Raw genomic sequence first — 229,225 nt, forward strand, 5'->3', positions numbered from 1 at the left:
ACGGCGCGCAGACGGCGGCGGAGGCGTCACGCCACCTGCTCGCGATTTTCGAGTCGGAGACGGACGGCGAGGTGCCCCCGTTCTGGAAGGCGGCGGCCCTCATCCGCCCGCTGGCCCTGGTCGCGGGCCCCGGTACGACCTCGGGGCTGACCCTCGACATCCCGGCCCGCCTGCTGGACCAGGAGTTCGGCCAGGGCACGGTGGCCCGCTTCGAGGAGGTCGACTTCCCCGCCACACTCACCCACGAGCCGACCCGCCGCTTCCTGCGCGAGACGGGCCTGCCCGAGGACGCACTCCTCTTCCAGCTGGACACGGACGTCCCGCTCCCGACCCTGGCCGAGTTCTACGAGGACGAGCCCGCCGACGAACTGCCCGCCCGCTCCGACGAGTTGATCCGCCTCGGCTATCTCGTCGAGAACAACAGCCTGGTGGTGGACGGTGCCACGGGCGAGATCCTGACCTGGAGCGAGCCGGAAGCGACGCTCGCTCCCCTCAACACGGACGTCTCGACCCTCGCCTTCACGCTCTGGCTGCTCCACCGCGAGCGGAAGATAGACGCGAACCTCTCGGGCGAGCTGACGGCAGAGGCGTACGACCAGTTGGCCACGACGATGCTCCAGACCTTGTCGACGGTGGACCCGACGGGCCGGCAGGCCGGAGTGGCCGGCCGACGCCACCCGCACTACTGGACGGAGGCGTTCCAGGACGAGGCGGGAGGCGTGCTCTGAAGCGGACGCGGACGCGGCCCGCCGCGGAATTCGTTCGCGCCGATGCGAGGTGACCCGCTACCTTGCGCCTGACCGCGACGCGGCGAGGGGGAACGGGACATGGACACCGAGCACACACGGACCGACCGACTGTGCGTGCTGCTGGAGCAGTTCGACAAGGCCCGGGAGATGGCCGAGGTCCGGCTGACGGGACTCGACGACGAGGAGTACCTCTGGGAGCCGGCGCCCGACTGTTGGTCCCTCCGCCGCCGGAGCGAGGCCGTGACGCCGAGGGCGTTCGGACCGGGCGAGTGGGTCCTCGACCTGGGCGCACCGGACATCCCGGCGAGCGAGTACGCCGAGGTTGCCCGCCAGGCCGCCGACGGCATGACCGTCGACAAGATCGCCGAGGACTGGAGCGTGACCGTCGAACGGGTCGAGCAGGTCCTCGCCCACACAGGCGAGCCGGAACCGGACTCGACCCCGATCACGACGATCGCGTGGCGCCTGGGCCACCTGCACTTCCAGTTCGCGGGGGCGTGGGAGTGGACGTTCGGCGATCGACGGCACGATCCCAAGCGGATGGTCGACTTCAGCCCCTCCGCGGCCCCGACCCTGGAACAGTTCTGGCCGGTGATCGACCGCTGGCGGACAGCCGTAGCCACCGTGACGGAAGAGGAACTCGACACTGTCGGCTTCTCGCAATACCCGTACGGCTCCGACCCCGACGACCCGTACATCGCCGTCGTGGCGGGAGCCAACCTGGAATTCATCCACCACATGGCGGAGATCGCACTGCTGCGGGATCTGTGGCGGGCGAGGTCGTGATGTGAGTCAGGTACCGGGCTGAGCGCTCCACGCGTTCTGAAGAGCCGCCTGCACACCCTCCCCGAGAACCGCACGCGTCGTCATCTCGCCCGGCAGAGTGGGCAGTTCAGCCCAATGTGTCACGGTCTCGGCACTGTCGAGCCCGTAGGGCAGCCGGACGACCCCGTCGGAGTCGACGAAACAGTCCCTGTGCTCAGTACCGTCCGCGCCGAAGTGCAGAGAGGTGAAGTACATCGGCCGCACCAGCCAGAATTCCTCACCCAGCGCGGCATCGGCTTCGGCGCCACCGTCCGCCGGATACCGACCGGTGATCGCGGCTGCCACGGGGGTACCGCTTGAGGGCAGTGCACTGCGCGCGTCGACCCACGTCACCACGGTGTCCAGATTCACCATCTCCACGCCCGGCAAGACGCCCGGGCGCCCGTGCAGGTTGCGTCAGCTTGCTTCGCGCTGGGTGGCGTAAGCCGCCGTCGCGGACGCGCAGTTGACGACCCACGATCCCCCTGCACAGACCCGGTGCCCCACATCGCGGGCATAAGCTCCGGGACTGGGCTGTGACTGAGCTTGGTCAGGGCCAAGCAAGTCAGTGTGGACCAGGCGACTTACCTAGCCCCGTTCGGACTGGGCGTCACAGCCCTGGGGGAGTCTGTCTGACCAAGGAACGCGTACTGGTCAGAACCTGTCTTGGAGGCCGTGGCGGGAATCGAACCCGCGTAACTCGCTTTGCAGGCGAGTCCCTGAACCACTCGGGCACACGGCCGTGTTTGGTGAGTTGACCGTATGTGGGGCGGGTGGGCTCGGACAAGGGGGCCGGTGGTGCCGCAACGGGACTGCCATACCGCGTTCATGAATGGCGGAGTGGGGGACAGTGGTCGTACGACCAAGGTCTCAGCGGTGGACCGTCTTTCGACAGGGGTCAAGCCGGAGGATGAGCCTTACGCTGGCCCGCATGACCGTCCTCGAACCGCGTGACGCCGATGTCACGGATGCTGCTCCTGACCTGGTAGATGGGTGTCGTGGCGGGGTGCTCGGGCGGTCGTATCGGGCCCTCAGCGTCGGGATCGTGTCTGTCGTGCTGTTGATCGCCTTCGAGGCGACCGCCGTGGGGACGGCCATGCCCGTCGCGGCTCGGGAGCTGGACGGGGTGGCGTTGTACGCGTTCGCGTTCTCCGGGTACTTCACGACGAGTCTGTTCGGGATGGTGTTCGCCGGGCAGTGGTCGGACCGGCGGGGGCCGCTCGGGGCGTTGACCACCGGGATCGGGGCGTTTGCGGCCGGATTGCTGGTCGCGGGGACCGCCCAGGTCATGTGGGTGTTCATCCTGGGGCGGGCCGTGCAGGGGCTGGGCGGTGGGCTGGTCATTGTCGCTCTGTACGTGGTGATCGGGCGGGCCTATCCGGAGCGGTTGCGGCCGGGCATCGTGGCCGCGTTCGCCGCGAGTTGGGTGGTGCCGTCCGTCGTCGGGCCGCTCGCCGCCGGCGCGGTGACCGAACAGCTCGGCTGGCGTTGGGTGTTCGTCGGGATTCCGGTGCTGGTCGTCTTTCCGCTCGCGCTTGCCCTTCCTCAGATACGGCGGCGGGCGGCCGGGCCCGTGTCCGAGAGCGGTCAGCAGCCGCCCGGCTCCTTCGACCGGCGTCGTATCCGGCTCGCCCTCGGGATCTCGCTCGGTGCCGGGCTCTTTCAGTACGCCGCCCAGGATCTGCGGTGGTTCTCGCTCGTCCCGGCTGCCGCGGGCGTCGCGCTGCTCGTGCCGGCCGTGCTCGGGCTGTTGCCACGCGGTACGTACCGGGCGGCGCGGGGGCTGCCCTCGGTCGTGCTGTTGCGTGGGCTGGGGGCCGGGGCGTTCATCTCGGCGGAGTCCTTCGTGCCGTTGATGCTGGTGACCCAGCGGGGGCTGTCGCCGACGTTGGCCGGGTTCTCGCTCGCGGCGGGCGGCGGGACGTGGGCGCTCGGGTCGTGGGTGCAGGCTCGGGCGCGGGTCGAGCCGTACCGGGAACGGCTGATGACGTTCGGGATGGTGCTGGTGGCCGGTGCCATCGCCGCGGCTCCGAGCGTCCTCATCCATACGGTTCCCGTGTGGATCGTGGCCGTCGCCTGGGGGTTCGGGTGTTTCGGGATGGGGCTGGTGATGTCCTCCACCAGCGTGCTGCTCCTCCAGCTCTCCGCGCCGGAGGAGGCGGGCACCAACTCGGCCGCGCTGCAGATCTCCGACGGGCTGTCCAACGTAGTGCTGCTGTCCGTCGGCGGGGCCGCGTTCGGTGCGCTCGGCGGGGGCACGGTCGGGCATGTGGTCGGTTCGGCCAGTGGCGGCTCCCATCCGGCCGCGTTCGCCGCCGTGTTTCTGCCGATGGCGGGGGTGGCGTTGGTGGGGGCTTGGGTGACGACGAGGGTGCGGGCTGCTTGACATTGGTACCACGTTGACCCCATGGATGGTACCGTTGTGGTATGGCTATGAACCTTCGTCTGCGCGACGACCAGCAGGAGGCGCTCAAGCTGCGTGCCGAGGAGGAGGGGCGCAGCATGCACGCCGTAGTGCTTCAGGCGATCGATCGGTATCTGGAGCAGGAGGCGGACCGGGCCACGGTTCGTCGGCTCGGGGCCAAGTACGCGGCGGGCCACGCCGACCTGCTCCGGAGGCTGGGGGAATAGGTGAAGTACCTCACGGTCCAGGAGGTCCTGGACCTGGCGGAGCTGGCTTGTGGGGAGCAAACCCAGGTTGCCGTACGTGATCTGGGACTGCTCAGCTCGGCCGTCCACCGTCCCCAGTCGCAGATGTTCGGCGTCGCGGCATACACGGACCTTTTCGAGAAGACTGCGGCGCTGCTCCATTCGCTTGCCGTGCACCATCCTCTGGTGGACGGCAACAAACGCATGGCATGGATGGCCACGGTCGTCTTCCTCGACTTCAACGGCACGGAGATGCTCGACGTCGATCAGGACGAGGCGTACAAACTCGTCATCGAAGTGGCGGCGGGCAGCCTGGAAGATGTAGGGCCGATTGCCCTGCGTCTGCGGGCCCTCCACGAGGCGATGTGACCTCAGTCCCATCCCAGGGCACCCCGGCATCGTCCGCACGTTGACACCGCCACCCCGCCGGTAGGGTGGCCCGGTTGTCATACGTAGCCGAGCCGCCCTACCAACCAAACGGAGACCGTGACTACCACCGCCGCCTCCTCCGCCAACACCCACCACCTCTCCCCGGCCTTCCCCGGCCGCGCTCCCTGGGGCACCGCGAGCAAGCTGCGCGCCTGGCAGCAGGGGGCGATGGAGAGGTATCTCCAGGAGCAGCCGCGGGACTTTCTCGCGGTCGCGACCCCGGGCGCCGGCAAGACGACTTTCGCGCTCACCCTCGCCTCCTGGCTGCTGCACCACCATGTCGTGCAGCAGGTGACCGTGGTCGCGCCGACCGAGCACCTGAAGAAGCAGTGGGCGGAGGCCGCCGCGCGGATTGGGATCAAGCTCGACCCGGAGTACAGCGCCGGGCCGCTCGGCAAGGACTACGACGGGGTCGCCGTCACGTACGCGGGCGTCGGCGTGCGGCCCATGCTGCACCGCAACCGTGTCGAGCAGCGCAAGACGCTGGTGATCCTCGACGAGATCCATCACGCGGGGGACAGCAAGTCGTGGGGTGAGGCGTGCCTCGAAGCCTTCGAGCCCGCCACCCGCCGCCTCGCGCTCACCGGTACGCCGTTCCGGTCCGACACCAATCCCATTCCCTTCGTGACGTACGAGGAAGGGAACGACGGGATTCGGCGGTCCTCCGCCGACTACACCTACGGCTACGGCAACGCGCTCGCCGACCACGTCGTCCGGCCGGTCATCTTCCTCTCCTACAGCGGCAACATGCGCTGGCGGACCAAGGCCGGCGACGAGATCGCCGCCCGGCTCGGCGAACCCATGACCAAGGACGCGATCAGCCAGGCCTGGCGTACGGCGCTGGATCCGCGCGGCGAGTGGATGCCGAGCGTGCTGCGCGCCGCCGACCAGCGGCTGACCGAGGTCAGGAAGGGCATCCCGGACGCGGGCGCCCTCGTCATCGCCTCCGACCAGGACTCCGCGCGCGCCTACGCCAAGCTGATCCGCGAGATCACCGGCTCCAAGGCGACCGTCGTACTGTCGGACGACACCGGTGCCTCCAAGCGCATCGACGACTTCGCCGCGAGCAACGACCGGTGGATGGTCGCCGTGCGGATGGTGTCGGAGGGCGTCGACGTGCCGCGGCTCGCCGTCGGGGTGTACGCCACCACCATCTCCACGCCCCTCTTCTTCGCCCAGGCTGTCGGGCGTTTCGTGCGGTCCCGGCGCCGGGGCGAGACCGCCTCCGTCTTCCTCCCGACCGTCCCCGACCTCCTCACCTTCGCCAACGAGATGGAGGTCGAGCGCGACCACGCCCTCGACAAGCCCAAGAAGGAGGGCGAGGAGGACCCGTACGCCGAGTCCGAGAAGGAGATGGACGAGGCGAACAAGGAGCAGGACGAGGACACCGGCGAGCAGGAGCAGTTCGCCTTCGAGGCGCTGGAGTCCGAGGCCGTCTTCGACCGGGTGCTCTACGACGGTGCCGAGTTCGGTATGCAGGCGCACCCGGGGAGCGAGGAGGAGCAGGACTACCTCGGTATCCCCGGGCTCCTCGAACCCGACCAGGTGCAGCTGCTGCTGCAGAAGCGGCAGGCCCGGCAGATCGCGCACAGCCGCAAGAAGCCGGACGAGGAGGCCGACCTGCTCGAACTGCCCGCCGAGCGGCGGCCGGTCGTCTCCCACAAGGAGATGATGGAGCTGAGGAAGTCGCTCAACACCATGGTCTCCGCGTACGTCCACCAGACCGGCAAACCGCACGGCGTCATCCACACCGAGCTGCGCCGCACCTGCGGCGGCCCGCCGAGCGCCGAGGCCACGGCGGGGCAGCTGCGCCAGCGCATCGCCAAGGTCCAGGAGTGGGCCACGCGTATGCGCTGACCCACCCCCTGCCGACCCCGCACATCTGTACGGAAGTTGTGCACGGGCGATCCGCAGGTCAGGACATATCGGCGTGAAGCGAACCGGTCCGTACCAGTCGGTGCCCGGATTCTGGACGGAGACTTCCGCTCAGCGAACCGCCTTCGCTAGTGTCCCGCTACGCACACGCCCCGTGGCAGCGCCGCCGCGGAGCGCAGCCGTGAAGCGACTGGGCCCGGACACGCCGGGCCGCCTCGCCGATCGGCGGCCTCTGAAGCGCGTCACTGACGGGACTCGGTGACGCATCCGCCGCGAGGGGGCCGCCGACCTCACCACTTAAGGAGTGGGCGTCGTGACCGCGGAGACCTCCCAGACGCTCGACCGGGGACTGCGCGTCCTCAAACTGCTGGCCGATACGGACCACGGGCTGACCGTCACCGAACTGTCCAACAAACTGGGCGTCAACCGGACCGTCGTGTACCGGTTGCTGGCCACCCTGGAACAGCACGCTCTCGTACGACGTGATCTGGGCGGCCGGGCCCGGGTCGGGCTCGGGGTGCTGCGGCTCGGCCGCCAGGTGCACCCTCTCGTACGGGAGGCGGCGCTGCCCGCGCTGCGGTCGCTGGCCGAGGACATAGGGGCGACCGCTCATCTCACCCTGGTCGACGGGGCCGACGCCCTCGCCGTCGCCGTGGTCGAGCCGACCTGGACCGACTACCACGTGGCCTACCGGGCCGGTTTCCGTCACCCCCTGGACCGGGGCGCCGCGGGCCGGGCGATTCTCGCCGCCCGGCACCAGAACGCCAACGAGCCCGGATACACCTTGACGCACGGGGAGTTGGAGGCAGGCGCGAGCGGTGCCGCGGCTCCGCTGCTCGGGGTCACGGGGGTCGAGGGCAGCGTCGGCGTGGTGATGCTGGCCGACGCCGTACCCGAGCGGGTGGGGCCGAGGGTCGTGGACGCGGCGCGGGAGGTCGCGGAGGCGTTGCGCTGAGGCCTTTCGCGGGCCTTGGGTGACCGGCGCACGGCCGAAAGTGACCGTCGCGTTAGATTGATCCCGTGCTCCTCTCTCGCCTCACGCGCCCCTGGGCCGTAGCCGTCTGTGCCCTGCCCGTCGTGGCGCTGCTCGCCACGGCGGCCTTCGCGCCGCTGCCGTTCTCTCTGACGCAGCCCGGTCTGACCGCGAACGTGCTCGGCGAGAACAAGGGCACCCCGGTGATCACGATCTCCGGGGCGCCGGTGCGTACGACGAGCGGCCAGTTGCGCATGACGACGATCGAGGCGACCGGACCCGATCAGCGTGTCTCGCTGAGCGATGTGATCGACAGCTGGTTCCGCACGGATCGGGCGGTCATGCCGCGTGACTCGGTCTATCCGAGCGGCAACAGCGTCAAGGAGATCGAGCAGCACAACACGGAGCAGATGCAGGAGTCGCAGGACGACGCGACCACGGCCGCGCTCGACTACCTGAACCTCAGCGACAAGAAGGTGAAGGTCACGCTGAAGCTGGCGGACGTCGGCGGTCCCAGCGCGGGCCTGCTGTTCACTCTGGGGATCATCGACAAGCTGAACGGCGACGGCGGTGGCGGTGACCTGACAGGCGGTCGCACCATCGCCGGTACGGGGACGATCGGCACCGACGGCACGGTGGGCGCGGTCGGGGGAGTGGCCCTCAAGACCCAGGCCGCGCGCCGCGACGGGGCGACGGTGTTCCTGGTGCCGAAGGCCGAGTGCTCGGACGCCAAGTCCGAACTGCCCAAGGGGCTAAGGCTGGTCGCGGTCACCTCGCTGAAGGGCGCGGTGAGTGCGCTGGAGGCGCTGGAGTCGGGTAAGGGTTCCGTACCGGGCTGTTAGGCCACGGCCGGCTTCGGGCCGTTCGGCGCGGCGGCCAGCCGCAGGCCCAGTTCTACGAGGGTCCAGCCGAGGCGGGTGCGGAGTTCGTGCGAGGGCTTGGCCTCGGCGGCGAGCCGGTGGGCCGCGGCCCGGGCCTGGAGTTCGGCGGCTCGGGTGTGGTGCAGCGCGAGGTGGGTTTCCGGGTGCATCGGGGTTGCCTCGTCTCACTCTGATTCGGTTGGGAAGGCGTGCAGGTGGAAGCGCACCTGTTCTGCTTCGGGTGAGTCCTCGGCCTCGTAGTTTTCGAGCAACTCGTGGATCTTTCCGACGAGTTCACGGGTGCGCTCGGGTGTCAGTCGTACGGTCCAGTCGCTCATGTCGTGGGAGTGGGACCACTTGGGCAGCCAGTCCTGCCGGGTGCCGACCCAGGTCGACAGTTCACGGGCGTGCATGGTCGCGACCTCGTGCAGGTAGGTCTCGGCCGCGCCACGCACCGCCGGATCGGCGTCGACGATCAGGTTCTCGTCGAAGTCGATGCCCTGATCGACCGCCTGCCACCAGCGCTCCCGCCCCTTGCCGCGCTCCGGGGCGTCCTCGACGAACCCGTGCGTGGCCAGTTGGCGCAGGTGATAGCTGGTGGCCCCGCTGGACTCGCCCAGCCGCTCGGCGAGCATCGAGGCGGTGGCCGGTCCGCGCCGTCGCAGCGCGTTCAGTAGCTGCATCCGCAGCGGATGAGCGATGCCGCGCAGTGAACGGGCGTCGAGATTGCGGTACTTGGACGGTTCTGGCTCCGGCATGCGTCCAAAGATAGCGTTGCAAAGAAACCTTTGCAACGCTTCTTTTGCATCAACTTCTTTGTAACTGGCCCTCCGTCAGCCCTACTTCACCAACCCCTCCGCCTTCATCCAGTCCAGCGCCACCTGATGCGGGTCCTCCCCGTCGACGTCCACCTTGGCGTTCAGGGTCCGCGCCACCGTGTTGTTCAGCTTCTCCGTGACCGGGGCGAGGACCTCCGCGATCGCCGGCCACTTCTTCAGGGCCTTGGTGTTGATCTCGGGCGCCGCGTTGTAGTTGGGGAAGAACTTCTTGTCGTCGGCCATCACCGCGAGGTTCATCGACTTGATGCGGCCGTCGGTGGTGAAGACCTCGCCGTACGTACAACTCCCCTTCTTCACCTGGGTGTAGATGATCCCGGTGTCCATCTGCGTGATGTTCCTCGCCGGGAGACTCATGCCGTACGCCTTCTTCATGCCCGGCAGTCCGTCCGCGCGGTTGGCGAACTCGCTCTCCACGCACAGCGTCACCGCGCCCGGGTTCTTCTTCGCCAGCGCGGCCACGTCCGAGAGCGTCTTCGTGCCGTACTTCTTGAAGTTGGCCTGGTTCATGGCGAGCGCGTAGGTGTTGTTGAGGGCGGAGGGAGGCAGCCAGGTCAGGCCGTTCTTCAAGTCCGCGTCCCGTACCGCCTGCCATTGTTTCAGCGGGTCGGTGATCGGCTTGCTGTTGCCGAGGTAGGTGATCCACGCGGTGCCGGTGTACTCGTACATCCCGTCCGCGTCACCGGACTTGACGGCCTCCCGCGCTCCGATCGAACCCTGGATGCCGGTCCGGTCGAGGACGTCCGCGCCGGCCGCCTCGAAGGCGATGCCCATCATCGCGCCGAGGATCAGCTGCTCGGTGAACTCCTTTGAGGTGACGGTGAGATGGGCGCCCTTGAGGGGCTCGCCCTTGCCGACGGTAACGGGGCCGACATCGTCGACCATGGGGGAGCCGCTGGTCAGCCCGCAGCCGGAGACGACGATGAGCGCGCCGACCGTCATCAGACAGGTGCGTCTCATGTGCCCACCTCCAATCCCCTTGGCCGCAGCAGCAGTTCGGCCAGGGAGGCCAGCCAGTCCACGAGCAGTGCGAGGCTGACCGTGAGGATCGCGCCGAGGACCAGGACGGGCATCCGCTGGGTGGTGATGCCGGTGGTGATCAGTACGCCGAGGCCGCCGCCCCCGCCGAAGGTCGCCAGGGTCGCCGTACCGACGTTGAGGACGAGGGCCGTTCGGACGCCGGCCAGGATCAGGGGGACCGCGAGGGGCAGCTCCACCCGTCTCAGGACGCCGAGTTGGGACATACCGATGCCCCGGGCCGCCTCCAGGAGCGTGGGGTCGTTGGCCTTCAGGCCGGCGATGGTGTTGGACAGCACCGGCAGGACGGCGTAGATGACCATGCCGATCAGGGCCGCCTTCTCGCCGGTGCCCAGCCAGATCACCAGCAGGGCCAACAGGCCGATCGCCGGGGTCGCTTGGCCCATGTTGGCGAAGGTCATCGCCACCGGGGTGGCCTTCCGAAACGCCCTGCGGGTCAGCAGGATGCCCAGCGGGATCGCGATGATCAGCACGAAGAACGTGGAGATCACGGTGAGTTGGACCTGCTGCCAAAGGGCCTTGCTCACCTGCCCGTTGGAGAGCGCGTTCTCCGAAATAGCGTCCAGGTGCGCCTGGTCGAACCACAGCCAGGTCGCCAGCAGGACCGCCACCAGGAACGCGGGCAGCATCGTCAGCTTCTGCCAGGTGATCCGGCGCTTGGGGGGAGTCGGGGGCGCCGGGGCCGCCGTCTCCTCTTCTTCCAGCTCGGGAGTGGTGGTCACGCCTTCTCCTCCCCTCCGGCGCCCTCCTGCTCGGCCTGCGTCTGGAGGGCCCGCGCCTCCACCAGCTCGTGCTGGGCCTCCATCGCCTCCAGCCGGTCGGCCTCCAGGAGTTCGTGCACGGAGTTCATCAGCGTCTCCATGTCGACGACGCCGATGTACTCGCCGCGCCGCCCGGTCACCGCGACCCGCCCCGCGTTGTCCGTGAGCACGGCCTCCAGCGCGTCCCGGAGCGTCGCGTCCCGGGTCACCGTGTCGCTGACCAGCGTGCCCGCGCGGGCCAGTGAGCCCTTGGCGCGCATCATGTCGCCGCGCCGCAGCCACTTGTAGGGCCGGCCGCGCTTGTTGAGCAGCAGGATCTCGTTGGTGCCGCTGTCGCGGAGCTTGTTGAAGATGTTCTGCAGCGGGTCGTCGACGGTCACCGTCGGATAGTCGGTGATCTCCACGTCCCGTACGCGGGTGAGGTTCAGCCGTTTGAGGGCGGCCCCGGCGCCCACGAACCCGGACACGAAGTCGTCCGCCGGGTTGGTCAGGATCGCCTCCGGGGTGTCGAACTGCGCGATGTGCGAGCGTTCGCGCAGCACGGCGATCCGGTCGCCCAGTTTGATCGCCTCGTCGAAGTCGTGGGTGACGAAGACGATCGTCTTGTGCAGTTCGTGCTGGAGCCTGATCAACTCGTCCTGGAGATGATCGCGAGTGATCGGGTCGACCGCGCCGAACGGCTCGTCCATCAGCAGCACCGGCGGATCGGCCGCCAACGCCCGTGCCACGCCCACGCGTTGCTGCTGCCCACCGGAGAGCTGGCGCGGATAGCGGCCCTGGAACTCGCCGGCGTCGAGCCCGACCAGGTCGAGCATCTCCTCCACCCGGTCCCTGACCCGGGACTTCGACCAACCGATCATCCGCGGCACCAGCGCGATGTTCTGGGCGACCGTCATGTGCGGGAAGAGCCCGCTCGACTGGATCGCGTACCCGACCTTGCGGCGCAGTCTCACCGGGTCGATGTCGGTGACGTCCTCGCCGTTGATCCGGATCCGGCCGCCGGTCGGTTCGATCAGCCGGTTGATCATCTTGAGCGTGGTCGACTTGCCGCAGCCGGAGGGCCCGACGAAGACGACCAGCTCGCCCGCCTTGATCTCCATGTTGACGCTGTCGACCGCCGGCTGCGGACTGCCGGGGTACCGCTTGGTCAGGTTCTCCAGCTCGATGGAGGCACCGGACGTAGTCGTAGCTGACTCAGGCACGGATCCCCCCGGGAATGGTCAGCCGTCCGAGAAGGACGTACGCGGCGTCGAACAGCAGCGCCAGGACGATGATCCCGAGCGTGCCCGCCAGCACCTGGTTGAGGGCGTTCTTGCTGCCGAGCGACCCGAGGCCGCGGAAGATCTCGTTGCCGAGGCCGGGCCCGGAGGCGTACGCCGCGATGGCCGCGATGCCCATCAGCATCTGGGTGGAGACGCGGATACCGGTCAGGATCGGCGGCCAGGCCAGCGGCAGTTCGACCCGCGCGAGCCGTATCAGCCGGGACATCCCGATGCCCTTCGCCGCGTCCACCAGGGACGGGTCGACCCCGCGCAGCCCCACGATCGCGTTGCGGACGATCGGCAGCAGGCCGTACAGGGTCAGCGCGATCACCGTGGGCGGGACGCCGAGTCCCACGATCGGAATGAGCAGACCGATCATGGCGAGCGACGGAATGGTCAGAATGGTCGAGGTGGCCGTGGTGGCGAGGTTGCCCGCCCACTCGCTCCGATAGGTGACGACCCCGATCACCACCCCGATCAGCGTGGCCACGACCATGCACTGGAAGACCGCGCTGGCGTGCTGGTAGGCGTCGGTGAGCAGCTGCTGGTGCTGGTTGCCCAAGTACTCCCAGAAGCTCACATGCACACACCCCTACGTCGGTCGGGTCGTCCCTTCCGGCTCCGCCGCCGCCTGTTTCACCAGCGGGATGACCCGCAGTGGAACGGGGTTCTCCATCACGATCGCGGTGGCGGCCCGGACAATGCCATCAAAACCGACAACCCGGTCGATGACCCGCTGGAGATCGGCGTTCGAGCGGGCCACCAGCCGGCACAGCATGTCCCCGCTGCCGGTGGTGGTGTGCAGTTCGAGAACCTCCGGGACGGTCGCCAAGTGCGCCCGTACGTCCGGCCCTTGTCCCTGCCGGATCTCCAGCGTCGCGAACGCCGTGACCGGATAGCCGAGCGCCGCCGGATCGACCTGCGGACCGAAGCCGCGGATGACTCCATTCGACTGAAGCCGGTCCAGCCGCGCCTGCGCCGTCCCCCGGGCGACCCCGAGCCGCCGGGACATCTCCAGCACACCGATGCGCGGCTCCTCGGCCAGCAGCACGATGATCCGGCCGTCGAGCTGATCGATCCCCATGGTGTCCGCCTCCGAGGATGGTCATCCTGTACAGAAAGGCCGCCTAAACGGTCGTATCACTGAACAAGCTGCCCAGCGGAAACGCAAACTATTGCGCACCTTGCCGGGGAGGGGGAGCCTGCGCTCATGGCTGTCATCTCTGCGAACACTCACCCCACTCCCGACACCGCCCGGCAGGCCGACCCCTTCCCGGTCAAGGGAATGGACGCGGTCGTCTTCGCCGTGGGCAACGCCAAGCAGGCGGCGCACTACTACTCCACGGCCTTCGGTATGACGCTGGTCGCCTACTCCGGACCGGAGAACGGCAGCCGCGAGACCGCCTCGTACGTCCTCACCAACGGCTCCGCCCGCTTCGTGTTCACCTCCGTGATCAAGCCCGCCACACCCTGGGGCGAGTTCCTCACCCGGCATGTGGCCGAGCACGGAGACGGCGTCGTCGACCTCGCCATCGAGGTCCCGGACGCGCGCGCCGCCCACGCCTACGCCGTCGGGCACGGCGCCCGCTCGCTCGCCGAGCCGTACGACCTGAAGGACGAGCACGGCACGGTCGTCCTCGCGGCCATCGCGACCTACGGCGAGACCCGTCACACCCTGGTCGAGCGCGTCGACTACGACGGCCCGTACCTCCCCGGCTTCGCCCCCGCCGACCCGCTCGTCGAGGCGCCCGCCCACCGCACGTTCCAGGCCATCGACCACTGCGTCGGCAACGTCGAGCTCGGCCACATGAACGAGTGGGTCGGCTTCTACAACAAGGTCATGGGCTTCACGAACATGAAGGAGTTCGTGGGCGACGACATCGCGACCGAGTACAGCGCGCTGATGTCGAAGGTCGTGGCCGACGGCACCCTGAAGGTCAAGTTCCCGATCAACGAGCCGGCCGTCGCCAAGAAGAAGTCCCAGATCGACGAGTACCTGGAGTTCTACGGCGGCGCGGGCGTCCAGCACATCGCGCTCAACACCAACGACATCGTGCGGACGGTACGGACCATGCGCGCGGCCGGGGTCAAGTTCCTCGACACCCCGGACTCGTACTACGACACCCTCGGCGAGTGGGTCGGCGACACCCGCGTCCCCGTCGAGACCCTGCGCGAGCTGAAGATCCTCGCCGACCGCGACGAGGACGGGTACCTTCTCCAGATCTTCACCAAGCCGGTCCAGGACCGTCCTACGGTGTTCTTCGAACTCATCGAACGGCACGGCTCGATGGGCTTCGGGAAGGGCAACTTCAAGGCCCTGTTCGAGGCGATCGAGCGGGAACAGGAAAAGCGGGGCAACCTGTAACTCACGGGTCCCGCAAGGGACTTGGGAGGACCGTGGCCGACGCGCCCATCGACCTGACCGCACCGGCCCTACGCTGGCTGTGGGAGAAGGGCACCCTGCACGAACCCACGGTCCTCCAGTCGTTCGCCCTCGACGAAGTCCACCAGCGCCTGTACGTCCTCCAGTTGAGACAGGGCGGCGCCGACGCGGGCAACCTCTGCCTCAACCAGCTCGACTACACAGGCAAGTCGCTCGGCCACATGCACCTCCAGGGCTTCGGGCACGGGGTCGGCATGGGCGTGCAGAACACGCCCGACGGCGACGTCTGGATCTGGACCGAGGCCGCCGCGAAGGCCGGTTCCGGGGGCGCCTACGGCCAGGCCGTCACCCGCTTCCACTTCGCGAACGGCGCGGTCCGCACCGCCGCCGACGTCGCGATCCGCAAGCCGATCGCGAACTCCACCAACAACCAGCCCACGGTCTGCATGACCTCGAACCGCATCGCCATCCGCTACCGCGTCGCGAACAAACCCCGGTACCGGGTCTGGGACTTGGACGCCTTCGTAGCCCGCGACTACTCCGCGCCACTCGCCGACATACCCCAGACCGGCGCCCACCCGGACCCGGCGATCCCGTTCCAGGGCTACGCCCTTGACGGCGACTACCTCTACCAAGTGGCCGGAACCGCCTACGACTCCACCACCAACCCGCCCGCGAAACACGGCAACACCTACGTCTCCTGCCTCGACATCCGTACCGGCGAACTGCTCCAGCAGTCCCGCACGGAAGCCGGCTACTCCCTCACCTACCGCGAACCGGAGGGCCTCGCCGTCCGCACGAAGCCCGACACCCGCCTGTGCCTCGGCTTCGCGTCCGGAGAGCCCGGGGCACGCCGCTTCTCCCTCTGCCACAAGCCGTAGGCACGGTCCCCAGACCTCAACCCGCCTTCTCCTGCGGCTCCTTGTCCTGAGCTTCTTTGTCCGTGGGCAAGGGCTCGGCCGGCGGCTCGCCCAGTGCCGCCAGCGCCTGCTGCGCCGCCGGTACTCGTAGTGGGGAGAAGTACGGGTTGATCTGCAGCGCCTCCTGGAGATGGCGGCGCGCGGAGGCGGTCTTGTCCAAGTCCCGCTCGATCATGCCCCGGTGGAACGCGTAGAGCGCGTCCCGCACCCCGCCCCCGTGCACCTTGTCCGTCGCCGCCGACGCGAACTTCAGGGCCTCCGCGTCCTGGCCGGCCCGGTGCAGTGCCCACCCCAGTGCGTCCGCCACCGGGATCCCCGGCTGCCGGGCCCACTCACCGCGCAGCCGCCGTACGGCATCCCGCGCGTCCCCGTGGTCCGCCTCGAACATGCCGAGCACCAGCTCGTCGTCGACGCCGCCCGCCGCGTCGCGGGTCACCAGGGTCCGCAGGGTGTCATACTGCACCCGGGCCGCCTGGGTGAGGCCCAGCGACTCGTACAACTCGCCCAGTTCCAGGGCGTATTGGGGGGACGGCTGCTTGGCTAGGGCGACCTGGTAGGCGTTCAGCGCCTCCGAGGTGCGGCCCAGTGCCGCCAGTGCCCGGCCCTCCCCGGCGAGTGCCTCCCGCTGGTCGGGATCGATCCGTACGGCCGCCTCGAAGTGCCGCAGCGCCACCTCCCGGTCCCCGCGCTCCCAGGCCAGCTGACCGGACCGCTGCCACCAGGCCGCCTGTTCGGCGGGCGCGGTCGCCCTTGCCGCCGCGTCGGCGAGCTGGGCGGCGGCGTCCTCGCGCCAGCCCCGGTCGCGGTAGACCTCTGCGGCCCGCGCCATCACGGCGGGCCCGGAGTGCAGCTCCTGGAGCTTTTCGAGAGTCCGCCGGGTCGCCTTGTAGTCGCCGAGGCCGGTGTACGCGTCGATCAGCAGCGGATACGTCGTCCAGCGCTTCGGCGCCGCCTTCACCGCGGCCTCGCCCCAGGTCCGGGCCGCCCGGAAGTCGCGCCGTTCGTTCGCGAGCGCCGCCAGACCGTCGAGGGCCACGGCGCTCGCGTCGTTCCCCTTCGCGCGGACCTTCAGCGAGGTGTGGAGGGCGTCGTCGGCCTTCGGGTAGTACAGGGCGTCCCCGGTCCGCCGCCCCTGCTCCACATAGGCCACCCCGAGCACCGCCCAGGACCGCGCGTCCTGTGGATGGACCCGCACCCGGGCCTCGCGGTCGCCGATCAGCGCGGCCAGGTCGGGCAGCGCCGCCGGCACCCCCGCGGTGACGGCGGTCAGCGCCTGCGCCTTGGGTCCCGGCGCGGGCGGCGGCGCCGGACGCGGTTCCTCGGGCAGCAGCCACAGCAGCCCGCCGACCATGGCACACCCGGCGACCGAGGCGATCAGCACCCGCCGCAGAACGGGGGAGCGGCGCCTGCGAGGCTCCGCCACCAGGGACGTACCCGGGCTCCGCTGTTCGTTCTCCATGGCGCTCACTGTGCGTCAGTACGACGACCACACCCCGGCAGCCGAAGCCGCGCGCGGACGGGGTTCACACCGATGGCCGCGAGTGCGACGCTGTGATCATGAGCCGTATCGAAGCGCCTCGCGACCACGACACCGGACCCCTTCTCGACCGCCTGCTGACCGGTCTGCCCGCCGAGGCCGTCCTCACCGACCCGGACGTCACGGTCTCGTACGCCAACGACATGGCGAGCTTCTGCCCGTCCGGCACCCCCGCCGTCGTCGTGCTGCCGCGCACGGTCGAGCAGGTCCAGCACGTGATGCGCGTCGCCACCGAACTGCGCGTCCCGGTCGTCCCGCAGGGCGCCCGCACCGGCCTGTCGGGCGCGGCGAACGCCTCCGAGGGCTGCATCGTGCTCTCCCTCACCAAGATGGACCGCATCCTGGAGATCAGCCCGGTCGACCGCATCGCTGTCGTCGAGCCGGGCGTCATCAACGCGACCCTCTCCCGCGCGGTCAACGAACACGGCCTCTGCTACCCGCCCGACCCCTCCAGCTGGGAGATGTGCACCATCGGCGGCAACATCGGCACCGCCTCGGGCGGGCTGTGCTGCGTGAAGTACGGGGTGACGGCCGAGTACGTCCTCGGTCTGGAAGTCGTCCTCGCCGACGGCCGGCTGATGAGCACCGGGCGCCGTACGGCCAAGGGGGTCGCCGGATACGACCTGACCCGCCTGTTCGTCGGCTCCGAGGGCTCGCTCGGCATCGTCGTGAAGGCGGTCCTGGCGCTGAAGCCGCAGCCGCCCGGGCAGCTGGTGCTGGCGGCCGAGTTCGGGTCCGCGGCGGCCGCGTGCGACGCCGTGTGCCGGATCATGGAGGGCGGGCACGTGCCGTCCCTCCTCGAACTGATGGACCGTACGACCGTCAAGGCCGTCAACGACCTCGCTCACATGGGACTGCCGGAGAGCACCGAGGCGCTGCTGCTGGCCGCCTTCGACACCTTGGACCCCGCCGCCGACCTGGCCGCCGTAGGAGCCCTCTGCGAGGCGGCCGGGGCCACCCAGGTGGTGCCCGCCGAGGACGCGGCCGAGTCCGAACTGCTGCTCCAGGCACGGCGGTTGTCGCTCACCGCGCTCGAAGCGGTCAAGGGCACGACGATGATCGACGACGTGTGCGTGCCCCGGTCGCGGCTCGGCGAGATGCTCGAAGGGGTGGAACGGATCGCGGAGAAGTACCAGTTGACGATCGGCGTCTGCGCGCACGCCGGCGACGGCAACACCCATCCCACCGTCTGCTTCGACGCACAGGACCCCGACGAGTCCCGGCGGGCCCGCGAGTCCTTCGACGAGATCATGGCCCTCGGCCTGGAACTCGGCGGCACCATCACCGGCGAACACGGCGTCGGCGTCCTGAAGAAGGAGTGGCTGGCCCGCGAGATCGGGCCGGTGGGCGTGGAGATGCAGCGGGCGGTCAAGGCGACCTTCGACCCGCTGGGCATCCTCAACCCGGGCAAGCTCTTCTGATCCTTCCTGCGCCTCACTCCCCGTCCCGCGACTCGTCCGAGGGCCACGGGTCGCGCAGCCACAGGTCGTCGGCCGGGGTCGGTGCGAGCAGCTCGGCCAGGCCGTCGTCGATGCCGAACTGCTCGGCCTCAGAGCCCGGGGGCACCACCCGCAGGGTCCGCTCCAGCCACGCCGACACCTGGGCCGCCGGGGCCTCCAGGAGAGCGTCTCCATCGGGTGAACTCAGCGCCATCAGGACGACACTGCGCTTCTCCACCTTCGTCGGCCACACCCGCACATCCCCGTGCCCGCACGGCCGGAACACCCCCTCGACAAGCAGTTCACGGGCGAACGTCCAGTGCACGGGGTGCTCGGAGTTGATGTGGAAGCAGATGTGGACGGCGTACGGGTCGTCCGTGCGGTAGCTGAGCCGGGCCGGAACGGGAATGCTCCGTTCCGGCGACAGGATCAGCTTCAGCTCCAACTCCCGCTCTACGACTGTGTGCATGACATGTGTCCTCTCTCGCGCACGGGGCCCCGCGGTGGGCCCGTACGAGTGAGAGGGCGTGCGGCCCGAAGCATTACGCGGGTTCGGGAAACTTTTTTTCCGTGCGGCTTCGCGAAGGCTTCGCGGGGCTTCGGGGCGTGTGGACTCCGTGCACGAGCTTGCCCGGAAAGGAGTGGGTCCGGCGGGACGGGCAGTGGCGGTCGCACGGGTCTGATAGATGTGGACACCCCCATTTGACCTCCGAGCAGATACGGGACGACGGACATGAGCGCCCCAACGCCGGCACCCGGTGACGACAGGCCCCGCGAGGGGTACTACCCGGACCCGTCCATTCCTGGATACGTCCGGTACTGGAACGGCACGGCCTGGGTGCCCGGCACCAGCCGCCCGGCGCCGTCGGACGGGCTGTCGCCCGCCGCGCCCGGCGCGGGCCCGTCCGTCGAGGAGACCGGACCGCACTTCTTCGACGAGGACCCCGCGCCGGCCCACCCCGAGCCGGCCTCGGCCTGGGGCGCGGACCGCGCCCACCAGAGCGGTTTCGGCGGCGCCCAGGACCGCCACGTCTCCTGGGGCGCCCCGGACCCGAGGGTCCCCTCCCAACCGGAGGAACCGCCCAACCCGGGCACCTTCGTCTTCCGCCGCCAGACCCCGGGCCCGGACACCCCCGACGAGGGCACGACGACTTTCCGCCGCCCCACCCCGCGCACCCCCCGACAGGGCGGGGAGCCGGGCGGGGGCACGGGGAACGCGGGCGGCGCGTCGGCGGGGGCCGCAGGCGACTTCGGCGCACAGGGCTCCGCCGCGGCCGGGGACGACGGCGCCCGGGGCTCTGCCGGGACCGGCTCCGCCGCCGGGGGGTACGGCCCGCAGGGTTCACCGGGGGCCGGCCCGGGGGCCGGCGGCTTCGGCCCGCAGGGCCCGGGCGGCTCCGGTTCGGCCGCCGGTGGCTACGGGCCCGTCGGCACCGGCTCCGCCGCCGGTGGCCAGGCGCCCGGCGGGAACTCCCCGTCCGCCGACCCCTCCGGTCCCGGCTTCGGTGCCGGAAAGGCCGCCGCCGCGCGTGCCGCCGCAGCCCAGGCGGGCCAGGCAGGCACCGGCACGGGGACGCCCGCCGGCACCGGGGCGCCCGGCCCCGCACCCGCCGCTTCCACGGACCTCTCCGGCCCCCCGCAGCCCGCCCCCGGCGTCCCCCAGCAGTCCGGTCCGGTGCAGCAGCCGCAGGCGGCCGTAGGCATGCCCATGGCCACCGGCTCCGGTGGCGGGCAGCCCTCCTGGGCGCAGCAGGTGCACCGGCTGGCCGGGGACGAGGACGGGCCCGTGGCGCCCTGGAAGCCGCCCGTGGAGGACGTGTTCCAGGCGGCGGCCCGGCGGCAGTCGGCGGCCCGGCCCGCGGGGCTCGGCAAGCGGCTGCTGGCGCGGCTCGTCGACACCGTCGTGCTCGGCGCGGTCACCGCCGTGGCCGCCGTGCCGCTCGGTGCCAGGGCGGCCGACCACGTCAACGAGAAGATCGACGCGGCCAAGCTCTCCGGCCGCGCCGAAACGGTCTGGCTGCTGGACGGCACCACGGCCGTCTACCTCGGCATCGTCCTCGCCGTACTCCTCCTCTTCGGCGTCCTCTACGAGGCGCTGCCGACCGCCAAGTGGGGCCGCACCCTGGGCAAGAAGCTCTGCGGTCTGGAGGTGCGCGGCATCGAGAGCCACGAGCCGCCGGGCTTCGGCGGGGCGCTGCGCCGCTGGCTGGTCTACAGCGTCCCGGGCCTGCTCGGCATCGGGATCGTCGGTGTCGCCTGGTGCCTCTTCGACCGGCCCTGGCACCAGTGCTGGCACGACAAGGCAGCACATACGTTCGTAGCGGGATAGCGGGGTACGGCATCCGGGGTACCTGATTCCGTACCCCGGACGGCCGCTCGCCGGATGCGGAGCCGTGGTGTTCGCGGTCCACTCGGGCCCATGAGTACCGAACCGCCTCCGGGCTCCGGCCGGCAGCCGCCGGAAGACGACCCGTTCAGGAAGCAGCCCCCTCCTGGCCAGGGATCGGGCTCACCGTACGACCCGCCGCCGTACGGCAGTCAGCCGCCGCCCTTCGGCAGTGAACCGCCTCCCTACGGCGGCGGCTCCTACCCCACCGACCCCCTCGCCGGCATGCCCCCGCTCGCCGACAGCGGCCGGCGCACCCTCGCCCGGATCATCGACATGATCCTCGTCGGCATCCTCGTCTGGCTGCTCACCTGGGCCTTCGGCGTGCACGAGTACGACCTGAACTCCGACCACGTGTCGTACGCCAAGTCGCTCGGGCAGTCGCTCACCGCGGCCGTGCTGTACATGGGCTACGACACCGTGATGCTTTCCAAGTCGGGCCAGACGCTGGGCAAGAAGTGGCTGGGCCTGCGGGTGGCCAACCTCGACAACGGGGCGACGCCCTCCGTGCAGACCAATCTGATCCGCGCGGCGGTGCTGTGGATCCCCTTCGCGTTCTGCTGCGCCTGCATCTGGACGGTGATCTGCGGCGGTTGGAGCTACTTCGACAAGCCGTACAAGCAGGGCCTGCACGACAAGGCCGCCAAGACCGTGGTGGTCAGCACGCGTTGAGGTGACCGGGGGCAACACCCGGGCGTACACAGCGAATCGGCGGGTCCGTCGTCAACGGACCCGCCGATTCGCGTGGTTGAGCCTGTGCTTGGGCTTGTGCTTGGTCTAGGGAGTGCTCCGCTCCCGTACCGGCTCCGCCGACGAGACGGCGGCGGCGGACACGGTCTCCCGCCGCACCGGCACCCGCCTGCGCTGCGGAACGACCGCCGGGGCGGGCGCGGGCGCGGCCTCGGCCGCCGCACGGGCTGCGGCTGCGGTGCGGGTCTTGGGCTGTGGCACCGTCAGGGAGACGAGCAGCCCGAGGGCGAGCGCCGCGAAGGCGACGACCGCGATCCCCAGACCCGAACTCGTCTGTGACAGCAGCAGCATGGCGAGCGTCGAGAAGATCACGGTGAACGAACCGTAGGCGAGCTGTGCGGCGGTCGGACGAGGCATGGCAATCGAGTCCTCGTTAGGCGATGGAGGGGAGCTGTGAAAGGGGGGTGCGACAAGGATGTCGGCCTGGCTTTCCGCCGGTTCCGGGCGATCCGCCAATCGACTCTATTCGCCTGCATGCCCGAGTGGAACGAGCAGTAAGCATGACCTAACACACAGCTCCGGAGCATGGGGGGCGCACGGAGTCATACCGTCCACGAAGTGGACGGATGTACGCGCCTGTTGAGCGATCCACGAGTGGGCCGCGGGTGTCCGTAAAGCGGACCCCGGCTTCGCATAGTGCACTTGTCCTGCTCAAGTCAAGATCTGTCTTTTCTCGTAAACCTCTAGTCAAATAACGTCACTTGACTATCACGCGTACACCGCGCGCGGACCTTCCATGACTTCCAGGACCCCCCTTCCGCGCGGTCGGGTACGCAGGGGAGGACATCAAGTGACCAGCAGACCCTGGACGTTCAGAGCGGCCGCGACAGGTGTCGCCCTCGCGGCGGCCACCGCCACGTTCTCGACGTTCGCCGTGGCGGAGGCCAACACCTCGGCCAAGTCCGCCGCCGTCGACCGGCACGACCCCGCGCCGGTCGCGCAGAAGGAGCACGACCTCGACGGCCCGCTGAGCAAGACGCAGGACGCGCAGCGCCAGGAGGCCCTCAACGAGGTCATAGCCGGCAAGGCGTCCGTCAAGGACCGCAACGGCTCGAAGGTCGTCCAGCTCAAGAGCAAGGGCGGCAAGAGCAAGTACGTCGAACTGAGCCGGGAGAAGACCGACAAGATCTTCACGATCCTGGTCGAGTTCGGCGACCAGGTCGACAGCCGCTACGGCGGCACCACCGGCCCGCTGCACAACCAGATAGCCGCGCCGGACCGCACCAAGGACAACTCCACGGCCTGGCAGGCGGATTACAACCAGGCGCACTTCCAGGACCTGTACTTCGGCACCGGCAAGAACACCGAGTCGCTCAAGAAGTACTACGAGAAGCAGTCCTCGGGCCGCTACTCGGTCGACGGCGAGGTCACCGACTGGGTCAAGGTCCCCTACAACGAGGCCCGTTACGGCTCCAACAAGGCCTCCACCGGCGCCTGGTACGCGGTCCAGGACGGCGTCAACGCCTGGGTCGCCCAGCGCGAGGCCGCCGGTGACACGGCCGCCGAGATCAAGACGGAGCTGGCCCAGTTCGACCAGTGGGACCGCTACGACTACGACGGCGACGGCAACTTCAACGAGCCCGACGGCTACATCGACCACTTCCAGATCGTGCACGCCGGCGAGGACGAGTCCGCCGGCGGCGGCGCGCAGGGCGAGGACGCGATCTGGGCCCACCGCTGGTACGCCTTCGGTACCGACGCCGGCTCCACCGGGCCGGACACCAACAAGCTCGGCGGCACCCAGGTCGGCGACACCGGCGTCTGGGTCGGCGACTACACGATCCAGCCGGAGAACGGCGGACTCGGCGTCTACGCCCACGAGTACGGCCACGACCTCGGCCTGCCCGACGAGTACGACACCGCGGGCGGCGAGAACTCCACCGGCTTCTGGACGCTGATGTCGTCCGGCTCCTGGCTCGGCACGGGCAAGGAGGCCATCGGCGACCTGCCCGGCGACATGAACGCCTGGGACAAGCTCCAACTGGGCTGGCTGGACTACGACGTGGCCAAGGCCGGCACCAAGTCCAACCACACGCTGGGCGTCGCGGAGTACAACACCAAGAACCCGCAGGCGCTGGTGGTGCAGTTGCCGGAGAAGGCGGTCACCACCGAGGTGGTCACCCCGGCGCAGGGTGCCACGCAGTGGTGGAGCGGCAGCGGCAACGACCTGAGCAACACCCTTTCCCGGACAGTGGACTTGACCGGCAAGTCGTCGGCCGCGCTCACGCTGGACGGCTGGTACGACGCCGAGCAGGGCTACGACTACCTCTACACCGAGGTGTCGAAGGACGGCGGCGCCACCTGGACCCCGATCGACGGCAAGCTGGCCGACGGCTCCGCCATCCCGCGTGACGGCAGCGGCAACCCCGCCCTCACCGGCACGGCGGCCGCGTACCAGAAGCTGACGTACCCGCTGGACGCCTACGCGGGCCAGAAGATCGACGTCCGCTTCCGCTACCAGACGGACAGCGGCGTGGCCCAGAAGGGCTTCGCGGCCGACGAGATCACGGTGACCGCCGACGGCGGCGCCCTCTTCTCCGACAACGCCGAGTCCGCGGACGCGGCCTGGACGGCGAAGGGCTTCTCGCGCATCGGCGCGTCCTTCACGGACGACTACGCGCAGTACTACATCGCCGAGAACCGCCAGTACGTGTCGTACGACAAGGTGTTGAAGGTCGGCCCGTACAACTTCGGCTTCTCGACGACCCGTCCGGACTGGGTGGAGCACTACGCCTACCAGAACGGCCTGTTGATCTGGAAGTGGGACACCTCGCAGGCGGACGACAACACCAGCGCGCACGCCGGTGAGGGGCTGATCCTGCCGGTCGACTCCCACCCGGCGCAGCTGAAGTGGTCCAACGGCACCCTGATGCGCAACCGCGTCCAGGCCTACGACTCGCCGTTCAGCCTGTACCGGACGGACTCGATGACGCTGCACAACGCGGACGTCGCGACCAAGGTCAAGTCGCAGCCCGGCGTCCCCGTCTTCGACGACGGCAAGTCGACCTACTACGACACGTCGAACCCGACGGCCGGTGTCAAGATCACTGACACCAACACCCGGATCAAGATCGTCAAGGAGCCGCTGAACGGCTCGACGATCAGCGTCCAGATCGGCCCCTCGGTGAAGTAGTCGGTAAAATCGCAGGTCAGAGACGTGTCGGCGGCGACCCCCTGGCGGGTCGCCGCCGATCCGTGTTTAGGTGCGTCCTGTGCTTGGCTTATTGACACCGACATCGAATTCGACCCGCCAGGGGGTGTGACCGCATTGTCCGCAGGAGGTTTCTGCAAGCTGCCCACAGGCAGCGTGGTGGTGGCGTTGAACCTGCCAAGACCCACCACCCAGGGCGACGGCTGCGTCCGCGTGCTCGTCCACGCCCGCAACCGCGCCCGGGCCCTGACCCGGCTCCGCAACCTCGGAATGCGGGCCGTCTACCTGCGCGGCAACGCGGCCCCACCGACCCCGGACGAGATCACCGCGGTCCTGCACCACCCCGACGGGCTGATATGGCGTACGGCTCCTGACAACGCTGTCGTGGTCCCGGGCGCGGAGCTGCCGCAGGAGCTGTGGCATCCGATCCGGGCGCTGCTGCGGAGGCCTCCGGCGGCGGCCTGAGGGGTTGTGCGTTGTCTGCGGGCCGGTGGGGGCTGGCCGCGCAGTTCCCCGCGCCCCTAACGGGGCACGAGGCCCCTGACAATGCTCAGGGCACTGTTGCGAAGGCCCGCGCGCCTGCGTAAGGGGCGGCGGCTGCAGCGCCCCTTCAGGGGCGCGGGACTGTATCGATATGCGGCTCCGCCGCGTGGGCGCGACCAGCCCCCACCGGGCCCGCGGACAAAGAACTGCTAGACGACCGGCTTCCCCGTCAACTCCACCCCGGCCGAGCGCAGCTCCTCCAACGCCCGGTCGGTGGACTCCTTCGCCACCCCAGCCGTCAGGTCAAGCAACACCTGCGTACGAAACCCCTCCCGCACCGAGTCCAACGCGGTCGCCTTCACGCAGTGGTCCGTCGCGATCCCGACGACATCCACCTCGTCGATCTCCCGCGCCCGCAACCAGTCGCCCAGCGACACCCCGTTCTCGTCCCGCCCCTCGAACCCGCTGTACGCCGCCGCATACGCCCCCTTGTCGAAAACCGCGTCGATCGCGCCGGAGGCGACCGCGGGCGCGAAGTTCGGATGGAAGCCGACGCCCTCCGTGCCCGCGACACAGTGCGCGGGCCAGGAGTGGGCGTAGTCGGGGTTGTCGGCGAAGTGGCCGCCGGGCGCGATGTGGTGGTCGCGGGTGGCCACGACATGCCGGTAGCCGGCGGGTGCCTGCCCGATCAGCTCGGTCACGGCGGCGGCCACGTCGGCACCACCGGCCACCGCGAGACTTCCTCCTTCGCAGAAGTCGTTCTGCACGTCAACGACGATCAAGGCGCGGCGCATGGTGGTGTCCTTCGCGGAGAGTGAGATTCGAGCCTAGAGACTTCGGCGCCACCGCGGGAGGGCGCACTCCTGATTTTCGTACTGGTCTTAACTTGCGGGTCGTAAGTGGCGGGTCTTAACTACCCGAGCGCAGTTGGACGTACTCCGTAGGAATGACGGCCTCCCCGCGTGACAACTGGGTCGCCGACAACGGCAGGTTGCCCCGGGCGACGGCATGCCGGTCCCGTACGACGTCCAGCGGTTCGCGGGCCACGACCTCGCCGCCCTTGACCAGCTCGACGAGCAGCTGGCGGTCGGCCAGTTCGGCGGGGACGGGCCCGGTGCCTATCACCTCGGCCTCCGCGATCCCGTCGGCGTCCAGCCGCCGCGCGGCCCACTTGCGCCCGCCGATGGACGTCTTGCCGCCGCTGGACTTCTTCGCGACCGGCACCAGCGGCGCCTTCGGGTCGGCGGACTCGGCGCGGGCGACCAGTTTGTAGACCATGGAGCAGGTCGGGTGCCCGGAGCCGGTCACCAGCTGGGTGCCGACGCCGTACGCGTCCACGGGCGCCGCCGCCAGTGAGGCGATGGCGTACTCGTCGAGGTCGGAGGTCACGATGATCTTCGTGTTGACGGCGCCGAGTTCGTCCAGCTGCTGCCGCACCCGGTGCGCGACGAGCAGCAGGTCGCCGGAGTCGATGCGGACGGCGCCCAGTTCGGGCCCGGCGACCTCGACCGCCGTACGGACGGCCTCGGTGACGTCGTAGGTGTCGACGAGCAGGGTGGTGTTGCGGCCGAGCGAGTCCACCTGGGCCTGGAACGCGTCGCGTTCGTTGTCGTGGAGCAGGGTGAAGGCGTGCGCGGCGGTGCCGACCGTGGGGATGCCGTAGCGGAAGCCGGCCGCGAGGTCGGAGGTGGTGGCGAAACCGCCGACGTAGGCGGCGCGCGAGGCGGCGACGGCGGCCAGTTCGTGGGTGCGGCGGGCGCCCATCTCGATCAGCGGGCGGTCCCCGGCGGCGGAAGCCATGCGGGAGGCTGCGGCGGCGATCGCGGAGTCGTGGTTGAGGATGGAGAGGATCACGGTCTCCAGCAGCACGCACTCGGCGAAGGAGCCCTCGACGCGCATGATCGGCGAGCCCGGGAAGTACACCTCGCCCTCCGGGTAGCCCCAGACGTCACCGCTGAAGCGGTAGGCGGCGAGCCACGCCAGGGTCTCCTCGTTGACGACGTTCCGCTCGCGCAGGAAGCCGAGGACGTCCGCGTCGAAGCGGAAGTTCTCCACCGCGTCCAGGACGCGTCCGGTGCCCGCCACGACGCCGTAGCGGCGGCCCTCGGGCAGCCTCCGGGTGAAGCACTCGAAGACCGAACGCCGGTCGGCCGTACCCGCTTTGAGGGCGGCCTGCAGCATCGTCAGCTCGTAGTGGTCGGTGAAGAGCGCCGTCGAGGGAACGTCCACCGGCAGCCCAAGGTCCGCTACGTCCACTGAACTCTCCTGGTCGTGATTTTCCGGGTCCCCCGAGGTCCGCCGGGGGTCCGGGGGTTGTCCCCCGGTGTGTGCCGCATGACGATGGATGGTACTCCCATCTCGTCACTCTGACGATTTGTGGGGTCCATTTGTGCGGAGGCCCCCTTGTGGTGGCAGCATGGGCCGTGTGACGTCACCCGCACCCCTGGAGATCGAACGCACCGAGTCGGCGGAGGAGGTCTTCGCCGTACCCGAGCCGGATGTCCCCTGGGTCACGATCGTGCACAACGACCCGGTCAACCTCATGAGCTACGTCGCGTACGTCTTCCAGACGTACTTCGGCTACTCCAAGGACAAGGCCCACAAGCTCATGATGGACGTCCACCACAAGGGCCGCGCGGTCGTCTCCAGCGGAAGCCGCGAGGAGATGGAACGCGACGTGCAGGCCATGCACGGCTACGGTCTGTGGGCCACCCTCCAGCAGGACCGGAAGTAGCGACCCATCCCGATGCCAGGACACTTCGAACCACTCCGCGGCGGCGGTGCCGCCGTCGCGCTCGACGACGTCGAGATCTCCATCATCCGGTCACTGGCCGTCCAGCTCCTGGAGCTGATCGGCCCGGGCCCGGGCGAGGGCGCCCCCGACGACCCCCTCGCGGAACTCTTCGCCGAGGGCCCGAGCGAACCGCCCACGGACCCGGTGCTCAGGCGCCTGTTCCCGGACGCCTACACCGACCCGGAGCAGGCCCCCGACTCCCCGCAGGACGCCGAGGAGAAGCTCGCGCACTCCGCCGAGTTCCGCCGCTTCACCGAGAACGACCTCAGGGCCGGCAAGCGCGAGAACGCCCTCGCGGTGATCCGTGCCCTCGACTCGCTCACCCCCGGCGGCGACGGCGGCGCGGTCCTCAAGCTGACCGTCGAGGAGTCCCGCCAGTGGCTCGGCTCCCTCAACGACCTGCGCCTGGCGATCGGTTCACGCCTCGACATCACCGACGAGGACGACACCGACGACCTCTACCGCCTCCCCGACGAGGACCCGCGCAAGCCGATGGTGATGGCGTACCTCTGGCTGGGCGGTCTCCAGGAGACCCTGGTCACGACCTTGATGCGCTGACCACCGCAAACCCCGTTCCGTTCGCTCAGCGGACGCTCAAATCCGGATAACGATCGCGTCACCGCGACGGCCAGGAATGCTGGCCGTCGCTCATTTTTGTCCGCTTCTTCCTGTGGTGTGCGTCATAAACGTCACCGTCGATCACAATTGCGACCGTGATAGATCTTCACGACCACCCGGCGGACGCCACCCATGTCCCGCCGGGTTCGCCATGCGGCCGACGGACCTCGGCCGGGCAGCTCCAGTCCATGGGGGGATTCGGAGAAAGGCGCACCACACATGACCTCCGCTCAGGTCGAGACGGACAAGGCCCCCGAGGAGGGGTACGAGCGCGGGCTCGGCAGTCGTCAGGTCCAGATGATCGCGATCGGCGGCGCCGTCGGCGTCGGACTGTTCCTGGGAGCCGGGGCGAACATCGCCAAGGCGGGACCCAGCCTCATCTTCATGTACGCCCTGGCCGGCGTGATCATCTTCTTCATCATGCGGGCACTGGGCGAACTGCTCCTGTACCGCCCGGTGTCGGGCTCCTTCGCGGAGTACTCCCGCGAGTTCCTCGGCCCGTTCTTCGGCTACTTCACCGCCTGGACGTACTGGCTGATGTGGGTGGTCACCGGCATGGCCGAACTCACGGCCGCCGCCATCTACGTCAACTACTGGTTCCCGGCCGTCTCCCAGTGGGTGACGGCGCTCGCCTTCCTGGTGATCCTCTTCGTGGCCAACCTGATCTCGGTGAAGCTCTTCGGCGAGATCGAGTTCTGGTTCTCGATGGTCAAGGTCACCGCCCTCATCGGCATGATCGTGATCGGCCTGGGCGTCCTCACCTTCGGCTTCAGCAGCGCCGGTGACACCGCCTCCGTCGCCAACCTCTGGCAGTTCGACGGCTTCTTCCCCAAGGGCATCGGCTCCTCCCTGATGACCCTCCAGGGCGTGATGTTCGCCTACCTCGCCGTCGAACTGGTCGGCGTCACCGCGGGCGAGTCCGAGAACCCGGAGAAGATCCTCCCCAAGGCGATCAACACCCTCCCCTGGCGCATCGCCCTCTTCTACGTCGGCGCCCTCACGGTCATTCTCTGCGTCGTGAAGTGGACCGAATTCGCGCCCGGCGTCAGCCCGTTCGTCGAGGCCTTCGCGAAGATCGGCATCCCGGCGGGCGCGGGCATCGTCAACTTCGTCGTCCTCACGGCCGCCCTGTCCTCCTGCAACTCGGGCATGTACTCCACGGGCCGCATGCTCCGCACCCTCGCGGACAACGGCGAGGCCCCCAAGGCCTTCAGCAAGCTGTCCGCGTCCAAGACCCCGGCCCTCGGCATCACGGTCTCCGTCGCCTTCATGGGCATCGGCGTGGTCCTCAACTACGTCGTCCCGGAGAAGGCGTTCGGCTACGTCACCTCGGTGGCCACCGCCGCAGGCATCTGGACCTGGCTGATGATCCTGATCAGCCACGTCCTCTACCGCCGCGCGGTCGACGCGGGCCGCCTTCCGGCCTCGTCCTTCCCGGCCCCGGGCGGCGCGAAGTTCTCCTACGTGGCCATCGCCTTCCTCCTCTTCGTCACGGGCCTCATTGCCTACGACCCCGACTCCCGCGTCTGCCTCTACGTCATGGCGGGCTGGACCTTCGCCCTGATCGGCGGCTGGATCGCCCTGAAGGTCCGCAACCCACAGGTCACCGAGCGCCGCGAGCCGGAGTTGGAGAAGGCCGGCTGACCCGTCCGGTCCCGGCATCTGGGCCGCCCCGTACCACCACTCGGTACGCGGCGGCCCTTCTGCTTATCCTGACGACCATGTCGACCCTGACCATCACCCAGGCCCTCTTCGACCAGATCGTGGCCCACGCGCGCGAGGACCACCCCGACGAGGCGTGCGGAGTCGTCGCGGGCCCGGCGGGCACGGACCGCCCCGAGCGCTTCATCCCGATGCTGAACGCGGCCCGCTCGCCCACGTTCTACGAGTTCGACTCGCAGGACCTGCTGAAGCTCTACCGCGAGATGGACGACCGCGACGAGGAGCCGGTGATCATCTACCACTCCCACACCGCGACCGAGGCCTACCCCTCCCGCACCGACCTCTCCTACGCCAACGAGCCCGGCGCCCACTACGTCCTCGTCTCCACCGCCGACACCGACGACGCCGGCCCCTTCCAGTTCCGCTCCTACCGGATCGTGGAGGGCGAGATCACGGAGGAGGACGTCAAGGTCGTAGAGGCATACTGACCGCGTACGCAACAGCCCAACTCGCCGTGACGGAGATGGTGTTGACGCAGCGGTCGAACGCACGGCGCCCCACGCTGGAGGATGTCGCCCGCTGGTCGGGGGTCTCGAAGTCCACGGTGTCGCGGGTGGTCAACGGTGAGCCCAAGGTGAGTCCGGAGGTCGCGGTCCGGGTCCGGGAGGCGATCTCCGCGCTGGGCTACGTCCCCAACCAGGCGGCCCGGCAACTGGTCACCCGCCGCACCGGCGCCGTCGCGGTGGTGGCGGCCCAGCCCGAGGACCGGCTGTTCCTGGACCCGTTCTTCGATTGTCTGCTGCGCGGCATCCGGGGCGAACTCGCCCGGCACGGCGCCCAGGCCGTCCTGCTGTTCGTGGACGAACCCGACGACTACGCGCGCGTGGCCGACTACCTCGGCGGCGGCCATGTCGACGGCGCGATCCTCTTCTCGCTGCGCCCCGGTGACCGGATGCCCGAGATGGTCGACAGGCTCGCCCTGCCCGCAGTCTTCGGCGGCCGTCCCCTCCTGTGCGACGGTGACCCCGTGCGCGGCCAGGCCTACGTCGACGGCGACAACCGGGGCGGCGCCCGCCAGGCCGTCCGGCACCTCCTCGCGCTCGGCCGCGAGCGCATCGCCACCGTCACCGGCCCCTACGACCAGGAGCACTCGGCCGCCGACCGGCTCGCCGGCTACCGGGACGCCCTCCCGGACACCGCGCCCCACCTGGTCGAACGCGCCGACTACACCCGGCAGGGCGGCGCCGACGCGATGGCCGCGCTGCTCGACCGCCATCCGGACCTCGACGCCGTCTTCGTCGCCTCCGACCTCATGGCCTCCGGCGCCCTCCAGACCCTGCGCGAACGCGGACGCCGGGTCCCGCGGGACGTGGCCGTGGTCGGCTTCGACGACCTCGTCTCCATCTCCGAGTCGACCGACCCGCCCCTGACCACTGTTCACCAGGACGTCGCCGAGATGGGCCGCCTGCTGGCCCGGCTGCTGTTCGACCGCACCGAACAGCACTCCGGGCAGGACCTGCCGTCGGCGATCGTGCCCACCCGGCTTGTCGTACGGCAGTCCGCCTGAGCTGCGCCGTCTCAGCCCCCGAATGAATTTCGTCCGAATTGTGAGATCGCCTACCGGGGCCCGGACCGGGAATCGATACGATGAGCCCATGGTTCTTCTCGACGTGAGCGAAAAGGCGCCGGGCACGCTGCTCGTGGCGCGGCTGCACGTCGACCTGTGCAGGCTGAACAGCGCCATCTGTTGACAGCGCGCTGTCGCCGTACAGGCCGTGCGCCGCGGCAAGCAGACGTGTGCCCACCGACACCAGACGACCCCTCCCGCTTCCGACAGGAGCCCCTTGCCATGGCCATCGAGGTCCGCATCCCCACCATCCTCCGCACCTACACCGGCGGCGAGAAGGCCGTCGAGGGTGCCGGTGAGAACCTCGCCGCGCTCTTCGCCGACCTCGAGACCCGGCACGCGGGCATCCAGGCCCGCATCGTCGACGGCGGCGAACTGCGCCGCTTCGTCAACGTCTACCTGAACGACGAGGACGTCCGCTTCCTCGACGGCATCAACACCAAGCTGACCGACGGCGACAGCGTCACGATCCTGCCGGCCGTGGCCGGCGGTATGGCCTGATCCTCGATGCGCTACGACTCCCCGCTGGCCGCGGTGGGCAACACCCCTCTGGTGCGCCTGCCGCGGCTCTCGCCGTCCAACGACGTCCGTATCTGGGCCAAGCTGGAGGACCGCAACCCGACCGGCTCCGTCAAGGACCGCCCGGCCCTGCACATGATCGAACAGGCGGAGAAGGACGGCCGCCTCACCCCCGGTTGCACGATCCTGGAGCCGACCTCGGGCAACACCGGAATCTCGCTCGCGATGGCCGCGAAGCTCAAGGGCTACCGCATGGTCTGCGTGATGCCCGAGAACACCTCGCAGGAACGCCGTGAACTGCTCGGCATGTGGGGCGCCGAGATCATCCCCAGCCCCGCGGCCGGCGGCTCCAACACGGCCGTACGCGTGGCCAAGGAGCTCTCCGCCGAACACCCCGACTGGGTCATGCTCTACCAGTACGGCAACCCGGACAACGCGGGCGCCCACTACGCCACCACGGGCCCGGAGATCCTCACCGACCTCCCCTCCATCACCCACTTCGTGGCAGGCCTGGGCACGACCGGCACCCTGATGGGAGTCGGCCGCTACCTCCGCGAACACAAGCCGGACGTCAAGATCGTCGCCGCCGAGCCGCGCTACGACGACCTCGTCTACGGCCTCCGCAACCTCGACGAGGGCTTCGTCCCCGAGCTCTACGACGCCTCCGTCCTCACCACCCGCTTCTCGGTCGGCTCGGCCGACGCGGTCACCCGCACCCGCGAACTCCTCCAGCAGGAGGGCATCTTCGCCGGCGTCTCCACCGGCGCGGCCCTGCACGCGGCGATCGGCGTGGGCAGGAAGGCCGTAGCGGCGGGGGAGAGCGCGGACATCGCGTTCGTGGTGGCGGACGGCGGCTGGAAGTACCTGTCGACGGGCGTGTACACGGCGGCGACGACCGAGGAAGCGATCGCGACCCTTCAGGGGCAACTCTGGGCCTGACGCCCGCGCCCCGGGCAGTCACTCCCCGGGGCCGTCGGCGAACTCCGGTGCCGGCGGGGACCAGTCGGCCATGATCCGGTCGTCGACGCGGTCGAGCACCGCGGTGCCGAAGAGCGCGACCGCCGCGGCATGGCCGGGCCGTCGGGGAACGCCGACTTCAGCGCCACCGCCCCGATGCCGAACGCCGGCACGGTCCGGATCCAGGCATGGTCGAGGACCAGCAGGGTCACCGCCGGCACCGCAGCGGCGGCGGCGATCGTCGACCACCAGCCCCGGAGCCGCGGCTGGCCGGGAACGGTCTCGAACGGACGCCGGGCGCAGCCCTCACCGAGCAGCCGCGCCTCCGCCGCCTCCAGATGCCGCCAGGCGTTCGGCGCCCGCAGCGCCCACAGGTACTCGCCCTCGCTCTGGCCGGGGGAGTAGGCCGGGTTGCGCACATGCGGCGGCAGCGCCTCGGTCCACAGTTCGCGTTCGAAGTCGTCGGCGTCCTCGGGCAACCTGCCGCCGGACATCCAGCGCTTCTGGCCGGATCTGTCGGGTGACGTCCGGCGCAGCGCCCCCTCGGCCACCAGCCTGGCCACCACCCCCTGTTTCACCGCCCACTGGTCCTGGCCGTTCAGCACGCCGAGGGCCGGCGGACCGAGCCGCTCCACGACATGCGGTTCTACGACTGCGCCGTTCCGGTCCTCGGCCACGAACGCCTCCAGACGGCGATCGGCGGCGGCACCGCGCACCTTGTCGTCGAGAAGCCACGCCGTGACCGCGATCACGAAGCAACCCGCGAGTATGAGCCAGTCCGTCATACAGGTCAGTTTCCCCGCACACCGGCGCTCGACGCCTGCGTACACCAACCCCAATTGCCATGGATTCAGCGGCTGTTGCGCATCACACGCCTACCGGGCGAGATGCCGGACCTGATCCCACAGAACCGGGTCCGCGACCCCCACCCGCCGCCGGAAATCGGCCACCGGCACGGACCGCAGCTCGTCGGTCTCCAGGTAGCTCGCCCGCTCCTGCGCGTCCCCGACCGACCCCGGTGGCAGCGCGATCACCCCGCCCCGCTCGTCGCGGTACTTGCTGGTGATCTTCGCGACCGTCGCCGTCCGCCTGCGCACCGCGAGCACCAGACACGGCCGGTCTTTCGCCGCCCCCGGCTGATCCTCGTAGGGGACGTTCGCCCACCAGATCTCGGCGGGCTGCGGCCGATCCCCCCGCACCTTCCGTGCGGGCCGGCGCCCCCGCCCCCACCCGTCGACGAGCGTGGCGACCAGCGCCAGCAACATCACCGCCGCGAGCGCGAGCCACCAGAATCTGTCCATGGGGACGACGCTACCGGCGCGCAATCCCGGCCGCGCGCCCTCTCGTACACCCCACACGCCCCGGTTCCAGCCGAACCGGTGACACCACAGGTGAGTTCCCCCACAACGGCCCTTGGCGGAGGAGCGACCGGTCCTTTTGCGCCTTACGCTCGACGGACCGCACGACCCCCGTCCCCCAACTCCAGAAGTTATCCGCCAGCGGAGGTTTCTGCTTTATGAAGCTCACCGTCGTCGGCTGCTCGGGGTCGTTCCCGTCCGTGGAATCGGCCTGTTCGAGCTACCTCGTAGAGGCCGACGGCTTCCGGCTGCTCCTCGACATGGGCAACGGCGCCCTTGGCGAGCTGCAGCGCCACTGCGGTCTCTACGACCTCGACGCGATCTTCCTCAGCCATCTGCACGCCGACCACTGCATCGACATGTGCGCGTACTTCGTCGCACGCTACTACCGCCACGACGGCGGCCGTTGCGACCCCATCCCGGTCTACGGCCCCGAGGGCACCGAGCACCGCCTCACCACGGCCTACGGCGACACCCCCACCGCCTCCTCGATGAGCGAGGTCTTCGACTTCCACACGGTGAAGCCGTCCACGTTCGACGTCGGCCCCTTCACCGTGCACACCGAGCGGGTCCGCCACCCCGTCGAGTCCTACGCCATCCGCGTCGAGCACGGCGGCCGGTCCCTCACCTACTCCGGTGACACGGGCGTGAGTCAATCCCTGGAGGAACTCGCCCGGGACACCGACCTGTTCCTGTGCGAGGCCGCGTTCACCCACGGCAAGGAGAACATCCCCGACCTCCACCTCAACGGCCGCGAGGCGGGCGAGGCGGCGACCAGGGCGGGAGCCCGGCGCCTGGTCCTGACCCACATCCCCCCGTGGACCGACCCCCAGGCCAACCTGGCCGACGCACGCGGGTTCTTCGCCGGCCCGGTGGAACTGGCGGCGCCGAGGGCGTCGTACGAGATCTGAAGTCGGCGGCGCGGCAGATTCGACCCGCCTCACGCACCTGTACCGCAAGGCCCCCGTAGCCCGTTCTCCCGGCGGCGGGGGCCTTCGGCATTCCGCTCCGCTCAGCGCAGCAGGCTGCCGCCGTCCACCGTCAGGACCTGGCCGGTCAGCGCCTCGGCGGAGTCGCCCGTCAGGAAACCCACGGTCGCGGCTACGTCGTCGGGGACGAGGGGGCGGGGGAGTGCCTGGGTGGCCAGGGCCGCGTCGAAGGCCTCGTCCGGCTGGTAGGCGGTCGCCGGGGTGCGGGTGAGCCCCGGGGCGACGGACGTCACGGCGATTCCGTCCTTGCCCAGCGCGGCGGCCAGGGTGCGCGCGAAGGCGGTGAGCGCCCCCTTGCTGGTGATGTAGCCGAGCAGGTCGGGGCTCGGTGGCCGCCACACGGTGTCGGAGGTGATGAGCACGATCCGGCCGAACCCGCGCTCCCGCATCCCGGGCACGAAGGCCTGCGCCAGCAGCAGGACCGACTCGACGTTGACGGCCTGGATCCGCCGCCAGTCGGCGAGGCCGGTGGTCTCCCACTCCAGCGGGTCGGCCGCGGCGGCCGAGTGCACGAGCACGTCGACCCGGCCGTACCGCCCCAGGATTTCCGCGGCGGCCCGCCGTACGTCCTCCTCCGAGGCGAGATCGCATACGACGTCTCCGGTCCGGTCCAGGACGACGACCTGGTGTCCGAGCCGGGCGAGTTCACGGGCGATCGCACCGCCGATCGCGCCGGCTCCGCCGGTCACCACCGCGACCCGTGCCGTCGGGACATCAGCCATGGTTCTCATCTCCTGCGTCGCAGCATTGAGGGCATTGAGGGCATTGAAGGAGCGCTCATTGCTCAGGCAAGCAAATTGTGCGCCGGTCGACGGGCGCACGGCAAGTCGTCGCTGCGGCATAGTGGTACGTGTAACCGTCACTCTTACACGCTCCGGGAGCGCGATGCCCACCAGCAGTCGCTTCGTCGTCGCCGTCCACGCCCTGGTCGCCCTCGCGGTCAGCGGCGACAAACCGCTGCGCTCCGAGGACCTCGCCCACTCGGCCAACACCAGCCCCGTGGTGATCCGCGGCCTGCTGTCCCGGCTGAGCGCCGCCGGCCTCACCAGGTCCCAACTCGGCGCGGGCGGCGGCGCGTTGCTGGCCAGGCCGGCCGAGGAGATCCGGCTCCTGGAGGTGTACCGGGCGGTGGAGGACACCCGGCTGTTCACCCTGCACCGCACCCCGCCGCCGCCGGACTGCGCGGTCGGCAGCAACATCGTTGGCGGTCTCCAGCCCGCGCTGACCCGCGCCCGCGAGGCCTTCGAGGCGGAGTTGGACCACACCACGATCGCGGAGATCGCCGACGAGGTCGCCCGCCTCGGGAACTTCACGATGCCGCTCGAATGGTGACCGCCCGACGGGGTGACCCGCGGCATCTTCCGAAGATAAGTGTCGCTGTGTCGCTTACACAGTGCTAATGTCGAAGCGTCCGTCACCCAGGGCGGACGTCACTCACGACAGGAGCACACGATGAGCAGCACCCCCTCGGCCGTCGACCTGCTACGGCATACCTTCGACACCTTCCTCGCCAAGGACATGAAGGCCTGGACGGACCTGTGCGCCGACGACGTCGTAGCCGAATTCCCGTTCGCCCCGGAGGGAACGCCGGCCCGGATCGAGGGGCGCGAGGCGCTCTACGAGTACCTGCGCGGCTACCCCGACCTCATCGACATCAGCGAGATCCCCTCGGTTCGCCTCTATCCGACCGCCGACGAGAACGTGGCGATCGCGGAGTGGAGCGTGATCGGCAGCGTGGTGTCCAACGGCAATCCCTACAACATGAGTTACGCGACCTTCGCGACCTTCCGCGACGGACTCCTCCTCAACTACCGGGAGTACTGGAACCCGAAGGTCTTCCTGGAGGCGCTCGGCGGCGACAGCTTCTGATCGCACGCCCCCTTATGTCGAACTGCTTGCCTGGGCAACTAAACAAGCCTATTGTTGCTCGGGCAAGCAATTACAAGCCCCCTGTATCTTGCGTTCTGCGTCGTGCAGAGAAGAGGTCCAGAACATGGCCGCCCACACCTCCCGCCGCTCCCTCCTGGCCCGCGCCGCCGCCCTGACCGCGGTCCCCGCGATCGGCTCCGTCGTCGCCGACACGGCACTCGCCGCCCCGGCCCGCGCCGCCGACACCACCGGCCTGCCCGACTACGCCCCGGTGCCCCAGTCCTCGCTCGGCCCGGCGCTCAACAGCCAGGGCTACTACGTCGGACGTATCAAACGGAACCTCTACTGGGTCACCGACGGCACCTATGTCTCCGCGTTCCTGACCACCCGCGACGGCGTGGTGCTGCTCGACGCGCCGCCCTCGATCGGCCACAACATCCAGCGCGCCATCGACGACGTGACCAAACCCAACGGCCTCAGCAGCAAGGTCACGCACCTCATCTACTCGCACCACCACTCCGACCACGCCGGCGGCTCCGGCATCTTCGGCCGGAACGTCACCCGGATCGGGCACTCCGAGACCCGCAGACTCCTCGTCCGGGACAACGACCCCAACAAGCCCGCCCCCGAGGAGACCTTCGAGGACCACCGGGTGCTGCACATCGGCGGCGAGCGCATAGAACTCGCCTGGCAGGGTGCCAACCACACCCCCGACAACATCTACATCCACCTCCCCGCCCACGACACGCTGATGCTGGTGGACGTGGCCCTGCCCGGCTGGGTGCCGTTCGCCAACCTCAACATCAACGAGGACATCCCGGGCTCGCTGCAGGCGCCGGCCAAGGCCCTCAAGTACCCGTGGACCACCTTCATCGGCGGCCACCTCGGCCGGCTGGGCACGCGCCGCGACCTCAGGATCCACATCGACTGCATGGACGACCTGGAGACGGAGATCCGCACCGCCCTCACCACGGTCGACGCCACCCCCTACTTCGTGAAGTACGGCAACAACACCTGGGCCGCGGTCAAGACCTACCTCGACGAGGTGATCGCGGTCGCCGCCCGCCCGGTCGTCCGGAAATACACCGGCGTCCTCGCCGCGGCCGACGTCTTCACCGAGAGCAACGCCTTCATGCTCATGGAGTCGATGCGCCTCGACAGCGGCTTCGGAATGACCGTCCACGACTGACCCGCCCCCACCCGAACCACACCAGGAAAGAGACTGTGATGAAAGCGATTCAGCAGTACGACTTCGGTGGACCCGAGGTGCTCACCGTGACCGAGATCCCCGAACCCGAGCCGCGCGCCGGACGGGTCCGGGTCCGGGTGACGGGGACCTCCGTGAACCCGGCCGACCTCGCGGCCCGCGCCGGCTGGCTGCGCCAGGTGCTGCCCGATCTGGCACCGCCGTTCATCCTCGGCGCGGACCTCGCGGGCACGGTCATCGACGGCGACGGACCGTTCGCCCCCGGCACCCGGGTCGCCGGGCTCGCGCCCTGGTTCGTCAACCAGGAGGGCACGTACGCGGAGGTCGTCTCCATCGACCCCGCCCATCTCGCCCAGATCCCGGACGGCGTCGACGACATCACGGCCGCGGCCGTCCCGATCACCTCCGAGACCGCCTGGCAGTCCCTCGACCTGGGCGGACTCGAAGCCGGGCAGACCGTCCTGGTCACGGGCGCGAGCGGCGCCATCGGCGGCTGGGCGGTCCAGCACGCGGCAGGCCGCGGCGCCAAGGTCGTCGCGGTGGCGTCGAACGGTGACGAGAAGTACGTCGAGGGCCTCGGCGCCGACATCGTCCTCGGCCGGGCGGGCGACGCAGGCGAACTCGCCGCCGCGGTACGGAAAGCGGTGCCCGGCGGGGTCGACCTCGTCGTGGACCCCGCCGGTATCGGCGGCGACCTGATCCACGCCGTGCGCGACGGCGGCGTCTTCGTCGTCATCGCGGTCGTGCCGGAGCCCCCGGCGGAGCGCGGTGTCGAGGTACGCAGGGTCAGCGCACAGTCCGACGGCCCGCTGCTGGCGCAGATCCTCGCCGACCTCGCCGACGGGAAGAAGAAGGCCCGCGTCGGCCTGACCCTCCCGCTGACCGAGGCGGCCGAGGCGCACCGGAGGAGTGAGGAGAGGTCGGTGCGGGGGAAGATCGTGCTCACGGTCTGAACGGGCCGACACACGGCCCGAGTTGGCCGATACGACGATGCCCGGCCCGGAGCGGACTCCGGGGCCGGGCATCGTCGCGTCGTACGGGCGGCTCACGCCTTGGTGAGGTCCTCGATCTCCTCCTCGGGCTCGCGGCCCGGGGTGGGGAGGTTCCACTTGGTGATCGCGAAGCGGAAGACGAAGTAGTAGACCGCGCCGAAGACCAGACCGATCGGGATGATCAGCCAGGGCTTGGTGGCGAGGTTCCAGTTGAGGGCGTAGTCGATGAAGCCGGCGGAGAAGGTGAAGCCCGCGTGGACGCCGAGCGCCCAGGTGATCGCCATGGACAGGGCGGTCAGCACCGCGTGGATCGCGTAGAGCACCGGGGCGATGAACATGAACGAGAACTCGATGGGCTCGGTCACACCGGTCACGAAGGACGTCAGCGCGAGCGAGATCATCATGCCGGTGATGGCCTTGCGGCGCTCGGGGCGGGCGGAGTGCGCGATGGCGAGCGCGGCGGCCGGCAGGCCGAACATCATGATGGGGAAGAAGCCCGACATGAACTGTCCGGCGGACGGGTCACCGGCGAAGAAGCGGGTCAGGTCACCGTGGACGACGGCACCGGTGGAGTCCTTGTAGTCGCCGATCTGGAACCAGGCCACGGAGTTGACGAACTGGTGCATGCCGACCGGGATCAGACCGCGGTTGATCAGGCCGAACAGAGCGGCACCGAAGGAACCGAGACCGGTGATCCACTCGCCGAAGTTCGAGATGCCCTCACCGATCGGCTTCCAGACCAGGCCGAAGAAGACACCCATGAGCGTGCCGACGAACGCCATGATGATCGGCACCAGGCGACGGCCGTTGAAGAAGCCGAGCCAGTCGACCAGCTTGGTCCGGTGGAACTTCTGCCACAGCACCGCGGACAGCAGACCCATGATGATGCCGCCGAGGACACCGGGGTTGTTGTAGGTCGCGGCCACGTCCGCGCCCTTGAGGATCTTCGCGTCGGTGACCGGAAAGGCCTTGAGCACATTGCTGTAGACGAGGAAGCCGACAAGCGCGGCCAGCGCGGTGGAGCCGTCGGACTTCTTGGCGAAGCCGATCGCTACACCTATACAGAACAGCAGCGGCAGGTTGTCGAAGATCGCGCCACCGGCGGTGGCGAAGACCGCCGTCACCTTGTCCGGCAGATGCAGCTTGTCGTGGATGTCGGCCTGACCGAACCGGAGCAGAATGCCCGCCGCCGGAAGCACGGCGATCGGGAGCTGAAGGCTGCGGCCGATCTTCTGCAGGCCCTGGAACAGGCCGGATCCCCACTTCTTCGCGGGGGCCGCCGTTGGCGCGGTGGCGGTGGACATAGACTTCCTCCATCGGGTGGTGGTCTACACCACTCAGTGGTGTAGACCTGTTGTAGCAGATGAAGTCCGCATAAAGGAACCCGCAAAACCTGCGACCGAATCGCTACGCGACGTACACGACGGCACAGAGGGCGAAGGGCCCCCGGACCGATGGTCCGGGGGCCCAACTCGCCTACGCCGTCAGGCTTTTGTGACGTCCTCCCGCTCCTCCTCCGGCTCCCGCCCCGGAGTCTTCAGATCGAACTTCGTGATCGCGAAACGGAAGACGACGTAATACACCGTCGCGAAGCACAGCCCGATCGGAATGATCGCCCACGGTTTCGTCGCCAGGTTCCAGTTGATCGCGTAGTCGATCAGCCCCGCCGAGAAGCTGAAACCGTCGTGCACCCCGAGCCCCCAGGTCACCGCCATCGACACACCCGTCAACACCGCGTGGACGGCGTAGAGGAGGGGCGCGATGAACAGGAACGAGTACTCGATGGGCTCGGTGATACCGGTCATGAAGGAGGTGAGCGCGACCGACACCATGAGCCCACCCACCTCCTTACGGCGACTCGGCTTCGCGCAGTGTGCGATCGCGAGCGCCGCCGCCGGCAGCGCGAACATCATGATCGGGAAGAACCCCGACGTGAACTGCCCCGCGTTCGGGTCGCCCGCCAGGAACATGTTGATGTCACCGTGCACCACCGTCCCGTCCGGCTTGGTGTAACTCCCGAACTGGAACCAGATGGGCACGTTCAGGAACTGATGCAGCCCTACGACCAGCAGTGCCCGGTTGGCCAGACCGAACACCCCGGCACCCACCGCACCCCGGGCGCTCAGCCAGTCGCTGAAGTGCTCCAGACTCGTGCCGATCGGCGGCCAGATCCACAGCGCCACCGCCGCGACCGCGATCGCCACGAACGACATGATGATCGGCACCAGCCGCCGCCCGTTGAAGAAGCCCAGCCAGTCCACCAGCTTCGTACGGTGGTACCGCGCCCAGAAGAACGCGGTCAGCAGCCCCAGCACGATCCCGCCGAACACCCCGGGATTCTGGTACGTGAACGCCGACACCGATTGATCGGCGGCCTGGCAGCCGATCCCGGGCAGCACGTCCGTACCGCCCGTGCAGTCCTTGGGGAACTGGCGCAGCACGTTGTAGTAGACGAGGAAACCGACCAGCCCGGCCAGCGCCGTCGACCCGTCCGACTTCTTCGCCATCCCGATCGCGACACCCACACAGAACAACAGCGGCAAACCGAGCTGACCGTCCAGCAGCGCGCCGCCGGCACCCGCCATCACCTTCGAGACATTGGTCCACCCCAGCCCGTCGTCCCCGAACACGTCCGGCTGCCCGAGCCGGTTGAGGATGCCGGCGGCCGGCAGTACGGCGATGGGGAGTTGGAGACTGCGGCCCATCTTCTGCAGCCCCTGGAACACCTTGTTCCAGGAGACGCGCCCGGGACCGGCGGCGGCGCTGTCGGCGCTCATGGACGCCCCTCGGTAATGTGGTGTAGACCAGTTGCGACGTGATCGTCACCATCATTCGGCACGCACGACATGACCGCTCGCGAAGCTGGGCCAACTGTGGGTTACTGCGACAAAGCGGTTCGGATCAGGGAGAGAACACCATGGCCACCAAGGCTGAGAAGATCGTTGCCGGGCTGGGCGGCATTGACAACATCGAAGAGGTCGAGGGCTGCATCACCCGCCTGCGCACCGAGGTGAAGGACCCGAGCCTGGTCGACGAAGCCGCTCTGAAGGCCGCCGGCGCCCACGGCGTCGTCAAGATGGGCACCGCCATCCAGGTCGTCATCGGCACCGACGCGGACCCGATCGCGGCGGACATCGAAGACCTGATGTGAAGCGCGGGGATCATCCCCGGCCTCGCGCACCGAGGGGGCTCTTCCCGATCCGGGAGGAGCCCCTTCCGCGTCTACCACTAGGCTCTTCGCCATGTCTCGAATCGACGGCCGAACCCCCGAACAGCTCCGCCCCGTCACCATCGAACGCGGCTGGAGCAAGCACGCCGAGGGCTCCGTCCTCGTCTCCTTCGGCGACACCAAGGTCTTCTGCACCGCCTCCGTCACCGAAGGCGTCCCCCGCTGGCGCAAGGGCAGCGGCGAAGGCTGGGTCACCGCGGAGTACTCCATGCTGCCCCGCGCCACCAACACCCGCGGCGACCGCGAATCCGTCCGCGGCAAGATCGGCGGCCGCACCCACGAGATCAGCCGCCTCATCGGCCGCTCGCTGCGCGCCGTCATCGACTACAAGGCCCTCGGCGAGAACACCATCGTCCTCGACTGCGACGTCCTCCAGGCCGACGGCGGCACCCGCACGGCCGCCATCACCGGCGCGTACGTCGCGCTCGCGGACGCCGTCACCTGGGCCCAGGGCAAGAAGCTGATCAAGGCCGGCCGCCAGCCGCTCACGGGCACGGTCTCGGCCGTCTCGGTAGGCATCGTCGGCGGAGTCCCTCTGTTGGACCTCTGCTACGAGGAGGACGTCCGGGCCGAGACCGACATGAACGTCGTCTGCACCGGCGACGGCCGCTTCGTCGAGGTCCAGGGCACCGCCGAGGCCGAACCCTTCGCCCGCGACGAACTCAACGCCCTCCTCGACCTCGCGGTCGCCGGCTGCGGCGAGCTGACCGCCGTACAGCGAAAGGCACTTGAGGCCGCGCTGGAGAAGTAAGAGGCTGGACGGGTCAGTAAAGGACGTACAAAGAGAAGCGGGCTGCGGGGTCAACCCGGCAGCCCGCATCCGCGTCCCTACGCATACGGAACGGAAACGGGGAGTGGACGCAGAAGCCCACCCCCACGGGAGGAAACCGAACCATGGCCGCCGCAAGCCGTCGTAGCCGTATCGCCGTCGCCACCACCGTGGCGGTGATCGGCCTCACGGCCGGACTCGCCACCGGCTGCGACGCCGTCGACAAGGCCATCGACTGCGTCCAGACCGCCGACACCATCGCCGACAGCGTCACCGGCCTCCAACAGGCGGTGGAGAACGCGGCCAACGACCCCACCCAGACCGACCAGTCCCTCAACTCCATCGAGAAGGACCTCGACAAGATCGGCGACAAGACCGACAACGCGGACGTCAACAAGGCTGTCGACGACCTCCGCAAGGCCGTCGACAACGTCCGCACGGCGGTCAAGAACGGCGACAACACCCCCGACATCGGCCCCGTCACGGACGCGGCGGGCGAACTGACGAAGGTGTGCACGTCGTAGACGTGGACCGGACGTTGGGATACTGGACGCCATGACACGCCTGATCCTCGCCACCCGCAACGCCGGGAAAATCACCGAACTCAGGACGATCCTCGCCGACGCGGGACTGCCCCACGAACTGATCGGCGCCGAGTCCTACCCCGACATCCCCGACGTCAAGGAAACAGGCATCACCTTCGCCGAGAACGCGCTGCTGAAGGCCCACGCCCTGGCGCAGGCAACAGGCCTCCCCGCGGTCGCCGACGACTCCGGCCTCTGCGTCGACGTCCTGAACGGCGCGCCGGGCATCTTCTCGGCCCGCTGGTCCGGCACCCACGGCGACGACAAGGCCAACCTGAACCTCCTCCTGGCCCAGCTCTCGGACATCGCCGACGAACACAGGGGCGCGCACTTCGCGTGCGCGGCGGCGCTTGCGTTGCCGGACGGCACGGAACGGGTGGTCGAGGGGCAGTTGCGGGGCGTGCTGAGGCACGCGCCGACCGGCACGAACGGCTTCGGCTACGACCCGATCCTCCAGCCGGAGGGGGACACGCGGACCTGCGCGGAGCTTACGGCGGAGGAGAAGAACGCGATCAGCCATCGGGGGAAGGCGTTTCGGGCGTTGGTGCCGGTGGTGCGGGAGTTGTTGGGCTGAACGGAAACGGCCTGCGCATCGATCCTTTGATACGCAGGCCGTCTGTGTGCGGCGGAAGGGATTCGAACCCTCAAGCCCGATCAAGGGCCACAGATCCTAAGTCTGCTGTGTCACCATTGCACCACCGCCGCTAGCTGTCTGTCATCGTACCGGGAGTCGCCTGCAGCCTTGAACGAAGGCTATGCTGAACCTCTCTGAAGCCTCCCAAGGTGCGGACTCTTGTCCTCCCGGGAGGCTTTTTTCATGACCAAGACCTCTTCCACGACAGTGGACATACGCCCAGCCACCCCCGCCGACCGCCCCACCGTCGAGCGGCTCTGGCTGATGTTCCGGCACGACCTGTCCGAGTTCGACACCGCGGCGGAGCCCCAACTGCCCAACCCCGACGGCACGTTCCGCAGCGAGCGGGTGGACGCGGCGTTCGGTGGGGGTGGGGACGACTGGGCGCCGTATCTCTTCCTCAGGGGGGAGCGGCCCGTCGGGTTCGCGTTCGTGCGGGGGCTCAGTGGGCCCACTCGCGTGCTCAACAGCTTCTTCGTGGTGCGGGGAGTCCGGCGCGGCGGGGTGGGGCTGCGGGCTGTCCAGGATGTCGTACGGCGGCACCCGGGCCGTTGGGAGATCGCGTTTCAGGACGCCAATCCGGGGGCCGTGGCGTTCTGGCGGCGGGTCGGTGAGGACCTTGCCCCGGGGGAGTGGAACGAGGAGCGCAGGCCGGTGCCTCAGCGGGCCGACCTGCCTCCCGATGTGTGGATCTCGTTCAGGTGTGGAGAGGCGACAAGGGGCTAGATACCCAGGTCCTTGATGATCTTCGCCACGTGGCCCGTCGCGCGGACGTTGTACAGCGCGTGCTCGACCTTGCCGGACTCGTCCACGATGATCGTGGAGCGGATCACGCCCATGTAGGTCTTGCCGTAGTTCTTCTTCTCGCCGAAGGCCGCGTAGGCGTCGAGGACCTGCTTGTCGGGGTCCGCGAGGAGGGTGACCTTGAGGTTCTCCTTCTCGCGGAACTTGGCGAGCTTCTCCGGCTTGTCGGGGGAGATGCCGATGACGTCGTACCCGGCGCCGGCCAGCACCTCCAGGTTGTCCGTGAAGTCGCAGGCCTGCTTGGTGCAGCCGGGCGTCAGGGCCGCCGGGTAGAAGTAGACGATGACCTTGCGGCCCTTGTGGTCGGCGAGGGACACCTCGTTGCCGTCGGCGTCGGGGAGCGTGAAGGCGGGGGCAACGTCCCCGGGCTGGAGTCGTTCACTCATCGCGCTAGCGTAACCGGGGGTGCTGACAGTGCACTGCGCGCGAGAGCTGACAGACTGTCCGGCACAAGCACCAGCAGACTTCGGAGGCCGTACGGTGGCGGACACGTCGAACACGCCGGACACCAGAACCCCGGCGCAGATCGAGGCGGACATCAAGCGTCGCCGCGATGTCCTGGCCGACACGCTCGACGAGATCGGGGTGCGGGTGCACCCGAAGACCATCGTGGGCGACGCGAAGGCCAAGGTCGCGTCCAGCATCGATCACACCCTCGGGAAGGCGTACGTCGGCGTCAACCGGGTCGTGAGTGACGTCAAGGGGCAGTTCGTGGACGACGAGGGCGCGCCGAGGGTGGAGCGGATCGTTCCCGTCGCTCTGGTCGCCGTCGGGGTCGTGGGGCTGTTCGTCCTCGGGTCCCGGCGCGGCAAGGGTCGTAAGGGCTGATTTCGTGGGGTACCCGGCGGCGTACCGACGGGTCCGAGGCAGGTAGGTTCGTGGGCGTGAGCGCCAAGAGAGACGAGCAGAGCACCCAGCACGACAAGCTGCCCATCCGGATGCTGCACGACCGTGTGCTCGTGCGGCAGGACAAGAGCGAGGGCGAGCGGCGTTCGGGCGGCGGGATCCTGATTCCGGCGACGGCCGCGGTCGGGCGGCGGCTGGCCTGGGCCGATGTCGTCGCGGTGGGCCAGAACGTACGGACCGTCGAGCCCGGCGACCGGGTCCTCTACGACCCCGAGGACCGCGCCGAGGTCGAGGTGCGCGGGATCGCCTACGTCCTCATGCGCGAGCGCGACCTGCACGCGGTCGCCGCGGACCGCTTCGAGGGCTCCGAGGACTCGACCGGGCTGTACCTGTAATCCAAGGCTCTGAGGGGCTGGTGACCACGGTCACCAGCCCCTCAAGGCTTTGAAAGAGCCGGTCACTCCTTCTTGCGCGCCGTGCTCTGCGGCCCCGCCGTGGTCCCTCCGGTCGTCGTGCCGCCGGTGGTGCCGTCCGTTGTTGTGCCCGTGGTGCCGCCGGTTGTCGTCGTGCCGGCCGTGGTCGTGCCCGTGGTGCCGCCGGTGGTGGTCGTGCCGCCGTCCGTCGTGGTGCCTGTGGTGCCGCCGGTCGTCGTGGTGCCGCCGTCGGTGGTGGTCGTGCCTCCGGTGGTGGTGCCGCCGTCGGTCGTTCCGCCGTCGGTGGTGCCGCCCTGGGTCTGGCCCTGGCCGCCCTGGCCGCCGGTGGTGGTCGTGCCGCCGTTGTCCTGGCCGTCGGTCGTGGACGGCTGGGAGGGCTGGATGCTCGGGGGTGCGACCGTCTCGGCGCCGTCCTGGAGCTGGAGGTCGAAGTCGTTCGCCGGGGTGCCCTTGAGGGCGGACTTGGTGAACTGGGCCCAGATCTCGGCGGGCGCCCCGCCGCCGTTGACGCGGGGGAGGCCCATCGCGCCGTAGAGGGGTTCGTGGGCGGCGGTGGTCGGGTTCTGGCCCATGACGGAGACGACGGTGGCGAGGTCGGGGGTGTAGCCCGCGAACCAGGCCGCCGTGTCCTTCTCCGCTGTGCCGGTCTTGCCGGCCGCCGGGCGGTCGGCGCCCTGCGCGGCGGTCGCGGTGCCGTTGTCGACGACGCTCTCCAGGACGTTGGTCGTGGTGTCGGCGGACTCGCGGCTCACCGCGCGGGTGGTCTTCTGCGCGGGCAGCTTGACCTGGTCGGTGCCGTCCTTGGTGATCTTCGAGATCATCGTGTACGTGTGCCGCTGGCCGTGGTTGGCGAGGGTGGCGTAGGCCTCCGCCATGTCGAGGACGCTCGCGGTGGAGGGGCCGAGCGCGATGGACGGGGTGGCGGTGAGGTCGGGGGTGTCGGCGGGGATGCCGAGGTCGGTCGCGGTCTGCTTGATCTTGGCGGGGCCGACGTCCACGGCCATCTGCGCGTACACCGAGTTGACGGACTTGTCGGTGGCGGTGCGGACGGTGATGTCGCCGTAGGAGGCGCCGTCCTCGTTCTCGGGGGCGTAGGAGCCGCCGCTCCAGCCTTCCACGGGGCGTTTGTCGGTGCCGTCGTAGTAGGTATTGGGGGTGATGGTCTGGCCGTCCTGGGTCTGCGAGTCGTTCTGGATCGCGGAGGCGAGGACGAACGGCTTGAAGGTGGAGCCGACTTGGAAGTCGCCGCGGGTGGCGCCGTTCGTGTACTGCTTGACGTAGTCGATGCCGCCGTACATCGCGACGATCTGTCCGGTCTTGGGGTCGACCGAAGCGCCGCCCGCGCGCACGTAGTTGTCGACCTTGCGGCTCTTCTTGCCGAGCTTGGACATGAGTTGGTCGTCGACGGCCTTCACGAAGGCGTCCTGCTTGCTCTTCTGCAGGGTGGTGGTGATGCGGTAGCCGCCGGCTTCGAGGGTGTCCGCGTCGATGATCTTGTTGGTGGCGAGGTAGTCCTTGATCGCGGTGACGATGTAGCCGCGCTGGCCGGACATGCTGGTCGAGGCGCTGGCCTCCTTCGGCATGGGGAACTTCATGCCGGTGCGTGCGGACTGGGTGAGCCAGCCCTTCTTGACCATGCCGTCGAGGACGTAGTTCCAACGGGCCACCGCCGCGGCCTTGTTCTCCGGATGCGCTACGACGTCGTACTCGCTCGGCGCGTTCAGCAGCGCGGCGAGATAGGCGCCGCGGCCGGCGTCGAGGTCGACGGCGTCCTTGCCGTAGTAGGCCTGGGCGGCGGCCTGGATGCCGTAGGCGTTGCGGCCGAAGTAGCTGGTGTTGAGGTAGCCCTCCAGGATCTGGGACTTGGACTCCTCGCGGTCCAGCTTGACCGAGATGAAGAACTCCTTCACCTTTCGGGTGACGGTCTGTTCCTGGCCCAGGTAGTGGTTCTTGACGTACTGCTGGGTGATCGTGGAGCCGGACTGGGTGCCCTTGCCGGTGGCGGTGTTCCAGGCGGCGCGGACCATCGCCTTCGGGTCGACGGCGGACTCGGAGAAGAAGTCCCGGTCCTCGGCGGCCAGTACGGCGTGCTGGGCGTTGGCGGAGACCTGGTCGAGTCCGACGTTCTCGCGGTTGACCTCGCCGTCGCGGGCGAGTTGGGTGCCGTCCGCGTAGAGGTACACGTTGGACTGCTTGGTGGCGAGCGCGTTGGCGGGCGGGATCTTGACCAGCGAGTAGCCGAGGTAGAACGCGCCGATCAGCAGCGCCACGAGCACGACGACCCCGGCGAGCGTCATCCGCCAGGTCGGGATGATCCTGCGCCACCCGGTGCGCTTGGGCCGCTTGGGCTTCTCGCCCCCGGATGCCCCGGGCGCCTTGGGTGCGGCAGCCGCTTCCGGCTCTCTCGGTGCCCAGCCCTGCTCGGGCTGCTGCGGCTGCGGCTGGTCGCTCATGTCGTGCACGGACTCCTGTTTCGCGTCGTACTGTCCCGTACGGCCCCGCATGTTCCCATACGGTCGCGTATGTTCCTGTACGGCCTTGTGCGCTTCTGCGCCCCCAGACGAAGACTCTCGCACCATGCGTTCCGTTCCCGCCGATCGGCACGCACTTGCCCGGAAAATGCGTGGCGTGCGTCACCACCTGCGCACTAGGCTCCTGCGCTTCGGTGTCAAGACGTGGTGGAGGGTGGGTTTCTGGTGGGTGCTGGGCGGTTGTACGCGGCCGTCGCGGCGGGGGGTTTCAGGCGGTACGCGACGTATCGGGCGGCGACGCTCGCCGGGGTGTTCACCAACACCGTGTTCGGCGTGGTCCTCGTCTACACCTATCTGGCGCTGTGGGACGAGCGCCCGCATCTCGGGGGCTACGACCAGGCGCAGGCGGTGACCTATGTGTGGCTGGGGCAGTGTCTGTACGCGACGCTGGCGATCCAGGGCGGCGGGTTCGAGAAGGATCTGATGGAGCGCATCCGTACGGGTGACATCGCCGTCGACCTGTACCGGCCGGCCGATCTCCAACTGTGGTGGCTGGCAAGCGACTTCGGGCGGGCGCTGTTCCAGATGCTGGGGCGGGGCGTGATCCCGTTCACCGTCGGCGCGCTGTTCTTCAAGATGGCGCTGCCCACGGACGTCGGCTCCTGGGCGGCTCTGCTGGTGGCGCTGCTCCTGGCCATGGCCGTCAGTTTCGGCATCCGCTATCTGGCCGCGCTGAGCACGTTCTGGCTGCTGGACGGCACCGGCGTCAACCAGGCCACGATGATCCTGGGGATCTTCTGCTCGGGCATGGTGCTCCCGCTGAACGCCTTCCCGGGCCTGCTCGGCGAGGTCGTACGGGCCCTGCCGTGGGCGGCACAGCTCCAGATGCCGGCGGACGTGCTGATGGGGAAGACGGCCCCGCTCCACGCGTACGCCTTCCAGGCGGCCTGGGCGGTGGCGCTGCTCGCGGCGGGGCGGCTGCTGCAGTCGGTGGCTACGCGAAGGGTGGTGGTGCAGGGTGGCTGAGACAGTGGCTGAGAGTGTCCAACTGCACGACAGCACACGGGAGTTGCCCCGCTGGCGTGAGGGGCTGCGCGCCTACGGGCTGATCGCCGGGATGTGGGTCCGGTCGAGCATGACCTACCGCGCCTCCTTCGTCATCACGGTCGTCGGCAACCTGCTGGTGACCGGTCTGGACTTCGCCACGATCCTGCTGATGTTCTCGCGGGTCGACTCGCTGGGCGGCTGGTCGCTGCCCGAAGTCGCCTTCCTGTACGGCCTGTCGGCGACCGCGTTCGGGATCTCCGACCTGGTCCTCGGCTCGATGGACGTGCTCGGCACCCGCATCCGCGACGGCTCCTTCGACACGTTGCTGGTGCGCCCGGCGCCGGTGCTGGCGCAGATCGGCGCGGACCATTTCGCGCTGCGCCGGCTGGGCCGGATCACCCAGGGCGGCCTGGTGCTGGGGTACGCGCTGCTGAGCGTCGACGTCAACTGGACCGCCGGGAAGCTGCTGTTGGTGCCGGTGATGCTGATCTGCGGGGCGGCGATCTTCGGTGCCCTGTTCGTGGCGGGCGCGGCCTTCCAGATCCTGGCGCAGGACGCGGCCGAGGTGCAGAACGCGTTCACGTACGGCGGCAACACCCTGCTGTCGTATCCGCCGGTGGTGTTCGGCAAGGACTTTGTGCGGGGCGTGACCTTCATGCTGCCGCTCGCCTTCGTCAACTGGGTGCCCGCGTCCTATGTGCTGGGGCGGCCGTACCCGCTGGATCTGCCGCCGGGCGCGGAGTTCGCCTCGCCGCTGGTGGCGCTCGTCTGCTGTGCGCTGGCCGGGCTGGCCTGGCGGGCGGGGCTCAAGTCGTACCGAAGCACCGGGAGTTGAAGGTGACAGAGCAGGCGTTCATCGAGCTGGACCGCGTCGAGAAGGTCTTCGACGTGCGCAAGAAGACCGGGTTCATGAAACGGGAGCGGCGCCAGGTGCGGGCCGTCGACTCGATCTCCTTCGCCGTGGCGCGCGGTGAGATGGTCGGCTACATCGGGCCGAACGGCGCCGGGAAGTCGACCACCATCAAGATGCTGACCGGCATCCTCACCCCGTCCGGGGGCCGGCTGCGGGTGGCCGGCATCGACCCGTCCCGCGAGCGCACCCGTCTCGCGCACCGCATCGGCGTGGTGTTCGGGCAGCGCACGACCCTGTGGTGGGACCTCCCGCTGATCGACTCGTACAAGCTGATGCACCGCATGTACCGCATCCCGGACGCCCGTTACGCCGCGAACCTCGGCCGCTGTGTCGAACTCCTCGAACTGGGGGCCCTGTTGGACGTCCCCGTACGTCAACTCTCCCTGGGGCAGCGGATGCGGGGCGACATCGCGGCGGCGCTGCTGCACGACCCCGAGGTGCTCTACCTCGACGAGCCGACCATCGGCCTGGACGTCATCTCCAAGGCCAAAGTGCGGGAGTTCCTGCGGGAGTTGAACGCCGAGCGCGGCACCACGGTCCTGCTCACCACCCATGACCTCCAGGACATCGAGCAGTTGTGCTCGCGGGTGATGGTCATCGACCACGGCCGCCTGATGTACGACGGTCCGCTCACCGGCCTGCACGAGGCGGGGGAGAGCGAGCGGACGCTCGTGGTGGACCTGGAGCGGGAGTTGCCCCCGATCGAGGTGCCGGACGCGCGGACGGTGAAGGTGGAGGGACCGCGGCAGTGGCTGACGTTCCCGGCCTCGGCGTCGGCGGCCCCGCTGGTGGCACGGATCGCGGCGGAGTACCCGATGGTGGACCTGTCGGTGCGGGAACCGGACATCGAGGCGGTGATCGCCAAGATGCTGTACTCAATGGGGGACACCCCCAAACCCCCGTCCGAGCAGGCGGAGAAGGCGGTGTCGTAGTCCCCCGCAGCCCTCCGTCGAGCGGTCTTGCAGCCGCTCATGGCTCTTCTCCGAGCGACCTCGTAGGCTGCCCTGTATGACCGACGACGCAGTCCCGGAGCTCCGCGCATCCGACGCCGACCGTGAGCGAGTCGCCGAGGTCCTGCGCGACGCCGTCGCCGAAGGCCGGCTCGACATGGAGGAGTTCGAGGAGCGTCTTGAGGCGACGTACAAGGCGCGGACGTACGGCGAACTGACCCCCATCACGGCCGACCTGCCGGCCCCCGGGGTGACCCCGCCGCCGGTGAACATGGTCAAGGAGCCGGTGGAGAGCGGGAGTTGGGCAGGGCGGATCGTCGGCGGCGAAGGGTCCTCGACCGCCGCCGTGGCCATCATGTCCGGATTCCAGCGCAAGGGACGCTGGACGGTTCCCAAGCGGTTCACCGCCGTCGCCTTCTGGGGCGGCGGCGAGATCGACCTGCGCGAGGCGAACTTCGCGGACCGCGAGGTCGAGATCAACTGCATCGCGATCATGGGCGGTGCGCAGATCATCGTGCCGCCGGGCGTCGAGGTCGTCGTGCGCGGCATCGGCATCATGGGCGGCTTCGACCACAGCCAGGAGGGCGTGCCGGGCGACCCCGGCGCCCCGCGCGTGATCGTCACGGGCTTCGCCTTCTGGGGCGGGGTCGGCGTGGAACGCAAGCTCCCCCGGGCCGAACGCCAGCGGCTCAAGGAGGAGCGGCGCCGGCAGAAACTGGAGGGCGGTTCCTCGACGAAGGAGCTCTACGGCTCCCACCGCGACGCCCTGTCCGGCGGCCTGCACGACGCCCACCGCGAGGCCATGGAGGAGCACCGCGAGGCGATGCGCCGCCGGCACGAGGAGCGGCGGGAACGGCACGAGGAGCGTCGCGAGCGGCACCGGGAGCGGCGGGAGCGCAGGCATCGCGACTGGGACTGACGGGGACTGATCGGGACTGGTCCGCCGGCTCACAACCGGGCGGGGACCGCGCCCTTGAGGTCCGTCAGGTCGATGGTGTCGGCCATTTTGCGGTAGCCCCGGTCGCCGGGGTGGAGATGGTCGCCCGAGTCGTACTCGGGGGCGTACCTGCGGGGGGCGTACGGGTCGCGCAGCGCCTTGTCGAAGTCGACGACGGCGTCGTACACCGTGCCGCTCCTGATCTCCGCGTTGACCCGCTGGCGTACGGCGTCCCGGGCCGCCGTGTACCGGGGGTAGCCGCCGAAGGGTGTCAGGGTCGCGCCGACGACCTTGATGCCGTGGGCGTGGGCCTGGCGGACCAGGGTGCGCAGGCCGGCCAGGATCCGGTCGGCGTCGGCGCCGTGCAGGGTGTCGTTGACGCCGAGGTCGAGGACGACGACTTTGACGTTCGGCCGGCCGAGCACATCACGCGCGAAGCGGGTCGGTCCGCTCTGGTTCTCGGCGGGCCGCCCGGCATGGCTCACGAGTATCTGGTTGCCGCTGATGCCCGCGTTGACGACGCTGTAGCGCGGCACGCCCTGCTGTCCGGCCGCCACGGCCGCGCGCAGCCGCTGCGAAAAGGCGTCCGGCCAGCGGCGGTTGGCGCTCACGCTCGAGGTGGAACCGTCGGTTATCGAGTCACCGAACGCGACGACCGTGCCGTTCGCGTCGTGGCTCAGCACGTCCAGCGCGGTCAAGTAGCGCCACACCGAGGTCCGTTGGGTGTACGGCGTGGCGCTCGGGTTCTCGACACGGTCGCCGTCGGCCAGGTAGGAGTTCTGCCGGGCGTACGGGTGGTAGGTGACCGGGCCGGACTCGGCGGGGGCGTAGGTGGTGACCAACACGTCGGCGCCCTGCGGGACTTGGAGGCGGACGGCGTCGCTCAGCATCTGCTGCCCGGCCGGGACGGTGACGGAGGTGGCGCCGCCGAAGGCCAGCCGGCGCATGGTGCCCGGGGCGGCGGCGGAGCTGTTGTGGCCGGCCGCGAGGGCGATCGAGGCGTGGGTGACGGTCAGTGGGGACTGGCCGTAGAGGTTGGAGAGGGTGATCCGGGCGCTCGTCCCGGCGGCGCTCGTGTGGACGACGTTGCGCACCGAGCGGCCCGCCATGCCCACCGGCTCGGTGCCGGGCTCACCGCCCACCGGGGCGGCGGACCAGGCGCCGACCCAGGTACCGGCCGAGGCGGGGGCGGCGGAGTGGGCACGGGCGGAGTTCGTCCCGTCGTCGCGGGTTCCGTCACCGGCGGAGACACCGACGTATATGCAGACGGAAACGGCCACGATCAGGGTGATGATCGCGGACAGCAGGGCATAACCACGACGCTCGGTCACGCGGTGCGGATCTCCTCGGGTGAGTGGCAGGCCCCTGCCATTTTGCCCTTTCGGGTGACGGTGGGAACTCCTGTTCCGTTCCGGGAGTCGGTCAGGAAGGGACAATATGCACGGTACCGGCGAACGGGTGGAGCGGGTGGATCGAGTGGAACGTACCGAATTGGGCACCGAGAGTGACGGTTCCCGCCGCACGATGACCACGTTCAGCGCGGCCGACGAGGAGAAGCAGCGCGGCGTACGCCGGATGAAGTTGACCGCGCTGGCCCTGCTGCTCTTCGTGGCCGTCGTGTACGTGCTCGCCAAGTGGGCGTCGAACTCGGGCGCGGGCCCCTGGGCGGGCTATGTCGCCGCGGCGGCCGAGGCCGGCATGGTCGGCGCGATGGCCGATTGGTTCGCGGTCACCGCGCTCTTCCGCCACCCGCTCGGCCTGCCCATCCCGCACACCGCGATCATCCCCAACAAGAAGGACCAACTGGGCGTCTCCCTGGGCGAGTTCGTCGGCGAGAACTTCCTCTCCGAGGAGGTCGTACGGCAGCGGCTGCGCGCGGTCGGCATCGGCAGCCGGCTCGGCGCCTGGCTGGCCGTACCGGACCACGCCGACCGGGTGACGGCGGAACTGTCGGCCGCCCTCCGCGGCGCCCTCACCGTGCTGCGCGACTCCGACGTCCAGGCCGTGGTCGGCGAGGCGATCACCCGCCGCGCCGACGCCCAGGAGATCGCCCCCGGCATCGGCAAGATGCTGGAGAAGATCGTCGCCGACGGCGGTCACAAGCGGGTCGTCGACCTCATCGTCACGCGCGCGCACGACTGGCTGGTCCTGCACGACGAGCAGGTCATGGACGCCGTCGAGGGCGGCGCGCCCGGCTGGACCCCGAGGTTCGTCGACAAGCGGATCGGCGAGCGCGTCTACAAGGAGTTGCTCCGCTTCGTCACCGAGATGCGCGATATGCCCTCCCACCCGGCCCGCGGCGCCCTGGACCGCTTCCTCGGCGACTTCGCCGCCGACCTCCAGTCGGACACGGAGACCCGTGCGCGGGTGGAACGCCTCAAGGGCGAGGTCCTCGGCCGCGGCGAGGTCCAGGACCTGATCGCCAGCGCCTGGACGTCCGTACGCTCGATGATCGTGTCGGCCGCCGAGGACGAACGCAGTGAGCTACGGCTGCGGGTGCGGGCGTCCCTGCTGTCGCTCGGCGCGCGGATGGCGGTCGAACCGAAGCTCCAGGAGAAGGTCGACGGCTGGGTCGAGGGCGCCGCGGTGTACGTCGTCACCACCTACCGCAAGGAGATCACCTCCCTGATCACGGACACGGTGGCGAGCTGGGACGCGGAACACACGACCCGCAAGATCGAGGCGAACATCGGCCGCGACCTGCAGTTCATCCGGATCAACGGCACGGTGGTGGGGTCGTTGGCGGGGTTGCTGATCTACACGGTGTCGCGGGTGGTGGGGGTATAGGCGGGGGTGTGGGGGCCGATTGCCTGGGGCACCCGGAGGGCGTTCGCTCGACGAGGAGGACCCCATGGCGAGTGCGAGTGCGAGTGCCGACACCCGGGCCGGGACCGGTCGGACGATCACCTCGTCCATCCCCGCCCGCCTGGACCGCCTCCCGTGGTCCCGCTGGCACTGGACGATCGTCATCGGCCTCGGCACCGTATGGATCCTCGACGGCCTGGAGGTCACGGTCGTCGGCAACATATCGAGCCGCCTCTCCGAGCCCGGCAGCGGCCTGACGATCAGCTCCGGCCAGGTCACCGGCATCGCGGCGGCCCTGTATGTGGCGGGCGCCTGCTCGGGCGCCCTCTTCTGGGGCCACCTCACCGACCGCTACGGCCGTAAAAAACTCTTCATGATCACGCTGATCGTCTACCTCGCGGCGACGGCCCTCACCGCGGCCTCCTTCTCCACCTGGTGGTTCTTCACGTTCCGCTTCCTCACCGGCTTCGGCATCGGCGGCGAGTACGCGGCGATCAACTCCGCGATCGACGAACTGATCCCGGCCTACTGCCGGGGCCGCGTCGGCCTCGTCATCAACGGCAGCTTCTGGGTGGGCGCGGTGGGCGGCTCGCTGCTCTCGATCGTCGCGCTGAACACGAGCCTCTTCGCGGCGGACGTGGGCTGGCGGCTGACCTTCGCGCTGGGCGCCGTACTCGCCCTGGTGATCCTCCTCGTACGACGTCATGTGCCGGAAAGCCCGCGCTGGCTGCTGATCCACGGCCGGGACCGGGAGGCGGACGAGGTGGTGACCTCGATCGAGCGCCGGATCGAGACCGAACAGGGCCACGAACTCCCGCCCGCCGAGGGCGAGATCACCATCCACCAACGCAGGAGCGTCTCGTTCGCCGAGATCGCCCGCACGATCTTCCACGACTACCCCAAGCGCGCGACGCTCGGCTTCTCCCTCTTCATCGGCCAGGCGTTCCTGTACAACGCGATCACGTTCGGCTTCGGCGCGATCCTGACGAAGTTCTTCAACGTGCCGACGGGCAACACGGGTTACTACTTCGCGGTCATCGCCGTGGGCAACTTCATGGGCCCGCTCCTGCTCGGCAAGCTCTTCGACATGGTCGGCCGCCGGGTGATGATCTCGTCGACGTACCTGCTCTCGGGGCTGCTTCTCTTCGGCACGGCCTGGCTGTTCGACCGGGGTTCGCTGAGCGCGTCCACACTGACGGCGTGCTGGTGCGCGGTCCTGTTCTTCGCCTCCGCGGGCGCGTCCAGCGCGTATCTGACGGTCTCGGAGATCTTCCCGATGGAGACCCGGGCGATGTCCATCGCCTTCTTCTACGCCCTCGGCACGGCCGCGGGCGGCATCAGCGGCCCGCTGCTCTTCGCGGACCTCACGGGCACGGGCAAGGTCGCCGACACGGTGCTCGCGTTCCAGATCGGGGCCGGGCTGATGTGCGCGGCGGGGCTGGTGGCGGCGGTGCTGGCGGTACGGGCGGAGCGGCGGTCGTTGGAGGATGTGGCCACGCCGTTGACGGCGGTGGGGTCGGGGCGTGCTGCGGGGGCCGCCGCGCGCCCGGCGTGAGAGGGCGGGCGGATCTGAGTACGCGTACTCTGTCGCGCCCCCTGCCGATGCGGGAACCATCGTACGTATGACCGAGAAGCTGCTGAGCCCCCTGCGGACCCGCCCCTGGCCGGAACGCTGGCTGACCCGCACCCTCGGCGCCGCCCTCGCGTCGGCGGCGTACTTCGTGTGCGTCGCCTGGACGGGGGCGTCCGTCCCGGGCGTGCTGGTCCTCGCGGTGCTCCTGCTGTTCCTGGCGGGCTACCTCGGCCGCCGCGACGAGCCGGCCTGGCCCGTGCTGCTGGTGGCGGTGCCCCCGGCCGGCCTGATGTACGTCACCCACCCGCGGGGCTATGCCAACTGGCCTGACGAGACCGAATGGCCCCAGCAGTGGGCGTTCGCGACGCTCGTGATCGGTGCGGGGGTGCTGGTGGCATCAGCGGTGGGCCGACGTTTCCGCCCGTGCGAGGAGGACTCGGCGGAGGGTGTGCTGTCGGCCCACGGCTGCTGAACTGCCGTAGCGGACGCGCTTCTTGGTGACAGCGCGGGTCTTCGAACTTGAGCGGCGCGACCCTTTCCGGCGGTCGCCGGAGGGGGACCCTCTCCGCGAAAGCGTGACGCCTCGGCGCCGGGTGTCACGCTTTTGCCGGGTCCGTCGGTGTCGCCGACCGACTCAGGCGTGCCGGTCCGCCACCGCCCAGGACGCGACCGCGACTGCGCCCGCGACACCGAGGACCGCGGGCCAGGCGCCGACCTTCTTGGCCAGGGGATGTGACCCGGCGAACGCGGCGACATAGGCGACGGTGAGAGCACCCGCCGCCTTTCCGCCGACCCGCTGCCGCCACTGCTGCGCGGCTGCGGCCCCGGCAACGGCCAGTACGGCCCCGCCCAGTTGACGCTTCTTCGTCCAGCGGGCCACGCCGTACCCGCCCACGAGCCCGCTCGCGGCGACCACCGCGCTGGGGACGTTCGGGACCTTGGCCATGATGTGCCTCTCCGATAGCAGGAAACCCTATTCGCGCGACAAGCATAACCTGTCAAATGCTTAAGTGAATTCTCTGAATTCAGGCCGCATTACTGTGGAACCTGAAACTTATTTTATCCACGTGACGATCCATTGAGATTTCGGTAAGAACGTCGATAATGTTGTCAACAATCGCGCGAACGGCCGGTCGGCGCTCCGCTGACGAGCGGAATCTCTGGAATTACCGAAATCGAAGGAGTCGTTCGTGAGCAGAGACAGAACCCGTTTGGTACGCACCAGAAGGACCTGGCGCGGCATAGCCGGAGCCGTCACCGCAATTGTGCTGGTCGGCGGCGGTTTCGCCGTGGCGAATGCCTCGACGGACACACAGACCGGTAAATCGGCGGCGGGCGTCAAGCGCCCGGTCGACAAGAAGGCCACCGGCGTGGGCGCCGTGGTCAGCGCGGCCAATGAGTTCCTGAACACGCTGGACGCCGACCAGCAGGCGGAGGTCCTGCTGGACTTCTCGCAGGCGAACGCGACCGCGTGGTCGAACCTCCCCTGCGGCTCGACCTGCCGCCCCGGCATCCAGCTCGGTTCACTGACGGACACTCAACTGGCCGCCGCCATGAAGGTGGTGAAGCTGGCCACGGGCACCGGCAAGGGCACCGGGTACGACCAGATCACGCAGATCCTCAAGGCCGACGACGTGCTCAACGCCGCACAGGCCACCAGCTCCGCGGGTCCGGCGCAGTCGGACACCGCGTCGAGCACGGCCTCGGCGGACCCGTCCGCCACGGCCGACCCGTCCGCGAGTTCGACGGCCACCGACGCCCCGACCGACGTCCCGACGGGTACCCCGCCGTCCGGCGGCACCGGAGGCGGCGGAATGGGCGGCTACGGCAGCGGCGTCTACTTCCTCGCGTTCCTCGGCACCCCTTCGACGACCGGCACCTGGCAGCTGCACTTCGGCGGCCACCACCTCGCCGTGAACCAGACCTACAAGAAGGGGAAGGTGGCAGGCGCCAGCCCGTTCTTCGTCGGGGTCGAGCCCAGCAGCTGGACGGCCGACGACGGCACCACGTACTCGCCCCTGGAGGCGCAGCGCAACGGCATGCTCGCGCTGACCGGCAGCCTGAGCACGGAGCAACTGGCCACGGCCAAGCTGTCCGAGTCGTTCAGCGACGTACTCCTCGGCCCGGGTGAGGACGGCCAGTTCCCGGCGACCAAGGAAGGCATCAAGGTCAGCTCGCTGTCGCCCAAGCAGCAGCAGCTGGTCCTGAAGGCCATCCACCCCTGGATCGCCAACGTGGACGACGCCACCGCGAAGAAGCTCATGAAGACGTACGCGCATGAGCTGAACGAGACCTACGTCGGCTACTCCGGCGGCACCGCCCTCGACACCCAGGGCGACTACGTGCGCATCGACGGCCCCGGCGTGTGGATCGAGTTCGTCTGCCAGAACGGCCTCGTCTTCCAGGGCAAGGTCCATTACCACACTGTGTACCGCGACCACACTCGCGACTACGGCAGCGAGTTCACCTTCTCATGACCCGACCGCGAACTTGGCTGACCACAGCGCTTCGCCTGGTGGCCGGGATCGCGATCGCGGTACCGGCGGCGCTCCTCCTCGGAGCGTCGCCGGCCGCCGCGCACCCGATGCCGCACTCGGTGGTCCAGCTCGACGTGTACAAGGACTCGGTCACCGCCCAACTGGCCCTGCCGGTGGGCGACTTCGCGACGGCAAGCGGCATCGACCTCACCACCGTCAAGTCGACGGCCCTCCCCGCCAAGTCGAAGGCGATCCGCACGTACCTCGCCGCACACATCCACCCGACCACCCTCAAGGGCGAGGCATGGCAGGTCGCGATCGGCGCCCTGAGCCTCAGCCGCACCGAGCAGACCTCCACCGGCCCCTACCGCGAGCTGGTGGCCAAGGCCGTACTCACTCCACCACCCGGCGCCGACGTACGGCACTTCACCTTCGACTACGACGTGATCGTGCACCAAGTAGTCACCCACATCACACTGGTGACGGTACGTCAGGACTGGGCGGTCGGCCGGGTCACCGGCGACGGCGCCACCCAGGTGGGCACCATCCGCCTCGACGTCCGCCATATGAAGGTCCCGCCGCTGACGGTCGACCTGGGCAAGGGCAGCGCGTGGCGAGGCTTCGTGGCCATGCTCCAACTCGGCGCCAACCACATCCTCACCGGCACCGACCACCTCCTGTTCCTGCTCATCCTGCTGCTGCCGGCACCGCTGTTGGCAGCCGGGGGCCGCTGGAACGGCGGCCTGGCAGGCCCCCGCGCCGCGCTCACACGCATCGGCCGCATCACTCTCGCGTTCACCGTCGGCCACTCGGCCGCGCTGGCCGCCTCCGCCCTGACCCGCCTCCAGATCCCCGGCCGACCGGTCGAGGCGTTCATCGCGGCGAGCATCCTCGTGGGCGCGGTCCACGCGATCCGCCCGCTCTTCCCTGGCAAGGAAGCCCTCGTGGCCGGCGTCTTCGGCCTCGGTCACGGCATGGCGTTCTCCTTCGTCCTCGCCGAAATGCACCTGTCCACAGGCCAGTTGGCAAGCAGCCTCCTAGCCTTCAACCTGGGCATCGAACTGGTCCAACTCCTGCTGGTCTGCCTGGCGTTGCCCTCCCTGCTGGTACTGGCCCGCCTCCGGGTACAGCCCGCCCTGCGGGTGACCGGCGCGCTGATCACGGCCACGGCGGCCGTCGGCTGGCTGGCGGACCGCCTGGGGCTGCCCAACCCGGTGGCGAGGGCGGCGGACAGTGCGGGATCGCATACGACGGGGATGTTGACGGTGCTTGGGGTGGGGGCGGTGGTGGCGGTCGGCTGGACGCTGGTCACGCGCCAACGCCAACGTCAACGGGGTGGCAGGCTGGCGGAGTTGGGGACAGCGACGTAGCGATGTAGTGACGTAGAAGTTGATGCGGGCCGGGGTGTGTGCTTCCCCGGCCCGTACCCGTACCCAGCGGCTTATGAGGAGAGCCACTCGGTTGCGTTGAGGGCGAGGGCGGCGTTGGTGGCGCCGGTGTCGTTCCAGCCGTCGTAGAGCGTGTTGCCGGACTGCCCGGTGCCGTCGTCGACCGGCGAACTGTCGCCCCAGAACGCGACCTTGCCGCTCCCGAAGGTGCTGGTCGCGAAGAAGGCGCCGGTGTTGCCGGAGTAACCGCTGCGGTACAGCAGCCCCTTGGCGGCGGAGTTGTCGGCGGGCTTGATCGTGGCGGTGGTGCCGTTGGCGATCAGGCTCTTGGTGACGGTGCCGAAGGAGCCGTGCAGTACCGGGTTGCTGCTGTCGCTGATGGCGGCCGGGTAGCCGGAACTGATGTTGAGCGAGTCGATGGAGAACCCGAACGGGTCAGTGGAATCAACGCTGTTGTTGGTCATCAGGTCGTTGAGGATCTGGACCGCGTCGTACCCGTCGTTGTTCCGGTCGGACCCGGTGTGGTCGGAGATCATGAACAGCCCGCCACCGGCCTTCACGAAGTTCATGATGGCGGTCTTCTCGGCCGTCGTGAACTTGATGTTCGGCTCGGGCAGCACGAGTGTGTCGAAGTTCGACAGGTCGTTCGCCGACGAACCCCCGTAAGTCAGCGCGCTGGTGGCGGTCTTGAGGCTGTAGTCACCGGTCTTCTGCAGCGCGATGCCCCACGAGGAGAGGGCTCCGGTCCAGTCCTTGTCGGAGGAGGGGGAGGAGTCCTGGGCGAGCGGGTCCGGCTTGCTCGTGGAGATGATCCAGTCGGCGTTGCCGGCCTCCTCGGCGTGCCCGTCGTCGAACAGCACGCGGTGCGTGGTGGCCGCGGCGGCGGGGGTGACGGTGGCGGCCTGGGCGACGGCGCCGGTGGCGAGCAGGCCGAGGACGGTGAGAGCGGTGGTGAGCCTACGACGTGACGTGAACTTGCCAAGACTGAGCATCCGGTGAACCTCCGTGAAGTGGGGGGATTCCATGAGTGGGGGGTGGAGTCAACAGGGGGTGCGGGTGCTGCGGATGTCGCCGACTGCGGTGAACTGCGGTGAATCTCCGCGCGTAGAACGGTAGTTGAGTGATCACCGATCAACACAAGGGAGGACGGTACACACGGGACCGGGACCGGCGGGAGAGGCTCCCGGCGGTTCACGTAGATCTCTTACTTGGCGGAGCGGGCGTGGGGAAAATGGCGCGGTGCCGGGCGCGGTGCCGGGCGCGGTGATGCATGGCGACCCGGCACCGGAGCGCTGACGCGCGGTGTTGCTGGATTGCTTACCGCACGTCGACGAAGTCGCCGGGCGCTGTCGCCGCGGCGGTGGTGGAGGTACCGGCGAAGACGTAGCGGTAGTACCCGTCGACCGTGGCCTTGGTGGTGGTCTTCAGGACGCCGGTGCTGTTGGTCTTGACCGTCTTGAGGGTGGTGTAGGTGCTGCTGCCCTTCTTGCGGAACTGCAGCTTCGCGGGCTGGGACACGTAGCCCGCGTACTTGCCCGTCGACCAGTTCGCGCGGGCGAGCTTGCCGGTGACCGTGATGGTCTTGCCCTTCTTGACCGGCTCGGGCGTGGCGTTGGCGGTCAGCGTGGAGGCCTTCTTGATCGAGGCGGTGGCGACGTCGTCGTTGTAACTGGCGTTCGCGTACAGATCCCAGGCCCCCAGGAACAGCTTCCAGGTCCCGGCCACACCGTTGTCCTTCATGTCGGTGGCGGGGTGGATGTTGAAAACGGCCTTGCAGGTGTACGTCCCCTGGGTGGCCGTCTCCGTGCAGGCGGGGTCGTCGTCCGTCCCCAGCCCACCGGTGATCCCGGCAGTGGTCGAACTGTCGGTCCCCTGCCACAGGAAGGCCTCGGTGAGGGCGACACCGCTAGCGTCCGTAGCGGTGTACGTGACGGTGACGGACTTCGTGCCGGTGGTGCCGAGCACGATGTCCTTGCCCCCGTTGATGACGGCGTGCGAGAACTTGGTGTTGCCCAGGGAGTCTCTGGGCTGAACGGCCTTCGAGGCGAAGGAACTTACCTCCGCCGCGGCCCCCCTACGCTCCGCCGCCTGAGCGGCAACCGGAAGAGCGAGCGCGGACAGAACGACAGCACCGGAGACGACACCGGCCGCAACGCGTATACGCATGAAACCCCCACAGGAACCCGAGAGGCCCGCCCAAGTCTCCGCTTGGCCGGGCCTGTTGATCTCCGCATCATATGGACCCAGGTCGGAAATGGTGAAGATCTCTTGTGCAATAAGTGCGTAACGGGGCAGTGGGGATTGGGGAGTTGGCAGCAGCCCCTCTCGCCGACGCCGCTGACGATCAGGCGCTGCTCCAGAAGGCAAGGGCCTTGTTGATCAGGCTCCTTGCCGAGTCTCCGTGGCACGCCGCACCGCTGAGGGCGTCGAATGCCTTGTGGTGGAGGCCAAGTTCATCGGCGGCGGTGATGTCCACGCCGCAGGAGACGAGTTCGTAGTGGGCGCGGTCCTCACCCATGTTGAACCCGGGCATGGGCACGATGCCGAACTCGGCGGTGGCGGGGAGAATCCCAAGGTCGAGCGAGGGTAGATCGATCTCCCGGAGGAGACGCTCCAACTGCTCGCACATGACCGGACCGCCCCCTACGTTCGTGTACAGGGCCTGTTCGCCGAGGACCACGTCATAGCGGTGCTCACCGTCGTACAGGACCTGTTGCCGCTCCATGCGCTTGGCCACGCCGGCCGGTACGTCGTCCGGAACTCCGAGGAAGTCGACGACGCGGCGCAGGATCACGGTCGCGTACTCCTCGGTCTGGAGCGTGCCCCAGATCATGTTGGGAACGTACGCCTTGCCGTGCCGAGTCTGCTGATACCAGCCGATTACCTCGTCCTGGATGTCTTCCGTGCCGGTGGACAGTCGTTGTTGCCATGGGGTCGAACTGGTCACTGGATCTCTCCTCCCGATTGCCCCGGACACCGAAGATCGGCCGCCAAGGACGTCACGTACTCCTCAAAGGGAACCGACTCCGCGAGGGCGATCCGCTGATACTCCTGGAACGGTTCAGGGGCGCCCTCGTACACCTCCCGGCCGATCTGAGTTCCGGCGCGCTCATAGTGCATGAGCACGATCCGAGAACGGTCGAACATCCAGAAGTCCCGTACTCCCGCAAGGGGGTTGGGACGCTCGGTCACATCAAAGATGCGAACGGCTTCCCCGGCCTCGATGGTGTGGCGGTAGTACTCGAACTCGAAGCGGAGATAGTCCGTGAGGGGCTGGGTCACGATGTGTACCCGCCCGACCCGGCGACCGCCGGCCGCATACGCCTTGACCCGGTCAGACCAGGGCCGAGTCGCATCGCGCGATACTGGCTCCCCGGCCAGGAACCGCCGGATCGCCTCTTCCTCCTGCGGCACGCGGTAGACGGGCAGAGTCTCCAGGCGCCACGCCTCCTGTTGCATGGAGTCGAACGTCTTCCGCCAGCCCTCACCGGCCAAGAGCACGAACAACCTCCTCCTTCGGGTACTTATCGGGGCACGCACCGCTGTGGCTGTATGTCACATACGGCGCTCCGGTGGCCCTGTCGTGGACGTGGCTGTCGTACGGCTCGGTGGGACGGATGCCGAGTTGGCAGCGGCAACAGATCAGGACCATCGAACCTCTACCCAGGCCTGCCGCAGATGTCGTCCCCGAGGGCATGGATCGATGGCATGTGTGCATTCCTCGCGGCATGGCTCGCCACCGTGTGCGCAGCCGGGGCACGAGTTGTAGTGGGCCATGAGTGCCTGGTACGCCTCGTCGGACGTCTGCTTGGCGACGGCGACGGCGGCAGCCGCGTGCGTCAGAGCGGCGCGCAGCTTTTCGGGATCTGTCAGCAGACGGCTGAGGGTGGGCTGGATATGCCAACGAGGTCCGGCTGTGGATTGCGGTCCGGGTACGACGAGGTGAGCGGTGTCGCCGAGCACAGTGATCCTCGACGCCTCGGGCATCCCCCAGGAGGAGGCTCCCTCGGTGGGCACGAGCCAGTAGTACACGCTGGTCCATGAATCCTCGATGACGGCTCCGGTGTCTCCACGCAGCCGTCCGAGCGCTTCCAACGCGATGGTGCGCGGGACCTTGACAGCGTCCCACCACTTGCCGACGGGGAGCAGTGACATCGAGCAGCCGGCAGGCATCCAGTCCAGAGTGGGGGTGTTCATGAAGTCACCATCGGGTGACGGACGGTGGTGAATCGATACCCGCCCGGTAATCTCACCGTGGGATGGATTCCTATCTCGCCTGTGGATAAGGGGGGTTGAGCAGCAATGGCCACGCCGCTCGTGCCGATCGAACTGCCGGACTGGGCATGGGAGCGTGCCGATGTCAGACAAGCTCTGCGCGCGCGGAGCATGGGCGCAGTGTTTCGGCACGTGCAGCAGTACGCGGGTGCCAGTCAGTCCCGTATCGCAGCGGCAACAGGGATGACGCAAGCCCGTGTCAACGAGATCATCAACGGTCGCCGCGAAGTGTCCCGGCTGGATGTCTACGAGCGCATCGCGGACGGCCTACGGATGCCTGATGACGCACGCCACCTCCTCGGCTTGGCCGCGAGCAGGGAGAAGCGTTCTGGCGGTGCCGCGTTCGACCTGGCGGCTTTTCCTGAAGTCGTGCGCGTGTACGCCGCGCAGAATTCGGCGGCAGAGGAGATTCAACAACAGGCACGCGAGGCACAGGAGTTGGATGTACTGGCCGTGCGCGGCCTCGGCCTGATCGGGCTGAACGACAGTCTGCTGCGAGCCCTCTTGCCGGGCGAGCAGGGCGGTAAGGGTTTACAGGTGCGGGTCGCGCTCCTTGATCCGGACAGTGACGCCCTGGCTCAGCGGGCGGCGGAGATCGGGGAATCCGCAGAATCCCTCGCCGGAGGTGTGCGATTGGCCGAAGCGCGGTTGCGGGAGCTGTCCGACTCGTGCGACATCAGCGTGTGGCGGTACCGCATGCTGCCTACCTGGCGGCTGATTCGCACAGACTCGACGCTGTTCGTCGGTGCCTTCGACGCGGGGTGGGAAGGCCATGAATCGGCGACGTACAAGGTCATGGAGACACCGCACGGTCCCCTGTTCCGCGGCTTCCGCAGGATGTTCGAGGCGGTCATCGATGGTGCTGAGCGCACGGTGTGACCAGGAAAGAGAGGAACGGTTCGTGATCGAAGCGGAGTTGAAGGCACGGGTTCTCTCACCCGACACGGTCACACGGCAGCTCGATGAGCGCGCCACGGCTCGCGTTGAGGTGTACCAGGACACGTACTACGACCGTCCTGATGGCTCGTTGGAGAAGGCGGACCAGGAGTTGCGTGTCCGAACGGTGCGGGGCACGGAGAGTACGCGGACGGTACTCACCTTCAAGGGGGCCGCGGTCGATGAGGACTCAGGGTCCAAGCCCGAGTACGAGACTTCCGTCGAAGACGCAGACGCAGCCCACGCCATCCTGTGCGGCCTCGGCCATATCAAGGTCATCGAGTTCGAGAAACGCTGCCGGAACTACGAGTTCGAGGCGTTCGGCCGGCGGATGCTGGCCACGGTCGTGCGCGTGCCCGAGCTCGACGGGACGTTCCTTGAGGTGGAGACGCTCGTCGATGAGGGTGACGTGGCGGCGGCTCTGGACGACATTCGCGCCGTCTTCACCGATTTGGGCATTGAGCCCGAGGAGATGACGCGTGAGACCTACACAGGAGCAGTGGCGGCACGACGTCGCTGACCTAGGAACGCGGCCAGGGTGGCTGCGGTCGGGATCTTCTGCCGTTTTGGAGTAGGGGGACCTTCGAGGGCTGGCAGCGGAGCTTCACCGCAAGGTTGAGCGCCGTTGACGTACGGTCGCGGTCGGTTTACGTTCGAGCGTCTTGGGATGCTGATACGCAGTTCACTTTGCTGGCTCGGAGACTGTGTTGGCCGAGGCCTCTGATATCACATAGGCGTCTGCAAGTTTGACCAAGGAACCATGGACGAAACGAAATGGTGTAGCGCGCGGGTGGGCGAACGGTCGGCCAGCTACGCCGTGGAGTCGATCTGGACCGAGGCACGCGACACCACCAAGTTCCAGACAGACACCCGCAGTAGATATATGATCAATCCCCAGATCTGCAATGAGTAGCGAGGATTTTAATGGACCAGTCTAGCCCTGAGCACTATCCTGTCGCAGATTTCATCAAGTGGAACAACGAGAAGGAACTCGTCCTGAATCCGAGCTTCCAGCGGGGGCCAGTCTGGACAACGACTGCGCGTACTTACCTAATTGACACCATCTTGCACGGCTATCCGATTCCTAAAGTTCTGATGCGTACGCACATTGACCGTACTTCACACCGAATTTTCCGCGAAGTAGTAGACGGGCAACAACGCCTACGGACAATTATAGATTTCGCTGCCGGAAAATTTAAGCTCGGGATCCGATCGAAGAGCTATCGTGGGTCAGATTATGCCAGCCTCCCGGGTGAGGTTCAAGATAAGTTCTTGGCGTACAAGATCACCGCCGAACAATTGATCAACGCCTCCGATAGTGATGTTCTTGAAGTGTTCGCTCGGATTAACAGCTATGCTGTCCCGGTAAATGCTGCTGAGCTCCGGAATGCCAAGTTCGATACAGAGTTCAGTTGGTCAGTGCAGGAAAAGTCTCGCAAATGGACTGATCTTTGGGATCTGGGAATCTTGGGCAAGCGAGATCAGGTCCGGATGATCGGGTATTCACTTATGGCGGAGATGTATGGAATTCTCCTCCAAGGTGTTACCGATGGCGGCGAAGACAAGATCAATCGCCTTTATGAGCGAAAGAAGAGTAACTTCCCCGAACAGGAATTGGTCGAAGATCACGTCGATCAGATCCTTTCAATCATGTTCGAGCGAGTGGTGCCAAGCTTCGCTAATGAGCCGATCGTCAAGAGGCCTCAGGCTTTGATGATTTTCGCGGCGTTGGCGCATGTGAAGTATGGTCTGCCGGCGGGTGATATTGGTGAAGTCATGCCTAACCGGGGCGATGGCTTGAATGGGGCTGTCGATCGGTTCACGGCCAATCTGACTTTTCTGAATGAAGTACTCAAGGCTGAGGAGCCGCCCAGGAACTATGAGCGGTTTTATGCGGCATCAAAGTCTTCGACTCAAAGGATCGCCAGCCGTCGCGAGCGCTTTAAGGTATTTTGCGAGGCCATAGTCGCAGACAGCATGGAGCGTTAGTGCTGAGTCTTTCGGTCCCGTACATCGCCTTCAGGGTCGAATGTGAAGAGATTCTCGCATCTTTCTCTGTGCCTGCTCGTGGCGATCGAAATGAATTCGGAATTGGAGCGCATCGAGTTGCGCGCGAAGGGGCTGTAATTGCGCTACACGACGCCTGGAACCGATTCTGCAAGAATCTGGTATTGCGAAGTTCCTACCATCGGTTCGAAACCCGTTCAGGTCAAGTGCTTCGTCCAGCGATAGGGAGAAATCAGAGTGAAGCGCTACAGTTCTTGAGTGCAAACCTTTCGGCGATCTCCTCGAAATCGTTCGGAGAGCCGACCTGGTTTATACCCGCAGCAACGATTGATGCGGCGTCCGTGTTAGATGTCCCTAATAGGGCAACTATTGCAGCCGCTATCGGTGTTTCGACTATCCATAGCACGGTGTCACCCAGTGTTGGAGTGCAAGCCAATGCCTCACCTCCGAAAGAAGTGCAATCGGTACGCAATTATATTGCACATCGGGGAAAGAGTGCTGGAGCAAGAATGTCGCCTTTGATGTCGACATATGGAGCGTCTAATGTCCTTCAACTGCTGGATTCGCCAGTTGCGGGCGGTATTAAGCTTTTTGAGTCTTGGGTATTTGATTTGCTTGATATGGCCGAATTTGCCACTCGGTGAATAGGCGGGCCTGAAGAGGCGTGCAGGGGCTTGGTCGTGCTTTCAGTTGATGTCTGCAGCCTCTTATGACTCGCATAACGCCTCGCTCCAACGCTCTGATGAAGGTGCCCCACGCCCGAGTTGCTACCGCCACGGCAGATCCGCAAGCTTGCTTGGAGTCGCGTATGAAGGCTCCGGTCTCGGTGCGCGCTCACTCGACGCACTCTGTCCCGCTACCCCTGCTGTACGGGGAGTGTGACGCTTGGTGCTCAAGCGTCACACTTTTGCGGGGCGGTCCCCTCCGGGGCCGTCAAGGGTCGTGCCGCTCAGGTTTGAAGACCACTTCACCCAGCGGCGATCGCTGAGTACGTCCAAACATCCGCCGGTAGCGCGTGCTTGAGCTTCCACTTGATCGCCATCGGCTTGCTTCCTGTAGCGCCGTCGAACTCGGCAGGACCGAGCAGCATCCACGGTTGGGCGCTCCCGATGTCCGTGCTTTTGTAGCGGCGCACGAAGAGCAGGACATGGCTGCCCTCGCTTACGTGATTCCGGTAGCGCAGACCTGTGGGAGAAGTGGCCGACGTCTGATTCTGGGACTCCCAGTGGAAAAGAGTCTCGCTCAACGCGTAGTCGTGGTAGCGGGTTTGTGGAGAGAAGTCCTTCTCGTCCTTCTCCAGAGTGATGAGGAGTGCGTCGGTCTTGATCGACTCGCACCACTTCACGCCCTCACGGAAGTCGCCCGGCATGAAGCCGCCGATGTAGGACTGGCCAAGGGCAGGGAGGATCTCTTCGCGGCTGTACGAGGCATGCACGGTCAGCGGAACGCCGTTCTGCCCGCCAATGCCCAGAAGAGGGATCGGGACGTGCTCCGTGTGCGCAAGGTTGTACTCCAGAACCTGGCGCAGCTCACTGCGAACTGCCCGCTGCTCGCGCAGAGTTGTGAATCCGGCATCGTAGTCTGCGAAGCCCTTGCGAGTGACGCCACCTAGCGGCCACAGCTGGAAGAAGAGCATGCGGGCATACGCCTGCCCTTGCTCGTCGAGGTCGCCGTAGGAGGGAGCGTCGTCCGCCAGCATCCGCGTGTACGCGGTTACCCGCAGCGGGTCGTCCACCTGGAGAAAGGCGGATGCGCGCTTGAGGAGGTTGGCTTCACCTTCCGGCGGCTCACCTTGAAGTAGGCCGGAGCGGCGCAGCAACCCGGTCCAAGAGTTGCCGTTGCCTCGGTAGAGCTCCTTCAACTCGCGACCGCTCTCGTGCAGATACCGACTGAGCTTCGGCTCGGCGTAGTCGGCGACCTCGCGCGCCAGCACCGTGACGTTGACACCGATCTGGTCCTTGATGTTGGCGATGATGATGTTCTTCGCCTTCTCCTCAAGGATGATCTGGCAGCCGGACGGCAGCTGGGGGAAGTCGTGCTCGATGTTGTCCAGGAGCCGCTTTCGGGTGAGGTTGGTGAGCGCCCGGAACTGGTTCTCGAAGCGGAACTCCTTGCGGTGCTGCCCAATGAAGTCCAGCACCGTGAGCACGGCCTTGTCCTCGGTGCGGCGCAGGCCTCGGCCGAGTTGCTGAAGGAAGACGGTCGCGCTGGAGGTGGGGCGCAGGAGGAGCAACGTATCCACGTCGGGGATGTCGAGCCCCTCGTTGAAGAGGTCCACCGAGAAGATCACTTGCAGCGCCCCTGACCTGAGGTCTGCCAGTGCCTGTCCACGTTCTTCGGTAGACGATCCCCCAGACAGTGCTACGGCATTGAGGCCGGCCGTCCGGAAGGTCTCGGCCATGGAGTGTGCGTGCGCAACCGAGACACAGAAACCCAGCGCCCGCATCGCCCCAGGGTCGGTGACCTTGTCCCTGACGGCCTTCACGACCAGCCGTGCTCGTGCGGTGTTCCCGGTGAGTACGTTGCTCAAAGCGCTTGCGTCATACGCTCCGCGCTTCCACTCCACCGTGCTCAGATCGGTGGTGTCACTGATACCGAAGTAGTGGAAAGGGCTGAGGAGTTCGTTCTCCAGTGCTTCCCACAGTCGCATCTCGGCGGCGATACGACCGTCGAAGAACTCGTCCTGGATGTTCTTGCCGTCCATGCGCTCGGGCGTCGCGGTGAGCCCGAGCAACTCAAGCGGCTGGAAGTGGTCAAGGATTTTCCGGTATGTCGGTGAAGTCCCGTGGTGGAACTCGTCGATCACGATCACGTCGAAGTGATCACGGGGCAAGCGGTCGAGTGCTCGTGCGTTGAGCGACTGGACGCTGGCGAACACATGAGTCCAGCGTTCCGGGATCTCACCGCTGTGCAGCGACTCTCCGAAGTTCGCGTCCATCAACACGTCTTGGTACGTCCGCAGAGATTGCTGCAAGATCTCCTTGCGGTGCGCGACGAACAGCAGGCGCAAGTCGCGGCCGTGCTTCTTCCGGAGCTGCTTATAGTCGAGTGCCGCCATCACCGTCTTGCCGGTGCCTGTCGCCGCTACAAGCAGATTCCGGTGCCTGTCGTGCACCTCGCGCTCGACCTCGAGTCGCTCCAGCATGTCGCGCTGGTGCGGATACGGTCGTACCTCGAGACCGGACAGGGTGATCCCGCGGTCTTTGGCGGCAGTCGAAGAGGTGCCTCCTGCGACGGCGAGTGCCTCCTGGAGGCGTGGCCCGTCAGCGTCGGGATCGTACGTCTCGAAGGACGGATCGTTCCAGTACGCCTCGAAAGTCGCCGCGAACTTCCGCATGACGTCGGGCGTGGCGACAGAGGACAGTCGAACATTCCATTCCAAGCCGTCGAGGAGCGCCGCCTTGGAGAGGTTGGAGCTGCCTACCTATCCCGTGTCGTAGCCGCTGTTGCGACGGAACAGCCAGGCTTTGGCGTGCAGACGTGTCGATCGCGTCTCGTAGTTGACCTTGACCTGTGCATTGAAGTCCTGCACCAAGCGGTCCAACGCACGCCGCTCGGTCGCGCCGATGTAGGTGGTGGTGATGACTCGTATCGGCACGCCTCGGTCGCGTGCAGCCTTCAGAGACTGCTCGATGATGCGCAGGCCGTGCCACTTCACGAAGGCGCAGAGCAGCTCCACATGGTCGGCGGTGGCGAGTTCGGCGCGCAGCTCGAAGCCGAGACTGGGGTCCTCCGGCGAGTTGGTGATGAGGGCGGTGTCGGAGAGGGGAATGCCCGGGCGGACGGCAAAGACGCCTGGCGCCTCTTGCCTTGTCAGCGCGAGGAGTTGGCGAGGGCCATCAGCCACGAGGTCGACCCACTCCTGGGCACCTTCAAGGGTGCTGATGGACTCCAGGATGTGATTGGCGGCGTGTACCCGCTCGTCGGCCGGTAGGTGTTGCAGCACGCGTCGGACTGTTTGGGCAACGTGCCGTGTCAGGACGTGAGGCACGGATTCGGTTCCCACTGGGTCGGTCACCGGGTGCCAGCCGAGGGCTGCGAGCTCCTTCAACTGTTGTGCGAACCGGAGAGTGATGAGCTCCTCGTAGAGGCCGGTAGACGGTTGCGCAACACCCCGTGGCTCGGACACGCCGGCTCCCCCGATCGGCAGACAGTTGCGCTCATGTCTAACAGAGGGCTCTGGCGTCGGACGGTCAGGGTCTGGTCGAGAGTGCCCTTGCGGCAAAAGTGATCAACTTCGAAATCATGTTTGACACGAGTGATCGAGCTCGATCCAATATGGAGTCGTGGAAATCGAACGAGTTGTCGGTCGTGTCGAAGGTGTCGATGTGGGAGCGGTCTTCCACCGGCGGTTGGATGTGATGCGCGCCAAGCTGCACCGAACCAACCAGAAGGGCATCTCGTGGCTCAGGGATGAGGACGGCAGTGAGGTCGGCGATGCCATCGTCCTGAACGGTGGGTACGAGGACGACGAGGATCACTGGACATGGGTGCGGTACACGGGTGCCTCTCCTGACAAAGACAAGGATGAGAAGACCAAGAGTCTTTTGCGTAGTCAGTCATGGACGTACCGGGACAACGCGGCTCTGAAGCGCAGTTATGAACGCGGTCATCCGGTTCGTGTCATTCGTGGCTATCGCGGCGATTCGCGCTATTCGCTACCCGATGACTACAGGTATGACGGCTTGTATCAGATCACCGCTGTTCGCACGGCCGTGTCCAAGTCGCCTGCACCTGATGGCTCCAAGATTGAGATTTGCCAGTTCGATCTGGAGCGACTGCCTGACGAACTTCAGGAATAGTGACCTGCGAGGTTCGTTTTCAGCTTGAGTGCCGAGGGGCCCGGATTTCGTCGCTGTGCGGCGCATTGGTACGTGACTTCGCCACACCGGTGGCGATTCGTTGAACGATGTCCTGGGCCGACTCGTGTTCCCAGAATCGATGGACTGACCACCCCGCGGCGCGCAGATGCTCGGTCGTCTCGCGGTCGCGGACCATGTTCTTGTCCAGCTTGTTGCGCCACCACTCCGCGTTCGACTTGGGCTGCGTCGCGTGCAGCGGGCAGCCGTGCCAGAAGCAACCGTCCATGAAGATCGCGATCTTGGCTTTCGGGAAGACGATGTCGATCGTGCGACGTGGCATGCCAGGCACCGGCACGTTCACCCGGTACCGCAGGCCCTCGGCATGTAGGAGGCGTCGGACCGCCACCTCGGGGGCCGTGTCGCGGGAGGTCTGTCGGCTCATGCGGGCGGACACGGCAGGGGAGGACGGGACGGCATCTGGCACGGAAGTATTGTGCCGGCGTACTTGAGGCGTTGGGTCGAGAGCCGCAGATCACGTCCGTTCGTCGCGCCGGTAGGTCCACATCTCCGCTAGCAAGCCACCCCGAACACGGATCAGCCAGATCAGCTCGCTCACCGTCGCCGCTGAACCTGCTCCCCGGCTCACCTCCCCAACCGCAGCCAGCAGTTCCCCTTCGCTCAGCACCGCACTGATGTCGAAGCGCAAGTCCGGCTGGGCGGCCCGGACGTGATCCATCGCCCGCCGAACGTCATCGGGCCCCGTGATCTCCGGATGCGCGTGGTCCCGCCACTCCGGATGAAGGACCTCACCGGCGACAGTCGAATCGCCGGTGTTCCACATCTCGAAGTAGCGGAGCACCAACTGGCGTTCAGCGGACGTGTGTTGTTCAGTCGTCACGCTCGCCCCTCAGCCCCCGTGACACTCCCCATAAGCCCGCCCCGACCCACACCAACAAGAAGCCCCCCGCTGAGGCGGCCAAACCACAGCCCGCCCCCTCGCCGCCAGTGTCGTCGCATACTGCGGCAACAGATCAACATCTCCCGGCGAAGCCCCCTCCGACGCCGCGAACGCCTCATAAGAAGGCACCGTCCCCGTCACGATCCCGAGGTTCGGGGTGCCTGAAGCGGCCAGCTCCCGCAGTGACCCCTCTATCGTCGCGAGGTGCTCCTCGTGCGAGGGATACTCCACGGCCAGCGAGGCATACGCCCCCACCAGTTCCGCCAACTCCCCCTCCGGCCAGTGCAGTACAGCCACCGGGAACGGACGTGACAGCGCCTCCCGGAACGCCCCCAACTCCGCCCGTAGCCGCGAGATCTCGGCCTCGAGCTCCGCCGGGTTGTCCGACCCCAGTGACCACACCCTCTTCGGGTCGTGCAGCTCGTCCAAGGAGACGGACGACGAATGCAACGTGTCCGCCAGCGTGTCCCACTCGTCGTGCGACACGCCCAGCATCCGCCGCACCCGGTGTCGACCGAACAGCAACGGATGCGTCGAGTACGGCGGTTCAGGGACGTCCGTCAGTAGCAGAACCGCCCCCTCCGTGAACGTCTCCTGCGCCGCCTCCAGCTCGTCGTGGGACTCCAGGGACTCCGCGACGATCACCCAGGGGGCGGGATCGCGCGGGGACGCTGCCCGGACACCGTCGATGATCGCCCTGGCCTCGGCCTCGTGGCCGTACTCCCAGAGGTTCGAGGCCTTGAGGGCTCGTACCAGGTGAGGGGTTTCCAGGTTGTCCGGCGACGACAGCAGGCGGTCGTAGAGCGCGGTGGCGGCGGGGCGGTCGCCGGCCAGTTCCAGGTGGGCCGCGGCCTGGAGGAGCAGGGCTTCGGCGTCCTCGGGGTAGCGGGCGGCCGTCCGCTCCAGGCGGGCCGCTTCGGCGGGGTGGTCGACGTTCTCGGCGGGCGTGTCGGGGCGCATGAACGACACGGTACTGCCGATGCCGACGCAGATGGAGGCAAGGGGAGAGATATCCGCAGGTCGGCCAGTGAGAGAGGCGTGGGACCGGTGTGAGACGGACGTGCGGCAGACGTGGAGAGGTCGGGCCACTGGGAACGCCGGGTAGCTCCCGGGCTTCCAGCAGGTTTACGACCGCTGCGCCACCCCGTCCTCTGCCGTCGCCGTGGCCCCTGCCGACCTCACCGCCCCCGCCGCCCATCCCATGACCCCCACCCCCACCCCCACAATCCCCGCCCCCACGAACAACGGAGCCGAATACCCCCACCCCGCGCTGATCACCAAGCCCCCGAGCCATGCCCCCACCGCGTTCCCCACATTCGACGCGGAGACGTTCGCACTGGCCGCCAGCGGTACGCCGCCCGCCGCGTCCGTGACTCGCGTGATCATCCCGGGGACCGTCGCGAAGCCGAACGCGCCCAGCAGGAAGACCAGGATCACCGACGCCGGGCGGCTGCTCGCCAGCAGGCCGAACGCCGTCAGCGTCGCCGCGAGCCCGATCAGCGAGACGATCAGTGTCACGTCCCTGTTGTGGTCCGCGCCCCGCCCGCCCGCGATGTTGCCTACGACCAGGCCCGTGCCGTAGACCACCAGGAGCCAGGCCACGTCCGTCGTGGAGAAGCCCGTGACCTCGGTGAAGGTGTACGCGAGGTAGCTGAACGCGCCGAACATGCCGCCGTAGCCGAGGGCCGTGGCCGTCAGGGTCAGCCATACCTGGGTCGAGCGGAAGGCGTGGAGCTGGGTCCGCAGACCTGCACCCTCACTCACCCGTCCCGCCCAGCCCGGGACCAGTACCGCGATTGCCGCCAGCGCCACCGCCCCCGTCCCCGTGATCGCCCAGAACGTCGCCCGCCAGCCCCACCGTTCGCCGACGAGGGCGCCGAACGGGACACCGAGCACGTTCGCCACCGTCAGGCCGGCGAACATCATCGCGACCGCTCGGGAGGCCCGTTCCGGTGGGACCAGGCGGCGGGCTACCAGTGAACCGATGCCGAAGAACGTGCCGTGGCAGAGGGCCGCCACCACGCGGCCCAGGAGCATGGTCGGGTAGTTCGGGGCGATCGCGCAGAGCAGGTTGCCCGCGACGAACAGGGCTACCAGGCCGACCAGGACCGGCTTTCGCGGTAGTCCTGCCGTCGCCGCCGTGACTCCTATCGCGCCCACCGCGACCGTCAGCGCGTAGCCGGAGATCAGCCAACCCGCGGCAGCCGTCGACACGTTCAGGCTGCGGCTGACCTGGGGCAGCAGCCCGGCGATCACGAACTCGGTCAGGCCGATTCCGAAACCGCCGAGCGCCAGCGCCAGCAGGCCCAACTGTCCACCGCCATAACGGAGGTCGGGTTCCGCGGGCAGATCACCACTCCTCAGATCACCACCCCGTCGATCTGCAACGTCTGCACCGCCCCGGCCGCGAAGGTCGCGCTCACCGTCTTCCCGCTCAGATACGTGTCCGAGTGGGAGGTGTACAAGTCGCCCCCGCCGCCCGTCACCGTGTTCCAGCGCGGGACCAGACCGCTCGTACCGCCCGCCACCGTCGTGAACTTGGAGAGGTCGAAGGTCAGGGTCGTCGAGGAGGAGCCCGTGTTCGCCGCGACAATCACCAGGCGCTTCGCGCTCGCGTCGTAGCCCGCCGCCGCGTAGCTCACGCCCGTGTCGAGGATCGTCATGCCGGGGCGGATGTGGCGGCTGAACTGGGCCATCACGTAGTACTTCGTCTGTACCGCGCCGGCCGTGAGTGTGCTCTGGTCGTACGCGATCATCGCCCAGCCGGACGACGGGTCCATGACCTGCCAGTACGTCCACGCCGTGGGGTGCAGCCAGCGGAAGTCGTAGAGCAGGTTGCTCGCCATGGTCAGGCCGGTGGCGTCGCTGTCGCCCGTCTCGGAGTTCCAGAGGGCCTTGCCCGACGTGGTCACCACGTCCGTGTAGAGCAGGTCTCTACGGCCGCCCGAGCCCTGGTAGCCGTGGACGTTGACGCGGTTCACGTACCCCTTCGTCGTCGAGCTGAAGGCGCTCCACGTCGTCCGCGCCAGGTCGTAGCTCGTCTCGTCGGACGCCGAGATCTTCGTGCTTGTCAGGCCGCGGCTGTCCAACTCGCTTCTGACATACGGCAGTACGGCCGCCTGGACCGTCGAGTCCATGTGGCAGCCCTCCTGTGTGCCGGTCGCCGTCCACCAGCTCGACGAGGGCTCGTTGAAGGCTTCGACCGTCGCGAAGTTCACGCCCCAGTTGTTCTTCGCGTACAGGGCCACGGCCGCCAGGTGGGAGGCGTGCTGGCGGTAGTTCCAGGACTGGAGGTTGTTGCCGCCGCCCGAGGCGCCCGACGGGTTGTGGTTCAGACACATCCACCACATGGGGGAGTTGGCGAAGAGCTCGGTGGTCGCGCCGCGTGCCGTCGCCTTCACCAGCATCGCGCGCTGGGTCGCGTCCGCCGTCCACTTCCACGCCGAGGACGTGGGGTCCTCGTTGTTCCAGTCCTGCCAGTAGCCCTCGATCTGCTTGAACGCGGGGATGTTGGCGGAGGCGACCATCGACTCGCCGCTCACCGTGTTCCAGCTGCACGCGCCGAGGTTGTAGCGGGCGATGTTCAGGCCCAGGCCGGGGAGCGAAGTGCCGTTGTAGGTCGTCGACTTGGTGGTGAAGAAGATGTCGGCGAAGTCGTCCCGGGCGCCGAAGACGTTGGCCCACCAGGCCAGCGAGGTGCCCCAGCCCTCCCAAGTGCCGTACTTCGTCGCCGGGTTGACCGCGATCGTCGCGTCGGCGCGTGCGGTACCGGTCGCCAGGGCGGTGCCGAGGAGGCCACCACCCGCCGCGGCCAGCAGGGTTCTGCGTCGGATCATTTCTTCTCCCGATTCGCTCAACCGCCGGTCGTCCCACCGGCGTCGGCCATCCCCCCGGCTCGTGCCACCAGGAAGCATCGGGTGTGGTGCGTGGGGTTGTCGAGGGTTGTGACACCCCTTTCTAAAACCCGTGTACGAAGGATCGAACGGCGATGTTCACACGCCAACGGGAGCCATGGCTCTGGCGAGTTCAGGAGCCCGCCTTTATCGTGCCGCCCATGCGGGTCCCCGTCGTGCAGCAGCACAGTCGTCGACGCCGTGCGCTGCGCCGACGCGCCCTGTGGACCGGCGGCGAGTTGCTCGTCACCGCCGGGGTCGTCCTGCTCCTGCTCGTCGTCCAGCAGCTGTGGTGGACCAACCGGGAGGCCCGCCAGGGCGCGGAGCGTCAAGTGCAGGCGCTGGAACGGCAATGGGGGACACAGACGCCGACATCGCCATCATCGACATCGCCATCGACACCGGCCAACACGGAGGCCGCCGACGGCAGTTCACCGCACCGGACCACCACCACCGCCAGCGGATCCGGAGGGTCCACCACCCCCCATCCCTCCCAGGCCTACGCCATCCTCACCATCCCCCGCCTCCACCTCCGCGTCCCGATCGCGGAGGGCGTCAGCAAGCGGAACGTGCTCAACAAGGGGTACGTCGGCCACTACCCCGGCACCCAACAGCCGGGTCAGGCAGGGAACTTCGCGCTCGCCGGGCACCGCAACACCCACGGCGAACCCTTCCGGTATCTCCCTCGACTGCGGCTCAAGGACACCGTCCAGGTCGAGACGAGCACGGCCACCTACACCTACACGGTCGACAAGATCCTGCCGCGGACCTCCGCCGCCGACTCCGGCGTCATCCGGCAGATCCCGCGCTCGACCGCCAAGCCGTCCTACGGCTACAGCGCCCCGGGCCACTACATCACCCTCACCACCTGCACCCCGGAGTTCACCTCCCGGTACCGCATGGTGGTGTGGGGCACGCTCACGTTCACGCGACCGCGGTGAGGGGCCGATGAGGGCTCACGCCCGCTCCCGCAGCCCCACCACACTCCCCGCCGCCAGGACCGCGAGTGCCGCCGACACCACCATCGCGATGTCCGCGCCGCGGGCGAGACCGCTGCCCGCCGACGTGGCGATCGCGATCGTCAGCGCGACGCCCGCGCAGGAGCCGATGTAGCGGAAGGTCTGCTGTGCGCCGGAGCCCATCGCGGCCCGGGCGGCCGGTACGGACTCGACGGAGAGCAGGGGCAACGCGGCGTTCAGCAGGCCGCTGCCCACCCCGGCGATCACCAGGCCCGGCAGGAGCCGGGTCCAGGAACCCGAGTCGAGTGCGCCGAGCATGGTCAGGACGCCGGCCGCGTGGAGCAGGAAACCCAGGGCGAGTTGGTGGCGGGAGGAGACGCGGCCGGCGAGGCGGCGGGCCTGGAGGGCGACCGTGAAGGACAGGCCCGACCAGAGGAGGAACAGCCACGCCGTGTCCATCGCCGACAGGCCCAGCGTCTGCTGGAGCAGCGCCGGCAGGAAGCTGAACAGGCCGATCACCGCGAAGCCCGTGAACAGGCCGCCCGCCGAGGAGGCCAGGAAGGGGCGGTGGCGCAGCAGGCCCAGGTCGATCATCGGGGTCCTACCCCGGCGTTCGACGAGTGCGAAGACGCCGACGAGCAGTACGGCCGCCAGCAACAGCAGGCCCACCGGCGCGCGCAGCCAGCCGTCGCGGCCGAGGGTGAGTGCGGCCACGAGGGCGACCAGGGCCAGGCCGAAGGTGACCGCTCCGGCCAGGTCGGGGCGTCCGCCCCGTGGCGCGCGGGACTCGGACAGCGTACGGACGCCGAGCGCGGCCACGACGAGGGCGGCGGCGCCGAGGACGCCGTAGGCCACCCGCCAGTCGGGCATCGCGCCGGCCACCAGTGGGCCGACCGCTATGCCGCCGCTGACGAACGCGCCCCACACGCCGGTCGCGTGCAGTCGGCCGCGCGGGGTCGGGAAGGCGTGGACGATCAGGCCCAGGCTGCTGGCGAGGAGTGCCGCGCTGGACGCGCCCTGCGCGATACGGGTCAGGGTGAACAGCAGGGTCGAGGAGGTGAGCGCGGAGAGCGCGGTGGTGATGCCGAGCGCGAAGGTGCCGGCCAGGAAGATCCGGCGGCGGCCGTAGTCGTCGGCGAGGCTGCCGGCGACCAGGAGCAGCGCGGCGAGGCCCAGCGGGGTGCCGTTCAGCAGCCAGGCCTGGGCGGAGAGCGGGGTGTGCAGGGCGGCGGCGATGTCGGGGAGGGTGACCATCGGCGCGGTGTATGTCATCAGCGCCACGGCGGTGGCCGCGCTGGTCAGGGCGAGGGTGGCACGGGGGCGGGGCGCTTCGACCTCGGTGACCTCGGGCTTTTCGGAAACCGGGGAGAGGGTTCGTTCACTGAACCTAGTCATGCGGAGTACCGTAGCACTGTGGGTTCGTTCATTGAACCTTGAGTCGGAAAATGGCTAAGGTGGTCGGCATGGCACTGGGCAAGGACTACGCGACGCAGGAGTGCTCGATCGCCCGGGCACTGGAAGTGGTCGGCGAGCGCTGGACGCTGCTCGTCATCCGCGACGCCCTCTACGGCGTACGGCGCTACAACGACTTCCTCGTCCACCTCGGCATCCCGCGCGCGGTGCTCGCCGCCCGCCTCCAGGCGCTCACCGCCGAGGGCATCCTCGAAAAGCGCCGCTACCAGGAGTCGCCGCCGCGCGACGAGTACCTCCCCACGGACCGCGCGCTCGCCCTGTGGCCGACGCTCCGCTCGCTCGGCCGCTGGGGCCGCGAGCAGTTCGACGAACCCCAGCTGCGCTACTTCCGGCACGCGGACTGCGGCACCGAACTCGGCTGGTACGGCGAGTGCCCGAGCTGCGCGCTCGTCGTCCCCGTCGGCGACGTCCTCCTGGACCCGGGCCCCGGACTCGACCCGAACCCGGCGGACCCGGTCAGCCGCGCCCTCCTCAAGCCGCGGCGACTGCTCCAGCCGATCGAGTCCGATCAGGTATAACGGACGGTACGCGCACGGCAGTTGAGGGGAGGAGACGGTCGATGGTCCGCGATCGCGCCGCCGTACTGCTCCTCGTACTGCTGCTCCCGCTGATGCTGGCCGACACGGGCAGCCTCCCGGCCGTCGTCGCGCTCGCCGCGACCGGCGCCGCCCTCACCGTCTGCGCCCTCCTCGCCGCGCGCAGCGCGCCCGCCGTACCGCCCACCCGGGTGCGTACGGCCATCCGCGACCGGGCCCGCCGTACGGCGTTCCTGCCCCAGCGCGACCCCGACGCCTCGGGCCGCCCCCGGCCCCGGGCCCCAGGAAGCACCCTCCGGACGACCACCGCGTAACGCGTTCCCGCGCGGGTCGTCACATCGCCATGCCCCACTCCGGCACGACGAGACCCACGGAGGGCTCACCCATGTCCGTTCTCACCCATCTGGTCGGCCAACTCGCCGACTTGCTCCACCCGTTGTTCGGCCCGTCCGCGGTCGCCGCCGCGATCGTCCTGTTCACCGCGCTCGTACGACTCCTCGTCCATCCCCTCTCCCGGGCCGCGGCGCGCGGACAGCGGGCGCGGGCCCGACTCCGGCCGCAGGTCGCCGAGTTGCGGAAGAGGTACGCGAGGCAGCCGGAGAAACTGCGGGCGGCCGTACTGGAGTTGCACGCCGACGCGAAGGTGTCACCGCTGTCCGGGCTGCTGCCGAGCCTGTTGCAACTCCCCGCGTTCTTCCTCCTCTACCGGCTGTTCTCCGGCGGGGGCGACGGACTGCTCACCCACCGGCTGTTCGCCGCGCCGCTCGGCGGACGGTGGGCCGACGCGCTCGCCGGGGGCGGGGTGTTCGGGCCGGCGGGGCTCGTGTACGTCGGCCTGTTCCTCGGCGTCGCCGTGGTCGCTGGTTTCAGCTACGTCCGTGCCCGGCGGACGGTCGTCGACGCCGGTGCCGTCGGCCGGGTGCTGCCGTTCATGTCCTTCCTCACCCTTGTCACCGTGGCCGTGGTGCCGCTCGCCGTCGCCCTGTACGTGGTGACCAGCGCGGCCTGGAGCGCGGTCGAGCGGGCCCTGCTGTACAGCTGAGCGGCGCGGTTACGGTCCATTCCGTGAACCGGGTATTGCGGACTGGACCTTGAGCTTGGAGGATCGACCAGTCCTCCGATGGCTGCACCCATCGGTCGACGGCCCGCGCGATCGATGGAGATGGTGAAGATGAAGCTGCTGCGAGTCGGTACGGCAGGGGCGGAGCGGCCCGCGCTGCTCGACGCCGAGGGGATCCTGCGGGACCTGTCCGGCATCGTCCCGGACATCGACGGGCCGCTGCTCGCCGACAGCGCCGCGCTCGGCCGGATCCGTGCGGCGGCCGACGCGGGGTCGCTGCCCGCGCTGGACGCCGACGGGCTGCGGGTCGGGCCGCCGCTGGCGCGGATCGGCAAGGTCGTGTGCATCGGGCTGAACTACCACGACCACGCCCGCGAGACCGGCGCCGAGCCGCCCGCCGAGCCGGTCGTCTTCTTCAAGGCGGCGGACACGGTCGTCGGGCCCTACGACACCGTGCTCGTCCCGCGCAAGTCGGTGAAGACCGACTGGGAGGTCGAACTCGCCGTCGTCATCGGCCGTACGGCCCGCTATCTGGACTCCCACGAGGAGGCGCTCGCGCATGTCGCGGGGTACGCGGTCGCGCACGACGTGTCCGAGCGGGAGTTCCAGATCGAGCGGGGCGGGACGTGGGACAAGGGGAAGAACTGCGAGACGTTCAATCCGCTGGGGCCGTGGCTGGTGACGTCCGACGAGGTGCCGGATCCGCAGGCGCTCTCGCTGAAGTTGTGGGTCAACGGGGAGCTGAAGCAGGACGGCACCACCGCCGAGCAGATCTTCCCGGTCGCCGAAGTGGTGCGCTACGTGAGCCAGTTCATGACCCTGTACCCGGGTGATGTCATCAATACCGGTACGCCGGCGGGGGTTGCTCTCGGGCAGCCCGAGCCGAAGCCGTTTCTTAGGGCTGGGGATGTGGTTGAGCTGGAGATTGCCGGGTTGGGGCGTCAGCGGCAGGAGCTGAAGGACGCGTAGGCCGGTGTGGAGAAAGAGGGCACCATGACCGTTGCGCAGACCGAAGTGACGCTTGAGGAGTTCGAAGCGCTCGACGCCGCGGCGCCAGAGAGCCTCCACGTCGAGCTGATCAACGGGAGGGTCATGGTGACTCCGGCGCCGGACGGCGACCATGACGAGAATGTCATGTCCGTCGGAGACCAGGTGCGGGCGCACGATCCCGGGCTGCGCATGTACCAGGAGCGAGGGCTGGCCATTCCCGCCTGTCGCGCCGGGCGGGCTCGCGTCGATGGTGCGGTCGCCCCGCTCGGGAACTTCCGGGGGCAGCCGTCCTGGGCGGATGCCTCGGCCGTCTTGATGGTCGTCGAGGTGACGCCGGGCAGCGAGAAGGACGCGGACGCCGACCGCATCGAGAAGCGGGACGCCTACGCCCAGGCCGCACTGCCGGTGTATCTGCTCGTCGACCGGCACCGTGGCGAGGTGGTCGTGCACTGGGAGCCCGAGGGCGGTCGATACCAGCACTCGCAGACGGCGGTCTTCGGCGCGAAGCTCGGGCTGCCCGAGCCCTTCGGGTTCGACCTGGACACCTCCGACCTGGCCTGACGCTCCCTGTCACTCGTCCAGGAACTGCTCCAGCGCCGCCACCACGAACCGGTGGTCCTGCAGCTGGGGCAGGCCGCTCACCGTCACCGTGCCGATGACGCCCACGCCCTCGACCCTGATCGGGAACGAGCCGCCGTGGGCCGCGTACTCGTCGGGGTCGAGGCGGGAGGAGTCCTCGAAGGTGCTGCCCTTGGCGCGGAAGCGGGTGCCGACCAGGTAGGAGGCGGCGCCGAAGCGCTCGACCACCCTGCGCTTGCGGTCGATCCACGCGTCGTTGTCGGGGGTCGAGCCCGGCAGCGCCGCGTGGAAGAGCTGCTGGCCGGCGCGGCGGATGTCGATGGCGACCGGGGCCTGGCTCTCGCGGGCGAGTTCCACGAGGAGGGAACCCAGCGCCCACGCGTCGTCGTGGGTGAAGTGCTGGAACACCAACCGGCGTTCCTGTGCTTCGAGTTCCTCCACCGTCGGGGTGATCTCGGGGGCGATCCGCTGGGTCATCGCGGGCTTGTGCTGGGTCACAGGGTCACCGTCACTCCGTCGCGGGCGCTGCGGCGCGCGGCTTCCAGTACGTCGAGGGCGGCAGCCGCCTCCAGGGCGGTCACCGGGTTGGGGGCGCCGTCGTGGAGGGCGGCGGCGACGGCCGCGTAGTACGCGGGGTAGTCACCGGGGAGGGTGGGTTCGGGGCGGCCGCCTCCGGTGAGCGGGGACTCGCCCGAACCGACCCGGCCGTAGAGGGACTCGGGCTCCTCGCCCCAGCCGTCCGTCGCGACGGGGCGCTTTCCGTCCCGCAGGTCCGCCTCCTGGGGGTCGAGGCCGTACTTGACGTAGCCCGCCGTGGAGCCCAACACGCGGAAACGCGGGCCGAGTTGGGCGGTGGTCGCGGAGACGTAGAGGTGCGAGCGGACGCCGTTCGCATGGGTCAGCGCGATGAACGTGTCGTCGTCCGTCTCCGCACCCGGGCGGCGGATGTCCGACTCGGCGTACACGGAGGTCACGGGCCCGAAGAGGGTCAGCGCCTGGTCGACGACATGGCTGCCGAGGTCGTAGAGGAGACCTCCGATCTCTGCCGGATCGCCGGACTCGCGCCAGCCGCCCTTGGGCTGCGGGCGCCAGCGCTCGAAACGGGACTCGAAGCGCCATACGTCGCCCAGCTCGCCCTCGGCCAGGAGCTTGCGGAGGGTCAGGAAGTCGTTGTCCCAGCGGCGGTTCTGGAAGACGGAGAGGAGCAGGCCGTGCTGCTCGGCGAGGGCCGCCAGCTCACGGGCCTCGGCGGCGGTGCCTGCGATCGGCTTGTCCACGACGACCGGCAGACCGGCCTTCAGGGCCGCCGTCGCGAGCGCCACGTGCGTCTTGTTCGGGGACGCGACGACGATCAGGTCCAACTCGGCGGCGCGGTCCAGGAGTTCGTCCGGGGACGCGGCGATGCGGATGTCGGGGAACTCGGCGCGGGCCTGGTCCTGCCGCTCCGGGTTCGAGGTGACGACCGTGTCGAGGGCGAGGCCCTCGGCGGCGGCGATCAGCGGGGCGTGGAAGACGGAGCCCGCGAGGCCGTAGCCGACGAGGCCGACGCGGAGGGGTGTGCGAGTGGTGCGTCCAGTCATGCCCTCCACTTTCGCAACGCTGTTGCCAAAGTGCAAGTGGTGGGGAGAATGGGGGAGTGAACAGTGCGCGGAGCGGGAGTGGAGCCGGAACTACGGCGGGTGCGGGTGCGGTGGGTGCGAATCTGCTCGCCGTGCGCAGCCACAACACCGCGCTGGTGCTCGACCTGCTGCGGACCGCGGGACCGGACGGGATCAGCCGTCTCGAACTCGCCGACCGCACCGGGCTCACCCCCCAGGCAGTCAGCAAGATCACGGCCCGGCTGCGGGAGCCCGGACTTGTCACGGAGGCCGGCCGCCGCGCCTCCACCGGCGGCAAACCGCGCACGGTACTGCGCCTGGTCCCGGAGGCCGGCCACGCGGTCGGCGTGCATCTGGACCGGGACGAACTGCGGGTCGTCCTCGTCGATCTCACCGGGACGGTGGTCGGAGAGCGGAGCGCCCCGCTGGACCTGGGGGCGGGTGCCGCGGTGGTCGTGGAGGCGGTGGCCCGGGAGGTCGAGGGGCTGGTGGGGGAGGTGGTCGGAGGTTCCGCGCGCCTCGCGTCCGACGGTCATCTGCTCGGTGTGGGCGTGGCCCTGCCCGGGCCGCTCGACCACATCCACGGTGTGCTGCATCGCGTCACCGGATTTCCAGAGTGGGACGGGTTTCCGCTGCGGGACGCGCTCGGGCGGCGGCTCGGGGTGCCGGTCGTCGTCGACAAGGACACGAACGCCGCCGCGCTCGGGCTGGCCGTCGGCGGGGAGGGCGGGGCCTTCGCCTATCTGCATCTCGGTACGGGACTCGGCGCCGGGCTGGTGATCGGCGGGGGTGTGCACCGGGGGGCGCGGACCGGGGCCGGGGAGTTCGGGCACCAGGTCATCCAGCTGGACGGGCCGCCCTGCGACTGCGGGAACCGGGGCTGCATCGAGGCCCTGTGCCTGGCCGCCGTAGCGCGCGGGGATGTGGATGAGGCGGCGCGGGTGCTCGGTGCGGGCGCCGCGAACCTCGTGGGCCTGCTCGACATCGACCTCGTGCTGCTGGGCGGCCGTACCGTCGCCGCCGACCCGGAGCCCTTCGTGCGCGGAGTCGCCGCCGTCCTCGGTGAACGCGCCCGGCGCGAGGGCGCGGGCGAGGCCGCCGTACCGGTGCGGGTCGCCGCCGGCGGGGCGAGGGGTGTGGCGGAGGGGGCCGCGCAGCTGCTGCTCGGACCGTTGTTCGGGCGGGCGGACGGGTAGGCCGTCCGGCGGGGGAGGTGTTCTGAAAAGTGTGTCACTTTCTCCGAGGACTGTGACACTTCCGCCGAACAGGGGTCCCGCCGCGCCCGTTCGAGGCACACCGACGGCCGCGTCACCCTCCATCGGCCCCCATCTCCGGCACGCTCATGTGCTTATGCGATTGCCCCTGAGAACGCGCACCCCGCTGCGCACACCCCTGTCCCTCTGCCTCGCCGCAGCCGCCCCCCTCCTCGTCACCGCCGCCCCACCGGGCCACGCCGCCGACACCACCCCCAGCTGCGCCGCCCCCGACTCCCGCGCCTTCCCCCTCACCACCCGCATCCACGACGGCCCCAACACCTACGAGGCCGGCGGCGGCTACGGCACCTGGTATCTCGACCTCACCAACACCACCGCCCGCCGCTGCACCGCGATCCACCCCGTCGTCGTCCTCGTCGACCAGCAGCGCGCCCTGAAGCCCTCACAGCCCAGACTCGACTTCTACGACGGCGCCGGCCCGCGCCCGCACCCCGTCCGCTTCGCCACGACCGAGAAGGCCGAACTCGTCGGCGCCTTCGACGACGGCTTCCCGGGCTTCACCGTCGACCCCGGCAAGACCCTCACGGTCAAGGTGCGCCTCGCGCTTGCCCCCGGCACCGGACCGAACGAGATCACCGCCAACGCGGCCGTCGTACAACGCCATGCCGACGACGGGGACTGGGTCGGCCAGTCGAACGACTACCGCTTCGACGTCGAGTCGTCCCCGGAATCCAGCACGCCCACCCCCGCCACAACGGCTCCCTCCGCCACGACCCCGCCCGCCGAGGACCTCTCGTTCGCCGACGAACTCGCCCGCACCGGAATCGGCCCCGCCTACCTCGTCCTCGCCGCCACGTCCGTCCTCCTCGTCACCGCCGGCGCCCTGCTGCTGGCCCGCAGGCGCCGATAACGCGGGACGCCGTCTCTGCGAACATCTCCGCGAACATCTCCGCGTGGACTACCCGAACGACCAGGCCCCCGGCGCCCCCGTCCGCTCCGGCATCCCGGAGCACGGCCGCATCCCCAAGTACTACGCGGTGAAAGCCCAAATCGCCGCGCTCGTCGACGAGTTGAGGGAGGGCGCGGTGATCCCCACCGAGCGCGACCTCACCGAGCGGTACGAGGTCGCCCGCGAGACCGTCCGGCAGGCGCTGCGCGAACTCGTCCTGGAGGGCAGGCTGCGCCGGCAGCGGCCTACGCCGACCTCGTCGACGGCGGCCGGGTCACCGCCCTCCCCGGCGCCCGCGAGACCATCGAGACCCTCAAGTCCCAAGGCCGCACAGTGGTGTTGACGACCGGCTTCGCCCGCACCACCCAGGACGCGATCCTGGCCGCCCTCGGCTGGCAGGACCTCGCGCACCTCACGCTGTGCCCCGCCGACGCCGGCGGCCGGGGACGCCCGTACCCGGACATGGTCCTCACCGCGTTCCTGCGGACGGGCGCCGCGGACGCCGTAGGACAGACGGCCGTCGTCGGCGACACCTCGTACGACATGCTCAGCGGCGTCCGCGCCGGCGCAGGCATGGTCGCCGGTGTGCTCACCGGGGCACACCGGCGCGACGCGCTGAGCGGGGCGGGCGCGACGCACGTCCTCGGCTCGGTCGCCGAACTGCCCGCGCTGCTGGCGGAGTTGACGCCCGGGAATCAGACCAGGTCGACGATGTCCGCGATGGAGTCCACGACCTTCGTGGGGCGGTAGGGGTAGCGGTCGAGGTCGGCCCTGGTCGTCAGACCGGTCAGCACCAGGAAAGTCGTCATACCGGCTTCCAGCCCGGCCAGCACATCGGTGTCCATGCGGTCGCCGATCATGGCGCTGGTCTCCGAGTGCGCGCCGATGGTGTTCAGCGCGCTGCGCATCATCAGGGGGTTCGGCTTGCCGACGAAGTACGGCTCCTTGCCGGTGGCCTTGGTGATCAGCGCGGCGACCGAGCCGGTCGCGGGGAGGGCGCCCTCGGGGGAGGGGCCGGTGTTGTCGGGGTTGGTGGCGATGAACCGGGCCCCGTCGTTGATCAGCCGGATCGCCTTGGTCAGCGCTTCGAAGGAGTAGGTCCGCGTCTCGCCCAGGATCACGAAGTCGGGGTCCGAGTCGGTCAGCACGTAACCGGCGTCGTGCAGCGCCGTCGTCAGTCCGGCCTCGCCGATGACGTAGGCGGTGCCGCCGGGGTGCTGGTTGTCCAGGAACGCGGCGGTGGCCAGGGCCGAGGTCCAGATGTTCTCCACCGGCACCTCCAGACCGATCCGGTTCAGCCGGGCGTGCAGGTCGCGCGCGGTGTAGATCGAGTTGTTGGTGAGGACCAGGAACGGACGCCCGGTCTCCCGCAGCTTCTTGATGAACGCGTCCGCGCCGGGCACCGGGACGCCCTCGTGCATCAGCACCCCGTCCATGTCGGTGAGCCACGATTCGATGGGCTTGCGCTCTGTCATGGTGACCATGCTATTCACTTCCGCTTCCACCTCCCCCATACGGAGCAATCGGGCCCCGCCAGGGATGCGCGACCGGGTGACGAGGAGGAGTCTCCAGTTATCTGGAGGTTCACGATGGGCTCACTGAAAGTCACTCTCTGTGCGGGCGCGGCGGTCCTCGCGGCGCTCACCCCGACGGCGTACGCGGCGGACGGAGGCACTGTCTCCGTGACCCCCGCGTCCCCCGCCCCCGGCGCCGACGTAGCGCTCAGGATCAGCGGCTGCTCCGGTACGACGGGCTCGGCGGTGTCGGACGCGTTCGTCGCCGACGCGAAACTCGTCGGCACGGCCGGCACCCTCGCCGGCGAGACCCAGGTCCGCTCCTCGCTGGAACCGGGCAGCTACGACGTGAAGATCACCTGCGGCAGCGTGACGGTGAAGGGCGCGATCAAGGTCGTAGCGAATGAATCCGGATCCCCCTCCTCCCCGCCCCCCGCCTCCCCCGCCTCCCCCGCCGCCCCCGTCCACGCGGGCGGTGGCGGTACCGCGCACCTCTCCGCCACGGACGCCCGCGCGGCCGGTCCCGGTACCGTGCACGCGGTGGTCGGGCTGTTGCTGGCCGGTGTTGCCGCGACGGCCGTGGCGCTGCGCAGCGCCCGCCGGAGCCGTAGGCCCAGCCGGACAGACTGACCGGCCATGTTCGATCACGACCGGCCCGCCGAGCACGAGCGCTCCACCGGCACCGGACGGCTGCTGACCGGCGTGGCCTGGGCCATGCTGCTGCTCGGCCTGTGGCTGTGGGGCCAGGACCTGACCGACATACGGCAGGGCATATCCGCGCCGACCACCGGCGACGTGGCCGCGGTCGGCCGCCCCGCCGAGGCCGAACTCCCGCCCGCCGCAAAGCCGTTGGGCAATGCCCTGCCGCAGCGCATCGACATCCCCGACCTCGCCGTACAGGCGCCCGTCGTGACCCGCGGCCTCGACGCGCAGGGCGCGGTCGACCCACCGCCGTTCGACCAGGCCGGTGTGGTCGGCTGGTACGGCGGCGGGGTGCGGCCGGGGGCCGCCGGCACCGCGCTGATGGTCGGGCACGTCGACACCGAGACCCGGCCCGCCGTCTTCTACAAGCTCAGCACGCTGCGCCCGGGCCGCGTCATCCGGGTCGTCCGCGACGACGGCAAGGTCGCCGACTTCACCGTCGACGACGTACGGGTGCTGACCCGCGCCCACTTCGACGCCCAACAGGCCTACGGCACAAGGCAGTCGGGCCGCGCCGAGCTGCGCCTCATCACCTGCGGCGGCACCTTCGACCGCGCCGACCGCAGCTACACGGCGAACGTCGTCGTGTCCGCCTACCTCACCGGAACCGGGGTGTGACAACCGAGCCCGGCCGACGACCCGCTTCCCCCCTGAAGCCGCCGACCGGGCTGGTCCTCGACCGCACGCGCACGGGTTGCGGGAGTAACCCGGCGAACGGCGCGGGAGGTCTGGAAAACCAGTGGTGGAGGATGTGGACCGGCCGGGGGCTAGGACCGTTGGGAATGACTCTAGAACGAATGAGCGCCCGGGCCTAGAGGGTGAATGACGCCATGTCCCGATGCGGTAGCTCCCTGTCATATGCACAGGTGGTCGATGCCGCTACGGAGCCCTCAACTCGGCATCGTCCACGCCCCGTTCGATCACCGACCGCGCGACCCGCTCCAGCGGCAGCCGGCGCTGCCGCGCGTAGCGGCGCAGCGCGACGAACGCCTCATCGGTGCCGACCTGCCAGCGCTCCGCGAGCATCCCCTTGGCCTGCTCGATCCGTACCCGGCTCGACAGTGCCTCCTGCAACTGCCCGGCCAGGGACCGGTATTGGGTATACGCGCGATGGTTCTGCAGCCCCAGCCCCGCCGCGTCGGCCAACGCCTGTGCCACCACCAACTCCCAACGGCCGCCGTCCGGCTCGTCGTTGGGCAGCGTCGGCACGAACACGTTGAGCGCGCCGAGCAGTGTGTCCCGGCGGCGCACCGGCACCGCGAAGGTCGCCGCGACGCCGTGCCGCAGCGCCCGTTCGGTGAACTCCGGCCAGCGGGCGGCGGCATGGGCCACCCCGATCGACACCGGAGCTACGGCACGCCCGGAGCCGTAGCTCTCCAGACAGGGCCCGCCACCGTGCTGGGCCGCCAGCAGATCGAGCGCCACCGCCTCCCGATGGCTGCTCCCGGCCAGCGACACGGCCTCCCCGCCGTCGATCAGCATCACCCCGGCCGTCCACGCGGACAGCAGCTCCACGCAGTGGTCGGACAGCCGGCGCAGATAGTCCGCGGTGTCGAAGGTCTCGGTGAGGGTGTCGGCCGCCTCCACCAGCGCCGCGGCGAGCCGGCCCTCCCGGGTCGTGTGGTGCATGACGGCCACCTTCCCCTGCCCTTGGGCCGGGCGCCTACCCAACAGGGCGGGGCTGTAACAACCGGCCGACAACATCCCGGGCGTTCTCGTGGGCGGCACGCCACGTATGTCACGATTGAGCCTTGGATCGGTACAGCCAAGGGGGAGTTGGATGTACGGCAGCCAGGGGACCCCGGTCCCCTTCGGCACACGGGCGTCGGCACTGGTCCTGGGGGCGGCACTGCTCCTCGCGGGATGTTCCTCGGGGGGCGGGGACAAGAAGCCCGACGCGGGAGCGAAGATCACGCAACAGTCCGGCGGCAGCGACCCGATCTGGGTCAACCCGGACACCAACGCGGCCCGGCAGGTCGCCGCCTACACCAAGGCCGGCAAGACCGCCGACGCCGAACAGATCAGGAAGATCGCCGAACAGCCGACCGGCGAGTGGATCGGCCCGGAGAACCCGAAGGCGGAGGCCCAGGGCTTCACCGAGGCCGCCGACAAGGCCGGCCGCACCGCGCTCCTCGTCCTCTACAACATCCCGCACCGCGACTGCGGCCAGTACTCCCAGGGCGGCGCGGGCGACGGCGACTCCTACCGCGCCTGGATCGACGCCGTGGCCCAGGGCATCGCCGACCGCTCCGCCACGGTGATCCTCGAACCGGACGCCCTGCTCCACCTGGTGGACGGCTGCACCCCCGCCCAGTACCAGGACGAGCGCTACGACCTCCTGAACTACGCCATCACCAAGCTCAAGTCCCTCAAGCAGACGAAGGTCTACCTCGACGCCGGAAACGCAGGCTGGGGCCACCCCGACGAGATCTACCAGCCCCTCCAGCGAGCGGGTATCGCCAAGGCCGACGGCTTCGCGGTGAACGTCTCCAACTTCTACTCCACCGAGGACTCCATCGCGTACGGCAGACAACTCTCGGCCAAGACCGACAACAAACACTTCGTCATCGACACCAGCCGAAACGGCAACGGACCGTATACGGCAGGAGACGAGGACAAGAACTGGTGCAATCCCCCGGGCAGGTCCCTGGGCGAAACCCCGACCACCAAGACGGCAGACCCCTTGGTGGACGCCTACCTGTGGATCAAACGCCCGGGGGAGTCGGACGGCACCTGCAAGGGCGGCCCCAAGGCGGGCGATTGGTGGGCGAGTTACGCACTGAAGCTGGCCAAGTCCTCCAACTAGCGCACAGTCCCACGCCCCTGTTTTTTAGGGGCGCGGGGCTGTATCGATTTGCGGCTCCGCCGCGTGGGCGCGACCAGCCCCCACGCACCCGCGGCCAAAAGACAACCGCTACGGAACCTTCACCCAGAGCGCCTTACTCGGCGTCCCCTGATCGTCATCCACAAACAGCATGTACCACCCCGACTGCACCAAGTTCTTGTCCTTCGGCACAGTCACCGTGATCTTGTTCCCGGACGTCTTGAAGTCCAGCGCAATAGACCGCTGATCCACATCCGTGACATGCGTGGACGCACTCGGCCGAATCAACCGCACCTTCTTGATCGAAGAAGCATGTTGCGAGGTGAACGTCCCCGACGCCCCCCGAGCAATCGACTCCGGCCCCCCGGAAATGTCCGGCCGAGAATCCCGGTACAGATACGGCGGCGTGTAGATCTCGATCCGCTGCTCGAAAACCCCCGGCTTCGTGTTCGCCTTGTCCGCGTACAACGAGTTGGACCCGAAGAACATCACCCGCCCGTCCGGCAGCAGAATCGACCCGGAGTGATAGTTCCGCCCCACCAGCGGATCGGCGACCTTCTCAAAGGTATTCGTGTCGGGGTGGTACAGCCGCGCCTGAAGGATGTCGGAGTCACTGCGCCCCCGATAGTCCTCAGAACCGCCCGACACCAGCACGGTGTCGTCCGGCAGGATCGACGTCTGCGGATACCGCGTGCCCTTCTCCAGCGAGGGCCCGTCCACGAACTTCGGGTCGGCGTCCTTCAGATCGACCAGCCGCGTCCTGTTGGTCGACAACTTGGACTCACCGACACCCCCGCCCCCGATCACCATGTACTTCTCGTCCTGCGCCGGAGACAGCAGCACGGTCGCCGAGGTCTCCAGCATGTTCGGATCACTGAGCCCGGGAATCCTGGTGAACTGATTGGTGTCGACGTCCCAGATCCCGGGATCACGCCCCACGTTGTCCGGCCCGTACCCCGCGTTCGACCCCGAGTAGAACAGCTTCCCGTTCTCCATCAGGAACAGCGCCGGATACGTGGGGAACTGCCGCTTGGTCTTCGTGTACGTCCACTTCTTGGTCGCGGGATCGAAGATCTCGTTCTTCCCCGGCACCAACTGCCCGATGTCATCGAGCCCGGAGACGCTGAGCACCTTCCCATCGCTCAGCGTCGTCAACGTCGGATACCACCGAGCCTCGTTCATCGGATCGACCTTGATGTACTTCTCGGCGACCGGATCGAACTCGTACGCGTTCTTGATTCCCTCGAAGTCCCGCTTGTCGAGCCCGAACTTGTTCCCGATGCCGTAGGTGTTGCGCTCGTCGGCGCCGGTCAGCCCCTGGACGCGGTAGTTGTCCTGGGTGCCGGTCTCGTACTTGGTGCCCTCCTTGGGCGCCTCTACGACGACCCGGGCGTAACCGGGGTTGTTCCGCAGGAACCTGCCGGTCTTCTTGTCGAACACCTTCGTCGCGCGCGGGATGAGGACCGAGTCCGTGGAGACGAACGACTTGCCGTTCGCCTTGCCGGTGAACTTCGTGCCCTTGGGCAGTGTCATCGGCTTGTCGGGGTTCTCGTTGTAGAGAATCATCACGCCCCCGGCCTTTCTCACATCCCCCTTCAGCTTCTCGTACTTCTGGGTGCCGCCCGCGATCAGCAGGTTGCCGTTGGCGAGTTGGGTGTGCCCGGTGCAGAACAGGTCGGCCGGGGTGGGCACCTTCTTGATGGTGCCCTTGACCGGATCCCAGATCCGGGTGTCGAACTTCTTCGCGTTGAAGTTGTCCTGGTTGTTGCCCGACCCGGCGATGAGCAGCACCTTGCCGGTGCGCAGCAGCGCCGCGTGAATGGTGTCCTGCCGGTACTCCTTCGGGAACTGGATGATGTCCCAGTGCCCGTTGTCGGCTTTGTACTCGGGCTTGTTGATGACGTACTGGTGGTATCTCTCGGTGCCGAATCTGTACAGCCAGGGTCCGTTCATCCCGGCCAGGGCGATGACGACCACCGTGCTGATCGCGAGTCGACGGGCACGGCGCCGGCCGGCTTCCTTCATTCCTTACGTCCCCCCGGTCCACCGAGCGCGATCTGCATCGTCTGCTCGCTGTTGGTGGCCGAGGCCGCCCAACTGGGCTTCTGCTGGGGCACATGCGAGGCCTGCACCGGCTGCGGCGGGACGGCGTCCCGGGGTTCGTCCGGGATTGCGGGCGGCTGCTTCTTCTCCTGGCGCAGCATGTACCGCCAGGCCAGGATCGGCGACGCGGTGATCAGCAGGGCGAACGTGGCCCAGGTGATCATCGCCGGGTGGGAGTGCCCGTTCTCGAACCCGGCCATCAGCGAGCCGCCGAAGATCAGGATGAAGAACCAGTGCACCCGGAACGTCCCGAACAGCGTGTCGGGGCTGGCCGAGTCACCCTTCGGTGTCACGACGAACTTGCTCTTGCGGCGCAGTACGGCGTCCAAGAGCGAGCGCGCGTAAATCGGCGCCGACAGCGCGGACATCACCATGCCGGCGACCCCGCCCGACCCCTCCGGTTCGTGCGGGGAGACGTTGTGCCGCCGGTTCCAGATGTAGAGGCCGATCTGCAGCGCGGACGCGTTGCCGTAGAGCATCAGCCACATCGTCGGGTCGATGTTCACACCCGAGGCGCCCAGGCCCAGGAACAGGGCGCAACTCAGCGCCGCCAGTATCCAGTTGAGGGCGGACATCGGGTAGAAGATGATCATCATGGTGTAGTTGAAGAGCTTGCCCGGAGGCATCGAGAAGAAGCCCTTCCAGTACTGCTTGAGGATTGTCTCGTACGTCCCGCGGGACCACCGGAGTTGCTGGGTGAAGAAGTCCGTCCAGGCGCTGGGGCCTTCGCCGACCGCGAGCACGTCCGGTGTGTAGACCGACTTCCACTTCTTCCCGGTGGCCGGGTTCTTGGCCCGGTGCATCTCGAAGCCGGTGGCCATGTCCTCGGTGATCGAGTCGTACAGCCCGCCGATCTGCTGAAGTGCCTTGATCCGTACGGCGTTCGAGGTGCCGACGAACATCGGCGAGCCGTATCGGTTGCCGGCCCGCTGGATCAGGGCGTGGAAGAGGAACTGCTGCGACTCGGCGGCCTTGGTGACCGGGGTGTCGTAATTGCCGTACACCTGGGGGCCGATGACGAAGCCGACGTCCGGGTCGCGGAAGAAACCCAGCATCCGCTCCAGGTAGTTGGGCAGCGGTACGTGGTCGGTGTCGACGGAGGCGAAGTAGTCGTACTCGTCGCCGTGCGCCTCCAGCCAGGCGTTGTAGTTGCCGTGCTTGGTCTTCGCGCGGTTGGGCCCCTTGGGCCGGTTCCACTTCTCGATTCCCTTGCGGGTGAAGTGATGTACGCCGAGCCGCCCGCACACCGCCTTGACCTCGGGGTCGTCGCCCTCGTCCAGCAGCCACACGTGCAGAAGCCCCCGGTGGCGCAGCCGTACGGCCGCCTCCAAGGTCTTCGTGACCATCTCCAGGGGCTCCTTGCCGGGCACGAACGTCGTGATGAACGCGACTCTCGTGCCGGTCTCGGGCACCACCGGGATCGGGTCGCGGGCGACCAGCGTGGCGTGCGCGTTGGACAGCACGTTCATGCAGCGGAAGAACTCGATCAGACCGATCGCGACCAGCATCACGATGTCCAGCGCGGGCAGGAAGTCGTAGGCGGGATAGTCGCGTTGGGTCCAGTGCTTGGGCTGCAGCAGCCAGCCCAGCAGGATCAGGGACAGCAGCGGCGCCGCACCCAGCATGAGCGCGGCGCGGACGCGGTGCGTCTCCTGCGACAGCAGCGACCGGTACTGGACCTTGTACGGCTTGTCCGGGGCGGGCTGGGTGAGGGGTCCCGCAAGGCGGCTGTAGTGCTCGTAGTCGTATCTCGGAAGCGTCTTCTTGATCCGGCGGAAGCTGCCGGTCCGGTGTCCCGGGACTCTGAGTTCGGTGGTTTGTGACGGGTCGAAGCCCTGTCGGGCGCCCGTCGGCGTCGACGTCATGAGTCATCCCCCCACACGCGGAAACGCGCGTGTCTGTTTGTCGCGGCCGCCCGTCAGGGTCCCCCTCGACTCACGACGGGCGTGTCAGTGGTGGCCACAGTCACCACACAGTCCACTCACAAAGACATGCGACTGCGACCGTCCGGTTGCGCGATGCCCCCTCCGACATCTGTTCCCGGGCGGGGCCCCTCCTCCCCGCGAAACAGCGCAACCGGTTCCGTACCCCCTCAACTGCCGTGTACCGACAGCATCTTCAAAACCAGGGTTCTACGGTGTTCATCTTGATCGCAAGACACGAAACGCGGTGTTTACCGGTCATACGCGTTCATTGGGGCGCTTGTGGGGATCATGTGGAGTCGTTGTGGACAGTCTTGTGCGCACGTTGTCGAAGTGTTCCCTTATGGCCCTCTCGGCGCGCTTCGCATCCCCGGACCGGACCGCGTCGAGGATCTCCCGGTGCTGGCGGCAGGTGACCTCGGGGTCCTGCGGGCCGGTGGCGAGATCGGCGCGGACGCGGTGGAAGGCGTCCCAGAAGGCTTCCAGGACCTCGCTCAGCAGCGCGTTGTCCAGCCCCCGGTAGAGAGTGGCGTGAAAGGCGCGGTCGGTGGCCGCGAGCCCCACTCCCTCGGCGGCCTCCCGCTCCATCTGCCGTACCAGTGCGTCGAGTTCGACGAGATCCCGCTCGGGCAGCCGCCCCGCGAGCCGGGCGACGAGCCCCGACTCCACCGCCTCCCGCAGTTCGAGCAGCTGCAGCAGACTGTCCTCGCCCCGGTAGTGCCCGACGACGGTACGGAACGCGAGGCCCTCGACCATCGGCGCGAGCGACATCGGGCCGACGTACGTCCCGAACCCGTGCCTGATCTCGACGATCCCCATCGCCTGCAGGGCCTTGAGCGCCTCGCGCACCGAGTTCCGGCTCGCGCCGAGGAATACCATCAGCTCGGGCTCGGTCGGCAGCGGGGCCCCGGAGGGCAGCCGACGGTCGAGGATGAGCTTCTTGATCCGCTCCTGGAGGTCACGGGCTGCCATGGCGAGAGGGTATCCGGCCAAACGGGGGGAGGCCTGTGTTCCGTCCATGCAAAAGGCCCCCCGCAGTGCGGAGGGCCTCCGGCGCCGCGAGGGACTTCGGGGTCAGGCTTTCGGCCACGGTCAGCGTGGTACCGGGGCGAGGGGGTGTGGGTGGCGGAGCCCCCGCCGCGCGCGGTGAAGCCGCGCAAAAACGACGATAGCGAGGCCGCTTCGCGCTTTCCGCGAACATGCCTCGCCATCGCTAGCGTGCGCCGCCAGGGACTCGAACCCCGGACCCGCTGATTAAGAGTCAGCTGCTCTAACCAACTGAGCTAGCGGCGCCTGCTGACCTGCACAACCCTACCGGACGTGGAGGGGTGCTCCTCACCACCCCCTCGGGCTCCCGGCGGGCCCCTGTACATCATTCGGACCGTCAACATGCGAGTCCGGAAGACAGTTGAGAAACTGGCGGACGTGTACGAGTGCGGAATTTTCCACCTGGAGTGTGAGGGGCATCGCATGGAGACTCCGGTATTCGAGGAATTCGATCCCGCGAGCGATTGTGATTGCCCAGGATGTGTTCACCGGCGGCGCGCCCTGCCGCATTCCCCGACCGACCGCACCGGTGGCCGGCCCGCTGCCCAGCGGGTCCTGGTCGTGGCCGCCGCCGCGTCCGCGGCCCTTGCCGCCGGGCACGCCGTACCGGCCCTCGCCGCTCCCCACGTCTCGCCCCACCCCGGCATCCCCGCAGGTGACACGGGTGACGAGCCCGCCACCCCGCAGGGCGCCAAGGCCCCGCTGCACGGCCCGAGCGGGAAACCGGCGAAGCCGGCCGGTGTCCTCAAGGCGCCCGCGACCACCCGCGCGGAGATCATCAACCGGGCCAAGACCTGGATCGCGGCGCAGGTGCCGTACAGCATGGACGAATACTGGTCCGACGGTTACCGGCAGGACTGCTCGGGGTTCGTCTCGATGGCCTGGGGGCTGCCGGGGAACGAATGGACCGGCAGCCTCGACCAGTACGGGACGCGCATTTCCAAGGAGGAACTGCAGCCCGGCGACATTCTGCTGTTCCACAATCCGGAGAATCCCGAGAAGGGCTCCCACGTCGTCATCTTCGGCGGCTGGACCGACTACACGCACACCTACTACATCGCCCTGGAGGAGACCCCCCCACACGCCCGGCGCCAGTCCACGCCGTACGCGTACTGGAGCCACTCCGCCAACTACGTCCCCTACCGCTACAAGGGCCTGACGGCGAGCGCGGCGGAGGTGACCCCGAAGCCCGCGGTGCCCCCGGTGACACCGGCCGGCGCGGTCACGCGGAAGACGGCGTACCCGGGAGCGGCGTATTTCGGCCCCGGCGCCGACAACAAGTACGTCACCCAGCTCGGCACGATGCTCGTCGCCCGCGGTGCCGGCGCCTACTACACCGCGGGTCCCGGCCCGGTCTGGTCGGACGCGGACCGGCTGGCCATCCAGGCGTTCCAGAAGGCCCAGGGCTGGACCGGCGCGGACGCGGACGGCCTGCCGGGACCGCTGACCTGGGAACTGCTGATCACCGGCAAGGGCAGGAACATCGGCGGCGCGGTGGTGGGGGCGGCGGGCCCGCCCGGTGCCCCGGCGACCTCGCAGGGTGTCCCCGGCTATCCCGGCCGGGGCGTGTTCCGCCCCGGCGCGACCAACAAGTACGTCACCGAGCTCGGAAAGCAGCTGGTCAAGAAGGGCTTCGGCAAGTACTACACGACCGGCCCGGGACCGCGCTGGGGCGAGCCGGACCGGCGCAACGTCGAGGCCTTCCAGCGCGCCCAGGGCTGGCGGGGCGGCGCGGCGGACGGCTACCCGGGGCCGGAGACCTGGCGCCGGCTCTTCTCGTAACCACGTTCATCCCCACCCGTTGTGACGCATCTGGCGCGGAGGCTGGAGGCAACCATGAGTACGACGACCACTTCACAGACGCCCGAGAACGAGGAACCCGCGGGGCCGCCCGAAGCGGTGCAGGCCCGTCCCGCGCGCCTCATCCAGAACGAGGCGACCACCGAGATCCCCGTCCACCTGCTCTTCCGCGACGACCCCGACCCGGTGTCGTTGCCGCTCCGACCCGCCGTCGTAGGACGCAGACAGGGCACCGGCGAACAGCGGCGCTTCCGCCGCCCCCTCCCGGCCAAGCCGCGCCCGGCGCCGGAGGTCGACCCCGAGCTGGTGGAGCGGCCGGCCCGGGTGCTGCCCGGCACGGCGGGCGTGCTCGCCGGCTCCTGCGGACTCGCCGGCTGTCTCGCCACCTCGTGGTGGGCGGGCGTCCTGTCCCCGCTCGCGGCCGACGCGCTACGACTGCCGGTCTACGCCGGTGCCGGGCTCGGTCCCGCGCAGTGGGCCGCGTACGCCGGGGCCGGCGTGCTCGGGCTGTTCGGCTTCGGCGGACTGGCCCGGGGCCGTACCGGACGGGCCTGGGTGCTCGGCCTGTTCGGGCGGTACCGGGGGACCGTCCGGCGCACCGGGCTGATGTGGGTCAACCCGCTGCTGCTGCGCCGCCGGGTCGACGTACGGCTGCGGCACTGGCGCAGCGAACCGATGCCGGCCGCCGACGCGAACGGGGTCGCGCTGCGGGTCGCCGTGCTCGTGGTGTGGCGGGTGCGGGACACCGCGCGGGCCACGCTCGGGGTCGAGGACCACGAGACGTATCTGCGCGAGTGCGTGGAGGCGGCGCTGACCCGGGTGCCCGTGGAGCCGCCGGGCGGTGGCGCGAAGGGCGCGGCCGAACTGGCCGTCGACGCGCTGACCCGGCTGGTCGCGGCGGACGCGGGGCCGGTCGGCATCGAGGTGTTCTCGGTGCAACCGCTGCGCGTCGAGTACGCCCCGGAGGTGGCCGCGGCGATGACCCGCCGCCGTATCGCCACGCTGGACGCGCAGCAGCGGGCGACGATGCTCACATCGGTGGTCGACTCGGTGGAGGACACCGTCACCCGGCTGACCATGCGCGGTCTGGTGGAGCTGGACGACTACGAACGCAAGGCGCTGGTCAAGGACTTGACGGTCGCGTTCTGCTCGGGGCGGGGGGAAGCGGCGCGGTGACGGACCTGGAGACGTCCATGGAGACGGACACGGCTTTTGGTATGGACACAGTCAAGTAGGGGCAATAACCTGAGACTTGGTCTAGACCTGCACGGCTCACGGAACTCCCCACACGTTCTCCAGGAGCGGCAGCATGCGCAAAAAGACCAAGTGGTACGCGGGCGTGCTCGGGCTCACCACGGCCGGGGCCATCGCGCTCTCGTCCGGGGCCGCGAGCAGCCACGGCTACACCGACCTCCCCATCAGCAGGCAGAAGCTCTGTGCCAACGGCACGGTGACGAACTGCGGCGACATCCAGTACGAGCCGCAGAGCGTCGAGGGCCCCAAGGGCTTCCCGGCGGCCGGCCCCGCCGACGGCCAGATCTGCAACGGCGGGATCAGTCGCTTCGCCCAACTCAGCGCACCGAAGGCCCCGTCCGGCGCCGCCTGGCCGACGACCAAGGTGACGGGCGGTCAGTCGTACACGTTCCGCTGGCAGTTCACGGCGATCCACGCGACGACGGACTTCAAGTACTACGTCACCAAGGCGGGTTGGAACCAGAACCACAACCTGGCCCGCTCGGACCTCAACACCACCCCCTTCCTCACCGTCCCCTACAACGGCCAGCGCCCCTCGTCGTCCACCATCTCCCACACCGGCACCCTGCCCTCGGGCCTCTCCGGCCACCACGTGATCGTCGCGGTGTGGACGATCGCCGACACGGCCAACGCGTTCTACTCCTGCGATGACGTCACGTTCTGAGCGTGAGGTTCTGAGCTTTGCTTGAGACAGTCCGGCATCCCCCGGGGGTAGGTTCCCCACACCAAGTGGCATCCGACCTCGGGGGAAGCATCATGGACCTGATCATCTACCTCGTTCCAAGCCTCGTCATGGGCTTCGCCCTCTTCATGGGATATCGCGTGACGCGCCGCTGGCTCCAGGTGCGCGGTGCCTGGAACAGCGGGCTGACGGCCGAGGGGCGTTGCCTGCGCTCGTACACGACGGTGAGCGGCGGGCACGGTGACACCTCGGTGCGCACCACACTGCACCACGTGTACGAGTTCACCGCCCGCGACGGCAGCTCCGTGCGGTTCGAGGAGGAGGGCGGGCGGGGGACCGTCATCGAGGGCGACTACGTCACCGTGTACTACACCGACGGCCGCGAGGTGGTCGCCACCGCGCACGAGCCCAGCCGGGGCAAGCAGGCGGCGGCCACCTTCGGCATCCTGGCCTTCCTCGGCGTGATCGTCGTGTTCTGCGTCGGCTTCATGGCCTCCTACGCCACCACCTTCGCGGGCTCGGGCCCCGACGGGTTCTGACCGGCACACCTCTCCACATCTGACGGTACGTCAACTACGGTGCGCCCCCATGGAGTCCAGGAGGCGTACCGTCGCGGAACTCGTACAGGCACGGTGGGACGACCACCGCCCGGGACTGTGGTGCGAGGAGCGGACGCTCACCCACCACGAGGTGGCGGCCGGCGCCGCGGCCAGGGCGGCCCTCCTCGCCGACCTCCTCCCGCCCGGCACCCCACCCCACATCGGCGTACTGCTCGACAACACCCCTGAATACCCCCTGTGGTTGAGCGCGGCGGCCCTCGCGGGCGCGGCCGTCGCCGGCATCAACCCCACCCGCCGCGGCCCCGAGCTGGCCCGCGACATCCTGCACACCGAATGCCGGATCCTCGTCACCGGGCGCGCACACCTTCCGCTGCTCGGGAACCTCCAACTGGCTGGCGTACACCTCCTGGTGACGGACACTCAGGCCTACGGCGACCTCCTCGCGCCGTACGCGAACACCAAACCGGACGCCTTCTCCCGGGCCACCCCCGACGACCGCATCCTGCTCTACTTCACCTCCGGTTCCACCGGCGCCCCGAAGGCCGCGATCTGCACCCAGGGCCGCCTGGCCGCCGCCGGAGCCTCACTGGTCGACAGCTTCGGGGTCCTCCCGGACGACGTGCACTACATCTGCATGCCGATGTTCCACGGCAACGCGGTGATCGCCGACTGGGCACCGGCGCTGGCGGCCGGGGCGGGGGTGGCGCTGCGCCGCAGGTTCTCGGCGTCCCGCTTCCTGGACGACGTACGGGCGTACGGGGCCACGTACTTCACCTATGTCGGCCGTGCGGTGCAGTACATCCTGGCCACCGAGGAACGCGCCGACGACCGGGACAACCCGCTGCGGATGGGCTTCGGCACGGAGGCGGGGGCGGTGGACGCGGCGGCGTTCGAGCGGCGGTTCGGGGTGCGGCTGGTGGAGGGGTACGGGTCCTCGGAGGGCGGGGCGGCGGTGCAGTGGTCGCCGGGGACACCGTCCGGGGCGGTCGGACGGGCGGCGCCCGGGCTCGCCGTACTCGATCCGGAGACGCGGGCGGAGTGCCCGCCGGCGGTCTTCGACTCGGCCGGCCGACTGCTCAACGGGGAAGAGGCGATAGGGGAGTTGGTGAACCGCGCGCCCAACCCCTTCGAGGGCTACTGGCGCAACCCGGAGGCGGACGCGGAACGCCGCCGGGAGGGCTGGTACTGGACCGGCGACCTCTTCTACCGCGACACCGACGGCTACCTCTACTTCGCCGGCCGCACCGACGACCGCCTCCGCGTCGACAGCGAGAACCTCGCCGCCGCGATGATCGAGAACATCCTCGCCCGCTACGAGGGCGCCGACGCCGTGGCGGTCTACGCGGTACCGGACCCAGTCACCGGCGACCAGGTCATGGCGACGATTGCCGGGCACTTCGACCCGCTCGGCTTCGCCGAATTCCTGCTGTCCCAGCCGGACTTGGGGACGAAGATGGCACCGCGCTTCGTACGGGTGGTGCGCCGGATGCCGGTCACGGCGACGAACAAGATCCACCGGGCGGGGCTGCGGCGGGAGGGGATCCGGTGCGCCGATCCGGTGTGGTGGCGGCCACCGGGGGAGGCGGCGTATCGGCGGCTGACTCCGCAGGACGCTGTCGTAGCAGCGGGGACCAGTCGGATCGGCTGAGGATGTCGGCCAGTTCGCGGCGGGTGCGGACGCCGAGTTTGGCGTAGGCGCGCCGGAGATGGTTGTCGACCGTGCGCACGGACAGGTGCAGTGCCTCTGCGATCTCCTTGCTGCGCAGGTTGCCCGCGGCGAGCAGGGCGATCTCGCGTTCGCGGTCCGTGAAGGCGTAGGTGGCCTCCGCGCTCGCGAGGAGGGGAGTGCGCACCCCGGGGCACCTGGCGGTGAAGGCCCGGGTCAGCAGGGACGCGGCGGTCGCGCGGCGCGGGTGACCGGCCCGGCGCCAGGCCGCGGAGGCCGACGCCGCGGCTTCGGCGGCGAGCAAGTGGGCGCCGATGGCGCCGAGTTCATGTGCCGCTGCCAGCAGCAGGTCCGGATCGCTTGCGGCCAGAGCGGCACTGAGACGGACCCGGGCCGGAGCGAGATGGCCGTCGCACTGCCTGCTCAGCTCGGCCAGCCGTCCGGTGACCTCCTTGGCGCCGCCCAGTCGGGCGATGTCCGTCAACAGCAGCATCTCCGAGGTGGGTTGCCCGGTGTCGCGGGCGTCGGCAGCCGCGGCGGCCAGGATGTCCCGGGCCTGGGACAGGTGTCCGCGGGAGGCCTTGAGCCAGGCCTCGCCGAGGCGCTCCTCACCCGCCTGGTGGCCCATGACCGGGTAGGTCCGCATCCGGACCACGGCCGCCTCGGCGGTGTCGAAGTCGCCCAGTAACGCGGCCGCGGCGGCCAGGCCTCCCCAGGCCTGGGACAGCGGCCGGACCTGGTGGTGGATCTCGCCCTGGGTGATGGCTTCGGCGTACCAACGGCGGGCGGTCGCCGCGTCGCCTGCCAGCCATCCCACTCTGCCGCGGTAGGCCGCGGCCCACACCCGGGTCTGGGCCGAGTCGGTGTCCACCAGGTCGGTCAGAATGCCCTCCGCCACCTCCCCGGCCTGCGCCAGCTGCCCCGCGTCGGTCAACGCGAAGACCACGGGCACGAGTTGGGATGTCGGATGCGCGGGGCCCAGTGTCCGGTCGTCCACCTTCACATGGGCCGCGTAACTCGCCCGGCCCGAGTCGATCGCCTCGCGGGACCTGCCGACGTAGGCCAGCCCGGCTGTCCTGGACATCGAGGCGATCAGCCAGGAGTTGATGTCCTGGGTCTCCTGGATATTGGTGTCCAGGCCGTCGAGCAGCGCCAGAGCCTGGGCGGGGCGGCCCGAAACAGCCATCAGGGACGCCTTGTTGAGAACGAGAAGGCGTTGACACGCAGGGCTGGTGACGTGCCGTAGCGCGGTGTCGTTGACCCGGAACGCCTCCTGAGTGTGCGCGGCGACCCAGAAGAGATTCCAGGTGCGGACCATCGCGGCGGCGATCCCGTCCTCCTCCGACGCGGCCCGCTTCTGGGCCTCCGCGAGGATCTCCTCCGCCCGCTGCCAGCGCCCGAGTTGGACCAGGGAGTCGCCCTGGAGGAGTAAGGACTCGTATGTGCGGTCCGCCTCGGGAAGAGCCTCCAGCAGGGCGACGACCTGTTCGTAGTCGTGGACGTGGCGTGCCAGCGCGGCGGCCCGGACGATCAGGCCGGGATCGGCTGTACCGGTGGCGGCCAGTTGGTAGATGGCCACCCGGAGGGCGTCGTCGTGGCGTCTGCCGCCGTACACGCCGATCCGCTCGATCTGCCGGAGCAGCAGCGTCCGGCGGCGGACCAGCGAGAGCCCCTCCCGCAGTGCCTCGCCGTAGAGCGGGTGGCTCAGGACGACGAGGGTGCGCCGTTCGTCCTGCCGGACGTCGACCAGTCCGGCTTCGTCCAGCTCGGCCACCACATCCATCGACGCGGCCGAGACCGCGTCGGCCAACGAGACCGACCCGCACACCGCGAGCAGTTCCAGAACTCTGCGCGCCACGGTGTCCACGGCGGCGAGGCGGTTCCTGATCAGCTCGCCGAGCCGTGGGGTGGTCGGCAGCGCTCCTTCGGTGAGGGTCCAGATCTCCCCGTCGTTCGACAGCGTCCCGGTGTCCAGCGCTCCGTGCACCAGCTCGCGCAGATACAGGGCGTTGCCCCCGGACGCCTCGAACAGACGGTGGAGGGTGCGGTGTCCGAGCGGTGCGCCGAGTACAGTGCGCAACAGCCGTTCCGCCCCGCCCCGGTCGAAGGGTTCCAGGTCGATACGGCAGACCGCGTCGCCCCGTGCGAGTGCCTCCACGGCGTCGGCGTCGGCGGCTTCTGCGGCCGGGCCACCGGTGCGTACCGTGGCGATCAGCCGGATCGCGCCCGCGTCGAGCAGATGGCGCAGCAGCGCGGTGGACGCCTTGTCCAGCAGGTGCAGGTCGTCCACCAGGACCGCCCACCGGTCGTCTCCCCGGGGGCCGGCCAGCAGCCTGGCGACCTCGGCGAACCCGGAGACCGGGTCCGACAGGTCGACGCCGGCCGGTATCAGGTGGGCGATCGCGCCCATCGGCGCCGCTGCCGCCGAGGCACTCGCGGTCACCCGGATCCCTTTGGCCCCTGTGTCCACGGCCCGGGTGAGGAGTTCGTCGGCGAGCCGTGACTTGCCCACTCCGGCCGGTCCGAAGACCACCACGGTGGTGCACGCGGGTCTGCGCCATGCCTGCTCGAAGGTCTCCAGCTCCCGGTCCCGCTCTACGAACGGCCACGGTAGATCAGGCATGTCTGTCCCCCGGTCCGGCGGCACCACTGACATGAGCCTGCCCAGCGTGGCATGCCTGCGGCACTTTCCGGAGGCGGCGGGGCGCGGGAACCAGGGCTCTTTGAGCAACGGTTGCTCACGCCGTACCACGGCGACCGGAGCACTGTTTCTCCTGGATCCGCCGACCGACGAGCTGCGCGAGAGCGACGGCTCTGAAGCCGCGGCCGGCGATGACTCGACGGGTGGAACGGGGAGAGAAACGTTGGACATCAAGAACAAGCTCGGGCGTAGCGCGGGTATCGCGATCGCCGCGGCGGGGATCGTGGCGCTGAACCTGCCCGGCGATGCGATGGCGAGTACCACCGCGGGGTGTCGGCGGTCTGCACGATCAAGACCACCAACGGGCACTACCTGACGGCGGTCGACGAGGGAGGGCACACGACGAACGCGATCCAGAGCGACCGGACAGTCGCCTCGACACGGGAGAAGTTCACGCTGGTGCCCGCGGGAGACAGCTTCCACTACGGGTTCCGCAGCAGCAACGGGAACTACCTCTCCGCCGTGGGCGGAGGCGGCGTGGCCAACGCCGACTCCATCCACACGGATGCGACGTTGTCGAACTTCGGCTCGTGGGAAGAGTTCCAGATCGACTGCACCGACCCGTGACGGGCATCCGCCCCGAAAACGGCTGAGGGCGTTCTCCACGGGGGGAGAACGCCCTTGGTCGATCTCTGCGTTTGCCCAGCGGTGGACTTACCAGCGGCCACCGGTGACGTGTGCGGGCCTCCAATAGACGGCGGCCCAGATTCCGTGGTTTGCCGCGGCTCCCCAGCCCCGGCTCCAGGAGGTCAGCAGGTTGCCCGCGTTGGTGCAGAGCCAGGCCGGGACCTTGGCGGTACAGGCACGAACGGCGCCTGCGATCGCTCCCCGGGCGATGTCCCCGTAGGAAGCGATGATCCAGAAGTGGTCCCCGGTCACACCGGTCGCCAGTGCCTGGACGGCGTGCCCCTTGCTGGTGGACGTCGCGGAGGTGATGGTCCCGGTGTTCTGTACCGGTGCGTCGGTACGGACCGTGGCCACACCGGCGAAGGCTTCCTGGACTTCGCTGATGAGTCGCGCCCGGCTCTCCGGAGTCGCCGTCAGGTGTTCCCACTCCGACGACTCGGCAGAGGTCGGTCCTCGCGGGTTCACCGCGAACTGCCGGGCCGCGACGGGACTGGTCGCTTTCTTGGAATCTTCTTGGGCACTGCCGGCCAGCAGACCGCCGGCGAGGGCGGTCACGACTGCGGCACCCAGCGCCGCGGCGATCCATCGGCGCCGCGGGGATCGGCGTACCGCGGACCACTCGGTTTCACGGGTCTTCACTCGGTGTGCTCCCCTTCGTGATGGTTACTGGTACCGCACGATGGTTCCAGTCGGTTCAGCACAAAGAGTGATATCTATGGATCTTATGATCAATTGATCAGTCGTGATCGTCTTTGTCTTCCGTTGCGAGCGGCCCGCACACGACCAAGGGCACCCTCCCGAAGGAGGATGCCCTTGATCACACACTGTGCGCCGCCAGGGACTCGAACCCCGGACCCGCTGATTAAGAGTCAGCTGCTCTAACCAACTGAGCTAGCGGCGCATGACTCACGCCTTCCGCTGGATCAGAGTCTCGCGGAGGGCGACGAGAAAATACTACCTGGTCCGGAGGGGTGCTCCGGACCAGGCCCTGGTTTCTAGATCGCGAGAGACAGCAGTACGGGGCCCGCTTCGCGGTTCAGGGTGTCCGCTGCCTGGCGGAGGCGGTGGGCGTCTTCGACCGGGAGGGACAGGGCCAGGCAGCCCACCGAGGAGCCCGCCGTGATCGGGACGGCCGCGCAGACCGTGCCCAGTGCGTACTCCTGGAGGTCGAGGTGGGGGACGGTCGGCGGCTGGGTCTCCAGGCGGGAGAGCAGCAGCTTGTCGCTGGTGATGGTGCGCGAGGTGAGGCGGGCCATCTTGTGCCGGGAGAGATGGTCGCGGCGGCCGTTGTGGTCGAGCTGGCCCAGCAGGCTCTTGCCGAGCGCGGTGGCGTGCGCGGAGAAGCGGAAGTCGACCCACTCGTTGACCGCCGGGGTGGTGGGCCCGGCCGCGTACTGGGTGATCGTGACCTCGCCGTCGACGTACCGGCTGACGTAGACCGCCGCGCCCAGGGAGTCGCGCAGCCGGTCCAGGGTCCGCTGGATCTGCTCGCGCACCGCCTGGTCGCGGCCGGCCGCGGAGCCGAGCCGGCCCAGGGCCTCGCCGGTGACGTAGGCGCCGTCGGTGAGCTGCTCGACGTAGCCCTCGCGGCGCAGTGTCCGCAGCAGTATGGTCAGGCGCTCGACGCCGAGGCCGGTGCGGCGGGCCAGTTCGGTGTCCGTGACACCGGTGGCGTGTCCCGCGAGGGTCTCCAGGACGCGCAGTGCGTCCTGTATCGAGTGGTAGGGAGCGGTCGGCTCGTGCATCAGCGCCACGGTGTTTCTCCCTGCGCTCGCTTTTTGGGCCGTGATACCGGACAGCGAATCCTCTCCACGATAACTGTCAAACGGCCGATGTGGAGCGGCTGTTGGCGAGATTGTGTCCCTGCTCATGCCCTCCCAACTGGGGTGCGGGACCTTTGGCATATGCCTACGGCATGCCACGTGGCGTAGACCTTGGGTGTTCGGTTGTTCACTTGGCGTAGTTGAACAAACGTCAAAGAATCGCGCCGAGAAATTCCCGGGTCCGCCGGTGTTCCGGATCGCCGAAGATCCGCTCCGGCGGGCCCGATTCGATGACCTTGCCCGCGTCGAACATCAGGACCTGGTCCGAGATGTCCCGGGCGAAATTCATCTCGTGGGTCACACAGAGCATGGTGATGTCGGTGGTGCGGGCGATGTCCCGGAGCACGTCGAGCACGCCCGCGACCAGCTCCGGGTCCAGCGCGGAGGTCACCTCGTCGAGGAGCAGTACCTGCGGGCGCATCGCCAGCGCCCGCGCGATCGCGACCCGTTGCTGCTGGCCGCCGGAGAGCCGGGTCGGGCGGGCGTCGGCCTTGTCGGCGAGGCCGACCAGGTCCAGCAGTTCCAGGGCGCGCGCCTCCGCTTCGTCCTTGGGCATGCCGAGGACGGTGACCGGTGCCTCGGTGATGTTGCGCAGCACCGTCATGTTCGGGAACAGGTTGAACTGCTGGAAGACCATCCCGATCTTCTTGCGTATCTCACGGACCCGCTTCTCGGCCGCGGGGAAGAGCTGCTCCCCGTCGACGGTGATCGTGCCCTCGTCCGGCTTGGTCAGGGTCATCAGCAGCCGCAGGATCGTGGTCTTGCCGGACCCGGAGGGGCCGATCAGGGTGACGTGCTTCCCGGACTCGACGGAGAAGTCGAGGCTGTCGAGCACGGTGTTGGCGCCGAAGCGCTTGGTGACGTGGTCCAGGCGGATCAACTCGCTGCCGTCCACCGGGGGGTTGGCGTTGGCGTCGGGTTCTTTCATCAGGGGCGTGTCAGCGGACAAGGCGTCGCTCCAGGGCTCGGATCAGCAGGGAGGCGGGATAGGAGATGAGGATGAAGGCCACGCCGATCACGGTGATGGGCTCGGTGAACTGGTAGTGGTCCTGGGAGAAGAGCCGGGCCTGTCCCATCAGCTCCAGCACGGTGATCGCCATCAGGATCGGGGTGTCCTTGAGCATCGCGATCACGTAGTTGCCGAGCGCCGGGATCACCCGGCGGATGGCCTGCGGCAGGATGACGGCCGTCCAGGTCCGGCGCACCGGCAGGTTCAGCGCGGTGGCCGCCTCCCACTGGCCGACGGGCACCGCTTCGATGCCCGCGCGGTAGACCTGCATCGTGTACGTCGAGTAGTGCAGCCCGATCGCGAAGACACCGGTGGTCAGCGCGGAGAAGGTCAGCCCCCACTCGGGCAACACATAGAACAGGAAGAACAGTTGCACCAGCAGCGGGGTGTCCCGGACGAACTCGGTGACGACCCCGACCGGCCAGCGCACCCAGCGGGTCGGCGTCCGCATCAGCAGCGTCCACACCAGCCCGAGCACGAACGAGATCAGCGAGCCGAGGACCAGCACCTGCAGGGTGACCTTCAGGCCGTCCCAGAAGTACGGCATGAACTCGCTCACGGCGTTCCAGTCCCACTTCACGCGACCCCACCTCCTCCGACGCCGGTGGTCTCCGGGCGCCTCAACTCACGCGCGGCGAAACCGCCCCCGGTGTCCTTGCCGATCCCGGCCTTGAGCCGCTTCTCCAGTCCGCGCATCAGCCGGGTGAGCGTGAAGGCGATCACGAAGTAGATCAGCAGGATGTACGTGTAGATCTGCGCGCTCTGCTGCAGCGCGAGCCGTACCAGGTTGGCGCTGAAGGTGAGATCGCCCATGCCCATGACCGAGACCAGGGCGGTGCCCTTGAGGAGTTCGATCAGCAGGTTGCAGAAGGACGGGATCATCTCCGGCACGGCCTGCGGCAGCAGGATCAGCCGCATCCGCTGCCAGGGCGTGAAGCTGAGCGCGACACCGCCCTCCTGCTGCGCCGGGTCGACCGCGTTCAGGGCGCCGCGCACGATCTCCGTGCCGTACGCGCCGTAGGTCAGGCCGAGGGCGAGCGTGCCCGCCCACAGGGGGACCAGTTGCCAGCCGAAGGCGACCGGCAGCACGAAGAACACCCAGAAGATCATGACGAGGGCGGAGGTGCCGCGGAACACCTCGGTGTAGAAGCCGGCGAGGAAGCGGACGATCCACAGCCGGTGGGTCCGCGCGATGCCGACGACGAAGGACACGGCGGTCGCCAACAGTGCGCTGAGGACGAGGAGTTGGACGGTGGTCCAGATCCCCTTGAGGACAAGTTCCCAGAGTCCTGAGGTCATCCGCTGCAGAGCTCCTTCGCGGTGAGGTTCGTCATCTCGGCCTTGGTGAATCCGAAGGGCCGCAGGATGCGGAACAACTCCCCGCTCTTCTTGAGCTTGTGCAATTCGGCGTTGAAGGCGTCGCGCAGCTTCGTCTCGGTCGGCCGGAACGCGAAGGCGCCCCCGTCGATGCGCGGTTTCCCGTCGACGAGCGGGGCGAAGGGCGTGGTCGACTCCGCCTTCGCGGAGTTCTTCACGACCGCGCGGGTGGTGAGCGCCGTGCCGGCGAAGACGTCGACACGCCCCGCTTCCACGGCGTTCAGCCCGGCGACCTGGTCCGGGACGATCAGGATGTCGCTCTGCTTGTACCCGGCGTCGACGGCGTGCTGGATCTGCGCGTAGCCGGTGCCGGTGGCGAACCTCGCCTTCTTCGCGACGACGTCCTTGTAGGTGTGCAGCCCCTTCGGGTTGCCCTTGCGGACGACGAACGCGTCGAGCACCTGGTAGTCCGGGTCGGCGAAGATGACCTGCGCACAGCGTTCCGGGGTCACGTACATCCCGGCGGCCACGACGTCGAACTGCTGCGAGTTCAGCCCCGGGATGAGCGATCCGAACTCGGTGGGCACGGGCTGCACCCTGTCGACGCCGAGCCGCTTGAAGATCGCTTCCGCCAACTTCGGTGCCTCACCGGTCAGTTGACCGTCCTTGTCGATGTAGCCGAACGGGATCTCACCCGCTATCCCCAGCCGTACGACGCCCTGTGCCTTCAGCCGGTCGAGCAGTTCACCGCCGCTGGTGGTCGACGCGGTGGCCACACGGCTGCAGCCGGCCGCGCCCAGCGCACCTGCCGCCGCCACCCCGGCGAGCAGTGCCCGGCGGGTGTGCCCCGGCGTGTGACCGGATGTGTGTCTGTCGTTCCCAATTGGTGGAGCCATGGGCGCGCAGCTACCCGACCGCTCCGGGGTTATGCACCCTGGATGACATGACGGATCACTTCATCGAGGTCTCACTCGCAAAGCGGAACGTCCACTGCCGGGCAAAACTGCTGGTAGACCGCGCCCCGCTGACCTGCGCGGCGATCTGGAACGCACTGCCGCTCGCCGGCGACGTCTACCACGCCAAGTACGCCCGCAACGAGATCTACGCCCTTTTCCCGCCATTCGCGGAAACGGAACCCCCGCTGGAAAACCCCACGGTCACCCCCATACCGGGCGATCTCTGCTATTTCGCCTTCGCGGGCACGGAACTGGGCACGAAGGCCTACGGCTACGACCGCGAGGTCCGCGCCGGTACGACGGTCGTCGACCTGGCCCTGTTCTACGAACGCAACAACCTCCTCCTCAACGGTGATGTGGGCTGGGTACCCGGCATCGTCTGGGGCGAGGTGACCGAGGGGCTGACGGAGATGGCGGAGGCCTGCAACGACCTGTGGCGGTCCGGCGCGGCGGGGGAGACGCTCAGCTTCCGGCGGGCGTGAGTCCGCCGGTGAAGCAGGCGTGCGCCGCCCGCAGCACCAGTTCGTCCCGGTGCCGTGCCCCCACGATCTGCATGCCGATCGGCAGACCGTCGCCGTCGTTCCCCACGGGGACGGTGGCGGCGGGCTGTTGGGTCATGTTGAAGGGGTACGTGAACGGGGTCCAGCCGGTCCAGCGGCGGTGCCCGGAACCCTTCGGGACCTCAACTCCCGCCTCGAACGCGGTGATCGGGAGAGTGGGCGTGACGAGGAGGTCGTAGCGGTCGTGGAACTGGCCCGTCCTGCGGCCGAGTTCCATCCGGACGTCCACCGCCGCCAGATAGTCCAGCGCGGAGAGGCGCGCCCCGGCGGCGCAGATCTCCCGCAGCCCCGGGTCGAGCAACTCCCGTTGCTTCGGGGCGAGTTTCTGGGTCACCCGGGCCGCTCCGCTGAACCACAGGGCGTGGAAGGCGTCCACCGGGTCCGTGAAGTCGGGGTCGGTCTCCTCGACGTACGCGCCGAGCGCGGCCAGCCTCTCCACGCCCCGCCGTACCGCCGCCGCGACCGCCGGACGCACCGCGACCTGGCCGCCGAGGGACGGGGAATACGCGATCCGCAGGCCCTTTATGCCGTGCGCGAGCACCTCCGTGAAGGATCCCGACGGGCGGTCCAGGCACGACCAGTCGCGGGCGTCCGGTACGCCGATCACATCCAGCAGCAGCGCCGCGTCCGCCGCGTCCCTGGCCATCGGGCCGACGTGCGACAGCGTGCCGAACGCGCTCGCCGGGTACAGCGGCACCCTGCCGTACGTCGGCTTCAGCCCGAAGATCCCGCAGAAGGACGCGGGGATTCGGACGCTGCCGCCGCCGTCCGTGCCCAGCGACAACGGACCCGCGCCGAAGGCCACCGCCGCCGCGCTTCCGCCGCTCGAACCGCCGGCCGTGCGCGAGGGGTCGTGCGGGTTGCGGGTGATGCCGGACAGCGGGGAGTCCGTGACGCCCTTCCAGCCGAACTCAGGGGTCGTCGTCTTGCCGATGAACACCGCGCCGTGTTCGCGGAGCCGGGCCACCGAGGGTGCGTCCTCGTCCCAACTGCCCCGCTCGGCAATGGTCTTGGAGCCGCGCAGGGTTGGAGCGCCGCGCTGCAGCAGGATGTCCTTCACGGTGACCGGTACCCCGTCCACCAGCCCGGCCGGCTCGCCGCGCCGCCAGCGCTCCGCCGACTCGGCCGCCCGCGCCAACGCGCCCTCCGCGTCGAGCCGTACGAACGCGTTCACGACGGGCTGGATCTCCTCGGCCCGCTCCAGGGTCGCGCGGGTCGCCTCCACGGGGCTGAACTCCCGCCTGCGGTAGCCGTCCAGGAGTTCCACGGCGGTCAGCTCGGTGAGTTCGGTCGTCATCCGGCCCTCCAGAGTGGGGAGTTCAGTGCCCCGGTACGTACCCGCGCTTCTTGTCGACCACGTTCCGCAGCGGCTTGCCCGCCGCCCAGCGCTCGTACAACTCCACGAACTGCGCGCCGAGTTCGTCCCGCCAGCCGACCGTGTCGCCGCTCATGTGCGGGGAGACGATCAGCCCCGGGACCTGCCACAACGGGCTGTCGGGGGTGAGGGGTTCGGTCTCGAAGACGTCCAGTGCGGCGCCCGCGATCCAGTGCTTGGTGAGTGCCTCCGCGAGCGCGTCCTCCACGACGAGCTGTCCCCGGCCCACGTTGATGAAACGGGCCGAGGGCTGCATGCAGCCGAACCGTCGGGTGTCGAACATGCCCCGCGTCTCGTCGGTCAGCGGTGCCGCCGAGATCACCCAGTCGGCGCGGGCCATCAGCCGGTCGAGTTCGCCGGGGCCGTGGATACCGGTGCGTGGGGTACGGCCGACCAGCGCCGTCGTCACGCCAAGTGCCTTGAGAACGCGGACGATCGCCCGCCCGATGGGCCCGGAGCCGACCACACAGGCCCGGGTCCCGGCCACCCGCTGTGCCTCGCGGTGCCGCCAGGTCCGCCCCCGCTGGAGGTCCAGCGTCCGCGGCAGGTCCTTGGCCATCGCGAGGACGAGGGCGGCGACGTACTCGGCGATCGGATCGTCGAAGACGCCGCGCGCGTTCGTCACCACCGTGTCGGAGTCGGCGAGGTCGGGGCACATCAGGTGGTCCACGCCCGCGCTGGCGGTGTGCACCCAGCGCGGTCTCGGACCCCCGCCCGGCCAGGCGGAGCGCACTGCGCGCGAGGAGAAGTCCCACACCAACAGGATGTCGGCGGACGGCAGCTGCTCCGCGAGTGTCGACGCGTCGGCGTGCTGGACGCGTACGCGGCCGGTGAGCTTTCCGAGGCGGGGGAGCGGGTCGGCGTCCAGGACGAGAAGGGTGGGCGGGGCAGCGGGAGTTGCGGTCATGCGGAGCCGTTTCTCGCGGGAAACAACCGGGGTGCGGCCGTCTGACATGCGCGGATTGACCACGCTCGCACTCGAACCTACCTTCGTCAACACGGACGCCCGCACGGACCGTTGTCACCCCGTTTCTCTTGGTGAGGCCGGTGTTGCCATGCACGTTTCCTTCCTGGGCGGACCCCGCCCGCAGCGCGGTGTCGGTGTCGTCGCCCCCTTCGACTTCGCGCTGGACCGCGAGTTGTGGCGGTGGGTCCCCGACGACATCTCGCTGCACCTCACGCGGACGCCGTTCGTGCCCGTCGAGGTGAGCCTCGACCTGGCGCGACTCGTCAGCGAACACGAGACGCTCCATGACGCGGTCCGCACGCTGAACGCGGTGGCCCCCGAGGTCGTCGCGTACGCCTGCACCTCCGGGAGCTTCGTCGGCGGACTCGCCGGGGAGCGCGCGATGTGCGAGGCGATGACCCGGGCCGGCGAGGTCCCGTCCCTGACCACCTCGGGCGCCCTGCTCGCCGCCCTCACCGAGCTGGGCGCCCGCCGGATCGCCCTGGTCACGCCCTACACGGTGTCCGTTACCCAGTCCCTGGAGGAGTACCTCGCCGAGGCCGGCGTCGAGGTCACCGGCCGCGCCTTCATGGGCCTGACCCGGCACATCTGGAAGGTGCCGTACCGGGACGTCGTCGACATGGCCCGCCAGGCCGTCAAGGGCGCCGCCGACGCGCTCTTCATCAGCTGCACCAACCTTCCGACGTACGACGTGATCCCCCAGCTGGAGGCGGAACTGCAGATACCGGTTGTGTCGGCCAACCAGGTCACGATGTGGGCAGCCCTGCGCCGACTGGGTACCCGTGCCGTGGGCCCCTATCAGGCGCTGCTGGACGAGTCCGCGCGCCGCCCGGGGCCGGTACTGCCGGAAGAACACCAGGAAGGCTGGTCATGACCGCACTCGGATTCCTCTACCCGGGACACTCCGCCGAGGACGACTACCCGCGCATCGAGCAGCTCCTCGGCAGCGACATCCGCCTCGACCTCGTCCACACGGACATCGGCGAGGACGCACACCGCGTGGACGCGCTGCTGGAGATGGGCTCCACCGAGCGCCTCACGGCGGGCGTCGAGGCGCTGCGCATGTCCGGTGCCGAGGCGGTGGTCTGGGCCTGCACCAGCGGCAGCTTCGTCTACGGCTGGGAGGGCGCCCACGAGCAGGTGCGCGGCCTGGCCCGGGCGGCCGGCCTGCCGGCGTCGTCGACGTCCTTCGCCTTCGTGTACGCGGCGAAGGAGCTGGGGGTGCGACGGGTGGCCGTGGGCGCGACGTATCCGGACGACGTGGCGGCGCTCTTCGCGGACTTCCTCCGGGCCGGCGGAGTGGAGCCGGCCGTGGTGCGTGCCTCCGGCATCATCACCGCCGCCGAGGTCGGCACCTGGGGCCGGGACGAGGTGCTCGCGCTGGCCCGTTCCGTCGACGGCCCGGACATCGAGGCCGTCCTCCTGCCGGACACGGCCCTGCATACCGCCGGTCATCTCACGGGCCTGGAGAAGGAGCTGGGCAAGCCGGTCCTCACGGCGAACCAGGTCACGGTGTGGGAGGCGCTGCGGCTGACGGACCGCAGGGTCAACGCGCCGGAGCTGGGCGCGCTGTTCACCAGGGAACCCCTCGTGCAGGCCGACTGAGCCGCCCGGCCGGGTTCCGGGAATAAAGCGGAGACACCCTCCTGTTAGCCCGGGCAGACACCGCACAGCTCACAACAGGAGGCACCCACCGTGGCGGCAGACGACGAGGCCCGGAGCGCGACCGACGAGATCCGGGGTACGGCGCAGGGCACCGCCCCCGTCCCCCTCTCCGTACTGGACCTGGTGACCGTGGGCGCCGGCCGCACCGCCACGGACGCGCTCCGTACCAGCGTGCGGATCGCCGAGCTCGCCGAGGCCCGCGGCTTCCACCGCTACTGGGTCGCCGAGCACCACTCGATGCCGGGCGTCGCCTCCTCCTCGCCCGCCGTGATCCTGGCCCATCTCGCCGCCCACACGGACCGCATCCGCCTCGGCTCCGGCGGCGTCATGCTCCCGAACCACGCCCCGCTCGTCATCGCCGAACAGTTCGGCACCCTGGAAGCACTCGCCCCGAACCGCGTCGACCTCGGCCTCGGCCGCGCCCCCGGCACCGACGGCGCCACCGCGGCGGCCCTCCGCCGGACCGACCGCCTCAACGAAGGCGCCGACGACTTTCCCGAGCAACTCGCCGAACTCGTCCGCTTCTTGGACGACGACTTCCCGGACGGCCACCCCTACGCCCGTATCCACGCGGTCCCCGGCCCGATCCAGTCGACCTCGCCCGGCGGCGTCCAGTCCCCGCACCGCCCCCCGATCTGGCTCCTCGGCTCCTCCGGCTTCAGCGCCCGGCTGGCCGGCATGCTCGGCCTGCCCTTCGCCTTCGCCCACCACTTCTCCGCGCAGAACACCGTCCCGGCCCTCGACCTCTACCGCGAGTCGTTCCGGCCGAGCGCGGTGCTCGACGCGCCGTACGCCCTGATCGGTGTCTCCGCCCTCGCCACCGACGACGAGAAGGACGCCCGCCGCCAGGTGCTGGCCGCCGCCCTCAACATGGTCCGGCTGCGCACCGGCCGCCCCGGCCTGGTGCCCACCCCGGAAGAGGCCGAGGCGTACGAATTCAGCCCCATGGAGCGGGAGTTCATCACCTCCTGGAACGCCAACGTCATCCACGGCACCGCCGACGAGGTCCGCTCCGGCCTCGACGACCTGCAGAAGCGCACGGGCGCCGACGAGTTGATGCTCACGTCCCACGCCCACAACGCCGACCTGCGCCTGCGCTCGTACGAACTGATCGCCGACGCCTATGAGTTGACGGCCAGTCAGGAGGCCTGATTGCAGGCTTTCGTACCCAGCAACTCGGAGATACGATCCGGCGCCACCGGGCGGGAGTAGAGCCACCCCTGTCCGGTGTCGCAGCCGATCCTGCGCAGCCGGGACGCCTGCGCCGAGGTCTCCACACACTCGGCGGTCACCGACAGGCCCAGCCGGTGGGCGAGTTGGATCATCGCCTCGACGATGACCTCGTCGGCCGGGTTCGGCGGGACGCCCTCCCCCTCGTACTGGAAGCCCCGTACGAAGGAACCGTCCAGCTTCAGGACCGAGACCGGCAGGCGGCTCAGGTACGCCAGGTTCGAGTAACCGGTGCCGAAGTCGTCGATGGCGATGTGCACACCCATGTCGCTGAGCGCCTGGAGCGCCTGCAACGGCCGACCCGCCGAGCCCATCACCGCGGACTCGGTCAGCTCCAACTGGAGCAGATGCGGGGCGAGTCCGGTCTCCGCGAGGGTCTCCGCGACGTCGGCGACCAGGTCCGAGTCCCACACCTGGCGTACGGCCACGTTGACGCTCACGAAGATCGGCGGCTCGTCCGGGTGGTCCAGCTGCCAACGCCGGGCCTGGCGGCAGGCGGTGACCAGGACCCAGCGGCCGAGCTGCACGATCGAGCCGTCCTCCTCCGCCAGTCCGATGAACCGATTCGGCGTCAGCATGCCGAACTGCGGGTGGTTCCAGCGCACCAACGCCTCGACCCCGCGCAGCCGTCCGTTCTCCATGCCCACCAACGGCTGGTACTCCAGGGTGAATTCACCCCGCTCGATGGCCGGGCGGAGGGTGGAGGCCAGCGCCTGGCGGGTCATGCGGTGCGCGTTGCGCTCCGGATCGAACAGCGTCCAGCGGGACTTGCCGTCGGCCTTCGCCCAGTACAGCGTGGTGTCGGCGGCCTGCATCAGACAGGTGGCCGTCGTACCGGCCGCCTGCCGCTCGACCACCCCGATCGACGCCGACAGCGACAGCCGTTGGCCGGAGAGGTCGAAGGGCGCCTGCAGCGCCCTGAGCACCGACTCGGCGAGATCGGCCAGTTGGTCGGTGCCGGTCGAGTCCTCGACGAGCAGCGCGAACTCGTCGCCGCCGAGCCGTGCCACCAGCGGGGCGGTGGCCCGGGCATGGCCCGCCTCGTCCGCGCACCGCGTCAGCCGTTCCGCCACGGCGGCCAGCAGCCGGTCGCCGACGCGGTGGCCGAGGGTGTCGTTGACCGCCTTGAAGCCGTCCAGGTCCAGATAGCACAGGCCGATCCGTCCGGTGCCGCCCTGCTCGTACGACCCCGCCTCCAGCGCGGCCGAGAGCCGTTCGAAGAACAGGGTGCGGTTGGGCAGCCGGGTCACCGGGTCGTGCATCTCCAAGTGCCGTAGCCGCGCCTGGAGTTCACGGCGGTCGCTGATGTCGGTGAGTGACAGCAGCACGCCGTGCTCCGCGGCCGGCAGCGGTGCCGCGGTCACCTGCACCCACAGGGAGTGCCCGTCGGGGTGCTTGACCCGGCGGGTGCGGCTCAGCTTGGCCTGCCGGCCGCGCAGCACCTCGCGATAGGCGTGCCAGGTGCGGGCGTCCGACCTCAGGTCCACCAGATCGGCCGCGACCAGCCCGGCGAGCGCCGCACCGCCCTTGCCGAGCAGCGCGGCGAACGTGTCGTTGGCGCTCACCACCAGCCCGTCGCGGTCCACGACGGCCATGGCGAGGGGGGACGCGGAGAAGGCGGACCCGAGCCTGCCGTCCACGGGAAGACTGACACCGGGCGACGCGTCGCCACTACTCTCTGTTACGGCCGGCCGGATGAGGTCTGCCGCGGGCGCCGGCCCTTCGGACGTTCCGCTCACCGCTCGCTCCCGCAGTGCACTCGATCTTCGGATGGGTCTCGTCGGGATGGCCGACCGGGTGGGAGGCCGCCGTGCCGTGTCCGTGCAGGAAAGTGTGCCGATCATAGAGGTTGGCCCCCGGCCCTTCCAGCCACTCTCCAGTGTCCCGGAACAACGGCCCGTTCCGGCAGATCGATTCCGCCCGCACCTGGACGGGTTCGCCAAATGGCCGACCGCATGTGACGTTCCGTGAGTGTTTCCGGATGTCGGCCCGGGCGTGTCTCAGCCGTCCCGGGCGTCCCCCTCACTCATCTGGTGCAGATAAACGAGGCATACCCCAACAAACCATCACAGGCTGGGTATCGGTGTCCCGCGAACCGCTCCCGGAGGTCCTCGTGCCGTGTCAGCTCCCCCTCAAGGGGCTCTCCCGTACGGCACCCAAGGGGCTCTCCCAGTGGCGGGCGCGCCCCCGACTGCGCAGCACCGCGGCCGTGTTCACCACGATGTCCGCGGTCGCCGCGACCTCCATCATGTCCAGCCAGTCGGTTGCCGAGCCCTACTCGTCCACCCCCTGCGCCCTCAAGCGCACCGACGCCCACCACTCCGAGGGCCTGGACACCTGGAACGCCGCCTACCCGCGCCCCGCCCGCCCGCTCAACGCAGTGATGATCTTCCTCTCCTTCCCCGACGCGACCCCGCGGACCACCCCCGCCGAGCTGGCCGCCGACCACTTCCCGGCCACCACCCGCTTCTACGAACGCGCCTCCTATGGCAGGTTCACGCTCCGTCCGCACCCGCTGCGGAACTGGGTCCGCATGCCGAGGCCGTCCACGTCGTACGCCATACAGCGCGACTGGAACCCGGTGAACCGCGCCGCGTATCTCCGCGACGCGCTCGCCGCCGCCGACCCCGAGGTCGACTTCTCCCACTACGACGTCGTCTACTTCGTGGCCGATCCGGACGCGCCCGGGGTGGACTCGGACGCGACGAAGGTCGTCAACCTGGACACCCCGCTGCGGGCCGACGGCACGGACATCCGGCGGGTCGTCACCGTGTTCGAGAAGCACCCGCCGGACCGGCTTGTCCTCGCCCACGAGACGGGCCATGTCTTCGACCTGCCGGACCTCTACCACCGGCCGGTGGACGGCAAGGGCGACTGGGACACGTATGTCGGCGACTGGGATCTGATGGGCAGTCAATTCGGCCTGGCCCCCGACCTGTTCGCCTGGCACAAGTGGAAGCTGGGCTGGCTGGATCCGCGCCAGGTGGTGTGCGTACGGGGGGCCGGGCCGACCCGGCTGACCCTGGAACCCCTGGCCGCCGAGCCCCCGGCGGCCGGCAACGCCGGATCGCCCGCGTTCGGACTCGGCCTCGGCGTCAAACTGGCCGTGGTGCGGACCGGCACCGACAGCGCGCTCGCCTTCGAGGCCCGCAGCCCCGTCGGCAACGACAGCACGGCCTGCAAACAGGGCATCCTCGTCTACCGGGTACGCGGCGGCGCGGCCTCCGGAAGCGGCCCGATCGAGGTCGTCGACGCCCACCCCCGCACCGAGGCCTGCTGGGAGACCTCGGTCTACCCGCCCCTGGCCGACGCCCCGGTCGCCCTCGGCGAGACCTTCACCGTGCCCGGCGACAACGTACGGGTGGCGGTGGAGGGACGGACGGATTCGGGGGCGTGGACGGTGACCATCACGCCGGGAGACAGGCCCTGAGGACCGGGTACGTCAAAGGGCCCCTCGCTCTCGCGAAGGGCCCTTCACAGGTGCGCCGCCAGGGACTCGAACCCCGGACCCGCTGATTAAGAGTCAGCTGCTCTAACCAACTGAGCTAGCGGCGCCTGCTGACGTCGTAGACCTTAGCATCCTGATCGGCGGGAGGAAAAATCGATATGTGCACGGTCGCGCGGGCGGCGCGCACGGCTGCCCAGAGCAGGATTTCCGCGCCGGGGAGCCAGGGCCGGCGGGTGTCGGGAGCGACCAGCCAGCGGGAGTCGAACGGCGTCCGATCGGCCGCGCCGACCAGTGCCGGGACGGTCACCGCGTCGCCCTTGCCGTGGCACAGCAGCGGCGGGACCGACCCCGTACGACCGCGCTCCGCGTCAGCCGCGCCCCACTCCTCCCAGCCCAGCAGTGAGGGCAGCCGCTGAGCCGTCCCGGGGGTGGCGAACAGGAGCATCCGGCCCCGGTGCGTCGCGACCGGCCCGGAGCCGGGACCCTCGTCCCATAAGCGGTCGACCATACGGCGGCCGAAGATGGCCGGAGCGTTCACCACGTCGAAGGCGGAGCCGCAGGGCAGGACGACCGGGGCGTCCGGCCGCTCCCGCCACAGGGCGAGCGTGCTACGCGGATACGTTCCTGCCGAGGCGAGCCAGGCGGCACCGTCCGGTGTCACGCCCGAGATGTCGAAGCGGTCGGCGAAGGGGTCGTCCTGCGTGCGGCTCATGGCGAACAGATCTACCGGCCGTGAGCGCGCGCTCTCCGAGGGTTGCCCGAAATCGGGACAGGAGGGGGCGGGAGGGAGTATCTTGCCCACCGGGCATATGCCAATAGCTGTGCCGAAAACTCCCTCGCCCCTCGGGTCACACCGGGTCTACGGCCCCGCTGTCCCGCCCCTCGGTGCCGCGCAGCAGATCCCGCCCGAACTCGACCATCTTCTTCGCGTAGTCCTCGGTCCACCCGGCCCGCTCGGCGATGTCCGCCGGCGTCAGCCGGTCGAACCGGCGCGGGTCGGCGAGCTGGGCCGCCGCGATCGCCTGGAACTCCACCGCGCGGTCCGTCGCGGCGCGGAACGCGTGCGTCAGCTCCGTCGCCCGCGCCAGCAGCGCGCGCGGGTCGTCCATCGACTCCAGGTCGAAGAAGTGCTCCGGGTCCTCGGCCGCCTGCGCGGGCTCGAAGAGCAGGGGCGCGGGGCGTAGCCGCGATTCGTTGCGACGCGGCGTGTGCTCCGCCATGTCTTCTCCTCCTCGTACGTCATGGATGACCCGCCTCACGAGCCGGACCACCGTCCATTGTCTCCCGACCGCGCAAGAGGCCCCGGGCATACCACCGGGGCACGGTCCCGGAACCCTCAAGCCTCCCGGACCCCGCGATGTTCCCCGAGGTGCACCGGCACCGCGTGATTGGCTGCCCAGCCGTCAGGGTCTCCACACCACCCGGTGTTCTGCCAGATGCGCCAGCACCGCGTGGTTCGCCTCCCACCCGTCCGGGCTGTATCCATGGGCCGCCTCCGGCGGCGTGCCGGACTCCGTCCGGCGGGAGGCGGCCGGGCGTCCGCCGGCCCGGCGTTGGAACGCCGGTTCATGGTCTCCAGCGCACCCGGTGTTCTGCCAGGTGTGCGAGCACCGCGTGGTTCGCCTCCCACCCGTCCGGGCTGTATCCATGGGCCGCCTCCGGCGGCGTGCCGGACTCCGTCCGGCGGGAGGCGGCCGGGCGTCCGCCGGCCCGGCGTTGGAACGCCGGTTCATGGTCTCCAGCGCACCCGGTGTTCTGCCAGGTGTGCGAGCACCGCGTGGTTCGCCTCCCACCCGTCCGGGCTGTATCCATGGGCCGCCTCCGGCGGCGTGCCGGACTCCGTCCGGCGGGAGGCGGCCGGGTGCCCGCCGGCCCGGCGTTGGAACGCCGGTTCATGGTCTCCAGCGCACCCGGTGTTCTGCCAGGTGTGCGAGCACCGCGTGGTTCGCCTCCCACCCGTCCGGGAACTTCACCGTCACCCCCAGCTGCACTGGTTCCGTCGACGGGTGGTCGTCCAGCAGTTCGCTCACCCCGGCGCGGCAGACCACGATGCAGGCGTGCCGGTGGCGGGAGGCGAGGACGCAGAGGCGGCCCGTCTCCAGGTGGAAGGCGGTGGCGTCGGGGCGGCCGGAGAGGGGGTGGAGGACCACCGTGACGTCGAACTCCCGCCCCTGGAGCCGGTTCGCCGTGTCCACCGTCACGTCCGTGACGCCCAGCTCCGCCAGCGCCGCGCGGACCGCCGCCGCCTGGTCCCGGTGCGCGGTGCCGACCGCGATCCGGTCGGCGGTCAGGGGGGTGGGGTCGGGTGAGCGCTCCGACGTGGCCGCGCCGCCCCGGTCCAGCAGCCGTCGTACGACCGTCGCCACCGCCCGTACCGCCTCCGGGTCCGTGCGGGGCGTGTGGCGGGCGGGGAGTTCGAGCAGGCCCCAGCCCGACTCCGCCGCCTCGTCGATCACCCGGTCCGGGCCCGAACCGTCCGACGGGATGCCGAAGTTGAGCCGCCGGTCGCCGTGGCCGGTGCCGCTGCGGAAACGGGTGTACGGGTAGAACGCGTTCGACACCAGGGGTGCTGCTGACGCCGGGAGACGCCAGGACACCGGCAGGCGGTGCTGCGGCAGTTCGGGGTTGTGCGCGAGCAGGGTCGTCACCGCCGAGGCCGAGGGGTCGTACGACAGGCCCGCCCACTGTTCCGCGCCGACGATCGCGAACGGGTCCAACTGCCCCGGATCGCCCACGAACAGCGCCCGCTCGAACAGCCCGGCCACGGCCAGCAGCGAGTCCGAGCGCATCTGGTACGCCTCGTCGACGATCGCGTGCCGCCACGGCTCGTCAACTTTGACGTGTGCCCACTTGGCCGCCGTCGAGATGACGACCGGGAGCCCGGCCAGCTCACCCGCCTTCGCCGACTTCCTTACGTTGGGCAGGTCGTCCAGCGCCTTGTCGTACGGGTCCGCGTCACTGCTGTGGAGGCGGCCCACGGGCAGCTCGCCGTTCTTCTCGGCGAGCCGCATGACGAGGTCGTCGACCTGGGCGTTGGTCTGCGCGACCACCATCAACGGGCGCCCCGCGTCGGCCAGTTCGAGCGCCGCGCGGACGACGAGCGTGGACTTGCCGGCGCCGGGCGGGGAGTCGACGACGACTCCGCGCGCGGTGCCGTGCAGGGTGTCGCGCAGGATCGCGTCGGTGGCCCGGCCTGCCTCGGCACCGGGGTCGAAGGTGATGTCCGGGGTCACAGGACGTCCTCCTCGGTCACCGGGTCCGCCGACTCCTGGACAGCGGTCTCCTCGCCCGGCGGGCCGCCGTGCGTCCACGGTGTCTCCTCCGGGTCGGGCAGTTTCGCGCCGCCGCGCTGCTCGTGCTCGAAGAGCGTGAAGCAGATCCGGTCGCCCTTCTCCGGCACGGAACCGGTCTCCGGCTCCTTGCCCCGGCCCATCTTGTCGACGACCCGGAGCACGACGAGGGCACCTTCCTCCTCGTGGCCCACGAACTCCGCGGACTGCGGCTTGCCGCCCAGCGACCGGAACACCTTGACCCGCTCCCCGAGATGGGGCCGGTCGTCCGTGCGCACGGTCACCAGCGGGCGCGGACGGGGGCTCTTGCCCTCGCTGTACGCCATGACGACATCCGTGACCTCGCCCGCGAAGGCCTCCCCGGCGAGCCGCCGCCCGGCCATCACCAGTGGGTCGTCCAGGGCCTCCTGGGCGTCCAGACGGGCCTGTTCGCGCTCGCGCGTGGCGAGCTTGTTGGCCGCTGTCACCGCGTCGTCGCGGCGCGGCTGCGGCGGCTCACCGGCCACGATCCGGTCGCGGTGACCGGTGAACGACCAGCGGTCGCGCGTCCACCGGTCGACGGCGTGCGCGCCCTCGGGCAGCGCCCGCAGCAGGTCGAGCCCGCGCCACACCGCGTCCCAGGTGGGGCGGGTGCGGCTCTCGACGAGGGCCCTGATCTCCCGCTCGGCGGCGGTGAGTTCACCGAGCCGGTCGTCGGCCTCCATGCCGTCCTCGGCGGCGGCGAGGGCGGTGCGGGCGCGGTCGTAGCGCTCGATGGCGGGGGCGAGCAGCTTGTTGTCGAACGCCGGGTCCGTGGCCGGGCCCGCGGGCGGGCACACCAACTGACCCTGCGCGTCCCGCCGCAGCTCCGCGTCGAGCGCGGCCTCGGCACCGGAGACACCGGCCGGTGGGTCGATCCAGGCGAGCAGCGCGCCCAGGTGCTGATCCTCCAGGCTGGACTGACCGGTCGCCCAGTGCCGGCCGAGTACCTCGGTGAGCGCGAGCAGCAGCGCGGAGCCGGGCACCCGGGCCCGCTCCCCGAAGTGGGTCAGCCAGCGCCCGAGCAACGGCACGTGCGGGGGCGCGGGATGCGGGGTCTCCGGGTCCTGCTCGGCCGTACGGCGAAAGCGCATCGAGCGGCCGAGCAGCCGGACCAGCTCGATGCCCGCGCGGCTCGGCACGATCAACTGCGGGGCGTCCGCGCACAGTTCGACCTCGACCTTGACCCGCTTGCCGGTCTCCGGATCGGCCTCGTTGCGCTCGGCGGCCTCCACGTCGTCGGCGAACGTGTCGATGTACGGCAGGACCACGTCCGCGAGTTCGGCCAGGAACGCGAACCTGAGGTCACGGTCGCGCGGCTGCGGTACGACGAGCAGGCGCGGCGCGTCCCGGTCCGTACCGACGAGGGCACCGAGGGGTGCGCCGGCCTCACCGGCGGTGGTGAGCGGCACCAGGACGAGGGGGCGCTCGGACAGGTGCCGGTGGCGGACGGTGGCGGCGGGCTGGGCGCGGCCGGTGCGAACGGCCTCCAGGCGGGCGAGAGTTGAGATCAGCGACATGGGGCGCCCTCCGGCCGGGCGTCGTCCAGCACTCCCTGTCGGCTTTGCGGCTCCTCCGGGTGGTACACCAGCGCCTCGGCCCGCAACTCGGCTGCTCTCCGCAGTGCCGCCACCGCCGGGTCGTCCGGGTCGCCGGCCTCGCCGTGGGCCGCCGCCAGGACCTCGTCGATCGTGGTCAGGTCGCCCAACTCGGCGCGCAGGGAGCGGCCCAGAGCGGTGACCGCGCCAAACGCGCGGGAGCGGTCGCGGCAGTGGAAGGCCAGCTCGCAGGCGGCCAGGCACTCGGGGGCGTAGGCCGCCGGTACCGACTCGACGGCGGCGGTGAGCTCGGCGGTTGGGCGGTCGGGGGCGAAGCAGGTGCCCTCGGGGAGGGTGTCGGCGATGTCCTCGATGCGGGTGAGCCGGGCCAGTTGGCGACTGGTGACCGCGCGCTGCTTGCGGACGTCGACGGCGGACGCGGTGGGCAGGTTCGAGAAGTCCTTCGGGCAGACGAGCAGCACGCGGGTGTGTACCCGGGGGACAGGATCGAGGCGTCCGGCGACCTCTTCCAGGGCCAGCACATAGACCGCCGACTGGCGGGCCGCCGCGCCGACCTTCGCCGGGTCCGCCGAACCGTCCAGCATCGGGAAGGACTTGATCTCCACGACCGTCCAGCTGCCGTCGGGGTGCACGACCACCGCGTCCGGCTCCAGGAAGGCCGGGGAGCCCGCCACGTCCAGAGCGAGCATCGGGTGGTCCAGCAGCGTCCAGGCGGCGGCCTCGGTGGCCTCCCGCAGTGCGAGCGCCGTACGCGCCGCGCGCCCCTCGGGGCCGATCGCCGACAGCTCGGGCACCCGCGCGCGGGTCGGCGGTTCGGCGCCCGCGTCCAGCTTCTCGTGCACCAGCCGCAGCAGCTCCGCGCCGCCGTCCGCCTTCACCCGGGCCTCGAACGCGTTGCCCCGCATGAAGGCGAACTGGGACTGCCCGAAGGCGGACGGCGAGCCGAGCGCGTCGGCCAGCACCGCCTTGTTCACCCCCGCGCCGTCCAGGATCGCCCGTCGCTCGCAGCCCGGGTTCGCGGCCAGGGCCGCGAGGGCGCGCGCGTCCAGCGCCTTGGCCGGGACGTCAGGGCCGCGCAGCTCAGCGAGCCGGTGCCGGAGCGCCGTCCCCCGCGTCCGTGGGGGAGGCACCCGGCTCGGCTCCGGTACCGAGCTGTGACTCGCGCTGCCGTGGAATTCGCTCACCCGGGGAAGTCTGGCATCCACCACTGACAATTGAGGTTTCTGTGCCGAGAGAGGCGCCACGGGAGCGGGCCGCGACGAGTGAGCCGCGCCCCTCGAACCGCGTCCTGATCCGGTCCGCGCCCTTCATGACCTGCGGCGCCAGCAGGAACCCGAGCCCCATCACGACCACACCCGCGACCGCGTCGAGGAGGTAGTGGTTCGCGGTGCCCATGACCACGATCGCCGTCAGCAGCGGATAGGCGACGCCGACGGCCTTGGTGAGCCGCGTGCCGCCGTAGCGCCACAGCATGACTCCGCACCACAGCGCCCAGCCGCAGTGCAGGCTCGGCATCGCCGCGTACTGGTTCGTCATGCCGCCCAGGCCGCGCGGCGCGCTCGCGTCGCCGCCCCACCAGCCGTACGAGCTGTACTTGGCCATCGTGTCGACGAAGCCGTAGTCCGGGGAGAGGAGCCGGGGCGGGCAGGTCGGGAGCAGGGTGAAGCCGATCAGGCCGATGAACGTGGACGTCATCAGCCAGGTGCGGGCCGCGCGGTAGACCTGTGCACGTGACCGGAACAGCCAGATCAGGATCGCGGGCGTGATCAGGTAGTGCAGCGACGCGTACCAGAAGTCGGCCGGTATGCCGAGCCAGGACTCGCGCGTGAACAGCCGGTTGAGCGGGTGCTCGGCGTTGATGTGCAGGAACTTCTCGACGCGCAGGATCGCCAGACCGTGGTCCACGGCGCTGGCCGTGTCGCCCCTGGCCAGCAGGCGGCCCACCGAGTACGAGGCGTACACCATGAGGATCAGCGGCAGCTCGGTCCACCAGCGCAGCCGGCTTCGCCGGTCCGCCTCGATGCCTGGTGTCTCGGTCTGCGGCATCCGATCGCCCTCCCCCTTCTGTCCTGGTGCGGTGCCCGGTGCTCCGGCTTCCCGGTTGCTCGGTCGGGACACTTTACGGCGTATGCGCGCGCCCCGTTTCGGGCGCCCCCGGACCTCAAAGACGCAGAGATCGCCCCCCGGGTTGCCCTTCCCCAGGGTGCGCGATGATGGAATGAGCCGCCTCTGGTTATCTCCCGGAAAGGTCCCCCATGGCACCGCGCATCCTGCTGGCCCGGCACGGACAGACGGCATGGTCGCTGTCCGGGAAGCACACCGGCAGGACCGACGTCCCGCTCCTCGAAGAGGGCCGGCGCGGCGCCAAGGTGCTCGGCGAGCGACTGCACCGCTCCCCGCTGGACGGCCTCCCCGGGGTCGAGGTGCGCACCAGCCCGCTGGCACGCGCGCGTGAGACCTGCGAACTCGCCGGCTTCGGCGACCGCGCCACCGACTGGGACACCCTCATGGAGTGGGACTACGGCGCCTACGAGGGCCTCACCCCGCAGGAGATAGCGGCCCTGCGGCCGGGCTGGCTGATCTGGCGCGACGGCGTCCCCTCAGGGGAGACCCTCGCGGAAGTGACCGCCCGCGCGGACGAGGTCGTCGCCTGGGCACGCGCCGAGGACCGTGACGTCCTGGTGTTCGCACACGGCCACATCCTCCGGTCGATCGGCGCCCGCTGGCTGGGCCTGCCGATCGACTTCGCGGCCCGCATCCGCCTCAACCCGACGTCCCTGTCAGTACTCGGCTGGGCCTATGACGAACCGGCGATCGAGAGCTGGAACGACCTGGGGCACCTGGTCGCCTGAAAGCTCCTGCGCCTAGGCCGCTGTCCTGGGCGGGCTGGAATGCCTCTCCAGGAACGTCGACACCCCCGAAGCGCGCCGGTGGGGCAACAGCACCCGCGCAGTCCCGGCCAGCATCGTCTGAATCCGCGACGACTGCACCAGGTCCAACAGATCAAGCACCCGCATCCCCGCAGTCGCCGCCTCGTCGGGACGGCCTCCCCGCGCGAGATCGTCGGCAAGCTCGGCCGTGTACAGCGCGATGTTCCGCGTGAAGTGCGGATCCTGGAGCTGGGCTGCACGCCGAGCGTGGCGTGCCGCCCGCGGCCAGTCGCCCAGCGTCGACCAGCACTGCGCCTCAAGACCCTCCAACTCCGCCTCTCCGTAGAAGCTCATCCACTCGGGGTCGGCCTCCGAGTGGCCCCGCTCGTAGAGGGCCTGCGCGCGCGCCAGCGCCTGTTCGCAGCCGGTGCGGTCGGCGAGCCCCGCCCAGCCGCCCGCCTCGCGCAGCGCGAGCAGCGACATCAGGCGGGCCGAGCCCAGGGGGCGGGCGACGCGCTGCGCGGCTTGTGCGGCGCGCACCGCCTCGCGCGGGCGTCCGGCGTCCCGCGCGAGGAACGCCGTATTGCAGAAGGCGTGTGCCTCAAGGCCCGCGTCGCCGGTCACCCGGGCCGTGGCGAGGGCTTCCGCGTAGTGGGAGCGGGCGTCGTCGAAGCGGCCGGAGTCGTGGGCCAGCCAGCCCACGGAGATGGCGAGTTCGCCGGCTCCGGAGTGCAGTCGCTCGGCGACGGACTGCCGGGTGGTGCCCGCGTCGAGCAGGGCGTAGGCGGCGCGCAGCGGGGCCGCCGCGCGCCGGTAGAGGCCGTCGGCGCCGTGTCGGTCGTCGAGCAGCCGGATTCTGCGGACGGCCTCTTCCAGGGCGCCCGCCTCGCTCGTCCCGGGACGGCGGGCGGCACGTTCCGCTGCCACGGCGTCCAATGTGAGCCCCAGTGGGCCCAGCGTGCCGGCGGCCACCGTGACGGTGCCGCCCCTCATGAATGCGCGACGCAGCACGTCGCTCTCCTCGTGGTTCTCGTGGTTCTCGTGGTTCTCGTACGGGTCCTGTGTGTCATACGGCTCGTACGCCTCCTGCGTCTCATCCGGCCCACCCGTCTCGCCCGGGGTGTATCCCGGGCTCGTGGGGTGTGCGGGGGGCGTGTCCTCCGCGGTGCGCGCCCCGCGTCCGCGTACGGACGAGCGGGGCGCGAAGCCGAGATCGGCGAGCGTGCGGCCGGGGAACATGTGCAGGAACACCCGTTCGTACGCGTAGTTGGGGCAACGGATCTCACCGGCCTCGACGCGGCCGACATAGCGCGCGTCGCAGCTGACCCGCTCGCCGATCTCGCGGGCGGACCGGCGTACGGCCGCGGCGAACTCCGCCGGTGAGCGCTGTCCGCGCAGCCGCCGGAAGGCGAGATTGGGTCTCGGTGGTTGGGGGAACTGGGGCAGGGGCACCGTTGACGACGCCATGGCCGGGTCCTCTCGTGCGAACCGTCGAACCATGCCGGATTCAGGGTGACTTGTGTGAGTGACGCCCTGTTTCCAGCGGGCAAGAACGTACCTGCTGTGCACGACCCGCCACGCAGGGTTTGGCTACAAACCGGATATCTCATCCGGGATCTGCCATGAACTGCCATCCTTTGCGGCGGACTTGTGCCGTAGCCGTTGACGCTTCGACGCGTTGAACTCCATGGATCCGGGAGCCACCCGACTCCCGACCCGCTCGTCCAAGGAGGGGTTCCGTGGTGGAGACCGGCATGGAGACCAGTCAGAGCGTCGATCCTCGAATGCCGAGCGCTGAGTGCAGTGCGCCACCGTTCGCGGACTCCGCCTGCGATCTGGTGACCGTGCCGACGCGGCAGGGCCTGGAGGCCGTTGACATCCTGCGGCGCGGCGCGTGCGACGGGGTCGGGCCCGTGCTGCACGACGACGGCGACGGCACCCTCGGCTTCCTGGTCCCGCCGGGCACGGCGGCGGCCTGGGACGTCCCTGGCAGCACCTGCACGGGGACCCACGGCCGGGGCCTGCGCCTCGCCCCCGACCCCGAACCCCCGGTCGAGGGCTCCGACTGGCTGCTGCCCCCCGGCGGCGCGGACCTCGCGACCGACCCTGCGGTCCTGCGGGCCGCGCTGGGCGAGGCGGCCCGGTTGATCGAGGCGGCGGACGGCTGTCGGTGAGCGCCACGCGCTGAGGCCGGACGCGCCGGACCACCGCCGCACGCCGATAATGGGCCAATGGGAAAGTCCAGGAACACCCGGCGAGGTGGTGCCGGCTCCGCCGAAGCCGTCGTCGAGGCCGTCGACGGTGGGCTCGCCGAGCTGATACCCGACCGGGACCGTGCGCGGGCCTGGACCCTGTTGATCGACGGGGCGCCGCAGTCCTACGTCGACCTCGACGACCCGGCGTATCTGTCCTTCGAGTACCAGCGCCGCCTCGGCCACGTCATCGACCTCGCCGCACCGGCCGGGAAGCCGATCCAGGCCGTGCACCTCGGCGGTGGCGCCCTCACGCTCGCCCGGTATGTCGCCGCCACCCGTCCCCGGTCCACCCAGCAAGTCGTCGAGTTCGACGCGGCGCTTGTCCAACTGGTCCGCCGTGAGCTGCCGTTGGACCCGAACGCGCGGATCAGGGTGCGCTCCACCGACGCCCGCGCGGGACTCGCGAAACTGCCCGAGGGTTGGGCGGACCTCGTCGTCGCGGACGTCTTCAGCGGCGCCCGTACGCCCGCCCACCTCACCTCCACCGAGTTCCTCGACGAGGTGCGCCGGGCGCTCAGGCCGGGCGGGATCTACGCCGCCAACCTCGCCGACGGACCCCCGCTCGCGCATCTGCGCGGCCAGATCGCCACCGTGGCCGCCAGGTTCACGGAACTCGCGCTGATCGCCGACCCGACCGTGCTGCGCGGCAAACGGTTCGGCAACGCCGTCCTGGTCGCCTCCGACCACCCGCTGCCGCTCGCCGAACTGACCCGGCGCGCCGCCTCCGACCCGCACCCCGGCCGGCTCCAACACGGCCGCGAACTCACCGACTTCACGGGCGGCGCCGTACCGGTGACGGACGCCGCGGCGGTCGCCTCACCGGCACCGCCCCCGTCCGTGTTCCGCTGAGTTCGAAAATCCGGCCCAACCGGTCAGAAGTCCAACCCCCGTGCCAGCAGCGGCAGATGGCGCTGGTACAGCTCCGCCAGGTCCTCCTGTCCGTCACCCTCCACCCAGTGCCGTACGAGCGTCGTGAACACGGCGATGATGGCCGCCGCCGCGCACTTGATCTCCAGGTCGGTCGCGGCGCGGCCGGTGCGTTCGGCGATGATCGCGGCGATCGCCTCCTCGCTGCGCTGCTGTTCGACGACGTTGCGGGCCCGGATCGCGGCGTCGGTGAAGGTGATGCGGGTGCGCAGGAGCAGGTCCTCGCGGTCCTGGTCCAGCATCTGACCCAGCGGCCCCTTCAGGGAGTTGAGGATCGCGTCCACGATCGGCTCGCCGGCGGGACGCGCGCGGAGGGCCTCGGCGAGCGCGGGGTCGTACTCGTCCTGGATGACCACGTCCTCCTTGGTGGGGAAGTACCGGAAGAACGTGCTCGGCGAGACCTCCGCCGCGTCCGCGATCTGGTCGACCGTGGTCGTCTCGTACCCGTGCTCGGCGAAGAGGCGGTAGGCCTCACGGCGGATGCGCTCGCGGGTCTGCCGCTTCTTGCGCTCGCGCAGGCCGAGGGGGGCGGCGGAGGTCTCGTGCGTCGTCATGCCACCGATTCTGCGTGTTCCCGCCGGGACCGGGCCACCGTCCGGGAGCAGGTGGTGCGGCCGGGCAGGAAGAGCAGGGCCAGCACCGCGGCGAGCAGGGAGATCGAGCCGCAGGCGGTCAGCACCAGGTTCATGCCGTGCACGAAGGCTTCGTGGGCGGAGCTCGCGAGGCCCGTGTCGTGCAGCTGCCTGGCCACCTCGTCGGCGCCGGAGACCGAGTCGCGGGCCGTGTGCGCCGCCTGCGCCGGGAGGCCGTCGGTGCGGACGCGGGCGAGATAGCCGTAGCCGAGGAGGCTGCCCAGGCCGGCCACGCCCAGGACGCCGCCGAGCTGCTGCACGGTCTCCAGGAGGCTGGTGCCCGAACCTGTGTTGTCGGTGGGCAGCGAGCCCATCACCAGGCTGGTCGCGGGGACGACGGCGAGTCCGAAGCCGAGGCCGGTGAGGGAGAGCCACAGCGCGGTGAAGCCGTAGCCGGTCGAGCCGTCCGAGGTCGCGCCGAGCAGGGCGCCGGCGGCGAGCACGGACAGGCCGAACGGGATGACCGTACGGACGCCGAGCCGCGGCACCAGGGGCTCGCTCGCCGCGGCCGCCGCCATCAGGCCCCCGATCAGAGGCAGTACGCGCAGTCCGGTGCCGAAGGAGTCGTTGCCGAGGACCGCCTCCAGGTACTGCGGGACGACGAACAGGATGCCCATCACCGCGAAGTTGACGAAGACGGCGATCAGGGTGCCCCACAGGAAGCGGCGGTCGGCGAAGAGCCCCAGGTCGACGATCGGGTGCGGGTGGCGGCGCTCGCGCACCACGAAGGCGGTCAGGAGTACGGCCGCGGCGGTGAGCGGGACGGCCACGCGCGCGTGCGTCCAGCCGAGCTGCGGGATGAGGATCGTGCCGTAGACGAGAGCCGTGATGCCGAGGCCGCCCAGGAGGGTGCCGAGGGTGTCGAAGGCGGGGGTCTCACGCGCGCGGGTCTTGTCGCGGGGGAGCAGCCAGATGCCTGCCGTCAGGGCGAGGGCGGCCACGGGGAGGTTGAAGAGGAAGATCGAGCCCCACCAGAAGTGGTTCAGGAGCCAGCCGCCGACCAGGGGGCCGACCGGCATTCCGAGCGCGGTGGCGGCGGTCCAGACGGCGATGGCCCGGGGCAGTTCCTCCTTGGCGAACACGCGCGGCAGGATCGCCATGGAGAGCGGGGTGATCGCGGCGGCGCCGAGGCCGAGGACCGCGCGGGCCGCGACGACCTGCGCCGTCGAGGAGGCCAGCGCCCCGCCGAGCGAGGCGAGTCCGAAGAGCGCGATGCCGGAGAGCAGCAGGCGTTTGTGGCCGTAGCGGTCGCCCAGCAGGCCGACCGGGAGCATCGCCACGGACAGGGTCAGCAGATAGCCGCCGCCGATCCACTGCAACTGGGCGCTGTCGGCGTGGAGTTGGCCCGCGATGGTCGGCAGGGCGACGTTGATGACGGTCCCGTCGAGGCCGACGATCAGCACGCTCAGGGTGAGCGCGGCGAGCGCGAGCCAGCGGCGGGGGGACGAGGACAGAGGGGGCGGTGCGGACATGCGGACCTCCCAGAAGGTAGCAACCTAATGAGAGGCTACTTCCAAATGGGAGTCAACTGTCAATATGTAGTTGGCTTTCACTTTCTGGTCCGTCTGGCCCGGGCCGCCCGGGCGCTAGTAGTTCCCCACATCCACCCGCGGCGCCCCGTCGTGCCACGTACAGATCACCGACACCTTGCCCGTGCCCTTGGTGAACTCCACCCGGAGCCACGAGTCCGTCTTCCACACCTGCATCGACCAGCCCGTACCCGGTGTGGCCGACACGAGCGACACATAGGCCGGCGCGAAGTCGAGTTCGAGCACCACCCGCCCGCCGTCGGTGTCGTAGCTCTTGACCTGGCCGGAGGTGGAGACGGAGGGGGACGGGCTCGCCGTAGCCGTCTCCGTGGGGGTCGGGCTCGGGCTGCGGGTCGGTGTCGGGGTGCTCGACGGGCTCGGGACCGATTCGGCCCGAACCGTCGGTTCGGCGGGCGGTGTCGCCTCCTGCGCGGTCGCGCCGGCCGCCGTGATGGGCAGGGCGCGCGGCGGGTCGTAGGCCGTGCCCGTCATGACCGTGTGGACGCCCCACCAGGACAGCGTGACCGCCGCGCCGGTGGCGAGCGACCAGGCCAGCACGTGCATGAATCCGTTGACGAGTCCTCTGGGCATCGCGGCCATACTGCCTCACGCGCCCCACGGGTGTCGCGGCGATGGCCATGGCTTTGTCCACGGGCGGGAGTTGTCCACAGGCCCGGATGCGGGTCGCCCGCATGGCGTACGGTGCGGCGCATGGCAAGTGTGCTCGTGGTCGAGGACGACCAGTTCGTACGCTCGGCCCTCATCCGGCATCTGACCGACGCCGCACACACGGTGCGCAGTGTCGGTACGGCACTTGAGGCGCTGCGCGAGGTCGCCCATTTCCGTTTCGACGTGGTCATCCTGGACCTCGGACTGCCCGACCTGGACGGGTCCGAGGCCCTGAAGATGCTGCGCGGGATCACGGATGTCCCTGTGATCATCGCCACCGCGCGGGACGACGAGACGGAGATCGTCCGCCTGTTGAACGCGGGCGCGGACGACTACCTCACCAAGCCCTTCTCGGTCGACCATCTGTCCGCCCGCATGTCCGCTGTTCTACGACGCTCCCGTGCCGCCACCGGCGAGGCACCCTCGTCCTCGGTCCTCCGCGTCGGCGGTCTCACTGTCGACCCGCTGCGCCGCCAGGCCGACCTGGACGGCGTCCGACTCGACCTCACCCGCCGCGAGTTCGACCTCCTCGCCTTCCTGGCCGGCCGGCCCGGTGTGGTCGTCCCGCGCAAGGAACTCCTCGCCGAGGTGTGGCAGCAGTCCTACGGCGACGACCAGACCATCGACGTCCATCTGTCCTGGCTGCGCCGGAAGTTGGGGGAGACGGCGGCCCGGCCGCGTTATCTGCACACCCTGCGGGGTGTCGGCGTGAAGCTGGAGCCACCGGGAGCGGAGCCGCTGCGATGAGGTGGGCACTGGTCAGGGTCTGTCTGGCGATCGCGGCGATGGTCGTCGTCGCCTTCGCGGTGCCGCTGGGCCTGGTCATCAAGGAGATGGCCCGCGACCGCGCCTTCTCGAACGCGGAGCGGGAGGCAGCCGCCGTCGCTCCCGCGCTGTCCATCACCACCGACCGGGACCAGCTGGAGAAGGTCGTCGCCTCGGCGGGCACGGACTCCGGGATGGCCGTCCACATACCGGCGGGGGAGGGGAAAGCCGCCCTCGACATCGGGCGGCAGCGCGCCGCAGGCAAGGACATCGCGACCGTAAGGAAGTTGGGCCGCGCCTCCACCACCGAGGTGCCCGGCGGCTCCACCCTGCTGCAGCCGGTCGCGCTCAACTCCGGCGAGATATCCGTCGTCGAGGTGTTCGTCCCGGAGTCGGAGGTCAGCAACGGCGTCGGTACGGCCTGGGCGGTGCTCGCCGGGGTCGGCATCGCGCTGATCGTCGGTTCCGTAGCGGTCGCCGACCGGCTGGGCGTACGGATGGTGCAGCCCGCGCAGCGCCTGGTCGAGGGCGCGCACGAACTGGGAGAGGGAAAGCTGGGGGCGCGGGTGCCCGAGGAGGGGCCGACCGAACTGCGGCTGGCGGCAGTCGCGTTCAACTCCATGGCCGACCAGGTCGTACAACTGCTGGCGAACGAAAGGGAGTTGGCGGCCGATCTGTCGCACCGCCTCCGCACGCCGCTCACCGTGCTGCGGCTCAACGCGGCGTCGCTAGGGGACGGTCCGGCCGCCGAGCAGACGCGGACCGCCGTCGCGCAGCTGGAGCGGGAGGTCGACACGATCATCCGGACCGCGCGGGAGGCCAAGCCGCAGACCGTGGCGGCCGGGCCCGGCGCCGGGTGCGACGCGGCCGAGGTGGTGCGCGAGCGGATGCGGTTCTGGTCCGCGCTCGCCGAGGACGAGGGCCGCAAGGTGCGGGTGGCCGGGGTGGAGCGGCCGGTGCGGATACCCGTGGCCCGCGCCGACCTGGTCGCCGCCCTCGACGCCCTGCTGGGCAATGTGTTCCGGCACACGCCCGAGGGCACGGCCTTCGCGGTCGACGTGCACAACAGCGAGGACGCGGTGATCATGCTCGTCTCGGACGCGGGCTCCGGCATACGCGACCCCGAGGCGGCGATGGCCCGCGGGCGCGGCTCCGGCAGCGACGGGTCGACCGGGCTCGGCCTGGACATCGTGCGCAGGCTTGCCGAGTCGACGGGCGGGGACGTCCGCATCGGCTCCTCGATGCTCGGCGGCACGGAGGTGCGGATCTGGATCCAGCTGGACGGGCGCGAGCCGGAGCGCAAGGGGCATCGAGGGGCCGTACGACGGCGCCGGCGCGGGAGATTGGTCTCTACCTTTAACCGTTCCCGATCCCTCCCTTAAGCGCGCCCTAAGATCGCCAACCCCCGCCCGGATCAGGCGCTTTGCCCGATTCCGGATCGCTAGCGTGCTGCCGCACCCACCCCCCAGGCGGACAGCGAAAGCAGGCACGCGATGAGCACCCACCGGCGCAGGATCAGCAACAGGAACAAGGTGATCGGCGGAGCGGTCGCCGCGGCGGTGGTCGGCGGCGGCGCGATCCTGCTGACCGGCGTGGCCCAGGCGGCGAGCGTCGGCGCGGCCTACACCAGGACCAGCGAGTGGTCGACGGGGTACACCGCGCAGTACGTCGTCACGAACACCACCGGCGCCACGAAGAAGGACTGGACGCTGGAGTTCGACCTGCCGTCCGGTTCGAAGCTGAGCTCGCTGTGGAACGCCGAGTCGAGTGCGAGCGGGCAGCACGTCACCGTGAAGCCGCCGAAGTGGGACACGGACGGGCTCGCGGCCGGCGAGTCGGTCACAGTCGGCTTCGTGGTCAACGGCACGGGCCAGCCGACGAGTTGTCTCATCGACAACGCCAAGTGTTCGGCCGACGGCACCGCGACCCCCGAGCCGACCGGCCGCCCGACGGCCTCGTCGCCGACGCCCACACCGACCGCCACGCCCACCGCCACCGCCAAGCCGACCCCCACTCCCACGCCGACCCCCACCGCCTCGCCGTCTCAAAGCACCGGCACGACGGCCGCCGGAGGCTTCGCCCCCTACGTCGACACCTCCCTCTACCCGGCCTTCGACCTGCTCGGGAACGTCACCGCGACCGGCGTGAAGAACTACAACCTCGCCTTCATCACCGACGGCGGCGGCTGCACCCCCAAGTGGGGTGGGGTGACGGACCTCGCGAGCGACGGCGTGGCCTCCCAGATCGGCGCGCTGCGTGCCAAGGGCGGCGACGTGCGGGTCTCCTTCGGCGGTGCGTCCGGCTCCGAGCTGGCGACGACGTGCGGTTCGGCGAGCGCGCTGGCGACGGCCTACGGCAAGGTCGTGGACGCGTATGGCCTCACCAAGGTCGACTTCGACATCGAGGGCGGCGCGCTGCCCAACACGGCGGCGAACACGATCCGCGCCCAGGCGATAGCCAAGCTCCAGCAGCAGCACCCGAACCTGGACGTCTCCTACACCCTCCCGGTGATGCCCGAGGGCCTCACCCAGGACGGTGTGAACCTGCTCTCCAACGCCACGTCCAACGGCGTGAAAATCGGCACGGTCAACATCATGGCGATGGACTACGGACCGGCCTACAGCGGAGATATGGGAACGTACTCAGAGCAAGCGGCTACCGCTACTCAGGCCCAAGTCAAGAGTGTTCTCGGGCTCTCTGAAAGCGCTGCATGGAAAGCGGTTTCTGTCACTCCGATGATCGGCGTGAATGACGTGTCATCGGAGGTCTTCAAGGTCGACGACGCGACCCAGCTCGTCGCTTTCGCCAAGGCGAAGGGGCTCGGCGGTATCTCGATGTGGTCCGCGACCCGCGACAAGCAGTGCGCAGGCGGGGTCAAGCCCACCGCCGACGCGACCTGCAGTTCGATCGCGCAGGCCCCGTCCGCCTTCTCCAAGGCCTTCTCCGCCTTGCAGTAGTCGCCCCACGTGCCCCGGGAGCCCCTCGCGGCTCCCGCGGCCCCAGTCGCCCCGTAGCGGACGTATGGCCACTCGGCTGTACGTCCGCTTCTCTTGCTCGTGCGTGTCGATTACGTTTCGACAAATGAAGGCGGCGGGTGTTGACGCATGACCAGACATGGGACTGTTATTACGCCACCGTGTTTGGTCGCGTTGGTTTCTGGTCGGTTACGACGACCTGGGGCATGGCGCATTCCGGCCGAACCCTGTCCGTCAGGAGCCGTACATGCCCGACTTCTCCCTCCCCGCCGCGAGCCGCCGTTCCGTCCTGCGCGGCATAGGCGGCGCCGCCGTGCTCGGAGCCGGTATACCCCTGCTGAGCGCCTGTGGCAGCAGCACCGGCTCGTCCGACTCGAAGACCGTCACGCTCGGTTCCAACGCGTCCGACGCCGTGCCGAAGAAGGCGTTCGCGAGCGTCTACGCGGACTTCAAGAAGACCTCCGGCATTACCGTCAAGGTCAACACGAAGGACCACAACACCTTCCAGGAGCAGATCAACTCCTACCTCCAGGGCACGCCGGACGACGTGTTCAACTGGTTCGCCGGGTACCGGATGCAGTTCTTCGCGGCCAAGAAGCTCGCCACCCCGATCGACGACGTGTGGGCGAAGATCGGGGACAACTTCCCCGACGCCATGAAGAAGCTCAGCAAGGGCGAGGACGGCAAGTACTACTTCGTGCCGCTGACCACGTACCCGTGGGCGATCTTCTACCGCAAGAGCGTCTTCACGGCGAAGGGCTACACCGTCCCGACCACCTGGGACCAGCTGGTCGCCCTCTGCAAGCAGATGAAGAAGGACGGCCTGGTCCCGATCGCCTTCGGCGACAAGGACCAGTGGCCGGCGATGGGCACCTTCGACCAGATCAACTTCCGCCTCAACGGCTACGACTTCCACAAGGCGCTGATGGCGGGCACCGAGTCGTGGACCGACCCCAAGGTCAAGGCGGTCTTCGACCACTGGTCCGAGCTGCTCCCGTACCACCAGGAGGGCTTCATGGGCCGCACCTGGCAGGACGCGGCACAGGGCATCGTGTCGAAGAAGTCCGGCATGTACCTGCTGGGCTCCTTCGTGGCGCAGCAGTTCACCAACAAGGCCGACCTCGACGACCTCGACTTCTTCGCCTTCCCGGAGATCAACTCCGCGTACGGCCAGGACACCGTCGAGGCGCCCACCGACGGCTTCATGGTCAGCAAGGCCCCGAAGAACCACGACGGTGTCGTGAAGCTCATGGAGTACCTGGGCAGCCCGGCGGCCGAGGAGCTGTACCTCAAGACCGACCCGAGCGTGGTGGCCGCCTCCAGCAAGGCCTCCACCGCCGCGTACTCGCCGCTGCAGAAGAAGGCGTTCGACATGATCGGCGCCGCCAAGAGCCTCACCCAGTTCATGGACCGTGATTCCCGTCCGGACTTCACCTCGACGGTGATGCAGCCCGGACTGCAGAAGTTCCTCCAGAACCCCAAGGGCGTCGACAGTCTGCTGTCCTCGATCGAGCGCCAGAAGAAGACGATCTTCGCCTCCTCATGATCTCCGAGACGACTACGACGAGCCCGGAGGCGGAAGCCGTTCCGCCTCCGGGCCCCGCGCCTGCCAAGAAGCGGGTCCCGAAGGGCGCCAAGCGCCTGCTGACCCGCCGTGACCGCATCACGCTCGCCTTCATGGCGGGCGTGCCGACGGTCCTGCACGTGGCCCTTGTCTGGGTCACCGCCCTCGCCTCGATCGCCCTGGCCTTCACCAGCTGGGACGGCATCGGCTTCGGCTCGATCAAGTGGGTCGGGCTGGACAACTTCCGCCAGTTGTTCGCCGACAACCCGCAGTTCTGGCCCGCCCTTGAGCACAACATCATCTGGTTCGTCGTGCTCATCCTGCTGCCGACGCCCTTCGGCCTGTTCCTGGCCGTGCAGCTGGACAAGAAGATCCGCTTCAGCCGCGTCTACCAGACCGCGTTCTTCCTGCCGGTCGTGATGTCGCTGGCGGTCACCGGATTTGTCTGGCAGCTGATCTACAACCCGGACACCGGCCTGATCAACAGCCTCATCGGGGCCAACAAGCCAGGCCACTACATCGACTGGATCGGCGACCCCAAGCTCAACCTGTGGGCCGTCCTGATCGCCGCCTCCTGGCGGCACGCCGGCTACATGATGATCCTTTACCTGGCCGGTCTGAAGGGCGTCGACCCGTCCCTGCGGGAAGCCTCCGCACTGGACGGCGCGAACGAGTGGCAGACGTTCAAGAACGTCATCTTCCCGACGCTGCGCCCCACCAACACGGTCGTCCTGGTCGTCACGATCATCGAGTCGCTGCGCGCCTTCGACCTGGTCTTCGTCTTCAACAAGGGCGCCCAGGGCACCGAGCTGCTGTCGATCCTGATCACCAACAACATCATCGGCGAGTCCAGCCGGATCGGTTACGGGTCGGCGATCGCCGTCGTCCTGCTGGTCATCTCCCTCGCGGTCATCATTCCGTACCTGATCGCGACCTTCCGGAAGGAGCGGCGCGCATGACCACCACCACCGCCGCGCTCGGCGTGAAGCAGCGCACCCCGCTCCGCCCCGCCCGGGTCCTGCTGCACACGTTCCTCGTCGTCACCTCGCTGGCCTGGCTCGCCCCGCTGCTGTGGGCAGTCTACGCGGCCCTGCGCCCGTACGCGGAGACCAGCAACAAGGGTTACGTCTCCTGGCCGGACACGCTGAACTTCGACAACTTCAAGAACGCGTTCCAGCAGTCCGACATGACGCACTACTTCGTCAACACACTGATCATCGCGGTCCCGGCCGTGCTGCTCACGCTGCTGCTGGCGTCGATGGTCGCGTTCTACGTCAGCCGGTTCGACTTCCGCTTCAACATCGCCCTGCTGCTGGTCTTCACGGCCGGCAACCTGCTGCCGCAGCAGGTCATCATCACCCCGCTGTACCGCCTGTACCTGCTGATCGACCTGCCGGGCATCACGATGAGCGGCAAGCTCTACGACTCCGCGCTGGGCCTCGTCCTCATCCATGTGGCGTTCCAGTCCGGCTTCTGCGCCTTCGTGCTCAGCAACTACATGCGGATGCTGCCGACCGAGCTGACCGAGGCGGCCCTGGTGGACGGCGCGTCCGTGTGGCGCCAGTACTGGCAGATCGTGCTGCCGCTGTGCAAGCCGGCGATGGCGGCCCTGGCCACCCTGCTCTCCATCTGGATCTACAACGACTTCTTCTGGGCGATCGTGCTGATCTCGACCGGCGAGAACATGCCGATCACCTCCGCCCTGAACAACCTCTCCGGCCAGTACTTCACCGACCCCAACCTGGTCGCGGCCGGCGCCCTGCTCACCGCGATCCCGACCCTGATCGTGTACTTCGCGCTCCAGCGCCAGTTCGTCAGCGGTCTCACGCTGGGCGCCAACAAGGGCTGACGCCCTTCCCCTTGAAAGAGAACCACCGTGCACGACCACCCCTTCACCGCGCTCGCCTCCGTCCCCGTGAATCCGCGCACCGCCCGGGTCCACGAGGAGGGCTGGCAGTCCTGGAGCCCGAGCGGCGCCTACTCCTTGGGCGCGAGGCCGTACCGGCCGGCCAACGCCAACTGGGCGACGGTGTGCTACCGCCCAGGCGCCACCGTCCCCGCCGAAGTCTTCCAGGGCGAGGGTCTGCTCGCCCTCGACCCCGGCGACGGCTCACCGGCCCGCCTGTGGGCGGCGGTCGACCCCACCGGATCGGTCCCGTCGATCCGGCTGTCGGTACGGGAGGGGGTGGCGGAGATCGCCGCCGACGGCCCGGTGAAGGAGTGGACGGGCACCACCATCCAGTCCGTGCTGGGGGACTGGGCCGACAGCCTGGCCCTGCCGTCCCCCCGCCCCGCGCCCACGGTCTGGTGCTCCTGGTACGAGTACTTCACCGCCGTCACCGAGGACGACATCCACGAGAACCTCCGCGCGATGGACACCCTCGACCTCCCGATAGACGTCGTCCAGATCGACGACGGCTACCAGAGGGCCCTGGGCGACTGGCTGACCCTGTCCGGCCGCTTCCGCTCACGGGCCGGCACAGCCGACACGATCCGCGCGCGTGGCCGCAGGGCGGGTATCTGGACGGCCCCCTTCCTGGTGGACCCTGCGAGCGACCTGGCCGCCGAACACCCCGAGTGGCTGGTGCGCGACCCGGCGGGCGGCTTCGCCCACGCCGGCCGCAACTGGGGCCACGACCTCTGCGTCCTGGACCCCACCCACCCCGGCGCGGCGGCGTACCTGACCGAGGTCTACGCCACCCTCCGCACCGAGGGCTACGACTACTTCAAGGCCGACTTCCTCTACGCCGGCGCCCTGGACGGCCTACGCCACAAGGGAGTTGACGCCATCGAGGCCTACCGGGCCGGGATCGCGCTGATCCGCGAGGCGATCGGCCCGGACGCCTACCTGCTGGGGTGCGGCGCGCCGATCCTCCCCTCCCTCGGCCTGTTCGACGCGATGCGGATCAGCCCCGACACGGCACCGCACCGCCGCCCCGAGGCCGACGACTACTCCCAACCCGGCCAGGATTCCGCCGAGTTCACGGGATTCGCCCGCCAGTGGCAGCACGGCCGCCTCTGGACCAACGACCCCGACTGCCTGATGGCCCGCCCGGCCGTGGAGACCCGCGAACGCTGGGCGGCCCATGTGGAGGCCACCGGCGGCCTGATGGCGTCGAGCGACCGCCTGCTGTCGCTCGACCAATGGGGCGTGGCGACAACTCGCCGCCTGTTGACGGGAGTTGCACGATGACCATCGCATACGGCGGCGACTACAACCCCGAGCAGTGGCCCGAGGAGGTCTGGGCCGAGGACATGCGCCTGATGCGCGAGGCCGGGGTGACCATGGTCAGCGTCGGCATCTTCTCGTGGGCACTGCTGGAACCGGCCGAGGGCGTCTACGACTTCACCCTCCTGGACAAGGTCCTGGGCCTGCTCCAACAGCACGGCATCAAGGCCGACCTGGCGACCCCGACGGCGGCACCCCCGGCCTGGTTCTTCCGCGCCCACCCGGAGGCGCTGCCGGTGGACCGGGACGGCCGGAGACTGTCGTACGGCAGCCGCCAGACGTTCTGCCCCTCAAGCCCCGCGTACCGTACGGCGGCCCTGCGCATCGCGGGCGAACTGGCCCGCCGCTACGCCGCCCACCCGGCGGTCGCGATGTGGCACATCCACAACGAGTACGGCTGCCACAACCCGGCCTGCTACTGCGACGAGAGCGCCGAGGCGTTCCGGGTGTGGCTGCGCGCGAAGTACGGCGACAGCCTGCCGGCGCTGAACGACGCCTGGGGCACGGCCTTCTGGAGCCAGTGGTACTACGACTGGGCGGAGGTCCTGCCCCCGCGCGCGACGGGCGCGGTCCCGAACCCGGCCCACCAGCTGGACTGGCGCCGCTTCTGCAGCGACGCGCTCCTGTCGCTGTACAAGGCGGAACGGGACGTACTGCGGGAGTCGGCCCCGACGATCCCCGCCACCACCAACTTCATGGTGATGTTCAACTTCGACGCGCTGGACTACTGGCGCTGGGCACCGGAGTTGGACGTGGTGTCGAACGACCACTACCTCCGCTCCACGGACCCGGAGTCGGAGATCGACATCGCGATGAGCGGCGACCTGGTCCGCTCGCTGGCGGGCGGCCGGCCCTGGCTGCTGATGGAGCACTCGACCGGCGCGGTGAACTGGCAGCCGGTCAACAGGGCGAAGAACCCAGGTGAGTTGAGACGCAACGCGCTCGCCCATGTCGCGCACGGCGCGGACGGCATCGCCTACTTCCAGTGGCGGGCGGCGAAGGCGGGCGCCGAACAGTGGCACTCGGCGATGCTGCCGCACGCGGGGACGGACAGCGCGATCTGGCGGGACGTGGTCCAACTGGGCGCGGACCTGCGGGCGTTGGCGGAGGTGCGGGGCAGCACGGGCAAGGCGTCGGTCGCGGTGGTGTGGGACTGGAACGCCCGCTGGGCCCTGGAACTCCCGTCCCAGCCCAGCGAGGAGGTCCGCTACCTGGACCAAGTCCGCTCCTGGTACGAGCCGTTGTGGCGATCGGGTATCGCGGTGGACTTCGTCCGCCCGGACGCGGACCTGTCGCCGTACCGCCTGGTCCTGGCCCCCAGCCTGTACCTGGTGGACGACGCAGGCGCGGCCAACCTCTCCGGCTTCGCGTCGTCTGGCGGCACGCTCGCGGTGGGCTTCCACAGCGGGGCCGTGGACGAGAACTGCCATGTGCGGCTGGGGGGTTACCCCGGGGCGTTGCGGGAGACGCTGGGCGTGCGGTCGGACGAGTTGTTCCCACTCCTGCCGGGCGAGTCGCTGGGGCTGAGCGGTGGTGGTACGGCGTCCCTGTGGTCGGAGCGGGTGGCACTGACGGGCGGCGCCGAGGCGGTGACGTCGTACACGGAGGGTCCGCTGGCCGGTGTCCCGGCGGTGACGCGGAACGCGTACGGCACGGGCACGACCTGGTACCTGGCCACGCACCCCGACCCGGCGACCCTCGCAGGCCTCCTGGACCTCATCCGCCGCGAGGCGGGAGTGGAGCCGGTACGGGTGACGCCGGAGGGCGTGGAGGCGGTACTGCGGCGCGGCGCGGACGCGGACTATCTGTTCCTCATCGACCACGCGGGGCGGGGTGCGGAGGTGCGGGTCGCGGAGGACGCGGTCGAACTGCTCTCCGGGGAGCGGGTGTTGGGCGGCTCGGTGAGTGTTCCGCCGGGCGGTGTGGTGGTGGTCCGGGAGCAGAACGGACGGTCACTTCCGTGAGCGACGACAAAGCCTCATGCTCGTACGAACTGGCCGCAACCCGCACCCAAGAGGTTCAGATGCTCTACCGGAGCCCTGCTGACTTTTGCGTCGAGTACGCCAAGGCGAACGACGGCGGCAAGACCGATGTATTCGGCGCGGAGTCCACACTGGAACAGGTGACCGTCGTCAGTGAGACCCCGGACAGGGCGCGGGTCGAGGCGCTCCGGTTCCTATGTGGCCACGACCCGGATTCCGGGTACTACGACGCTTCTGAGCGCACCGCCTTCGTCCTGGTCAAGCGGTCCGACGGGTGGCGCCTGCACTCCGAGGAAAATCTCGGCTACGAGTGACAACTGATCGGCGTCTCCGACCCTGCACGCCCCGCCCGTCCATCCCGCCGAACATCCCTCCGCCCGGCCCGTGATGGTGGAAGCCGTCGAAGAGCGCGTCCGCGAGCAGCATGCCGCCGACTCCCGCGGCGCCCGCGACGAGGGCCGTCTTCCACCATGGGTGCTGTACCAACCCCCGGCCATGGAAAGGCCGTTGACGACCCCGCCGGGGTAGTAGTACGGCGTGTTCGCGCCGGGCCGTGCCGAGGCCGTGTACGTCTGTCCGCCGACCGTGACCTGCCCGCCGGTACCCTGCGCGGGCAACTCGGGCCCCGGGTCGAGGCCCAGCGCGCCACGGGCGGTCCTGATGTGGTGCAGCCCCTCGATGGCGGTCTGCGTCACCAGCCCGTACTGCATGGGGGAGTAGGCGGTGGCGAGTTGCCCCTCGGCGGCACGGTGCCGCTCGGCGGCGTCGGCGAGGGCCTGCCGGGCGGCCGTGTTCCCATCCGCATCCAGCGTGGACAGACTCCCGCCGAGCCGCTCCACCCAGCGGGTGGCCTCGGCGCCCGCGTCGGCGTCGTAGACCTGCTGCGCGCTCCCGGCTCCCGACCGTGAACTCCCGCCGCCCGCCTGCCGCTTGCCGTAGGCGACCGCACCGCCGACGACCAGGGCCAGCAGCACCAACACGAAGAAAAACACGACGTCCTCCCGTCCGCGCCGGGATCGAATCACCCCGTACACAGGGATTGGACGACTTGGGGCTGAGAGGTTGCTGCGCGGGGTCTGAGGGGTGGCTGTGAATGGCGGCGGGCTGCCTCAGTTGTGCAGTGGGCCGACCACGTCCTCGACCACCCGCACCGTCTCCCCGCTCCGCACCAGTTCGGCGATGTGCTCGATGTCGGCGTGGAAGACCCGGTCCTCGTCAACGGTCGGGACGGCTTCCCGGATCCTCGCCCGTAGCGCCTCCGCCGCCGGGGAGGGCGAGAGCGGCGCGAGCAGGTCGAGGGCCTGCGTCGCGCACATCAGCTCGATCGCGATGACGTAGGCGAGTTTGCGGGCCGCGCGGTAGGCCTTCAGGGCGGCCAAGTAGCCGTTGCTGACCGCGTCTTCCTGATTGGCCGAGGTGGTGACGTTGTCGGCGGACGCGGGGACTGCCAGGCCCCGCAACTCCATCGTCAGCGCGGCGGCCGTGTACTGGGCGATCATGTAGCCGCTGTTGAGGCCGGGCTTGGGCGCCAGGAAGGCGGGCAGCTCGCTGAAGTTGCTGTTCACCATGCGGTCGGTGCGGCGTTCGGAGACCTTGGCCAGGACCGTCATCGCGTTGGCCATGGTGTCGGCCTGGATGCCGACGTAGGTGCTGTCGCAGTTCGCGCCGCTCAGGGCTACCCCGTCCTCGCCCTCGGGGTGGATGACCGGGTTGTCGCCCACGGAGTGCAGTTCCTCGACGATGACCTCCCGGGCCTGTGCGAGCGCCCGCTTCGCGCCGCCGTGGATCTGCGGGACGGCGCGCAGGGAGAGGCTGTCCTGGAGCCGGTGGTCGAGGAACTCGGCGCTGATCGCGCTGGATGCGGTGAGTCGCCGTAGGTTCTCGGCTACCGCGGCCTGCTCGGGGTGCCGTTTACGCTCCTGCAACCGGGCGTCGTAGGCGCGGACCGTGCCCTTGAGGGCCTGTACCGACAGGCTCGCGGCGATGTCGGCGGTGGTTGCCGCGACGCCGGCGTCATGGGCGGCGAGGACGGCTATCGCGGTGACGGAGTGCGTCCCGTTCGTCAGCGACAGTCCCTCCTTGCAGGCGAGCCGGGTCGGTTGCTCCCCGATCCGGGCCAACGCCTCGGCGCCGGGGAGCAGTTGGCCGCCGTACGACGCCCTGCCCTCTCCCAGGAGTACGAGGGCCATGTGGGCCTCGGGGGCCAGATAGCCGACGGAGCCCTCGCCGGGGACGTGCGGGGTGACGCCGGCGTTGAGCATGCGCCGGATCAGTTCCAGGGTCTCGAAGCGGATGCCGGAGTAGCCCTCGCCGAGGCCGACCAGTTCCATGAGAGCGATGGCGCGGACGATCTCGGTGGGCAGCGGCTCGCCGACGGACACGGCGTGTGAGCGGACGATGTTGCGCTGGAGCTGCTCCGCGTCCGCCGGGTCGATGACCTCCGTGACGTTGTCGCCGAAGCCGGTGGTGACGCCGTAGACGAGGCGGTTCTCGGCGAGGAAGCGTTCGACCAGTGCGCGGGACTTGCGCACGCGGTCGACGTAGGTCGCGTCGAACTCGACCCGGGCGCCGTGGCGGGCGACCGCGACGAACTGTTCGACGGTGATCGGCTCCTTGCCCAGGGTGACAGCGGCCACGGACAGCTCCCCACGCTTGACGTGTATCCATTCACTTGCATAGCGAATGAATCACTTTATTTATAGCTTGGCAAGGGAGGCAGGGACTTCACCGCGTGGAGGAGAGCGGCGAGGGTGTGGGGCGGGATCGCGGCTATGTGGTGGGGGTGGTCGCTCTCGCGGAGGTGGATGTGGGCGCCGGTCGCCGCTGCCGCCAGTTCCACGCACTCGCCCTCGCCGCCTGTGCTGAACGACGACTTCTGCCAGACGAGGTGGGGCATGGCGGGTCCTCTCAAAGGGCGTACATGACGTGCTGGATCAGGCTCAGCGAGTCGCGTGACTCGTGTGACTCCGGCGCCGATTCCGGGTGGCGCCAGCGGTCCGCGGGCGCCGTGGACCTGCTGCAACTGCTCGGCGTCCGCCGTGGCCGGCGCCTGCGGGAAGTCTCTGACCTGCTGTATCCCGCCGGGGCGCGGCACGCCCCCTCGGCGTGCCGCGCCCCGTCCCCCGGAGTCCCCCGTCGGTCAGGCTTCACCCGCCGTCGGCAGTACGCCCGTCCGCGCCGCCTCCCCGTACCACCGCGCGCTCGACTTCGGGGTCCGGGCCAGCGTCGCGTAGTCCACGTACACCGCCCCGAACCGCTTCTCGTAGCCGTACGCCCACTCGAAGTTGTCCATCAGGGACCAGAGGTAGTAGCCGCGCACGTCCGCACCGTCCGCGATGGCCCGCCGTACGGCCGACAGGTGGCCGTGCAGGTACGCGATCCGCTCGGGGTCGTGGACCCGCCCCTCCGGGTCCGGCTTGTCGTCGTAGGCCGCGCCGTTCTCCGTGACGTACAGCGGGAGGCCCGGGGCCTCCCTCGTGTACCGCGCGATCAGGTCGTACAGGCCCGTCGGGTCGATCGTCCAGCCCATCTCCGTGCGCTCGCCCGGGGTCTGGAGGAACGCCACGTCGTCCGCGCCCGGCCAGGGGGAGTGCGCGCTCGCGCCATGGCCGTCGGCGCGCGGGCCTGCCGAAGCAGAGGCCGCCGCCTCCACCAGCGTGGGCGTGTAGTAGTTCAACCCCAGTGCGTCCAGCGGCTGGTGAATCAGCGTCAGGTCGTTGTCGAGGACGTACGACCAGTCCGTGATCGACCTCGTCGCCTCGAACAGCGACTGCGGATACGCCCCGTGCAGCATCGGACCGTGGAACACCCCGTTGGCCAGATCGTCGATCTTCCGGGCCGCCGCCAGATCCGCCGGTGACTGCGAAGCGGGCCTGACCACCGACGAGTTGAGGCTCACCGCGATCGAGTTGCGGGCCGGGATCGCGGACCGCAGTGCCGAAGTGGCCAGCCCATGCGCCAGGTTGAGGTGATGGGCCGCGCGAAGCGAAGCGCCCGCGTCCGTGCGGCCCGGCGCGTGCACCCCCGAGCCGTAGCCCAGGAACGCGCTGCACCACGGCTCGTTGAGCGTGATCCACTGCTCCACCCGGTCGCCCAGCGCCTCGCCCACGATCTGCGCGTACTCGGCGAACCGGTACGCCGTGTCGCGCTCCGGCCAGCCGCCCGCGTCCTCCAACTCCTGCGGCAGGTCCCAGTGGTAGAGGGTGAGGGCCGGCTTGATGCCGACCGCCAGCAGCTCGTCCACCAGACGGCGGTAGAAGTCCAGGCCCACCTGGACCGCCGGGCCCCGGCCGGTCGGCTGCACCCGTGACCAGGAGACCGAGAAGCGGTACGCCGTCAGGCCCAGGTCCGCCATCAGCGCCACGTCGTCGCGGTAGCGGTGGTAGTGGTCGACAGCGATGTCACCGTGCTCACCACCGGCCGTACGGCCCGGCGTATGACTGAAGGTGTCCCAGATCGAGGGCGTACGGCCGTCCTCCCGCACCGCCCCCTCGATCTGGTACGCGGAGGTCGCGGCGCCCCAGAGGAAGGCGGGAGGAAAGGTCACGGGGGTCACGGGCTCAGGCATGGAAGCGCTCCCATAAGGGGTCGTGGAGACCAATGAGTAGGAGGAGGAAGGGGCCGAGCCTGCTGTGCCCGGCCCCGGATCGGGCGTCAGCCCTTGACCGCGCCCTGCATGATCCCGCCCACGATCTGCTTGCCGAAGAGCAGGAAGGCGATCAGCAGCGGCAGCGTGCCGAGCAGGGCGCCCGCCATGATCACCGACTGGTCGGGGATGTAGCCGGTGCCCAGGGAGTTCAGGGCGACCTGGACGGTGGGGTTCTGCTGGTTGAGGGCGATGATCGGCCAGAGGAAGTCGTTCCAGGCCATCACGAAGGTCAGGAGACCCAGGACCGCCATGGCCGGGCGGGCGGCCGGGAAGACCACGTGCCAGACCACCCGGAGGCTGCTCGCGCCGTCCACCCGCGCCGCCTCGATCAGTTCGGTCGGCAGGGCCTGGACCAGGTACTGGCGCATGAAGAACGTGCCGAAGGCGCTGACCAGAGTTGGCAGGATCACCGTCTGGAGGTGGTTCGACCAGTGCAGGTCCGCCATCCACAAGTACAGGGGTACGACGGCCAGTTGGGGCGGGATCATCATCGTGCCGATGGTGAGGAGGAGCAGGGTGCTGGAGAACCTGAACTTCAGCTTGGCGAAGGCGAAGCCCGCCAAGGTCGAGAACAGCACCGTGCCGATGGTGATGGTGCCCGCGACGACCGTGGAGTTGAACATCGCGGTGCCCATGCCGGCCTGGTCCCAGGCCGTCTGGAGGTTCTTGAACAGGTTCCCGCCGAACCACAGCGGCGGCGGGGTCTGGGCGAGCCGCGTGTTGGTGCGCGAGGCCGCGATCGCCGTCCACACCAGCGGGGCCAGCGAGACCAGCGCGAAGACGACCAGGACGACGTAGGTCAGCGGACCCGCGTGCATCTGCTTGCCCGCGCCCATCACCCGGCGGCGCGGGGCGCGGGCCGGCGGTACCGGCACCCGATCCTGAGGGAGTGTCAATTCGCTTGTGGTCATTGGGACTTCCTCAGCCGTCGGGTGAACAGCAGGTTGATCGCGGCGACGATCAGCAGGATCAGGAACATCGACCAGGCGATCGCGGACGCCTTGCCGAGGTTGCCGATGATCCAGCCCTGGTCGTACATGTACAGGCCGAGCGTCTGGTACTGGTGCTCGGAGCCGCCCTTCGAACCGCTGACCCCGCCGAACAGCAGGGGCTCGCCGAAGAGCTGGGTCGCGCCGATGGTGGAGACGACCACGGTGAAGAGGATGGTGGGGCGCAGCTGGGGGATCGTCACATGGCGGAACTGCTGCCAGCGGTTCGCGCCGTCGATCGCCGCCGACTCGTAGAGGTCGGCGGGGATTGCTTGCATGGCCGCCAGATAGATCAGCGCGTTGTAGCCGGTCCAGCGCCAGATCACGATCGACGACACCGCGAACTGCGAACCCCACGTGGACTCACGCCAGTTGATGGCACCCACGCCGACGAAGTGCAGCAGCCAGTTGACCATGCCGCCGTCCCACGAGTACAGCAGCGTGAAGACGAGGGTCGCCGCGGCCACCGAGGTGGCGTACGGAGTGAGCATCACGACCCGCCACACGGTCGAGCCGCGCAGCCGGTAGTTGAGCAGATGCGCGATCCCGATCGCCATCAACAGCTGCGGCACGGTGGAGATCAGACCGATGGTGAACGTGTTCTTCAGGGCGTTCCAGAAGAAGTCCGAGGACAACAGGTTCCGGTAATTGTCCAGCCCCGCCCACGACTTGTGGTCCAGCGACGACAACTGCACGTTGTGCAGCGAGTACCAGGCCGTGTAGAGCAGCGGGATGAGGCCGAAGGCCCCGAAGATGATGAAGAAGGGGGAGATGAACGCGTACGGCGACGCCTTCATGTCCCAGCGGTACAGCCGGCTCCGCCACGAACTCGGGCCGGGCGCCGGCGTACCGCGACCGCCGCGGGCCGCGCCCGGCTGGTGGCCGGGCGCGGCGCCGGAGCCCGGCGCGGGGTGTGCGAGGGCCTGCTTGGAGCTGCTCACTGCCCGAGCACGTCCTTGATCTCCTTGGTGGCGGCGCTCCATCCCTGGGCCGGGGTCTTGCCCTTCTGCTCCACCTGGAGGATGCCGACGTCAGTGATCGCGGTACCGATCGGCTGGTCCTTGATGCCGAAGGTCTGCACCGGGATCGTCTTCGCCGAGTCGGAGAAGATCTGTGTGATCGGCGCGTTCGAGAAGTAGGCCGTCGTGGCCGCGGCCGGCTTCAGATTCGGGTACGCCGCCGGGGTGGACGGGAAGCTGGCCTGCTTGGCGAAGACCTTCTCCTGCTGCTCGGGCGCGGTCAGCCACTTCGCCAGCGCGATGGCGTCGGCCTGGTGCTTGGACGCCGTGGGAACACCGAGGAAGGAACCGCCCCAGTTGGCCGCGGTCGGCGCCGCCGCCACGTCCCACTTGCCGCTGCCGGCGGTGCCGGACTTCTCCTGGATGTAGCCCATCATCCAGGCGGGGCAGGCCACCGTCGCGAAGCTCGCGTTGGCGAAGCCCTGGTCCCAGGTCGGGTCGAACTGCTTCAGCTTCGCCGACATGTTGCTGGTCGCCACCGCCATCGCCGCGTTCCAGGCCGCCTTGACACCGGTCGACTTGTCCCAGATGACGTTGCCGTCCTTGTCGTAGTACCGCTGGCTCTCGCCGCCGATGGCCGCGTTGTAGACGGAGGACGCGGAGTCCACGAACTTGGTGCCCTTGGGCGCCTTCTTCATGTAGTCCTTGCCGACGTTGACGTACTTCGACCAGTCGCCCTTCCACAGATTGGCGAGCTGGGTGCGGTCGGTGGGCAGACCGGCCTTCTGGAAGAGGTCCTTGCGGTAGCAGATCGCCATCGGGCCGGTGTCGGTGCCGAGGCCTATCTGCTTGCCGTCCTTGGTGGTGGCCTGGGCGTTCTTCCAGGGCAGCCACTGCGACTTGTCGACGTCCTTGCCCAGGTCGACGAACTTGGCGGCCTGCGTCTGGACGGCCTCGGTGATGTTGCCGACCTCGATGGCCTGGATGTCGTCGGTGCCGGCACCGGCCTGGAGCCGGGTGAGGACCTTGGGCCAGTACACGTCGGTACGGGTGGTGACGTCCTCCTTGATGGTGATGTTCGGGTGGAGCTTCATGTACTCGTCGTACAGACCGGCCTGCTTGTAGCCGAAGACGCCGAAGGTACCGACGGTCAGCGTGGTCTTGCCCTTGCCGCTGTCGCTCGCGTTCGACGAAGTGCCGTCCGAGTCGCTGGAGCAACCGGCCAGCACCCCTGTGGTCAGGGCGGCGACGGCCGCGAGGGCCATCAGCCGATGGGACCGTCGGGTACTCGTGCGCATTGCGTCCTCCTGTTGCCTGACGTGCCGACCCCCCGGCCAACTGCATTGTTGGGCCCGTTAGTTCACGCTGCGGCTCGGGCGGGGAACGTGCGGGATGTGTATGTGTCAGGTACCGTGGGAGCGCTCCCACCGGTGATGTGTTGAAGGGTCGTCGGTTCGCGCGGGGGTGTCAAGGGAGCGGACGCGGAGAGATGCGTTCAGTTATCGGGCTGTTAGCTAACCCCGGGGGAGGTACGGAATCGGCCGGAGGCGGGGCTTCTCACGCCCCTCTTCCCTGATCAGGACTGTTACATTCCAGGCCAACGGGTGGGTCGACAGGAGGCGGAGCCAATGGCAAGCCACGGAGCGCGGGGCCGGAGCGGCGGCCGGCCGACCTTGGAGGAGGTCGCGGCGCGCGCCGGTGTGGGCCGCGGCACGGTCTCCCGGGTGATCAACGGTTCGCCGCGGGTCAGCGACGCGACCCGCGCCGCCGTGGAGGCGGCGGTCGCCGAACTCGGCTACGTCCCCAACACGGCCGCCCGCGCCCTCGCCGCGAACCGCACCGACGCCATCGCCCTCGTCGTCCCCGAGCCCGAGACCCGCTTCTTCGCGGAACCGTACTTCTCGGACATGCTCAAGGGCGTAGGAGCCGAACTCTCCGAAACCGAGATGCAGTTGCTGCTCATCTTCGCGGGCAGCGACCGCGAACGGCAGCGCCTGGCCCAGTACTTGGCGGCACACCGGGTGGACGGCGTCCTGCTGGTCTCGGTCCACGCGGACGACCCGCTGCCGGACTTGCTGGCGCAACTGGAAATCCCGGCGGTGATCAGCGGCCCGAGGTCGGCGGCGGAGACCCTGACCTCCGTCGACTCGGACAACTACGGCGGCGCCCGCTCGGCGGTGGAGCATCTGTTGGCCCGGGGCCGCACGCATATCGCGCACATCACCGGCCGCCTCGACGTCTACGGCGCCCAGCGCCGCGTCGACGGCTACCGCGAGGCGCTGCTCGACGCGGGCCACGAGGTGGACGAACACCTCATCCAGCCGGGCGACTTCACGGAGGAGGGCGGCCGCCGGGCGATGAAGGAGTTGTTGGCCCGCCGCCCCGACGTGGACGCGGTCTTCGCCGGCTCGGACGTCATGGCGGCGGGCGCCCGCCAGGTGCTCCGCGAGGAGGGCCGCGTCATCCCCGACGACGTCGCGCTCGTCGGCTACGACGACTCGGCCATCGCCCGCCACATGGACCCGCCCCTCACCAGCGTCCGCCAGCCCATCGAGGAGATGGGCCGCGCGATGATAGACCTCCTCCTGGCGGAGATCGCGGACCGGCGTCCGGCCACGTCCCGGGGGCTGGAGCGCCGACAGGCGGTACTGGCAACGGAGTTGGTGACTCGGGCGTCGTCCTGAGGGGTGGAGTCGGTCATCGGGGGCGAGTGTGATGCGCGACGATGTCCCGGATGTCCATGAGCCACTGGCGTGGGGAAACACCCTCGGGGACACACCTGGAGAGGTGTGACCTGCCCTGCCGGGCCGGCCCGGCGGCTGACGACAGGAACAGCCTCGGGCCGGCCTGGCGTGGGCAGGTCAGCGGATGAACGTGAGTACCCGGTCGCGCAGTTCGGTCATCGCGGCGCTGTCCGCGGCCTCCACGTTGAGCCGTAGCAGAGGTTCCGTGTTGGACGGGCGGAGGTTGAACCAGCTGCCGTCGCCCAGCCGCACGGTCAGGCCGTCGAGGCGGTCGACGGCGACCGCGTCTGTGCCGGTGCCGCAGAAGGCGGCCTCGACCTCGTCCAGCGTGGCCGCCGCGTTCCTGACCTCGGAGTTGATCTCCCCGGAGGCCGTGTAGCGCGTGTACTCGGCGACCAGTTCCGACAGCGGCCGGTGCTGCTCGCCGAGGGCCGCCAGGACGTGCAGAGCGGTGAGCATTCCGGTGTCCGCCCGCCAGAAGTCGCGGAAGTAGTAGTGGCCGGAGTGCTCGCCGCCGAACACCGCGTCGTACTCGGCCATCCGTGCCTTCATGAAGGAGTGGCCGACCCGTGAGCGGACCGGTCGGCCGCCGTACTCGCGGATGATCTCTACGGCGGCTGCGGAGGTGATGACGTTGTGCACGATCGCGGCACCGGGATGCCGGGTCAGCTCCCGGGCCGCGACCAGGCCGACGATCGCCGACGGGTCGACGGGGATGCCGCGTTCGTCGACGAAGAAGCAGCGGTCGGCGTCACCGTCGAAGGCCAGCCCGAGGTCGGCGCCGCTGTCGCGCACCTTCGCCCGGAGGTTCACGAGGTTCGCCGGGTCGAGCGGGTTCGCCTCGTGGTGGGGGAAGGATCCGTCCAACTCGAAGTAGAGCGGCACCAGTTCGACCGGCAGGCCGGCCAGGACGGTGGGGACGGTGTGCCCGGCCATGCCGTTCGCGGCGTCGACGACCACCTTCAGCCGGCGGTCACCCTTGATCTTCACGAGTGAGTTGAGGTGGGCCGCGTAGCTGCCGAGCAGATCACGGCGGGCCGTCACGCCTGGATGGCGGACGGGTTCCGGCAGGTCATCGGTCTCCAGCCACGTCCTGATCAGCTCCAGACCCGTGCCCTCGCCGACGGGGGAGGCTCCGGCCCGGCAGAGTTTGATGCCGTTGTCCCGGGCCGGGTTGTGGCTGGCGGTGATCATCGCACCGGGCATGTCCAGGCTGCCGGAGGCGTAGTAGAGGTAGTCGGTCGAGCCGAGGCCGGTGTCGATCACGTCGGCTCCGGCGGAGTTGGCGCCCAGGGCGAAGGCCGCGGCCAGTTCGGGTGAGCTGGCGCGCATGTCCCGGGCCACGACCACGCACGGGGCCTTGGTCAGCCGTATGAACAGGGCGCCGATCCGTTCGGCGATCACGGGATCGAGCTGGGTGGGGACTTCTCCGCGGATGTCGTACGCCTTGACCAGACGGGAGTAGTCGGTCATGTGGTGCCTTTCGGAGGTGGACGAGCGGCGGGCAGGGAGGTCGGTCAGGCGGCTTCACCGGTGGTGAGCCAGCCGAACGCCGCCACCTCCGCGGACGCGGTCTTCAGGTCCTTCGAGTTGTCGACGCCTCGCCAGTAGCCGTTGATCCGGTAGGCCGTCAGCCGGTCCTGCTCGGCGAGGGACGGGAAGGTGGTGTCCTCGTGGTCCCCGAGATCCGGCAGCAGCGCGGCCACCTCGGGTTCGAAGAGGTAGACGCCCGCGTTGATCCAGTGCGGCAGCACCGGCGCCTCGACGAACCTGCCGACCCGGTCGTCGCCGCTCACCTCCACGACGCCGTACGGCGATTTGAGCGGGGTGACCGCCACGGTGGCCGGCGCGGAGCGTTCGGTGTGGGTCCGGGCCAGGTCGCGCAGCGAGAACCGGGTCAGGATGTCCCCGTTCAGTCCCACCCACCGCTCGTCGGGATACGGCAGATGGCGTGCCGCGTGCTTGAGCCCGCCGCCGCGGCCGAGGGGTTCGTCCTCGACGACGACCTCCACCCTCAGCGGCAGCCGGTGAGAGGCGACGTACTCCTTGAGGACATCGGCCAGGTAGCCGCACGAGACGACGACGTCCTCGATGCCCTCGGCCGCCAGCCAGCGCGCCTGGTGCTCGAAGATGGGGCGCCCGGCGACCTCGACCAGGGCTTTCGGAACCCGGTCGGTGTACGGACGGAGGCGGCTGGCCCGGCCGCCGGCGAGGATCACCGCCTGACGGACCAGCGATGCGTCCGGACCGGTCGGGGCGGGCTTGAGCGTGCTGTTCATGGTGTCTCCGGGGTGTCCGGGGGTGGATGAGCGGGTGGTTCGGCTCCGTCGAGCGGTCGGACGGGGCCGAGGGACCGGCTGGGCGGCCAGGTCGGACGGAGCAGAGAGGTCAGCCAAGTTAGCCAGGTCGGACGGGGCCGATGGGGCGGGTGGAGACGGCGAATCCGGCGAAGTCGGCGTACTGGGCGCGTGGTGTCGCCCAGCTCGGGTCGCTGCCGCCGAAGAAGGTGGAGAAGAACACGCCGTCGATGCCGAGCCGGTCGGTCGTGCGGAACTCCAGACCGCCCGCGTGCAGGACGCGCTTGTTGTCCAGACTCACGTCGATCGTGCCGTCGGACCGGCCGGGGGTGTTGAGCCGTACGGCCTGCTCCACGCAGACCCAGCGGCCCGTCGGCCAGTGCCACGAACCCCGGCCCAGGGAGGTGCCGTGCTCGACGGATGTGGGCAGATAGGCGTACACCTCGGCGGCGCCGCCGGTACGCCACATGTAGCGGGTGGACAGGCCGTTGCCGCCGTCGGGGATCCGTCGGCCGCTGGTGACGGTGCCGCCGTAGAGGCCGGGCAGCTTTCCGCCCCTGACGAAGTCGAACTCCCGCGGGAAGCGGACGTAGTACCGCAGATGGAGGGCGTCCACGGGCCCCGACTTCAGCGGCAGGTAGAGCTGTGCGCCGCCCTGCGGCCGGTGGTAGTCGCGGGACACCGTGGGGCTCGCCGACTGGGCCGGGTAGCGGACCCGCACCACCTGGCCCAGCCTGCTGTCGCGCTGGGGCAGGAACACGGCCCGGGACAGCCCGAACGAGCCCCCGTTCCCCGGCCGGACCATGGGCCCGAAGAACCGCTCCACGCCGCCCGCGTCACCGCTCAGGCCGGTGCCGGGACGGGAACCGGGCGGGTCGGGCGCGGCGCTGTGGCCGCCCTTTCCGTTTCCGTGGTCACCCCGGTGTTCCGGGGACGTACCCGAGCACGAGGCGAGCAGGACGACCGCTGCCGTCACACTGAGCGCGACGAGTCGCCTTCTGCGCATGCTGCCGCTCCTGTCCTTGACATGGGGAATGGTGGTGGCCGGACACGGGGGAGTGGTGGGGGCCGGGCACGGGGGACGGCGCCGGCCGCCTCAACTGTCAGGCGGTGTTGCGGACATGGCGCGCGACCTTGGGGCGCGGGGTGCGGCGATGGCGTACCTGATGGACGGTCTGCAGACCGATCGCCGAGAGGAGCGCGACGATGGCCGCGAAGCCGAGCCAGGGGAACGGCGGCAGGGTGACCTCCGTGCGGCCGTGGCGCACGATCTCCCCGTCGCCGGCCATGGCCAGCGGCGCCCGGACCCGGGAGTCGGTGATGTCGATGACGGAGCCACGGTCGGCTTCGATGCCCTTGCGCTCGGCCAGGACGTCCAGGTCCGTGCCGGTCGCCCGGACCGTCCGGGTGAGGTGTATCCCGCGCTGGGCGCCCGTGATGGTCAGTCCGTCGAGGCGGGCAGGGGCGCCGAGGTCGACGGCCGTGCTCGCGCCGGAGACCGAACCACCCTTGATCCGCAGCCCTGTTGAGGCGGACGTCAGGCCCTTCCCGGACGCGTTCCTGACTTGTACCGAGGTCAGTGAGACTCCGGTGGTGGTGGCCGCCGCCGTCACGCCGGTCCGGCCGCCGGTGATGGTCACTTCGCGCAGGGCGACATCATGTGCCTTGCCGTCGACGGAGATTCCGGTGCGCGAACCGTCGATCCGGATCCCCGAAACGGTGACCCGGGGACCGGACACGGAGACGCCCCGTGCGAAGTCGCCCACCGTGCCGCCCGTGACGGTGGCCGAGCTGATGTCCTTGCCGAGCGAGATTCCGGTACGGCCGCCGCCGAGCCGAGGCCTGTCGACGGTCACCCGGCTGCCGGGGCCGGTGATGGACACCGCGGTCTTCGTGTGCCGGACCGTCGCGTCGGAGACGGTGCAGGTCACGCAGGACAACATCCGTATTCCGCCGCCCCGGTCGGATCCGGAGTCGGCGCGGACGAGGCTGAGGCCGTGCTGCGGGGTGGCCCGGATCCCGACGCCTTCGTTGTCCCGGGTGGTGACGCGCGAGAGCGTTCGCCCGTCGGTTCCGCCGACCGTGACGCCGTTGCGGCCGTTGCCGCGGGCGGTGAGCCCGGTGACGGAGGTGCCCGTGTCACGGTTCAGGACGAAGCCGTCCTCGACGGAGTCCTTGGCGGTGACGCCGTTCAGCAGGACCTCGACGGAACCGGCGAGCCGCAGGCCGGTGCGGTTGCCCTGAAAGGTGGAGCGGACGGCCGAACCGGTGCTGCCCTTCCCCCAGGTGACACCGGAGAACCGGGAGGCGGCCCGGCCCGACAGCCCGAAACCGGAGACGGTGCTGTCACTGATGTCGAGCCGGCCGCCCGCCCCCATGTAGATGTACGGGCGCACGGGAGCGCCGTCCGCAAGGCTGCCTCCCCGGGGGCCGGCCGCGGCGAGCGTGGTGTCCCGTATGTCGAGAGTCGCCCTGCTGCCGCGTATCCACGTTCCCGAAGCCGCCGAGCCACCCGCGCTGAACAGCACCTTCCTGGTCACCCGTCCGATCCGCAGAGTGGTTCCGGGCGTGAGCAGCACGGCCGCCCCGACCCGTACGGTGGACGGGTCGTCGCCGTCCTGAGTGATCCACCCCGGTCCGGCGTTCGCGGCCAGCCAGCTCATCCGGACATCTGCCGTGCCGGGCGAACGGCGGGCCTCGATGACACCGTGGTGGACGAGGTCCACGACACCGGGCCGGATCACGATGAGCCGGTCCGGTTTCCCGTTGCGCTGCCAGGCGGCGAGGTCGGACTGCGCGGGGTCCGCGGCCATCGCGGGGGACACGGCTGACAGGGCACAGAGCACGGTCACGGCTACGGTCACGGCCCTGGCCATCCTGCTGACGGTGGTGGGTTTCACGCGGTCGCCTCACTTTCCGCCGGCTGTGCCGCGCTATGGCTGGTGCGTACGACGACGCCGTTCTCCACGGAGACCTGACGGGTGAGCCAGCGCTGCTTGCGGATGGTGGCGAGCGCGCCGAGCTTGACCACGGCCATGGCGAAGGAGACCAGCACGAAGCCGGGGACGAGGAAGAACGAGGACGGCCTGCGGACCAGATGGGGAAGGATCTTCATGGACCGGCTGACCCACCACCAGCCGGCCAGACAGGCGACGAAGAACCAGTCCTGGCGGATCACGGCAAGGGTCATGAAGGCCGGGGCGAGCAACAGGGTGAAGCTGCTCACGCCTTTGTCGATCATGGTGAAGGCGAGGAACGGATGGCGCCAGACCCAGCGCCGGGACAGCGCTCGCAGGTCCGACCGCCAGGTGTTGCGGGCCCAGCGCAGCCGTTGTTTGAGGAAGATCCGCAGCGTGCCGGGGAAGGTCGACCAGACCCGCGCCGAGCGCTGCATGAAGGCGAGATGCCCGCGTTCCAGGATCAGGGTGGTCAGCCGTTTGTCGTCGCCGGACATGCACGGGACGCCCATGAAGGTCTCCGCCATGAAGTCGTCGGAGATCTCCAGCAGCAGCTGCCTGCGGTAGACGGCGGTACGCCCGGACAGACACGAGACGGCCCGGCCCATCACACTCTGCGAGGCGTTCTCGTCGAAGTACCGGTAGTCGAGGAACATGTCGTTGACCCGCTGGAGGAAGCCCTTCGGGTTGTAGACGTTCTGCCGGGTGCCCACCCCGCCGACCCTCGGATCGACGAAGGGCATGCAGGTCTCGGCGGCCACGTCGTCGGCCCAGATGGTGTCGGAGTCGACGAGGGCGACCAGCTCCGTGCTCGCCGCCTCCCAGCCGCGCACCAGGGCGTCCCGCTTGCCGGGGACGTCGGTGACGACGACGGTCACCGGGTAGCGCGAGGCGATGTCCCGGCACGCCTGATCGGTCGCGTCGATGACGAGGATGACCTCCTCGACATCGTTCGCCAGCCAGGACTCGATCGCGTGGGCGAAGATCGCGGGGTCCTCCTGGTAGACCGGGACGACGACGCTCATCGGGAGTCGGAAGCCGTTCTTGACCGGTTTGTACAGGGCGGCGGGCGCGCGGCGCAGCAGCCAGCAGCCCCATCGCACGAGGCCGAGGACGCCCAGCGGCAGATAGATCAGGTAGTACCGGAGATCGATGAGGGTGTTGTCGAGTAGTCCGTTCATGGAGCCTGTTCTCAAGAGACCCGCACGGCCGACGGCAGCGGGGGGTGGCGAGCGGGGAGGGGGGAGCGGGGAGCGGTAAGCGAGGTGCCGGGCGGACGGCCGTGGGGGTGGTGGGGGTGGTGGGGAGCGGCGGATGCGCGGAGCTGGGCCGGCGATCGGGGCCCACGCGGCGATCGGGGCTGGCGCAAGGAAGGCGGTCGGGGCTCGCGTAGGGAAGGTGGTGGGGGTTCGCGCAGGGAAGTGGGGCTTGCGGCGGAAGCCGGGGCTCGGGCTCGGGCGGGGGCGGTCTCGGGGCGGGAAGGATCTGCTCCGGGAAGGGAACCGCCCCGAGGGAGGGGACAGTCCCAGGTCGGGGCGACAGCCCCGGGCGCCCGAGCCCCAGCGGTCCTGGCGGATCCTGCGGTCGTGGCGGATCCTGCGGTCGTGGCGGATCCAGCGGTCGTGACGGACCCGGCGGACCCGGCGGTCATGGGAGCGGGGCGCGTGGTGTTGGCTCGCGCGGGTCGCGCGGTGCCGTAGGTCAGCGCACGTCGGCCGGTCCGCCGGCTGCTGCCTGGGCCATCCGGTCATTGACCTCGACCACGGCCTTCAGCAGCGGCATGCGCAGCCCCATGGAGTCGGCCACGCCCAGAAAGCCCTGGGTGTCCTTCGGCAGGCACACCCCGCCGTAAGGGGTTCCGCCGCGGATGCCGTAGAGAGGATTGAGGGATCCCTCCGCGGACCGTGCCACGGTCTGGGCGATGGGATCGAGTTCCAGTCCCAGTTCCTTGGTCACGAGCCACATCTCGTTCCAGAAGCTGATCTTCGTGGCGTTGTAGATGTTGTGGGCACACTTGACCAGCTCGGCCTCGGCCGGGTTCGAGAAGTAGCGGATGTCGCCGCCGAACGGCTGCAGCAGCTCGCCCAGCCGTTCCCGGGTCCGCGCGCTGCGGGACGCGACCACCGTCATCCACGGGTGCCGGAAGTCCTCCACCGCCGACGCGGCGCGCAGGAACTCCGGGTTGCTCGCTATCGTGAACCCCTCACCGGGCACCTTGCCCGAGTTCAACTCCAGCAGCGGCTGCACCACTTGCTCCGCGGTGCCCGGTGGAACCGTCGAACGCACCACCACCACATGGGACTCGTACGACTCCCGCAGAGCCTGCCCCACCGACACCGTGCCCGCCTCGAACGCGGAGAGGTCATAGGTGTGCCCGACGTTGGGCGTCGGCAGCGTGAGGATGATGAACGAGCTCGGCTCGGCGCGAAGGTCGAGCCCGCCCTGTGCGTCCAGGCCCTCCGAGCGGAGCGCCTCCAGGCGCCGTTCGTCGACGTCGATGAACGTCACCTTGTGGCCGGCGTGGAGAAAGCCCCTGCCGGTCGCGGTTCCCACGACACCTGAGCCCACGACAAAGATTCGCGCCATGCGAAGTTACCTCCTGTGAAGTGTCCGATACCGGCCTGCGAGCACTGGAAAAGCCCGCGGGAACGGCTCATGTGTGCGAGGTGCGGTAAAGGAGAAACGCTGTTCTGCCCTTGCACGACCCAGTAGACGGAGCACTCCGTCAATGGGTTCCGTCGCCTGCCGGGAGAGCCGCTCCAGGAGGCCCATAGAGAAGGCTTTTGTCCGAAATTCACAGCCTAAGATCCCTGGAAGATGCAGCTCAGAGGCACTTTGAAGACTCTTTACCGGAACTCCGGTGTGATGGGGGAAGGTGCCGCGGAAACCCTTGGAAAGCGTGGCCGCCGAGGGGGAATGATGTCGCCAGGGGGCTCCCTATCCCACACTGTCGGGCCCGGTGTCAATCCCCTAAATCATTGACTGTCGACTTCCGGGACATTGTCCGGTCGGGCTGATTCCGGTGAAATGGTTTGCGGAATTCCATCGGTCAGGGATTCGGGCAGGGGAGGGAATTCCCGTTTCCCCGATATTTGGGAATCCTGTGAGATTCCCATGGCTTCCGGGGTGGCTTTCCGGGGAGGTCTGGAGCGGGTGGCCCATGCATCCAGTGATCACGCGGGGTCGCGCGAGCGGGATCGGTGCGGTTTCACCTGTGGTGTTGACGCGCGGTGGCCGTCTCCTCGCGCTCGGGGCAACGTCTCGAAGTCAATCTCGGGACATAACGATCGAGTCGTGAATGACCTTGAGTGGAGGTCTGCCGGGCGGTGGGAGGGCAAGGACGATCTCGGGGCGAGTGGAATTGTCCAGACGTTCGAACCGACGCCGAGGGCGGCAGCGCTTGTGGCGGCGGTGCCGATACGGGGTCAATGGTCAATACCTGTGGCGGAGTTGTCCGGCGGCAGTGCAAAAAGCCGTATCTCAACCGAACGTGATCGCTTGATTCGCTGGTCGGGCATGGTGTTGCTCGGGTTGAGGGAGGCATGCGGCGTCTTGCGTCCGCTTGCTGGCCGAGAGGTGCGCGGTGGCCTCGGTACCGAGACCCTGATGGACGTGCTGCCGCGCTGGGCGTGGATCCGGCGCCGTGCGCCCGCGCGGGACATCGCGGACTTCGACGGCGGTCAGCCGCTGCGGGTCGTCGGTTCACGCGGAGCACCGGCGGGGCCGTCGAGGTCTCGGCCGGCAAGGACAGGGAGACCGCGAGGCTGAGGCAGGGGCTGCCTTCGGCTCGCAGCCTGTGAGGCGCCGGTCCGGAACGACGTCGCCCCGGCCGGATCGGAGTCCGTTCGGGGCCTGTTCCCGCGCGCCCCCAAGTGCAGATTCCGGCCATGGCGGCCTTGACCCGGTCGAACTCCTCGCGCTCCAGGAAGACCATCTCGTCCTCGATGCCGTTGTCCACGCGGGGGAGGCGGGTCAGGGCGCAAGGGTTGGCGGCACGAAGCTGTGGCTGTGCCTCCACGGCGGACTGGAAGATCGAGTACAGGGTCCCGTGGAGGTTGGCGAGGGTCTTCGGGCTCAGCGGCTTGCGGACCCACTCCTCCTTGTTCTTCTTGTCCCGCTCCCAGGGCTCCAGGGCGTTCACCCAGCGCCGGATGTCACTGGAGGTGATGGCCTCCGCGTCGCAGATGTCCTTGTCCCTGAAGAAGGGGATGAAGTGGTTGCGTATTTCCCGGCGGTAGTCGTGCCGGGTGCGGATCTCCACGCCGGTGAGGGTCTCCACGAAGTGTTCGGCTCGCGTGGCGAAGGAGGCGACGGTCTTGTTCTTGCCGTCCTCGCCCGGCTGGACGAAGCCCTCGCCCGGCTGGACGAAGCCCTCGCCCTTGACCCACCCCGGCGGCCAGTGCTGTCGGTGGGCGTCCACGAGACTCTGGAACTGCTTCGCATCCGGCTCGGAGTCGAAGACCTCGGACTGAGGGGTGCCGTCCCTGGCACCACCCTCACGCCACCGGACCTGATGCGTGGTGCTGCCGTCCCTGCAGACGCACTTACGAGCGCTCGCCATGAGGGGAACGCAGGACCCTTCTTCAAGATCCCGGCCGGCCGCCAGCGTGGGCCGCAGAGGAGCAAAAAGAGGCCGCCAACCCGCCTATCGCAGGTCAACGGCCTCTCGTAAGAGGGTGAGTGACGGGACTTGAACCCGCGACTTCCTGGACCACAACCAGGTGCTCTACCAGCTGAGCTACACCCACCATGCCCGGTCGTTCACTCTGCGAGTTTCCGACCGGCCGAGAAAAAGTGTACAGGGTCCGAAGGGGTGCTCGCGCACGGCTTTTACGGGGTGGGCTGGACGTGCTTCGCGGCGATTGTGCGGGCGGTGTCGGAGTCGGGACCGGGCTGCGGGACGAAGATCGCCTCGCGGTAGTAGCGCAGCTCCGCGATGGACTCGCGGATGTCGGCGAGGGCGCGGTGGTTGCCCTTCTTCTCGGGGCTGTTGAAGTACGCCCGCGGGTACCAGCGGCGGGCCAGCTCCTTGACCGAGGACACGTCCACGATGCGGTAGTGCAGGTACTCCTCCAGGGTCGGCATGTCGCGGAGGAGGAAACCGCGGTCGGTGCCGACCGAGTTGCCGCACAGCGGGGCCTTGCCGGGCTCCTTGACGTGCTCCCGGATGTACGCGAGGACCAACTCCTCCGCGTCGGCCAGCGTCGTACCGTCGGCCAACTCGTCGAGCAGGCCTGATGCGGTGTGCATCTGGCGTACTACGTCCGGCATCGTCTCCAGCGCCTGGTCCGGCGGGCGGATGACGATGTCCACCCCCTCGCCGAGCACGTTCAGCTCGGAGTCGGTGACGAGGGCGGCCACCTCGATGAGAGCGTCGTCTGACAGCGAGAGGCCGGTCATCTCGCAGTCGATCCACACCATGCGATCGTTCATGTGTCTAACCCTAAGGTGCGCGCCGCCCGGCCGGACCGACCGTGCGGTGACCTTGTGGTGCGGGGGCTCGCGAAAACCCCCGGAGCTCTCGAAAAGCCCCGGAGCGTGCGAAAGCCCCGGAGATCTCCTGACGGAGACCCCCGAGGGCTTGCTGTCGCTACGTCGCGCTGCGCTGGCCGGGCAGGCTCGCCGCCGCCCTGCTCGTGGCGTACGCCTCACGGCCGTTCTCCGCCGCCGAAGCGGAGGAGGCCGACGCGGACGCCGCCGAGAGCGCGCTCGCCGCCGTACGACGGGTCTGCATCGGGACCGGGCCCTCCGGGTGGAGCGAGGGCGGCAGGCCCGCCGGGCCCAGGGACGACGGACCGCCGGGCTGGCCCGGGGCGCCGTCGCCGTCCACCTGCTTGTCGCCCTGTGGCCTGCGGGCGCGGTACGCGGCCCGATAGGCGGCGGGCGACGAGCCCAGCTGGCGGCGGAAATGGCCGCGCAGTGCCACCGGTGAGCGGAAGCCGCAGCGGCCCGCGACCTCGTCCACCGAGTAGTCCGACGTCTCCAGCAGGCGCTGCGCCTGGAGCACCCGCTGCGTGATCAGCCACTGCAGGGGAGCGCTCCCGGTGAGCGAGCGGAAGCGGCGGTCGAACGTACGCCTGCTCATGTACGCGCGTGCCGCCAGCGTCTCCACGTCGAACTGTTCGTGGAGGTGCTCCAGCGCCCAGGCGACGACCTCCGCGAGCGGGTCGGCGCCGATCTCCTCTGGTAAAGACCGATCGAGGTAGCGCTCCTGACCGCCGCTTCGGCGAGGGGGGACCACCAGGCGCCGGGCGAGCGCGCCGGCCGCCTCGTTGCCGTGGTCCGTCCGCACGATGTGGAGACAGAGATCGATTCCGGCCGCCGTACCGGCGGACGTCAGTACGTCTCCGTCGTCGACGAAGAGTTCCCTCGGATCCACGTGCACCGACGGATAGCGCTTGGCCAGCGTCGGCGCGTACATCCAGTGGGTGGTCGCGGGACGGCCGTCCAGCAGGCCCGCCGCAGCCAACACGAACGCGCCGGTGCACAGGCCTACTATGCGGGCCCCTTCTTCATGCGCCCGGCGCAGTGCGTCGAGTGCCTCCTCCGGCGGCGGCGCGGTGATCGACCGCCAGGCAGGCACGACGACGGTGCCCGCCCGCGAGATCGCCTCCAGGCCGTGCGGCGTGGTGAGTTCCAGCCCGCCGGTGGTGCGCAGCGGACCGTCCTCGCCGCCGCACACAAGTAGGCGGTAGCGCGGAACTCCGGCGTCCTGCCGGTCGATGCCGAACACCGACAGCGGTATGGAACTCTCGAAGATGGGGCCGCCGCTGAACAGCAGCACCGCGACGATCTCCTTGCGGCGTCGCCCGGAAAGCTTCCGGGCCGCGGCTTCCGGCGCGGCAGTGGAGTCGTGGCTCATACTGCTAAGCCCCCCTCGGTGGTCGCGGCTCCTCGGTTGTGTCGCTCCTGCACGTTTCCCCTCGGTCCTGCACGAGTCCCCCGCCGTAAGACGTCAAGATCGAATCTACTGTGTCCAGTGGTGCCGGGGTGACCAGTTCGGCAACCGGCATATTGTCGACATGGCAACTTGGCGTGAAGCATTCGATCACGAAGCGTTGCACTCGTGGGCCGTGCAGGGAAGTGCGCCTCCCCGTAGTGGCCAATCCCCGTAGGGTGCGCAGGGCCTCCCAGACCCTTTCGGTGCAGGTGGAACGGGGGTTGGGGGGTGGTTCGGACAACAGATGCGCGGTGGCCGGAAGTTGGCTGAAAAGCGTCGGGCGCGTGCGCGGAAACCGGTCAGTCGACCGGTGTACTTCCTCCGGCGTGCCGACCGCCCCGGTGCGCCCCCGCCGCCGCCCGGTGACGGTGGCCGCGGTACGGGGACTCCTCCTTGTCCAGCAGCCGGGCCGTGCCCCGCTCGGAGCGGCGCAGCAGCACCTGGCAGGCGGCGGTGACGGCCGCGAGACCGAGGGCCGTGCCGGTGGCGCCGGCGAGCGAGGTGCCGTACCAGAGGAGGACCAGGGGGACGAGGACACAGCTGAAGACCGCCCAGCGGACCACGTCGGTGGCGGTGTCCGGGCCGGGGTGTGCCTCGGAGGTCGTACGGTGTCCGGACATGGCGTGCTCCCTGGGGCGGCGGTTCGCCGGGTTCAACGCTTGTTCGATGCGTCGGTCACTGTAGGGCAGCCCATGGGCGGACGCGGGGATAAGTGAATCCTGTGCAAACCGCCTGTACGGGGCAGCAACCATTGCGTCACGGGCGCCCCCTCGTGCATGCTCCGTGGAACTCCGCCGGAGCGTGTGCGGGATATGGGCTAAGGAGGACTGGCGCCGTACCCTTGGGGGTATGGGGTTGGGAAGATGATTCCCGGACACAGCTCCGCCGCACACTGTTGTCCCCTCCCAAGAGGATCAAAAAGCCGAGACACCCATGGCCGGTCACGAATCTTTCGAACCCGCGGACCGCAAGCGGCCCGTCGCCGATCCCACGGCGGCCGAGCCCCTGGCGGCGGAACAGCCACGTCATTCCTGCGATCCCGCCTTCAAGCATGGCGTCGTCGTCGGTTTCGACGGCTCCACGTCCAGTGAGCGTGCCCTCGCGTACGCCATCGGCATGGCCCATCGTTCGGGCGCGGGCCTGGTCATCGTGCATGTCGCCAACCGGCTGCCCACCACGGTGTGGGCGGGCTGCGAACCACCGGTCTTCGTCGATGTGCCGGATCACCGCACCGAGGTGCTGGGTCTTGAACTGGCGTGTGCGGAATACCTCGCCGAAGTGCCCTGGATCCTCGTCGAGCGCGGTGGGGACATCTGCCACGAACTCGAAGAGGTGGGGCGGGAGTACGAGGCGGACGCGATCGTCGTGGGCTCGACCCACGGCATCGTCGGACGCATCTTCGGCTCCGTCGCGGGGCGGCTCGCGAAGCGGGCGCAGCGGCCCGTCGTCGTCATCCCGTAGGTCGTAGGTCCAACTCGCCGGTCGGCTCCGAATTCACTGCTGTGCAGAGGTGTTTGTGTCCTTGTGAAGGGCATATATCGGTCACACCGCACAACCGCACATGCATGAAGGGAGCCCGCCGTGGACAATGACGTCTCCGCGGGAAGCACCACCTCGATCGTCGGCCGACTCGCCCTGGGAATCACCCTGTTGGCCTTCGGGCTCGGGTACACGGATGTCATCAACGGAGTGTCGGCGGCTGACGCCGTGTCACTCGCTCACTACGTAGGCGGAGTTGCGCTCTTCGTCGCCGGGCTGTTCGCGTTCCGCGACGGCGACACCGCTACTGGTACGGCCTTCTCGGCGTTCGGTGCGCTCTGGTTCACCTGGGCCGTCAGTGCGGGCAACTCCGTGTCGGACAATGCGGCGGGGTTGTTCCTGGTCCTGTTCGCCCTTGTCGCTCTCTCTGTGACCCTCGCTGGTGGGGATCAACTCACCCAGGGGACATACGGGTTGTTCTTCGTCTCCCTCGTGCTTCTTGCCATCGCGCAGTTCGCCGGCAACGACGGGCTGAGCAAGGTCGGGGGGTGGTTCGGTGTCGCTGCGGGGGCTGTTGCCTGGTATTCGGCGACGGCGGCTCTCGCGCACTGGCCGACGGTTCTTCCTCGTCGGGCTGCGGGTCGGGGCGTGACGGCTACCAGTTGACCGGCAGTTAGGAAGGCCCCCCACGTGTATGAGGCACACGTGGGGGGCCTATCCGTTCGTCGGCCGCTACCGGCCGGTGGGGGTTGCTCGCGCCCACGCGGCGGAGCCGCAAATTGACTCAGCCCCGCGCCCCTAAAAGCAAAAGACCTACTCGACCGTTACCGACTTCGCCAGGTTCCTCGGCTTGTCGATGTCCCGGCCCAGCGCCAACGCCGTGTGGTACGCGAGGAGTTGGAGCGGGATGCCCATCAGGATCGGGTCCAACTCGTCCTCGTTCTTCGGGACCACGATCGTCTGGTCGGCCTTCTCCTGCTCTTGGTGGGCCACCGCGAGGATTCGGCCGCTGCGGGCCTTGATCTCCTCCAGAGCGGCGCGGTTCTTCTCCAGGAGGTCGTCGTCGGGGACGATCGCTACCGTGGGGAGGGCCGGCTCGATCAGGGCGAGGGGGCCGTGCTTCAACTCCGAGGCGGGGTAGGCCTCGGCGTGGATGTACGAGACCTCCTTGAGCTTCAGGGAGGCCTCGCGGGCCACCGGGTAGCCCCGGACGCGGCCGATGAAGAGCATCGAGCGGGCCTCGGCGTACCCGGCCGCCAGCTTCTTGATCTCGTCCTCGCGGTCGAGGATCTCGGAGATCTGGGCCGGCAGCTTGCGCAGGCCCTCGATGATGCGCTTGCCGTCGCGGACCGAGAGGTCGCGGGTGCGGCCGAGGTGGAGCGCCAACAGGGCGAAAGCCACTGTGGTGTTGGTGAAGCACTTGGTCGAGACGACACAGACCTCGGGGCCCGCGTGCACGTACATGCCGCCGTCCGCCTCGCGGGCGATCGCCGAGCCGACGACGTTCACCACGCCGAGGACGCGGGCGCCCTTGCGCTTCAACTCCTGGACCGCCGCCAGGACGTCGTACGTCTCACCGGACTGCGAGACCGCGATGTACAGCGTGTCGGGGTCAACTACCGCGTTGCGGTACCGGAATTCGGAGGCGGGCTCGGCATCGGCGGGGATGCGGGCCAGCTCCTCGATCATCTGGGCGCCGATCATGCCCGCGTGGTACGAGGTGCCGCAGCCGAGGATCTTGACGCGGCGGATCTGCCGGGCCTCGCGGGCGTCCAGGTTGAGGCCGCCGAGGTGCACGGTGGAGAAGCGGTCGTCGATGCGGCCGCGCAGCACGCGGTCCACGGCGTCGGCCTGCTCGAAGATCTCCTTGTGCATGTAGGTGTCGTGGCCGCCCATGTCGTAGGAGGCGGCCTCCCACTCGACGGTGGTCGGCTCGGACGTGGTGCGGGTGCCCTCGGTGGTGTATGTCCGGAAGTCGTCGGCCTTGAGGGTCGCCATCTCGCCGTCGTCGAGGGTCACTATCTGGCGCGTGTGTGTCACCAGTGCGGCGATGTCCGAGGCTACGAACATCTCCTTCTCGCCGATGCCGAGGACCACCGGGGAGCCGTTTCGGGCCACCACGATGCGGTCGGGGAAGTCGGCGTGCAGCACGGCGATGCCGTACGTCCCCTCGATCACCCGGAGCGCCTGGCGGACCTTCTCCTCCAGGGTCTCCGCCTGGGAGCGGGCGATGAGGTGGGTGAGGACCTCGGTGTCGGTCTCGGAGAGGAACTCGACGCCGTCCGCCTCGAGCTTCTTCCGGAGGTCCGAGGCGTTGTCGATGATGCCGTTGTGGACGACGGCGACCTTGCCGTCGGCCGACAGGTGCGGGTGGGCGTTCACGTCGGAGGGGGCGCCGTGCGTGGCCCAGCGGGTGTGGGCGATGCCGGTGGTGCCCTTGAAGCGCGCCGGGACCTTGGCCTCCAGGTCACGGACCCGGCCCTTGGCCTTGACCATCTTCAGGCCGGCCGTCTTCGGGGTCGTGACGGCGATGCCCGCCGAGTCGTAGCCGCGGTACTCCAGCCGCTGCAGGCCCTCCAGCAGCAGCGGAGCAACGTCACGCTTGCCGATGTATCCGACGATTCCGCACATATACAAGTGTTCCTAGCCGTAGACGATGCGGCGCAGCTGCCTGAGCGTGAGCTCCGGCGGTGCGACCGCCCGGTATTTCAGGTCCGCCTCGATCCGGTCGAAGATCGTCGCGTTGACCAGGCCCTGGGCCTGGAGCTCGCGGTGGCGGCGACGGACGTACTCCTCGGTCGTCTCGTCGAAGTAGGCGAGCACGTCCTGGATCACCCGCAGAGCCTCGCCCCGGTTGAGGGGGGTGGAGCGCGTCAGATGATCAACGAGTTCGTCGTGCACCCGGTTGATCCTGGAGTACCGAAGAAGGGTTTGCAAGAATCCTGCCCGATATCGGGCAACGGTCTGTTGAAAGTCTTATGGGGCTCTGTTCGTAAGCTGTCCATCCTGTGTCTTGCGCCTCGTTGCTCATATGGACGAGTTTCAGTCGCCATGGACATTCCTCGTATGGGAGTACCCGAAGAGCTCGCCGAGCGCATGAGCATGGCGGAGCAGCACGAGTACCTACGCTCCAAATTCTCCCGGCGCACGATGATCAGAGGCGGCGCCGTGACCCTCGGTGCCGTCGCCGGCGGCGTGTTCGTACCGGGCGCGGTCGCCCAGGCGGCCGTCCCCAGCCAGGCCTCCGCCACCTATGCCGCTACCTCCACCGCGTCGTCGGTCGACGGGGCCCTCGTCGCCCCGTTCGGCCGCCACCTCGCGTTCGGCAACGACCCGAGCACCGAGGTCACGGTCTCCTGGCAGGTCCCGACCAACGTCAAGAAGCCGTTCGTCCGGATCGGCGCGCACCCCTGGGACCTCTCCCGCAAGATCGAGGCCGAGGTGCGCACCCTCTACACCCCGGCGGGCGTCGGCGCGAGCGGCGACCACACCCAGTACTACCTGCACGCCAAGCTGACCCACCTGCGCCCGGGCCGGACCTACTACTACGGCGTCGGCCACGCGGGCTTCGACCCGGCCGAGGCCCACCTGCTCGGCACCCTGGGCACCTTCACCACCGCGCCCGACCGCGCCGTGCCGTTCACCTTCACGGCCTTCGGCGACGAGGGCGTCGGCTACCACGGTCTGGCCAACAACAGCCTGCTGCTCGGCCAGAACCCGGCGTTCCACCTGCACGCCGGCGACATCTGCTACGCCGACCCGGCCGGTGCGGGCAAGACCGCCGACGCCGGCTTCGACTCGCGGACGTGGGACCTGTTCCTCGCCCAGACCGAGTCCGTCGCCAAGTCCGTGCCGTGGATGCCCGCCTACGGCAACCACGACATGGAGGCCTGGTACTCGCCCAACGGCTACGGCGGCGAGGACGCCCGCTGGAACCTGCCGGACAACGGCCCCGACAAGACGAACCTGCCGGGCGTCTACTCCTTCGTCTACGGCAACACGGCGATCATCTCGCTCGACGCCAACGACGTGTCCTTCGAGATCCCGGCCAACCTCGGCATCTCCGGCGGCACCCAGACCAAGTGGCTGGAGGCGCAGCTCAAGAAGTTCCGCGCGGCCGAGGACATCGACTTCGTGGTGATCTTCTTCCACCACTGCGCGTACTGCACCTCCACCGCGCACTCCTCGGAGGGGGGAGTGCGAGGCGAGTGGGTGCCGCTGTTCGAGAAGTACACGGTGGACCTGGTCATCAACGGCCACAACCACCAGTACGAGCGCACCGACGTCATCAAGAAGAACGCCGTCGTCAAGAAGCTGCCGATCGGCGGCACGGCGTACCCGGAGACCGAGGGTGTCGTCTACGTGACGGCCGGCGCGGCCGGCCGCAGCCTGTACGCGTTCTCCGCCCCGGACTCCTACGAGGGTCACGTCGCCGACGTCGACTCCGTGGCCGCCTTCGTCAACACGAAGGACGGCAAGGTCAACGAGACGGTCGCCTGGTCGCGCGTGCGCTACCTCAACTACTCGTTCCTGCGCGTGGATGTCCAGCCCGCCTCGAAGGGCCGTACGGCCACCCTGACGGTCCGCGGCATCGCCGAGACCGGTGCCGAGATCGACCGCTTCACGGTCGCCCGTAAGGCCAAGTAAGTCCGGATTACGCCCGGAAGGCGGGGCGTACTCATTACGCAGGCGGTCCTCACATCCGTTTGAGGACCGCCTGTTTGGCCATCGAGAACTCCTCGTCCGTGAGCACCCCGTCCCGGTGCAGCTCGCCGAGTTCCCGCAGCCGCCGCAGCAGCGCGTCGTGGCCGTCCTCCGCCGCGGCCGTCAACTGCCGGGCGGGCTCGGGCCGTTCGGGTCGTACGTCCGGCTCGGCGGCGGGGTGCGGGAGCCGGGCCTGGACGGCTGCGGCGATCAGGGCCATCAGCGAGTCCTTCTTGAAGCCCCACAGCTCCACGGAGTTGGGGTCGTACTTGGGCGGCGCCTTGGTCGGCGCGTGGCGCACCGCGAAGCGGATGTAGCCGTTCTCAAGACCGGCCGACGGCCGCCACTCCACACCGACGAGGTCCGTGACGGCGAGAGTGCGGGCGCCGGCGGCGGACTTGGCGTCCTCGGTCTTCCAGTTCCACTCCAGCCGTACGTGCTCGCCGTCGAAGCTCGCGGTGCCGTCCCCGGCGGAGACGGAGAGCGGCACGGCCGGGCCCGGCAGCAGGTACTCGGCCACCGGGTCCGCCGGAACCCCGTCGAGCAGCAGGGCGTTGCGCGCCTCGTCCACGAAATACTCGGCGACGCCGTACCGGTCCGATTCGACGGTCAGTTGATAGGGGTCGTCGCCCTCGGCGAGCCGGCCGCCGGTGGCGTGCAGCAGCGGGTCGGCGCCGTCGCGCAGCCGCAGTCGCAGCCGCCCCGACTTCCGGCCCTGCTCGAACGAGACGCCCGCCAACGCGCCCAGGGGAACGACGAGTTCTCCCAGCGTCCTGCGGAACAGGCCGACGTTCTTGTCCCGTCCGGGAGTCAGCCGCAGGGCGTCGCCGTCGAAGATCCAGGTGCCGTCCTTCTGGATGATTTCCGCCATAGGAGGGATTCTTCCATCGCCGTGGCGACAGAATGGTCTGTACCTGTCCGGCTGCAAGGAAGGGACCGCTTGTGAGACACCTTGTGAGACAGCGCCACAGAACGACCCGCCTCCTCGGTTCGCTGCTGCTCGTCGCCGCCGCGAGCGTGTCCGTCGTCGGCGCCGCACCCTCCGCCGAGCCCGCCGCCGTCACCCCGCTGGGCCGGGTGGTCCCGGCGCCCGCCAAGGTCACCCCGGCGGGACACCCGTACCAGATCACGAGCGGCACCCGGATCCGCGTCGACGACACACGCGAGTCGCGCCGGATCGGCGCGTACCTCGCGGGCATTCTGCGCCCCTCCACCGGCTACCGGCTGCCGGTCACCTCGCGGGGCAAGGGCGGTATCCAACTCCGGCTGGCCAAGGGCACGTTCGGCGCCGAGGGCTACCGGCTCGTCAGCGGGACCTCCGGAGTCACCATCACCGCGAGCAGGCCCGCCGGACTCTTCCACGGCGTCCAGACCCTCCGCCAACTCCTGCCCGCCGCCGTCGAGAAGAACTCCGTGCAGCGCGGCCCCTGGCGGATCGCCGGCGGCACCATCGAGGACTCCCCGCGCTACGCCTACCGCGGTGCGATGCTCGACGTCTCCCGGCACTTCTTCACGGTCGCCCAGGTCAAGCGCTACATCGACGAGTTGGCGCTCTACAAGATCAACGAACTGCATCTGCACCTCAGCGACGACCAGGGCTGGCGCATCGCGATCAACTCCTGGCCGCGCCTCGCGACTTACGGCGGCTCGACCGAGGTCGGCGGCGGCGCGGGCGGCTACTACACCAAGGACGACTACAAGGAGATCGTCCGCTACGCCGCTTCGCGTTTCCTGGAGGTCGTCCCCGAGATCGACATGCCCGGCCATACGAACGCGGCCCTCGCCTCCTACGCCGACCTGAACTGCGACGGCGTGGCACCCCCGCTCTACACGGGCACGGACGTCGGCTTCAGCTCGCTGTGCGTCGGCAAGGACGTCACGTACAGCTTCGTGGACGACGTGATCCGCGAACTGGCCGCGCTCACCCCGGGCCGCTATCTCCACATCGGCGGCGACGAGGCGCACTCCACCAGCCATGAGGACTACGTCAAGTTCATGGACCGGGTGCAGCCGATCGTCACCAAGTACGACAAGACGGTGATCGCCTGGCACCAGATCACCGGAGCGCATCCGGTCAAGGGCGCCCTCGCCCAGTACTGGGGACTCGACGACACCGACGCCGCCGAGAAGGCGCAGGTCGCCGAGGCCGCGAAGAACGGCACCGGACTGATCCTCTCGCCCGCCGACCGGGTCTACCTCGACATGAAGTACACCGAGGACACCCCGCTCGGCCAGGACTGGGCGGGCCTGGTCGAGGTCAAGCGGTCCTACGACTGGGACCCGGGCAACTACCTTGCCGGGGTGCCGAGTTCGGCGATCCGGGGCGTCGAGGCGCCGCTGTGGTCCGAGACCATCGTGACCGGCGCGAACATCGACTACATGGCCTTCCCCAGACTGCCGGGCGTGGCCGAGCTGGGCTGGTCGCCGGCCTCGACGCACGACTGGGACACGTACAAGGTGCGGCTCGCGGCGCAGGCCCCGCGCTGGGACGCGCTCGGGATCGACTACTACCGGTCGCCCCAAGTGCCGTGGCCCGCAGGCTAGTTGAGCTGTATTCGGGAATGGGGCGGGCACCCCGGAGGACCGTACTCCGGGGTGCCCGCCTGCTTTGTGGGTCAGAACCCGGCGATGGGGTTCTTCAGGGTGCCGACGAGCTGGAGCGCGCCGGACGGGTCCGCCAGGTCCACCATCTGCTCGTTGTTGCGCAGTTGGAGCCGGTTGAGGCAGGACAGCGAGAACTCGGGCGCGAACATGTCGTACTGCCGGAACCTGTCGGCGAGTTCGGGTGCCGAGTCCTGGTACTCGCGGGTGACCTCCGCGACCGTACGCCAGAAGTCGTCCTCCTCCAGGACGCCTTCGGCGGCCAGGTTGGAGGCGAGGAAGCGGAAGAAGCAGTCGAAGACGTCGGTGAAGATCGACAGGAGCTTCTTGTCCTCGGGGACCTCGACCCGCAGCCGCTCCACCGTCGGCGGCAGCACCGCGTCCGGGTCCATGACGGCGATCTCCTCGGCGATGTCCTTGTAGATCGCGCGCTGGACCGCGCCGTCCTTGAGGACGAGGATCACGTTCTCGCCGTGCGGCATGAACACCAGGTCGTAGGCGTAGAAGCTGTGCAGCAGCGGGGTGAAGTACGCCCGCAGATAACGCCGCAGCCACTCCACCGGGGCCAGCCCCGAGCGCTCGACCAGCGCGCCGGCGAAGGACGCGCCCTCGTGGTCCAGGTGCACCAGTGAGGCCATCGTCGCCAGGGACTCGCCGTCCCGGAGCGAGGAGACCGGGCTCTCGCGCCACAGGGCGGCGAGCATTTTGCGGTAGGGCGAGTAGCGGTCGGTGGCCGCCTCGTACTCCAGGTGCCGGTAGCCGACGGCCGCCCGCTCGCGGATGACCGACAGGCCGGTGGACTTCAACACCGGGTCGTTGTCGATGAGTTGGGCGAGCCAGTCGTTGATCGCCGGGGTCGCCTCCATGTAGGCGGCCGAAAGTCCGCGCATGAAGCCCATGTTGATGACGGACAGGGCCGTCTTCACGTAGTGCTTCTCGGGGTGGGACTTGTTGAAGAAGGTCCGGATGGACTGCTGGGCGAGGTACTCGTCGTCGCCCTCGCCGAGACAGACGAGGTGGCCGAGGGCGACCTCGGCGGCGAAGGTGACGGTGAGCTTGTTCCACCACTGCCAGGGGTGGACCGGGATGAGGAGGTAGTCGTCGGGGTCGAGACCCTTCTCGAAAAGTGTGTCGCGGAAACGGTTCAGCGTCACACTTCCCAGCTCGTCCCGCAGGAAGGACTCGTACTCGATGCCCACACCCGCCGTGAACGCCGCCCGTGAGCGGTGCGCGGCCAGCCAGACCAGCCGGACCGGGCTCGCGGTCTCGGGGGCGTACGAGAGGTACTCGCGGACGCCGAAGCCGAGCCGCCCGTTGTTGGCGACGAAGCAGGGGTGGCCCTCCGTCATCCCCGTCTCGATGACCTGGAAGTCGCTCGTCACCAGCTCGGCGACCGGGATCTGCGGCTTGGTGAGCTTGTAGCAGGTGCCGGAGAGGGTGGAGGAGATCTCCTCCAGGTAGACCGGCAGGATCGCCTCGCTCAGCCCGAGCGACTTCTGCAGCTCGATGAAGAACTCCAGTGCAGCGAGGGGGAGTTCGACGCCGTCACGGTGACGGGTGATGGAGTCGGCGTCGACCTGCCAGTGGTCGAGGGCGCGGCGGATGGCGGTGAACCGGTAGCGGGTCAGGCCGTCGTCGCTGCGGACGACGTACAAGTCGCTGTCTTTGTCGGCCAGTTCGGGGCTGATCAGCCGCTCGTGCGCGAACTCGGCGAGGGCCTTGCGGATCAGGAGGCGGTTGGCCTTCTCCCAGCGTTCGGGGGAGAGGTGGGCCACGGCGTCGGCGAGACTCATGCGGACACCGCCATGGCCGCGACGCTGTGCCTTTTGAGGAAGCGTTCCCGTGTGCAGAAACTCAACAAGGCTTTCTTCTCCGGCTTTTGGATCTCGCGCTCGGGTACGAACCCGACCGCCTCGTTCAGGGTGTGGACGGCGGTGTTGGACACGTCCGGTTCCACGACGACACGTTCGACGGCCGGGTCCTCGAAGAGGCGGGCCATCACGGCGGTGATCACCGCGCGGGTGAAGCCGTGGACGGGCGTCTCGGTGGCCGGCGTCAGGAAGTGCATGCCGACGTCACCGGGCAACGGCTCGTACAGCCCGACCAGTTCGCGATACCGCGGGTCGTAGTACTCCATCAGGAAGGCGGGGACACCGTCCTGGAGCCCGAGCAGCGCGTGCTGGTGTTCGTCGGCCGCGATCTCCATGTAGGCGCGCTCGACGTCCTCCAGCTTCGCGTCCTGCATCATCCAGAAGGCGGCCTTGGGGTGCGTGAGCCACCGGTGCACCAACTCGGCGTCCTGCAGCGGGTCGAGGGGGCGGAAGGTGAAGGTCATACGGCGAACTCCTGGAACGCGATGGTCTGTTCGACCGGGTAGTACTCGGTGCCGAGCAGCTCACGGATGATGTACGAGTTGCGGTACGCGCCCATGCCCAGGTCCGGGGACGTGATGCTGTGCGCGTGGACGCCGGCGTTCTGCAGGAAGACGCCCCGGCCCGTGGTGTCGATCGAGTAGTTGCGCGCGATGTCGAAGTTGCCCTGCGAGTCGTAACGCAGCCGCTCGTGCACGGGCTTGAGGAACTCCGGCTCGGCGTACTTGTAGCCGGTGGCGAGGACCAGGCCCTGCGAGCGCAGGGTGTAGTCCTTCTCCTGCTCCTCCTGGCGCAGACCGAGTTCGTAAACGCCGTCGCGGTAAGTGACGTCGTTCAGCGCGGAGTTGGTGAGCAGCCGGGTGGGAACGGGTCCGCCGACCCTCTTCTGGTACAGCAGGTCGAAGATCTCGTTGACGAGGTCGCCGTCGATGCCCTTGAACAGGCCCTTCTGCTCGGCCGTGAGGCGGTAGCGGGTCTGCTCCGGCAGGGCATGGAAGCAGTCGATGTACTCCGGGGAGGTCATCTCCAGCGTGAGTTTCGTGTACTCCAGCGGGAAGAAGCGCGGCGAGCGCGTCACCCAGTTCAACTCGTAGCCGTGGACGTCGATTTCACTGAGCAGGTCGTAGTAGATCTCGGCGGCGGACTGCCCGCTGCCGACCAGCGTGATCGACTCCTTGGCCTGCAACTCCGCTTTGTGCTGCACATAGCGGGAGTTGTGGATGAAGTCACCGCCCAGACCCGCGACGGCCTCAGGGAGGTAGGGCGGGGTGCCGGTGCCCAGGACCAGGTGCCGGGCGCGGCAGAGGTCACCGGCCTCGGTCCGGACGACGTAGACCTCGTCCTCGTACGTCACTTCGGTGACAGTCGTGCTGAAGCGCACGTTGGAGAGCCTGTTTGCGGCCCACCGGCAGTAGTCGTCGTACTCGACCCGCAGGGGATAGAAGTTCTCGCGGATGTAGAAGGGGTACAGACGCCCCTTCTCCTTCAGGTAGTTGAGGAAGGAGTACGGCGAGGTCGGGTCGGCGAGGGTGACCAGGTCCGACATGAACGGGGTCTGGAGGTGGGCGCCGTCGAGGAACATGCCGGCGTGCCACTCGAAGTCGGGCTTCGTGTCCAGGAAGATCCCGTCGAGTTCGACGATCGGCTCGGTGAGGCAGGCGAGGCCGAGGTTGAAGGGCCCGAGCCCGATGCCCACGAAGTCGTAGGTCTTGGTGGCGGGTTCAGGAAGCGCGGTCAAGGGACTCTCCCAGGTACTGCTCGGCGTGGCCGGCGATCAGGTCGAGGACGGCGGCGATGTCGTCGGCCGTCGTCTCGGGGTTGAGCAGGGTGAACTTCAGGTAGTGGCGGCCCGCGACCTCGGTGCCCGCGACCACTGCGTCACCGGAGGCGAACAGGGCCTTGCGGGCGTACAGGTTGGCGCGGTCGATCTCGGCCGGGTCGGTGACGGCGGCCGGGATGTAGCGGTAGACGAGGGTGGAGAGCGAGGGCTCGACGACCACGTCGAAACGCGGGTCGGCCGCCAGCAGCTTCCAGCCCTCCTCGGCCAAGTCGCAGACCTCGTCGAAGAGTTGGCCGATGCCGTCGGCGCCCATCACGCGCAGCGTCATCCACAACTTGAGCGCGTCGAAGCGGCGGGTGGTCTGCAGGGACTTGTCGACCTGGTTGGGGATGCGCTCCTGCACCATGCGCTGCGGGTTGAGGTACTCCGCGTGGTAGGTCGCGTGGCGCAGGGTGTCGGCGTCGCGGACCAGGACGGCGGACGAACTCACCGGCTGGAAGAAGGACTTGTGGTAGTCCACGGTGACCGAGTCGGCGCGCTCGATGCCGTCGATGCGGCTCCGGTGCTTGAGGGAGGCGAGCAACCCGCAGCCGTAGGCCGCGTCGACGTGCATCCACACCCCGAACTGCTCGCACAGCTCGGCGATTTCGGGCAGTGGGTCGATGGAGCCGAAGTCGGTGGTGCCGGCGGTGGCGACGACGGCCATGGGCACCAGACAGGCGTTCTTGCAGCGCTCCAACTCCCGGGCGAGAGCGACCGTTTGCATCCGCTTGTCGGCGCCGACGGGTATCGACACGACGGCGTCCTGCCCAAGTCCCAGCAGCTTCGCGGACTTCTTCACGCTGAAGTGGCTGACCTCGGAGGCGAAGATACGCAGTTTGGCGAGAGTGTCGGTCTTCGCCTCCTCGCGCGCCAGCAGCAGGGCCTGGAGGTTGGACTGGCTGCCGCCGGAGGTGAACACCCCGTCGGCGTGCGGCCCGAGACCGATCCGCTCGTTCGTCCAGTCGATCAGCTTGCGCTCGATGAGGGTGCCGCCGGCCGACTGGTCCCAGGTGTCCAGGGAGGAGTTGACGGCGGAGAGCACCGCTTCGCCGAGCACCGCGGGGATGACGACCGGGCAGTTGAGGTGGGCGAGGTAGCGGGGGTGGTGGAAGTAGATCGCGTCCCGCAGATACACCTCGTCCAGCTCGTCGAGCACCGCGCCGGTGTCGTGGAGCGGGCGGTCGAGGTCGATCCGGTCGATGAGGGGGGAGAGGGCGTCGACCGTGACGCCGGTGAACGGTCGTTCGGTGGTGGCGAGTTTGGCCGCCACCCGCTCCACGCCTTCCGTCACGGAGCGGCGGTAGTGCTCCGCAGTCGTGTCATTGAGCAGGTGCGAGCGCATGTGGGGGTCCTCCGGTGGGGACGGGTTTGAATTTAGGTAAGGCTAACCTAACTTAGATCTTTGGAACCCGCCCCTCCCGTGACTGGCGTCACTCGCACATCGGCCGCCTCTCACCCCGCTTCGCGCAACTGCTCCTCGCTGAGCCCCTGCCGCCAGTACCCGACGAAGGTCACTCGCCGCCGGTCGAACTCACGCTCACTCACGAAGTGCCGCCGCAACGCCTTCACTTGACCGGACTCACCCGCGATCCAGACGTACGGCCGCTCGGCGGAAGGTAGTTGGGCAGCGCGCAGGGCGCCGAGGGCCATGGGGGACCCCTCGGCGCCCTGGTTCTCACGCACCAGCCAGGTCACCTCGGCGTCGGCCGCGGTCACCAAGTCCTGCACATCACCGGCATGTTGGACCTCCAGCCACACCCGTGCAGGCATGCCCGCGGGCAGCGCTTCGAGAATCGCGGACACGGCGGGGACGGCGGTCTCGTCACCCCAGAGCACCACGAGATCGGCGTCCTCCGGCGGCCGGAAGCGAATGGCCCGATTGTCCGCGACGGCCGGCCCGAGCAGCACGACCCGGTCCCCGGCGGAGGCGCGGGAGGCCCACCGGGAGGCGGGCCCGGCGGGTTCATGCAGCACAAAGTCGATGTCGATCTCATCGGGATCGCGGCGCAGTGCGCGGAGCGTGTACGACCGCATCACCGCCCGCACGTCGTCCGGGAGTTCACGCCAGGCCTGCCACCACCCGTCACCGAGCTCGTAGGGCACGGCGGGCTCGGACTGGCCCGGGTGGGGGAGAAAGAGCGACAGGGACTGATCACACCCGTCGGAGAAGAAGTAAGCCAGATCGCCCCCACCAAAGGTGACGCGGACCAGAGACGGCCCAAGCCGCTCCGTCCGGACGACCTGGAGTGAGAAGAACCGGAAGGGCGCGGCGACGGCCGTAGTCATGGGGCAACTCCCAAAACGGAGGTGAGGGGTAACTCCCTGGGGGCGCGGGGAACTGCGCGACCAGCCGCAACCGGCCCGCAGCTCCCCATAAAGCGCAACCACCCCAAATTCAGCTGACCGTCTTCGCGTTCTCGATCGCCTTCGCCAGATCCTCAAGCAGCGGCGCGCACTTGGCGTACGACAGAATCGGCTCGGGGTTCCGCGCGATGACCTGCCCAGCCTTCACCGCAGGCAACTTCTTCCACGTGCCCTCGGTGATGTCGGCGGGCTGAATCGCCGACGTCCGGTTGTCCATCATGATGATGTCCGCCCCGTACTTGTCGACGTTCTCCCAGCTCAGGTTCTCGTACCAGCCGCCACTCGCCTTCAGGGCGGCGGCGGACGGCTCGACGAAGTTCACGCCGAGCGCCTTGTAGTACTCAAGGTCGATGGAGAGGTTCGACCCGGAGACGTAGAAGATGTCCTGGCTCGCGGAACCGGCGAGGACCTTGATGTCCGGCTTGGCCTTGGCGGCGGCGCGCAGCCGGGCGGCAGCGTCCTCGAACCGCTTCTTCGCCGCGGTGATGGTGGACGAAGTGGTGTCCGCGCCAAGGGACTTGGCGAGTTCCAGCATGCGCGCGAGCGGCGTCGGCAGCTGGACGTCGTACACGGAGATGCCGACGGTCGGGGCGCCCACGGCGAGGATCTTCTTCTTCGACTCCTCCGGGACGTACCAGAGCGTGCCGGAGGAGTCGAACATCGTGGTGAGGAGAACGTCGGGGGAGAGGGCCGCGTACTTCTCGATGTTGAACTGGCCCCACTCGTTGCCGATGATCGTGACCTTGCTGATGTCGAGGTCACCGGCCTGCACGTCAGCCTTGCCGTCCTTCAGCTTGGTCGGGCCGAAGACGCCCTTGGACTCGATGCCGTAGTCGTGCAGCGCGGCGGCGACACCGATGAAGGAGACGATGTTCGCCGGGGTCTTGTCGGTCTTCGCGGTCTGGCCGCGGTCGTCCTTGAAGCTCCACGGGCCGGACTTCGCGGCCGTCGTCTCCTTGTCCGAGCCACCGCTTTTCGCGTCGTCGTCGCCGCAGGCCGCGAGCACGGCACCGAGGCCGAGGGCGCCGCCCGCGGCGAGGATGCCGCGGCGGGAGAGGTGGGTGGCACGGGCGTTGGACATGTGTGGCTGCTTTCGAACAGGGCGGAGCACCCGCCGGACAATTCGAAGGTAGGTTAGCCTAACCTCACTGAATGTCCAGTGGGTGGGGTGGCCGCCACCCACGCCCTGCGCACTTTGGCTTTCAACCTCCTTGTCCCGTCCGTCCGTTGTGATCATGCTCGTTCGTAGTGAGCCCAGCGCACTGATGTTCGGTGACATGCGGAGGTGGAGTGGCTACCACGGTGGAAGCGACGGATGTGGACGCGGTGGTGCGGAGCGACGCGGCACTGCTGGAGGACGACCTCGCCGAGTTCCTCGGCTCGCTGACCGCCCCGGCGCGGGCGACGGCCTCCGTCTACGACACGGCACTGCGGCGCTCCCTGTACGAACCGGTCGCCGACGCCGTCGGCTCCAGGATCGGCCAGCAGGCGCTGCCCCCCACCGCCGCGGCCCCCGGCGGCCGGGCTCCGCTGCGCCCCTCGATGGTCTACTGGGCCTACCGCAACTACCGGGGTTTTCCCGGTGAGTTGGCCGCCGGGGACGAAACGGCCGCCGAGCTGGCCGTCGTCCGCCGCACGGCAGTTGCCGTAAGGATTCTGCTGAAGGCCGCCGTCGCCCTCGACGACATCCAGGACGGCAGCGACGTCCGCTACGGCGAACCCGCCCTGCACACCACCCACGGCACACCGCTCGCCCTCAACGCCGGCGCCTGGCTGATCATGTCCGCGCTGCGGCACGCGGCCGACCCGGCCGTCGTGGACAGCCTGCTGCGCTCCGTCGGCGACGGCTTCACCGGGCAGGCCGTCGACATGTCCTCGCGTACGGCGCTCACCCGCGCCGAGCTGCTGGCCGCCCCGCGCGCCGTCCGGGTCGGCTTCTGGGAGGAGACGGCCGCACTCAAGACCGGCACCCTGTTCCGGATGCCGCTCGACGCGGCGGTCGCGGGACTGCGGGTGGTCGAGGACGACCGGCTCGTCCTGGACGGCGCGATGCGCCAACTCGGCCTCGCCAGCCAGCTGTTCAACGACCTGACCGACTTCGTGCCGGAACTCGGCGGGGCCAACACCCACGAGGACTTCGACGGCCTCGGCAACCGGGTCCTCCTGGAACTCCTCGACGACGCACCGCCGGAAGCGGAATTCAAACGGTACGTTCTCGGTCACCCGCAACTGGAGCGGACGCTTCTCGCGCTGGCCGAGGAGGCCGTGGCCCTGAAGCGGGCCGCGAAGGACGCCGTCCACGGGGTGTGCCGCTCCGAGCGCAGTGCCGCCTACTTCGACGTCACGATCGAACGCAAGGGCCACCTCATCGACCGTCTGCTCGCGACGGTCCGGCAGCGGAGCGGCTTATGACGGACAGGGCGACGCAACGGCTGAGGAACGGCACCCGTACCTGGCACGAGGCCCTGGAACGCACTGGATTCGCCACCGCGATGCTCGCCGGAACCCTGCCCCTCGACCGCTACGTCCGCCAACTGGCCGTCTATCACGAGGTGTTGCGGACATTGGAGGCCGAACTCGCCGGGGCCACCTGCTCGTCCGTCGGCGCGGTCTGGTTGCCGGACCTGAGCAAAGTCCCGCTCCTCGAACGCGACCTCCGCCACTTCGCCACCCTGGGCGCGACCCCCGAACCCTGCCCGGCCGCCACGGAGTTCGCCGACGAGATCCGGCGCACCGCCGCCACTGATCCCCCCGAACTCCTCGGCTTCCTCTACGTGTTGGAGGGCTCCACCCTCGGTGCCCGCTTCCTGCTCCGGTACGTCACCGAGGCGTACCGGCTCACGGACGGGAACGGCGCGTCGTACTACGGCAGCGGCGACCGCGCCCGCTGGACGGCCCTCACCGAGCGCCTCGACCGCGCGCTCGGCGAAACCGCCGTACAGGAAAGGGTGTTGGCCGCCGCGGAGCGGGCCTACCGGCATGTCGCGCTGATATCCGCAGAGTTGTCGGTGGGCCTGGGCAGCCCGGCCCCCGAACCGGTGTAGCCGCCTGTCAGCCCGCGAGGCCCAACTCGCGGGCGATCAGCATCCGTTGGACCTCGCTGGTGCCCTCGCCGATCTCCAGGATCTTGGAGTCGCGCCACATCCGGGCAACCGGGTACTCGTTCATGAAGCCGTAGCCGCCGTGCACCTGCGTGGCGTCGCGGGCGTTGTCGACGGCGATCGTGGAGGAGTACAGCTTGGCGAGGGCCGCCTCCTTCTTGAAGGGCTCGCCGGCCACCAGGCGGGAGGCCGCGTCGCGCCAGGCGAGGCGGGCGGTGTGGGCCCTCATCTCCATGTCGGCGATCTTGAACTGGATGGCCTGGTTGGCGCCGATCGGCCGCCCGAACGCGTGCCGTTCCTTGGCGTACTTCACCGACTCGTCGACACAGCCCTGCGCGAGGCCGGTGGCGAGGGCCGCGATCGCGATCCGGCCCTCGTCGAGGATGCGCAGGAACTGGGCGTAGCCGCGGCCCTGTTCGCCCAGCAGGTTCGCCGCCGGGACCCGTACGTCCGCGAAGGACAGCTCGCGGGTGTCCGAGGCGTTCCAGCCGACCTTCGAGTACGGCGCCGCGACCGTGAAGCCGGGCGTCCCGGACGGCACGATGATCGCGGAGATGAGCGGCTTGCCGTCGGGCTTGCGGCCGGTGACCGCGGTGACCGTCACCAGACCGGTGATGTCCGTACCGGAGTTGGTGATGAAGCACTTGGAGCCGTTGATCACCCACTCGTCGGTGTCCGGGTCCAGGCGGGCCGTGGTCCGCGTCGCCCCCGCGTCGGAGCCGCCGTCCGGTTCGGTCAGCCCGAAGGCGCCGAGGATTTCGCCGGAGCACAGCCGGGGCAGCCACTCGGCCTTCTGGGCGTCGGTGCCGAAGAGATGGATCGGCATCGCGCCGAGGGAGACGCCCGCCTCCAGGGTGATCGCGACCGAGGAGTCGACCCGGGCCAGCTCCTCAAGGACGAGGCCGAGGGCCAGATAGTCGCCGCCCATTCCGCCGTGCTCCTCGGGGAACGGCAGCCCGAACAGGCCCATGCGGCCCATCTCGTGGACGATCTCGTACGGGAACTCGTGCCGCTCGTAGAAGTCGCCGATCTTCGGCGCCACCACGTCGTGCGCGAACTCCTCGACCGTACGGCGGAGTTCTTCCAGCTCGGGGGAGAGACGGTGGTCCATGGCGGTCACTGCTCCTTGTGGGGCTGTGCTGTTTTACCGAGTGCGCGGACGGTGCGGGACGGGCTGGGTCGGCCCAGTTGTTCGGCCATCCACACGCTGGTGGCGGTGAGACGGCCGAGGTCGACTCCGGAGTCGATGCCGAGACCCTGGAGCATCCACACCAGGTCCTCGGTGGCGAGGTTGCCGGTGGCGGACTTGGCGAACGGGCAGCCGCCGAGGCCGCCCGCGGAGGCGTCCACGGTGGTGACGCCGTGCTGGAGGGCGGCCAGGGTGTTGGCGAGCGCCTGGCCGTAGGTGTCATGGAAGTGCACGCCCAACACATCGGTGGGGACGTGCTGTTCGTTGAGCGCGGCGAGAAGTTCCAGGACATGTCCGGGAGTTGCCACGCCGATCGTGTCGCCGAGGCTCAGCTCGTCGCAGCCCATGTCGACCAACGCCCGGCAGACCCGGACCACTTGGGCGATGGGTACCTCGCCCTCCCAGGGGTCGCCGAAGCACATCGAGAGATAGCCGCGCACATGGGCGCCCTCGTCCTTGGCGCGGGCCACGACGGGGGCGAACACGGCCAGCGACTCGTCCACCGTGCGGTTGAGGTTGGCCTTGGCGAAGGACTCGGTGGCGCTGGCGAAGACGGCGACGCGGTTCGCGTCCAGGGCCAGGGCCCGGTCCAGGCCGCGGCCGTTCGGCACGAGGACGGGGAGGTGCACTCCTGGCAGATCCCGCACGAGTGGGAACAGCTGCTCGGCGTCGGCCAGTTGGGGCACCCACTTGGGGTGGACGAAGCTGGTGGCCTCGATCGTGGTCAGGCCCGCGTCGGCCAGCCGCCGGATGAACTCGGCCTTGACCTCGGTGGGCACGGTCGACTTCTCGTTCTGGAGTCCGTCACGGGCCCCGACCTCGTGGATGCGCACCCGGGCGGGCAGATCGGGGGCCGGTACGACCATCGGGAGTGTCACTGGTCCTCCTCCGCAGGTGTGACGACCGCCAGCACCTGGTCCATGGCGACCGTCGCGCCGGGGGTCACATCGAGTTCGGCGACGGTGCCGGCGTGCGGCGCGGAGACGACGTGCTCCATCTTCATCGCCTCGACCACCAACAGGCTCTGTCCGGCGGTCACTTGATCCCCCACGGCGACCTTCACCACGGTCACCGTCCCCGGCATCGGCGCGGTCAGCGAACCGGCGCCGGAGCGGTCGGCCCCGCTGAGCGAGGCGGCCACCGGATCGTGGTCCCGCACCTGCCAGGCGTCCCCGTCCCGGCCCAGCCAGTCACCGGCCCGGCGGAAGGTGTGCCGGACCCCGTCGAGGGTGACCGCGACCTGGTCGGCGGTGACCGTGTGGCTGCCGCGCGGGACGTACTCCACGGGCTCGGTCACCCGCAGATGGAAGCCGACGGGCTTCGGAGCACCGCCCAGCCGCCAGCCGCTCGGCACCGAGAACGGGTCGGTCCAGCCCTCGCCCTTCGGCCGCAGAGCATCCAGTCGTACGGCGGCTGCCGCCTCGTAGACCTCCTCGGGCACCTCGTCCGAGATGAGGGAGTCCGCCTCGCGCTCGACGAGCCCGGTGTCCAACTCACCCGCCACGACGGCCGGATGGGCCAGCAGGCGTCGTAGGAACCCGGCGTTCGTCGGCACGCCCAGGGTGACCGTGTCCGCGAGGGCGGCCCGGAGTTTCCGGAGCGCGGTCGCGCGGTCGGGGCCGTAGGCGATGACCTTGGAGAGCATCGGGTCGTAGAGGCTGCCGACCTCGGTTCCTTCGGAGAGCCCGGAGTCGGTGCGGACGCCGTCGCCGGAGGGTTCGTTCAGTTTCAACACCGTGCCGCCGGAGGGCAGGAACCCGCGCGCGGGGTCCTCGGCACAGATACGGGCCTCGATCGCGTGCCCGGTCAGCCGGACGTCCTTCTGCCGGAAGTCCAACGCCTCCCCGGCCGCGACCCTGAGCTGCCACTCCACCAGGTCGAGTCCGGTCACCAACTCCGTTACTGGATGCTCCACTTGGAGGCGGGTGTTCATCTCCATGAAGTAGTACGACGACGGGTCGTTCCCGGGGACGATGAACTCCACCGTGCCCGCGCCCGCGTACCCGCACGAGCGGGCCGCCTGGACCGCCGCCTCGCCCATCGCCGCGCGCGTGGCCTCGTCGAGGAGCACGCTCGGGGCCTCCTCGACGACCTTCTGGTGCCGGCGCTGCAGGGAGCACTCGCGCTCGCCGAGGTGGACGACGTTGCCGTGGCCGTCGGCCAGGACCTGGATCTCGATGTGCCGGGGGCGGTCGACCCACCGCTCCACCAGGAGGGTGTCGTCGCCGAAGGAGGCGCGGGCCTCGCGGCGGGCGGCGGCGATCTCGTCGTCCAGGAGGGTGAGGTCGCGGACCAGGCGCATGCCCTTGCCGCCACCGCCGGCCGACGGCTTGAGGAGGACGGGGGCACCCAACTTGTGGGCCGCCTCGGCGAGTTCGGGGTCACGGCCGCCGGGGACGACCGGGACACCGGCCGCCTCCACCGTCTCCTTGGCGCGGATCTTGTCGCCCATGAGGGCGATCGCGTCCGCCGGAGGACCGATGAAGACCAGCCCGGCGTCGGCGCACGCGCGCGCGAAGGCCGCGTTCTCGGCGAGGAAGCCGTACCCCGGGTGCACGGCCTGCGCGCCGGTGCGGGCCGCCGCCTCCAGGAGCCGTTCGACCGACAGATAGCTCTCGGCGGCCGGTGCGGGACCGATCCGTACCGCCGTGTCGGCCTCCCGCACGTGCCGGGCGTCCGCGTCGGCGTCGGAGAAGACGGCCACCGGGCGCACACCGAGCGAGCGCAGGGTGCGGATCACGCGAACCGCGATCTCGCCCCGGTTGGCCACCAGGACCGTCTCGAACATGTCGACCATCTCGGACACCCTCATCACATCCGGAAGACGCCGAACTGGGGGTCTCCCAGAGGCGCATTGGCACAGGCGGTCAGGGCGAGGCCGAGGACCTGGCGGGTCTCCAGGGGGTCGATGACCCCGTCGTCCCAGAGGCGGGCGGTCGCGTAGTAGGCGTTGCCCTGGCGCTCGTACTGCTGCCGGATCGGGTCCTTGAAGGTCTCTTCGTCCTCGGCGGGCCAGGACTCGCCGCGCGCCTCCAACTGGTCCCGCTTCACGGTCGCGAGGACCGACGCGGCCTGCTCGCCGCCCATCACGGAGATCTTGGCGCCGGGCCACATCCACAGGAAGCGGGGGGAGTACGCCCGGCCGCACATCGAGTAGTTGCCCGCGCCGTACGAGCCGCCGACCACGACCGTCAGCTTGGGCACACGCGCGCAGGCGACGGCGGTGACCATCTTGGCGCCGTGCTTGGCGATGCCGCCCGCCTCGTAGTCCCGCCCGACCATGAAGCCGGAGATGTTCTGGAGGAACACGAGCGGGATGCCGCGCTGGTCGCACAGCTCGATGAAGTGGGCGCCCTTCTGGGCGGATTCGGAGAACAGGATGCCGTTGTTGGCGACGATGCCCACCGGGTGGCCGTGGATGCGGGCGAAGCCGGTGACCAGGGTCTGCCCGAACTCGGCCTTGAACTCCGAGAAACGGGAGCCGTCGACCACGCGCGCGATGATCTCCCGTACGTCGTAGGTGGTACGGGAGTCGACCGGGACCGCGCCGTAGATCCCGTAGGGGTCGACCTTCGGCTCCACCGCCTCGGTGACCTCCCAGGGCAGCGGCCCGCGCGCGGGGAGCGTGGCGGCGATGTTCCGGACGATCCGCAGGGCGTGCGCGTCGTCCTCCGCGAGGTGGTCGGTGACACCCGACACGCGCGCGTGGACGTCGCCGCCGCCCAGCTCCTCGGCGGTGACGACCTCACCGGTGGCGGCCTTCACCAGGGGAGGGCCACCCAGGAAGATGGTCCCCTGATTCCGGACGATGACGGCCTCGTCGCTCATCGCCGGGACGTAGGCGCCGCCGGCCGTGCACGACCCGAGGACGGCCGCGATCTGCGGAATCCCCGCCCCCGACATCCGGGCCTGGTTGTAGAAGATCCGCCCGAAGTGCTCGCGGTCCGGGAACACCTCGTCCTGCATGGGCAGGAAGGCGCCCCCGGAGTCGACGAGGTAGATGCACGGGAGCCGGTTCTCCAGGGCGATCTCCTGGGCGCGCAGGTGCTTCTTCACGGTCATCGGGTAGTACGTCCCGCCCTTGACCGTGGCGTCGTTCGCGACGATCACGCACTCCCGGCCGCTCACCCGGCCGATCCCGGCGATCACACCGGCGGCCGGGGCGGCCCCGTCGTACATCCCGTCGGCGGCCAGTGGCGCCAGCTCCAGGAAGGGCGAGCCCGGGTCGAGCAGCGTGTCCACGCGGTCGCGGGGGAGCAGCTTGCCGCGTGCGGTGTGGCGGTCCCGGGCCCGCTCACCGCCGCCGAGCCGGGCCGCGGCGAGCTTCTGCCGCAGCTCCTCGCCCAGCGCGCGGTGCGCCGTCTCGTTGGCCCGCCACGCCTCCGACGCGGGGTCCTCCCCCACGCTCGAAAGGACTCGCGCGGGGGCACCCCCATCGCTCGTCAGCTCCGGTGCCTCTTGCATTCTGTGGGTCCCCTCGCACAGCGATCGGCTGCTCTCGACTGTTAATGAGCGTTAACCATTTCCTTCAGGTTAACGACCGCTAACCTCCCTGTCTAGAATTGCTTTCATGACCACGAGAACCGACGCCCCCACCCGCCGCGAGCAGATCCTCAAGGAGGCCGCGCGGCTCTTCGCCGAGCGGGGATTCCACGGCGTCGGCGTGGACGAGATAGGCGCCGCGGTGGGTATCAGCGGCCCCGGCCTCTACCGCCACTTCCCGGGCAAGGACGCGATGCTCGCCGAACTGCTGGTCGGCATCAGCGGCCAGCTGCTGACGGGGGCGAAGCGGCGGCTGGCGGAGGCGGAGGGGGTGACCTCCTCGGAGGTGCTGCTCGACTCGCTCATCGAGGGTCACATCGACTTCGCCCTCGACGACCGGCCCCTGATCACCCTCCACGACCGCGAGCTGGACCGCCTCCGCGACACCGACCGCAAGCTGGTGCGGCAGCTCCAGCGCCAGTACGTCGAGCTGTGGGTGGAGGTCGTACGGGACGTCTACCCGGAGCTGGCCGAACCCAGCGCGCGGTCGGCGGTCCACTCGGTGTTCGGCCTGCTCAACTCGACGCCGCATCTGGGGCGGCCGGGGTCGCTGCCCGGGCGGGGGGCGACGGCGGAACTGCTGCACCGGATGGCTCGGGGGGCGCTCGGGGCGGCGGCTTCGGGCGGGTGAGGCGGGCGGGCGAAGGGCGTGACGAGCGTTACGTCCCCGATCCACTGGACGCCCCTGTCTACCGGCCGGTACGCTCAACGCTGAGCAAGCGCTTAGCCATCGAGCCGCAACCATCAATTGAGCAACCCCGATGGCGAGCAACCACATCCGCGAGAGCGGCGCCGGTTCAGGCGCGAAGGAAGGGTGGCGGCGGTGCGCCGTACTGTGTTCAACGAGGACCACGAGGCGTTCCGGGAGACCCTGCGGGCCTTCATAGAGGCCGAGGTCGTCCCCGTCTACGACGAGTGGTTCGCCGCCGGCCAGGCGCCGCGCGAGTTCTACTACAAGCTCGCCGAGCTCGGCGTCTTCGGTATCCGCGTGGACGAGGAGTACGGCGGCGCGGGCATCGACTCGTACAAGTTCGAGGCCGTCCTCTACGAGGAGACCGCGCGCGCGGGTGTCTCCTTCGGTGGCTCCGGTGTGCACGTGCTGCTCGGCCTGCCCTACATCAAGCTGCTCGCCAACGACGAGCAGAAGAAGAAGTACCTCCCGAAGTTCGTCTCCGGCGAGGAGATGTGGGCCATCGCGATGACGGAGCCGGGCACCGGTTCCGACCTCGCGGGCATGAAGACCACCGCCAAGCTCTCCGAGGACGGCACGCACTACGTCCTCAACGGCGCCAAGACCTTCATCACCGGCGGTGTGCACGCCGACCGCATGATCGTCTGCGCCCGCACCTCCGCGCCCACCAAGGAGGACCGCCGCCACGGCATCTCCCTCTTCGTGGTGGACACCAAGGCCGAGGGCTACTCGGTCGGCCGCAAGCTCGACAAGCTCGGCCTGAAGACCTCCGACACCGCCGAGCTGGCGTTCGTCGACGTCAAGGTGCCCGTCGAGGACCTCCTCGGCGAGGAGAACAAGGGCTTCTACTACCTCGGTCACAACCTCGCCTCCGAGCGCTGGGGCATCGCCTTCGGCGCCTACGCGCAGGCCAAGGCCGCCGTCCGGTTCGCCAAGCAGTACGTCCAGGACCGCGTGGTCTTCGGCCAGCCCGTCGCCGCGTTCCAGAACACCAAGTTCGAACTGGCCGCCTGCCAGGCCGAGGTGGACGCCGCCGAGGCCGTCGTGGACCGCGCGACCGAGGCCCTGGACGCCGGCGAGCTGACCCCCGCCGAGGCGGCCAGCGCCAAGCTGTTCACCACCGAGGTCGCGCACCGCGTGATCGACCGCTGCCTCCAGCTGCACGGCGGCTACGGCTTCATGAACGAGTACCCGATCGCCCGCCTGTACGCGGACAACCGCGTCAACCGCATCTACGGCGGCACCAGCGAGATCATGAAGACGATCATCGCCAAGGACATGGGCCTGTAAGGTCCCGGCAATTACCGCCCGGTACAACTGGACGCCATGAACCAGGCACTACAGGATCTCCTCGATCTGCTCGACCTCGAGCAGATCGAGGAGAACATCTTCCGCGGCGAGTCCCGCTCCGCCGTCGTCCCCCGCGTCTTCGGGGGTCAGGTGGCGGCCCAGGCCCTGGTCGCCGCCGGACGGACGGTCCCCGCCGACCGGTACGCGCACTCCCTGCACGCGTACTTCCTGCGCACGGGCGACCCGGGCGCGCCCATCGTCTACACCGTCGAGCGGATCCGCGACGGCCGCTCCTTCACCACCCGCCGTGTGCTCGCCGTCCAGCACGGCCGGCCGATCTTCGCGCTGTCGGCGTCCTTCCAGGTGTACGAGGAAGGCCTCGACCACCAGGCCCCCATGCCGCCCGCGCCCGACCCGGAGACGGTTCCCACCGGCCGCGAGCGGCTGCTCGGCTACGACCACCTCGACCAGGGGATCGTTGAACGATTCCTGGAGGCGCGTGAGGCGATCGACCTCAGGTACGTCGACGACCCGCCGTACGGCAGGTTCGGCGAGCCGCGCGAACCGCACTCCCAGGTCTGGTTCCGCACCAACGGCAAGCTGGTGGACGACCCCCTCCTCCACGTAGTCCTCGCGACGTACGTCTCCGACATGACGCTCCTCGACTCGATCCTCCTCGCGCACGGCCGCGGCGGCTGGGCCGTAGGGGATGTCGTAGGAGCGTCGCTCGACCACGCGATGTGGTTCCACCGGCCGTTTCGCGCGGACGAGTGGCTGCTCTACGACCAGGAGTCGCCGTCGGCGTACGGCGGGCGCGGGCTCGGGCAGGCCCGGATCTACACGCAGGACGGTCGGCTGGCCGTTTCCGTCATCCAGGAGGGTGTCGTCCGGGTTCCTCGGGAACACTGAGGGGCATGGCAGAAGCAGAGGAAGACGAGGGCGGCGGCGAGTCCATCCTCACGGTGATCGTCGCGGCCGTCGCCAACCTGGGGATCGCGCTGGCCAAGGCGGTCGCGGGCGTCATCAGCGGCTCCAGCGCGATGCTCTCCGAGGCCGCGCACTCCGTCGCCGACACGGTCACCGAACTCCTCCTCCTCACCGCCCTCAAACGCAGCGAGAAACCCGCCGACGAGGAACACCCCCTCGGCTACGGCCCCGAGCGCTACATCTGGGCGATGCTCGCCGCCGTCGCCACCTTCGTCGGCGGTGCCGTCTTCTCGATCTACGACGGCGTCCACACCCTGGTCGCCGGAGAGGACCTGGGCGACCCGCTCATCTCCTACATCGTGCTCGGCGTCGCCTTCCTCCTGGAGGGCTACTCCCTGCGGACGGGCGTACGCCAGGCGCGCGGCGAGGCGGCCCGCTTCGACGCCTCCTTCAAGCGCTACCTCCGCTACACCCCCGACACCGCGGTGAAGGCCGTAGTACTGGAGGACTCCGCCGCCCTCGTCGGCCTGGTCCTCGCGGCCGGCGGCCTGCTCGGCGGACAGCTCACCGGCTCCGGCGTCTGGGACGGCATCGCGTCCCTCTGCATCGGCCTCCTGCTGCTCTACGTCGCCTGGGTGCTCGGCCGCTCCAACGCGGAACTCCTCATCGGCCGCCCGCTGCCCAAGCCCATGCGGGACCGCATCCGGGAAGAGCTGCTCGGGGTCGAACACATCGAGGCCGTACTGGAGTTGACGACCCTCGTGCAGGGCCCGCGCGAGGCGCTGGTCGCCGCGAAGATCGACTTCCGGGACCGGTCGACGGCCGCGCAGATCGAGTGGGCCTGCGAACAGGCCGAACAGCGACTGCGGGAGGCGTTCCCGTCGGTGAACCGGGTCTACCTGGACCCGACGCCGGGCTATGCGCAGCGGCGGGCGGAGGGGCTCAACCCCTGGCCGTGACAAGGGAGTTGAGCCACGTCGAGGCGGGCGGTCAGGAAAGGCCCGCCTCCGTCAGCAGATACGCCGTCAGCGGGTCGTAGTACCTGGGGCTGACCACATGGTCGTCGAGCGGGACGGCGACCTGGAGAGTGCCCTCGGACTCGGCGAGGAAGAGCGCGGGGTCGTTGCAGTCCGCGTAGCCGACGGAGTCGACGCCGTGCCGGCCCGCGTAGCCCGCCCAGCCGTGGTCGGCGACGACCAGGTCGGGCAGCGGGCGGCCCTCGCGCTCCAGGGCGGTGAGGATCGCCTTCATCGGCTCACCGGAGTGGGTGTGCCAGAGCGTGGCGCCGTGCTCCAGGACGGCCACGTCCGCGAACTGCATGACGTACCCCTCCTCCGTCTGCAGCCCCTCCGGGATCACCACGATCTCGCAGCCGGCCGTGCGCAGCGCGGCGGCCGTGGAGTGGTGCACTTCGAGCAGGCCGCCCGGGTGGCCGGTGGCGAAGAGGACCCGCTGCTGTCCGTCGGCCGCCTTGCGCAGCCGCGCGGCGAGGCGGTCGAGCGCCGCGACCGTCAGCTCCGGGTCTATGGTGTCCTGCCCGTAGCGGTACTCGGGGTCGTCGTTCACCCCCACCCGCTCCGCCATCACCGCGAGCACGTCCTGCTCGTCGGACCAGCGGTTGCCGAGCTCCAGGCCGAACCAGTAGTGGCGGTCGCCGTTGGCCAGCTTGCGGTAGTGGGAGAGGTTGTTCTCGCGAGGGGTGGCTACGTCGCCCGCGATACGGGTCTTCACAAGGTGATCGACGAGCTCGGCGCGGCTGGGGGTCCCGGGTATCGGCATGCCTCCCATTGTGGAGCAGCGGGCTGTGCCGCTGCCCGACGTCCCGCACGCTGGGATGTGGATCACTCGCACCCGACCACTCACAGGTGGCGCAGGCCGAACCACAGCTCCATCCGTACGTCCGGATCGTCCAGGTCCGCGTCCAGCAGCGCCGCGCACCGGGCGATCCGCTGCCGCACGGTGTTGCGGTGCACGGCGAGCGCGACCGCCGTACGGTCCCAACTCCCGTGCAGGGAGAGCCAGGTGCGCAGGGTCTCGGTGAGCGCCGGGCTCGCGGCGAGCGGGGCGAGGAGGGTGCGGGCGTGTGCCTCGGCTTCCCCGTGGGGGACCAGTTCGGCGAGGCCGGGGCGGCCGGAGGAGCCGTGCCGGACCAGCGGGGCGCGGGTCGCACGGGCCCGGGCCAGGGCACGGGCCGCCTGGGTGTCGGCGGCGGACCAGTCCTGGGGAGCTACGGGGGCACTGACACCGAGGGTCCAGCCGGCTTGCGGGGCGGGTTCGCGATCGGCGGGGACCAGTACCCGTACTACCTCCGGCGTCAGGTCGATCAGCGCGGAACCGAGGGCGGCACCCAGCGCGGACGCGGCGACGGGGTCGGGGGCGCCATCGAGTTCGGGCGCTGCGTGCACGACGGTCCACCGGTCACCGCCGAGCAGCGGCGCCACGTTCTCCGGTGGAGCGCCCAGCAGCAGTCGTACGAGCGCCGACGAACGGCCGGCTCCCGTGCGGCTCTGGTGTTCGCCGGTGAGGAGAGAGAGCAGTACGGCGGCGACGGAGGCGATGGTGTGGTCGCCGGGGGCGCGGTGCGGGGCGGCGACCCCTAGGACGAAACCCTGACCGGTACCCAGGGCGTAGGCCGCGAGATGAGCGCCGGGGACGGTGTCGGTGGCGGAGGTGGGGGGTGTGGCGGAAGCGGGCGTTTCGGTGGGGCGTACCACCCGCGCCAGCTCTGCCAGCGCTTCCGCTCCCGTCGCGTTCCGCCCGGCCGCCGCGATCTCCGTGCCGTCGGGCCCGTACAGCACGGCCCGGCCGCTCACGCGCTGGGCGAGCTGCCGTAGCACCGAAGGGACCGGGTCGGGGCGGGAGGCCGCTGCGGCCAGGCTCTGCTGGGCCTCGGTGACACGGCGGAGTTCGGCGAGGCGGGCCTGTGCCATCAGCTGCCAGACCGCTCGGGCCACGCGGGAGAAGGGGGTGGGGGGCGGGACCTCCAGGAGCGGCAGGTCGTAGTGGTCGCAGGCCGCGACCAGGGCCCTCGGCACGGTGTCGTGGACCGGCGCGACACCGAAGCCGAGGGCCACACCGCCCGCCTCGACGATCCGGGAGACGTAGTCGGCGAAGTAGGTGCCTGAGCCCGCCGCCTCCGGGATGTGGACGCCCGCGGTCAGCAGCAGCTCACCGCCCAGCAGATACGGATACGGGTCCGGCATCTCCGACGTGTGCGCCCAGTGGATGACGATGTCGGGGTCGGTCGGGCCCGCGATCTGCCGCAGCCCCAGATCCTCGCGGGCCAGGAGGGCGGCGAGGGGTACGGGGGGTGTCGGGGGTGTAGGGGGTGCAGGGGGAATCGTGAGGTCCGGCATGGTGGACGTTTCCTCCAACGCCTCGTGCTCGAATGGATGAAACGTACACTTCGCAGCCGCTTTCCGGCCACCTACTGTCGACGCAGACCAGGCAGCGACCACGCGAAGGAGCCCCCGTATGGCCGTCGACTACACCGTCATCGTCGTCTACCTGGCCGGCATGCTGGCCATGGGCTGGTGGGGCATGCGCCGCGCCAGGTCCAAGAGCGACTTCCTGGTCGCGGGCCGCCGTCTGGGTCCGGTCATGTACTCCGGCACCATGGCCGCCATCGTCCTCGGCGGCGCGTCCACCATCGGCGGCGTGGGCCTCGGCTACCAGTACGGGTTGTCCGGGGCGTGGATGGTCTTCACCATCGGCCTCGGCCTGCTAGCCCTCTCCGTCTTCTTCTCCGCCCGCATCGCCCGCCTGAAGGTGTACACCGTCTCCGAGATGCTCGATCTCAGGTACGGGGGCCGCGCGGGAGTGATCTCCGGCGTGGTCATGTGGGCCTACACCCTGATGCTCGCGGTCACCTCGACCATCGCCTACGCCACGATCTTCGACGTCCTCTTCGACATGAACCGCACGGTCGCGATCGTCCTCGGCGGCTCGATCGTCGTCGCGTACTCGACGCTCGGCGGCATGTGGTCCATCACGCTGACGGACATGGTCCAGTTCGTGGTGAAGACGATCGGCGTACTGCTCCTGCTTCTGCCGATCGCGGTCGTCAAGGCCGGCGGCTTCTCCGAGATGAAGGCGAAGCTGCCCACCGGGTACTTCGACCCGCTGGGCATCGGCGGCGAGACGATCTTCACCTACGTCCTGATCTACACGTTCGGCATGCTCATCGGCCAGGACATCTGGCAGCGCGTGTTCACGGCCGGCAGCGACAGGACGGCCAAGTGGGGCGGCACGGTCGCCGGTACCTACTGTCTCGTCTACGCCCTCGCCGGCGCCGTCATCGGCACGGCGGCCAAGGTCCTGTACCCGAACCTCGGCAGCGCGGACGACGCCTTCGCGACCATCGTCAAGGACGAACTCCCGGTCGGGGTAAGGGGATTGGTGCTCGCGGCTGCGCTCGCCGCCGTGATGTCGACGTCCTCCGGCGCGCTGATCGCCTGTGCCACGGTCGCCAACAACGACATCTGGTCGAAGCTGCGGGGAGTCGTCCGGCGGGACGGCGAGGAGGAGCAGCACGACGAGGTGCGGGGCAACCGTGCCTTCATCCTCGTCATGGGCGTCGCGGTGATCGTCACGGCGATCGCGCTGAACAACGTGGTGGAGGCGCTGACGGTGGCGTACAACCTCCTCGTCGGCGGCCTCCTCGTCCCGATCCTCGGCGGCCTGCTGTGGAAGCGCGGCACCGCGCAGGGGGCACTCGCCTCCGTCGCCGTCGGCGGCCTCGCGGTCGTCGGCCTGATGGCGGACTACGGCATCCTCGCCAACGAGCCTGTCTACTACGGCCTGTTGTCGTCCCTCGTCGCCTACGTCGCCGTGTCGCTCGCGACGCCGGCGACCGACGCGGCGGTACTGGCCGCCTGGCGGGAGCGGCTCGCCGGGCGCGGCACCCCCGAACTGGCGTCCGAACCGGTCGGGGCCCACCAGTAGAGTCGTAGCAGACGTACAAAGAAGCCCATACGCGACGAAGCGTAGGAAAGAAGGCAGTCCCCATGACCAGCAACGAGACGCCCCGAGGCCCCGTCGACTCCTCGCGCATCCCGCGCTACGCCGGGCCCGCGACCTACGCCCGGCTGCCGCGGCTGGACGAGGTCGGCGGCGCGGATGTCGCCGTGGTCGGGGTGCCGTTCGACGCCGGTGTCTCCTACCGGCCGGGCGCGCGCTTCGGCGGCAACGCGATCCGCGAGGCGTCCCGGCTGCTGCGGCCGTACAACCCGGCGCAGGACGCGTCCCCGTTCGCCCTCGCGCAGGTCGCGGACGCCGGTGACATCGCGGCGAACCCGTTCAACATCAACGAGGCCGTCGAGACGATCGAGGAGGCCGCGGACCAAATCCTGGGCACCGGCGCGCGGTTGATGACCCTGGGCGGCGACCACACCATCGCGCTGCCCCTGTTGAGGTCCGTCGCGAAGAAGCACGGCCCGGTGGCACTGCTGCACTTCGACGCCCATCTCGACACCTGGGACACGTACTTCGGCGCCGAGTACACGCACGGGACGCCGTTCCGGCGCGCGGTGGAGGAGGGCATCCTCGACACCGAGGCGCTCTCGCACGTCGGCATCCGCGGTCCGCTCTACGGCAAGCAGGACCTCAAGGACGACGAGAAGATGGGCTTCGGCATCGTCACGTCCGCCGACGTCTACCGCCGGGGCGCCGACGAGGTCGCCGACCAGCTCCGCCAGCGCATCGGCGACCGCCCCCTCTACATCTCCATCGACATCGACTGCCTCGACCCGGCCCACGCGCCCGGCACCGGCACGCCCGAGGCGGGCGGCCTGACCTCCCGCGAACTTCTGGAGATCCTGCGCGGCCTGGCATCCTGCAACCTGGTGTCGGCGGACGTCGTCGAGGTGGCCCCGGCGTACGACCACGCCGAGATCACGTCGGTGGCGGCGTCGCACACCGCGTACGACCTGATCACCATCATGTCCCGTCAGATTGCCGAGGCCCGTTCGAAGTGACCCACGACCACGACCTGGAACTCCGCCCGACCGCAGCTCAGACGGAGGCCGCGCTGAATCCTCCCCCCGGCCGCAACGGCGGCGACCTGGTCGTGGAGACCCTGGCCGGGCTCGGCGCGACGACCGTCTTCGGCCTGCCCGGGCAGCACGCGCTCGGCATGTTCGACGCGCTGCGCCGCTCCGACCTGCGGTACATCGGCCTACGGGTGGAGAACAACGCCGGGTTCGCGGCGGACGCGTACGGCCGGATCACGGGTGAGGCGGCGCCGCTGCTGCTGTCCACGGGCCCCGGCGCGCTGACATCGCTGGCCGCGCTCCAGGAGGCACGCGCGGCCTCGGCCCCCGTCCTGGCCATCAGCAGCCAGATCCCGACGGCGGGCCTGGGCGGCGGCCGTCACGGCTATCTGCACGAACTCCCGGACCAGTCGGCCTCGTTCAGGGGCGTGGTGAAGTCCGTCCACACGGTCCGCACGCAGTCACAGATCCCGTCCGCGATCGCGGAGGCGTGGAAGTCCGCGCTGACGGCCCCGCACGGCCCGGTGTGGGTGGAGATCCCGCAGGACGTACTGCTGGCCGAGACCCGCCTCCCCGTGGTGACGGCGGTGGACGCGACCCCGGAGGACCTGGTCCCGCGCCCCGAACTGACCGCCGTAGCAGCGGACTTGCTGTCGCGCGCGGCGCGTCCCGCGATCATCGCGGGCGGGGGAGTGGTACGGGCGGACGCATCGAAGAAGCTGCGGCAGCTGGCGGAGAAGCTCCAGGCTCCGGTGGTCACGACCCCCGGCGGCAAGGGGGCGTTCCCGTGGAACCATCCGCTGTCGTTGCAGTCCTGGCTGGAGGACCGCCACACGACGGACTTCCTGGAGGACGCGGACGTACTGCTGGTGGTGGGCTCGGGGCTGGGTGAACTCTCCTCGAACTACCACACGTTCGCCCCGCGCGGCCGGATCATCCAGATCGAGGCGGATCTCGGCAAACTGGAGTCGAACCACCCGGCGTTGGGCATCCACGCGGACGCGTGGCACGCGGTGCAGGCGCTGTTGGAGACGGTGACGGAGCGGACGGACGCGACGGCGGAGGGGCGGGTGGCCGAACTGCTCGGCCGCGTCCGGGAACGTATCGCCGCTCAGGAACTGACCCTGGAACAGGGCGTGTTGGAGTCGGTCCGCCGGGCGCTCCCCGCCGACTCCCCGTCCTTCTGGGACATGACGATCCTCGCCTACTGGGCCTGGTCGGCGTTCGACGCGAAGGGCCCCAACCACCTCCACTCCGCCCAGGGCGCGGGCGGCCTCGGCTACGGCTTCCCGGCGGCGCTGGGCGCGGCGGCGGCGGACCCCACGCGGCCGGTGCTGGCCGTCTCGGGCGACGGGGGCGCGCTGTACTCGATCGCGGAGCTGGCGACGGCGCGACAGTACGACCTGAACGTCACCTGGCTCATCGTCGACGACGGCGGCTACGGCATCCTCCGCGAGTACATGACGGACGCCTTCGGCGAGGCGACTGCTACGGAGTTGACCCGGCCGGACTATGTGGCGCTGGCGGAGTCGTTCGGGGTGCCGGGGGTGCGGACGTCGCCGGAGGCACTGGAGTCGGACCTGGCGAAGGCGTTGGCGGAACCGGGGCCTTCCGTGGTCGTACTCCCGGCTGTGTTGCGGATGTTCGCGGCTACGCATCTGGGGTGACGGGTGGGGGAGCGGCCGGCGGCTGTCTCCGCCGGCTCTCCCCGCAGCGCCCCTGAGCGGAGCTCACATCCGCGGATCCGGCTTCAGCAGGGCGAAGGCCGCGCCGAAGGGGTCCGCGAGCCAGGCGATGCGGCCGACCTTCGGTACGTCCGCCGCCGGCATCAGTACGGAACCGCCGTTGGACCGCGCCGTCTCGATCGTGGCGTCGACGTCCGTCGAGTGGAAGTACGGTACCCAGCGCGGCTGTTCGCCCTCGCCGGCGTTGAGCGGCGCGACCCCGCCGAAGGAGGCGTCCTGCTGGTCGCCGGCGCTGGTGCTCAGTACGCGGTACGTCATGCCGGGAGCCGGCATGTCCTGGCTGCGCCAGCCGAACAGGCCCTGGTAGAAGGCGATGTCCGCCTCCGGGTCGGAGGCGTGCAGTTCCGCCCAGAGCAGGGTGTTCGGGGCCGAGGTGAGTTCCAGGCCCGCCGTCCTGCCGGGCTGCCAGAGCGCGAACTGCGCGCCCTGCGGGTCGTTGGCCTGCGCCAGCATGCCCTCGCCCATGACGTCCATGGGCTCCATCCGTACGGTTCCGCCGCCGGCCGTGACGGCCTGGACGGTGGCCGCGATGTCCTCGGTCTTGAAGTGGATCATCCAGGCGGAGCGTGCCCCTTCCTCGGTGAGCGGTCCGAGGGCCGCGACGGTCTTGCCGTCCACCTGGAAGAAGCCGTATCCACCCGTCTCGGGCCCGGCCGAGACGAACTGCCAGCCGAGGACGGCGCCGTAGAACGCGGCGGCGGCGTCGGTGTCGGGGCTGCCGAGGTCGAGCCAGTTGGGCGATCCGGTGATGAAGTCGGTGCCGAGCATGAAGTCCTCCTGGAGTGCGGGGCGGGCGGGACGGGAGTCACGATGCCGTCCCGACCGTCGCCGTCCGCGCACGAGCACCGAGAGGACTCCGGTTTCCACCGAACGGGCGAACGTTCGCCGGTACCGGTGTCGCGCGCGCCGACAGACTTCCCGCCATGGGTGGACACGAGGTGGGCGAGGGCGGCCGGGCGGTCGAAGTCGGTGTGACCTTGGGGCTGTTGGCGCCTGGGCGGTGCACGATCTCGAGGAGGTGGCCGCGATGGCGGGGTGGTCGCGCTCGCCGCCGACGACGGGCACCGTACGGGCGGCCGTTCCGGCTGCTACCAGGCGGCCCTCAACGGATTCGGGTTGCACGCCGGGGCGCATGCGGTGGCGCGACAGCTGCTGCGCAGGGGGCGGACAGCATCCCGACCTTGATGGAAGTGGTTGAACTCCCCCTGCTCAGACGCTCGGTCAGAACGCTCAGTTCTCGGCGAACCTGTTGATCAGGTTGTGGGGTGTGTCGTCGCCCAGGACCTCGTGGAGATCGGGTTGCTCGGCGGCGGATGCGGCGCTGCGGGGGAACATGGCCTGCTCGTACTCGGTGAGTGCGGTCTCCATGTCGTCAGGGTGAGCTGCGATGGCCCGGCCGAGTTCGGCGCCGTCGTACATGGCCAGGTTGGCACCCTCGCCGTTCGGGCCCGTGAGGTGCGCGGCGTCACCGATCAGGGTCACCCCCGGTGTCCGGTCCCACCGGTGGTCGACGGGCAGGGTGTGGAGAGTGCGCAGGACCGGAGGGGTCTCACCGTCGGCGATCAGCGCGGTGAGTTCCGGCGCCCAGCCGTCGAACTCCTGCACTATCCGTGCGGTGGCCGCGGCGGGATCGGTGAAATCGGTGCCTTGGAACCAGTCCTGCGGCTTGGAGAGCATCACCCAGGAGTGGAAGTTCCCGTCGCGCTCCCGGTGAGCCATGATCCCCTTTCCCGGCTCGAGCGCCATCGTCGCTCCGGCGCCGAGGGTCTTCGCGCTGGTCGGGTGCCGGGTGTCACCGTCGAACAGGTAGGTCTCGACGAACGAGATGCCGATGTACTCGGGCGTCGCATCGGACAGCAACCGCCGGACCCTCGACCAGGCGCCGTCCGCGCCGACCAGCAGGCCCGTGGCGACGGTGGTGCCGTCGGCGAAGGCCACCTCATGGCGGCCTTCGCCGAGGGAACGGACACCGCTGACCTTGTGCCCCCACCGGACAGTGCCTGCGGGGAGCGAGTCGAGCAGCAGCTGCCGCAGCTCGCCGCGCAGCACCTCGGGACTGCCGCCCGTACCGTCGTCCGGCAGGTCGAGCAGGATCTTCCCGTCCCGGTCCAGCACCCGCATCGCCTGACGTCCCTGCAGGACGATGCCGCGGAACCCGTCCATCAGGCCGGCCGCCCGCAGGGCCAGCTGTCCGTTGTAGTCGCGGATGTCGAGCAGCCCGCCCTGCGTGCGCGCCGTCACGGAGGACTCCGCCTCGTAGACCGTCGACGGGATTCCATGGACGTGCAGGACACGGGCGAGCGTGAGACCGCCGAGCCCGGCACCGATGATCGTGACGTGAGTGCTCACAGTGATTCCTCGCGTGTTCACGCCTGCCGGATGACGCCCGGCAGGACCTGTCCGAAACGTTCCAGACCCCGCCGACAAAGAACCGACACACGTCACCGGCGACCGACAGCACACCGACACCATGAACGCGCGTATCGCGGTGGCGTACAACGATCGGGCTCCCCGCGGATCGCGAGGAGCCCGACCCGGCACTGCCGCCTACCAGATCGCCTCCACCCACTCCGGGTGGTCGATGAACGGGTTCCGGTTGTGCTGGTACGTGTTGTAGATGACGTTGTTGCGGTTCTCCTCGAAGGCGCTCGGCGGGTCCGCCTCGCTCCATGCCTTGAGGACGGAGAGCTTGCCCATGTAGGGGTTGCTGCCGTTGCCCACCTTCTCGTTGGGCTCCAGGTCGGCGAAGCCGTCGTCGCCCTCGTAGCGCACGGCCATGTAGAGGATCATGCGGGCCACGTCGCCCCGGTCCGCCGCGCGCGGCGAGAAGGAGTCGGAGTCGACCGTGCTGCCGCCGCCGTTGGTGACCGCGCTGCCGCCGTTGTCGAAGTCCAGGTTGCCGCGGATGCTGTTGACCTGGACGTCGGCGGGACGCAGGTGGTGCAGGTCCGTGCCGGGGCCTACCACCTCGCCGAAGTCGCCGTGGGACTTGGCCCAGGTGTGCTCGCGGTTCCAGTCGCCGACGTCGCCGCCGTTGAGGGACTTGGCGCGGGAGACACCGCTGTACAGCAGGATCACGTTGCTGCTGTTGTTCGGGTCCTGGTCGGTGGCCATGAGGGCGTTCCAGACCGCGGAGTACGAGATCTTCGTGACGTTGGTGCTGATGATCGTGTGCAGCGAGGACTTCAGGGTCGTACCCGTCTTGCCGACCGCGTTCTTGTAGTACGTCGAGTCGTACGCGGTCGTCGTGGCGGCGGCCGGGGTTGCCGTCAGGGTCGGGGCCGCGAGGCCCACCAGGACCGCTGCGGTGGTCAACGCCACCGTTTTCCAGCGGTGCATGCGAGTCACCAACATAAAGAGTGTCCCATCTACGCGGGTTGAATGGGGCGGCAAACGGGAGCGTGGCATGGACATGCAGTCCTGTAAATAAACGAGACGTGTCGATCAGGTGACCGGACGCGACAATTTGCCTCGTGTCTACGCGAGTTGACGTACCAAAACGGCCCCCGACCGGTGGGTCGGGGGCCGTTCGGCGTTGTCTACGTCAGCTCTACTTCACGTCCGACGGGTCCAGCCGGTACAGCGTCGACGTGTTGGTCGTCGACGTCGACGAGGTCGAAGAGCTCGAACTCGACTCGGTCGTCGCGCTCTTGTCGTACGCGCTCTCCTTCACCGCCGTCGCGTTCTTCTGCACCCACGCGGTGATCTCGGTGTTCAGGGTGCTGTTGCCGCCCATCCCGCCGCCACCGAGCTGGATGTAGTGCAGCTCGCCCTTCTTCACCAGCTCCTTGAGCTTGGCGAGGGTCATCGCCTTGTCGGAGCCGGTGAAGCCCCACATGGAGATGACGGGCTTGTGGGTGCTCAGGATCAGCTGGCCCGCGCTCTGCGAATTCGACACCGCGAGCAGCCACTTGGCGCCGTCCTGGTGCTTCTCCAGGTAGGAGATGAGCGCGCTGGACGTCGTACCGCCCATGCCGCCGCCACCGCCGAAGCCGCCGCGCGTACCGCCGGTCCCGCCGGGAGCCGTACCGCCGCCGGGCAACTCCCCGGTCGTACCGCCCTGTTGGCCACCGGCCGCGCCACCCGCCGTACCGCCGGTCGTCGGCGCCCCGCTCGGCGCTCCGCCGCCCTGCGGCACCTCACCCGTGCCGCCGCCACCCGGCGTCGTGCCGCCGGGAGCCGTGCCGCCGCCGGGTGCCTCGCCGCTCGCCTGGCCGCCACCCTGCTGGGTGCCGCCGGGGCCGCCCTCGCCGCCGCCGAAGCCGCCCCGGCCGCCGCCGGGAGCCCCGCCCCCGCCGAAGCCGCCGCCGGTCGACGGACCGGCCGTCGGGTTCGAGCCGCCCATGCCGCCGCCGGTACCGCTCGACGCGGCCGGAGTCACGGCGTACGCCGTCGGACCGGCCAGGGCCGCGACGATCGCCGCCGCGATGGAGGCTGTCAGGAGTCGGCCGCGGTTGCCCGAGCGGAAGACGAACAGGCCCACGATCGCGAGGACCATCAGCACGCCCACCGTCGGCCACAGCCAGGTGTTCCAGCCGGAGGCGCGGCGCAGGACGACGATCGCCCAGAGTCCGGTGACCGCGAGGCCGGCCGGGAGGACCCACGACCAGCGGGCGTCGCCGCTGCGGAAGGCGCGCCACAGCATCACGCCGCCGCCACCGCACAGGGCCGCGATGCCGGGGGCGAGCGCGGTCGTGTAGTACGGGTGCATCGTGCCCTGGGCCATGCTGAAGGTGACGTAGTGGAGCAGGGTCCAGCCGCCCCACATGATCAGCGCGGCGCGGGTCGCGTCGGTGCGCGGGGCGCGGCCGACCAGAACCAGACCGGCGATCAGGGCGATCGCGGAGAAGGGGAGCAGCCAGGAGATCTGGCCGCCGAGGATGTCGTTGAACATGCGGCCGAGGCCCGCGGTGCCGGCGAACGTGCCGCCTCCGCCACCACCCGCGCCTCCGCCGCCGTTGCCCTCGCCGCCGAAGACGCGGCCGAAGCCGTCGTAGCCCATGATCAGGTCCCAGGCCGTGCCGTCCGTCGAGCCGCCGATGTAGGGGCGGTCGGAGGCGGGGACGAGGGAGACGGCCGTGGCCCACCAGAAGCTGGAGACGGCCAACGCGACCGTGGCCACGGCGAGTTGGACCAGCTTCTTCTTCCAGCCGAGCTTCGACGCGAACAGGTAGACGGCGAAGACGGCGGGCAGGGCGATGTAGCCCTGGAGGAGCTTGGTGTTGAAGGCGAAGCCGAAGCAGGCCGCGGAGCCGATCAGCGGCAGCAGCTTCTCGGTGCGCACGGCGCGCAGGCCGAGGGCCGCGCCCGCCACCATCAGCAGGACGAGGAGGGTGTCGGGGTTGTTGTCGCGGTTGATGGCGACCGTGATCGGGGTGAGGGCGAGGACCAGCGCCGCGATGGTCGCGGCCACGTGGCCGAAGTACCGCTTCACGGAGGAGTGCAGGATCCAGATCGTGCCGAGCGCGGCGGCGACCTCCGGCAGCATCATCTGCCAGGTGCCGAAGCCGAAGATCCGGCACGACAGGCCCATCACCATCAGGGAGAAGGGCGGCTTGTCGACCGTGATGAAGTTGCCCGCGTCCAGCGAGCCGAAGAACCAGGCCTTCCAGCTCTGCGTGCCGCTGTAGACGGCGCTGCTGTAGAAGCTGTTGAGGCTGGAGCCGGTGAGGTTCCAGGAGTACAGCACGGCAGCCAGGACCATGATCGCGACCAGCGCGGGCAGCGACCAGCGGGGCGCCTTCTCGGGCGGTGCCGTCTCGGGTGGGGCCGGCGGCGGCCAGTCGGCGGACGCGGGTTCGGTGTGGGGGTGTGGATCGGTGGCAGATGTCACCCGGCCATCGTGCGAAGACAGGGTGGGTGCGTGCTGTGCCGGACCTAGTGCTCGGCTGTGAATTCGCAAAGGCCCGGGTAACGGGTCGTACAACCGTTCCCCAACCCGTACAACCTTTCATGCCTTCCTGTGAGTCAAGTCATGCATGACTCAATGGATATCCCGCCGAGCCAGAGTGCTGGCGGCCGGCGCGGGCGCCGGGGTGCTCATACCCGTGCTGGCCGCCGCAACGCCCGCTGCCGCGGCCACCCCGACGGTCAGCTGTACATCCGCCAGGGCCGGCCTCGCCGACAAGCTGAAGAAGGACATCACCGCCGCCCTCGCGACCCGTAAGGGAACCGTCGCCGTCGGCCTGTACGACCGCAAGACCAACACCACCTGCACCCTGCGGGCGACGACCGCCTACGACTCGGCCAGCACTGTCAAGGTCACCGTCCTCGCCACGCTGCTGTGGGACGCGAAGAAGCACAACCGCTATCTGACGACGCGGGAGACCACGCTCGCCACGGCCATGATCACCAAGTCGGACAACGACGCGACCTCCACCCTGTGGAGGCAGTTGGGCCTGACGAAGATCAAGGGCTTCCTCACCGCCGCCGGCATGACCCAGACCAAGCCGGGCGCGAACAACTACTGGGGCCTGACCCAGGAGATCGTGACCGACGAGCAGAAACTGCTCAAGCTGGTCACCGCCAAGAACACGGTGCTGAGCGACAACTCCCGTGCGTACATCCTGAAGTTGATGAACCAGGTGATCTCCAGTCAGCGCTGGGGCACGCCGTACGGCGCCCCGTCGACCGTCACCGTGCACGTCAAGAACGGCTGGCTGCAGCGCTCCACGCACGGCTGGCGCGTCCACAGCTTGGGCACCTTCAACGGGGGTGGCCGCGACTACATGATGTCCGTGCTCACCCAGGACAACAGCACGATGAGCTACGGGATCACGACGATCCAGGGTGTCGCGAAGGCCATTCACAAGGACCTCGCGTAACCAATAGGTCTCCCGCACGTCACCCACCCGTCCTACGGTGGCGCCCATGCGCCTGAGAACCGTACTCGCGACCGCGACCGCCGGCCTGGCGGCGGCCACCTGTCTCACCGCCGCCGGGCCCGCGAGCGCCGTCAGCAACCCCCGTACCAGCAACGCCTGTTCGTCGACCGTCTCGATCGACCGCTTCTCCGACGCGCTCGACAAGACGACGTACGACGGCACCTTCGTCGGCAACTTCTCCGCGCTGGCGGTGGACAAGGACGGCTCGCTCGCCGCGCTGGAGGACCGTTCCTCCCTGTTCGACCTCGACGCGAAGACCCTCCAGCCGAAGCGGGTCGTCCCGCTCGCCGACGAGAACGGCGCCGCGCTCGACTCCGAGGGTCTGGTCGTCGACCGGGACGGCACCCGCCTCATCACCTCCGAGACCGAGCCGTCGATCCGCCGCTACTCCGCCGACGGCAAGATCCTCGACCGCCTCCCGGTCCCCTCCTCGCTGCTGGTGGCCCCCGCGGGCCGGGCCGTCTCCAACCAGACCTTCGAGGGCCTGACCCTGCTGCCCGGCGGCCGTACGCTTCTCGCCTCGATGGAGTACCCGATCGCCGGCGACACCTCCGGCGCCGTCCGCTTCCAGACCTGGACCCGGACCAAGGGCGACCACTTCAAGCCGGCCGCGCAGTACGCCTACAAGTCCGACGCGGCCTTCCTCGGCGTCCCCGAGGTGCAGGCCCTCCCCGACGGTCGGCTCCTCGTCCTGGAGCGCGGCTTCACCAGCGGTGTCGGCAACACCGTCCGCCTCTACCTGGCCGACCCGCGCCACGCGACGGACACCAGCGGGATCGACACCCTCACCGGCCAGCCCGGCGTCCGCCTCGTCAAGAAGACCCTCCTCGCCGACATCGCCGACTGCCCGTCCCTCGGCGCGACGGCGAAGCAGCCCCAGCCGAACCCCCTCCTCGACAACATCGAGGGCATGGTGATCACGGGACGGGAGAAGGGCCGCCTGAAGGTCCTGCTGGTGAGCGACGACAACCAGAACGCGGTACAGACGACCCGGTTCTATGACCTCCGGGTGCGTGTCTGACCCACCGGCCCTCCCTCTGTTTATTGCGGAGGGATGAAATCCGGTTCGATTCGCGTTGGTGTCTTCCGTAGATCGGCGAACGGAAGGCACCCGCGTGGCAGCGAAGCAGGGGGAAACGCAGGGCTGGGCCCGAAGGCTCGCCGGGTACGCCTGGCGGTACCCCAAGGACGTCGTCCTCGCGCTCGGCGCCTCCCTCGCCGGTATGGCGGTCATGGCCGTCGTCCCGCTGGTCACCAAGGTGATCATCGACGACGTGATCGGCGGCCACACCCGCTCCATGGCCCCCTGGGCGGGAGCCCTGATCGTCGCCGCGCTCCTCGTCTACGTCTCCGCCTACATCCGGCGTTACTACGGTGGCCGGCTCGCCCTCGACGTTCAGCACGACCTGCGCACCGAGATGTACGGCACGATCACCCGCCTCGACGGCCGCCGCCAGGACGAGCTGTCCACCGGTCAGGTCGTCGGCCGCGCCACCAGCGACCTCCAGCTGATCCAGGGTCTGCTCTTCATGCTCCCGATGACCATCGGGAACGTCCTGCTCTTCCTGATCTCCCTCGCGATCATGGCCTGGCTGTCGCTGCCGCTGACCCTGGTCGCCCTGGCCGTCGCCCCCGCACTCGGCTTCATCGCCCGCCGCAGCCGCAGCAAGCTGCACCCCTCCACCTGGTACGCGCAGGCCCAGGCCGCCGCCGTCGCGGGGGTCGTCGACGGCGCCGTCAGCGGCGTACGCGTGGTGAAGGGCTTCGGGCAGGAGGACCAGGAGACCGGAAAGCTGCGCGAGGTCGGCCGCCGCCTCTACGCGGGCCGGCTGCGCACGATCCGGCAGAACGCCCGCTACACCCCCGCCCTTCAGGCCGTCCCCGCCCTCGGCCAGGTCGCGATGCTCGCCCTCGGCGGCTGGCTCGCGGTGCGCGGTCACATCACGCTCGGCACGTTCGTCGCCTTCTCCACCTACCTCGCCCAACTCGTCGGCCCGGTCCGCATGCTGGCCGTGGTCCTCACGGTCGGCCAGCAGGCCCGCGCGGGCACCGAGCGCGTCCTGGAGCTCATCGACACCGAGCCGTCGATGACGGACGGCACCAAGGAACTCCCCGCCGACGCCCTGGCCACGGTCGAGTTCGACGACGTCTCCTTCGGCTACGACGACGACCGGCCGGTCCTCAACGGCCTCAGCTTCGAGATCCGCCCCGGCGAGACCCTCGCGGTCGTCGGCTCCTCCGGCTCCGGCAAGTCCACGGTCTCGCTCCTGCTGCCCCGCTTCTACGACGTCACCCACGGCGCGGTTCTGGTCGGCGGCCACGACGTCCGCGAACTCACCCTCGACTCCCTCCGGGCCGCGATCGGCCTGGTCCCCGAGGACTCCTTCCTCTTCTCCGACACGGTCCGCAACAACATCGCCTACGGCCGCCCCGACGCGACCGAGGAGGAGATCCTCACCGCCGCGCGGGCCGCACAGGCCGACCGGTTCATCAAGGAACTCCCCGAGGGCTACGACACGACGGTCGGCGAGCACGGCCTCACCCTCTCCGGCGGCCAGCGCCAGCGCGTCGCCCTCGCCCGCGCGATCCTCACCGACCCGCGCCTGCTGGTCCTGGACGACGCGACCTCGGCGGTGGACGCGCGCGTCGAGCACGAGATCCACGAAGCCCTGAAACAGGTCATGGAGGGCCGGACCACGCTGCTGATCGCGCACCGCCGCTCCACCCTCAACCTCGCCGACCGCATCGCCGTCCTCGAAGCCGGCCGCCTCGCCGACATCGGCACGCACGACGAACTCCAGCAGCGCTCACCGCTCTACCGCCGTCTCCTCACCGACCCCGACGAACTCGGCGGTGTCTCGCCCGGCCACGCCCTGCCCGCCGCGGAACCGGCCGAAGACACCTCCGTACGCGCGGAGTTGGACGCCGAGTTCGACGCCGAGCGCGGGCTCACGCCCCGGCTGTGGACCGGTGACCGCGAGCCCAAGGACACCGCGCTGTCCGGGATGCCCGCGACGCCCGAACTCCTCGCCCAGGTCGACGCGTTGCCCCCGGCGACCGACACCCCCGACATCGACGAGGCGCGCGCGGTGCGTGCCGAGGACTCCTACGGTCTGCGCCGGCTGCTGCGCGGTTTCGGCGCCCCGCTGCTCATCAGCCTCGGCCTGGTCGCCGTGGACGCGAGCATGAGCCTGCTGCTGCCGGTCATGATCCGGCACGGCATCGACCAGGGCGTGACCAGGATGGCGATCGGCGCGATCTGGTCCGCCTCGCTGCTGGCCCTCGTCGCCGTGGCCGTGCAGTGGGTGGCACAGCGCGGCGAGACGAGGATGACCGGACGCACCGGGGAGCGGGTGCTCTACACGCTCCGTCTGAAGATCTTCGCCCAGCTCCAACGCCTCGGACTCGACTACTACGAGCGGGAGTTGACCGGCCGGATCATGACGAGGATGACGACGGACGTCGACGCCCTCTCGACCTTCCTGCAGACGGGCCTGGTCACGGCCTTCGTCTCGGTCGTCACCTTCTTCGGCATCATGGTCGCCCTGCTGGTGATCGACGTACAGCTCGCGCTGGTCGTGTTCGCCACGCTGCTCCCGCTGGTCATCGCCACCTTCTTCTTCCGCCGGGCGAGCGTGAAGGCGTACGAACTCGCCCGTGAGCGCGTCTCGTTGGTCAACGCCGACCTCCAGGAGTCGGTGTCGGGGCTGCGGATCGTGCAGGCGTTCCGGCGCGAGAAGGACGGCGGCCGGCGGTTCGCCGAGCGCAGCAGCAGCTACCGCGAGGCACGTACGCGGGGCCAGCGGCTGATCTCGGTCTACTTCCCCTTCGTGCAGTTCCTGTCGTCGGTGGCGGCGGCGTCCGTACTGATCGCGGGCGCGGGAAGGGTGGACGACGCGACGCTGACGACAGGCGCACTGGTCGCATACCTGCTCTACATCGACCTGTTCTTCGCCCCGGTCCAGCAGCTCTCCCAGGTCTTCGACGGCTACCAGCAGGCCACGGTCTCCCTGGGCCGCATCCAGGAACTCCTCCAGGAACCGACCTCCACCCGAGCCGCCGACGAACCCCTCGAAGTCCTCTCCCTGCGCGGCGACATCGCCTTCGAGGACGTGCACTTCGCGTACGGAGACGACGAAGAGGCCATCGGGGGCGTCGACTTGAGGATCCCCGCCGGCCAGACGGTCGCGTTCGTCGGCGAGACGGGTGCGGGCAAGTCGACGCTCGTGAAGCTGGTGGCACGCTTCTACGACCCGACGGGCGGCCGGGTCACGGTCGACGGCACGGACCTCCGGTCCCTCGACATCACGTCGTACCGCCACCACCTGGGCGTCGTCCCCCAGGAGGCGTACCTCTTCCAGGGCACCGTCCGCGACGCCATCGCCTACGGCCGCCCCGAGGCCACCGACGCCGAGGTGGAGGCGGCGGCCCGCGCGGTCGGCGCGCACGAGATGATCGCGACGCTGGACGGCGGCTACCTCCACGAGGTCGCCGAGCGAGGCCGCAACCTCTCGGCGGGCCAGCGCCAGCTGATCGCCCTGGCCCGCGCCGAACTGGTCGACCCCGACATCCTCCTCCTCGACGAGGCGACGGCAGCCCTCGACCTGGCGACAGAAGCCCAGGTAAACCAGGCCACCGACCGCCTCGCCGGCCGCCGCACCACCCTCGTCGTAGCCCACCGCCTGACGACGGCGGCCCGCGCGGACCGGGTCGTGGTGATGGATCACGGCCGGGTCGTGGAGGACGGCACGCACGACGAGTTGTTGGGGCTGGGGGGGTATTACGCGGAGCTGTGGCGGACTTTTGTCGGAGAGGATGTGCCCGCGACCGCCGCCTGACCTGCGTGGGTTCGCGGCCGCACCGGGCGCCGGACGGAGTCCGGCCGCCGTCTCGATGCCCGGGAGGCCGGCCAGGGCCGAGCGGTGCGAGTGCGGCATGGGGAGGTTCTGCTCACGGCCGGGTCGTGGAGGACGGCACGCACGACGAGTTGTTGGGGCTGGAGGGGTACTACGCGGAGCTGTGGCGGACTTTCGTCGGTGCGCCCGAGACCGAGGAGCCGGTCGGTACGGTCCGCTGAGGGGCGCGCAACCGTTCGACATACGTCTTGCGTCCGTACATCAGTACGCTGTTCGGCTGCTGTGCGGGAGGGACGACTGTGGACATGGGTGCGCTACGACGGCGGGTGGCGCTCGGCATGGCCGTGCTCACCGCGTCCGGACTGCTCGCGCTCGCGGCCCCTGGCAGCGCCCAGGCGGCGTCGGTCTGCCCGGGGCGCGAGGTGGCGACGCTGCCCTTCTCGACCGGTACCGTCCATGTCTTCCGCCGGGGCGACTACATCTGCGCGTACACCGCCCCCAAGAACTCCGGCGCCCGGCGCACGATGTCGGTCAGCGTCCAGGCCCGCGGCAGCCGCCCGGTCGTGGACAAGGGGCGGTACACGCGCCGGGCCGGACCGGTCACCGTGCACGCCGGCCACCGCTGCGTACGGATCGAGGGCGCGGTCGTCGGCGGTTCGGTCGGCTCGGGCTGGATCCTGTGCTGAACCCCCGGCCAGTGCCCTGAGTGAACAACCCCCTCTGGTGTGACGGTAGTTGCTCGGATAGCTTCCGGTTCACAACTGCCTCACAGGGGAGATCGCATGCGCAAGGCGCTCAGATGGCTGCTGGCGCTCACCGTGCTCATAGGCACGCTGAGCACGGCCGGGGTGGCCACCGCCGCCCAGGCCGGCCGAACCGGTCAAACTGCAGACATCAAGGACCAGCTGCTGGCGATACCCGGCATGAGCCTGGTCCAAGAGAAGCCGTACACCGGCTACCGCTACTTCGTACTGAACTACACCCAGCCGATCGACCACCGGCACCCCTCCAAGGGCACGTTCCAGCAGCGGATCACCGTGCTGCACAAGGATGTCTCGCGCCCGACGGTCTTCTACACCAGCGGCTACAACGTCTCCACGACCCCGAGCCGCAGCGAACCGACCCGGATCGCGGACGCCAACCAAGTCTCCCTGGAATACCGCTACTTCACGCCGTCCCGGCCCGAACCGGCCGACTGGTCCAAGCTCGACATCTGGCAGGCGGCGAGCGACCAGCACCGCGTCTTCAAGGCCCTCAAGTCGATCTACACCAAGAACTGGATCGCCACCGGCGGCTCCAAGGGCGGTATGACGGCCACCTACTTCGAGCGGTTCTACCCGCGTGACATGGACGGCGTCGTCGCCTACGTCGCCCCCAACGACGTGGTGAACAACGAGGATTCGGCCTACGACCGCTTCTTCACCAAGGTCGGCACCGAGGAGTGCCGCGACCGCCTGGACGCCGTACAGCGCGAGGCGCTGGTGCGCCGGGAGTCCCTGGAGCAGAAGTACGCGGCGTACGCGGCGGAGAACGGCTTCACCTTCACCACCGTCGGCAGCCTGGACAAGGCCTACGAGGCCGTCGTCCTCGACTACGTCTGGGGCTTCTGGCAGTACAGCCTGCTCTCCGACTGCGACTCCATCCCCGCGAACGCGGCGACCGCCACCGACGACGACATCTGGACCTCGGTCGACACGATCTCCGGCTTCTCCTTCTACACCGACCAGGGCCTGTCCCCGTACACCCCGTACTACTACCAGGCGGGCACCCAACTCGGCGCGCCCACCGTCCAGTTCCCGTACATCGAGAAGAAGTACATCCGCTACGGCTACCAGCCGCCCCGCAACTTCGTCCCCCGCTCCATCCCGATGAGGTTCCAGCCGGGCGCCATGCGGGACGTCGACAGCTGGGTCCGCCACCACGCCGACCACATGCTCTTCGTCTACGGCCAGAACGACCCGTGGGGCGCCGAGCGGTTCGCCGTCGGCAAGGGTGCGAAGGACTCGTACGTCTTCACCGCGCCCGGTCTCAACCACGGCGCGAACGTCGCGGCCCTGACCGCCGACCAGAAGGCGCTGGCCACCGCCCGCATCCTGGCGTGGGCCGGTGTCCCCGCCGCGACGACGGCACAGGCGAAGCCGCTGGCACCCTACGACGCGAGGCTGGACCGGCAGGGCGTCGAGCGCGAGCCGACGCTGCGCCCGTAACACCCTTACTGCGCCCGGCCGTTGACTACACCGGCCGGGCGCAGCCCACGGGTCGGCTGCCGCCGAGCTGGACGTAGAGGGCGGTCGAGGCCGGGCAACTCGCGCGTCTGAGCACGGCCTTGACCACCTTGTACTGCGGCTTCTTCTGCCCCGAGCCGTCGCACGCGGTCTCCCGGACCTGGCCGCTGCCCGAGCCGTAGACGCAGTCGCCGACGATCGTGCGGGGGCCGCCCCCGCCGCCCGGGTCGCCGGGGTGCGGGGGGCCGAGGTTGCGCATACACGCGTAGCCCTTCGGTACGGCGCTGTCGCGGCCCGTGCCGGGCGTGCCCTGGGCGCTGATGTGCAGCACGAAGTCGGTGGTCGCCGGGCAGGCGGGGCCGCTGCCCACATCGCCGTCGTAGCGGGCGATGACCCGGGCGGCGGCCCGCTCGCTGGTGCAGGGCACCTCGGTGAAACTCGTCGTACCGAAGGAACTGCACTCGTCGACGGCGAGGAACACCGCGCCGTAGCCGGAGGGCCGGGTGGTCGAGGACGCGGACGACCTGGCGCCGGGGCTGCCGTCACCGGCGTCGGAGCCGCCCGTGGACGAGCAGCCGGCCAGCAGGGCGGCGAGCAGCGCGCACACCGCCCCGGCGCTCCATCTCTCACCCATCGTTCCCCCCGGACTGCCCCGCCCAGCGTGACGCGCGACGGCGGGCGCACGCCAGCGGTGCGGGGGGCTTTGGGCCAGTTGGCGGGGGTGGGGCGGGTGCGCAACGTACCTCTAGTACGACAGTCCGTGACCGACCCGATACAGCACCTGCGCCGGGTCGTCCGCACGTTGCACGGCCACCGGGAGCTTCCCGCGCGGGGCCACCCGGCCCGCGATCACCCGTGCCGCCGCCCGCAGCTCGACGTCGGTCCAGGAGTAGGACGCCAAGTAGGCCGGGACGGCAGGTAGTTGAGCAACATCGTAGGGGTTGCGGACGGCGACGGCCACGACCGGTCTCCCGGTGGCGGCCAGTTGCTCGACCAGGGTCCTCTGCGGGTCGGCCGCCGTGACGTTGTAGGTGGCCACCACCACCGCGTCAGCCGCCCGCGCCGCCGCCACGGCCTTGGTGACGGTCTCGGCGGAGGGAGCGGTGCCGGTGGACAGGACGGTCGCCGTGAAGCCCAACTCCCGCAGGGCAGCGGCCAGTACACCGGTGGGCGGTCCCGTCGTGCCGGACGGGGAGGCCGGATCGGCGCCGACGACCAGGACGTTCCCGTGCGTACGACGGGACAGCGGGAGCAGCCCCGCCCTGTTGACCAGGAGGGTGGTGGTCCGCTCGGCGATGCGGTCGGCGGTGGCGAGATGTTCGGCGCTGCCGACCACGAGGTCCACGCCCGCCCGGCTGACGTACGGCTCCTCGAAGAGTCCGAGCCGTGCCTTCAGCCGCAGCACCCGCAGGACCGACTCGTCGATCCGCGCCTCGGTCAACTCACCGTTTCGCACGGCCGCGATGACGGCGTTCCAGGCGACGTCCAGGGAGGGCGGGTCGAGGAGTTGATCGACCCCGGCCTTCAGCGCGAGCACGGGCACGCGCTCGTCGCCGTACTTCTGGCGGACGCCCGCCATGCCCAGCGAGTCGGTGACCACGACGCCGTCGTAGCCGAGTTCGCCGCGCAGGACGCCGGTGACGATCGGGTGGGAGAGGGTGGCCGGGTCGCCGGAGTCGTCGAGGGCCGGGACCTTGAGGTGCGCGGTCATGATCGCGTCGATCCCGGCCTTGACCGCGGCCCGGAAGGGCACGGCGTCCAGCTTCCCCCACAGCTCGCGGCTGTGCGTGATGACGGGGAACCCGGTGTGGCTGTCCACGGCGGTGTCCCCGTGCCCCGGGAAGTGCTTGGCGGTCGCCGCCACCCGGCTGTCCTGGTACCCCGTGACCTCGGCGGCGACCAGGCCTGCCACCGCCTCCGGGTCGGCGCCGAAGGACCGTACGCCGATGATCGGGTTGGCCGGGTTGACGTTCACGTCGGCGTCGGGGGAGTAGTCCTGGTTGACGCCCATCGCGCGCAGCTCGGCGCCGGAGATCCGGCCGACCGTGCGGGCGTCGGTGCGGGAGCCGCCGGCGCCGAGCGCCATCGCGCCGGGGAAGAGGGTGGCGGGCTTGCCGATCCGGCAGACGATGCCGTGCTCCTGGTCGGTGGCGATCAGTACGGGCAGCCCGCGCGGTTGGCCGAGCGACGCCTTCTGGATGCCGTTGGAGAGGTCGGCGATCTGGTACGGGTCGCGGGTGTTGTGCGCCCAGCTGAAGTAGATGATCCCGCCGACCCGGTACTTCGCGATCAGCTCGGCGGCCGTGCGCACCCCGAGCTCGCTCAGGTTGGCGTCGGCGTCGGCCTGGTCGGGGGCGGTGGCGGAGTGGCCGTAGACCCGCGTCACGAACAGCTGGCCGACCTTCTCCTCCAGGGGCATGCGGGAGATCAGCGAGCGGAGTGCGGTGTCGTCGGCGTGGGCGGGGGTGCCGACCGCGAGGGACGCGGTGACGCCCACGGTCGCGGCGAGGACGGTACGTCTGGAGGGCATGTGCGCTCCTTCCGGAGAGGTTTCCGCCTGTCAGGGGAGTGCACAGTAACCAGGGGAGGGGCCGCCATCGGCGCAGTTGGAGGGGGGCGCGCCGATGACGGCTTGCTGCCGGCCGCGGTACGGAGGAGAGGGTTGGTCAGCGTTCGCAGCCAGCAGCGAGGCCGACGCCGTACCGCGGAGACTCATCCGGCAGCATGCCGGTTGGACGGAGTCGAACGGGCCAGGGTTCCCGTTCGCGGGCCTATTCCCGGAAGTTGGTGAACCTGTGCACAACGGGACGGATGGGGTCACACACAGGTACGCGCGGGCGAACGGAGGTCGTCCATCCCGTGGACGTCCCGGCGGAGCGGGCGGCCACCGCCCGATCATGAGGGCATGACCGTAGTCGACATTCCCGGTTCCAAGTCCGTCACCGCCCGCGCGCTCTTCCTGGCCGCCGCGGCCGACGGCGTCACCACCCTCCGGCGTCCGCTCCGCTCGGACGACACCGAGGGCTTCGCGGAGGGACTGACCCGGCTCGGCTACCGGGTGGGCCGGACCCCCGGCGCGTGGCAGATCGACGGCCGCCCGCAGGGACCGGCGGTCACCGAGGCCGACGTGTACTGCCGGGACGGCGCGACCACGGCCCGCTTCCTGCCCACCCTCGCGGCGGCCGGCCACGGCAGCTTCCGCTTCGACGCGTCCCCGCAGATGCGCCGGCGGCCACTGGGGCCTTTGAGTAATGCGCTGCGCGACCTGGGCGTGGACCTGCGCCACGAGGAGGCCGAGGGCCACCACCCGCTGCGCATCGAGGCGTCCGGTGTCGAGGGCGGCGAGGTGGTGCTCGACGCCGGCCAGTCCTCGCAGTACCTGACCGCCCTGCTCCTGCTCGGCCCGCTGACCAGGAAGGGCCTGCGGATCCGGGTCACGGACCTCGTCTCCGCGCCGTACGTCGAGATCACCATCGCGATGATGCGGGCGTTCGGAGTGGAAGTGCGCAGGGAGGGCACGGTCTACGTGGTACCGCCGGGCGGCTACACCGCGACCACCTACGACATCGAGCCGGACGCCTCCACCGCGAGCTACTTCTTCGCCGCCGCCGCGGTCACCGGCGGCGAGGTCACCGTCCCCGGGCTCGGCACCGGCGCGCTCCAGGGCGACCTGGGCTTCGTCGACGTACTGCGCCGCATGGGCGCGGAGGTGACGACCGACGCGCGCGGCACCCGGGTGCGCGGCACCGGCGAACTGCGCGGCCTCACGGTCAATATGCGGGACATCTCGGACACCATGCCGACGCTGGCCGCGATCGCCCCCTTCGCCTCCGGCCCGGTCCGCATCGAGGACGTCGGCAACACCCGGGTCAAGGAGTGCGACCGCCTGGAGGCCTGCGCGGAGAACCTCCGGCGGCTGGGCGTGGAGGTGGTGACGGGGGACGACTGGATCGAGATCCGGCCGGGCTCGGAGGCGCCCGTCGGCGCGAAGATCAAGTCCTACGGTGACCACCGCGTCGTCATGTCCTTCGCGGTGACCGGGCTGAGGGTGCCGGGTATTTCGTTCGACGACCCGGGGTGCGTACGCAAGACTTTCCCCGGTTTCCACGAGGCGTTCGGGGCGCTGCGGGGCCGGCTGCGGGCATGAGGGGATCAGCGTGGGGTTCGAACTGAAGGCACCGGTCCTGACGGGCGGGTCGGTGCGGCTGGAGCCGCTCGGCCACCGGCACGCGGCCGATCTGGCGGTGGCGGCGGAGGAGGACCGGGGGTCGTACGCGTTCACCTGGGTGCCGAGGGCGGACCAGGTGGGCGCGTACATCGACGCCCAGCTGGCCCGCGCGGCCACGGGCATGCTCGCGCCGTACGCCCAGATCTCGACGGCGACCGGGCGGGCGGTCGGCGCCACGGCCTACTGGGAACCCCGCTGCTGGCTGACGGACGATCAACTCGACGCCGTCGAGGTCGGGTTCACCTGGCTGGCCCGTTCGGCGCAGGGCACCGGCATCAACGCGGAGGCCAAACTCCTCCTCTTCCGGCACGCCTTCGAGGAGTGGCACGTCTCCCGGGTCGACCTCAAGACCGACGCACGCAACGACCGCTCCCGCGCCGCGATCCAGCGCGTCGGCGCCCGCTTCGAGGGCGTCCTGCGCAACTGGTCCCGCTCCTGGGCACCGGGCGAGGACGGGCGGCTGCGCGACTCCGCGATCTACTCGATCACGGCGGAGGAGTGGGAGGAGTGCAGGGCGGGGTTGGAGAAGCGGCTGGGACGGGGAGTGTCGACATCATGACCGCCTACCTCATTCTCCACGGCTGGCAGAACCATCGCCCCGAGGGCCACTGGCAGCACTGGCTCGCCGACCGGCTCCGCGCACTCGGCCACCAGGTGACGTACCCCCAGCTGCCCGACGCCGACGACCCCGACCTGGAGGTGTGGCTCGGCGAACTCGCCAAGTATGTGCGGGACGACGCCGACGCCGAGCTGGTCGTCCTCGCGCACAGCGCCTCCGCCCTGCTGTGGCTGCACGCCGTCGCCCGCGGGGTCGTCCGGGACAGTGACGCGGACCGGGTGCTGCTGGTCGCACCGCCGTCCGCCTCCGTCGTCGTACGGCATCCCGAGATCGCCGAATTCGCGCCGCCCGCCGGCGAGTTGACGCTCCCCGGAGCCACCCGGCTGGTCGCCGGCGACGACGACCCGTACTGCCCGGAAGGCGCCCGCACCGTCTTCGGCGACCCGCTCGGCATCCCCACCGAGATCATCCCGGGCGCGGGTCACCTGGACCTGAACGCCGGGTACGGCTCATGGCCGGCCGTGCTGGAGTGGTGTCTGGACGGGACGGCGCCGCTCACGGCTCGATGACGTCGCAGTCGCGCCGGGCCTACGCCGAGTCGTTCAGCAGCCGCCCCAGGTGGTTGTGGCCCGCGCCCAGCAGCTCGGGCAGCGGCGCGGCCGCCTCGTACCACCGCTTCTCGTACTCCCAGCACAGCCAGCCGTCCCAGCCGTGCCGGGACAGGACCTCCACGCACTCGGCGAGCGGGAGGACACCGGCCCCGAGCGGCAGCGGGGTGGTGTCCTCGGCCGAGGCGATGTCCTTGACCTGGACGTATCCGAGATACGGGCCCAGCGCGGCCAGTGTCTCCGCCGGCTGCTCGCCGCCCAGCCAGGTGTGCATGACGTCCCACAGGGCACCCACCTGCCGGTGTCCGACCGGGCCGAGCACGCGGAGTGCGTCGGCGCCGGTGCGGTGGGAGTCGTGGGTCTCCAGCAGGATCCGTACGCCGAGGTCGGCGCCCCACTCCGCCGCCGTGCCGAGCCGTCGCGCGGCGGTCGCGTCGGCCTCGTGGGCGGACTGTTCGGTGCCTCCGCCGGGGAAGACCCGGACGAAGGGCGCCCCCAAGTCCCGTGCCAGTTCCAGGAGTTCGCGGATCTCCGTGAGTACGGGGGCGTCGTCGCCCGGCGCGGCCACGCGTGCGTACCCGGCGAGGCCCAGGACTTCGACCCCGGACGCCTTGAACTCGGCGACCACGTCGGCCCGTTGGGCGGCGTCGAGGCTGGGGTGGACGGGCTCCTCCGGGTGTGCGCGCAGCTCCACGCCGTGGTAGCCGTGGGTGACGGCGAGGTGCAGCACGTCGGCGAGGGGGAGCCCCGGGACACCGAGGGTGGAGAAGGCCAGTTTCATGATTCTCGCCTCGCTACTGGGCCCCGGTGGCGGTGATCCTGCCGGGGGTCCGGGGGGTGTCCCCCGGGATGGCACAGCATGGTCACGACACTACTCGTCACTCTCCGGTTCCGTGCAGGTCGAGGCGCCAGTCCTGGCCGACGAGGTCCTGGCCGAAGGAGCGGTGGGGTTTCTCGGCGACGAGGACGAAACCGTGCCGCTGGTAGATGCGGCGGGCGGCGCCGAGGATGTCGTTGGTCCACAGCACGAGGTCGTGGTAACCGACACCGCGCGCGAACTCGACCACCGCCGAGACCAGTTGGTCCCCGATACGGAGCCCTCGGGCATCCGGCTCGACGAGCAGCAGCCGCAGCCGCGCGGTGCCCGGGGCGTCGTCCCGCACGCACATCACACACCCCACCGGCCGCCCGTCCAGCTCGGCGATCCACACCCGCTCCAGATGCGGATCGTGGTCCTCGGCGAAGTCGGCGACGATCCGCGCCACGAGCCCCTCGTAGTCGGCGTTGAAGTCGTACTCGGCGGCGTAGAGCGCCGCGTTGCGCTGCACGATCCACCCGAGGTCACCGGGCCCCGGCTCCCGCAGCACGACATCCTCGGGCCGCGGCCGGTGACCGTCCGTGTCCTGCGACAGGATGGTGCGTACGGTGTGCAGCGCCTCGGAGAGCCGGGGCCGGTCGGCGGCCGGCACGGTCGCGAGCAGCGCGCCGACGGATTCGTCCGCCCGCTCGGCCAGCAGGCCGGCGGTCTCCCGTCCGCGTGCGGTGAGCGTGATCTGCCGCCGCCGCGGATCCCGCCGCGAGGGCGCCCGCTCGATCAGCCCGTCCTGCTCGAACCGGTTCAGGATCCGGCTCAAGTACCCGGCGTCCAGGGACAGTTCGCAACGGAGGTCGGCCGCGTCCGTGTGCGGGGAGTGCGCGAGTTCGTACAGGACGCGGGACTCGGTGAGGGTGAAGGGGGCGTAGAGGTGGCGGCTGTAGTCGAGGGCGCCGATGACGTTCGTGTAGAAGCGGTTGAAGGCGCGGATGTCCTGGACGGTCATGATCAGTCCCCGGTGCTCGCTCAGGGTAGTTGACTCAGTCAGAGGTATTGCGGTTCCGACCGTAGTACGCGGGGCCGCCGTCCGTCCATGGCGTGGCCTCACATCTCTACGACGACCTTGCCCTTGGCGTGGCCCTGTTCGAGATACGCGAAGGCGTCGGCGATCCGCGCGAACGGGAGGACCCGGTCGGTCACCGGCCGCAGCTCGCCCTTGTCGACCAGTCCGGCCAGCAGGTCGAGGTCCGCTCCGCTGGGATGCATGAACAGGAACCGGTAGCCGACGCCCTCCTTGCGGGCCCGGCGGCGGACCTTGGCACCGGCCAGCCACAGCGCGGCGGCGACCGGCGGGCCGGCGTCGAAGTCCGCGCGGGCGTTGGCCGGCGTGGGCGGCCCCGCGATGGAGACCGTCTTCGCGCCCCGCTTGAGGACGGCGAAGCTGTCGAGCAGGTCGTCCCCGCCGGTCAGGTCGAACGCGCCGTCGTAGTCGCTCAGTACGTCCTTGAACTTCTCCTTCCGGTAGTCGACGACCGTGGTGGCCCCGAGCGAGCGCACCAGTTCCGCGCCGCGGGACGACGCGGTGGTGGCCACCTCCGCCCCCATCCGGGCGGCCAGCTGGATGGCGAGGGTGCCCACGCCCCCGGCCCCGCCGGAGATGAACACCCGGTCGCCCGCGGTGACGCCCAGTTCGTCGCGCAGCGCCTGCAGAGCGGTCAGCCCGGCCAGCGGCAGCCCGGCCGCGTCGGCGAAGTCCAGCGACTCGGGCATCCTCCCCACCAGCGATTCGTCCACGACGGCGTAGTTCGCGTAGGCGCCCAGCTTCTTCTTGTCGACCCTGGCGAACACCCGGTCCCCGACCGCGAACCGGGTGACGCCGGCACCGACCGCCTCGACCTCGCCGGACAGTTCACTGCCCGCCACCTGGGGCAGGTCGAGGCGCTGCACCAACCGCATCGCACCCTGACGGACCTTGTAGTCGATCGGGTTCAGCCCCGCGGCCCGTACCCGGACGAGCACCTCACCGGCGCCCGCCGTCGGCTCGGGGACCTCCCGCAGTTCCATGGCGATCGCGTTCCCGTACCGGGTCAGCACGAATCCCTGCATGTCAGTGGCCCGCTCTCCTGAATGTGTACGATGCTTACATCGCGCTGCGAGTCACGCTACGAGGGGATGTGAGCAGTGTCAACTTCGGAGAGGCCGCGCTATCACCACGGTGATCTGCGCGCGGCTCTGCTGGGCGCCGCCATGGATCTCCTGGAGGCGGACGACGGTGGCCTGTCGCTGCGCGCGGTGGCCCGCCGCGCCGGTGTCTCGGCGACCGCGCCCTACCGGCATTTCGCCGACAAGGAGGCGCTGGAGTCCGAACTCGCGGCCCAGGGCTTCGCCGACCTCGGGCGCCGCCTCGGCGCCGCCGATCCGCAGCCGGCCACCCCGGACGGCTTCGCCCGACTCGCCGTCGACTACGTCCGGTTCGCCCTGGACCGGCCGGCCCTGTTCCGGCTCATGTTCGGCACCCCCTGCACCAACCCGGAGGACGCGCGGGCCGTCGCCGCGGCGGAACTCGGCGCGTTCGTGCTGACCCACGTGAGCCAGGCCTTCCCGCAGGCCGACGCCGAGGCCCTGGCCACGGCCGGCTGGTCACTCGTCCACGGCCTCGCGTTCCTGCACCTGGACGGCAAGCTCCCTTCGGCGAACGCGGACGAGGTCGAGGCACGCGTGACGTCGGCGATCACCGCGATCCTCACGCTGCGGCTGACGGGCTGACGGGCTGACGGGCTGACGGGCTGACGGGCTGACGGGCTGACGGGCTGACGGCGAGCGGAACCCGTCGGCGGCGCAGCGCGGGGTCCTGCCTTCCCGACCGGGTCGCGGGCCAGGTCACCGGCCCGCACGGGCCACGCGAGGGTGCCAGTCCCACCAGAACCGCCAAGTGGACTGCCCCGCAAGCCCGTTCGCGTACTCCGGGAGCGGCCCCGGCGGATCGTCCACGATGTTGTCGGCGGTCGACAGCACATGCTCCAGGGCGAGCAGTTCGGCCTGCGCGAGGTCCAGGGGCGGCCGGGCGACAGACACGGTCAGGGCGCCCCCGAACCCGGACACGACCCGTGCCCCGAACCGCTCCTCCCAGCTGCGCAACAGCGCGCACAGCAGCGGGAGCGGAGCCCCGGCCGCCCACCCGACGATCGCCGGCACGTCGGCGCTGCGGCGGGCGGGCACCAGGGCCAGCTGGCATGTGCGCACGAAGGGCTCGGTGCGGAGCAGCTCCGCCACGGCCCGCCCCGCGGCCTCCGCAGGGCTCATCCCGGCACCGGTCACCGGCTCGGCGGGCGCGAGTCCGGGCCAGGACTCGAAGGGATGCCCCGGATCGTGCGGCCAGGGTGCGATGTCGTCCGGATCGTCGTCGTCCGGCAGGACATCGGTCGCCGGCGGACTCGACCAGTACGGCAGCCGCCGACGCCGGTCCTCGGCGAAGTCCACCGCGAGCTCGGTGTCGAGCCGGACCGCGTCGACCGTGCTCAAGTCCTCGGGCCGGTAGGGGTCGTCCCGCCGGCAGATGAACGGATACAGGCCGTCGACCTCGGCCCGCTCCAGCAGCCGGGGCCACAACTCCACGATGTCATCGGGCAGTTTGTCGGCGAACCAGACCTCCACCTCCCGAAAAAGTGTGACACTCTGCGTCGAAAGTGACACACTTTTTTAAAGCAGGTCCCCTCCGGAGGCGCCGGCGGCGCTACTTCCGAGGCACTCCCGAAGACCCCCGCACCATCAACTCCCCGCGAACCGTGGCGATCCCGCCCGGCGGCGGCTCCTCCCGCCCCATCGCGATCCGCCCGGCCCGCGCGCCCGCCTCAGACAGCGGCAACCGCACCGTCGTAAGAGAAGGCACCGCGTCCACGCTGAACGGCAGGTCGTCGAAACCGGCGACCGAGACGTCGTCCGGGATCCGCCGCCCCGACTCCCGCAGGGCCGCGCACGCCCCCACCGCGACGGAGTCGTTCGCCGCGACCACGGCCGTCAACGACGGGTCGCGGCGCAGCAGTTCGAGCGTGGCCTCATAGCCCGACCGTCGGTCGTAGCGTCCGTGCACGGTCCACCGGGGGTCCTCCGCGATGCCGTGCGCGGCCAGTGCCTCCCGGTGGCCCTCCAGCCGGTGCCGGGTCGTGGTCCGTTCCTCCGGGCCCGCGATGTAGCCGAGCCGCCGGTGCCCGAGGCCGATCAGGTGCTCGGTCAGTTCCCGGCCGCCCCCGCGGTTGTCGAAGGTCAGCGCGAACGCCCCGGTGTCCGGCGCCGGCGGGCGCCCGCACAGGACTACCCGCGTCCCGGCCTCCCCCAGCTTCCGCAGCTTCGCCGCGACGGCGGCCGCGTGCGGCGCGTTCTCCATGGCGCCACCGGTCAGGACGACGGCCGCCGCCCGCTGCCGCTGCAGCAGGGTGAGGTACGTCAGCTCGCGCTCCGGGGAGCCCCCTGTGTTGCACACCACAGCCAGCCGCTCCCCGCCCGCACGCCCGCCCGGCCCCCCGATCTCCGACTGGATCGCGCTCGCCATGATCCCGAAGAAGGGGTCGGCGATGTCGTTGACCAGGATGCCGACCAGGTCGGAGGTGGCCGCCGCGAGCGCGCTCGCGGGACCGTTGAGGACGTAGTCGAGCTCGTCGACCGCCCGCAGCACGCGCTCGCGGGTGGTGGCCGCGACCGGGTAGTTGCCGTTCAGTACGCGCGACACCGTCGCGGGGGAGACCTGGGCGCGGGCCGCCACGTCCGCCAGGGTCACCGTCATGTCGTTCGTCCTCCGGTCGCGCATCTTGTCGTACGCCGTTGTGCATAGGCTGCTCAAAGGAAGCCCCCGTCCGAGCAGACGATAAGGCCATAGACCCCCGTCGTTCGCCCCCTCGAACAACTCGACCCCATCACGGTCTTGTACAGACCTGTGTGCAAAGGCTAGCTTCTGCATATATAGAAAGCGCTTGCTGCGTTGTTGAAACGTATGCGGACGAAGGGAAACACGTGACACGCAAGACGGTGCGTATCGCCATGAACGGCGTGACCGGGCGCATGGGCTACCGACAGCACCTCGTCCGCTCGATCCTCGCACTGCGAGACCAGGGTGGTCTAGACCTCGGCGACGGAACCGTGCTGTGGCCGGAACCGATCCTCGTCGGCCGCCGCGAGCACGCGCTGAAGGCGCTTGCCGAGCGGCACGGGCTCGACCCCGAGAACGTCTCCACGGACGTCGACGCGGTCCTCGCCGACCCGACCGTCGAGATCTACTTCGACGCCCAGGTCACCTCGGCCCGCGAGGGGGCGCTCAAGAAGGCGATCGCCGCGGGCAAGCACATCTACACCGAGAAGCCGACCGCGACCGGCCTCGACGGCGCCCTGGAACTGGCCCGCCTCGCCGACGCCGCCGGCATCAAGCACGGCGTCGTCCAGGACAAGCTGTTCCTCCCGGGCCTGCTCAAGCTCAAGCGGCTCATCGACGGCGGCTTCTTCGGCCGGATCCTGTCGATCCGCGGCGAGTTCGGCTACTGGGTCTTCGAGGGCGACTGGCAGTCCGCCCAGCGCCCGTCGTGGAACTACCGCGCGGAGGACGGCGGCGGCATCGTCGTCGACATGTTCCCGCACTGGGAGTACGTCCTCCACGAGCTGTTCGGCCGCGTCAAGTCCGTCCAGGCCATCGCCACCACCCACATCCCGCAGCGCTGGGACGAGAACGGCAAGCCCTACGACGCCACCGCCGACGACGCCGCCTACGGCATCTTCGAACTCGACAGCGGTGCCATCGCGCAGATCAACTCCTCCTGGGCCGTCCGCGTCAACCGCGACGAACTCGTCGAGTTCCAGGTCGACGGCACGGAGGGCTCGGCGGTCGCGGGCCTGCGCAACTGCCGTGCCCAGCACCGCAGTTCCACCCCCAAGCCGGTCTGGAACCCCGACATCCCCGCCACCGAGGTCTTCCGCGACCAGTGGCAGGAGGTCCCCGACAACGCCGACTTCGACAACGGCTTCAAGGCCCAGTGGGAGCTGTTCCTCCGCCACGTCTACGCCGACGCCCCCTACCACTGGGACCTGCTGGCCGGCGCCCGTGGCGTCCAACTCGCCGAGCTGGGCCTGAAGTCGTCCGCCGGGGGCCGCCGTCTCGACGTCCCGGAGATCTCGCTGTGACCATCCAACTCCCGGACGCCTCAGGGGCCTTGAGGGCCTACGAGCCCCGGTCCGAACCCCTCGCCGTCACCCCCGGCACCCCCTTCACCTCTCGTACGGTGTTCTCGGCGGCCCACGTCGTGGCCGACCCCTTCGCCGACACGAGCCCCGACTCGCCCGCCGCCGTCGACTGGGACGCCACCCTCGCCTTCCGCCGCCACCTCTGGTCGCACGGGCTCGGTGTCGCCGAGGCGATGGACACCGCCCAGCGCGGCATGGGCCTGGACTGGGCGGGCGCGGCCGAGCTGATCCGCCGAAGCTCCGCCGAGGCCAAGGCGGTCGGCGGCCGGATCGCGTGCGGTGTCGGCACCGACCAGATCACCGGCGGCACCCTGGCCGACGTACAGGCCGCGTACGAGGAGCAGTTGGCCCTCGTCGAGGAATCGGGCGCGCAGGCCATCCTGATGGCGTCCCGCGCGCTCGCGGCAGTCGCCAAGGGCCCCGAGGACTACCTGGAGGTCTACGGCCACCTGCTCCGCCAGGCCACCGAACCCGTCGTCCTGCACTGGCTGGGCCCGATGTTCGACCCGGCGCTCGCGGGCTACTGGGGCTCGGCCGACCTCGACACGGCCACCGACACGTTCCTCGAAGTCATCGCGGCCCACCCCGACAAGGTGGACGGGATCAAGGTGTCGCTCCTGGAGGCTCAGCGGGAGATCGACATCCGGCGCCGACTGCCGCAGGGCGTCCGCTGCTACACCGGCGACGACTTCAACTACCCCGAACTGATCGCGGGCGACGACCAGGGCTTCAGCCACGCCCTGCTCGGCATCTTCGACCCGCTCGGCCCGCTGGCGGGGGAGGCGGTCCGCGTCCTGGACACCGGGAACACGGCCGGCTTCCGCGAACTCCTCGACCCCACCGTCGAGTTGTCCCGCCACCTCTTCCAGACCCCGACCCGCTTCTACAAGACGGGCGTGGTGTTCCTGGCCTGGCTCGCGGGCCACCAGTCGCACTTCACGATGGTCGGCGGCCTCCAATCGGCCCGCTCCCTCCCGCACTTCGCCCGCGCCT

Annotated in this window: 207 protein-coding genes, 6 tRNA genes and 5 pseudogenes (2 of these 218 running past the window's edge); 108 read left to right on the forward strand and 110 right to left on the reverse strand. The window is 69.6% G+C overall.

What is annotated here, in order from left to right:
- On the forward strand, positions 1–728 hold the 3' portion of the coding sequence (locus tag OH768_RS32095; RefSeq protein ID WP_406459385.1) for an SUKH-4 family immunity protein. The gene continues 448 nt to the left of window position 1, outside the view; 728 of the gene's 1,176 nt are visible here — the last part of the coding sequence; the start codon falls outside the window, past its left edge; the stop codon is at positions 726–728.
- A gap of 99 nt (positions 729–827) precedes the next feature.
- A complete protein-coding gene (locus OH768_RS32100) occupies positions 828–1,535 on the forward strand; it encodes a DinB family protein (RefSeq protein WP_406459387.1) in 708 nt (235 codons plus the stop codon).
- A gap of 6 nt (positions 1,536–1,541) precedes the next feature.
- On the opposite strand, the gene OH768_RS32105 is transcribed toward OH768_RS32100, so the two are convergent.
- Both OH768_RS32105 and OH768_RS32110 read right to left on the reverse strand, forming a co-directional pair.
- The gene (locus OH768_RS32105; RefSeq protein ID WP_406465526.1) at positions 1,542–1,928 is read right to left on the reverse strand and encodes an AQJ64_40280 family protein; all 387 of its coding nucleotides are present in this window, start codon (positions 1,926–1,928) and stop codon (positions 1,542–1,544) included.
- A 292-nt stretch (positions 1,929–2,220) separates the two neighbouring features.
- Positions 2,221–2,295, reverse strand: a tRNA-Cys gene (locus OH768_RS32110).
- A gap of 189 nt (positions 2,296–2,484) precedes the next feature.
- On the opposite strand from OH768_RS32110, the gene OH768_RS32115 reads away from it, so the two are divergent.
- The 6 genes from OH768_RS32115 to OH768_RS32140 all read left to right on the forward strand — a co-directional run bounded on the left by OH768_RS32115 (position 2,485) and on the right by OH768_RS32140 (position 8,321).
- Positions 2,485–3,939, forward strand: coding sequence for an MFS transporter (locus OH768_RS32115; RefSeq protein ID WP_406459389.1), 1,455 nt, complete (start codon positions 2,485–2,487; stop codon positions 3,937–3,939).
- A 47-nt stretch (positions 3,940–3,986) separates the two neighbouring features.
- Entirely contained in the window at positions 3,987–4,184 is a 198-nt protein-coding gene (locus OH768_RS32120; RefSeq protein WP_388675268.1) for an Arc family DNA-binding protein, read from the forward strand.
- Positions 4,185–4,571, forward strand: a complete 387-nt coding sequence (locus OH768_RS32125; protein ID WP_406459391.1) for a type II toxin-antitoxin system death-on-curing family toxin — start codon at positions 4,185–4,187, stop codon at positions 4,569–4,571.
- Between the two features lie 117 nt (positions 4,572–4,688).
- On the forward strand, positions 4,689–6,488 hold the full coding sequence (locus OH768_RS32130; protein ID WP_406459393.1) for a DEAD/DEAH box helicase: 1,800 nt from the start codon (positions 4,689–4,691) through the stop codon (positions 6,486–6,488).
- Positions 6,489–6,819: 331 nt separating this feature from the next.
- On the forward strand, positions 6,820–7,461 hold the full coding sequence (locus OH768_RS32135; RefSeq protein ID WP_406459395.1) for an IclR family transcriptional regulator: 642 nt from the start codon (positions 6,820–6,822) through the stop codon (positions 7,459–7,461).
- A gap of 65 nt (positions 7,462–7,526) precedes the next feature.
- Positions 7,527–8,321, forward strand: coding sequence for a S16 family serine protease (locus tag OH768_RS32140; RefSeq protein ID WP_406459397.1), 795 nt, complete (start codon positions 7,527–7,529; stop codon positions 8,319–8,321).
- Here the strand turns inward: OH768_RS32140 and OH768_RS32145 are convergent.
- The 7 genes from OH768_RS32145 to OH768_RS32175 all read right to left on the reverse strand — a co-directional run bounded on the left by OH768_RS32145 (position 8,318) and on the right by OH768_RS32175 (position 13,320).
- A complete protein-coding gene (locus tag OH768_RS32145; protein ID WP_406459399.1) occupies positions 8,318–8,509 on the reverse strand; it encodes a hypothetical protein in 192 nt (63 codons plus the stop codon). The genes OH768_RS32140 and OH768_RS32145 overlap by 4 nt on opposite strands.
- Before the next feature lie 15 nt (positions 8,510–8,524).
- Positions 8,525–9,097, reverse strand: a complete 573-nt coding sequence (locus OH768_RS32150; protein WP_406459401.1) for an ArsR/SmtB family transcription factor — start codon at positions 9,095–9,097, stop codon at positions 8,525–8,527.
- Between the two features lie 81 nt (positions 9,098–9,178).
- The gene (locus tag OH768_RS32155) at positions 9,179–10,135 is read right to left on the reverse strand and encodes a glycine betaine ABC transporter substrate-binding protein (protein ID WP_406459403.1); all 957 of its coding nucleotides are present in this window, start codon (positions 10,133–10,135) and stop codon (positions 9,179–9,181) included.
- Positions 10,132–10,935 carry an ABC transporter permease gene (locus OH768_RS32160; RefSeq protein ID WP_406459405.1) on the reverse strand — a complete coding sequence of 268 codons (804 nt, stop codon included), beginning with the start codon at positions 10,933–10,935 and terminating at the stop codon, positions 10,132–10,134. The genes OH768_RS32155 and OH768_RS32160 overlap by 4 nt, the downstream gene beginning before the upstream one ends.
- Positions 10,932–12,176 carry a betaine/proline/choline family ABC transporter ATP-binding protein gene (locus OH768_RS32165; RefSeq protein WP_359607533.1) on the reverse strand — a complete coding sequence of 415 codons (1,245 nt, stop codon included), beginning with the start codon at positions 12,174–12,176 and terminating at the stop codon, positions 10,932–10,934. Before OH768_RS32165 ends, OH768_RS32160 begins: the two co-directional genes overlap by 4 nt.
- Positions 12,169–12,816 (reverse strand): ABC transporter permease, encoded by a 648-nt coding sequence (locus tag OH768_RS32170; RefSeq protein WP_406459408.1) that lies wholly within the window; start codon positions 12,814–12,816, stop codon positions 12,169–12,171. The genes OH768_RS32165 and OH768_RS32170 overlap by 8 nt, the downstream gene beginning before the upstream one ends.
- A 12-nt stretch (positions 12,817–12,828) precedes the next feature.
- Complete coding sequence (locus tag OH768_RS32175) at positions 12,829–13,320, reverse strand: Lrp/AsnC family transcriptional regulator (protein ID WP_406459410.1); 492 nt, start codon at positions 13,318–13,320, stop codon at positions 12,829–12,831.
- Between the two features lie 126 nt (positions 13,321–13,446).
- Here OH768_RS32175 and hppD point away from each other — a divergent pair, with 126 nt between their 5' ends.
- Positions 13,447–14,601 carry a 4-hydroxyphenylpyruvate dioxygenase gene (gene hppD / locus OH768_RS32180; RefSeq protein WP_406459412.1) on the forward strand — a complete coding sequence of 385 codons (1,155 nt, stop codon included), beginning with the start codon at positions 13,447–13,449 and terminating at the stop codon, positions 14,599–14,601.
- Positions 14,602–14,633: 32 nt separating this feature from the next.
- A complete protein-coding gene (locus OH768_RS32185; RefSeq protein WP_406459414.1) occupies positions 14,634–15,500 on the forward strand; it encodes a Teichoic acid biosynthesis protein C (Precursor) in 867 nt (288 codons plus the stop codon).
- Between the two features lie 16 nt (positions 15,501–15,516).
- Here OH768_RS32185 and OH768_RS32190 read toward each other — a convergent pair whose 3' ends face one another.
- Entirely contained in the window at positions 15,517–16,998 is a 1,482-nt protein-coding gene (locus tag OH768_RS32190) for a tetratricopeptide repeat protein (protein ID WP_406459416.1), read from the reverse strand.
- A 92-nt stretch (positions 16,999–17,090) separates the two neighbouring features.
- Here OH768_RS32190 and OH768_RS32195 point away from each other — a divergent pair, with 92 nt between their 5' ends.
- Complete coding sequence (locus OH768_RS32195; RefSeq protein ID WP_406459418.1) at positions 17,091–18,497, forward strand: FAD-binding oxidoreductase; 1,407 nt, start codon at positions 17,091–17,093, stop codon at positions 18,495–18,497.
- 13 nt (positions 18,498–18,510) lie between these two features.
- Here the strand turns inward: OH768_RS32195 and OH768_RS32200 are convergent, their stop codons facing one another.
- Entirely contained in the window at positions 18,511–18,984 is a 474-nt protein-coding gene (locus OH768_RS32200) for an SsgA family sporulation/cell division regulator (RefSeq protein ID WP_406459420.1), read from the reverse strand.
- Positions 18,985–19,248: 264 nt separating this feature from the next.
- On the opposite strand from OH768_RS32200, the gene OH768_RS32205 reads away from it, so the two are divergent.
- Both OH768_RS32205 and OH768_RS32210 read left to right on the forward strand, forming a co-directional pair.
- Positions 19,249–20,844 (forward strand): RDD family protein, encoded by a 1,596-nt coding sequence (locus OH768_RS32205; protein ID WP_406459422.1) that lies wholly within the window; start codon positions 19,249–19,251, stop codon positions 20,842–20,844.
- 90 nt (positions 20,845–20,934) lie between these two features.
- Positions 20,935–21,573: an RDD family protein gene (locus tag OH768_RS32210; RefSeq protein WP_406459424.1), complete on the forward strand. Its 639-nt coding sequence runs from the start codon at positions 20,935–20,937 to the stop codon at positions 21,571–21,573.
- 105 nt (positions 21,574–21,678) lie between these two features.
- On the opposite strand, the gene OH768_RS32215 is transcribed toward OH768_RS32210, so the two are convergent.
- The gene (locus tag OH768_RS32215) at positions 21,679–22,008 is read right to left on the reverse strand and encodes a hypothetical protein (RefSeq protein WP_406459426.1); all 330 of its coding nucleotides are present in this window, start codon (positions 22,006–22,008) and stop codon (positions 21,679–21,681) included.
- A gap of 433 nt (positions 22,009–22,441) precedes the next feature.
- Between OH768_RS32215 and OH768_RS32220 the strand changes: the two genes are divergently transcribed.
- On the forward strand, positions 22,442–24,784 hold the full coding sequence (locus tag OH768_RS32220; RefSeq protein WP_406459428.1) for an immune inhibitor A domain-containing protein: 2,343 nt from the start codon (positions 22,442–22,444) through the stop codon (positions 24,782–24,784).
- Positions 24,785–24,919: 135 nt separating this feature from the next.
- Positions 24,920–25,267, forward strand: coding sequence for a hypothetical protein (locus OH768_RS32225; protein WP_406465528.1), 348 nt, complete (start codon positions 24,920–24,922; stop codon positions 25,265–25,267).
- 227 nt (positions 25,268–25,494) lie between these two features.
- Here the strand turns inward: OH768_RS32225 and OH768_RS32230 are convergent, their stop codons facing one another.
- Together OH768_RS32230 and OH768_RS32235 are read right to left on the reverse strand one after the other, a co-directional pair.
- Positions 25,495–26,079 (reverse strand): isochorismatase family protein, encoded by a 585-nt coding sequence (locus OH768_RS32230; RefSeq protein WP_359607557.1) that lies wholly within the window; start codon positions 26,077–26,079, stop codon positions 25,495–25,497.
- A 115-nt stretch (positions 26,080–26,194) separates the two neighbouring features.
- Entirely contained in the window at positions 26,195–27,541 is a 1,347-nt protein-coding gene (locus OH768_RS32235) for a nicotinate phosphoribosyltransferase (protein ID WP_406459431.1), read from the reverse strand.
- Positions 27,542–27,701: 160 nt separating this feature from the next.
- Between OH768_RS32235 and clpS the strand changes: the two genes are divergently transcribed.
- The 8 genes from clpS (at position 27,702) to OH768_RS32275 (ending at position 33,444) form a co-directional block, all read left to right on the forward strand.
- Positions 27,702–28,019, forward strand: a complete 318-nt coding sequence (gene clpS / locus OH768_RS32240; RefSeq protein ID WP_359607561.1) for an ATP-dependent Clp protease adapter ClpS — start codon at positions 27,702–27,704, stop codon at positions 28,017–28,019.
- A gap of 12 nt (positions 28,020–28,031) precedes the next feature.
- A complete protein-coding gene (locus OH768_RS32245; RefSeq protein ID WP_406459433.1) occupies positions 28,032–28,637 on the forward strand; it encodes a DUF2017 domain-containing protein in 606 nt (201 codons plus the stop codon).
- A 279-nt stretch (positions 28,638–28,916) separates the two neighbouring features.
- Positions 28,917–30,341: an amino acid permease gene (locus OH768_RS32250; protein WP_406459435.1), complete on the forward strand. Its 1,425-nt coding sequence runs from the start codon at positions 28,917–28,919 to the stop codon at positions 30,339–30,341.
- Positions 30,342–30,418: 77 nt separating this feature from the next.
- Positions 30,419–30,847 (forward strand): Mov34/MPN/PAD-1 family protein, encoded by a 429-nt coding sequence (locus tag OH768_RS32255; RefSeq protein ID WP_406459437.1) that lies wholly within the window; start codon positions 30,419–30,421, stop codon positions 30,845–30,847.
- Positions 30,848–30,882: 35 nt separating this feature from the next.
- The gene (locus OH768_RS32260; protein WP_406465530.1) at positions 30,883–31,926 is read left to right on the forward strand and encodes a LacI family DNA-binding transcriptional regulator; all 1,044 of its coding nucleotides are present in this window, start codon (positions 30,883–30,885) and stop codon (positions 31,924–31,926) included.
- A gap of 88 nt (positions 31,927–32,014) precedes the next feature.
- Complete coding sequence (locus OH768_RS32265) at positions 32,015–32,110, forward strand: putative leader peptide (RefSeq protein ID WP_310873142.1); 96 nt, start codon at positions 32,015–32,017, stop codon at positions 32,108–32,110.
- 98 nt (positions 32,111–32,208) lie between these two features.
- A complete protein-coding gene (locus OH768_RS32270; RefSeq protein ID WP_019065920.1) occupies positions 32,209–32,487 on the forward strand; it encodes a MoaD/ThiS family protein in 279 nt (92 codons plus the stop codon).
- Positions 32,488–32,493: 6 nt separating this feature from the next.
- Positions 32,494–33,444 (forward strand): PLP-dependent cysteine synthase family protein, encoded by a 951-nt coding sequence (locus OH768_RS32275; RefSeq protein WP_406459440.1) that lies wholly within the window; start codon positions 32,494–32,496, stop codon positions 33,442–33,444.
- Here the strand turns inward: OH768_RS32275 and OH768_RS32280 are convergent.
- Both OH768_RS32280 and OH768_RS32285 read right to left on the reverse strand, forming a co-directional pair.
- Positions 33,423–34,247 carry a hypothetical protein gene (locus tag OH768_RS32280; RefSeq protein ID WP_406459442.1) on the reverse strand — a complete coding sequence of 275 codons (825 nt, stop codon included), beginning with the start codon at positions 34,245–34,247 and terminating at the stop codon, positions 33,423–33,425. The two genes, OH768_RS32275 and OH768_RS32280, sit on opposite strands and share 22 nt — an antisense overlap.
- Before the next feature lie 90 nt (positions 34,248–34,337).
- Positions 34,338–34,763, reverse strand: a complete 426-nt coding sequence (locus OH768_RS32285; protein WP_406459444.1) for a type II toxin-antitoxin system PemK/MazF family toxin — start codon at positions 34,761–34,763, stop codon at positions 34,338–34,340.
- Between the two features lie 215 nt (positions 34,764–34,978).
- On the opposite strand from OH768_RS32285, the gene OH768_RS32290 reads away from it, so the two are divergent.
- Positions 34,979–35,731: an MBL fold metallo-hydrolase gene (locus OH768_RS32290; protein WP_406459446.1), complete on the forward strand. Its 753-nt coding sequence runs from the start codon at positions 34,979–34,981 to the stop codon at positions 35,729–35,731.
- A 101-nt stretch (positions 35,732–35,832) separates the two neighbouring features.
- Here OH768_RS32290 and OH768_RS32295 read toward each other — a convergent pair whose 3' ends face one another.
- Positions 35,833–36,531, reverse strand: a complete 699-nt coding sequence (locus tag OH768_RS32295) for an SDR family NAD(P)-dependent oxidoreductase (protein WP_406459448.1) — start codon at positions 36,529–36,531, stop codon at positions 35,833–35,835.
- Positions 36,532–36,694: 163 nt separating this feature from the next.
- Between OH768_RS32295 and OH768_RS32300 the strand changes: the two genes are divergently transcribed.
- The 4 genes from OH768_RS32300 (at position 36,695) to OH768_RS32315 (ending at position 39,838) form a co-directional block, all read left to right on the forward strand.
- On the forward strand, positions 36,695–37,141 hold the full coding sequence (locus tag OH768_RS32300) for an Rrf2 family transcriptional regulator (protein WP_406459450.1): 447 nt from the start codon (positions 36,695–36,697) through the stop codon (positions 37,139–37,141).
- Between the two features lie 120 nt (positions 37,142–37,261).
- Positions 37,262–37,678 carry a nuclear transport factor 2 family protein gene (locus OH768_RS32305; protein WP_406459452.1) on the forward strand — a complete coding sequence of 139 codons (417 nt, stop codon included), beginning with the start codon at positions 37,262–37,264 and terminating at the stop codon, positions 37,676–37,678.
- Positions 37,679–37,802: 124 nt separating this feature from the next.
- Positions 37,803–38,867 (forward strand): MBL fold metallo-hydrolase, encoded by a 1,065-nt coding sequence (locus OH768_RS32310; RefSeq protein ID WP_406459454.1) that lies wholly within the window; start codon positions 37,803–37,805, stop codon positions 38,865–38,867.
- A 38-nt stretch (positions 38,868–38,905) separates the two neighbouring features.
- A complete protein-coding gene (locus OH768_RS32315) occupies positions 38,906–39,838 on the forward strand; it encodes an NADP-dependent oxidoreductase (RefSeq protein ID WP_406459456.1) in 933 nt (310 codons plus the stop codon).
- A gap of 92 nt (positions 39,839–39,930) precedes the next feature.
- On the opposite strand, the gene OH768_RS32320 is transcribed toward OH768_RS32315, so the two are convergent.
- Positions 39,931–41,181 (reverse strand): PTS transporter subunit EIIC, encoded by a 1,251-nt coding sequence (locus tag OH768_RS32320; protein ID WP_406459458.1) that lies wholly within the window; start codon positions 41,179–41,181, stop codon positions 39,931–39,933.
- Positions 41,182–41,361: 180 nt separating this feature from the next.
- The gene (locus OH768_RS32325; RefSeq protein ID WP_406459460.1) at positions 41,362–42,654 is read right to left on the reverse strand and encodes a PTS transporter subunit EIIC; all 1,293 of its coding nucleotides are present in this window, start codon (positions 42,652–42,654) and stop codon (positions 41,362–41,364) included.
- A 104-nt stretch (positions 42,655–42,758) separates the two neighbouring features.
- Between OH768_RS32325 and OH768_RS32330 the strand changes: the two genes are divergently transcribed.
- The 4 genes from OH768_RS32330 (at position 42,759) to rdgB (ending at position 45,033) form a co-directional block, all read left to right on the forward strand.
- Entirely contained in the window at positions 42,759–43,028 is a 270-nt protein-coding gene (locus OH768_RS32330) for a PTS glucose/sucrose transporter subunit IIB (RefSeq protein ID WP_078532317.1), read from the forward strand.
- 91 nt (positions 43,029–43,119) lie between these two features.
- Positions 43,120–43,857, forward strand: a complete 738-nt coding sequence (rph, locus tag OH768_RS32335) for a ribonuclease PH (protein WP_019065907.1) — start codon at positions 43,120–43,122, stop codon at positions 43,855–43,857.
- 143 nt (positions 43,858–44,000) lie between these two features.
- Positions 44,001–44,399, forward strand: coding sequence for a hypothetical protein (locus OH768_RS32340; RefSeq protein WP_406459463.1), 399 nt, complete (start codon positions 44,001–44,003; stop codon positions 44,397–44,399).
- Between the two features lie 31 nt (positions 44,400–44,430).
- Positions 44,431–45,033 carry an RdgB/HAM1 family non-canonical purine NTP pyrophosphatase gene (gene rdgB, locus OH768_RS32345; RefSeq protein ID WP_406459465.1) on the forward strand — a complete coding sequence of 201 codons (603 nt, stop codon included), beginning with the start codon at positions 44,431–44,433 and terminating at the stop codon, positions 45,031–45,033.
- Between the two features lie 47 nt (positions 45,034–45,080).
- Here rdgB and OH768_RS32350 read toward each other — a convergent pair.
- Positions 45,081–45,164: transfer RNA gene (locus OH768_RS32350), tRNA-Leu, on the reverse strand.
- A gap of 112 nt (positions 45,165–45,276) precedes the next feature.
- Between OH768_RS32350 and OH768_RS32355 the strand changes: the two genes are divergently transcribed.
- Entirely contained in the window at positions 45,277–45,819 is a 543-nt protein-coding gene (locus tag OH768_RS32355; RefSeq protein WP_406459467.1) for a GNAT family N-acetyltransferase, read from the forward strand.
- Here OH768_RS32355 and bcp read toward each other — a convergent pair.
- Positions 45,816–46,283, reverse strand: a complete 468-nt coding sequence (bcp, locus tag OH768_RS32360; RefSeq protein WP_019065902.1) for a thioredoxin-dependent thiol peroxidase — start codon at positions 46,281–46,283, stop codon at positions 45,816–45,818. The two genes, OH768_RS32355 and bcp, sit on opposite strands and share 4 nt — an antisense overlap.
- A 94-nt stretch (positions 46,284–46,377) precedes the next feature.
- Here bcp and OH768_RS32365 point away from each other — a divergent pair, with 94 nt between their 5' ends.
- Together OH768_RS32365 and OH768_RS32370 are read left to right on the forward strand one after the other, a co-directional pair.
- A complete protein-coding gene (locus OH768_RS32365) occupies positions 46,378–46,725 on the forward strand; it encodes a DUF3618 domain-containing protein (RefSeq protein WP_359607603.1) in 348 nt (115 codons plus the stop codon).
- Positions 46,726–46,781: 56 nt separating this feature from the next.
- Complete coding sequence (locus tag OH768_RS32370) at positions 46,782–47,138, forward strand: co-chaperone GroES (RefSeq protein WP_026178110.1); 357 nt, start codon at positions 46,782–46,784, stop codon at positions 47,136–47,138.
- A 62-nt stretch (positions 47,139–47,200) separates the two neighbouring features.
- Here OH768_RS32370 and OH768_RS32375 read toward each other — a convergent pair whose 3' ends face one another.
- Positions 47,201–49,630: a transglycosylase domain-containing protein gene (locus tag OH768_RS32375; protein ID WP_406459470.1), complete on the reverse strand. Its 2,430-nt coding sequence runs from the start codon at positions 49,628–49,630 to the stop codon at positions 47,201–47,203.
- A 243-nt stretch (positions 49,631–49,873) separates the two neighbouring features.
- On the opposite strand from OH768_RS32375, the gene OH768_RS32380 reads away from it, so the two are divergent.
- The 4 genes from OH768_RS32380 (at position 49,874) to OH768_RS32395 (ending at position 53,477) form a co-directional block, all read left to right on the forward strand.
- Positions 49,874–50,674, forward strand: a complete 801-nt coding sequence (locus OH768_RS32380) for an ABC transporter permease (protein ID WP_406459472.1) — start codon at positions 49,874–49,876, stop codon at positions 50,672–50,674.
- 91 nt (positions 50,675–50,765) lie between these two features.
- Positions 50,766–51,530 carry an ABC transporter permease gene (locus OH768_RS32385; protein WP_406465533.1) on the forward strand — a complete coding sequence of 255 codons (765 nt, stop codon included), beginning with the start codon at positions 50,766–50,768 and terminating at the stop codon, positions 51,528–51,530.
- A 2-nt stretch (positions 51,531–51,532) separates the two neighbouring features.
- Complete coding sequence (locus tag OH768_RS32390; RefSeq protein WP_406459474.1) at positions 51,533–52,540, forward strand: ATP-binding cassette domain-containing protein; 1,008 nt, start codon at positions 51,533–51,535, stop codon at positions 52,538–52,540.
- Positions 52,541–52,616: 76 nt separating this feature from the next.
- Positions 52,617–53,477 carry a DUF1707 domain-containing protein gene (locus OH768_RS32395; RefSeq protein WP_406459476.1) on the forward strand — a complete coding sequence of 287 codons (861 nt, stop codon included), beginning with the start codon at positions 52,617–52,619 and terminating at the stop codon, positions 53,475–53,477.
- Positions 53,478–53,506: 29 nt separating this feature from the next.
- Here OH768_RS32395 and OH768_RS32400 read toward each other — a convergent pair whose 3' ends face one another.
- Positions 53,507–54,826, reverse strand: a complete 1,320-nt coding sequence (locus OH768_RS32400) for an SGNH/GDSL hydrolase family protein (RefSeq protein ID WP_406459478.1) — start codon at positions 54,824–54,826, stop codon at positions 53,507–53,509.
- A gap of 106 nt (positions 54,827–54,932) precedes the next feature.
- Here OH768_RS32400 and OH768_RS32405 point away from each other — a divergent pair, with 106 nt between their 5' ends.
- The 3 genes from OH768_RS32405 to OH768_RS32415 all read left to right on the forward strand — a co-directional run bounded on the left by OH768_RS32405 (position 54,933) and on the right by OH768_RS32415 (position 58,345).
- Positions 54,933–56,282, forward strand: coding sequence for a DUF445 domain-containing protein (locus tag OH768_RS32405; protein WP_406459480.1), 1,350 nt, complete (start codon positions 54,933–54,935; stop codon positions 56,280–56,282).
- A 64-nt stretch (positions 56,283–56,346) separates the two neighbouring features.
- On the forward strand, positions 56,347–57,855 hold the full coding sequence (locus OH768_RS32410; protein ID WP_406459482.1) for an MFS transporter: 1,509 nt from the start codon (positions 56,347–56,349) through the stop codon (positions 57,853–57,855).
- A 67-nt stretch (positions 57,856–57,922) separates the two neighbouring features.
- Positions 57,923–58,345, forward strand: a complete 423-nt coding sequence (locus OH768_RS32415) for a hypothetical protein (protein ID WP_406459484.1) — start codon at positions 57,923–57,925, stop codon at positions 58,343–58,345.
- A gap of 162 nt (positions 58,346–58,507) precedes the next feature.
- Here the strand turns inward: OH768_RS32415 and OH768_RS32420 are convergent, their stop codons facing one another.
- Positions 58,508–58,819, reverse strand: a complete 312-nt coding sequence (locus OH768_RS32420) for a hypothetical protein (RefSeq protein ID WP_406459486.1) — start codon at positions 58,817–58,819, stop codon at positions 58,508–58,510.
- A gap of 244 nt (positions 58,820–59,063) precedes the next feature.
- On the opposite strand from OH768_RS32420, the gene OH768_RS32425 reads away from it, so the two are divergent.
- On the forward strand, positions 59,064–60,350 hold the full coding sequence (locus OH768_RS32425) for a DUF3500 domain-containing protein (RefSeq protein ID WP_406459488.1): 1,287 nt from the start codon (positions 59,064–59,066) through the stop codon (positions 60,348–60,350).
- On the forward strand, positions 60,347–61,720 hold the full coding sequence (locus OH768_RS32430; protein ID WP_406459489.1) for a HupE/UreJ family protein: 1,374 nt from the start codon (positions 60,347–60,349) through the stop codon (positions 61,718–61,720). The genes OH768_RS32425 and OH768_RS32430 overlap by 4 nt, the downstream gene beginning before the upstream one ends.
- Positions 61,721–61,797: 77 nt before the next feature.
- On the opposite strand, the pseudogene OH768_RS32435 reads toward OH768_RS32430, so the two are convergent.
- The 5 genes and pseudogenes from OH768_RS32435 to OH768_RS32455 all read right to left on the reverse strand — a co-directional run.
- A pseudogene (locus OH768_RS32435) lies at positions 61,798–62,730 on the reverse strand (hydrolase); the annotation flags it as partial.
- Between the two features lie 325 nt (positions 62,731–63,055).
- Entirely contained in the window at positions 63,056–63,904 is an 849-nt protein-coding gene (locus OH768_RS32440; RefSeq protein ID WP_406459490.1) for a hypothetical protein, read from the reverse strand.
- Positions 63,905–64,082: 178 nt separating this feature from the next.
- On the reverse strand, positions 64,083–64,685 hold the full coding sequence (locus OH768_RS32445) for a DUF5753 domain-containing protein (protein ID WP_406459491.1): 603 nt from the start codon (positions 64,683–64,685) through the stop codon (positions 64,083–64,085).
- Complete coding sequence (locus OH768_RS32450; RefSeq protein ID WP_406465535.1) at positions 64,682–65,239, reverse strand: DUF6879 family protein; 558 nt, start codon at positions 65,237–65,239, stop codon at positions 64,682–64,684. Before OH768_RS32450 ends, OH768_RS32445 begins: the two co-directional genes overlap by 4 nt.
- Positions 65,240–65,380: 141 nt before the next feature.
- Positions 65,381–65,935: a hypothetical protein gene (locus tag OH768_RS32455; protein WP_406459492.1), complete on the reverse strand. Its 555-nt coding sequence runs from the start codon at positions 65,933–65,935 to the stop codon at positions 65,381–65,383.
- A 105-nt stretch (positions 65,936–66,040) separates the two neighbouring features.
- Here OH768_RS32455 and OH768_RS32460 point away from each other — a divergent pair, with 105 nt between their 5' ends.
- The 3 genes from OH768_RS32460 (at position 66,041) to OH768_RS32470 (ending at position 68,938) form a co-directional block, all read left to right on the forward strand.
- Complete coding sequence (locus OH768_RS32460) at positions 66,041–66,892, forward strand: helix-turn-helix domain-containing protein (protein WP_406459493.1); 852 nt, start codon at positions 66,041–66,043, stop codon at positions 66,890–66,892.
- A 22-nt stretch (positions 66,893–66,914) separates the two neighbouring features.
- A complete protein-coding gene (gene cyaB, locus OH768_RS32465; RefSeq protein ID WP_406459494.1) occupies positions 66,915–67,469 on the forward strand; it encodes a class IV adenylate cyclase in 555 nt (184 codons plus the stop codon).
- A 404-nt stretch (positions 67,470–67,873) separates the two neighbouring features.
- Positions 67,874–68,938 (forward strand): DUF262 domain-containing protein, encoded by a 1,065-nt coding sequence (locus OH768_RS32470; protein WP_406459495.1) that lies wholly within the window; start codon positions 67,874–67,876, stop codon positions 68,936–68,938.
- A 985-nt stretch (positions 68,939–69,923) separates the two neighbouring features.
- Here the strand turns inward: OH768_RS32470 and OH768_RS32475 are convergent.
- Positions 69,924–73,085, reverse strand: a pseudogene (locus tag OH768_RS32475) (DUF3427 domain-containing protein).
- 157 nt (positions 73,086–73,242) lie between these two features.
- Here OH768_RS32475 and OH768_RS32480 point away from each other — a divergent pair.
- A complete protein-coding gene (locus OH768_RS32480; RefSeq protein ID WP_406459496.1) occupies positions 73,243–73,758 on the forward strand; it encodes a YDG/SRA domain-containing protein in 516 nt (171 codons plus the stop codon).
- A gap of 19 nt (positions 73,759–73,777) precedes the next feature.
- Here the strand turns inward: OH768_RS32480 and OH768_RS32485 are convergent, their stop codons facing one another.
- From OH768_RS32485 to OH768_RS32505, 5 genes are all read right to left on the reverse strand, one after another.
- On the reverse strand, positions 73,778–74,200 hold the full coding sequence (locus tag OH768_RS32485) for a very short patch repair endonuclease (RefSeq protein WP_406465537.1): 423 nt from the start codon (positions 74,198–74,200) through the stop codon (positions 73,778–73,780).
- A gap of 90 nt (positions 74,201–74,290) precedes the next feature.
- On the reverse strand, positions 74,291–74,656 hold the full coding sequence (locus tag OH768_RS32490; protein ID WP_406459497.1) for an ester cyclase: 366 nt from the start codon (positions 74,654–74,656) through the stop codon (positions 74,291–74,293).
- Between the two features lie 9 nt (positions 74,657–74,665).
- Positions 74,666–75,676, reverse strand: a complete 1,011-nt coding sequence (locus tag OH768_RS32495; protein ID WP_406459498.1) for an SEC-C domain-containing protein — start codon at positions 75,674–75,676, stop codon at positions 74,666–74,668.
- A 165-nt stretch (positions 75,677–75,841) separates the two neighbouring features.
- On the reverse strand, positions 75,842–77,026 hold the full coding sequence (locus OH768_RS32500) for an MFS transporter (protein WP_406459499.1): 1,185 nt from the start codon (positions 77,024–77,026) through the stop codon (positions 75,842–75,844).
- 50 nt (positions 77,027–77,076) lie between these two features.
- Positions 77,077–78,552 (reverse strand): beta-1,6-galactanase, encoded by a 1,476-nt coding sequence (locus OH768_RS32505; protein ID WP_406459500.1) that lies wholly within the window; start codon positions 78,550–78,552, stop codon positions 77,077–77,079.
- A gap of 218 nt (positions 78,553–78,770) precedes the next feature.
- On the opposite strand from OH768_RS32505, the gene OH768_RS32510 reads away from it, so the two are divergent.
- Positions 78,771–79,550: a class E sortase gene (locus tag OH768_RS32510; protein ID WP_406459501.1), complete on the forward strand. Its 780-nt coding sequence runs from the start codon at positions 78,771–78,773 to the stop codon at positions 79,548–79,550.
- Positions 79,551–79,565: 15 nt separating this feature from the next.
- On the opposite strand, the gene OH768_RS32515 is transcribed toward OH768_RS32510, so the two are convergent.
- On the reverse strand, positions 79,566–80,963 hold the full coding sequence (locus OH768_RS32515) for an MFS transporter (RefSeq protein WP_406459502.1): 1,398 nt from the start codon (positions 80,961–80,963) through the stop codon (positions 79,566–79,568).
- 68 nt (positions 80,964–81,031) lie between these two features.
- Here OH768_RS32515 and OH768_RS32520 point away from each other — a divergent pair, with 68 nt between their 5' ends.
- From OH768_RS32520 to OH768_RS32540, 5 genes are all read left to right on the forward strand, one after another.
- Positions 81,032–81,559, forward strand: coding sequence for a winged helix-turn-helix transcriptional regulator (locus OH768_RS32520; protein ID WP_406459503.1), 528 nt, complete (start codon positions 81,032–81,034; stop codon positions 81,557–81,559).
- A 41-nt stretch (positions 81,560–81,600) separates the two neighbouring features.
- Positions 81,601–81,891, forward strand: a complete 291-nt coding sequence (locus tag OH768_RS32525; RefSeq protein WP_406459504.1) for a DUF6412 domain-containing protein — start codon at positions 81,601–81,603, stop codon at positions 81,889–81,891.
- 71 nt (positions 81,892–81,962) lie between these two features.
- The gene (gene yidC, locus OH768_RS32530; protein ID WP_406459505.1) at positions 81,963–82,619 is read left to right on the forward strand and encodes a membrane protein insertase YidC; all 657 of its coding nucleotides are present in this window, start codon (positions 81,963–81,965) and stop codon (positions 82,617–82,619) included.
- Between the two features lie 129 nt (positions 82,620–82,748).
- Positions 82,749–83,606: a fumarylacetoacetate hydrolase family protein gene (locus OH768_RS32535; RefSeq protein ID WP_406459506.1), complete on the forward strand. Its 858-nt coding sequence runs from the start codon at positions 82,749–82,751 to the stop codon at positions 83,604–83,606.
- Positions 83,607–83,630: 24 nt separating this feature from the next.
- On the forward strand, positions 83,631–84,188 hold the full coding sequence (locus OH768_RS32540; RefSeq protein ID WP_406459507.1) for a Uma2 family endonuclease: 558 nt from the start codon (positions 83,631–83,633) through the stop codon (positions 84,186–84,188).
- A gap of 9 nt (positions 84,189–84,197) precedes the next feature.
- On the opposite strand, the gene OH768_RS32545 is transcribed toward OH768_RS32540, so the two are convergent.
- Together OH768_RS32545 and OH768_RS32550 are read right to left on the reverse strand one after the other, a co-directional pair.
- A complete protein-coding gene (locus OH768_RS32545) occupies positions 84,198–84,683 on the reverse strand; it encodes a heme-degrading domain-containing protein (protein WP_406465539.1) in 486 nt (161 codons plus the stop codon).
- 17 nt (positions 84,684–84,700) lie between these two features.
- Entirely contained in the window at positions 84,701–85,786 is a 1,086-nt protein-coding gene (locus OH768_RS32550) for a Gfo/Idh/MocA family oxidoreductase (protein ID WP_406459508.1), read from the reverse strand.
- Between the two features lie 56 nt (positions 85,787–85,842).
- Between OH768_RS32550 and OH768_RS32555 the strand changes: the two genes are divergently transcribed.
- The 4 genes and pseudogenes from OH768_RS32555 to OH768_RS32570 form a co-directional block, all read left to right on the forward strand.
- Positions 85,843–87,000, forward strand: coding sequence for an ROK family protein (locus OH768_RS32555; protein WP_406459509.1), 1,158 nt, complete (start codon positions 85,843–85,845; stop codon positions 86,998–87,000).
- 154 nt (positions 87,001–87,154) lie between these two features.
- A complete protein-coding gene (locus OH768_RS32560) occupies positions 87,155–87,928 on the forward strand; it encodes a hypothetical protein (protein WP_406459510.1) in 774 nt (257 codons plus the stop codon).
- A 43-nt stretch (positions 87,929–87,971) separates the two neighbouring features.
- Positions 87,972–88,208, forward strand: a pseudogene (locus OH768_RS32565) (GntR family transcriptional regulator); the annotation flags it as partial.
- Positions 88,208–88,717 (forward strand): annotated as a pseudogene (locus OH768_RS32570) (HAD family hydrolase); the annotation flags it as partial. The pseudogenes OH768_RS32565 and OH768_RS32570, both read left to right, overlap by 1 nt.
- On the opposite strand, the gene OH768_RS32575 reads toward OH768_RS32570, so the two are convergent.
- Positions 88,663–89,442 carry an HAD-IIA family hydrolase gene (locus OH768_RS32575; protein WP_200717370.1) on the reverse strand — a complete coding sequence of 260 codons (780 nt, stop codon included), beginning with the start codon at positions 89,440–89,442 and terminating at the stop codon, positions 88,663–88,665. The pseudogene OH768_RS32570 and the gene OH768_RS32575 sit on opposite strands and share 55 nt — an antisense overlap.
- A gap of 114 nt (positions 89,443–89,556) precedes the next feature.
- Between OH768_RS32575 and OH768_RS32580 the strand changes: the two genes are divergently transcribed.
- Positions 89,557–90,111 (forward strand): hypothetical protein, encoded by a 555-nt coding sequence (locus tag OH768_RS32580; protein ID WP_406459511.1) that lies wholly within the window; start codon positions 89,557–89,559, stop codon positions 90,109–90,111.
- A 6-nt stretch (positions 90,112–90,117) separates the two neighbouring features.
- Positions 90,118–90,801, forward strand: coding sequence for a class F sortase (locus OH768_RS32585; RefSeq protein ID WP_406459512.1), 684 nt, complete (start codon positions 90,118–90,120; stop codon positions 90,799–90,801).
- Between the two features lie 261 nt (positions 90,802–91,062).
- On the opposite strand, the gene OH768_RS32590 is transcribed toward OH768_RS32585, so the two are convergent.
- Positions 91,063–91,812: an ANTAR domain-containing response regulator gene (locus tag OH768_RS32590; protein WP_406459513.1), complete on the reverse strand. Its 750-nt coding sequence runs from the start codon at positions 91,810–91,812 to the stop codon at positions 91,063–91,065.
- A gap of 151 nt (positions 91,813–91,963) precedes the next feature.
- Between OH768_RS32590 and OH768_RS32595 the strand changes: the two genes are divergently transcribed.
- On the forward strand, positions 91,964–92,989 hold the full coding sequence (locus OH768_RS32595) for a glycoside hydrolase family 6 protein (RefSeq protein WP_406459514.1): 1,026 nt from the start codon (positions 91,964–91,966) through the stop codon (positions 92,987–92,989).
- A gap of 108 nt (positions 92,990–93,097) precedes the next feature.
- Here the strand turns inward: OH768_RS32595 and OH768_RS32600 are convergent, their stop codons facing one another.
- The 4 genes from OH768_RS32600 to OH768_RS32615 form a co-directional block, all read right to left on the reverse strand.
- Positions 93,098–95,032: a galactose oxidase-like domain-containing protein gene (locus OH768_RS32600; RefSeq protein WP_406459515.1), complete on the reverse strand. Its 1,935-nt coding sequence runs from the start codon at positions 95,030–95,032 to the stop codon at positions 93,098–93,100.
- Positions 95,029–96,975 carry a glycosyltransferase family 2 protein gene (locus OH768_RS32605; RefSeq protein ID WP_406459516.1) on the reverse strand — a complete coding sequence of 649 codons (1,947 nt, stop codon included), beginning with the start codon at positions 96,973–96,975 and terminating at the stop codon, positions 95,029–95,031. Before OH768_RS32605 ends, OH768_RS32600 begins: the two co-directional genes overlap by 4 nt.
- Positions 96,976–97,290: 315 nt before the next feature.
- Complete coding sequence (locus tag OH768_RS32610) at positions 97,291–98,004, reverse strand: FadR/GntR family transcriptional regulator (protein ID WP_406459517.1); 714 nt, start codon at positions 98,002–98,004, stop codon at positions 97,291–97,293.
- A gap of 247 nt (positions 98,005–98,251) precedes the next feature.
- Positions 98,252–98,325: transfer RNA gene (locus OH768_RS32615), tRNA-Lys, on the reverse strand.
- A gap of 177 nt (positions 98,326–98,502) precedes the next feature.
- On the opposite strand from OH768_RS32615, the gene OH768_RS32620 reads away from it, so the two are divergent.
- The 5 genes from OH768_RS32620 to OH768_RS32640 all read left to right on the forward strand — a co-directional run bounded on the left by OH768_RS32620 (position 98,503) and on the right by OH768_RS32640 (position 104,023).
- Positions 98,503–99,861 carry a peptidoglycan-binding protein gene (locus tag OH768_RS32620; RefSeq protein ID WP_406459518.1) on the forward strand — a complete coding sequence of 453 codons (1,359 nt, stop codon included), beginning with the start codon at positions 98,503–98,505 and terminating at the stop codon, positions 99,859–99,861.
- Positions 99,862–99,915: 54 nt separating this feature from the next.
- Positions 99,916–101,055, forward strand: coding sequence for an SPFH domain-containing protein (locus OH768_RS32625; RefSeq protein WP_406459519.1), 1,140 nt, complete (start codon positions 99,916–99,918; stop codon positions 101,053–101,055).
- A 133-nt stretch (positions 101,056–101,188) separates the two neighbouring features.
- Positions 101,189–101,797, forward strand: coding sequence for a lytic polysaccharide monooxygenase (locus OH768_RS32630; RefSeq protein ID WP_406459520.1), 609 nt, complete (start codon positions 101,189–101,191; stop codon positions 101,795–101,797).
- Positions 101,798–101,889: 92 nt separating this feature from the next.
- Complete coding sequence (locus tag OH768_RS32635; RefSeq protein ID WP_406459522.1) at positions 101,890–102,354, forward strand: hypothetical protein; 465 nt, start codon at positions 101,890–101,892, stop codon at positions 102,352–102,354.
- Positions 102,355–102,403: 49 nt separating this feature from the next.
- Positions 102,404–104,023: a long-chain-fatty-acid--CoA ligase gene (locus OH768_RS32640; RefSeq protein WP_406459524.1), complete on the forward strand. Its 1,620-nt coding sequence runs from the start codon at positions 102,404–102,406 to the stop codon at positions 104,021–104,023.
- A 13-nt stretch (positions 104,024–104,036) separates the two neighbouring features.
- Here the strand turns inward: OH768_RS32640 and OH768_RS32645 are convergent.
- Positions 104,037–106,913 (reverse strand): annotated as a pseudogene (locus OH768_RS32645) (AAA family ATPase); the annotation flags it as partial.
- 99 nt (positions 106,914–107,012) lie between these two features.
- On the opposite strand from OH768_RS32645, the gene OH768_RS32650 reads away from it, so the two are divergent.
- The gene (locus tag OH768_RS32650) at positions 107,013–107,309 is read left to right on the forward strand and encodes a fascin domain-containing protein (RefSeq protein WP_406459526.1); all 297 of its coding nucleotides are present in this window, start codon (positions 107,013–107,015) and stop codon (positions 107,307–107,309) included.
- Positions 107,310–107,396: 87 nt separating this feature from the next.
- Here OH768_RS32650 and OH768_RS32655 read toward each other — a convergent pair whose 3' ends face one another.
- From OH768_RS32655 to ehuB, 7 genes are all read right to left on the reverse strand, one after another.
- Positions 107,397–108,008, reverse strand: a complete 612-nt coding sequence (locus OH768_RS32655) for a hypothetical protein (protein WP_406459528.1) — start codon at positions 108,006–108,008, stop codon at positions 107,397–107,399.
- Positions 108,009–108,196: 188 nt separating this feature from the next.
- Positions 108,197–108,270, reverse strand: a tRNA-Lys gene (locus tag OH768_RS32660).
- A 94-nt stretch (positions 108,271–108,364) separates the two neighbouring features.
- The gene (locus OH768_RS32665) at positions 108,365–109,123 is read right to left on the reverse strand and encodes an IclR family transcriptional regulator (protein ID WP_406459530.1); all 759 of its coding nucleotides are present in this window, start codon (positions 109,121–109,123) and stop codon (positions 108,365–108,367) included.
- 220 nt (positions 109,124–109,343) lie between these two features.
- Positions 109,344–110,120, reverse strand: a complete 777-nt coding sequence (gene ehuA / locus OH768_RS32670) for an ectoine/hydroxyectoine ABC transporter ATP-binding protein EhuA (protein WP_406459532.1) — start codon at positions 110,118–110,120, stop codon at positions 109,344–109,346.
- 10 nt (positions 110,121–110,130) lie between these two features.
- Positions 110,131–110,781 (reverse strand): ectoine/hydroxyectoine ABC transporter permease subunit EhuD, encoded by a 651-nt coding sequence (gene ehuD, locus OH768_RS32675; protein WP_406459534.1) that lies wholly within the window; start codon positions 110,779–110,781, stop codon positions 110,131–110,133.
- A complete protein-coding gene (gene ehuC, locus OH768_RS32680) occupies positions 110,778–111,500 on the reverse strand; it encodes an ectoine/hydroxyectoine ABC transporter permease subunit EhuC (protein ID WP_406459535.1) in 723 nt (240 codons plus the stop codon). The genes ehuD and ehuC overlap by 4 nt, the downstream gene beginning before the upstream one ends.
- A complete protein-coding gene (gene ehuB / locus OH768_RS32685; RefSeq protein ID WP_406459536.1) occupies positions 111,497–112,414 on the reverse strand; it encodes an ectoine/hydroxyectoine ABC transporter substrate-binding protein EhuB in 918 nt (305 codons plus the stop codon). Before ehuB ends, ehuC begins: the two co-directional genes overlap by 4 nt.
- A 47-nt stretch (positions 112,415–112,461) precedes the next feature.
- Between ehuB and OH768_RS32690 the strand changes: the two genes are divergently transcribed.
- Positions 112,462–112,956, forward strand: coding sequence for a DUF3830 family protein (locus OH768_RS32690; protein ID WP_359607793.1), 495 nt, complete (start codon positions 112,462–112,464; stop codon positions 112,954–112,956).
- Here OH768_RS32690 and OH768_RS32695 read toward each other — a convergent pair.
- Positions 112,937–114,331, reverse strand: coding sequence for an amidase (locus OH768_RS32695; protein ID WP_406459537.1), 1,395 nt, complete (start codon positions 114,329–114,331; stop codon positions 112,937–112,939). The genes OH768_RS32690 and OH768_RS32695 overlap by 20 nt on opposite strands.
- Before the next feature lie 22 nt (positions 114,332–114,353).
- The gene (locus tag OH768_RS32700; protein WP_406459538.1) at positions 114,354–115,316 is read right to left on the reverse strand and encodes a D-2-hydroxyacid dehydrogenase; all 963 of its coding nucleotides are present in this window, start codon (positions 115,314–115,316) and stop codon (positions 114,354–114,356) included.
- A 148-nt stretch (positions 115,317–115,464) separates the two neighbouring features.
- On the opposite strand from OH768_RS32700, the gene OH768_RS32705 reads away from it, so the two are divergent.
- From OH768_RS32705 to OH768_RS32715, 3 genes are all read left to right on the forward strand, one after another.
- Complete coding sequence (locus tag OH768_RS32705; protein WP_406459540.1) at positions 115,465–116,250, forward strand: aspartate/glutamate racemase family protein; 786 nt, start codon at positions 115,465–115,467, stop codon at positions 116,248–116,250.
- Entirely contained in the window at positions 116,247–116,981 is a 735-nt protein-coding gene (locus tag OH768_RS32710) for a decarboxylase (RefSeq protein WP_406459542.1), read from the forward strand. Before OH768_RS32705 ends, OH768_RS32710 begins: the two co-directional genes overlap by 4 nt.
- A 90-nt stretch (positions 116,982–117,071) precedes the next feature.
- Positions 117,072–118,193 carry an LLM class flavin-dependent oxidoreductase gene (locus OH768_RS32715; RefSeq protein WP_406459544.1) on the forward strand — a complete coding sequence of 374 codons (1,122 nt, stop codon included), beginning with the start codon at positions 117,072–117,074 and terminating at the stop codon, positions 118,191–118,193.
- Here OH768_RS32715 and OH768_RS32720 read toward each other — a convergent pair.
- The gene (locus OH768_RS32720) at positions 118,181–120,010 is read right to left on the reverse strand and encodes a putative bifunctional diguanylate cyclase/phosphodiesterase (protein ID WP_406459545.1); all 1,830 of its coding nucleotides are present in this window, start codon (positions 120,008–120,010) and stop codon (positions 118,181–118,183) included. The genes OH768_RS32715 and OH768_RS32720 overlap by 13 nt on opposite strands.
- 344 nt (positions 120,011–120,354) lie before the next feature.
- Between OH768_RS32720 and OH768_RS32725 the strand changes: the two genes are divergently transcribed.
- A complete protein-coding gene (locus OH768_RS32725; protein ID WP_406459546.1) occupies positions 120,355–121,701 on the forward strand; it encodes a M6 family metalloprotease domain-containing protein in 1,347 nt (448 codons plus the stop codon).
- A gap of 51 nt (positions 121,702–121,752) precedes the next feature.
- Here OH768_RS32725 and OH768_RS32730 read toward each other — a convergent pair.
- The 7 genes from OH768_RS32730 to OH768_RS32760 form a co-directional block, all read right to left on the reverse strand.
- Positions 121,753–121,826 (reverse strand) — tRNA-Lys (locus OH768_RS32730).
- Positions 121,817–122,431: a bifunctional DNA primase/polymerase gene (locus OH768_RS32735; RefSeq protein WP_406459547.1), complete on the reverse strand. Its 615-nt coding sequence runs from the start codon at positions 122,429–122,431 to the stop codon at positions 121,817–121,819. The genes OH768_RS32730 and OH768_RS32735 overlap by 10 nt, the downstream gene beginning before the upstream one ends.
- A 136-nt stretch (positions 122,432–122,567) precedes the next feature.
- A complete protein-coding gene (locus OH768_RS32740) occupies positions 122,568–122,939 on the reverse strand; it encodes a hypothetical protein (protein WP_359607811.1) in 372 nt (123 codons plus the stop codon).
- A gap of 672 nt (positions 122,940–123,611) precedes the next feature.
- Positions 123,612–124,952, reverse strand: a complete 1,341-nt coding sequence (locus OH768_RS32745) for an AAA domain-containing protein (protein WP_406459548.1) — start codon at positions 124,950–124,952, stop codon at positions 123,612–123,614.
- Positions 124,949–126,547, reverse strand: a complete 1,599-nt coding sequence (locus OH768_RS32750; RefSeq protein ID WP_406459549.1) for a hypothetical protein — start codon at positions 126,545–126,547, stop codon at positions 124,949–124,951. The genes OH768_RS32745 and OH768_RS32750 overlap by 4 nt, the downstream gene beginning before the upstream one ends.
- On the reverse strand, positions 126,538–127,716 hold the full coding sequence (locus OH768_RS32755; protein ID WP_406459551.1) for a hypothetical protein: 1,179 nt from the start codon (positions 127,714–127,716) through the stop codon (positions 126,538–126,540). Before OH768_RS32755 ends, OH768_RS32750 begins: the two co-directional genes overlap by 10 nt.
- Positions 127,667–128,632, reverse strand: coding sequence for a phosphatase PAP2 family protein (locus OH768_RS32760; RefSeq protein WP_406459552.1), 966 nt, complete (start codon positions 128,630–128,632; stop codon positions 127,667–127,669). Before OH768_RS32760 ends, OH768_RS32755 begins: the two co-directional genes overlap by 50 nt.
- A 209-nt stretch (positions 128,633–128,841) precedes the next feature.
- Between OH768_RS32760 and OH768_RS32765 the strand changes: the two genes are divergently transcribed.
- Positions 128,842–129,438 (forward strand): histidine phosphatase family protein, encoded by a 597-nt coding sequence (locus OH768_RS32765; protein ID WP_406459554.1) that lies wholly within the window; start codon positions 128,842–128,844, stop codon positions 129,436–129,438.
- Between the two features lie 12 nt (positions 129,439–129,450).
- Here OH768_RS32765 and OH768_RS32770 read toward each other — a convergent pair whose 3' ends face one another.
- The gene (locus OH768_RS32770) at positions 129,451–130,923 is read right to left on the reverse strand and encodes a hypothetical protein (RefSeq protein ID WP_406459555.1); all 1,473 of its coding nucleotides are present in this window, start codon (positions 130,921–130,923) and stop codon (positions 129,451–129,453) included.
- A gap of 272 nt (positions 130,924–131,195) precedes the next feature.
- Between OH768_RS32770 and OH768_RS32775 the strand changes: the two genes are divergently transcribed.
- Together OH768_RS32775 and OH768_RS32780 are read left to right on the forward strand one after the other, a co-directional pair.
- Positions 131,196–131,630 (forward strand): hypothetical protein, encoded by a 435-nt coding sequence (locus tag OH768_RS32775; protein WP_406459556.1) that lies wholly within the window; start codon positions 131,196–131,198, stop codon positions 131,628–131,630.
- Positions 131,631–131,687: 57 nt separating this feature from the next.
- Positions 131,688–132,560 (forward strand): spermidine synthase, encoded by an 873-nt coding sequence (locus OH768_RS32780; protein WP_406459557.1) that lies wholly within the window; start codon positions 131,688–131,690, stop codon positions 132,558–132,560.
- A gap of 23 nt (positions 132,561–132,583) precedes the next feature.
- Here OH768_RS32780 and OH768_RS32785 read toward each other — a convergent pair whose 3' ends face one another.
- The 3 genes from OH768_RS32785 to OH768_RS32795 form a co-directional block, all read right to left on the reverse strand.
- The gene (locus tag OH768_RS32785) at positions 132,584–133,192 is read right to left on the reverse strand and encodes a TetR family transcriptional regulator (RefSeq protein WP_406459558.1); all 609 of its coding nucleotides are present in this window, start codon (positions 133,190–133,192) and stop codon (positions 132,584–132,586) included.
- Positions 133,189–134,742 carry an MFS transporter gene (locus OH768_RS32790; RefSeq protein ID WP_406459559.1) on the reverse strand — a complete coding sequence of 518 codons (1,554 nt, stop codon included), beginning with the start codon at positions 134,740–134,742 and terminating at the stop codon, positions 133,189–133,191. Before OH768_RS32790 ends, OH768_RS32785 begins: the two co-directional genes overlap by 4 nt.
- Before the next feature lie 114 nt (positions 134,743–134,856).
- Positions 134,857–135,399, reverse strand: a complete 543-nt coding sequence (locus tag OH768_RS32795; protein WP_406459560.1) for a hypothetical protein — start codon at positions 135,397–135,399, stop codon at positions 134,857–134,859.
- Between the two features lie 111 nt (positions 135,400–135,510).
- Between OH768_RS32795 and OH768_RS32800 the strand changes: the two genes are divergently transcribed.
- The 8 genes from OH768_RS32800 (at position 135,511) to OH768_RS32835 (ending at position 145,965) form a co-directional block, all read left to right on the forward strand.
- Positions 135,511–136,215 carry a response regulator transcription factor gene (locus OH768_RS32800; RefSeq protein WP_406459561.1) on the forward strand — a complete coding sequence of 235 codons (705 nt, stop codon included), beginning with the start codon at positions 135,511–135,513 and terminating at the stop codon, positions 136,213–136,215.
- Entirely contained in the window at positions 136,212–137,615 is a 1,404-nt protein-coding gene (locus OH768_RS32805) for an ATP-binding protein (RefSeq protein WP_406459562.1), read from the forward strand. The genes OH768_RS32800 and OH768_RS32805 overlap by 4 nt, the downstream gene beginning before the upstream one ends.
- A gap of 111 nt (positions 137,616–137,726) precedes the next feature.
- Complete coding sequence (locus tag OH768_RS32810) at positions 137,727–139,190, forward strand: cellulose binding domain-containing protein (RefSeq protein ID WP_406459563.1); 1,464 nt, start codon at positions 137,727–137,729, stop codon at positions 139,188–139,190.
- Positions 139,191–139,455: 265 nt separating this feature from the next.
- The gene (locus OH768_RS32815) at positions 139,456–140,754 is read left to right on the forward strand and encodes an ABC transporter substrate-binding protein (protein ID WP_406459565.1); all 1,299 of its coding nucleotides are present in this window, start codon (positions 139,456–139,458) and stop codon (positions 140,752–140,754) included.
- Complete coding sequence (locus OH768_RS32820) at positions 140,751–141,731, forward strand: carbohydrate ABC transporter permease (protein ID WP_406459567.1); 981 nt, start codon at positions 140,751–140,753, stop codon at positions 141,729–141,731. The genes OH768_RS32815 and OH768_RS32820 overlap by 4 nt, the downstream gene beginning before the upstream one ends.
- The gene (locus tag OH768_RS32825) at positions 141,728–142,621 is read left to right on the forward strand and encodes a carbohydrate ABC transporter permease (RefSeq protein WP_406459568.1); all 894 of its coding nucleotides are present in this window, start codon (positions 141,728–141,730) and stop codon (positions 142,619–142,621) included. Before OH768_RS32820 ends, OH768_RS32825 begins: the two co-directional genes overlap by 4 nt.
- Positions 142,622–142,648: 27 nt before the next feature.
- Entirely contained in the window at positions 142,649–143,965 is a 1,317-nt protein-coding gene (locus tag OH768_RS32830; RefSeq protein WP_406459570.1) for a glycoside hydrolase family 36 protein, read from the forward strand.
- Positions 143,962–145,965: a beta-galactosidase gene (locus OH768_RS32835; protein ID WP_406459571.1), complete on the forward strand. Its 2,004-nt coding sequence runs from the start codon at positions 143,962–143,964 to the stop codon at positions 145,963–145,965. The genes OH768_RS32830 and OH768_RS32835 overlap by 4 nt, the downstream gene beginning before the upstream one ends.
- Positions 145,966–146,177: 212 nt before the next feature.
- Here the strand turns inward: OH768_RS32835 and OH768_RS32840 are convergent, their stop codons facing one another.
- The 7 genes from OH768_RS32840 to OH768_RS32870 form a co-directional block, all read right to left on the reverse strand.
- A complete protein-coding gene (locus OH768_RS32840; RefSeq protein WP_406459573.1) occupies positions 146,178–146,975 on the reverse strand; it encodes a hypothetical protein in 798 nt (265 codons plus the stop codon).
- A gap of 117 nt (positions 146,976–147,092) precedes the next feature.
- Positions 147,093–148,619, reverse strand: coding sequence for a histidine ammonia-lyase (hutH, locus tag OH768_RS32845; RefSeq protein WP_406459574.1), 1,527 nt, complete (start codon positions 148,617–148,619; stop codon positions 147,093–147,095).
- Between the two features lie 56 nt (positions 148,620–148,675).
- The gene (locus tag OH768_RS32850) at positions 148,676–148,879 is read right to left on the reverse strand and encodes a DUF397 domain-containing protein (RefSeq protein ID WP_406459575.1); all 204 of its coding nucleotides are present in this window, start codon (positions 148,877–148,879) and stop codon (positions 148,676–148,678) included.
- 243 nt (positions 148,880–149,122) lie between these two features.
- Positions 149,123–150,550, reverse strand: coding sequence for a GH1 family beta-glucosidase (locus OH768_RS32855; protein ID WP_406459577.1), 1,428 nt, complete (start codon positions 150,548–150,550; stop codon positions 149,123–149,125).
- Between the two features lie 86 nt (positions 150,551–150,636).
- Positions 150,637–151,542, reverse strand: coding sequence for a carbohydrate ABC transporter permease (locus OH768_RS32860; protein WP_406459578.1), 906 nt, complete (start codon positions 151,540–151,542; stop codon positions 150,637–150,639).
- Positions 151,539–152,561, reverse strand: a complete 1,023-nt coding sequence (locus OH768_RS32865; protein ID WP_406459579.1) for a carbohydrate ABC transporter permease — start codon at positions 152,559–152,561, stop codon at positions 151,539–151,541. Before OH768_RS32865 ends, OH768_RS32860 begins: the two co-directional genes overlap by 4 nt.
- Complete coding sequence (locus OH768_RS32870; protein WP_406459580.1) at positions 152,558–153,877, reverse strand: ABC transporter substrate-binding protein; 1,320 nt, start codon at positions 153,875–153,877, stop codon at positions 152,558–152,560. Before OH768_RS32870 ends, OH768_RS32865 begins: the two co-directional genes overlap by 4 nt.
- A gap of 330 nt (positions 153,878–154,207) precedes the next feature.
- On the opposite strand from OH768_RS32870, the gene OH768_RS32875 reads away from it, so the two are divergent.
- Positions 154,208–155,263 carry a LacI family DNA-binding transcriptional regulator gene (locus tag OH768_RS32875; RefSeq protein ID WP_406459582.1) on the forward strand — a complete coding sequence of 352 codons (1,056 nt, stop codon included), beginning with the start codon at positions 154,208–154,210 and terminating at the stop codon, positions 155,261–155,263.
- Between the two features lie 177 nt (positions 155,264–155,440).
- Here the strand turns inward: OH768_RS32875 and OH768_RS32880 are convergent, their stop codons facing one another.
- The 11 genes from OH768_RS32880 to OH768_RS32930 form a co-directional block, all read right to left on the reverse strand.
- Positions 155,441–156,796, reverse strand: a complete 1,356-nt coding sequence (locus OH768_RS32880; RefSeq protein ID WP_406459584.1) for a phosphomannomutase/phosphoglucomutase — start codon at positions 156,794–156,796, stop codon at positions 155,441–155,443.
- A 44-nt stretch (positions 156,797–156,840) separates the two neighbouring features.
- Positions 156,841–157,602, reverse strand: coding sequence for an NDP-sugar synthase (locus OH768_RS32885; RefSeq protein WP_406459585.1), 762 nt, complete (start codon positions 157,600–157,602; stop codon positions 156,841–156,843).
- A 118-nt stretch (positions 157,603–157,720) separates the two neighbouring features.
- Positions 157,721–158,626 carry a polysaccharide lyase gene (locus tag OH768_RS32890; RefSeq protein WP_406459586.1) on the reverse strand — a complete coding sequence of 302 codons (906 nt, stop codon included), beginning with the start codon at positions 158,624–158,626 and terminating at the stop codon, positions 157,721–157,723.
- A 97-nt stretch (positions 158,627–158,723) separates the two neighbouring features.
- A complete protein-coding gene (locus OH768_RS32895; protein ID WP_406459587.1) occupies positions 158,724–160,484 on the reverse strand; it encodes a right-handed parallel beta-helix repeat-containing protein in 1,761 nt (586 codons plus the stop codon).
- Between the two features lie 32 nt (positions 160,485–160,516).
- Positions 160,517–161,758, reverse strand: coding sequence for a glycosyltransferase (locus OH768_RS32900; RefSeq protein ID WP_406459589.1), 1,242 nt, complete (start codon positions 161,756–161,758; stop codon positions 160,517–160,519).
- A gap of 520 nt (positions 161,759–162,278) precedes the next feature.
- Positions 162,279–163,163: a 2-dehydropantoate 2-reductase N-terminal domain-containing protein gene (locus OH768_RS32905; RefSeq protein WP_406459590.1), complete on the reverse strand. Its 885-nt coding sequence runs from the start codon at positions 163,161–163,163 to the stop codon at positions 162,279–162,281.
- 622 nt (positions 163,164–163,785) lie between these two features.
- Complete coding sequence (locus tag OH768_RS32910; protein WP_406459592.1) at positions 163,786–165,138, reverse strand: hypothetical protein; 1,353 nt, start codon at positions 165,136–165,138, stop codon at positions 163,786–163,788.
- Positions 165,139–165,252: 114 nt separating this feature from the next.
- Positions 165,253–165,325, reverse strand: a tRNA-His gene (locus OH768_RS32915).
- An 82-nt stretch (positions 165,326–165,407) separates the two neighbouring features.
- The gene (gene orn, locus OH768_RS32920; RefSeq protein WP_406459593.1) at positions 165,408–166,010 is read right to left on the reverse strand and encodes an oligoribonuclease; all 603 of its coding nucleotides are present in this window, start codon (positions 166,008–166,010) and stop codon (positions 165,408–165,410) included.
- A gap of 157 nt (positions 166,011–166,167) precedes the next feature.
- Positions 166,168–167,439, reverse strand: a complete 1,272-nt coding sequence (locus OH768_RS32925) for a helix-turn-helix domain-containing protein (protein WP_406459594.1) — start codon at positions 167,437–167,439, stop codon at positions 166,168–166,170.
- A 377-nt stretch (positions 167,440–167,816) separates the two neighbouring features.
- Positions 167,817–168,137: a hypothetical protein gene (locus OH768_RS32930; RefSeq protein ID WP_406459595.1), complete on the reverse strand. Its 321-nt coding sequence runs from the start codon at positions 168,135–168,137 to the stop codon at positions 167,817–167,819.
- A gap of 313 nt (positions 168,138–168,450) precedes the next feature.
- Between OH768_RS32930 and OH768_RS32935 the strand changes: the two genes are divergently transcribed.
- Both OH768_RS32935 and OH768_RS32940 read left to right on the forward strand, forming a co-directional pair.
- Positions 168,451–168,978, forward strand: coding sequence for a universal stress protein (locus tag OH768_RS32935; protein ID WP_406459596.1), 528 nt, complete (start codon positions 168,451–168,453; stop codon positions 168,976–168,978).
- Positions 168,979–169,098: 120 nt separating this feature from the next.
- Positions 169,099–169,662: a GPR1/FUN34/YaaH family transporter gene (locus OH768_RS32940; RefSeq protein ID WP_406459597.1), complete on the forward strand. Its 564-nt coding sequence runs from the start codon at positions 169,099–169,101 to the stop codon at positions 169,660–169,662.
- A 147-nt stretch (positions 169,663–169,809) separates the two neighbouring features.
- On the opposite strand, the gene glmS is transcribed toward OH768_RS32940, so the two are convergent.
- Positions 169,810–171,627, reverse strand: a complete 1,818-nt coding sequence (gene glmS, locus OH768_RS32945; RefSeq protein WP_406459598.1) for a glutamine--fructose-6-phosphate transaminase (isomerizing) — start codon at positions 171,625–171,627, stop codon at positions 169,810–169,812.
- Between the two features lie 12 nt (positions 171,628–171,639).
- Positions 171,640–171,897: a hypothetical protein gene (locus OH768_RS32950; RefSeq protein ID WP_352184416.1), complete on the reverse strand. Its 258-nt coding sequence runs from the start codon at positions 171,895–171,897 to the stop codon at positions 171,640–171,642.
- Between the two features lie 165 nt (positions 171,898–172,062).
- Between OH768_RS32950 and OH768_RS32955 the strand changes: the two genes are divergently transcribed.
- Positions 172,063–173,643 carry a purple acid phosphatase family protein gene (locus OH768_RS32955; protein ID WP_406459599.1) on the forward strand — a complete coding sequence of 527 codons (1,581 nt, stop codon included), beginning with the start codon at positions 172,063–172,065 and terminating at the stop codon, positions 173,641–173,643.
- A gap of 49 nt (positions 173,644–173,692) precedes the next feature.
- On the opposite strand, the gene OH768_RS32960 is transcribed toward OH768_RS32955, so the two are convergent.
- The gene (locus OH768_RS32960) at positions 173,693–174,571 is read right to left on the reverse strand and encodes a DUF4429 domain-containing protein (RefSeq protein WP_406459600.1); all 879 of its coding nucleotides are present in this window, start codon (positions 174,569–174,571) and stop codon (positions 173,693–173,695) included.
- Positions 174,572–174,654: 83 nt separating this feature from the next.
- Between OH768_RS32960 and OH768_RS32965 the strand changes: the two genes are divergently transcribed.
- Positions 174,655–176,244, forward strand: a complete 1,590-nt coding sequence (locus OH768_RS32965) for a beta-N-acetylhexosaminidase (protein WP_406465541.1) — start codon at positions 174,655–174,657, stop codon at positions 176,242–176,244.
- Positions 176,245–176,315: 71 nt separating this feature from the next.
- Here OH768_RS32965 and OH768_RS32970 read toward each other — a convergent pair whose 3' ends face one another.
- The 6 genes from OH768_RS32970 to OH768_RS32995 all read right to left on the reverse strand — a co-directional run bounded on the left by OH768_RS32970 (position 176,316) and on the right by OH768_RS32995 (position 183,439).
- The gene (locus tag OH768_RS32970; RefSeq protein ID WP_406459601.1) at positions 176,316–178,094 is read right to left on the reverse strand and encodes an IucA/IucC family protein; all 1,779 of its coding nucleotides are present in this window, start codon (positions 178,092–178,094) and stop codon (positions 176,316–176,318) included.
- A complete protein-coding gene (locus tag OH768_RS32975) occupies positions 178,091–178,636 on the reverse strand; it encodes a GNAT family N-acetyltransferase (protein ID WP_406459602.1) in 546 nt (181 codons plus the stop codon). The genes OH768_RS32970 and OH768_RS32975 overlap by 4 nt, the downstream gene beginning before the upstream one ends.
- Positions 178,633–179,910, reverse strand: coding sequence for a lysine N(6)-hydroxylase/L-ornithine N(5)-oxygenase family protein (locus tag OH768_RS32980; protein WP_406459603.1), 1,278 nt, complete (start codon positions 179,908–179,910; stop codon positions 178,633–178,635). Before OH768_RS32980 ends, OH768_RS32975 begins: the two co-directional genes overlap by 4 nt.
- Positions 179,894–181,336, reverse strand: coding sequence for a lysine decarboxylase DesA (gene desA / locus OH768_RS32985; RefSeq protein WP_406459604.1), 1,443 nt, complete (start codon positions 181,334–181,336; stop codon positions 179,894–179,896). Before desA ends, OH768_RS32980 begins: the two co-directional genes overlap by 17 nt.
- A 110-nt stretch (positions 181,337–181,446) precedes the next feature.
- On the reverse strand, positions 181,447–182,280 hold the full coding sequence (locus tag OH768_RS32990) for a siderophore-interacting protein (protein WP_406459605.1): 834 nt from the start codon (positions 182,278–182,280) through the stop codon (positions 181,447–181,449).
- A gap of 109 nt (positions 182,281–182,389) precedes the next feature.
- A complete protein-coding gene (locus OH768_RS32995) occupies positions 182,390–183,439 on the reverse strand; it encodes an ABC transporter substrate-binding protein (RefSeq protein WP_406459606.1) in 1,050 nt (349 codons plus the stop codon).
- 209 nt (positions 183,440–183,648) lie between these two features.
- On the opposite strand from OH768_RS32995, the gene OH768_RS33000 reads away from it, so the two are divergent.
- Together OH768_RS33000 and OH768_RS33005 are read left to right on the forward strand one after the other, a co-directional pair.
- On the forward strand, positions 183,649–184,770 hold the full coding sequence (locus tag OH768_RS33000; RefSeq protein ID WP_406459607.1) for a polyprenyl synthetase family protein: 1,122 nt from the start codon (positions 183,649–183,651) through the stop codon (positions 184,768–184,770).
- Complete coding sequence (locus OH768_RS33005) at positions 184,767–185,402, forward strand: biliverdin-producing heme oxygenase (protein WP_406459608.1); 636 nt, start codon at positions 184,767–184,769, stop codon at positions 185,400–185,402. The genes OH768_RS33000 and OH768_RS33005 overlap by 4 nt, the downstream gene beginning before the upstream one ends.
- A gap of 7 nt (positions 185,403–185,409) precedes the next feature.
- Here OH768_RS33005 and OH768_RS33010 read toward each other — a convergent pair whose 3' ends face one another.
- From OH768_RS33010 to OH768_RS33025, 4 genes are read right to left on the reverse strand one after another with little or no spacing between them, the layout of a single operon-like run.
- On the reverse strand, positions 185,410–186,570 hold the full coding sequence (locus OH768_RS33010; RefSeq protein ID WP_406459609.1) for an acyl-CoA dehydrogenase family protein: 1,161 nt from the start codon (positions 186,568–186,570) through the stop codon (positions 185,410–185,412).
- Between the two features lie 5 nt (positions 186,571–186,575).
- A complete protein-coding gene (locus OH768_RS33015; protein WP_406465542.1) occupies positions 186,576–187,514 on the reverse strand; it encodes a hydroxymethylglutaryl-CoA lyase in 939 nt (312 codons plus the stop codon).
- A gap of 8 nt (positions 187,515–187,522) precedes the next feature.
- Entirely contained in the window at positions 187,523–189,436 is a 1,914-nt protein-coding gene (locus OH768_RS33020; RefSeq protein WP_406465544.1) for an acetyl/propionyl/methylcrotonyl-CoA carboxylase subunit alpha, read from the reverse strand.
- Positions 189,437–189,459: 23 nt separating this feature from the next.
- Positions 189,460–191,112: a carboxyl transferase domain-containing protein gene (locus OH768_RS33025; RefSeq protein ID WP_406459610.1), complete on the reverse strand. Its 1,653-nt coding sequence runs from the start codon at positions 191,110–191,112 to the stop codon at positions 189,460–189,462.
- 106 nt (positions 191,113–191,218) lie between these two features.
- On the opposite strand from OH768_RS33025, the gene OH768_RS33030 reads away from it, so the two are divergent.
- The 4 genes from OH768_RS33030 (at position 191,219) to OH768_RS33045 (ending at position 195,057) form a co-directional block, all read left to right on the forward strand.
- Complete coding sequence (locus OH768_RS33030; protein ID WP_406459611.1) at positions 191,219–191,821, forward strand: TetR/AcrR family transcriptional regulator; 603 nt, start codon at positions 191,219–191,221, stop codon at positions 191,819–191,821.
- A gap of 192 nt (positions 191,822–192,013) precedes the next feature.
- On the forward strand, positions 192,014–193,171 hold the full coding sequence (locus OH768_RS33035) for an acyl-CoA dehydrogenase family protein (RefSeq protein WP_406459612.1): 1,158 nt from the start codon (positions 192,014–192,016) through the stop codon (positions 193,169–193,171).
- Positions 193,172–193,207: 36 nt separating this feature from the next.
- Positions 193,208–194,080 carry an acyl-CoA thioesterase gene (locus tag OH768_RS33040; RefSeq protein ID WP_406459613.1) on the forward strand — a complete coding sequence of 291 codons (873 nt, stop codon included), beginning with the start codon at positions 193,208–193,210 and terminating at the stop codon, positions 194,078–194,080.
- 5 nt (positions 194,081–194,085) lie between these two features.
- Complete coding sequence (locus OH768_RS33045) at positions 194,086–195,057, forward strand: cation diffusion facilitator family transporter (RefSeq protein ID WP_406459614.1); 972 nt, start codon at positions 194,086–194,088, stop codon at positions 195,055–195,057.
- A 31-nt stretch (positions 195,058–195,088) separates the two neighbouring features.
- On the opposite strand, the gene OH768_RS33050 is transcribed toward OH768_RS33045, so the two are convergent.
- Positions 195,089–195,877, reverse strand: coding sequence for a phosphatase (locus OH768_RS33050; RefSeq protein WP_406459615.1), 789 nt, complete (start codon positions 195,875–195,877; stop codon positions 195,089–195,091).
- 80 nt (positions 195,878–195,957) lie between these two features.
- Positions 195,958–197,454 (reverse strand): PucR family transcriptional regulator ligand-binding domain-containing protein, encoded by a 1,497-nt coding sequence (locus tag OH768_RS33055; protein WP_406459616.1) that lies wholly within the window; start codon positions 197,452–197,454, stop codon positions 195,958–195,960.
- Between the two features lie 118 nt (positions 197,455–197,572).
- Here OH768_RS33055 and OH768_RS33060 point away from each other — a divergent pair, with 118 nt between their 5' ends.
- The 3 genes from OH768_RS33060 to OH768_RS33070 all read left to right on the forward strand — a co-directional run bounded on the left by OH768_RS33060 (position 197,573) and on the right by OH768_RS33070 (position 201,755).
- Positions 197,573–199,042, forward strand: coding sequence for a sodium:solute symporter (locus OH768_RS33060; RefSeq protein ID WP_406459617.1), 1,470 nt, complete (start codon positions 197,573–197,575; stop codon positions 199,040–199,042).
- 62 nt (positions 199,043–199,104) lie between these two features.
- Positions 199,105–200,073, forward strand: coding sequence for an agmatinase (speB, locus tag OH768_RS33065; RefSeq protein ID WP_406459618.1), 969 nt, complete (start codon positions 199,105–199,107; stop codon positions 200,071–200,073).
- Positions 200,070–201,755 (forward strand): thiamine pyrophosphate-binding protein, encoded by a 1,686-nt coding sequence (locus tag OH768_RS33070; protein ID WP_406459619.1) that lies wholly within the window; start codon positions 200,070–200,072, stop codon positions 201,753–201,755. Before speB ends, OH768_RS33070 begins: the two co-directional genes overlap by 4 nt.
- A gap of 63 nt (positions 201,756–201,818) precedes the next feature.
- On the opposite strand, the gene OH768_RS33075 is transcribed toward OH768_RS33070, so the two are convergent.
- The 4 genes from OH768_RS33075 to OH768_RS33090 form a co-directional block, all read right to left on the reverse strand.
- On the reverse strand, positions 201,819–202,601 hold the full coding sequence (locus OH768_RS33075) for a VOC family protein (RefSeq protein ID WP_406459620.1): 783 nt from the start codon (positions 202,599–202,601) through the stop codon (positions 201,819–201,821).
- Between the two features lie 462 nt (positions 202,602–203,063).
- Complete coding sequence (locus OH768_RS33080) at positions 203,064–204,182, reverse strand: FAD-dependent oxidoreductase (RefSeq protein WP_406459621.1); 1,119 nt, start codon at positions 204,180–204,182, stop codon at positions 203,064–203,066.
- Between the two features lie 198 nt (positions 204,183–204,380).
- Entirely contained in the window at positions 204,381–205,187 is an 807-nt protein-coding gene (locus OH768_RS33085; RefSeq protein ID WP_406459622.1) for an endonuclease I family protein, read from the reverse strand.
- Between the two features lie 196 nt (positions 205,188–205,383).
- The gene (locus OH768_RS33090; RefSeq protein ID WP_406459623.1) at positions 205,384–207,666 is read right to left on the reverse strand and encodes an ArnT family glycosyltransferase; all 2,283 of its coding nucleotides are present in this window, start codon (positions 207,664–207,666) and stop codon (positions 205,384–205,386) included.
- A gap of 145 nt (positions 207,667–207,811) precedes the next feature.
- Here OH768_RS33090 and OH768_RS33095 point away from each other — a divergent pair, with 145 nt between their 5' ends.
- The 5 genes from OH768_RS33095 to OH768_RS33115 all read left to right on the forward strand — a co-directional run bounded on the left by OH768_RS33095 (position 207,812) and on the right by OH768_RS33115 (position 215,780).
- Complete coding sequence (locus tag OH768_RS33095) at positions 207,812–208,657, forward strand: serine hydrolase (protein ID WP_406459624.1); 846 nt, start codon at positions 207,812–207,814, stop codon at positions 208,655–208,657.
- Between the two features lie 46 nt (positions 208,658–208,703).
- Positions 208,704–209,738, forward strand: coding sequence for an esterase-like activity of phytase family protein (locus tag OH768_RS33100; protein WP_406459625.1), 1,035 nt, complete (start codon positions 208,704–208,706; stop codon positions 209,736–209,738).
- Positions 209,739–209,832: 94 nt separating this feature from the next.
- Complete coding sequence (locus tag OH768_RS33105; RefSeq protein WP_406459626.1) at positions 209,833–213,555, forward strand: ABC transporter ATP-binding protein; 3,723 nt, start codon at positions 209,833–209,835, stop codon at positions 213,553–213,555.
- Positions 213,556–213,878: 323 nt separating this feature from the next.
- Complete coding sequence (locus OH768_RS33110) at positions 213,879–214,259, forward strand: hypothetical protein (protein WP_406459627.1); 381 nt, start codon at positions 213,879–213,881, stop codon at positions 214,257–214,259.
- Between the two features lie 96 nt (positions 214,260–214,355).
- Positions 214,356–215,780 (forward strand): S28 family serine protease, encoded by a 1,425-nt coding sequence (locus OH768_RS33115; protein WP_406459628.1) that lies wholly within the window; start codon positions 214,356–214,358, stop codon positions 215,778–215,780.
- A 25-nt stretch (positions 215,781–215,805) separates the two neighbouring features.
- On the opposite strand, the gene OH768_RS33120 is transcribed toward OH768_RS33115, so the two are convergent.
- Both OH768_RS33120 and OH768_RS33125 read right to left on the reverse strand, forming a co-directional pair.
- Positions 215,806–216,432, reverse strand: coding sequence for a hypothetical protein (locus OH768_RS33120; protein WP_406459629.1), 627 nt, complete (start codon positions 216,430–216,432; stop codon positions 215,806–215,808).
- A gap of 111 nt (positions 216,433–216,543) precedes the next feature.
- Positions 216,544–218,328, reverse strand: coding sequence for a glycoside hydrolase family 3 protein (locus OH768_RS33125; protein ID WP_406459630.1), 1,785 nt, complete (start codon positions 218,326–218,328; stop codon positions 216,544–216,546).
- A 375-nt stretch (positions 218,329–218,703) separates the two neighbouring features.
- Between OH768_RS33125 and aroA the strand changes: the two genes are divergently transcribed.
- Genes aroA through OH768_RS33140 form a run of 3 tightly spaced genes read left to right on the forward strand, consistent with a single transcriptional unit; the run spans position 218,704 to position 221,154 of the window.
- Complete coding sequence (gene aroA, locus OH768_RS33130) at positions 218,704–219,945, forward strand: 3-phosphoshikimate 1-carboxyvinyltransferase (protein ID WP_406459631.1); 1,242 nt, start codon at positions 218,704–218,706, stop codon at positions 219,943–219,945.
- A 10-nt stretch (positions 219,946–219,955) separates the two neighbouring features.
- Positions 219,956–220,585: a GNAT family N-acetyltransferase gene (locus OH768_RS33135; RefSeq protein ID WP_406459632.1), complete on the forward strand. Its 630-nt coding sequence runs from the start codon at positions 219,956–219,958 to the stop codon at positions 220,583–220,585.
- A complete protein-coding gene (locus tag OH768_RS33140; RefSeq protein ID WP_406459633.1) occupies positions 220,582–221,154 on the forward strand; it encodes an RBBP9/YdeN family alpha/beta hydrolase in 573 nt (190 codons plus the stop codon). Before OH768_RS33135 ends, OH768_RS33140 begins: the two co-directional genes overlap by 4 nt.
- A gap of 19 nt (positions 221,155–221,173) precedes the next feature.
- Here OH768_RS33140 and OH768_RS33145 read toward each other — a convergent pair whose 3' ends face one another.
- The 3 genes from OH768_RS33145 to OH768_RS33155 form a co-directional block, all read right to left on the reverse strand.
- Positions 221,174–221,974: a sugar phosphate isomerase/epimerase family protein gene (locus OH768_RS33145; RefSeq protein WP_406459634.1), complete on the reverse strand. Its 801-nt coding sequence runs from the start codon at positions 221,972–221,974 to the stop codon at positions 221,174–221,176.
- 97 nt (positions 221,975–222,071) lie between these two features.
- Positions 222,072–223,013 (reverse strand): GNAT family N-acetyltransferase, encoded by a 942-nt coding sequence (locus OH768_RS33150; protein ID WP_406459635.1) that lies wholly within the window; start codon positions 223,011–223,013, stop codon positions 222,072–222,074.
- 98 nt (positions 223,014–223,111) lie between these two features.
- Positions 223,112–224,113, reverse strand: a complete 1,002-nt coding sequence (locus OH768_RS33155; protein WP_406459636.1) for an NADP-dependent oxidoreductase — start codon at positions 224,111–224,113, stop codon at positions 223,112–223,114.
- Positions 224,114–224,254: 141 nt separating this feature from the next.
- Between OH768_RS33155 and OH768_RS33160 the strand changes: the two genes are divergently transcribed.
- Positions 224,255–224,773: a TetR/AcrR family transcriptional regulator gene (locus OH768_RS33160; protein ID WP_406465546.1), complete on the forward strand. Its 519-nt coding sequence runs from the start codon at positions 224,255–224,257 to the stop codon at positions 224,771–224,773.
- A gap of 114 nt (positions 224,774–224,887) precedes the next feature.
- Here the strand turns inward: OH768_RS33160 and OH768_RS33165 are convergent, their stop codons facing one another.
- Positions 224,888–225,661: a DUF4253 domain-containing protein gene (locus tag OH768_RS33165; protein WP_406459637.1), complete on the reverse strand. Its 774-nt coding sequence runs from the start codon at positions 225,659–225,661 to the stop codon at positions 224,888–224,890.
- Positions 225,662–225,740: 79 nt separating this feature from the next.
- Complete coding sequence (locus tag OH768_RS33170) at positions 225,741–226,787, reverse strand: LacI family DNA-binding transcriptional regulator (RefSeq protein WP_019065733.1); 1,047 nt, start codon at positions 226,785–226,787, stop codon at positions 225,741–225,743.
- Between the two features lie 227 nt (positions 226,788–227,014).
- On the opposite strand from OH768_RS33170, the gene OH768_RS33175 reads away from it, so the two are divergent.
- Together OH768_RS33175 and OH768_RS33180 are read left to right on the forward strand one after the other, a co-directional pair.
- The gene (locus OH768_RS33175; RefSeq protein WP_406459638.1) at positions 227,015–228,172 is read left to right on the forward strand and encodes a Gfo/Idh/MocA family protein; all 1,158 of its coding nucleotides are present in this window, start codon (positions 227,015–227,017) and stop codon (positions 228,170–228,172) included.
- Positions 228,169–229,225 carry the 5' portion of a dihydrodipicolinate synthase family protein gene (locus OH768_RS33180; RefSeq protein WP_406459639.1) on the forward strand. It continues 95 nt past the right edge of the window, so 1,057 of the gene's 1,152 nt are visible here — the first part of the coding sequence; the start codon lies at positions 228,169–228,171; its stop codon lies beyond the right edge, outside the window. The genes OH768_RS33175 and OH768_RS33180 overlap by 4 nt, the downstream gene beginning before the upstream one ends.

This window comes from Streptomyces sp. NBC_01622, assembly GCF_045209635.1.
Lineage (GTDB): Bacteria > Actinomycetota > Actinomycetes > Streptomycetales > Streptomycetaceae > Streptomyces.

Coding starts and splice junctions, on each gene's coding strand:
- OH768_RS32100 (WP_406459387.1), top strand. CDS start 828: ATGGACACCGAGCACACACGGACCGACCGACTGTGCGTGCTGCTGGAG.
- OH768_RS32105 (WP_406465526.1), bottom strand. CDS start 1,928: ATGGTGAATCTGGACACCGTGGTGACGTGGGTCGACGCGCGCAGTGCA.
- OH768_RS32115 (WP_406459389.1), top strand. CDS start 2,485: ATGACCGTCCTCGAACCGCGTGACGCCGATGTCACGGATGCTGCTCCT.
- OH768_RS32120 (WP_388675268.1), top strand. CDS start 3,987: ATGAACCTTCGTCTGCGCGACGACCAGCAGGAGGCGCTCAAGCTGCGT.
- OH768_RS32145 (WP_406459399.1), bottom strand. CDS start 8,509: ATGCACCCGGAAACCCACCTCGCGCTGCACCACACCCGAGCCGCCGAA.
- OH768_RS32150 (WP_406459401.1), bottom strand. CDS start 9,097: ATGCCGGAGCCAGAACCGTCCAAGTACCGCAATCTCGACGCCCGTTCA.
- OH768_RS32155 (WP_406459403.1), bottom strand. CDS start 10,135: ATGAGACGCACCTGTCTGATGACGGTCGGCGCGCTCATCGTCGTCTCC.
- OH768_RS32175 (WP_406459410.1), bottom strand. CDS start 13,320: ATGGGGATCGATCAGCTCGACGGCCGGATCATCGTGCTGCTGGCCGAG.
- hppD (WP_406459412.1), top strand. CDS start 13,447: ATGGCTGTCATCTCTGCGAACACTCACCCCACTCCCGACACCGCCCGG.
- OH768_RS32190 (WP_406459416.1), bottom strand. CDS start 16,998: ATGGAGAACGAACAGCGGAGCCCGGGTACGTCCCTGGTGGCGGAGCCT.
- OH768_RS32200 (WP_406459420.1), bottom strand. CDS start 18,984: ATGCACACAGTCGTAGAGCGGGAGTTGGAGCTGAAGCTGATCCTGTCG.
- OH768_RS32205 (WP_406459422.1), top strand. CDS start 19,249: ATGAGCGCCCCAACGCCGGCACCCGGTGACGACAGGCCCCGCGAGGGG.
- OH768_RS32210 (WP_406459424.1), top strand. CDS start 20,935: ATGAGTACCGAACCGCCTCCGGGCTCCGGCCGGCAGCCGCCGGAAGAC.
- OH768_RS32215 (WP_406459426.1), bottom strand. CDS start 22,008: ATGCCTCGTCCGACCGCCGCACAGCTCGCCTACGGTTCGTTCACCGTG.
- OH768_RS32230 (WP_359607557.1), bottom strand. CDS start 26,079: ATGCGCCGCGCCTTGATCGTCGTTGACGTGCAGAACGACTTCTGCGAA.
- clpS (WP_359607561.1), top strand. CDS start 27,702: ATGGGCCGTGTGACGTCACCCGCACCCCTGGAGATCGAACGCACCGAG.
- OH768_RS32245 (WP_406459433.1), top strand. CDS start 28,032: ATGCCAGGACACTTCGAACCACTCCGCGGCGGCGGTGCCGCCGTCGCG.
- OH768_RS32250 (WP_406459435.1), top strand. CDS start 28,917: ATGACCTCCGCTCAGGTCGAGACGGACAAGGCCCCCGAGGAGGGGTAC.
- OH768_RS32255 (WP_406459437.1), top strand. CDS start 30,419: ATGTCGACCCTGACCATCACCCAGGCCCTCTTCGACCAGATCGTGGCC.
- OH768_RS32260 (WP_406465530.1), top strand. CDS start 30,883: ATGGTGTTGACGCAGCGGTCGAACGCACGGCGCCCCACGCTGGAGGAT.
- OH768_RS32265 (WP_310873142.1), top strand. CDS start 32,015: ATGGTTCTTCTCGACGTGAGCGAAAAGGCGCCGGGCACGCTGCTCGTG.
- OH768_RS32270 (WP_019065920.1), top strand. CDS start 32,209: ATGGCCATCGAGGTCCGCATCCCCACCATCCTCCGCACCTACACCGGC.
- OH768_RS32275 (WP_406459440.1), top strand. CDS start 32,494: ATGCGCTACGACTCCCCGCTGGCCGCGGTGGGCAACACCCCTCTGGTG.
- OH768_RS32280 (WP_406459442.1), bottom strand. CDS start 34,247: ATGACGGACTGGCTCATACTCGCGGGTTGCTTCGTGATCGCGGTCACG.
- OH768_RS32285 (WP_406459444.1), bottom strand. CDS start 34,763: ATGGACAGATTCTGGTGGCTCGCGCTCGCGGCGGTGATGTTGCTGGCG.
- OH768_RS32290 (WP_406459446.1), top strand. CDS start 34,979: ATGAAGCTCACCGTCGTCGGCTGCTCGGGGTCGTTCCCGTCCGTGGAA.
- OH768_RS32295 (WP_406459448.1), bottom strand. CDS start 36,531: ATGGCTGATGTCCCGACGGCACGGGTCGCGGTGGTGACCGGCGGAGCC.
- OH768_RS32300 (WP_406459450.1), top strand. CDS start 36,695: ATGCCCACCAGCAGTCGCTTCGTCGTCGCCGTCCACGCCCTGGTCGCC.
- OH768_RS32305 (WP_406459452.1), top strand. CDS start 37,262: ATGAGCAGCACCCCCTCGGCCGTCGACCTGCTACGGCATACCTTCGAC.
- OH768_RS32310 (WP_406459454.1), top strand. CDS start 37,803: ATGGCCGCCCACACCTCCCGCCGCTCCCTCCTGGCCCGCGCCGCCGCC.
- OH768_RS32315 (WP_406459456.1), top strand. CDS start 38,906: ATGAAAGCGATTCAGCAGTACGACTTCGGTGGACCCGAGGTGCTCACC.
- OH768_RS32320 (WP_406459458.1), bottom strand. CDS start 41,181: ATGTCCACCGCCACCGCGCCAACGGCGGCCCCCGCGAAGAAGTGGGGA.
- OH768_RS32325 (WP_406459460.1), bottom strand. CDS start 42,654: ATGAGCGCCGACAGCGCCGCCGCCGGTCCCGGGCGCGTCTCCTGGAAC.
- rph (WP_019065907.1), top strand. CDS start 43,120: ATGTCTCGAATCGACGGCCGAACCCCCGAACAGCTCCGCCCCGTCACC.
- OH768_RS32340 (WP_406459463.1), top strand. CDS start 44,001: ATGGCCGCCGCAAGCCGTCGTAGCCGTATCGCCGTCGCCACCACCGTG.
- rdgB (WP_406459465.1), top strand. CDS start 44,431: ATGACACGCCTGATCCTCGCCACCCGCAACGCCGGGAAAATCACCGAA.
- OH768_RS32355 (WP_406459467.1), top strand. CDS start 45,277: ATGACCAAGACCTCTTCCACGACAGTGGACATACGCCCAGCCACCCCC.
- bcp (WP_019065902.1), bottom strand. CDS start 46,283: ATGAGTGAACGACTCCAGCCCGGGGACGTTGCCCCCGCCTTCACGCTC.
- OH768_RS32375 (WP_406459470.1), bottom strand. CDS start 49,630: ATGAGCGACCAGCCGCAGCCGCAGCAGCCCGAGCAGGGCTGGGCACCG.
- OH768_RS32385 (WP_406465533.1), top strand. CDS start 50,766: ATGTGGGTCCGGTCGAGCATGACCTACCGCGCCTCCTTCGTCATCACG.
- OH768_RS32395 (WP_406459476.1), top strand. CDS start 52,617: ATGACCGACGACGCAGTCCCGGAGCTCCGCGCATCCGACGCCGACCGT.
- OH768_RS32405 (WP_406459480.1), top strand. CDS start 54,933: ATGCACGGTACCGGCGAACGGGTGGAGCGGGTGGATCGAGTGGAACGT.
- OH768_RS32410 (WP_406459482.1), top strand. CDS start 56,347: ATGGCGAGTGCGAGTGCGAGTGCCGACACCCGGGCCGGGACCGGTCGG.
- OH768_RS32415 (WP_406459484.1), top strand. CDS start 57,923: ATGACCGAGAAGCTGCTGAGCCCCCTGCGGACCCGCCCCTGGCCGGAA.
- OH768_RS32420 (WP_406459486.1), bottom strand. CDS start 58,819: ATGGCCAAGGTCCCGAACGTCCCCAGCGCGGTGGTCGCCGCGAGCGGG.
- OH768_RS32430 (WP_406459489.1), top strand. CDS start 60,347: ATGACCCGACCGCGAACTTGGCTGACCACAGCGCTTCGCCTGGTGGCC.
- OH768_RS32440 (WP_406459490.1), bottom strand. CDS start 63,904: ATGCGTATACGCGTTGCGGCCGGTGTCGTCTCCGGTGCTGTCGTTCTG.
- OH768_RS32455 (WP_406459492.1), bottom strand. CDS start 65,935: ATGAACACCCCCACTCTGGACTGGATGCCTGCCGGCTGCTCGATGTCA.
- OH768_RS32460 (WP_406459493.1), top strand. CDS start 66,041: ATGGCCACGCCGCTCGTGCCGATCGAACTGCCGGACTGGGCATGGGAG.
- OH768_RS32470 (WP_406459495.1), top strand. CDS start 67,874: ATGGACCAGTCTAGCCCTGAGCACTATCCTGTCGCAGATTTCATCAAG.
- OH768_RS32485 (WP_406465537.1), bottom strand. CDS start 74,200: ATGAGCCGACAGACCTCCCGCGACACGGCCCCCGAGGTGGCGGTCCGA.
- OH768_RS32495 (WP_406459498.1), bottom strand. CDS start 75,676: ATGCGCCCCGACACGCCCGCCGAGAACGTCGACCACCCCGCCGAAGCG.
- OH768_RS32505 (WP_406459500.1), bottom strand. CDS start 78,552: ATGATCCGACGCAGAACCCTGCTGGCCGCGGCGGGTGGTGGCCTCCTC.
- OH768_RS32510 (WP_406459501.1), top strand. CDS start 78,771: ATGCGGGTCCCCGTCGTGCAGCAGCACAGTCGTCGACGCCGTGCGCTG.
- OH768_RS32515 (WP_406459502.1), bottom strand. CDS start 80,963: ATGACTAGGTTCAGTGAACGAACCCTCTCCCCGGTTTCCGAAAAGCCC.
- OH768_RS32520 (WP_406459503.1), top strand. CDS start 81,032: ATGGCACTGGGCAAGGACTACGCGACGCAGGAGTGCTCGATCGCCCGG.
- OH768_RS32525 (WP_406459504.1), top strand. CDS start 81,601: ATGGTCCGCGATCGCGCCGCCGTACTGCTCCTCGTACTGCTGCTCCCG.
- yidC (WP_406459505.1), top strand. CDS start 81,963: ATGTCCGTTCTCACCCATCTGGTCGGCCAACTCGCCGACTTGCTCCAC.
- OH768_RS32535 (WP_406459506.1), top strand. CDS start 82,749: ATGAAGCTGCTGCGAGTCGGTACGGCAGGGGCGGAGCGGCCCGCGCTG.
- OH768_RS32540 (WP_406459507.1), top strand. CDS start 83,631: ATGACCGTTGCGCAGACCGAAGTGACGCTTGAGGAGTTCGAAGCGCTC.
- OH768_RS32545 (WP_406465539.1), bottom strand. CDS start 84,683: ATGACCCAGCGGATCGCCCCCGAGATCACCCCGACGGTGGAGGAACTC.
- OH768_RS32550 (WP_406459508.1), bottom strand. CDS start 85,786: ATGACTGGACGCACCACTCGCACACCCCTCCGCGTCGGCCTCGTCGGC.
- OH768_RS32560 (WP_406459510.1), top strand. CDS start 87,155: ATGCGATTGCCCCTGAGAACGCGCACCCCGCTGCGCACACCCCTGTCC.
- OH768_RS32575 (WP_200717370.1), bottom strand. CDS start 89,442: ATGACAGAGCGCAAGCCCATCGAATCGTGGCTCACCGACATGGACGGG.
- OH768_RS32580 (WP_406459511.1), top strand. CDS start 89,557: ATGGGCTCACTGAAAGTCACTCTCTGTGCGGGCGCGGCGGTCCTCGCG.
- OH768_RS32585 (WP_406459512.1), top strand. CDS start 90,118: ATGTTCGATCACGACCGGCCCGCCGAGCACGAGCGCTCCACCGGCACC.
- OH768_RS32590 (WP_406459513.1), bottom strand. CDS start 91,812: ATGCACCACACGACCCGGGAGGGCCGGCTCGCCGCGGCGCTGGTGGAG.
- OH768_RS32595 (WP_406459514.1), top strand. CDS start 91,964: ATGTACGGCAGCCAGGGGACCCCGGTCCCCTTCGGCACACGGGCGTCG.
- OH768_RS32600 (WP_406459515.1), bottom strand. CDS start 95,032: ATGAAGGAAGCCGGCCGGCGCCGTGCCCGTCGACTCGCGATCAGCACG.
- OH768_RS32605 (WP_406459516.1), bottom strand. CDS start 96,975: ATGACGTCGACGCCGACGGGCGCCCGACAGGGCTTCGACCCGTCACAA.
- OH768_RS32610 (WP_406459517.1), bottom strand. CDS start 98,004: ATGGCAGCCCGTGACCTCCAGGAGCGGATCAAGAAGCTCATCCTCGAC.
- OH768_RS32620 (WP_406459518.1), top strand. CDS start 98,503: ATGGAGACTCCGGTATTCGAGGAATTCGATCCCGCGAGCGATTGTGAT.
- OH768_RS32625 (WP_406459519.1), top strand. CDS start 99,916: ATGAGTACGACGACCACTTCACAGACGCCCGAGAACGAGGAACCCGCG.
- OH768_RS32630 (WP_406459520.1), top strand. CDS start 101,189: ATGCGCAAAAAGACCAAGTGGTACGCGGGCGTGCTCGGGCTCACCACG.
- OH768_RS32635 (WP_406459522.1), top strand. CDS start 101,890: ATGGACCTGATCATCTACCTCGTTCCAAGCCTCGTCATGGGCTTCGCC.
- OH768_RS32640 (WP_406459524.1), top strand. CDS start 102,404: ATGGAGTCCAGGAGGCGTACCGTCGCGGAACTCGTACAGGCACGGTGG.
- ehuA (WP_406459532.1), bottom strand. CDS start 110,120: ATGAAAGAACCCGACGCCAACGCCAACCCCCCGGTGGACGGCAGCGAG.
- ehuC (WP_406459535.1), bottom strand. CDS start 111,500: ATGACCTCAGGACTCTGGGAACTTGTCCTCAAGGGGATCTGGACCACC.
- ehuB (WP_406459536.1), bottom strand. CDS start 112,414: ATGGCTCCACCAATTGGGAACGACAGACACACATCCGGTCACACGCCG.
- OH768_RS32690 (WP_359607793.1), top strand. CDS start 112,462: ATGACGGATCACTTCATCGAGGTCTCACTCGCAAAGCGGAACGTCCAC.
- OH768_RS32695 (WP_406459537.1), bottom strand. CDS start 114,331: ATGACGACCGAACTCACCGAGCTGACCGCCGTGGAACTCCTGGACGGC.
- OH768_RS32700 (WP_406459538.1), bottom strand. CDS start 115,316: ATGACCGCAACTCCCGCTGCCCCGCCCACCCTTCTCGTCCTGGACGCC.
- OH768_RS32705 (WP_406459540.1), top strand. CDS start 115,465: ATGCACGTTTCCTTCCTGGGCGGACCCCGCCCGCAGCGCGGTGTCGGT.
- OH768_RS32710 (WP_406459542.1), top strand. CDS start 116,247: ATGACCGCACTCGGATTCCTCTACCCGGGACACTCCGCCGAGGACGAC.
- OH768_RS32735 (WP_406459547.1), bottom strand. CDS start 122,431: ATGAGCCGCACGCAGGACGACCCCTTCGCCGACCGCTTCGACATCTCG.
- OH768_RS32740 (WP_359607811.1), bottom strand. CDS start 122,939: ATGGCGGAGCACACGCCGCGTCGCAACGAATCGCGGCTACGCCCCGCG.
- OH768_RS32750 (WP_406459549.1), bottom strand. CDS start 126,547: ATGTCGCTGATCTCAACTCTCGCCCGCCTGGAGGCCGTTCGCACCGGC.
- OH768_RS32760 (WP_406459552.1), bottom strand. CDS start 128,632: ATGCCGCAGACCGAGACACCAGGCATCGAGGCGGACCGGCGAAGCCGG.
- OH768_RS32765 (WP_406459554.1), top strand. CDS start 128,842: ATGGCACCGCGCATCCTGCTGGCCCGGCACGGACAGACGGCATGGTCG.
- OH768_RS32770 (WP_406459555.1), bottom strand. CDS start 130,923: ATGGCGTCGTCAACGGTGCCCCTGCCCCAGTTCCCCCAACCACCGAGA.
- OH768_RS32780 (WP_406459557.1), top strand. CDS start 131,688: ATGGGAAAGTCCAGGAACACCCGGCGAGGTGGTGCCGGCTCCGCCGAA.
- OH768_RS32785 (WP_406459558.1), bottom strand. CDS start 133,192: ATGACGACGCACGAGACCTCCGCCGCCCCCCTCGGCCTGCGCGAGCGC.
- OH768_RS32790 (WP_406459559.1), bottom strand. CDS start 134,742: ATGTCCGCACCGCCCCCTCTGTCCTCGTCCCCCCGCCGCTGGCTCGCG.
- OH768_RS32795 (WP_406459560.1), bottom strand. CDS start 135,399: ATGGCCGCGATGCCCAGAGGACTCGTCAACGGATTCATGCACGTGCTG.
- OH768_RS32800 (WP_406459561.1), top strand. CDS start 135,511: ATGGCAAGTGTGCTCGTGGTCGAGGACGACCAGTTCGTACGCTCGGCC.
- OH768_RS32805 (WP_406459562.1), top strand. CDS start 136,212: ATGAGGTGGGCACTGGTCAGGGTCTGTCTGGCGATCGCGGCGATGGTC.
- OH768_RS32810 (WP_406459563.1), top strand. CDS start 137,727: ATGAGCACCCACCGGCGCAGGATCAGCAACAGGAACAAGGTGATCGGC.
- OH768_RS32815 (WP_406459565.1), top strand. CDS start 139,456: ATGCCCGACTTCTCCCTCCCCGCCGCGAGCCGCCGTTCCGTCCTGCGC.
- OH768_RS32820 (WP_406459567.1), top strand. CDS start 140,751: ATGATCTCCGAGACGACTACGACGAGCCCGGAGGCGGAAGCCGTTCCG.
- OH768_RS32825 (WP_406459568.1), top strand. CDS start 141,728: ATGACCACCACCACCGCCGCGCTCGGCGTGAAGCAGCGCACCCCGCTC.
- OH768_RS32835 (WP_406459571.1), top strand. CDS start 143,962: ATGACCATCGCATACGGCGGCGACTACAACCCCGAGCAGTGGCCCGAG.
- OH768_RS32850 (WP_406459575.1), bottom strand. CDS start 148,879: ATGCCCCACCTCGTCTGGCAGAAGTCGTCGTTCAGCACAGGCGGCGAG.
- OH768_RS32855 (WP_406459577.1), bottom strand. CDS start 150,550: ATGCCTGAGCCCGTGACCCCCGTGACCTTTCCTCCCGCCTTCCTCTGG.
- OH768_RS32860 (WP_406459578.1), bottom strand. CDS start 151,542: ATGACCACAAGCGAATTGACACTCCCTCAGGATCGGGTGCCGGTACCG.
- OH768_RS32870 (WP_406459580.1), bottom strand. CDS start 153,877: ATGCGCACGAGTACCCGACGGTCCCATCGGCTGATGGCCCTCGCGGCC.
- OH768_RS32875 (WP_406459582.1), top strand. CDS start 154,208: ATGGCAAGCCACGGAGCGCGGGGCCGGAGCGGCGGCCGGCCGACCTTG.
- OH768_RS32880 (WP_406459584.1), bottom strand. CDS start 156,796: ATGACCGACTACTCCCGTCTGGTCAAGGCGTACGACATCCGCGGAGAA.
- OH768_RS32885 (WP_406459585.1), bottom strand. CDS start 157,602: ATGAACAGCACGCTCAAGCCCGCCCCGACCGGTCCGGACGCATCGCTG.
- OH768_RS32890 (WP_406459586.1), bottom strand. CDS start 158,626: ATGCGCAGAAGGCGACTCGTCGCGCTCAGTGTGACGGCAGCGGTCGTC.
- OH768_RS32900 (WP_406459589.1), bottom strand. CDS start 161,758: ATGAACGGACTACTCGACAACACCCTCATCGATCTCCGGTACTACCTG.
- OH768_RS32905 (WP_406459590.1), bottom strand. CDS start 163,163: ATGGCGCGAATCTTTGTCGTGGGCTCAGGTGTCGTGGGAACCGCGACC.
- OH768_RS32910 (WP_406459592.1), bottom strand. CDS start 165,138: ATGGCGAGCGCTCGTAAGTGCGTCTGCAGGGACGGCAGCACCACGCAT.
- orn (WP_406459593.1), bottom strand. CDS start 166,010: ATGAACGATCGCATGGTGTGGATCGACTGCGAGATGACCGGCCTCTCG.
- OH768_RS32925 (WP_406459594.1), bottom strand. CDS start 167,439: ATGAGCCACGACTCCACTGCCGCGCCGGAAGCCGCGGCCCGGAAGCTT.
- OH768_RS32930 (WP_406459595.1), bottom strand. CDS start 168,137: ATGTCCGGACACCGTACGACCTCCGAGGCACACCCCGGCCCGGACACC.
- OH768_RS32935 (WP_406459596.1), top strand. CDS start 168,451: ATGGCCGGTCACGAATCTTTCGAACCCGCGGACCGCAAGCGGCCCGTC.
- glmS (WP_406459598.1), bottom strand. CDS start 171,627: ATGTGCGGAATCGTCGGATACATCGGCAAGCGTGACGTTGCTCCGCTG.
- OH768_RS32955 (WP_406459599.1), top strand. CDS start 172,063: ATGGGAGTACCCGAAGAGCTCGCCGAGCGCATGAGCATGGCGGAGCAG.
- OH768_RS32960 (WP_406459600.1), bottom strand. CDS start 174,571: ATGGCGGAAATCATCCAGAAGGACGGCACCTGGATCTTCGACGGCGAC.
- OH768_RS32970 (WP_406459601.1), bottom strand. CDS start 178,094: ATGAGTCTCGCCGACGCCGTGGCCCACCTCTCCCCCGAACGCTGGGAG.
- OH768_RS32975 (WP_406459602.1), bottom strand. CDS start 178,636: ATGACCTTCACCTTCCGCCCCCTCGACCCGCTGCAGGACGCCGAGTTG.
- desA (WP_406459604.1), bottom strand. CDS start 181,336: ATGCGCTCGCACCTGCTCAATGACACGACTGCGGAGCACTACCGCCGC.
- OH768_RS32990 (WP_406459605.1), bottom strand. CDS start 182,280: ATGACTACGGCCGTCGCCGCGCCCTTCCGGTTCTTCTCACTCCAGGTC.
- OH768_RS32995 (WP_406459606.1), bottom strand. CDS start 183,439: ATGTCCAACGCCCGTGCCACCCACCTCTCCCGCCGCGGCATCCTCGCC.
- OH768_RS33005 (WP_406459608.1), top strand. CDS start 184,767: ATGACGGACAGGGCGACGCAACGGCTGAGGAACGGCACCCGTACCTGG.
- OH768_RS33010 (WP_406459609.1), bottom strand. CDS start 186,570: ATGGACCACCGTCTCTCCCCCGAGCTGGAAGAACTCCGCCGTACGGTC.
- OH768_RS33015 (WP_406465542.1), bottom strand. CDS start 187,514: ATGGTCGTACCGGCCCCCGATCTGCCCGCCCGGGTGCGCATCCACGAG.
- OH768_RS33020 (WP_406465544.1), bottom strand. CDS start 189,436: ATGTTCGAGACGGTCCTGGTGGCCAACCGGGGCGAGATCGCGGTTCGC.
- OH768_RS33025 (WP_406459610.1), bottom strand. CDS start 191,112: ATGCAAGAGGCACCGGAGCTGACGAGCGATGGGGGTGCCCCCGCGCGA.
- OH768_RS33030 (WP_406459611.1), top strand. CDS start 191,219: ATGACCACGAGAACCGACGCCCCCACCCGCCGCGAGCAGATCCTCAAG.
- OH768_RS33040 (WP_406459613.1), top strand. CDS start 193,208: ATGAACCAGGCACTACAGGATCTCCTCGATCTGCTCGACCTCGAGCAG.
- OH768_RS33045 (WP_406459614.1), top strand. CDS start 194,086: ATGGCAGAAGCAGAGGAAGACGAGGGCGGCGGCGAGTCCATCCTCACG.
- OH768_RS33050 (WP_406459615.1), bottom strand. CDS start 195,877: ATGCCGATACCCGGGACCCCCAGCCGCGCCGAGCTCGTCGATCACCTT.
- OH768_RS33055 (WP_406459616.1), bottom strand. CDS start 197,454: ATGCCGGACCTCACGATTCCCCCTGCACCCCCTACACCCCCGACACCC.
- OH768_RS33060 (WP_406459617.1), top strand. CDS start 197,573: ATGGCCGTCGACTACACCGTCATCGTCGTCTACCTGGCCGGCATGCTG.
- speB (WP_406459618.1), top strand. CDS start 199,105: ATGACCAGCAACGAGACGCCCCGAGGCCCCGTCGACTCCTCGCGCATC.
- OH768_RS33075 (WP_406459620.1), bottom strand. CDS start 202,601: ATGCTCGGCACCGACTTCATCACCGGATCGCCCAACTGGCTCGACCTC.
- OH768_RS33085 (WP_406459622.1), bottom strand. CDS start 205,187: ATGTTGGTGACTCGCATGCACCGCTGGAAAACGGTGGCGTTGACCACC.
- OH768_RS33095 (WP_406459624.1), top strand. CDS start 207,812: ATGACTCAATGGATATCCCGCCGAGCCAGAGTGCTGGCGGCCGGCGCG.
- OH768_RS33100 (WP_406459625.1), top strand. CDS start 208,704: ATGCGCCTGAGAACCGTACTCGCGACCGCGACCGCCGGCCTGGCGGCG.
- OH768_RS33110 (WP_406459627.1), top strand. CDS start 213,879: ATGGGTGCGCTACGACGGCGGGTGGCGCTCGGCATGGCCGTGCTCACC.
- OH768_RS33115 (WP_406459628.1), top strand. CDS start 214,356: ATGCGCAAGGCGCTCAGATGGCTGCTGGCGCTCACCGTGCTCATAGGC.
- OH768_RS33120 (WP_406459629.1), bottom strand. CDS start 216,432: ATGGGTGAGAGATGGAGCGCCGGGGCGGTGTGCGCGCTGCTCGCCGCC.
- OH768_RS33125 (WP_406459630.1), bottom strand. CDS start 218,328: ATGCCCTCCAGACGTACCGTCCTCGCCGCGACCGTGGGCGTCACCGCG.
- aroA (WP_406459631.1), top strand. CDS start 218,704: ATGACCGTAGTCGACATTCCCGGTTCCAAGTCCGTCACCGCCCGCGCG.
- OH768_RS33140 (WP_406459633.1), top strand. CDS start 220,582: ATGACCGCCTACCTCATTCTCCACGGCTGGCAGAACCATCGCCCCGAG.
- OH768_RS33145 (WP_406459634.1), bottom strand. CDS start 221,974: ATGAAACTGGCCTTCTCCACCCTCGGTGTCCCGGGGCTCCCCCTCGCC.
- OH768_RS33150 (WP_406459635.1), bottom strand. CDS start 223,013: ATGACCGTCCAGGACATCCGCGCCTTCAACCGCTTCTACACGAACGTC.
- OH768_RS33155 (WP_406459636.1), bottom strand. CDS start 224,113: ATGCAGGGATTCGTGCTGACCCGGTACGGGAACGCGATCGCCATGGAA.
- OH768_RS33160 (WP_406465546.1), top strand. CDS start 224,255: ATGGATCTCCTGGAGGCGGACGACGGTGGCCTGTCGCTGCGCGCGGTG.
- OH768_RS33170 (WP_019065733.1), bottom strand. CDS start 226,787: ATGACGGTGACCCTGGCGGACGTGGCGGCCCGCGCCCAGGTCTCCCCC.